This window comes from Streptomyces sp. 2P-4, assembly GCF_030167965.1.
Lineage (GTDB): Bacteria > Actinomycetota > Actinomycetes > Streptomycetales > Streptomycetaceae > Streptomyces > Streptomyces globosus_A.
The window spans coordinates 6,472,135-6,697,595 of sequence record NZ_CP095011.1 but is presented as its reverse complement, the minus strand read 5'-3'; the positions used below and the strand labels follow the sequence as shown (position 1 = coordinate 6,697,595).

The window sequence follows — 225,461 nt, the reverse complement described above, 5'->3', positions numbered from 1 at the left end:
GATCTGGAAGCTGACCCCGCTGCGGGTCGTGCTGACGCTGGTGCTGATGCTGCTGGCGGGGGCGAGCGCGGTGATCGTGGTCTTCACCGGCGGGCTGGCCCGGGAGGCCGGGGCCGCGCTCGGTGTCGGCGGGGCGGCGGTGACGGTGTGGTCGATCGCGAAGTGGCCGGTGCTCCTGCTGCTGGTCACCGCGATGATCGCGCTGCTGTACTGGGCGGCGCCGAACGCGAAGTCGCGCGGGTTCCTGTGGGTGACGCCGGGCAGTGTGGTGGCCCTGCTGATCTGGATGGCCGCCTCGGCGGGCTTCGCCGTGTACGTCGCGAACTTCGGCTCTTACAACAAGACGTACGGCACCCTCGCCGGTGTGATCATCTTTCTGGTGTGGTTGTGGATCACGAACCTGGCGATCCTGCTGGGCCTGGAGTTCGATGCGGAGATGGCCCGCCAGCGCGCCATCCTTCGGGGGCATCCCGCCGACAAGGAGCCCTACGTGGAGCCGCGCGACACCGGCGAGTGGTCGGACGCCGAGCGTGCGGAGTGGGACGGCGTCCCGGCGGACGGGACGACCGCGGCCGGCCGGGCCGGCGGCGGGCACCGGCAGCCCGGCTGACCCGGCCCGGCACCTCGGTGCCGGGGGCTGCCGGGCAGGTCAGGAGGCGCCCGTCCGCAGGGCCCGCGCCTCCTCGGTGAGCCCCCTGAGCGGCCGAGGCGTGCGCCGGTCCGCCCGGCGGGCGGTGCGGGGTTTCCGGCACCGGCCGCCGGGCAGGTGCCGGCCATGAACGGCCGACCCGGCGCCGCGGACTTCGAACTCGTGGACATGGTCCTCCTCCGGGAGGAGGACGCGTCCGTGCGGATCCGTCCGGCGCATCACTCCGACACCCTCGAACCCCTCGACCTGCCCGAGGGCGGTGTCGTCACGCTGTCGCTCGTCTTCCGCCTGGGCCGGGACGTCGACGGGCTCACCTACACCGAGGTCCGCATCCGGGAGGGCGTGCCCGGCCTCCCCTGCGAGACGCACCTGGGAAGCTTCCGCGCGGGCGGCCCGTACGAGATCCGCCTGCGCCCGGAGCGCCTGCCGTCGGGCCACGCGTCCTGCGGCACGTACGAGGTGCACGGCACCTTCACCGACCGCCGCGGCCGGCTGCTGGCCGGCGCGTACCGGCGCTACCACGTGTCCCCGCACTCAGCCGACGTGCTGCTCCCCGGCTCGGCGGACGGCGGCGCGCGGACGCCGGGCGGGGCGGTCAGCGGTTGAGGAGCCAGATGGAGGCGTTGAGGACGGTCGCGAACGCCACCCACAGGGCGTACGGGACGAGGAGCAGCGCGGCCGGCCGGTAGGCCTTCGCGAAGACGGCGACCGTCGCGGCCACCGCCGCCAGGAGCAGGCAGATCTCGGCGAGCGCGAGCCCGTACCGGCCGGCGGTGAAGAACAGCGGCGTCCAGGCGAGGTTCAGCAGCAGTTGGAGGGACCACCACAGGAGCGCCGGGCGCCGCAGCTCGGGGCGGCCCCGGAGGACGACGAGCCAGGCGGCGACCGCGATGGTCGCGTAGAGGACGGTCCACACGGGCCCGAACAGCCACGGGGGCGGTGCCCAGGCGGGCAGCCGCAGGGAGGCGTACACCTCGCGGGCGTCGCTGCCGGCGAGGGCGCCGACGGCGGCGACGGCGTACGTCGCGGCGAGCAGGACGAGCAACAGCGGCAGGGGGCGCCTGGCGGCGGCGCGTGCTCCGGCGGTGTCCATGTCCGGCTCCTGTCCGTTCGGCGGCCCGGTACACCCCTTCCTTCCGCGTACGGCCGGCCGGCGGATGCACGGCTGCCCGCGGCGGCCGCCGGCGGTCACCCCTCGGCGCCGGGGGCCCTGTAGTCGATCTGCCCTGCTTTGCGCAGGGCGTCCAGGGTCTCGTCGACGGTCAGCAGGACGGTGGTCTCGAACGAGCTGAGCGCCCCTCCCCCGCTGATCGCCAGCGCCACCGCGGCCATGGAGACGTTGTCCGGGGCCTCCCACAGGCTGTAGCCGTCGTGCGTGCCGAAGGCGTACCAGAAGCCGTGGAGCTTCCCGCCGACGGACTCGATGTACGAGCGGGCGGCCTGCGCGCGGTCCTCGGGGTGCCCGGTCAGCCTCGCCCATGTCTGCGGTGTGTAGCCGAACCTCGACAGGTAGAGCGGCATTGCGTCCCTCCTCCGTTTCCCACCACGCTGCCCGCGCGGGGTGGGAATGCGTCGGATGCGGCCCGCGGGCCACCCGGACGGCCGGGCCGGTTCAGCCGAGGGGCGCCGGGTCGGCCTTCTCCCCCGGGGTGAAGGTGACGGGCAGGGCCTGGGGGCCGCGCAGTCCGCCGGGGCGCCAGGGGAGTTCGGCGCGGGGGACGGCGAGGGCGAGGCCCGGGAGCCGGCGCAGGGCGGTGCCGATGGCGATCTGCCCCTCCAGCCTGGCGAGCGGTGCGCCCAGGCAGTAGTGGATGCCGTGCCCGAAGGCCAGGTGGGGGTTGTCCTTGCGGGTGATGTCGAGGAGTTCGGGATCGGGGAAGCGGGCCGGGTCGCGGTCGGCGATGGCCGAGGCGATCAGGACGGTCGCGCCGCGCGGGATCGCCACGCCTGCGATCTCGACGTCCTCGCGGGCGAAGCGGGCGATGCCGGGGCTGACCGGGCCGTCGTAGCGGAGGAGCTCCTCGACGGCGCCGGGCAGCAGGCCGGGGTCGGCGCGGAGCAGGTCCAGCTGGTCGGGGTGGTCGAGCAGGGTGGCGATGCCGCCGGCGATCAGGTTGACGGTCGTGATGTAGCCGGCGGCGAGCAGCAGGAACACCATGGCGACGAGTTCGGGCTCCGTCAGCTGCCGGTCCTCGTCGCGGGCGGTGATGAGGGCGCTCAGCAGGTCGTCGAGGGGGTGTGCCCGCTTGGCCTGGATGAGGCCGGTCACGTAGCCGTGCATGTGCCGCCAGGCCTCCTCGACGGCGGCCGGGTCCGGCGGCTCCGCGCCCCGCATGACCATGCGGTCGGTCCAGTGCTGGAAGTCGTGGCGGTCGTCCACGGGTACGCCGAGCATCTCGCTGATCACGGTGACGGGCAGCGGCAGCGCGAAGTCGGCGACGAGGTCGGCGCGGCCGGTCGGGACGACGGCGTCGAGCAGGCCGTCGGTGAGAGCCTGGATGCGCGGCCGCATGGCGGCGACGCGGCGGGCGGTGAACGCCTTGGAGACCAGGCGGCGCAGCCGGGTGTGGTCGGGCGGGTCGCTGCGGAGCATGGTGCCGAGCAGGGACTCGCGCTCGGTGGCGGGCAGCTGCTGCTGGAGGCGGGTGTCGGCGGCGTCGCGGACGTCGCTGCTGAGGCGCGAGTCGCTCAGGGCCGCGAGTGCGTCCTCGTAGCGGGTGACGAGCCAGGCTTCGAGGCCGCCTGCGATGAGGGCGCGGCGGACCGGTCCCTCCTCGCGCAGCTGCCGGTACAGCGGGAACGGGTTCGCCACGAAGGCGGGGTCGGCATAGGGCAGCAGGACGGGCGGGTCACTCACGATGCCTCCCGGGCGGTCGTCGTCCTCGCGTCGCACGCATCATGTCCTGTACACCATTCTGCTGGGACGCCGCCTTCCGGCCATTTCCGGATATTCCTTCGGCGGGAACCGCCGTGATCTTGTTGGTGTCCTCCCCCTGCGAGAGCGCATCGGAAGCGACAGGGAGATCCACATGACGACGACTCGGCGTACGGCCCTGGCCATCGGGGCGGGGGCCGCACTGGCCGCCGCCTTACCGGCGGGAACGGCGCACGCGACAGGCGCGCGCGGCGGTGCGGGTGCGGGGGCGGGTACGGGGGCGGTCGTGCCGGCGCTGCGCGCGCTGGAGCGCGAGTACGGGGCGCGCCTGGGCGTGTACGCCTGGGACACCGCCACCGGGCGGACGGCGGCGTACGGGGCCGACGCGCTGTTCCCGCAGTGTTCGCTGTTCAAGACCCTCGCGGCGGCCGCGGTGATGCGGCGGTTCGACCGGGACGGGGAGTACCTGGCCAAGCGGATCCACTACACGCAGGCGGACGTCACCCGGGCGGGCGGCGGCGAGATCACGCGGCGGGAGGAGAACATCGCCGCGGGTCTGACGGTGGCCGAGCTGTGCTCCGCCGCCATCGCGCACAGCGACAACACGGCCGGGAACCTGCTGCTGGAGGAGCTGGGCGGGCCCACCGCGATCACCTCCTTCTGCCGGTCCCTGGGCGACCCGGTGACGCGGCTGGACCGGTGGGAGCCGGAGCTGAACTCCGCCGAGCCCTGGGTGTCGACCGACACCACCAGCCCCCGCGCGATCGCGCGGACGTACGCCCGCCTGGTGCTCGGCGACGCCCTCCGCCCGCGGCACCGGGAGCTGCTGACCGGCTGGCTGCTCGGGAACACCACCAGCAGGGACCGGCTCCGGGCCGGCCTGCCTGCGGACTGGGCGGTTGCGGACAAGACCGGGGCCGGCTCGTACGCCGTCAACAACAACGTCGGCATCGCGTGGCCGCCCGGCCGGCCGCCGGTGGTGATCGCCGTCCTCAGCACCAAGCCGGAGGCGGCGGCGCAGCGGGAGGACTCCCTGGTGGCCCGGGCGGCCGGTCTGGCGGTCCGGAAGTCGGCCTGACGGGCCGGCCGCGCGGTCAGGCGGGGGCGGCGTCCGGGAGGAAGTACGGGGCCGCCCCCCTGCGGCGGGGCAACGGACGGGAGGGGAGAGTCCGGCGCGCCCGCACGACGCGGAAGTCGGCCCGGGTGTTCCGGGGCGGTGGCCGTCAGTCGGTGATGCGGAGGTCGCCGAACAGCAGGAGGTGTTCGAGCACGTCCTCCATCGGGTCGTCGATCTGGCCGGTGTTGATCAGGGCGACGACGGGGGCGTTGTGGGAGTCGCGGTGGGTCTCGTCGGCGGCGGCCGGGCCGGCGGCGAGCGCGGTGAGGGCGGTGAGGGCGGCGGTGAGGGCGGTCAGGGCAATAGTGATGATCTTCTTCATGTCCGGTCAACGAGCGCGCCGCGACCGGGGTGCGGCCTGTGCCCGGGCAGCAGGGGCACGGGCCCCGCCGCCCGAGGGCAGGTCAGGAGGGCGGCGGCGCCTCGCAGTCGCGTTCGGCGGTACGGCGCTTGCGCCGCCACGCCTCGAAGGCGATGAGGCCGCCCACCGTGAGGACGCCCACCTTGACAGCGATCTTCAGCGAGAGCCACCCGGTCACGAACGGCACCCGCCAGCCCGCCCGCCACAGGAGGGCGATCAGGCCGAGGCCGACGATGACGCCGGCGGCGACGCCCGCGGCGGTCTTGAGGGGTGTGGAGCCGTCGGACTTCTCCACCTTTCCATTTGTCATGACCACAAAGCTATCGACGGCGGGCGGTGTTCTCGTACGACGAAGGGACCGTCTCGGCATCATCGAAAGTTGACGGTCCGGCATGAGCGCAGCGAGCGGAGTCCTTCCGCCGCAGCGGGCGCGGGGACGGCGGGCCCGTACGGCCTACACGGCCGCTCCCCTCTCCGGGAGTCCGACCCGCCGGACCGTGCCGGGCCGCGTCCGGGCGGAGGGGCTGCCGTACGGCGGCAGTGCGGGGACGGTGGGCGCCGTTCCGGGGGCTGCGGGGGTGCGCGTGGACGGGGCGCCGGGGGCGATGCGTACGGCTCCGGCGGCGAGGGCGGCCGCCAGGAGGGAGGCGGGGCGCAGGTGGATGGTCATGGTGTCTCCCGGGGTCGGCGGATCGGGCCGGCCGCGGTGTCCGGGGCGGCCGTGACTCCATTGAGCCGCGGGGCGGCGTGTCCGGCACGCCCCTGGAAGTCGGGACTTGACGCCGCTGCCGCGGTGTTCCTCAGCCGGAGGGCGGCAGCAGGGGGCCCAGCGGGCCGGGGTCGATGTTGAGGTCGGCAAGCGTGTAGCCGTGCTCGGTGCACAGCTCCGTCATCCGGTCGTGCAGGGCCATGAGGGTGGCGCCCAGCTCCTCCTCCTGCTCCTCGGAGAGCCCGCCCGCGTCGACGCGGCGCAGCGCCTGCCGTTCGATGAGCTGGCGCAGGAGTTCGACGAGGGTCAGGACGAGCTTCACGAGGTCGTCGCCGGCGGTGTCGGGGCCGGTGCGCATGCGGTGGCCGGGGCCGGCGGCCCGGTCGGCGGCCTCCTCGGCGGGTGTGGCGGGCAGCAGCCGGAGCGCGTCCGCCATGGCGCTGCCCACCCGCCGGAGGTCGGGCTCCGGCGCGGCGGGCGCGGGCCCCTCCGGCCCGGTGGCGGGCGGCGCGGGCCGCGCGGGCGGGCGGAGCGGGGCGTCGGGGGTGTCAGGGGCCATGGCGGGTGCCGTCCTCGTCCGGGCGGGGGGCCTCCGCGGTGGCGACGGAGCTGATGAGGGCCCGGAGGGAGATCCGGACGAGGTCGATGTCGGCGATCGACAGGACGATGTCGCCGGTGATGACGACCCCGCCGGCGAGGAGCCGGTCGAGGAGGTCGACGAGGGCGACCTGCCGGTCGGGGAGGCCGGCGGCGCGGCGGTCGGGGGCGTTCACGGCGCGGCGGCGGTCGGCGGGGGCAGCGGTGCGGCGAAGGAGTACGGGGCCCAGGGGCCCGTCAGCTCCAGCCTGATCCCCGAGAGGCCGCGGACGGCGGTGTGCACGGCCTCCCGGAAGGCCTCCGCCTCGGCGTCGCGGACGAGGTAGGCGTCGTTGAGGACGTTCTCCTCGGCCCCGGAGGCGGTGAGCGGTCCGCTCTGGGCGGGGTGGCGCACGTGGTCGGCGGCGTGGGGGGCGGCGAGCGCGGCGATGCGCTCGGCGGCGGTGCGGGCCTGGGCGTAGTGGTCGTCGCGGGCGTGCTGATGGGCGCGTCTGGCCTGGAGGTAGGCCCGTCCGGCGCCCGGCCGGGACGCGGAGGCGCCGGCCGCGGAGGGCTGGGGGGCGGCGCCTCGGGACGGGTCCGGTGCGGCGGCGGGGCGGACGTACAGTTTGACGCCGTACTCGGTGTGGCCGCTCAGCCGTGCCAGGCCGGTCGCGAGGGCCTGGCCGTGGCGGCGGAGGTCGGCCAGGGCACTGGCGCGGTCCGCGTACAGGGTGGCCAGGCGCAGGGGCAGGACGGTGGTGTGGGCGGCGAGTTCCTCGATGACGCGGTGGTGGGCGCGCGCGGTCTCCTCCAGCCAGTCCAGGTCCTCGAAGCGGGCCTTGAGGGCCGCCTCGTCCCACTCGGACCGGGGGACGTCGCTGACGGCGAGCGCGGCGGCGGGCCCGCGGCCGGGGTCGGTGAGGGCGAGCAGGGTGACCGGGCTGCCGGCGACGCCGGTGAGGGCGGGCAGGAGGTGCTCCAGCGCCGGTGCGGGCGGGGTGGCGGCGTAGGCGTAGACGAGGGACGGGGCGGCGGAGGGCGTGTTCACGGTGGGGGCCTGCGCTTCGTCGTGCGGCGTGCGGGGCGCTCCTCCTCGTCGGGGGCCGCCTCCGGCAGGTTGGTCTCCGGCAGGGCGGTGTCCGGCAGGGCCCGGTCCGGCGGCAGCGGGGTGCGGCGCATCTCCTCCGGCTCGGCCCGCAGGCGGCGGTTCTCGGCGGCGAGGGCCTCCTCGCGTCCTCGGGAGGACAGCGCGGGGTCGTGCTCCCACCAGTCGATGCCCACCTCCTTGGCCTTGTCGACGGAGGCGATGAGGATGCGCAGCTTGATGGTGAGCAGCTCCTCGATGTCGAGGAGGTTGATGCGGATGTCGCCGGCGATCACGATGCCCTTGTCCAGGACCCGTTCGAGGATGTCGGCGAGGCTCGCCGAGGAACTCGGCGGGTAGCCGGCCATGGGGGGCGCGAGCCGAAGGAGCGGGCCATGGGGTCGGTCACGTCGTCGCCTCCGTCGGGTCCCGGTCAGGGGTTGCGGTGGTGGAACTCTTCGATCTCCATCAGGCGGTCCAGCAGGAACCGCTCCTGGACCTCGAAGGTCTCCTCGTCGATCTCCCCGTCGGCGAGCCGCCGCTCCAGCAGCCTGAGCTCGGCCCAGACGGGCGCCGGGTCGTAGTACTCGGCCTCCGCCTTGTCGGCCACCCGCTGTGCCACCCACACCACCGCGCGGGCGGGTATCAGGGGCGCGGTGAACAGCTTTCCGAGCAGGCCCATGGCTCCTCCTCTACGCCGCGAAGCTGTACGGGGGCAGCGGGCCGGCCACCCTGATGTCCACTCCCGTCTCACCGTCCGCCACGAGGTCGGCGTGCGCGAGCTGGAGGGCACCCTCCCCGTCGGCGCCGCGGAGCACCAGCAGGGAGAGGTTGAGGAAGTCCTCGCCGGTGGGGGCGTGCACCGCGTGCTCGCGGGCCAGCGGTACCAGCGTCTCGATGATCCCGGCCGCCGCGTCGGCGTGCCGCTGCTGCACCTGGTCGGCGACGTACTGGCCGAGCTCCAGGGCCGGCCGGGGGTCGTCGGTGCCGGCGCGGATCTGCTCGTTGAGGTGGCGGGCGGAGGGCGATTCCTCCAGGATGCGGCGGAGGACGTCCTCCTCGTCCCACGCGGCCTTGACGTTGTACTCGACGCAGCCGCGGACGCGTTCCAGGGCGCCGAGGTAGAGGTCCGCCTGCTCGTTCAGCACCTGCCGTACGGCGTCGTCGTCAGGGGCGGTGTAGCCGAACTGCAGGGGCAGCGGCGTCCCGTCCGGCAGGAGGCGGTCCTGGGCCGCCTGGTGGGCGACCAGGTCGCGGCGGCGGGGGCTGACCTCCTCGCTCACGTCGCTGACCACGGCCTTGAGGTTGCCGGCCGACACGGCGCGCAGGGGCGCGGCGCCGGCTCCGACCCCGGTGAGCCCGTCGAGGCGGCAGGGGTGGTCGCCCAGGGTGACGGCGTAGACGTAGACGGGCATGGGTCACTCCCTCTCGCGGCGGACCGGCCGCCGGGCGGGCCGCCGGCGGCGCGGGGCCTCCTCTTCCGCGTACTCCTCCTCGGCCTGCTCCTCGTCCGCGGCCTTGCCCTTGGCGCCGCGGGAGAGGGAGTCCGTGCACGGGGCGCCGCCGCCGGCGGGCGGGTTATGGCGCGGTCATGGCTCCCCTCGAACGTCGTATCCGTCGATGCTCGGCCTCTCCCCCGGTCGGCGCTCGGCACACCTCCCGCTGCGGACGCATAGGTGGATATCGGACGCCAGTGTGAGCAGGCCTGTGGACATCGCGGACCACCGGAGCCCAGGGCCCCGGCCGCCCCCACTCTCCGGCAGGACAGGGCTGAAACAGGACACGTACAAGATCGCCCTGGCAGCCGCCATCGCGGGAGGCTCCGTCGGCGGCTCGCTCGGCGGCCTGAAGGACAAGTCAAGGAGGTCGGCGGCGGACTGCTCGGCGGCGGCAAGGGCAAGGGCCGCAAGAGCGGCTCCCAGCCGACCCACATCACCGAGACCGTGGACATCGGCCTCCCCGTGCGCACCGTGTACGGCCACTGGACCCAGTACGACAAGTTCAGCTCCTTCGCCAAGGGCGTCCGCAGTGTCTCCCGGGGCACCGACACCACCAGCGACCGGAAGGTCAAGGTGGGTCCGTCCACCCGCAGTTGGAAGCCCACCGTGCAGGAGCAGGTCCCGGACGAGCGGATCGTGTGGACGTCCGAGGGCGCCAAGGGCACCACCCGCGGCTGCGTCAGCTTCCACGAACCGGCCCCGTCCCCGACCCGCATCGTGCTCGTCGTCCAGCAACTACCGGCCGGCCTGTTCGAGAAGACCGGCAACATCTGGCGCGCCCAGGGCCGCCGCCTGCGCCTGGACCTGGAGCACTTCGTCCGGTACGTGACGCTGACAGACGATGAGCCCGAGGGCGGGCGCGGGGAGATCCAGGACGGCGAGGCGGTGCGCAGCCACGAGTAGGCCGTCGAGGAGGAGTCCACCGAGGGCGAGGAGGAAGAGGAGCCGCCGCGCCGGCGGACCCGCCGGGCCCGCCGGTGAGCCCGTCAGTGCTTGAGCGTGTCCTTGGCCTTCTGACCGGCCTGCTTGGCATCGGCGGCCGCCTGCTCCGCCCGCCCCTTCGCTTCGAGGCTCTCGTTGCCGACGGACTTTCCGGTGGTCTCCTTCACCTTGCCCTTGATGTTCTTGCCGACGTTCTTGGCCTTCTTGCCTGCGGCCATGGTCCGCTCACCTCCTGGTCGAGGAGCTGTACACGGACGCGGCTGCCCGCGACAGGGCGCGCCATGCACGGCGCAACCCGGCATTTCCCTCACACCGGCAGCGGGGTGAAGGGGTGCATCTCGCCGCGCCCTTCCCGCACGACCCCGTAGCAGTGCTCGGGTACCTCGTTCCACGCGCCGGGGAGGTCCCCCAGCGGTTCCGAGACGATCAGCCGGGTGTCGTCCGACAGCTCCCGCAGATACTCGAGGTCGGGGTGCAGCGCCCGCAGCGACTCCACGCGGGTGCTGTAGAAGAGCGAGCGGGCGTCGCCCGCGCTGGCGTAGCGGAACGCCCACACCGCGGTGCCGTCGGTCACGGCGACGGTCATCTGCATGGGAGCCGCGATGCCGTGCCTGCGGCCGACCTGCTCGACGAAGCCGACCATGCGGGCGACCGCCCCGGGCGGGTCCTGCTCCAGGCCGAAGGTCAGGGCGAGGTAGAACATCGCCTCGGAGTCCGTGGTCCCCTCCATGTCCAGGTAGAGGACGGGGTCGACGGCCAGGGACAGCTCGCGGCGCAGCCCGTGGAAGCCGGTGATGGCGCCGTTGTGCATCCACATCCAGCGGCCGTGGCGGAAGGGGTGGCAGTTCGTCTGCTGGACCGCCGTGCCGGTCGAGGCCCGGATGTGGGCGAAGCACAGCGGTGACCGGACGTGCTGGGCGATCTCCCGGAGGGTGCGGTTGTTCCAGGCGGGGCCGACGTCGCGGACGATCGCCGGGGTGTGCACGTCGGGCTCCTGGGTGTACCAGCCGATCCCGAAACCGTCCCCGTTGGTCGTCTCGACGCCCAGCCGCGAGTGCAGGCTCTGGTCGATGAGTGAATGGGCCGGTTTGTAGAGGATCATGTCGAGCAGCACGGGTGTCCCCGTGTAGGCGAGCCATCGGCACATGATCGACCACCCTTCCTGCGGCGCCGGTGCGCCCTTTCGACGGTGGCCTCCCGGCCGACCCTGCGCATCACCCGCACCGGGTGACGGCCCGGACCGCCGGACCCCGGCAGCCGTGTCCGCTCAGTGGGACAGGCCCGCCTTCGCCGCGACGATCGCCACGCCCAGAAGGACCGCCACCGCCGCAGTGATGACCACCAGCCGCCGCGGGGCGCCCGCCCGGACGGCGCCGAGGACCGCCCAGCCGACCTGGCCGGCCAGTGCCACCGCCAGGGCGAACCAGGACGTCCCGCGGAGGTCGAGGCCGAGCAGCGGGCCGAGGGCCACGGCCGCAGCCGGCGGCAGCGCGGCCTCGATCAGCGGTCTCTCGTCGCGGCAGACGGTACGGAACTCGTGCCAGGTCAGCGGCTCGTTCGCGAGGGACGCCCCGAGGAGGCGGGCGTAGACGTGGGCCACCCAGAAGACCACTGCGGTGGACAGCAGCAGCACGATCAGGTGGACCCGGGGGAATGCGCCGCCGGCGCCTGCTCCGACGATGACCGACGCGGCGAGCAGCGACCCGTACACGGCGCCGCTGTAGTCGAACCGGGGCCGGTCGCCGGCGGCGCGCCGGTGCCAGTGGCGGTGTCCTCCGGGGTGGTCGCGCTCGCCGCCCTGCACCGGGTGGCCGCCTGCGGCCGCCCGGCCCATGGTCCGGGCCAGGCGGCGGACTTCCGCCCAGTTGACGGGCACTCCGGCGCGGTTGCCGGGGCGGCGCCGCGGCACCAGGACGCGCAGGGCGCCCGGCTCGATCCGGCAGCGGACCGGTGTGGGCAGCGTCAGGGACTCGCCGTCGATGCCGGCGCTGATGTACGGGGCGTCCGCGTCGATGACGACCTCGCGGGCGTCGAGGGCGACCAGCCCGGTGGAGCGGCGGCCGCGCAGGATGCCGGCCGCCTGGGCGGCGCTCGCGACCTTCACGCCGAACACCCCGAGGGTGCCGGTGTCCAGGCGGGCGCGCCGGCCGAGGCCCGCCGGGTCCCCGGCGCCGTAGGGGTTGTTGCTGACCAGCACCGCCTGCGGGTCCTCGACGGTGGTGCCGTCGGCGCTCACCGTGAGTCGGGGCCCGGTCTGCCGGGCCAGGAGGTCGGGGAGGAGGTCGAGGGTCGTGCGCATCTTGTCGTCGCGGTAGGCGGGGCTGCGGACGACTTCGGCGTAGGTGCCGAAGGAGGCGGTGTTGACGAAGGGGCGCTCGCCGACACGTCCGAGGTCGACCCGGAGTTCGACGCCGTCGGTGAGGGCGTCCAGGCAGGCCGCCGGGTTGGTGCGGTCCAGGCCGAGGTCCATCGCGAAGTGGTTGCGGGTCCCGGCGCTGATCACCAGGAACGGCAGACCGTGCTCGGCGGCGACGGCGGCGACGAGGGCCTGGGTGCCGTCGCCGCCGGCGACGCCCAGCAGGTCGGCCCCGCGGGCGACCGCGCCCCGGGCGAGGGCGGTGACGTCCATCGGCTCGGGGCCCTCCAGGAGCACGACTTCGGCGCCGAGCTCCTCCGCCTTCTCCTTGAGGCGGAACGCGCCGACCTTCCCGCCGCCGGAACGCGGGTTCATGATCAGGAAGGGTCGTGCGGGCCGGTCCGCCGGGTGCTCCGGCATCCGGGAACGCGCCTCGTCCGCCAGGGCCGACCGCCCGGCCGCCACGGCCGCCAGCCACAGGGCCGCCGAGCACACGACGACCCACAGCAGCCCCACGTGCACGTACGAGACCACGAGCAGGACGGGCACCGCCACGACGGCCGCCATCCCCAGCCAGCGCACCGGCCCGCGGTAGGCGAGCACGAGCCAGGCGGCGGCGGCCGTGGCGGCAACCCCGACGAGCCCGGCCGCGACCAGCAGGATGCTGCGGTATCCGGCGAACAGCAGCATGACCAGCAGCGCCGCCGCCCCGGCCAGCAGGGCGAGGCGCGCCTTGGCTTGTGTGCTCACGTGGTCGACCTCCGCGCCGTCGGGCGTACGGGACGTGGCCTCCATTGGCGGGCCCGGCGGTCCGGCGTGCATCCCCCGTGCCGGGCGATGAGCGCTGCGTGGCGATCAAGGGCACGGGGCGTGAGCATGGAGTGGCCAGCGACCTGGGCTCCGTCCGCCGCCGCACCGCGGCTGCTGCGGGCGGGGCGGACACGATCGGAGGGGTCGTGCACGGACAGGACCGCAACCGCGGTGAGCCGCCTCCACGGGACTGGGGCCCATGACCGTCTCTCTCATGCGCGCCCCTGTGCTGGGTGCGAAGTTCGCCCTGCCCGATCCGCCGCCCGGCCTGGTGCGCCGGCAGCGGCTGACGGGGCGGCTCGACCGCGGTGCGCAGGGCCCCCTGACGCTGGTGACGGGCGCCGCCGGCAGTGGCAAGACCGCGGTGGTCGCCTCCTGGGCGCGGTCGCGGGCGTCCTCCTCCCCCGTGGTGTGGCTGTCGCTGGACGAGCAGGACACCCCGCAGAGCTTCTGGGCGCACGTGGTGGAAGGGCTCCGCCGCGGCGGGGCGGCGGTCGGCGGCCACCTCGGCGACGGCTCGGATCCGGTCCTGCCGGTGCGGATCGCCGCCGCGCTGGAGGAGCTGCCGGCGCCGCTGGTCCTCGTACTCGACGGCCTCGACCGGGTCCGCGGCCCGGATGTCGCCTCCGGCCTCCGCTTCGTCGTGGAACACGCCGGCCCCGCCTTCCGGCTCGTCGTCCTCGGCCGGTCCGAGCCCGCCCTGCCGCTCCACCGCTACCGGGTGGAGGGCCGGGTCGCGGAGATCGGCGGGCGGGAGCTCGCCTTCACCCGCTCCGAGGCCGCCCGCCTCCTCCAGGCGCAGGGCGGCCGCCCGCCCGACGAGCGCGTGGTCGACCTGCTGCTCGAACGGACCGAGGGGTGGGCGGCCGGGCTGCGGCTGTGCGCCCTCGCCATGGCGCGGGCCGAGGACCCCTTCGCCTTCGCCGGCTCGGCGGCCGCCGCCCGGCAGGCCGTCTCCGACTACCTGCTGACGGAGGTGCTCGCCGTCCAGCCCGCCGCCTCCCGCGATCTGCTGCTGCGCGCCGGGGTCCTGGGGCGGGTCCACCCCGATCTCGCCGCCGCGCTGACGGGGCGCACCGACTGCGAGGCCGTCCTGCACGACCTGGTGCGCCGCCATGCCTTCGTCGAACCCGTGGCCGGAACGCGCTGGTTCCGGGTCCACCCCCTGTTCGCGGCGGTGCTGCGCGGGCGCCTCCGCAGCCGGCAGCCCGCCCTGGAGGCCCTGCTGCACCGGCGGGCCGCCCGCTGGTACGCGGCGCACTGCCGGACCGCCGAGGCGGTGGAGGAGGCGGCCGCGGGCGGCGAATGGCCCTACGCGGCGGCGCAGGCCGTCCGGCACCTCGCGGTGGGCCCGCTTCTCGCCGGGGCGGCCGCCGCGCCGCTCACCTCCGTGCCCGCCGCGGACACCGCGACCGCCGCCGCGGCCCTCGCCCGGATGCCCGAGCACACCCCCGGCGCCGCCGCGGGCCTCGTCGCCGCAGCCTGCTGCCTGGCCCGCGACGACGCGGCCGGCTGCCGGGCCCGTCTTCCCCGGGCCGAACAGGAGCTCGTACACGAGCCGGCCGCGGGACCGGCCGAGCTGCTCACCCTGGAGCTGCTGCGGCTGCTGTCCGCCCCGGACCCGGCCGAGGCCGACCGGGCCGCGCGGCGCGTCGCGGAGCTCGTGCCGCTGCTGCCGGACGAGGAGCGGGCGCGGCACCCCGAGATCGAGCCGCTGTGCCTGTACGGGCGCGCCCGCGCCCTGCTGGGCGACGGCAGGATCGGGGCGGCGCGGGAAGGCCTCGCCGAGGCGGTACGGGCGTGTGGCGACGGGGCGCCGGCCCTGCTGTCCCGCTGCCTGGGCCGGCTCGCTCTCGCCGACGCCGCGGTGGGCGCCCTGTCGGCCGCGGAGGAGCACGGCACGGCCGCCCTGGACGCGGCGGACGGGGGCGGCGTACCCGAGGAGGACCGCTCCGGGGCTGCCTGGCTGGCTCTGGCCTCCGTGGCGGTCGAGCGCGGCGACCTGCGGGCGGCGGCCGCCCACCTGGACCGCGCCGCAGGCCATGCCGACACCCTGCGGGACCCCGTCCTGGCCGCGGAGCACTCCGCTGTGCGGGCACAGCTGGAGGTCGCCGGCGGCCACTGGCACGCGGCACTCGCCGTACTGGACGCACCGCGGCCGCCCGGCCCGCCGGGGGCGGCAGCCCGGCTCGCCGTCGCCCACGCGGGCGCCGCCCTGGCCCACGGCGACCACGGCGCGGCGCTCACCGCGCTGCGGGCCGTCCCCGAGGCGCTTCCCGCGCGTACGGTGCTCCTCGCGCAGGCGCACCTGGCCGCCGGGCAGTCCGCGCAGGCTCTGCGGCTGATCGCCCGGGCCGAGGGCTCGGCGGAGGCCACGCTCCCGGACCGGGTGCGGCTCGCCCTGCTCCGCGCCCACTGCGCCCTGCTGGACGGGGACGAGACGGCGGCCCGCGACCGGCTCCTGCACGCCCTGGACACCGCCCGGCCGGAGCTGCTCCGGCGGCCCTTCGCGGAGGCCGGCCCCTGGCTGCGGCATCTCGCAGCCGGCCTCAACGGGCACAGCAGCGCCTACGAGTGGGTCACGGCCGCGGCCCCGCACGCCGCGGACGGCATGCCGGTCGAGGAGCTCAGCCCGCGCGAGAAGGAGGTGCTGGCCCTGGTGGCGCGGATGATGTCGACCGAGGAGGTCGCCGCCGAACTGCAGCTGTCCGTGAACACCGTCAAGACCCACATGCGCGGCATCTTCCGCAAGCTGGGCGTCTCGCGGCGCCGCGACGCCGTGGAGCGCGCCCGCGACCTGCACGTCATCTGATCCCGTGCGCCCGGCCCGGCGCAGCCGGCCGGCCCCGGGCCGAGAGGAGGCACCGCCGTGACGAGGTCCCTCACTGCCGGAGGCGGCGGCCCGGTCGCGCTCACCCCGTCGGAGCGCGCCGAGCGCGGCAAGGCGGCGCGCAGCAGTGTGCGCCGCTCGGAGCAGGCCCGGTTCGAGCCCGGCCCCGACCGGCCCGATCCCGTGGCGATCCTGCTGGAGCAGGAGGCGGCCCGGGTGCCGGAGCTGGTCCCGATCCGCCGCGGCCGCATGCTGGAATCGCCGTTCCGCTTCTATCGGGGGGCTGCCGCGGTGATGGCCCACGACCTCGGCACAGCGCCCCACACGGGCCTGGAGGTACAGCTGTGCGGCGACGCGCACCTGTTGAACTTCGGCCTGTTCGCCTCGCCCGAGCGGTCGCTCGTCTTCGACGTGAACGACTTCGACGAGACCCACCCCGGGCCGTTCGAATGGGATGTCAAAAGGCTTGCGGCGAGCCTCGCCGCGGCCGGCCGGGACAACGGCTTCGACGCCGCCGAGCGCACCGCCGTCGTCCTCGACGCGGTCTCCGCCTACCGGCTGCGGATGCAGGGCTTCTCCGGCATGCGCGTCCTCGATGTCTGGTATGCCCGGGACGACTCCGCGGACCTGCGCGCGATGGCCGCGCAGGGCGGCGGGGCCATGCTGGCCCGCGCGGACAAGGTCTTCGCCAAGGCCCGCTCCCGGGATCACCTGCGGGCGTTCTCCAAGCTCACCCACCGCGTCGGCGGGCGGCTGCGGATCGCCCCCGACCCTCCCCTCGTCGTGCCGCTGACCGAGCTGTTGGACGGGGGCGGCCCCACGGACCTGGACACCGGCCTGCGCCGGCTCGTCGACACGTACGCGCAGAGCCTCGCGCCCGAACTGCGCGCACTGGTCCATCGGTTCCGGGTCGTCGACATGGCGCGCAAGGTGGTCGGGGTCGGCAGTGTCGGCACCCGCTGCTGGATCTTCCTGCTGCTCGGCCGGGACGACAGCGACCCGCTGCTGCTCCAGGCCAAGGAGGCCGGCCCGTCCGTGCTCGCCCCTTACACCGCGCCGTCCGCGTACGCGAACCAGGGGCAGCGGGTCGTGGCCGGGCAGCGGCTGATGCAGGCCGCCGGCGACATCTTCCTCGGCTGGGAGCGGCTGACGGGCCTCGACGGCCGGGAGCGCGACTTCTACGTCCGCCAGCTGCTCGACTGGAAGGGCTCCGCGACGACCGAGGGGATGGCCCCGCAGGGCATGCGGCTCCTCGCCCGGGTGTGCGGCCGCTCGCTGGCCCGGGCCCACGCCCGCTCCGGCGACCCGATCGCGATCGCCTCCTACCTGGGCTCGGCCGACACCTTCGACCGGGCGATCGCGGATTTCGCGGAGTCGTACGCCGACCAGAACGAGCGGGACTTCGCGGCGCTCGCGGACGCCGCCCGGACGGGACGCGTCACCACCGCGGAGGGCTGACGCCGCCGCGCGCCCGCGCGCCGGGCGCCCGGTTCACCCGCCGGGGGTGATCCGCGGCAGCCGCCGGGGCCGCAGAGTCGATCCCGTCCTCATCGCCTCGCTGGGAGGAAGCAATGGACGGTTCCGTGACTCTGGCGTACGACTACCCGGTCCTCGGCGTCTTCTGGACGACCATGTGGATCTTCCTGTGGATCATGTGGTTCTTCCTGCTCTTCCGGGTGATCAGCGACATCTTCCGCGATCACGACCTGAACGGGTGGGGCAAGGCCGCCTGGCTGGTGTTCGTGCTCATCCTGCCGTTCCTCGGCGTCCTGGTGTACATCATCGCCAGAGGCAAGAAGATGGGCCGGCGGGAGCTCCAGCAGGTGCAGGAGCAGCAGGAGGCCATGGACGAGTACATCCGGCGCACGGCCGGCAAGTCCGGCACCAGCGAGGTGGACCAGCTGGCGAAGCTCTCGGAGATCCGCGCCCGCGGTGACATCTCCGAGGAGGAGTTCCAGCAGGCCAAGGCCCGCATCCTGCAGTGACACCGTGTGGACACCGTGCGGCGGCCTCCCGCAGCGGGCCCCTGGACCCGCGGCCGCACAGGCGGCTCCGGGCCCGGGGGCGGGGGGCCGCTCACCCCATGGGGCGCCGCGGACCGGCAGGAACGGGACACGCGGCGGCTACCACTCGGGGTGCACCTCGTAGCTGTCGTAGCGGTGGCCGTCGGGGCCGGTCCACGGCCGGAATCGGCCGGGGCCGCTGCCTCCGGCGGCGAAGCGGACGGGCTCGCCCGTGTCGTCGGTGACGATGACCGCGCCGGCCTTCTCGGCACTGCGCAGGGCGTGCGTCCAATGCCTGCCTCGCCGCCCGGAGCGGTAGTCGGGGGTCTTGCAGTCGGACATGGCGACCGGGCCTCCGTTCCGCGGGTCGGGGGCGGGATGGGTTTCGTGCGGAACAGGTGCTGATACCCGGATTCGGCCTCTCCACACCTTCTCTGCGGCAGCCGCCGAACGGTCAGCGGCTGTCGGCGCTGGGAACGGTCAGGGGGTCGCGGGGGGCCTTCTCCTTCTCCGCCGCCATCCGCTCGCCCAGCTCCTGCAGCCGATTGCGGCCCACGGCCTTGCGGACGTCGGGGAACCAGTCCTTCGCCTCCTCCTCGACGTGGTGGCGGACGTTCTCCATGAGGACGCTCATCTTGGCCTTGAACCGCTCGTCGGAGGGGTCCATGTCCTTCAGCTCGGAGAGCATCCACACCACGGCGTGGTGCTCCTCGACGCTTTCCAGGACGTGGTCGGAGGTGTCCGGTGCCGCCTCGCGGGCGGCCGGGTAGAAGAACTGCTCCTCGATCCAGGCGTGGACCGTGAGCTCTTCGATCACGCTGTCGGCGATCTCCCGGCGCTCATCCGTGTCCTCGTCCCCGGTCTTCTCGAAGCGCTCGAACAGCTTCTCGACGGTCTTGTGGTCCTCGCGCAGCAGCACGATCGCATCCATGGCCTTGCCTTTCTCTTCCACATCCGTGCCGAACCGACGGACGCCTGCCGCTCCTGCCCGCACGGCGGCGGCTCAGCCGCGGCTGGGCCGCCGGGCTCCCCGGCGGGCCGCGGCGAGCGGTCCACCGCAGGCCGGTGGGGGCCGCACCAGGGTGCGTCCGGCGCCGCGCGGCGGGGGTGTTTCGCCCGCGGGACGTCGCTGCCGTCCGGCATGCGGCCGACCGGGCTGTCCGAACGGGTGAAACACCAGCCTGCGGCACATGGGAGCCGTCCTCCGGGGAAGACGCGCATACCCCCGGGCGGTCACTCCGCCGCCCGGAACGAGCTGTCGAGCCGAGCGGAGGAGTGGTTCACGATGGTGTCGAGGACGAGCAGTCAGGGCGGCCCCGCCGCCCGCCCCGCCGACGGGGCTCCCCGGGGGCCGTGGCAGGACTTCGACAGGGTCATGCAGAAGATGCTCGGCCTGCTGGAGACCGGTACGGGCCGGGCGACGAGTCCGTCCGACGCCGGAGGCGGCGGAGGCGGCGGAGCACCGGCGGACACCGCGATGGGAGGCCGAGCATGAGCGCGGGCGAATCGCAGGGCAACGGCGTATACCAGCCGCCGGCGGATGCGGAGCCCGGCGACTGGCAGCCGGACATGGAGAACGCCCTGGACGAACCGGACCTGGACGACACGCTCGACACCGGCTACTCGCCGCCCGACCGCCCGAGGGCGGTCACCCGGCACGGCACGACCGCCGGCGAACAGCGCGAGGGGGAGACGCTGGACCAGCGGCTCGCCCAGGAGGAACCGGAACCCGACCCCTCCGCGGCGGCGGACGGCGGGTCGGAGGCGAGCCCGGACGAGGACCTCGGCGAGCCCGTGGCCACCGGCAGGGACGACCGCGGCGAGGACGTCACCGCCGATCCGGGCGGCGACCGGTCCACGGCAGGCCGCGAGCGCGCCGGGCGGATGACCGCCCCGGAGGAGCAGAGGCCGGTGCGGCACATATCCGTCGTGGCCCGGGACGCCGGGATCGACGGCGGGGCCGCCTCCGCGGAGGAGGCGGCCGTGCACGTCATCGAGACGGAGGACGAAGGACGGGGCGGGGCCTGACGGGCGGGGCCTGACGGGCCCGGTCCGGACGGCGGAAGGCGGCGGGGCCGCTGCCGGTCAGGGCAGCGGTGTCCCGCCCGTCGCGTTCAGGACCTCGGCGGTGATGTAGCTCGCCCCGGACGAGGCCAGGAAGACGTACGCGGGCGCCATCTCGGCCGGCTGCGCCGGCCGCCCCAGGGGGCTCTGTTTCCCGAACTCCTGCGGATCCGGCATCGTGGCGGGGATGAGCGGGGTCCAGACCGGTCCCGGTGCGACCGCGTTGACCCGGATCCCGTCCGGCGCGAGCATCCGGGCCAGGCCCTGCGTGAAGGTGACGATCGCCCCCTTGGTCATCGCGTAGTCCAGCAGCGGCGGGCTCGGCTTGTAGGCCTGCACGGACGCGGTGTTGATGATGCTGGCGCCGGCCGGCATGTGCGGCAGGGCCATCTTGCAGAGCCAGAACACGGCGTACAGGTTGGTGCGCACGACCCGGTCGAACTGCTCGGTGCTGATGTGGGAGATGCCCTCGGGCTGGGCCATCTGGTAGGCGGCGTTGTTGACGAGGACGTCGATGCGCCCGAACTCGGCGGCCGCGTGCGCGATGACGGCGGCGCAGGCCTCCTCCTCCCTCAGGTCGCAGGGCACCGCCACCGCCCGGCGGCCGCTGCCCTCGACCAGGCGCATCGTCGTGTCGGCGTCCTCGGCCTCCTCCGGCAGGTACGTGAACAGCACGTCGGCCCCCTCGCGGGCGAAGGCGAGCGCCACCGCGCGCCCGATCCCGGAGTCCCCTCCGGTGATGACCGCCTTCAGGCCCTGGAGCCGGCCGCTGCCGCGGTAGGAGTCCTCGCCGTGGTCGGGCTCGGGTTCCATGGCCCGGGTTTCGCCCGGCGGCTGCTGCTCCTGCGCCGGGAAGTCGGGCCGGGGGTACAGGCTCGTCGGGTCGGGGGCCACGCCTCCCCGGCCGGTGCCGGTGTCGCTGTCGGTCACGGGTACTCCTCCTCCGGGCCGTACGCCCGCGTCGGGAACGGAAAACCACGTGGCCGCGCCTACCCGGGGCTTGGCCGCGGACACACGGGGCTCCCCCGCACGGGGGATTGGCCGGGGGCGGGCGGGGCAGGCGGGTGCCCGAGGGGGGCCAAGGACGACTCGGCCTTCTCGGGAGTCCGCTCCCCGGACGCGCCGAAGACCCGGCGCAAGGGATAGGCGCACCGGCAGCACACCGACAGCACACGGCACAGGAAGGAGCAGGCGATGCCCCGAGGATCCTCCCCGAAGCGGGAGCGCCAGTACGAGCACATCAAGGAGTCCGCGCAGGACCGCGGCGAGTCGGAGAAGCGGGCCGAGGAGATCGCCGCGCGGACGGTCAACAAGGAGCGTGCGCGCTCCGGCGAGTCGAAGACCGCCAGCCGGTCCTCCACCCAGGACATGTCCTCGTCCCGGAGGGGCGGCCAGCGGTCCCACAGCGGCTCCGGCGGGCCCACGAAGGAGCAGCTGTACAACGAGGCGAAGCAGAAGGGCATCAAGGGCCGCTCGCAGATGGACAAGGCCGAACTGCAGCGGGCGCTGGACCGCTGACCCGGCCGCGCCGTGACCAGGCTCCGCACGAGTGACCCGCACGGGCCCGGATGGCAGCGGGTGCGCCAGGGCAGGGGGTTCCGCTACCTCGGTGCCGACGGCGCCCCGCTGCCCGCCGCGCAGCGGGAGCGGATCCGCCGGCTCGCCATCCCGCCGGCCTGGAACGGCGTGTGGATCTGCCCCTGGCCCCACGGCCACATCCAGGCCGTCGGCACGGATGCGGCGGGGCGCCGCCAGTACCTGTACCACAGGCGCTGCTGCGCCACAGGGAGCAGGGCCCGCGGTTGTTCGTGTACCGGGAGGGCCGCACCTGGCACGAGGTGCGTGCCGCGGACCTGAACTCCTACCTGCGGGAGGGGTCCGGGCGGGACATCACGGCCAAGGACTTCCGGACGTGGCACGCCACGGTCCTCGCCGCGGTCGCCCTCGCCGTGTCGGCCCGTACGGCGGACGGCCCGCGCCGGAAGGACTGGGCATCAATGGGCTGCCGGGACACCCCCGCCCCCACTCCCCCTCCGAGCCCGCGTTTGTCCCCCGTCCCCCCGGGCACACGTCAGCCCGCAAGGGGGAACGGAGGTGTCCCGTGAGCGGGATCGGTGGCAGTGACCGGCGGCTGATCGTCATCGTGCGGCATGGGAAGGCCGTGCCCAAGCACACGGCCGCGGACCCTGACCGGGACCTGACCGCGCGTGGGCGGCGCGACGCCGGCGCAGCCGGCCGGTGGCTGGAGCAGTCGGGGCACCGCGTCGACCTGGCCGTGTCGTCGACGTCGTTGCGCACGCGCCGCACGTGGCAGATGATGCTCCCCCACCTGTCCGCCCCGCCACCGGCCTACTACACGGAGGAGCTCTACCACGCGGACGCCGGCGGGCTCGTCGCCGTGCTGCGCCGGCAGGCTCCCGAACTGTTCGGGATCCTCCTGGTCGGCCACAATCCGGCCGTCCACGAGCTGGCGGCCGCGCTGGCCGGCAGCGGCGCGAAGAACCTGCGGAACCATCTCGACCAGGCCTTTCCCACGTCCTCCATCGCCGTCCTGACCGTGTCCCGGCCGTGGGACGGGATCGGCCCCGGGACAGCCCGCCTGGCGGACCTGTGGACCCCTCAGAGCGGCTGAGCCCTCACCGCCCTGAGCATGAAGCGCGGACCGGGCGAGCCCCTCGTCTCACGCCCCATACGCCCCTCGCGCCCCGCCTGTTCCGCAAACCCGGCCCCTACCGTGCCGCAGGCGGCACGAACAGGGCCGTCCGCGCTCGCGTGGCCGCCGCCGAGCGGTGGCGCACGGTGCGCAGGCCCGCCCGGTGCAGGGCGGAGGCGACCGCCGCGCGGGCGAGGCGCCGGCCGGTGCCGTCGGCGGGAGTTCCGGAGGGGACCGCCGGCCAGGTCACCGTGGCCGCGGCGCCCTCGATGCGCACCTGGAGGGTGCCGCCCGCTCCCCGCAGCACGGGGGATGCTCCGCCTGGCCGCACAAGAACGCGGCGCAGCTCGGTGGTGAGCAGGAGCGAGGGGGCAGCGGATGCCGGGGTGGCGGTGAGCGGGGTCCACCTGGCCGTGGCTTCGAGAAGTTGCCGGACGAGTGGGGAGGCGGCGGTGACACGCAGGGTGCGGCCCTTCTCGAGGGCGTGGGCGCGCAGGTTCAGCAGCAGGTGGAGGCCCGCGACGTCGCAGAAGGCGACGGCGGACAGGTCGAGGTCGAGGCCTCCGCTGGAGGAGCCGAGTGCGGCGAGCAGGCTGCGCCGCAGGGGCGGTGCCGTGGTGTCGGTGATCTCGCCGACGACGAGGGCCGCGACGCGGCCCCCGGGCAGGCCGTCGAGGGTGACGAGCGTACGGGCCGGTGCGGGGGTATGGAGGCGGTCGTCGGGGTGCAGCGGGGCGATCATCGGTATCTCACCTCCACCCAGCCGGGTCACCACACATGCTCCGCGCCGCTGCGGAGGCACCGCAGCCTCGGCAGCGGAACAGCGGGCCTCCTCGGTCCACAGAACGAACCGCCCCAAACTCGCCCGAACCACCCAGTCGCCCTACAGGGAGTCGGCGGCCGGTTTCGGCTCCGGCCGTCCGGACAGACGCTCCTTGCGAGGGGCGCGCCTGAGGGGGCGCCGCCGAGCGGAGCGGTGTCGGACAGCAGTACCGCGATCGGAATCCACTCGTGCCGAAAAAGGAGCAGGGCATGGGACCGCCGTACAGCGGCCATAGCGGCCTCACCGGCCTCACCGGCCTCACCTGTGAGGAGGCCCGGCGCATCGCCCGTGGCGTCCTGTGCGCGCACGGCGTCGCGGGTCGCGATATCGACGCCGCCCTGCTGGTGGTCACCGAGCTGGTGGCGAACGCCCGGCGCCATGCCGGAGGGACGACCGCGTTCCGGGTGCGCTGCCTGCCGCCGCGGGCCGTGGTCGAGGTGGCGGACGCGGATCCGTGTTTCCCCGTCGACCGGCCCTCCCCCGCGTCGGTTCCCGGCCGTTTCGGCTGGCAGATGGTCAAGCACCTGGCCGAGCACCTGGAGGTTCAGGCAGGCGGGCCCGGCGGGACCGGAAAGACGATCACCGCGGTGTTGGACGCGCGTGCGGCCGGCCAGGAGGCTGCGCAGCCGTCCCGCGGACGACAGGACGCGGGCCGCCGATGAGGGAGAACGAGGTCAAGCTGCGGGCGATCGCCGCGATCACGGCAGTCCGGTCGGGTGCCGAGGAGCAGCTGGTCTCCGAGCTGCTGGGTGAGGCCATGCCCAGCAGCTTCCTGGTGCCCGCCGGGGCGACGCCGGCAGAGGCGGGCTGTGCGGTCCTGGAGCAGCTGTCGGAGCCGCTGAGTGCGCTCGTGAACGGCTTCCTGCTCGCTTTCGACGCGCTGGCCGACGCGCACGACGGCGGTGAGCCCCTGGAGACCAGCGAGCAGATCCTCCAGCACCTCGCCCTCGTCCTGGCCTTGGAGGATCCCCCGCAGCCGGACGATCCGACGGGGCTGTGACGACGCCCACGCCACGCCACGCCCGTCACGGAACGTGGCGGAGGCCCCCTCCGCAGGCGCCGAAGCGGCCGCGCGGCCGGAGCGGTGCTGTGATGGACGGTGTGGACAGGGGACGCGTCGCGCGGTGGGCTCTGACCCGGGCGTTCGGTCGGCCGAGCGGGCTGCTGGGGCGGCTCGGCGGCCGCCTGATGGCCCGCGTCAACGCCGCCACCGAGCGCCATGCCGTACTGCTGGCGGCGCCCACCGAGCGGGATACCGTCCTGGTGGTCGGCCCCGGCCCCGGCGTGGGCCTGGAGGCGGCGGCGCGGCGCTCGGCCCACGTGATCGGCATCGACCCGTCCCCGGCGATGCTGGCAGCGGCCCGGCGCCGCTGCGCGGGGGCGCTTGCGCGGGGCCGGCTGCGCCTGACCGCCGGCACGGCCGACCGTACGGGACTGCCGGACGGCTCCGTCGACATCGTGATGGCCGTGAACAACGTACAGCTGTGGCCGGACGTGCCCGCGGCCCTTGCCGAGCTCCGCCGGGTGCTGCGGCCGGGCGGCCGGATCCTTCTCTGTACGCACCTGAAGTGGCTGCCCGGCGGTTCGGCCACGCTGGCGGACGGCGTACGGGCCGCCGGTTTCGAGTCCGTCCGGACCTGGACGTGGGAACCGCCGGGCCGTATGGCGTCGACTGCGGCACTGCTGAGCGCGGCGCGCCCCGTCCGCTTCCTCCCCGGCTCCGGCCCCGGCTCCGGCCCCGGCGCCGCCTGACAGCGCGCCGCCGGCCGCCGCCGCGCGCCTCACATCGCCATGCAGGCAGGGCACAGCCCGCGGTAGACGACGTCGGCCCCGGAGACGGCGAAGCCGAACCGCTCCGAGGCGGGCAGGGCCGCGAGCGGGTCGCCGTCCGGGTGGACGTCCCGGATCTCGCCGCAGCCCGAGCACACCAGGTGCTGGTGGGGGCGGCGGGCGTTGGGGTCGTACCGCTTGGCGCGGCCGTCGGTCGTCACCTCGGCCACCTCGCCCAGTGCCACCAGTTCCCCGAGGGTGTTGTACACGGTCGCGCGGGAGACTTCCGGCAGCCGGGCGGTGGCCCGCGCCAGCACCTCGTCCGCGGTCAGGTGGACGTGCTCGCCGTCCAGCACCTCCGCGACGACCCGCCGTTGAGCCGTCATGCGCCAGCCGCGTGCGCGCAGCCGTCCCACCAGGTCGCTCATGCCCCACCAGCCTAAATGTGCATGGTCCGAATGCCGAGTTGATTCGGATCTGGTTGCCGCATTGACTTGGACTTCGTCCATCGTAGGATCGCTTCCGGCGACAACCAAGGGGCGGGTGGACAGGACGAGTTGGGCGGGCGCGCATGACCGGCGCGCCTCCCGCCGGACGGTTCCGCGCCGTCCCGCCGGGTCGCACCGGGCCGAGGCCATCCGCCGGAGCCCGTGCCCCGCTGTTCCACCGCCGGCAGTTCCTGAGCACCGTGATCCACCTGATCCGGAAGGATTCCCATGCCCGAGAACGATGACGCAATCGTCGTAGACGCGAAGACGGAAGGGGCGGGCGGCTGCCCGGTCGCGCACGGGCGCGCCCCGCACCCGACCCAGGGCGGCGGGAACCGCCAGTGGTGGCCGGAGCGGCTCAACCTGAAGATCCTCGCGAAGAACCCGGCCGTCGCCAACCCGCTCGGCGGGGACTTCGACTACGCCGCCGCGTTCCAGGCCCTCGACCTGCCGGCCGTGAAGCGGGACATAGCCGAGGTCCTGACGACGTCCCAGGAGTGGTGGCCGGCCGACTTCGGCCACTACGGGCCGTTCATCGTGCGCATGGCCTGGCACAGTGCCGGCACCTACCGCATCAGCGACGGCCGCGGCGGCGCGGGCGCGGGCCAGCAGCGCTTCGCCCCGCTCAACAGCTGGCCGGACAACGCCAACCTCGACAAGGCGCGCCGCCTGCTGTGGCCGGTGAAGAAGAAGTACGGGCAGAGCCTGTCCTGGGCCGACCTGATGATCCTCGCCGGCAACGTCGCCCTGGAGACGATGGGCTTCGAGACCTTCGGCTTCGGCGGCGGCCGCGCGGACGTCTGGGAGCCGGACGAGGACGTCTACTGGGGGCCGGAGACCACCTGGCTGGACGACCGCCGCTACAGCGGCGACCGCGAGCTGGAGGAGCCGCTCGGCGCGGTCCAGATGGGCCTCATCTACGTCAACCCGGAGGGCCCGAACGGCAATCCGGACCCGGTGGCGGCCGCGCGCGACATCCGGGAGACGTTCCGCCGGATGGCGATGAACGACGAGGAGACCGTCGCCCTGATCGCGGGCGGGCACACCTTCGGCAAGACCCACGGCGCGGGCCCGGCGGACCACGTCGGCGCCGATCCCGAGGGCGCCCCGCTGGAGCAGCAGGGGCTCGGCTGGAGCAACTCGTACAGGACGGGCAAGGGCGCCGACACCATCACCAGCGGCCTGGAGGGCACCTGGACGACGACGCCCACCGCCTGGGACAACAGCTTCTTCGAGATCCTCTTCGGCTACGAGTGGGAGCTGTTCGAGAGCCCGGCCGGCGCCCGCCAGTGGCGGCCCAAGGACGGTGCCGGCGCCGGCACCGTCCCCGACGCGCACGACCCGGCGAAGACGCACGCCCCGACGATGCTCACCACCGACCTGTCGCTGCGCTTCGACCCGGCCTACGAGCAGATCTCGCGGCGCTTCCTGGCAGACCCGGCCGCGTTCGCCGACGCCTTCGCCCGGGCCTGGTTCAAGCTCACGCACCGCGACATGGGCCCGGTCGTGCGCTACCTCGGCCCGGAGGTGCCCTCCGAGACCCTGCTGTGGCAGGACCCGCTGCCCGAGCGGGCGCACGAGCTCGTCGACGCCTCCGACATCGCCGGCCTGAAGGCAGCCGTGCTCGACTCGGGGCTGGCCGTCGGGGAGCTCGTCTCGACGGCGTGGGCGTCGGCCTCCTCCTTCCGCGGCAGCGACAGGCGCGGCGGCGCCAACGGCGCACGCATCCGGCTCCAGCCGCAGGCCGGCTGGGAGGTCAACGAGCCGGACCGGCTGGCGCGGGTGCTGCGGACCCTGACCGGGATCCAGGAGTCCTTCAACTCCGGCCGCACGGACGGCAAGCAGGTCTCGCTCGCCGACCTGATCGTGCTGGCGGGCGCAGCGGGTGTCGAGAAGGCCGCCCGGGAGGCGGGCTTCGCGGTGGAGGTGCCCTTCACCCCGGGCCGTGTCGACGCCTCCCAGGAGCAGACGGACACCGAGTCCTTCGCCGCGCTGGAGCCGACCGCGGACGGCTTCCGCAACTACCTGGGCAAGGGCCACCGGCTGCCCGCCGAGTTCCTCCTCGTCGACCGGGCGAACCTGCTCACGCTGAGCGCGCCAGAGCTGACGGTCCTCGTCGGCGGCCTGCGCGTCCTCGGCGCGAACCACGGGGAGAGCGGCCTCGGGGTCTTCACGCAGACGCCCGGCGCGCTCACGAACGACTTCTTCGTCAACCTGCTCGACCTGGGCACGGCGTGGAAGCCGACCTCGCCGGACGCGCACACCTTCGAGGGCCGGGACACCGCCACGGGCGAGCTGAAGTGGACCGGCAGCCGGGCGGACCTGGTCTTCGGCTCGAACTCCGAGCTGCGGGCGCTCGCCGAGGTGTACGCGAGCGACGACGCGAAGCGGAAGTTCGTGGACGACTTCGTCGCCGCGTGGGCCAAGGTGATGGACCTGGACCGCTTCGACCTGGTGTGACCACGGGCGGGCCGGTCGGCGGCACGCGCTGCCGAACGGCCGGCCCGTACGCCCCGTACGCCCCGCCGTGCGGGCGGCGGGCCCGGATCCGCCGCCCTCAGCGCGGCAGGGCCTGCTCCGCCCAGATGACCTTGCCGGCGCCCGTGTAGCGGGTGCCCCACTGCTGCGTCGTCTGCGCCACGATGAACAGGCCCCGGCCGCCCTCGTCGTCGCCGGCGGCGTGCCGCAGGTGCGGTGAGGTGTGGCCGCTGTCGAAGACCTCGCAGATGAGGGTCTGGTCGCGGATCAGGCGCAGCCGGACGGGGGCACCTGAGGCGTACCGGACGGCGTTGGTGACGAGTTCGCTGACCACCAGCTCGGTGGTGAACACCAGCTCATCGAGCCCCCAGTCGCGCAGTTGGGCGGCTGCGGCGGCGCGGGCCCGGCCGGCGGCCCGCGGGTCGTCGTCCAGGTCCCAGGAGGCGACCTGCCGCCGGCCGAGGACGCGGGTGCGGACCAGCAGCAGCGCCGCGTCGTCCTCGGCGGGTCCCGGCAGGAGTGCCTCGACGACGTCGTCGCAGAGGTCGTCCAGCGGCCGGTCGTGCCGGCCGAGGACCGTGCCCAGGACGCCGAGCTGCTCGTCGAGGTCGCGGCCGCGCCCCTGCACGAGGCCGTTGGTGAACAGGGCGAGCAGGCTGCCCGGCGGCAGCGTCAACTCCGCTGATTCGAAGGGGAGTCCGCCGAGTCCGAGGGGCGGCCCCGAGGGCAGCTCGGGGAAGGTCACGGTGCCGTCCGGGTGGACGACGGCGGGCAGGGGGTGTCCGGCCCGCGCCGTCGTGCACGTCCCGGACACCGGGTCGTACGCGGCGTACAGGCAGGTCACGCCGAATCCTCCGGCGTCGGGCAGCTCCTCCCCCGCGGGGCGCGGTGCGGCCCGCTCCTCGGTGTCCTGGGTGACGAGGTCGTCGAGGCGGGTGAGGAGCTCGTCGGGCGCCAGGTCCATGCGGGCGAGGACCCGCACGCTGGTGCGCAGCCTGCCCATGGTGGCGGCGGCGCTCAGGCCGTGCCCGACGACGTCCCCGACGACCAGGCCGACGCGGGCCCCGGACAGGGGGATGACGTCGAACCAGTCGCCGCCGACGCCGGCTCCGATGTCGGCGGGCAGGTAGCGGTAGGCGAGTTCCACGGCGGACAGCTGCGGCAGGAGCCGGGGCAGCAGGCTGCGCTGGAGGAGGAGCGCGGCGGCGTGCTCGCGGGCGTAGCGGCGGGCGTTGTCCACGCACACGGCGAGCCGGGCGGCGAGTTCCCCGGCGACGGCCAGCTCGCCGGGGTCGAAGGGGCCGGTGCGCTGCTGCCAGGCGAAGGTGACCCGGCCGAGGTCGGCCCCCTCGGTGCGGAGCGGCACGGTCAGCGTGCCGGGCCCGTGCGGCTCGGCGGCGGCGGGCGCCCCGGGGTGTTCGGGCGGCCACAGCCGGACGGAGGCGGCGTCGGCGCCGGTGTCGGTGTCGGTGTCGGGGCGCGGCCGTTCGCCGCGCAGGACGGCTTCCAGTACGTCGACGGTGACGGCATCGGCGAACTCCGGCGTCGTGACGTTGGCGAACTCGTGTGCCGTGCGGCCCATGTCCAGGGTGGTACCGACCCGCCGGGCGGCCCGTACGAGCAGGTCGAGGCGCTGCTGGGCGAGGTAGCGGTCGGTGATGTCGAAGGTCTCCTCGCACACGCCGAGGGGCGCGCCTGCGGGGCCCTCCAGGCGGTAGTAGGAGCACGACCAGACGTGGTCGCGGTCGGGCGCGGAGGGCGGGCGGCCCCTGTAGTGCAGGTCGGTGACGGGTCCGCCGGTGGCGAGGACCCGCGCCATCACCTCCTCCAGGGTGGCGGGCATTCCGGGGGAGACGACCGCCCCGTCGGCGACCATGTCGTCGGGGCCGATCCCGGCGTAGTCGGCGGGGCCCATCTCCTTGCGGAGGGCTGCGTTGGTCCACACGACGCGCAGGTCGGTGTCGTAGATGGCCAGGCCGATCGGGGACTGCGTGGCGAGGCCGTGCAGCATGGACTGGAGGGCGTCCCAGTGGTCGGCGGCGTCGGCGTCGGCCATCGCGAGCAGGCGGGCGGGCTGCCGCCCGGCGGGGGCGGCGGGCGCCGCGGGGCCGGGCCAGGCCTCGTCCGCTGAGGTCAGGGGGCGTACGGCGACGGCGGTCCGCTGGCCGGGGCCGCCGTCGCGGTGGCGCAGCCGGAGCACGGTGCGGGCGCCGGGTGGGGGCGGGGGCGCTCCGGGGTCGGCGGCGAGGGCGTCGAAGCCGCGGCCGAGGATCTCGGACGGGGCGTACCCGAGCAGGTCGGCGGCGGCGGGGCTCCAGCCCACGATGCGGCCGTCGCCGTCGAGGACCGCCACGGCCGCCCGGGACACGTCGAGGGGGCCGTGGAATCGTTCGTAGCCGGCGGTCCCGTTCATGTGGGCTCCCTGCGGTGCGCGGGCCCGTCCGCGGCCGCGGGCGCACCGGAGCAGGCGCGGCGGCCGTCCGGCCGGTACGGAGTCCCGCGGGCGGTGGTCCGCCGCCGGCTCACGCCTCTCTCCCGGTCACACAGCCAGCATCCCCCTCCCCCGGCGGGCGCCGCATCCGGACGCCCGCCGGAGTGCCCCGGACGGGCCCGCCGGAACACCCGTTCGGGACCGTGCGGGGCGGCCGCGGCAGGGCGGTGCGGGACGGTCAGTGGACGACGGTGAAGCTGCGCCAGGGCAGGGTGTCGGGGGCGGTCACGTTCGCACTGGACGTCGGGATGTAGGTTCCCTCGTCGCGGCCTTCGACCGTCCGGCAGTCGAGGGTCCGGTAGAGGACGACGTCGACGAGGGTGTTGTTCTCGACGTGGGCCGCGCCGCGCGGGAGGCGGATGCGGTGGCAGCCCTGCACGGGGGTGTTGGAGTACGTCAGTTCGACCGGGGAGTCGTGGGCGCGGAAGGTGAGCTCGCCGACGGTGGTCTTGCCGGCCGAGCAGGCCGTGGCCGCGAGCACGAGCAGTGCCGCCCCGGAGATGACGCCGGTACGCCGGAGGTGGGACATGGCTGGATCCTCGTCTGTGCGGTGATGGCGGGCCTTGACCGCAGCCTGCCGCGGGCCGGCCCGCCGGGCATCCGCTGGGCACCCGCCCGGATGACGGCCGGACGGGGGACTCCGCCGTCCGCCCGGGCCGGTTCGGGCCCGCTGCCTGATCCCATGGATGCGGGGCACACGCGTGGCGGGACGGAAGGAGCGTGGGGATGCCCGGAATCCGGAACTGGTCCGGCCGTGTCAAGGCCGGCGCGACCGCGCTCGGCGAACGCCGGGCGCGGATGCAGGCCCGCCACGACGCCGAGGAGCGGGCGGCGCGCCAGCGGGCGTTCGCCGAGGCCCGCCGGGCCCGGACGCGGGCCGCGGACCCGGCGGGGGCGGTGCCGTGGGGAGTGCGGGTCGCGGCGGAGGCCGCCTGGCGGTTCCTGGTGCTGGCGGCGGCCGTGTGGGTCGTGATGCAGGTGATCGGGTCGGTGCGGCTGGTCGTCCTGGCGTTCGTCGCGGCGCTGCTGGTCACCGCGCTGCTCCAGCCGACCGTCGCGCGGCTGCACCGGGCCGGGCTGTCGCGGGGGCTCGCCACCGCGGTGACGGCACTGTGCGGGTTCGCCGTCCTCGGCCTGATCGGCTGGTTCATCACCTGGCAGGTGTCGGACAACCTGGGGAACCTGTCCGGCCGGCTCCAGGAGGGCATCGAGGAGCTGAAGCGGTGGCTGCTGAACAGCCCGCTCCACGTCACGGAGCAGCAGATCAGCGATGTCGCGTCGAGCCTGAGCGACGCGATCGGGACGAGTACCAGCGAGATCACCTCGACCGGTCTGCAGGGCGTGACCGTCCTGGTCGAAGTGATCACCGGGATGCTGCTGGCGATGTTCTGCACGCTGTTCCTGCTGTACGACGGCCCGCGCATCTGGCGGTGGACGCTGGGCCTGGTGCCGGCCGCGGCCCGGCCGGGTATGTCGGGTGCGGGCCCGATGGCGTGGCGGACGCTCACGGCCTATGTGCGGGGCACGCTGATCGTGGCGTTCATCGACGCCTTGTTCATCGGGATCGGCATCTACTTCCTGGGGGTGCCGCTCGCCGTCCCGATCGCCGTCGTGATCTTCCTGGCGTCGTTCGTGCCGCTGGTCGGCGCCGTGGTCTCGGGGGCGCTCGCCGTCGTCGTGGCCCTGGTCACGCAGGGGGTGTTCACCGCGCTGATGACGCTGCTGGTGGTGCTCGTCGTGCAGCAGATCGAGGGCCACGTGCTGCAGCCGTTCATCCTCGGACGGGCCGTGCGGGTCCACCCGCTGGCGGTCGTCCTGGCCGTGGCCACCGGCGGGCTGGTCGCCGGGATCGGCGGGGCGGTGGTGGCCGTTCCGCTGGTCGCCGTCGGCAACACGGTGGTCGGGCATCTGCGGGCCCACGCGGGCGAGAACGGGGCGACGGAGTCAGGGCCGTCGGAGTCGGGGGCGGGGCCGTCGGAGTCGGGGCCGGGAGCGGGGCCGGGCGGGGCCGGGGAGCCGCCCGCGGCGGCTGCGGAACCGGAACGGCCCGCCGCGCGGCCGGAGGACCCGGCCTGACGCCCGGCCGGGGCCGGGTGCCGCGCCGGTCCGGCCGTACGGCGGGCCGTTCGCGCCGGATCCGGCCCGTGGGAGCGGGCGCCGGCTCCGGCCGCGCGGGCGTTCTCGTCCGCAGCCCCGGGCTGTGGCGCGGAGGGCCTCCCGCGCCCCTGACGGGCCGGTCGGCGGGCCGGACGCCGCGGATCGTGGTCGGCTGGATGCAGGGACGCCGCACCCGGCGCCATGCAGACGGGCCGGGCGGGACCTGCGTCCCGTCGGGAGGCGACGGACATGGAGTGGGACGAGTCGCAGCGCGCCTGGGCGATGGTGATCGCCACCATCTCGATCATCCTGGCCGACCTGGCGGCGATCATCCTGATGAACACCGTCTGGCGGTGACGGGGTCAGCCCGCCGTCTCCCCGCAGGCGTTCGGCGTCGGGGAGACGGGGGAAACCCGGCCGGTCCACGACCGGGGTTCCCGGGGCAGGTCCCAGGTCACTTCGACGTCGGCGTGGTGGAAGTCGCGGGCGAGGCCCACCACCATGGCGGCCGCGGCGTCCCGCGCGTCGGCGGGGTCGGCTTGCACCGGTACGTCGGAGAGAGCCCCGCAGAGCATCCCGCCTTCCGCGGTGAGCACGCTGTGCCGCCAGCCCTCCGGCGTCGCCAGCAGGACGATGCCCTTCGGCATGCCGAAGGGCGGCCGCTTCTTCTTCTCCCGTTTCCGCCTCTCCATCGCCCCATCCAACACCGCCGTCTGTTCGACGGTTCAGCCGGGAGGCCGGGCGGGCGCCGTGGGACGGGAGCGGCTCAGGCGGACGGGGCCTCGCCGACGGGGCGGATGACCACCGGGTACTCGGGGGAGCCCGCGGGGACCGGGCACTGGGTGATCCTGGCCGCGATCTCGGTCACGCGGTCGAGGCCGGAGCACTCCAGAAGCCAGTAGCCGGCGGTGACGGCCTCGGTGTCGGCGTACGGGCGGTCGGTGACGGCCGGTTCGCGGCCGGGGGCGCCGGTGACGAAGCGGGCTTCGGAGGGCGGCCCGAAGCCCTGGGCGTCCAGGAGTTCGCCGGAGGCGGCGAGTTCCTCGTTGAGTCCGCTCATGAAGGCGAACATCGCCCTGATGTCGTCGCCGCTCCAGGCGGGGGATGCCGGTGAGGGCTTCCCCGCCATCGCGTCGTAGTCCGCCTGGCTCCCCGCCACCGTCACGAAGTACTTCATCCGGGCAGCCAACCACCCTCCGGCCTGCCTGGGCTCGCCTCCGGCCGGGTCGGCGGCGGGTTTCCCCCGGGCGGCGGAGTCAGGAGCCGGCGGCAGGCTCCTGGGTGAGACGTTCCTTCTCCGCCTTCAGCTTGCGCCACACCGTGCCCAGGGCTTCGAGGTCCCGGTCGTCGAGGAGGTCGGTGAAGACCGGCGCGAGGGCCGCGCGCCGGGTGTCGTCGGCCGCGGCGAACACCTTGCGGCCCTCGTCCGTGAGGGAGATCTCGACGGACCGGGCGTCGCGCGCCGAGGGCGTCCGGGAGACGAGGCCGCGGGCCTGGAGGGCGTCGACGACCCGGGAGACCTGGCTGCGGCTAAGCATGGTGCTGTTGCCGAGGACGGAGGCGGGCACCGGCTCCGGGCTGGACGCCAGCCACAGCATGACCTCGAACCAGGACACGGGCAGGCCGTGCGCCTTGGTGAGGGCACGGTCGACGCGCTCGGTCATGACGGTGCCGGCCCACACGAGGCCGTAGAAGGCGTAGTCCTCGGCGGGCATCTCGGCCTGGGTCAGTTTCTTCGGCATGGATCCGAGTATAGGGAGGGGGTTGCGTGTGCACACACACAAAGCTAAGTTGTGTGTGCACGCACAGACGATGTACCTCCCGAAAGGTAATGAAATGTCCACCACTGCCCGCACCTCCCCCGCACGGACCGTCCTGATCACCGGCACCTCGTCCGGCATCGGCCTCGCCGCGGCCGTCGCCGCCGCCCGCGCCGGCTGGCGTACCGTCGCCACGCTGCGCGACCTCTCCCGTGCGGACGCCCTCCGCAAGGCCGCCGCCGACGCGGGCGTCGACCTCGACATCCGGCAGCTCGACGTCACCGACGAGGCGTCCGTCGCGGCCGCCGTCGCCGGAGTGGTCGCCGACCACGGCCGCCTGGACGCCGTCGTCAACAACGCGGGCGCCGGCCACGTGGGCACCCTGGAGAACGACTCCCTCGCCGACATCCGCACCGTGATGGAGGTCAACTTCTTCGGTGTGCTGAACGTCAGCAAGGCCGCGCTCCCCCACCTGCGGGCAGTCGGCGGCCGCCTCGTCACCGTGACCAGCGTGGGCGGTGTCGTCGGGCAGCCGTTCAACGAGGCCTACTGCGCCGCCAAGTTCGCCGTCGAGGGCTACATGGAGAGCCTGGCCCCCGTCGCCCGCACGCTGGGCGTGGCCGTGTCGGTGGTCGAACCGGGCGCGGTGGCCACCGAGTTCGTCAACAACATCGGCATCGACGTGGAGGGCGGCCTGGAGGCCGGCCCCTACACCGGGGCGCTGCGCACGTACGTCGACCGCACCGTCGCGCAGTTCCTGGACGGCACCGCGCAGACGCCCGCCGGCGCGGCGGAGTCCGTCATGGAGGCGCTGACCGCTGCGGAGCCGGCGTTCCGGATCCAGACCACCGACTGGGCGCGGGAGTTCGTCGGCACGAAGCTGGCCGATGTGGACGGCTCCGCGGTCCAGAGCCTCACCTCCGCCTGGGTCGCCTGAGCCGCCCGGACGCCGGCGCGAGTGCTCCGGTCGCGGGTGCGGGCGGCAGGGGCACAGGGTCAGCGCTCGTGTCTGCCGGCGGGGGTTCCGGCGGCGGCGAGCGGCGGCGTCTCCAGGCCCGCCCCGCGGCGCAGGCCCGCCAGGAAGTCGGCGACGGCCTCGGTGGCCGTGGTGGACGGGGTCCAGTCCAGCTGCTCGCGGGCCCGGCCGGCGTCGAGCAGCGGCAGCCGCAGGAAGGCGTCGAGGAGGCCGGGGGCCGCGGGTACGAGGCGCATCCGCCAGGCTGCGGCGAGGGCCGCCCGGGCGGCTGCGGCGGGCAGCGGGACCGTGCGGGCGTGCAGCAGCCGGGCCACGGCTGCCATGTCCAGGACCGGATCGGCGACGAGGTTGAACGCGCCGCGCACGGGCCGGAACACCGCCTCCCGGTACGCCCGGGCGGCGTCGTCGGTGTGCAGGGCCTGGAAGCGCAGGCCCGTCACGGCAGGCACGGCGGGCAGCAGGCCCGGCCGGACCAGCCACGACGGCAGGAGCGGGCCGGCGAAGATCCGCCGCTGTTCGCTGGCGGCGGCCTCCTTGAACAGGAAGGCCGGCCGCATCCGGACCACCCGCATCTCCGGGTGCGCGGGCTGGAAGCCGTCCAGGTAGCGCTCCAGGTACGCCTTCTCCCGGGTGTAGGCGGCGCCCGGCCATCCGTGGGTCGGCCAGGTCTCGTCGACGGGCCGCCCGTCGGGCGGGCCGGGGGCGTACGCGCCGACGGACGAGGCGTGCACCAGGGTGCGGACGCCCGCGCGGGCGCAGGCCTCGAAGACGCGGATGCCGCCGAGGACGTTGGTCCGCCACGTTTCGACGGGGTCGTGGGTGGGCTGGAACTTCCAGGCCAGGTGGACGACGGCGCCCGCGCCCTCGAAGAGCCCGGTCAGGTCGGAGTGGCCGGGGTCGATGTCGGCGGCCACCCAGCGCACGCCCGGGATGTCGAGGGCTGGGCGGCGCCGGGCGATGCCCGCGACCTCGGTGACCCGCAGGTCGGCGGCCAGGGCCCGCACCACACTGGTGCCGGCGTTGCCGGTGGCTCCCGTCACGACGACCCGCATCACGACCACCCCGCCTTCACGGTCAGCACGCGGGCCCGGGCAGCGCCGCCCGCCGCCGCGCACGCGGTCGTCATCGGAGTCGGTGGGCGAACCGGAATCTGAGGTGTTGCAGGAATGGATGCAGACATGCCCCGCGCCTACCCGGGGCGGCCATGGCAACGCATCGGGGGGACCCGGGACCGGGACACGTGTGGAACCGAGCGGTCCGGGTAGCCGCCGCACCGTGAGCCCACGACACGACCGTTCCGTCCGCCTGCCCGACAGCACCCTGCCGCTGCTGCTCCACGGCTACGCCTGGCTGCCCGACCCGCTGCGGGCCGAGGACCGCCCGCTGGTGCGGACGCGCCTGATGGGCCGCCCCGCCGTGGCACTGCACGGTCCCGACGCCGTGCCGTTCTTCTAACGGACGATCTCGGCGCACTGGGCCGGGCCGCAGCCGGATGCCGCGGGTGCCCGCTGCACGCGGCGGCCACACAGACCGTCTTCGGCGAGGGGCCGGAGCGTGCCCGGGTCGTCCTGGTCGGCGAGCAGCCCCGGGACCGGGAGGACCGGGCCGGGGAGCCGTTCGTCGGACCGGCGGGCGGCCTGCTGCGCCGCGCGCTGGAGGAAGCCGGGCTGGACGCGTCGGAGGTCTGCCTCACGAACGCGGTGAAGCACTTCAAGTTCACGGTGCCGGAGGGCGGGAAGCGGCGCATCCACAAGTCGCCCGACCTGCGCGAGATGACCGCCTGCCGCCCCTGGCTCACGGCCGAGCCGGCCGCGGTCCGCCCCCGGCTGGTCGTGGCGCTCGGCGCCACGGCCGGACGGGCCCTGCTCGGCGGCCCGTTCCGGGTCGGCGACCACCGGGGCGTGCTCCAGCCCTTCCCCTCGCCCGGCGGGCGCGGGGACGGCGGGGCCCCGGCGCTCCCCGACGCCCGGTTCCTGGCGACCGTGCACCCCTCGTCCGTCCTCCGCGCCCGGGACCGCGACGCCGCCTACCGCGGCCTGGTGGCGGACCTGCGCGTGGCGGCCGCCGCCCTGCAGGACTGAACCGCGCCCGGGGGCGGGCCGCGGGGTCCCACCCGTGCAGGCGCCGGGCCCGTTTCCGGCCGGGAGATCCGGGCAGCCGCACGGTGAGGCACACAGGTACGTGCGCGTGCGCCCGGCGGGCCGGCGGTGATGCCGGCGCGGGCGGGCTGCGGCGCGCCCAGCCCGACAGGAAGGCCCGAGACGATGACCCGAGACACCGGAGGACGCCGGCAGCCGGAGCGCAGTGCCGGCTCGGGGGCGGAGCGGCGCAAGCCGACGCCTCCCTCGCAGGCTCCGGGCGAGGCCGGCGACCGTGAGGCGCGCCGGCGCGCCGACGAGGCCGTACGCGGCGGGAGCGGCGCGGGCGGCCGGAGCAGCCGGAGCGGCAAGGACGGTGAGGGTGGCGGACGCGAGCGCCCCGCCGACGTCCCGGCCACTCCCCCGCCGGTGGAGCCGCCGGACTGAGCGGCGGCCCGTACCGGCCCGACGGCAGGTGTCCGGAGGGAAGGCGATGACCCTGCAACTGGAACAGTCCCTCGACCCCGGGCACGGCGCGGCTGCCGCGGCCAGTGCCCGGAGCGCCGCGGTGAGGTTTCTCAAGGACGCGGCGCGGGCGGGCCGCCCGGTCACTCCGGTGACCGCGGACATCGTGCTGCTGGTGGTCAGCGAGCTCGTGACCAACGCCGTGCGGCACACGCCGGGGCCGTGCACCCTGCACCTGTCCCGCTACGAGGCCGGCGTCGGCATCGACGTCAGCGACACCAGCCCCGACCCGCCCGTGCCCCGGCCGCCGCATGTGAACGGGGCGGGCGGCTGGGGCTGGATCCTGGTCAACCACCTCGCCGAGGAGCTGTCGGTACGGCCCACTCCGGAGGGCGGCAAGACGGTCCACGCGTACATCGCGGACCGGACCTGAGGAACGGAAGAGGAACGAGGACGACGTGAACAAGGCCAAGCTCGCCTACCGGCCCGTCGGCATGGCGCTGGGCGCCACGGGAGGGTTCCTCGCCGGGCTGGTGTTCAAGCAGGTGTGGAAGCTGCTGGGCCGCCAGGGAGACGCTCCCGACGCGATGGACGAGGACCGCGCGTGGAGGGAGATCCTGATCGCCGCGGCCCTGCAGGGTGCGGTGTTCGCCGCGGTCAAGGCCGCCGTGGACCGGGCCGGCGCCACGGGAGTGCGCCGTCTGACAGGCCGCTGGCCCGCCTGAGGGCGGACCGCAGCCGTACGGCGCCCCCGGCTCGGTAGCCGGGGGCGCCGGGCTGTGTCGCGCCGCAGGAGCGCTCGTGTCAGTCGTGGCCGGGGCCGGGGCCGCGTGCCGTCCTGCGCTGGGCCTGCGGGCTGGGGCTGAGCGCGTCGCCCGCCTCGCCGTCGCGGGCGTCCTCGTCCGCGGCGCCCCGTTCTCCGCGGTGCCGTTCGCGGCCTGTGCCAGGCTGTTGCGCTCGGTGGCTGCCGGGGCGCCTGCGCCGGTCCTGCGGGGTGTCGTCGTCGAGCGGGGCGCCGCCGGCGCCGCCCTGGTCCATGTCGTCCATCGTTCGCGGTTCCTTTCGCGGGTGCCTACAGTTCGCGGAGGGCGGGCAGCAGTTCGGCCTCGGCCCACTGGAGGAAGGGCTTCTGGTGGGCGCCGCCGATCTGGACGAGCGCGACCTCGGTGAAGCCCAGTTCGGCGTACGGGCGCACGGCCGCGACGAACTCCTCCACGTCTGCGCCGCAGGGGATCGACTTGCCGACGTCCTCGGGACTCACCGCGGCGGTGGCCTCGGCGAAGGCGGCGGGGCCGCGCAGTTCGGCGTTGACCTGCCAGCCGCCGACCGACCAGCGGAACTGCTCGTGGGCGCGGGCCAGGGCGGCGTCCCGGTCGGGGTCGTAGCAGACGGGCACCTGCCCGACGCGCGGCTTTCCGGCTCCGCCGCTGCGGTCGAAGTCCTCCAGCAGCCGGCGCTCGGGCGCGATCGCGATGAGCAGGTCGGCGTGGCGGCCGGCGACGGCGCAGGAGCGCGGGCCGGAGACCGCGATGCCGATCTCCGGGGGCCGGTCCGGCACGTCGAAGAGCCTCGCACTGTCGATGCGGAAGTGCCGGCCGTCGTGGTCGACGGTCTCGCCCGCGAGGAGGCGGCGTATGACGACGGCGGCCTCCTCCAGGCGTTCCAGCCGTTCCCGCGGGGCCGGCCATCCGCGGCCGGTGACGTGCTCGTTGAGGTTCTCGCCCGAGCCCAGGCCGAGCCGGAAGCGGCCCTGCGACAGCAACTGCACCGTGGCGGCCTTCTGGGCGACGACCGCCGGGTGGTAGCGGTAGGTCGGGCAGGTCACGTACGTCATGAGCGGTATCCGCTCGGTGGCCTGCGCGGCCGCACCCAGCACACTCCAGGCGTACGGCGAGTGGCCCTGCTCTTCGAGCCAGGGGAAGTAGTGGTCGGAGATGACGGAGAAGTCGAAGCCCGCGGCCTCGGCGGCCACGACGTCGTCGACGAGCGCACGCGGCCCGGCCTGCTCGGTCATCATCGTGTATCCGATGCGCACCATGCCCGGCGTCTGACCCGTCCCCCCCGGCCTCAAACCCGGCCGGGTCCCGAGCCGGGCCGCTCCGCCCGCGGCGGGGTGCCCGCTCGTCCGGTCGGAGCAGCCGGACGGGCGGGCCGGGCGCCGAGGATCTTGGATGGCGGCATGGCGCCCACCTCGGCCGCAGACCCTCAGCTGCGGCAGATCCTGGCCGGCCGCGGGTACCGGCGGCTGCTGCTCCTCGCCGCGCTGCTGGGCGTGCCGGTCGCGTTCGTGTCCTTCTTCTTCGTCAGCGCGCAGCTCGCACTGCAGGACCTGGTGTGGGAGGACTGGCCCAAGGACCTCGGCTTCGACCGGGCGCCGTGGTGGTGGCCGCTGCCGTGCCTGCTGCTGGCCGGGCTGATCCTGGCGCCGGTCGTCACCCGGATGCCCGGCAGCGGCGGGCACGTCCCCGCGCACGGCCTCGGCGGACCGCCCGTCGGGCCGAAGGCGCTGCCCGGCGTGGTGGTGGCGGCGCTGCTGACCCTGCCGCTGGGCGTGGTCCTCGGGCCGGAGGCGCCGCTGATGGCCCTCGGCTCGGGGCTCGCGCTGCTCGCCGCGCAGCTGTCCCGCAAGCCGCTGGACGCCATGAACGGGGCCGTCATCGCGACGGCCGGGCAGACGGCCGCGATCTCCACGATCCTCGGCGGGCCGCTCGTGGCGGCGGTCCTGGTCATCGAGGCCGCCGGGCTCGGCGGCACGGGGATGGTCGTCGTGCTGCTGCCGGCCCTGCTCGCGAGCGGTGCCGGGGCGCTGGTGTTCACCGGGTTCGGCGACTGGACGGGGCTGCCCACGGGCGATCTGGCGCTGCCGACCGCACCTCCCCGCTTCACCCCGGACGCCGCCGACTTCCTGTGGGGGATCCCCGCCGCCGCGCTCATCGCCGCGCTGATCGCCGCCGGCATGGCGCTCGGCCGGCGCACCGAGAAGTGGATCCGGCCGCGGACGGGGCTGCGTACGGTGCTCTGCGCCGCCGCGGTGGGCGTGTGCGTGGCGGCGTACGCGCTGGTGACGGGCCGCGACCCGGCGGAGGCCGCACTGTCCGGGCAGATCACCCTGGGAACGCTGGCCTCCGACCCGCATGCCTGGCCCGTCGCGGCGCTGTGTGCGCTGATCCTGTTCAAGGGGCTGGCCTGGGGGCTCAGCCTCGGCGGGCTGCGCGGTGGGCCGATCTTCCCGTCGATCCTGATCGGCGCGGCCGCGGGTGCGGTGTGCTCGGGGCTGCCGGGGCTGGGCACGACGCCCGGGCTGGCGCTGGGCATCGCGGCCGCCACCGCGGCGGTCACCGGGCTGCCGCTGACGAGCTCCGTGCTGACGGTGCTGCTGCTGGGGGAGGGCGCCTACCACCAGGCCCCGCTCGTGGTGTTCGCAGCGGTGGTGGCCAGCATCGTCACCCGGCTGCTGCGCCGCCCGCAGGCGCCGGCGGAGGGGGCACCGCCCGGAGCCCGTGCGGCGGCCGGCGCGGGCCCCGCCGGCGATACCGCCGCCGGTCCCGGCTCGGATTCCGGCCCCGGATCCGCGTCCGGGTCTGAGCCGGGGGGCGGGCCCCGACCGGAGTCAGGGCCCGGCGCGGGAAGGGACTCCGCGCCGTGAGCCGGCGCCGGGACCGTGCGGCGGCCGGGGCGCCGGCGCAGGAGCCGCGGAACCTGCTCCAGGCGGTGCTCGCCCAGCCGGGGCGGCTGCCCGAACTGCTGGCCGGGTTCGCGCTGCGGCACAACGGCCCGCGGGCCGCACGCAGCGTGGCACGGCTGCGCGCGGAGATGCCCGATGCGGACGCCTCCGCCCTGGGGACGGCGGTGATCGCCCGCGGGACCCGTGCGACGGTCGCCGAGGGGGCGTTCGTCGGCGGCCCGTTCCTGGTGTTCATCCCGGTCGCGTTCTGCGCCGCGCTGCTGCGCCAGGCGCGTACCGTCATGGAACTGGCGGCCGTGACCGGCCTGGATCCCACCTCTCCGGAGCGCGCCGCGGAGCTGCTGGTGCTCCAAGGGGTCTACCCGGACACGGAGTCGGCGGCGCGGGCGCTCGCCGCGGATCCCGGCGCAGGCGCGCAGCCCGCCGGGCCTCCGCCCCGGAGCCGGTGGACGGTCCTGGTCGGGGTGACCCTGCGCATGGCCCGCCTCCTCGGCCTGCTGACCACCGCCGAGGAGAGCCGGGGGAGCCGCCTGCGGGCCTGGCTCGTCCGGATCGGCCAGTGGGCGCTCCTCACGGCCGTCCTCGCGGTGGGGATGGTGGTGCCGCTGGTCTGGATGCCGTACATGGCGGTGTCGTACCGGAAGGCCACCCGGCGGCTGCTGGCGCGGGCCGCCGACTCCTACCTGCTGACGGTGCCGCCACCGGAGCGGCGGCGCACCGCGTCCGGCCTGGACCCGGGGGCGCTCGCCGGGGTGGTGCGGGTGCTGTCGTCGGTGCTGGTGCCGGTGGGCGTGGTGCTGCTGGTGATCCTCGCGGACCTGCGGACGGCGGGCAGCCGCTGGCCCGCGCTGGTCATCGGCCTGGCGGCGGCCTCCGCCGCCGTGGGGGCGTGGTGGCACCTGCGCCGGCGGCGCGGGGGCGGGCGGGAGGGGACGGCCGCGGCGGGGCGGTGACAGCGGCGCGGTCCCGGCCCGCGCGGCGTTGCGCGCGGGCCGGGACCGCGGGGCGCGGGTTGCCGGAGCGTCCGTCAGAACGTGTTCTTCGTGGCGCTGGAGACCACGCACTCCTTGTACTCGCTGCCGTTGCCCTTGCCGAGGTAGGTGGTGGTGGCCTCGGTCGTCTGCGACGCGCCGGCCTTGACCTTCAGACCGGTGACGCTGGCGACGGCGGGGCTCGCCGTCGAGTCGCCGCGCCACTTCACGATGAAGCCGTACGTGGCGTCCAGCGAGCCGCTGTTGGTGACGGTGACGCGGGCGACCAGCTTCTTGCCGGAGGCGTCCATCTTGCACTCGTTGATGCGGATGTCGCGCTCGGCCTTGTCGCCGCTCTTGGCGCCGCCCGAGACGCTCCCGGACGAGCTGCTGCTGTCGCTGCCGTCGCTGCCGCTGCTGCTGCTTCCGCCGGAGCTGCTGCCGCCCGAGCTGCTGGAGCTCGACGAGCTGCTGCCTCCGCCGCAGCTGCCGCCGTGGGAGCCGCGGGCGCCGGTGAGAGCGAAGACGACGATGCCGAATACGGCGACGGCGCGGGCATGGCGAAGCTTCACGTTCAACCCCCGTTGAAGTGTCGGTGCATGGGAAAAAAGGCCCGTCCTTGACGAGCACACGTCACCCTAGCAGCGGCCGGGGACAGTCCGCGCATGCAGCGGAATCCTCGCCTCCGCCCGTACCGGGCGCCGCGGCGCGGACACCCCGCCCCGCGGTCCCGGTGTCCGCGGCGGGCCCTATCATGACCCCGCCGCAGCCCGGGGAGTCCCCGGGCGCTCCCGGCGGGACGAGGACGCCCACACCACCGGTCCGGGAACCGGACGGCGCTCGTTCGTGTGTTGCAAGAGGGAAACTCCACAGCAGGGGGGACGGAAAGATGAAGGCGTGGGTGGTCCCCGGGTACACGGAGACCAGAGAACTCGGCGCGGGAGCCAGCGGCCGCGTGGTGCTCGCGGTGCACGACGCGACGGGCACGCCCGTCGCGGTGAAGTACCTCAGCGACCGGCTCCGCCGGGACCCGGCGTTCGTCCAGGGGTTCCGCGCGGAGGCGCGGCTGCTCGGCGGCCTGCACTCGCCGTACGTGGTGGGGCTGTACGAGTACGTGGAGGCGCCCGCCGGCGCCGCCATCGTGATGGAGCTGGTCGACGGCATCGCGCTGCGCGAGCTGCTGCGCGAGTCGGGGCAGACCGGGCCCGAGGCGGCGCTCGTCGTGCTGAAGGGCTCCCTCCTCGGCCTCGCCGCCGCGCACCGGGCCGGCGTCGTCCACCGCGACTACAAGCCGGAGAACGTGCTGGTCGCGGCCGACGGCTCCTCGAAGCTCGTCGACTTCGGCATCGCCGCCGACCGGGGCACCGAGGCCGGAGTCGCCGGGACGCCCGCGTACATGGCGCCGGAGCAGTGGCAGGGCCGGCCCGCCTCCCCCGCCGCCGACGTGTACGCGGCGACGGCCACCTTCTTCGAGTGCCTGACCGGCCGCAAGCCGTTCGCCGGGGAGAACTTCGCCGAACTCGCGCTCCAGCACATCGAGGCCCCGGTACCGGAGTCCGAAGCTCCGGAGCCGGTGCGCCCGCTGATCCGCCGCGGCCTGGCCAAGCGGCCCGAGGAGCGGCCGGAGGACGCGGAGGCGTTCGTCGCCGAGCTGGAGGACGTCGCCTGCGGGGCGTACGGCCCCGACTGGGAGGAGCGCGGGCAGCGCAAGCTGGCCGCCCTCGCCGCACTGCTGCCCCTGCTGTTCCCCTCCGCCGGCGGCACCGCCGCGTCCACGACGGCCACCGCGAGCACCTCGCTGTGGGCGCCGGGGCGGCGCGGCTGGCTGGGGGCCGGCGCGGCCCTCGTCCTCGGCCTGCTGCTGGCCGTCCAGCAGGCGGCCGCCACGGACAACACCGGCGGGGCGGCGGCGCTGAGCTCCTTCGCGACGACCAGTGCCGCCCCGCCCACCGGCGGCCCGGCCCCCTCCGGTTCGGCCTCCGGCTCGCCGTCCGCGTCCCCGTCGGACTCGGCCTCCCCCTCGGCCTCCGCCTCCGCCTCCGCCTCGCCGTCCGCGTCGCCGTCCGCCTCCGCCTCGGCGTCCGGACCGGCGCCCGGCCCCGGCTCGCCGACCCCCGGCACCCCGGGCACGCCGACGGGCGGGCCGACGACGGCTCCGCCGACCACCCCGCCGCCCTCCCCGGCCGTGAAGGTGCGCTCAATCTCCGTGACCTCCTTCGGGCAGACCGGCTTCACCACCGGCCAGGTGGCGCTCGCCGTCAGCGCCACCGGTCCGGCGACCGTCCGCCTGGAGTGGTTCAGCAGCGACGGCCGCGGCACCGCCGCCGTGTCCGAGGGCTCCATGACCTTCCCCGCCTCCACGGCGGGCACCCCGCGGACCCTCTCCTTCAAGGGCACCGGCTGCTACTGGAGCGTCCGCGCCACCACCACGCCCGCCGCCGCCTCCGGCGCCGCGGTCCAGCAGATCCTGACGAGACGGTGCGACATCAGATGAGCGACGACGACTACAGCGCCACCGCCCTCGGCAGCCACTGGATCAGCGGGACGCCGGCCGAGGGCCGCACCCTCGTCGCGCCCGACCGGGTCGACGGCTCCGTGCTGCGCTTCGGCCCCGGCGTCACCGCGGCCGCCCTCGCCCCCTTCCCCGTGCCGGTGCCCCCCGCCCCCGCCCGCCGGGGCGGCGGCCTGCGCCGGTACGCGCTCGCCGCGGGCATCCTGGCCGCCGTCCTCCTGTACCTGGGATGGCAGCGCCTCGGCCCCGGCATCGAGGTCCGCGACGTGGCCGTCTCGACCGATCCGGCCGGGCCGGCCTGCGGCGGGACCGCCGACGTCGTGGCAGACGTACGGACGAACGGCCGCGCCGGCACCCTCGCCTACCGGTGGGTCCGCAGCGACGGCACCCGCTCCGAGGAGCTCACCGAGCGGCTGGTGGAGGGACAGGAGGCGGCGAAGCTGCACCTGCTGTGGACCTTCCACGGCGCTGGCGACCACCCGGCCACCGCCCGCCTGGAACTCCGCTCCCCGGACCGCCGCACCGCGGAGGTCGCCTTCACCTACCGCTGCGCGCCGTAGGGGCCGGCGCGGGCTCGCGCGAGTCGGCCGGAGCCCGGGGGACCGCCCGTGCCGGAAGGACTTCAGGCGGCATTGCGGTGGGCGGCGGCCAGCCAGGCGCGCACCTCTGCGTCCACCTCGGCCGGGTCGTACAGCTCGATGTGGTGCATCCACACGTCGGGGGCCGCTCCTCGGGGCTGCCCGCATCGCCGCGGCCGCCGCCCGCCATGCGTCCACCCTAGGACGGGGCGGGTCAGTGGTCGAGCAGCATGCGCAGGAGGTGGGGGTGGTGGGTGCGGACGGCTTCCGCGAGGCGCTCGCGGAGGCGGCCTTCGCGGAGGCCGGCGCGGTCGAGGTGGAGGAGCGTGCTGCCGGGCAGGACGGCGCCGTCCCTGCGCAGGGCGTCGGCCAGCAGCCGGGTCACCGGCTCCCGGATCGGGGCGTCGTCGGGCAGCAGCACGAGCGCGCGGCCGACGCGCCGGTACAGGTCGGCCAGTTCGTCGACGGGCAGCCCGGTGCTGCCGCCTATCAGCAGGCGCAGCAGGTCGTGGGCGAGGGAGGTCGCGGGACCGCCCTCGCGGGATGAGGTGAACAGGGTGACGGCCGGGCCCAGCAGCTCCATGACGGGGTCGACGGCATGCCGCACCAGCAGGTCGGTCGTGCCGCCCGTGACGTCCATCTTGTGCCACACGTCGTCCCAGTAGGTGCGCGACCACAGGACCGTGTCGTGCTGCGGCCTGCGGTAGAGCCAGTGCATGTCCAGCGGCTCGGGCGCCCGCTGCGCCTCGTCCCGCAGACGGACCTCCAGGCTCCGGCCGCTGTCCGTCCAGCCGCGGTGGACGGAGACGGACAGCACGAAGTCCGTCCACTGCTGCTCGTTGAAGGACGAACGCCACAGCAGGACGCTGCGGTGCCACGCCGAGGCGGGGTCGGACGCGTCGGGGAACAGCCGGTCGGCGGTGGTGCGCCCGCACAGTAAGAGGAGCATCAGGACCAGGTTGGCGCCGTAGGTGCCGTGCCGGGAGGAGGTGCGGTTCGCGGCAGGCCGGTAGGCGGGGTGGGGGTCGTCCGTGCGGGTGCCGTGCTGGTGGAAGACCCGTACGAGCAGCCGCCCCAGCCGCTCGCGTTCACCCTGGGGGATGCGCCGGGCCATCGACCCGCCGAAGCGCAGGATCTGCCGGGAGGACAGCGGGGCGTGGGAGAGCAGGGCGTACGCCAGGTCGTCGTCGATGCGGCTGGCTCCCGCGGAGAGGGCCGGCCGGTCCGCGAGCAGGCTGGTGAGCACGTGCAGCGCGAGCCGTACGACGAGGTACTCGCCGAAGGTGGCGTGCAGGAACTCGTACGTGGACAGCATGCGCCCGTCGCGGAGGGACTGGGCGCGCTGGACGAAGAAGAACCGGCCGAGCGCCACCTCGGCCGCCCCGAGGGGGGCCCGGAAGCCGGCGGACTCGGCGGCCGGCCGGCCGAGGAGTGCTGTCAGGTCCGCGTCCAGCTCGGCGGCCGACACCCATTGGCGGCGCCGGTTGAGCTGGGCGAACGCGACGAGGGACAGCCGCTGGAGCTCTCGTTCTGCGAGGTCTGCCAGGCCCTCCTCGGGGAGGGAGCCCCCGGCGGTCTTGTCGACCTCGCGCCGGGCGAAGGAGGTGAGCAGCTCCTCGTACAGCTCGGCCTCGTCGAGCGGGTCGCCGCCGTCGGCGCCGGTGCCGGACGGCCTGTCGGCGCTGCGCGGCAGGGCGTTGTCCGCGGCGTCGTACAGGGCCAGCATGGTCAGCAGCAGGGGCTGTCCGGCGAGCGGGGCGTGGCGGGCGACGGCGTCCCAGGGCAGCGGCCGGAGGCCGCGGGCGGCGAGCCCGGCGGCGTTGGCGCCGTTCCAGAGGTCCAGCCAGCGGCGGATCTGGGCGGGGCGGAACGGCTCCAGGCGGAGGGCGACGAGCCCTTCCGGGTAGCGGGTGCGGTCGGCAACGGCGGTGCGGCTGGTGACCACGGCGCGCAGCGGGCGGCCCTGCTCGGCCTCGCGCTGCTGGAAGCGGGCGACCCGGACGAGGAAGTCGCTGTGGTGGACGCCGGTCGTCTGCAGGAGTTCGTCGAATCCGTCGAGGAGCAGGACGGGGACCGCCCCGCCGGCGGAGCGCACCAGGTCGGGCCAGGCGACCCGTTCGCCGGTGGCGGCGCGTACCGCCTGCTCCAGCTGTTCCTGCAGGTCGTCCTCGGCGCGTACGTCGCGCAGCGGGACCCGGACGGGCAGGAAGCCGGCGGAGGGGAGGCGGGCGGCGAGGACGCGGGTGAGGACGGACTTGCCGGCTCCGGGCTGGCCGAGGACGAGCAGCGGCGCGTGGGCCCCGCCCGGGTCGGTGAGGGCTCCGGCGAGGTAGCCCGTCAGGTCGCGGCGTACGGGGGCCTCCTCCCACCAGGCTTCGGTGGCGGGGCCTCCGGTGCCGTCGGCCGCGCGGACCCGGAAGTCGGGGTCGAGGTACATGTCCCGCAGGGCGGGGACGCGGATGCCGTCGGGCGCGCTGGAGGCGTCGAGGACGGGGCGGGCCAGCACGGCCTCGGCGGCGCGGGCGAGTGCGGCCGCCACGTCGGCCGGCGGGCGCATCCCGCGGGCCGCGCCGGAGAGCAGTTCCTCGATGCCGGCGAGGGCGAGGCGGATCCGGTCGCGGGTGGCCTGGTGCTCGACCTGGGCCGTCCAGAAGCCGAACTCGGGTGCCTCCTGGGCGAGTCGGGCGTAGAGCTCCTCGTACCGTGCGACGGCGCGGGGAGCGAGGTCGGCGCCGAGGGCGCGCACCGCGGCGGAGCGTTCGGACGGGGTGAGGGCGCTCCACAGGTGGAGGCCTTCGGCGAAGGAGAGGAAGCGGTCCGAGAGGGCGCCGTACCAGCGCAGCAGCTCGGCGGCGACGTCCTCGGAGGGGCGGTGGGGTGCGGGGCGGGGTGCGTCGGCGGCCGCGAGGGCGTGGGCGAAGGCCGCTCCGCGGGCGTTCCGCTCGGGTGCGCCGGCGAGGGCGAGCTGCTCGCCGCGGGTCAGTTCGAGGTCGTCGACGCCGAACGGCAGCTCGGATGCGTCGAGCGCCTCGAACCAGGCGACGACGACGATCACGGTGTGGGCGGCGTGCAGGAGTGCGGTGCGCTCGGCCCGGCCCTGTACGTGTCCCAGGCGGCGTCCGAGGCCGTGTACGGCGTCGCGGCCGAGGGCGACGAGGCTGCCGCGGGCGTCGGCGATCCGCAGCAGGCCGTCGCCGATGCCCCCGGTGGCGGCGCCGAGGGCGCCGCCGAGGGCGCGGTCGAGGGCGGCCAGCGCGGGCGGGTCGCCGCCGAGCAGCACCAGTGCGTCCGACAACGACAGCATCCTGCGCCCGCCCACTACCGCCCCACCCTCACCCTCGCCCCGTCCGGCTGCGCCGCGTCCTCCGGCGCCGCCCTGGTGGTCATCCGGCGCGGAGGTTCCGGGCACACTCTCGCACGGGCGGGCCGGGGGCGTCCGCGGTTTCGGTGCAGTACGCACGCGGCGGGGCGGGGCCCGGGCCGCCCTCGGGTGCCGGACGGCAGGTGGTGTACGAATGGTCTGTGAAGGAAGAGAGCCCCTCCCCGACCGTGCGCGTGTTCATCGCCCTGGCCCCGCCCGACGACGCGAAGCAGGAGCTGGAGCGGGAGCTGGCGCCCGGGTACGCGGCGTACCCGCGCATGCGGTGGAACCGGATCGAGGACTGGCACATCACCCTGGCGTTCCTGGGCGAGCTGCCGGCGGCGGTCGTTCCGCGGCTGCACGCACCGCTGGCCGGGCTGGCAGCGGCGCGCGAGCCTCTGCGGCTGGCGCTGCACGGCGGCGGGCACTTCGACGAGCGGGTGCTGTGGAGCGGGATCGGCGGGGACGCGGAGGGGCTGCACCTGCTGGCCGCCGATGTCCGGGCCGTGGTCAAGGAGTGCGGGATAGCCTTCGCTGACCGGCCGCTGCGGCCGCACCTGACGCTGGCCCGCGCCCGCCGCGGCGACCTGGCCGGCGTGGTGGGCGCCGCGGCGGGCCTGGCCGGGTTCGCCGGCCGGACGTGGCCGGCCGCGCGGCTGCACCTGGTGGGCAGCAACTTCGGGCGCGGCCCGGGCCCGATCCGCTACCGGGACATCGCGTCGTGGGGGTTCGGCGGCGGATCGTGACGGCTGCGCCGCGGCCGCCGGCCGGGTGCGCGTACGGGGTCAGTCCGCGGCCGAGGGGGCGGTGCGGGCGAAGTGGCGGGACGTCGGGACGAGGGCGGCCGCGGCCGGCATCAGGAAGCATGCCGCGGCGCACACCGCGAGGACGGGCGCGGTCCCGAAGGCGTCGATGGCCGGGGCTATGAGGGCCAGGCCGGCGGGTGCGAGGCCGTAGGAGACCAGGAAGTCCAGTGAGGAGACCCGGGCCAGCTTGTCGGGGGCGACCTCCCGCTGGGTGGCCGTGAACCAGGGCACGTTGAACAGTTCGATGCCGATCCCGGCGACGGCGTACGCGGCGACGACGGCGAGCGGGTGCACCGGCAGCACCAGGCTGAGCGGGGCGACGCCGTACGCGGCGAGCCCGGCGAGGGCCGCCCAGCCCTGGGAGCGCGGCCGCAGGCGGGCGATGACGAGGGCGCCGGCGAGCGCGCCGAGGGTGTACGCGGTCATGGCGGCGGCCAGGACCCACTCCGTGCCGTAGCGGTCGCGGCTGATCAGGGGCAGGGCGACGCTGGTGGCGGAGTAGCCGAGGGCGACGACGGCGACGAGGGCGCCCAGACCGGCGAGGAACCAGGGGTGGCGGCGCGCCTCGCGGAGGCCTTCGAGGAACTCGGCGCGGAATCCGGCGCGCGGGGCGGCCGGTCCGGTGTCGGGGGCCGCATCGGCGTCCGCGCTCGGGGCGGCGGAGGCGGCTGCGGCCCCGGCTGCGCCGCCCCGGCCCGGGACGAGCGCGGCCGCCAGCCACAGTACGCCGATGCCGAGCAGCAGCGTCGCGGTGTCGAGCCAGGCGGCGAGCAGCGCGGTCAGGGCGGGGCCGGCGAGGGTGGAGCTGCGGACGGCCAGGGTCATGGCGGCGTTGGCCTGTTGGCGCCGGGCGGGGTCGACGGTTTCGGCGGTGAGGGCCTGGAAGGCGGGCCGGCAGGCGCCCTGGCCGGCTCCGGCGAGGGCCGCGGCCGCGGTCATGAGGGCGAGGGAGCTGCCGAGTCCGGCGGCGAGGAGCGGCGCGGCGGCAGCCGCCGCGAGGCCGGACCAGAGGACGACGGCGCGGCGGGAGTGCCGGTCGGCGAGGACGCCGCCGACGGCGACGGCGAGTAGGAAGCCGATGGTCCGGGCGGCGAGGACGATGCCGAGGCCGGCCGCGCTCAGGTCGCGGTGCAGAACGGCGAGCCCGAGGACGAAGGGCAGGGCCCAGGTCGCGAGCCCGGAGGCGGTGGTGCCGGCCCACAGGCGCAGGAAGGCGGGGTCGCGGAGGACCGAACGGGCCTGTGGGGCCTTGGAGTCGGCGCGGGTCGGCGCGGGTGTGGACGCCACGGGTGGGTGCTCCTTGGGTTCGTGGGCGGCGGGGAGGACCGCCCCCGGAATCATTAATGGAAATGATTACCATTACAGTATCTTCGAGCGCGGCACCCCTCCCCGGCGGTGCCGACGACATCCGTGCCCGCTTCCCGAACGGAATCCCCATGCGCCATCCCGCCCGCCTCTGCCTCGTGTTCGCCCTCGCGCTCGCCACGGCCGGCTGCTCCGGCAGCGGCCCGGGCACCCACGCCCCGCCCTCCGGCCGCGCCCCCGCCGCAGCGGCCGCGATCACCAGCTGCGGCCGCGAACTCGCCCTTCCCAAGCCGCCCGAACGGGCCGTCGCCCTGGACCAGTCCTCCACGGAGACCCTGCTCGAACTGGGCCTCCAGGACCGCATGGCCGGGACGGCCAACCTCAAGACGAAGATCCCCGCCCAGTACCAGGCCGCCTACGCCAAGGTCCCCGTCATCGCACCGAAGATCGCCACCGGTGAGCAGCTGCGCGCCGCGACACCCGACTTCACCGTCGCCGGCTCCGCCGACCTGTACACCGCGGACCGGGCCGGCACCCGCGAGGAGCTGGCCGCGCTCAAGGTCCCGTCCTTCGTCAGCGCGGTGGACTGCCCGCAGCAGAACCCGGCCGGCAGGAGTGCCTTCGAACTCCTCTTCTCCGACTACGAGAACCTCGGCAAGGTCTTCGGCGTCGAGGAGCGGGCCGCCCGACTCGCCGCCGACCAGCGCGCCGCGGTCGCCAAGGCCCGGGAGGCCGCCGCCGCAGCACCGCAGGGCGCGGACCGGCCGACCGTCGTCTACCTGTACTCCGCCTTCAACGGAATGCCGTACGTGGCGGGCGGCAGCGGCCTGCCCAGCGAGATGAGCCGCATCGTCGGCGCGAGGAACGCCTTCGACGACGTGGCCGAGGACTGGCCGGAGGTCTCCTGGGAGGAAGTCGCCCGTCGCGACCCGGACTTCATCGTGGTCGGCGACCTGTCCGAGCGCGGCCGCCCCGGCGACAGCGCCGCCGAGAAGCGCGCCGCCATGGCGGCGCACCCGGTCGTCTCCAAGCTGGAGGCGGTCCGCGACGGCCGGATCATCGAGGTGCCGGGCATCGAACTCGACCCGTCGGTGCGCTCCGTACACGCCCTCGGCCTGATCGCCGCCGGGCTGAAGGACCACGGGCATGACCACTGAGCAGGCCGCCGGAGGCCGCACTGCGGACCTGCTGCCGCCGCCCGCCGCACCAGGGCCGCGGCCCCGGGCGGGGGGCGCCGGCGGGCGGTCCCGTACCGGCGGGGCCGGGGCGGGGCGCGCCGCCGCCTTCGCGCTGCTCGGGGCCGGGGCGCTCGCCGCGTCCGTCGCCGCGGCCGTCCGCATCGGCACCGCCGACGTCGGCTGGACGGACCTCGCCCGCGCCTTCGGCTCCCGGCTCGGCCTGCCGGTCGAGCCGCTCCCCCCGCTGCTCGACTCACTCGTCTGGGACCTGCGGCTGCCGCGCGTCCTGATGGCCGCCCTGGTGGGTGCCTCCCTCGCGGTGTGCGGCGCGGTGCTCCAGGCGGTCACCCGGAACGCGCTCGCCGACCCCTACCTGCTCGGCGTGTCCTCCGGCGCCTCCACCGGGGCCGTCATCGTCGTCGTCCTCGGCGTCGGCTCGCACGCGCTGGGCGTCACCGGCGGCGCCCTCGCCGGCGCGCTGGTGTCGTTCGCGCTGCTCCTGCTGCTCCTGCGGCGCACTGGGCTGGACTCGTCGCGCATCGTGCTGACCGGGGTCGTCGTCGGCCAGCTGTTCACCGCACTGACCTCGCTCGTCCTCATGGCATCGGCGGACGCGGACACCACGCGGGCCGTCACCCACTGGCTGCTGGGCTCGATGGCACCGGCCCGCTGGAACACCGTCGCCGTCTGCGCCGCCGTCACCCCCCTGGGCCTGGCCGCGGCCTGGCTCTGCTCCACCGCCCTGGACGGGCTGGCCTTCGGCAGCGACACCGCCGCCTCCCTGGGCATCGGCGTACGGCACACCCGGCTGCTGCTGCTCGTCGTCACGGCGGTGCTGACGGCGGTGGCCGTCGCCACGGTCGGCGCCATCGGCTTCGCCGGGCTGATCGTCCCGCACGGGGTGCGGTTCCTCGTCGGGCCGCTGCACCGGGTGCTGCTGCCGTGCACGGCGCTCGCCGGGGCGGTGTTCCTGGTGTGGACGGACGCCCTCGCCCGGGCCGCGTTCGCGCCGCGCGAGGTCCCCGTCGGCGTGGTGACCGCGCTGCTCGGCGTCCCGCTGTTCCTCCTCGTCCTGCGCCGGCGGGGTGAGCTGTGAGGATCACCGCCGAGGACGTGGTCTGGTCGGCCGCGGGCACGCCCGTCGTGCGCGGGGTGAGCGCGGAGGTCGCGCCCGGCGAGACGGTCGGCCTGCTCGGACCGAACGGTTCCGGCAAGTCCTCGCTGCTGCGCTGCCTGGCCGGCCTGCGGGCCCCCGACTCGGGGACCGTCCGCTACGACGGCGAGTCCGTACGGGGCTGGGGCGCCCGCCGGATCGCCCGCCGCGTCGCGTTCGTGGCTCAGGAGGGGGGCGCGGACGGCGAGTTGCGCGTCGCCGACGTCGTGGGCCTGGGCAGGACCCCGTACCGCAGCCGGTGGCGCGGTCCGGACGCCGCCGACCGGGCGGTCGTCGACGCGGCCCTGGACCGCGTCGGCCTGACCGCGCTCGCCGGCCGGCCCTGGAAGGCGCTGTCGGGCGGCGAGCGGCAGCGCGCCCACATCGCCCGCGCCCTGGCCCAGCAGCCCCGCGCGCTGCTCCTCGACGAGCCCACCAACCACCTAGACGTCCGGCACCGGTTGGAGCTGATGGAGCTGCTGGCCGGGACCCCCCAGACCGTCCTGGTCGTCCTGCACGACCTGTCGCTCGCCGCCCGGTACTGCGACCGGCTGCTGCTCCTGCACCGCGGACGCCTGGCCGCCTGCGGCCCGCCCGCGGACGTGCTGACAGAGGAACAGCTCGCCGAGGTCTTCGAGGTGGACGCCGTGCCCGCCCCGGACGCCCTGGGCCGGCCCTCGGTCGCCTACCGCGGGCCGCTGCGGCCGGCGCCCCCGCCGGCCGGGGCACCCGCACCCGTACCCGTATCCCGATCCGTCCCTGACGAGAAGTGAAGCCGAGGAACCCGAGGATCCCATGACCCGTATCGACACCGTCCGGCCCGCCGACTCCGTCCGCACCGTGGACGCGCTCGCCGAGGAGGTCCTCGCGGGCGGGCACGGCCCGCTCCCGAGCGGCCTCACCGCCACCAGCGTGTTCTGGATCCACCACGGCACCCGGCTCGCCGGAGGCGACACCACCTACCTCAACCAGTACGTCCTGGTCCGGGTCGGCGGCGCCTTCGGCGGCTGCGCCTTCGAGGCGGGGGAGATCGACCCGTCGCTCTGCCGCGAGCACTCCGGCGCGCCCCTCGACGTGCTGCTGCGCGAGGCGCCGCGCCCGCTGCGGGTCGCCGCCCTCGACGCCTACCTGGCCGGGGCGGACCCGCACCGCGCGGCGGCGGCGGCCGGCCGGGCCGAGCCGGTGGTCCTCCCGGCCGGCGCTCCGGAGGCCCGGGCCGCCGCCCGGGACGCGGCGACAGCGGGGCTGCTGGACACCGCGCCGGGGGCCCGCGTCGGCCTCATCGGCGTCGTCAACCCGCTCGTCGCCGCCATCCGCGAGCGCGGCGGCGTACCGCTGCCCTGCGACTTCAACCTCAAGGCCACCCAGTGGGGGGACCCCGTCACCGCCGACATGCACGAGGTGCTGGACGCCGCCGACGCGGTCGTCTGCACCGGGATGACCCTCGGGAACGGCTCGTTCGACACCGTGCTGCGGCGCTGCCGCGACCGCGGCATCCCGCTGGTCGTCTACGCGCAGAGCGGCAGCGCCGTCGCCCGCGCCTTCCTCGGCTCGGGGATCACCGCCCTGTCCGCCGAACCGTTCCCCTTCTCGCAGTTCAGCGGCGAGGAGACCGTCCTCTACCGCTACCGTGCGGCGGTGGGCGGCGCGTGAGCCCCCGCAGCACCGGAGCCACCGGGCGCGGGCAGGCTCCCTGCCACCACGGCGAGATCCTCCAGGGCGTCTTCCGCGACGGCTCGGGCCCCGTGCCCGGGGCTCGTCACCCTGCCCATGGCCGGGCCCGGGAGCAGCGCCGTCTTCACGATCCGGCCCGGTACGGACCCGCAGGCGCCCACCGTCGCCCCCGCCGGGCGCACCAAGGCCGCCCGGGCCGCCGCGCTCGCGGTGGCGGAGTGCGCCCGGCGGGCCGGGCTGCCGCCCTGCGGGGGCGAGTTGCGGCTCGCGGGCGACATCCCGGCAGGCCTCGGCATGGGCAGCTCCACCAGCGACGTGATCGCCGCCGTGCGGGCGGTCGCGGACGCGTACGGGACGCGGCTGCCGGCCGGGGCGGTCGCCCGGATCGCGGCGCGCGCGGCGGGGCCGGCCTGCGACCCGCTGGTGCCGGACGGGCGGCCGGTGCTGTTCGCGCAGCGCGAGGGCCGCGTCCTGGAAGTCCTCGGCACGGCCCTGCCGCCGCTGCTCGTCGTGGGCTGCGACCTTGGCGGCGGCGCGCCCGCGGACACCCTCGCCCTGCCCGTGCGGGAGGCCGGCGAGGCCGACGTACGGGCCTGGGAGCGGCTGCGCGCCCTGCTGCGCCGGGCGGTGGCGGCGCAGGACGCGCGGCTGCTCGGTGCCGTCGCCACCGCCGGCGCCCGGCGCGGCGAGCGGGTGCTCGGGCACCCGGAGTTCGAGGCGCTGGCCGCGGTGGCCCGACGGGTCGGGGCGGTCGGCGTGCAGATCGCGCACAGCGGGGCCGTGGCCGGCGTGCTGTTCGACGCCGGCCGGGCGGCGGCGTTGGGGCTGCCTTACCAGGTGCGCGGCTGTTTGGACGCCCTGGAGGCCCACGGCATCCCCGCCGCCCGGATCTTCACCACGCCCGGCGTGCGCGCCCGCGCGTGCGCCTCCTTCTCCCCTTCCCATCCTGCCGCGGAGCTGCTGTGGACCAGCTCACCGCGGAGCCGACAGGCCGCCCGGACCTGATGCGGCTGGAGGACCGGCTCCTCTGCCTCCGCTTCGAGACGATCACCTCCGTCGGCAGGGGCACTTCGGCCGGTGCTGTCGACGTGCCGGGCGGCGACCCGGGCGTCCTTCCGGCCACGGCACCGGCCGCCGGCCCGGCACGTCGCACGCACGCCTGGCGGGTGAGCGCCGCGCCGGGGCGCGGCTATAATGACTGACTGGTCGGTCATCTTGGGAGGCGGAGTGGCACCACGGCGGGTTGACCGGGCTGCGCGCCGGGAGGAGATCCTCGCGGCGGCGGTGCGGGTGTTCGCGCGGCGTGGGTTTGCCGCGAGCCGTATCGAGGATGTGGCCGCGGAGGCGGGCATCGGCAAGGGCAGTGTCTACCTGTACTTCTCGGACCGAGACGAGCTGCTGGAGGCGGCCTTCGCTGCGCTGGCGGCACGCTCGGCCGCGCTGATCGAGGAAGCGCTGGCGGGCACGGGCGATCCGGCGGAGCGCCTGGAGCATCTGGTGCGTTCCGTCGTGGCCGTGCTGCTTGGCGAACGGGATCTTGCCCGTGTCCTGCTGGACGTGTGGTCCGTGGGGCGTGGCGGCCGTCCGCCGGTCGACATGGCGGGCTTCTACCGCGAGTACCGGGGCGCGATCGCCATGCTGCTGGCCGATGCCGCCGACAGCGGTGCGGCGCCGACGGTCGAGCCTGTCGCGCACGCCGCGGTCCTCGTCGGGGCGATCGAGGGCTGTGTGCTGCAGTGGCTCTTCGACTCCTCCCTTGATCTGGCCGGACTCGTCGATCCACTGCTGCAGCTGTTGATACCGGCCCGGGCGAAGGGAAGGAACCCGTGATCAACCCGTTGAAGGGCGGTCCTCCGCGGACGGCCCTGCGCCGTGCCGTGCTGCGGGCGCCGATCCGCCTCTACCGGATCGGGCTGGGAGGCCTGCTCGGCCACCGGATGCTCCTGCTCACCCACACCGGACGCGTCAGCGGCCGGCCGCGCCAGGTCGTGGTGGAGGTCCTGGCGCCGGGCGGGCGGCCCGGCAGCTATCTGATCGCGTCCGGCTACGGCGAGCGGTCGCAGTGGCTGCGCAACGTGCTGGCCGAGCCCTGCGTCCGGTACCAGGTCGGCCGGCGGAAGTTCGAGGGAACGGCGGTGCCCCTGCCGCCCGAAGAATCAGGCCGGCAACTGGCCGAGTACGCCCGGCGCCACCCCCGCCTGGCCGCGAAGCTGATGCAGGCCCTGGGCCACAACCCGCAAAGCCACGCCGACTTCGAGGCACTCGGCGCAGACCGACGCAACGGAGTTCCGCTGGTCGAAGTGAGCCCGCACCACGGGACGGCCGCCGGCGGCCCCGCCCTGCCCGGATGACGGCACAGGCCGGGTGAGGCTGCGCCCGCCGCCTCACCCGGGTGCCGGTCGCCGGACCGGGCATGCCGATGCCCCGTGCACGCCGCCCGCGGGTCCGCCGTCCCCGGATGGCGGTGGAGCCGACGCCCGTGGTGGAGAGACGCCTGGGCGCGCTGCCGGCCTGTGCCGGCTTGCTGCGCCGACCGGACGCGGCCGGGACCGTCGACGACCGGCGGCGGCGCACGCCGTGCGGACTTCGTGCTCGACCCGGACCGGCCGGATGGTGCCCCGGGCCCGGTCCGAGCGGTGCTGCGTGGTCGACCTGTGCGGGGCGGCCGCCCTGCCCACCTGGTCCTGACGCCGGCTCGGGACGGTCCCGTTACGGGAGCGGGGCCGGCGCGGAGGCGACGAGGGCCTGCAGGACGTCGACGGCGCTGCCGTCGTGGTCGCTGCCGGAGGTGCCCGAGCCGTTCTGGAGGTTGGCGGAGCGGTCGACCTCGACTATCGAGTCGGCGTGGGAGTTGTCGATGACGGTGATCAGGCTCTCGCCGGCCAGGGCGGGGGCGGCCGCGGCGGCGGCGACGGCACAGGCCGCCGACACGGCGGTGAGGGCCGCGGCCGCCAGGGAGGCCGGTGTGCGCTGCGCGGGCAGCCGCAGCCGGGGTCCGCGGGTCACGCGCCGGCGCCTTCGAGGATGCGCTGGCGGGCGATGTTCCGGGCCAGCAGACTGGTGGACTCCCGGACGCCGATGCCGCCGGCCGCGGCGGGCTCCGGCAGCCGGCCGTCGGAGAGCTTGAGCTCGGTCAGGGCGTCGTGCATCGCGCGGTGCGCGGCGAAGAGGCAGGGCGTGCTGTAGATCGCGATGTCGACACCGAGTTCGGTGAGCTCGCCCAGGGACAGCCGGGGTGACTTCCCTCCGGCGATCTGGTTGAAGAGCAGCGGCTTTCCGGCGACGACCTCGCGGATGCGGCGGATCCACTCGACGCTGCGCACCCCGTCGACGAGGACCACGTCCGCGTCGGTGGCGGCGAGCGCCTCGGCGCGCCGCAGGATGTCGGCCTCCTCGGTCGCGTCCGTCCGGGCGACGACGACGAGGTCTCGGCGGGTGGCGAGGACCATGTTCAGCTTGTCGAGGTATTCGGCGAGGGGCAGCACCTGCTTGCCGTCCGCGTGGCCGCAGCGGCGGGGGCGTCGCTGGTCCTCGAGGATGATGCCGGACGCGCCGATGCGCTCCAGGCTCTCGACGACGTGGCAGGCGACCTCGGGGTCGACGTAGCCGTCGTCGATGTCGACGAGCAGGTCGTGGTCGGGGAAGGCCCCGCGCAGCCGCTGGACGAAGGAGAGCATGTCCGGCCAGGCGATGAACCCGATGTCGGGCAGGCCGTAGTACGAGGCCGCGAAACCGAAGCCGGAGACGAACATCCCGTCGTAGTGGTCGGCCGCGATCGAGGCCGAGTACATGTCGTAGACGCCGATGAGGGGGGTGGTGCCGGGCCGGGCGACACGGGCCCGGAGCTTGCTTCCGTAAGTCAACGCGTCTCCTCGAAAGGCGGGTGGGGACGGCCGGCCGCAGTACCGCGAAACGGTAATGCGGAGGCAAAGAAAGAGTCATCACGCTTTGTATCCGATCAGACGCGCGAAGCAACACAAGAGCGTCGGCGTGTCACCCTCGCGGGTGGCCCGGTTCACCGCAGAAACGCCACGCCGCCGGCGCCGCGAGCGGGACGCGAGGCGGATTCAAGGGAGACTCGAGAACCTTTCTGGCACCTCCTGCCACAAGGTCCGGATCCGATCGCCCACTGACCGATACATGCCTGTTGCAGGCAAATCTTCGCGTGCACATGTTCATGGACCCGTCCGTGTGACGGGCCGGTACCGGCCCGCCCGCTTCGCCCCCTTCTTCCCAGGAGAAGGAATGACGCTGAAGCTGCTGCTCGCGAACGCCCCCAACCCCACCGCCAACCGCAACGCATCGAACTACGCCTGCCACCCCCACATCGGCATCGTCCAACTCGCCACGGCGACCCGGGACGCGCTGGGCGACCGCGTGGAGATACGCGTCGTCGACGGCGGCATATCCAACACGGCCGCCGTGCAGCGCGCCGTCCGGGACTTCGCTCCCGACCTCGCCGGCATCAGCGCACTCACTCCGACCTATTCGGAGGCCCTGGAGATCGCCTCGACCGCGAAGGCGTGCGGGGCGCAGGTCGTGCTCGGCGACGACCACGCGATCTTCTTTCCCGAGATGATCCTGCGCAACAGGCCGCAGACCGACTACGTGATCGCCAACGACGGCGGTGAGATACCGTTCGTGCAACTGGTCCAGGCCCTGGCGGACGGCAGCGGCGTGTCCCGGGTCTCGTCGCTCGCCTACCGGGACGGCGGCCGGATCCGGCTCAACCCGGCCCCGAAGTACGCCCTCTCGCTGCGCAACACGATTCCCGACCTGTCGTTCATCGAGGCCGTGCTCGGCACCTACGCCGACAACTACCGTGCCCAGTTCGGCCATCTGCACGGGCACGAGGTGCGCCCGGTCACGGTGGACAACGCGCGCGCGGGCCCTCGGGCCGACCAAGCGCAACAACGTCGACAAGCTGCGCCGGCTGGGCGTGGTCCGCGCGAACATCGGCCTGGACGCCGCCGACCCGGAAAATGCTGGAGGCGCAGCGGAAGAACAGGACGACCGGTGAGACCAACCTCGAGGCGAGCCGCATGCTCAACAAGGCGGGCATCTCGGTGCACGCCTCGTACATCGCCGGCGCGCCGGGCGAGCGGCCGGAGACCCTGGACCGCACGATCGACGGAATCCCGCAGATGCTCGGCGAGGTGGAGCTGTCATCCGTCGAGTTCTCCCGGTTCATTCCGCTGCCGAACAGTCCGGCGTGGGACCTCCTCGTCGACTACGAGCGCCCGAACTTCTTCAGGAACAGCGGCGACATCGACGCCTGCCTCGCCGGTCTGGGAATCTCCTTCACCGGCGCGGAGCGTGCGCAGATGCAGGACCGGTTCGGGGAGCGGGACCTGCTCGACATCGACGAGCTGGGCGCTTATTGGGCGGACAACTTCACACACATCAGCGAGGATCACGCCTTGCAGCGGATCGCGGAGGTCGACGAGATGGTGAGCGCCCACAACGTGCGCACCGGGAACAACGTCGGACAGCGCGGGAAAGGGAAAGGTGCCCGAATGCTCGGAGTGGACAACCTGCTGACGTACACCGTCGGCGCCCTGCTCATCATCCTGCTGCCCGGGCCGAGTTCGCTGTTCACGCTGTCCGTGGCCGCACGGCTCGGGGTGCGGGCCGGGTACCGGGCCGCGGCGGGGGTCTTCCTCGGCGAGACCCTCCTCATGGCGGCGACGGCGGCGGGGCTGGCCTCGCTGCTGCAGACCAACGACCTGCTGTTCGCCATCGTGAAGTACGCCGGCGCCGGCTACCTCACGTGGATCGCCGTCGGCATGATCCGGGCGGCTTGGACCATGTGGCGGCGCCCCGGCCGGTCGGCGGGGGCGGACCCGGAGGGGGTGCAGGCCCGTGCGGATGCGGGGGCCGGGACCGCGGCGGCGGGGGCGCGGCTGTTCCGCCGCTCGCTGGTGATCACGGTCCTGAACCCGAAGGCGATCCTGTTCTTCATCTCCTTCTTCGTGCAGTTCGTCGACCCCGGCTACCCGCATCCGGCGCTGTCGTTCGGGCTGCTGGCCCTCGTCTACCAGCTGATCAGCATCGCCTATGTCACCGCACTGATCCTGGGAGGCACGTACCTGGCGGCGCAGTTCCGCCGGCGGCGCAGGCTCTCCGCGGGGCTGACGACGGGGGCGGGGGCGCTGTTTCTGGGATTCGCCGCCAAGCTGGCCACAGCGGGCAACTGACGGCGGGGCGGGCGGGCGGCTGTCCGCCCGCCCCGCCCCGCTCACCCCGCGTCCAGCCGGAAGGCTGCCTCCCCGCGCAGTCTGCCGTTCACCTGGAGCTGGACGAGGTGCTCGCCTGAGAAGTAGCGGCGGGTGGTGAGGGGCTTGAAGGAGTGCCGCCTGGTTCCGGTGAGGGTCTCGCCCGGGGCGAGGGTGCGGGTGGCCAGTTTGAACACCTTCGGGGTGCGGCGGCCGTTCGCCTTCACATGGTGGACGACGTAGTCGAGGACGAGTTCGGCGGGCGTATCGGCGTCGTTGGTGAGGGCGTACTCGAAGACGAGGTGTTCGCCGACGGCGACCCGGGCGGTGGCGATGACCGGTCCGCGGACGGTGACCGGCGCGTCGGGCGCGTGCCCGAGGACGCTCATGGCGTCGGCGCGGCCGGCCTTCACGAGGGTGCGCAGGCCGTGCCGGGCCACCCGCCCGGTGGTGGCCGCGGGCGCGGCCAGCCAGCGTCCGGCCGTTTCGACGGCGAGCTCGGGGTGGTCGCGGCTGATGTCGTTGAGGTGGTTGGCGACCGAGCGGCGCACGTAGTCGGAGTCGTCGCGGTAGAGGGCGTTGAGGAGGGGGAGCGCGGGCCGCGGGTCGGCGATGGACTCAGGCAGCTGCGGCGCCCACGGGAGCCGGGGCCGGGTGCCCTCGCTGACGAGGCGGCGGACGTGCGGGTCCGGGTCCTCCACCCAGGGGCCCATCACCGCCAGGGCGCGGTCCCGGTCGGCGCGCAGGAAGGGGCGGACCGCGGACTCCGCCGTCAGGCGCGGGGTGAGGTCGCGCAGCAGGGCGAGGGCCGGCTCGAACGCGGCGGGACCCGAGGCGAGGCCGCGGACCGCGACCGCCTCGCCCACGGGGAAGGTCATCCAGCCGGCGAATCCGGGGTCGGCGAGGGCGGCGCGCACGGAGGCCTCGAAGGCGCCCCAGTCGGCGGGCAGGTCGTCGAGGGCGGCGTCGCGGACGGCGGCGACGCGGCCGCTGAACGTCATGCCGTCGAGCGCGGACGCACAGGCGAGCAGGGCCGGGGCGGACCTCGGTCCGGCTGCCGCGGCGAGGCGGCGGGCGAGGTCCTGGACGGTGCGCGCGCTGAGCAGTTCATCGGCCGTGGGCATGGATCAAGTGTGACGGATCCCCGGACCCCGGCGGCGCACGGCCCCTGGTAGGGCTTGGTCCCCGGACGTGGTTCCGGGCGGGGCTGAGGAAGCGCACTCGGGCGCGCGATGGTGCCGACTGCGCCGGAGGACCGGCGGCGGGAGTCGGGCCGGCACACCGGGATCGGGGCCGGGCGGAGTCGCGGTGGGGGTGGCGCGGAGTCGGGCTGGGGCCGGGGTCGCGGAGCGGCGGGGCGGGGCGGCAGCGTGCGGGCCGGGCGGTGCAGTTTGGCCGGATCCGGACGGACCGGCGGCGGAGGAGGGGGGCGCCGGCCGCCGGGTCCCACCCCCGGGGTGCCGCGCAGCCGGGTCGCGGAACCGTGCGTTCCTGACAGGCCGCCGGATCGCGGCGCGCCGCACCACGCAGCAACGACCACCCGCAACCCCGGTGGACCGGCCTGCCCGACAAGGCCGCAGCACAGGCCGCTCGCGGTCCGGTGGAGTTCCCTTGGACTGCCGCTGAGGTGACGAACCAGGCCGGGACAACAGGCCAACGTGACACGCGGACTTGCCGTTGGCCTGGTCCGCCGCCGAGACTCGGAACGCACCACGAACGAACACTCATTCGGACGCCCTCCGGGGGCCGTTCGCCGCGTTCCGGGGCCGTCCGGCCCCGGCCGATGCGGCGATCCGGCGACCACCCGCCCCGGGTCGCTCCGCTCGCCGGCCGCAGGCGCCGGACGGCTCCGGCGCAGTTCCCGGCGGCCCGGCAACCCCTTCCACCAGAGAGGAAGTCCGCCATGCCCGAAAGCATCGCCGGCCCCGCCCCCGAGGGCCTCGACCTCGACTTGGACCTCGACCTCAGCGACCTGGCCATCACGGCGCTGCGCGACACGCCCGCCCTGCCGGAGAGCGGCGCGTCGTACGGCTCCTGCTCCTGCCAGGGCTCGTCCTCCTGCGCCCAGCCGCACACGGACACGCCCATCGGCTGACGGCCCACCGCCGCCGCCCGATCCACCCATCCACGATCCCGACCACGCGAGAGGCCGGCACATGACCGACCCCACCGAGGGCGTCCTCGCCCTGGACGACCTGGACCTCGACCTCGACCTCGGCGAGCTCACCGTCACGGCGCTGCGGGACTCCGTCGCGCTGCCCGAGACGGGTGCTTCCGGCGGTGTGAGCTCCAGCTCCTGCGGCTCGTCCTCCTGCGCCCAGCCGCGGCTCCCCGAACTGCCCTACTGAGCAACGCCGCCCGTGCGGCCGACCCCTCGGGGCCGGCCGCACGGGCCCCGGCGCCCAGCCGACGACCCCGCCCCAGGCCCGGATCCGCCCCCACGGGAGCCCACGATGCCGCACCCCGCCGAGTCGGCCACGCCGCCGCGCGCCGCCGCGCGGGCCGCCCGCCCGCTCCCGCAGCCGCCCGCCCGGACCGCCCCGTACGCGCTGGTCCGCACCACGGTCACGCCGTACCCGGCCGAGCCCGAGGCCTCCGCCCGCGTACGGGCCCTCCTCGGCGGGCTCGCCCGGATCGCCGCGCAGGAGGAGGCGGTGCGGGCCGGCCTGTGCGACGACCTGTTCGCGTCCCGGCCGGGCCACTCCGAGGACTTCCACCGCCGGGTCGTGCTCCCGCTCCGCAGGGCGCTGCACAACGGCCGCGCGCCCCGTCCCGCGCTGCTGGCCCGGCTCGGCGACCTGCCCGTACGGGTCCCCCGGCTCGGCGCGTGGCTCGCCCTGCGCGGGGAGCGCGCCGCCCTGCTCGCCGAGGCCGACGACGCCGTCCCGGCGGCCCTGGCCGCCGAGCGCTCCGCCCTCGCGGAGGTGTGCCGCTCGCCCGGCTTCACCCGCGCCGTCGCCCTCGGCAGCACGGACCTGCTGCGCGCCGTGTCGCGGGCCGCCCGGGACGAGGGCGGACGCCGGGCCCGCAAGGAGGAGCCGTCGGTGCTGCGCCACGCCCTGCGCGCCACCGCCAAGACGAGTCCGCTGTCCTGGTTCACCGCGGTGGGCTGGTCCGGCCCGGCCCCGGCCGCCGGCCCGCCCGCGTTGCGGGCCGTGGTGCGGGAGAACCGGACGCTGGTCGCGGCCCTCGTCTCCGCGCTGCTGGACGAGCCCCGGCGCCGCGGCGCGCTCGCACACCGGCTGACCAGCAGTGCCCTGCCGGCCGGCGACGGCCGTGCCCGCTACGTGCGGGACACCACCGTGTTCGCGGGCGGCCGGTACCTGGTCACCCGCGAGGAGGAGGTCGAGGTCGCCGCGCACCCGGCGCTGGCCGTCCTCGACGGGCTCGCGGCGCAGCCCGCCCCGCCGGACACGCTCGCCGCCCGGCTCGCCCCGGCCCTCGGCCGCCCGGAAGCCGACCCGGCCGTCCGCCGGTTCCTGGACCAACTCGCGGACAACGGGCTGCTCGTAGCGGTTGATCCGGTCGATCCGCAGCATCCGCAGCCGCTGCGCGCCCTCGCGGACTGGCTGCGCCGGTGGCCCGAAGACGCCGCCCTCGCCGACCGCATCGACCTCCTCGCCGCCGACACGGCCCGGTTCGCCCACACCCCCGCCGGGGAACGGCCCGCGCTGCTCGCCGACCTCGCCGACCGCTGGCGCGCCCTGCTCGCCGACACCGGACGGCCCGTTCCAGCCGGCGCGGCCCCGCTGAACGTGCTCTCCGAGGACGTACTTGCCCCGGGCCGGCCCGAGGCCCCGCGGCCTGCGCCGGCCTCCGCACCGGCCGCCCCCGGGCTCGGCCCGGTCCCCGGCCGGCCCGACCCGTCCGGCGCCCGCCGGCCCGCCGCCGCGGACCCCGCAGGCGATGCCCCCGCACCGGCAGCCGCACTGTCCGGGAGCGACCGGGCGGCCCTCGCCGAACTCACGGCGCTTGCGGAACTGTTCGACCTCGGACACCTGATGCGGCGCGCCGCGGTGCAGCGTTTCACCGCCCGCTACGGGGTCGGCGGCACGTGCCCCGCACCCTGGGAGTTCGCCGCGGACACCGCGGCCTCCTGGGAGGACGCCGCCCGCCTCGCCGCCCTCCCCGCGGACGCCCCCTCCCTCCCTCCGGGTGCGGCCGAACTGGCCCGGCTGCGCGCCCGGTTCGTACGGCTCGCCGAAGCCGCCGCGGCCGGCGGGCCGGAAGGCCCGCCCGACGAGGTCGTCCTGCCCGCTGCCGACGTGCACGGGCTGGCAGCCCGGCTGCCCGACCGGACCGCCGCCCGGCCGCTCGGCTATGCCTGGTTCGTCCAGCACGCCGCCGGAGCACCCCCGGCGGACGCCGGCGGCGGACTGCTGTGCGTCAACCACGTCTACGCCGGATGGGGCCGCTTCACCAGCCGCTTCCTCGACGGCCTGCCCCCCGCGGCGGCCCGTGCGGTGGCCGGCGAGATCCGCCGGGGCCTCGGCGAAGGGGCCCGGGCGGCGCAGATCCGGCCGGTGGGCGGCTTCAACGCCAACCTCCACCCGCTGCTCACGGACGCCGAGATCGGGCCCGACCGGCTCCGCGGCACGATCGCCGAGTCCGACGTGGACCTGGTGCACGACCCGGCCTCGGACCAGCTGCGCCTGCGCCTGCGGGCCACCGGCGAGTTCCTCGACGTGCTCTACCTGGGCTTCCTCGCACCGGTGATGCTCCCGCAGCGCCTCGCGCCGTTCCTGTGCGACCACCCCGAAGGCGTCGTCGACTTCCGGCGGCTCCTGCCTCGCAGCACCGCCCCCGCCCCCGGCGGCCAGGTGGTCCGCACGCCCCGCCTGCGCCACCGCCACGTGGTGCTCGCCCGGCGCCGCTGGCACCTGCCCGAAGGGGTGCTGGCCGCGCTGCGCGCCGACCTCGCGGACGACCGGGGTGACGTGCCGGCGGCCGCCGCGGCCCGCTGGCGGGCGCTGCTGGGCCTGCCCGAGCAGCTGTTCCTCCATCCGGTGCCGCAGCCTCCCGCGGGGCGCGCCGCCGAGGACTTCCTGGCGGCCCTGCGCGCGCCGAAGCCGCAGCCCCTCGACCTGGGCAGCGCCCTGCACCTGCGGTGCCTGGCGGGCTGGCTGGCCCGCCATCCGCGGGGGGTCGTGCTGGAGGAGGCGCTGCCCGCCTTCGGGGGGCGGGACCGGCCGGCCCGCGCCGTCGAGCTGGTCGCCGAGACGCACCGCCCCGCCCGCACCGGCTGACCGGCCGCCTACCCCGCCGCGCGGGCCCCCGCGGGGCTCGCGCAGACACCACCGCCCGTCATCCGCCGAGGAGGCACCCGATGAACGCCCCGGCCGCCGGCCCGGATCCGGCCCCGCCCGCGCCGACCGCGCTCGACGTCGTCGTCCACCACTACGAGCCGGTCAAGGCCCCCCTGCTGCGCGAGTCCGTCCTGCCGCTCGCCCGGCGGGCGGCCGCCGAGAGGCTCGCCGTGCACGTCGAGCGCCACTGGCTGCGCGGCCCCCACGTACGGCTGCGGCTGCGCGGCGCGCCCGCGCAGGTGGCGGCCGCCGCCGAGCGGACGGCCGGGGAACTGCGCGCCCGTGCGGCCGCGCACCCGTCGCGGGCCGGCGTCGACGAGCGGGAGCTGCTGGAGCAGGCCGCCGCGGCGGGGCGTGCGGAGCTGGTCCCGCCGCCGTACGGGCCGATCGTCCCCGACAACACCGTGCGCGTGGAGCCCGTCGACCTGGATCCGCTGCGGGCTCTGATCGGCCCCGACGGCGTACGGCTGCGCGAGGACCTGATGGCGGCGGGCCTGCCGGCGCTGGAGGCCGGCACCGCATTCCTCGGCGAGCGCGGGGACACCTCGGCAGCGCGCGTGGAGCTGGTGGTCACCGCCCTGGCCGCGCATGCGGCGGCGCACCCCGAAGGCCTCGTCGGCGGCCACTACTCGTTCCTGTCCCACCTGGAGGACTTCCTGGTCTACGAGGACCCCGACGGGCGGCTGCGGGCGGCCTTCGAACGGCGCTGGGAGGCCGCGGGCGGGCGGATCTCCGCGCTGGTGGGCAGGATCGCGGCCGGCGGCGCCACCGGCCGCGAACGGGCCTGGGCCGACTGGTCCGCCGGCGCCTGGCAGACCGCGGAGGAGCGGCACGCGGCGGGCGCGGACCTCGCGGGCGTCGCCGCCGAGTACCGGGCACGGGCGGCCGCGCTCGGCGACCGGGAGACCGCCGCCCGGTGGAACCGCGAAGTCCGCACCCGGTACAGCGACTTCCACCGGCAGCTGCACCGCTCCGACCCGGAGGGCGCGATGTGGAGCCGCGCCGACTACCTCGTCTACCGGTCCTGCACGAACGCCCTGTACCGGCTGCTGGCCGTCTGCGACGTCCGCCCCGTGGAGCGGTACCTGGCCGCGCACCTGGTCGTGCGGAGTGTGCCGGGTCTCACCGGGCACCGCTGGCAGGCCCGCATCGACGAGGTCATCGCCGTCGTGGAGAGCGCCCGGTGACCGCCGGCGGGGAGCCGTTCACCCTGCGGCTGCGGCCGGGTGTCGCGGCCACCGTGCTGCGGGCCGGCCTGCACCTGCGCGGGCGGGACGGGAGCGTGACGCTGGAGGGCAGCAAGGCGCTTCCCGCCCTCTGGGAGCTGCTGGCGGACCGGCTGGGCGCGGAGCCGGCCGCCCCCGCCGGCACGGCACGCCGGCCGGGCGGGCTGGATCCGTCGGACCCGCGGGTCGCGTCGGCGCTGGACGGGCTCGCGGAGCAGCTCCGGGCGCACGGGCTGCTCGCGGAGTTCCCCGAGGGCGGGGAGGGGCCGGCCGCCTGGCTGGCCGCGTCCACGGACCGCCCGGGCGCGGCGGCCGCGGCCCTGGCCGCCGCCCCGCCCGTCGTCACGGCCGCCGATCCGGGCGCCCCGCTCGCCGCGGCCCTGCTGCGGGCCCTGCACCGGGCGGGCGCGCGGCCGGAGGCGCGGACCGACAGCAGGCTGCCGCCCGGCCTGGTCGTGGCCGCGGCCGGCGCCCCGCCGGTCGCCGTGGCCGCCGACCGGACCGCCGGGGGCGGCTTCGTCACGGCCCCGACCGCCCCCGAGCGGGTGCGCGCGGACGCCGGGGCGGTCGCAGCCCGGTTGGGCGGCACCGTCAGCGCCTCTGCGGCGGCAGCAGGTGCGGACGCGCTGACGGCCCTGCTGGCGGGCGCGGCTGCCCAGCGGCTGCTGTGCGCCGCCGCCGGACTGCCTGATCCCGCCGGGGCGGACGAGGACCAGCGGCTGCTGCCGGGCCGCCCCGCCGTCCTCGTCGCCGAGGCCGTGCCTCCCCGGGCGTCCTACCACCCGTGGGCGGCCGGGCCGGCCGCGGCCTCGGAGCCCGCCCTGCCCCCGGCCGCCGACCTGGCCGAAGCGCTGCGCCGTGTCGGAGCGTTGGCCGACCCCCTCCTGGGGGTCCTCGACGCCCCCTTGCCGGGCCGGCTGCCGCAGCTGCCCGCGGCGCTCGCCGCCTGCCGGACCCCCGCAGGGCCACTGGTGGCGGGAGCGCCCCGGGCGGACCTGGCCCGCCTGACCGCGGCGTGCCGGGCGGCCGAACTCCGGCTCGGCGGCGCCGCAGTGGTAGGGGCGGGGCCGGGGCACGCGCGGGGCCGGGCCCTGCGCCGTGCCGCCCTCGCCGCCTCCGGGCGGGCGGACACCGGTCCCGCACTGCCGGAGGAAGAGTGGCGCGAGCATCCCCAGGCCCGCCACTGGTGGGCGGTCCTCACCGGCTTCGCGGGGCCCGCGGAGGCCCGGTTGGCGGTCCGCCGGCTGGGCGGGGAGCAGGCGTACGCGGCGGTCGTACGCGTTCCCGGTGCCCCGGCGCCGCTCGGCAGGGCGGTGGAGGCCACCCCGGCGGACGCGGCGGCCGTGGCCCTGCTCGGCGCGGTCACCCGGGCCATGGCCGCCGACCACGGGCCCGCCGGGGCCGCGCACGCCCCGTTCAGCGGGGCCGAGGCCCCGCTCGCGGCGGCGGGCACCGAGCCGGCGGCCTGGGCGGACGAGGGCTGGACCGACGTCTGGCTGACCGGGACCGCGCACCGGGAGGCGGCCCTGACCGCGGCCCTGACCCGCCTGGCCGGCCCGGCCCCCGGCCCGTGGCTGCCGCCGGGCGGCGACCCCGTCGCAGCCCGGACGGCGACGGTCCTGCGCAGCTGCGGCTTCACCGTCCTGGCCGACCCGAAGGAATCCCCGTGAACGGCACACCGATCCCCGCGACACCCGGGGCCGCCTGCCCCGGCGCGGCTCCGCGCGCCGCGCAGCGGGACGCCGCGGCGCTCCCCGCCGCAGCGCCCTGCGCCCCGCTCCCCGACGCCACCGCACTCGCCGGCACACAGCACCCCGGCTCGGCGGGCCCGGCGGCGCAGGCCGCCGACCGTCCCGGGGAGCTGCCCGTCCTGGACGTGGAGGCGGCGCTCGCCGCCGTCTCCGGGACAGCCGTCGTGCATCTGGCCTCCTGGACGCCGGGGTCGGCCGAGCGGCTCAGCCGCCACGCGCTCGCCCGTCCGGTGCGCCTGGTGCCCGTGCGCGAGGACGGGGCGCTGACCGTGGTCGGCCCGGTGCTGGAACCCGGGGCGCGGGCCTGTCTGGTGTGCACCGAGTACCAGCGGCTCGCCAGTGCCGGGGGACGCGTACCGTGGCGGAGCCCTCGGCTCCGGCTGGGTGGCACCGGGACGCCGGCACTGGCGGAGGGGGTCCTGCTGCTCGCCGCCGGGCTGCTCGACGAGGAGGTCCCGCCCGCCGGGGATCGCGGCGTGCCGTCGGCGACCGTGTACGTCGTCCAGGGGAGCCGGGCCACCTGGTCCACGCACCGGGTCCGGCCGGTCGGCGGCTGCCCGGTGTGCCGGCCGCTGCCCGAGGACTCCCCCGCCGCGGCGGAGCTGCCCGCCGTGCCGCGGCCGCTGCCGGACCCCGCGGAGCTGCGCGGCCCCAACGACCGTACGGGGGCGGAGGCGTTGCGGGCGGAGCTGTACGACGAGCGGTTCGGCCCGGTGCGCCGCCTCTTCCGTACGGAGGACTCCGCGTTCGGCCTGACGACCGCCTGGGTGACCGACGGCCGGCTGCTCGACGACGGCGGGTACGGCCGCGCCGCGGACTTCCGCTCCAGCGAGCGCGTGGCGCTGTTCGAGAGTGTGGAGCGGCTGGCCGGCATGCGCCCGATGGGCCGGCGCACCGCGCTGCGGGCCTCCTTCGCGGAGCTGGGCCCGGACGCGGCGGTGGACCCGGTCCGACTGGGGCTGCCCGACCCGGTGCACCACGGGCACCCCGCCTCCCGGACGGTGCCGTACCGGCCGGACCTGGAGCTGGACTGGGTGTACGGCTGGTCGCTGACGGAGGGCCGGACCCGCGCCGTCCCGGAGCACGTCGCCTACTGGGACCTGCCGGACCCGCCGGACGGGGCGCCGCCCGGGGCACGGGTGGTGTACGAGTCGTCGAACGGCTGCGGGCTGGGCAACAGCCCGCAGGAGGCCGCCCTGTACGGGCTGTTCGAGGTGGCCGAGCGGGACGCCTTCCTGATGGCCTGGTACGCGGGCACCCCCCTGCCCGGTGTCGCCCTGCCCGCAGGCGACCCGCTGGTGGCGGCGCTGGCCGCGCGGGCGGAGCTGCTCGGCTACCGGCTGCGCCTGCTGGACGCCACGAACGACCTCGGTGTGCCCGCCGTGGTGGCCGTGTGCCGCTACGAGGGCCGCCATCCGGCGGCGCCGCGCGCGTTCCTCGCGGCGGGCGCGCACCACGATCCGCGCGTCGCGATCCGCTCGGCGGTGGCGGAGGCGGTCACGAACGTCCAGGACGCCGCTCAGCGGCCGGCCGGTCCGGGCCGGGCGCGCGACCCGGAGCGGCTGCGGCCGATGCTGGACCGGCCCGAGCTGGTGGTGGGCCTCGACGACCATGTGGGGCTGAACGCGCTGCCGGAGGCGCAGCCGCGGCTGGAGTTCCTGTTCGCCGACACCGGGGCGGCCCCCTGGCAGGAGCGGTGGCCGGGCGCGCCCGCACCCGTGGCCGACCTGACGGTGCTGCTGTCGGAGACGGTCGCCCGGCTGGCCGGTGGGGGGCTGGAGGTCGTCGTGGTGGCTCAGGACGAGCCCGGTGTCCGGGACCGGCTGGGGCTGCACTGCGCGAAGGTGGTCGTGCCGGGCACCCTCCCGATGACGTTCGGGCACGTCAACCGGCGCACTCTCGGCCTGCCCCGGCTGCTGGAGGTGCCGTACCGGCTGGGCCGCACCGCGCGCCCGCTGCGGCACGACGAACTGCCCCTGCACCCGCACCCCTTCCCGTGAGGTTCCGATGACCCCTCAGGCGTACCCTCCCCCGGCCCGTCCCGCCGCCGCTTCCGCACCGGCGGGCGGCTGGCAGAGCCTGCACCTGTCGCTGCACACCGGTGCCGCGGACACCGACGCGTTCGTCACCGGCGCTCTGGCGCCGCTGATGGACGCCCGGTACGGGCCGGAGTCCGGCGGTGCCTGGTTCTTCATCCGGTACGGCGAAGGGGGACCGCACCTGCGGATCCGGTTCCGCGGGCCGGGGGCGGGGCCCGTCGACGCGGCCCGGCTCGCGGCGGAGCTCGGCGGCCTCGCCGCCGACACGGCCCCGGTGGCCGGGCCCTGGCCGGTCCGCCACGGCGAGGTCCACGCGGTGCCGTACGAGCCGGAGACGGAGCGGTACGGGGGTCCGGAGGCGCTCCCGGTCGCCGAGGAGGTGTTCGTGCACGCGACGCGCGCCGCCGTGGCAGCCCTGCGCGCGCTGCCCGCGCGGGCCGACCGGCTGGGGCCGGCCATGGACTTCGCGCACGCCACCGCCGCGGCGCTCGGACTGGACGAGCTGGCGGCCGCGGGCTGGCTTCGCCGGCATGCCGCGTCCTGGCGCTGGGTCGCCGAGGTGCGGCCGCTGCCCGGGGCCGCCGTCCACACCCGCGTGAACTCGGTGTTCGCCACGCAGCGGGAGGTTCTGGCGCGGCGGGCGCGGGCCGTGCGCGCCGGGGCCGCGGAGGGCGGTGCCGCGCCGTGGCTCGACGAGTGGGTACGGCAGGTCCGCGCGGCGGACGCCGTGCTGCGGGCGGTGGTCCCGGCGGGCGGGCCGGGCACTCCGGAGCGGGCGGATCGGCGGCTGTGGGTGTGGGCCTCGCAACTCCACATGCTGTTCAACCGGTTGGGTGTGGCCCCGGACGAGGAGCGGGCCGTGTGCCGGCTCGCGGGTCGGGCCCTGCTGGAGCCCTCGGGCGGCGGCGGGCCGGCGGCCGGGCCGGCAGGCGGCGGGTTCTTCGAGAGGGGTGCACGCGCCGCGGACTACCAGTACCTGGAGCGGAGCAAGTTCCAGGTCGGCCGCGGGCAGGACACGGCGGTCCGGGACGTCCCGCGGCCGCCCGCCGTCCCGGAGGGCCGCCGCGTCGAGGGGGAGGTCCCGCTGCCGGCGGCGCCGCTGCCGCCGGTTTCCCTGGGCGGGGCGCTGCACTGCCGGCGCTCGGCGCGCGGCGCGCTGACGGGGCCGCTCGACGCGGCGGAGCTGGGTGGCGTGCTGTGGCATGCGCACGCCCCGAGTCACACGTCCCGGCAGGTCACGGCCGACGGGACAGAGCGGAAGGCGCGGCACCGCCCGTATCCGAGCGCGGGCGCCCTGTACAGCGTGCGGGTGCGGCTGCTCGCGTGGGATGTGGCCGGGCTGCCCTCGGGCACCTACCACTGCGCGCCGGAGCGGCGGTCGCTGGTGCGCCTGGGGCCGGCCCCGGAGGTGGAGGCGGTGAAGGCGCTGTCCTCGTACCTGGCGCTCCCGGAGGGCGACCCGGACGCCGTCGGGATCGACGCGGCGCCGGCCGTCCTGGCCGTCCACCTCGACCTGGGGCTGCTGCGCGGCCGGTACGGGCTGCGGGCGCTGCGGCTCGGCCTGCTGGAGGCGGGGCACCTGGCCCAGGTGCTCCAGCTGACGGCGGGCGCGTTCGGGCTGGCGACGATCCCGCTCGGCGGCCTCCAGGACGACCTGGCGCACGAACTGCTGGGCTTGGACGACCTCGACGAGCCCGTCCAGTACCTCCTCCCGCTCGGCCGCCCGGCGGGATGACCGGGCGCCGGCCGGACGGCGGACAGACGGCGGTCAGGCTGCGGGGCGCCAGTAGCCGAGGCCGTTCACCCGCTGCTTGGGCAGGCCGAGTTCCTTGCGCAGGTACCCGGTGAGGGTGCGGGTGGTCGCCGTGTCGCAGGCCAGCCAGACGTACGCGGTCTGCAGGTCGGGCGCCAGGCCGGGAAGCTCTGCGCGGATGCGCTCGACGAGGGCGGCGCCGCCGCCGGAGCGGGGGACGCGGCGGATGTCGTGCCGGTCGGCGTCGAGCCGGACGGGCAGGTCGGCGTCGTCCTCGTGCTGGGTCTCGAACCAGATGGTGGCCGGGGTCTGCGGGTGGGCGTCCAGCAGGGAGTTGATGGCCGGCAGGGACGCCGGGTCGCCTATCACCAGCAGCCGGTCCGGGGCCGGTGCCGGTGCGGTGAAGCCGGTGCCCTGCACGGTGGCGTCGATGGTGGCGCCGGGCTCCGCGGTGCGCGCCCAGTCGCTGGCGACGCCGTCGTGGAGGGCGAACTCCAGGGAGAAGGTGCCGGCGGCCGGGTCGGGGTCGACGAGGGTGTAGGCGCGCTGGTGCGGCTTGCCGTTGTCGGTGAACCACAGGCGGACCCACATGGTGGGGTGCAGGGAGCCGCCGGCGGCGGCGAGCAGTCCGCCGTCGGTGAAGGAGACGCGCCGGTAGTGCGGGGTGACCTGTTCCGCCCCGGTGACCGTGAACGTGAAGTCCTTGCCGCGCAGCAGCTTGAGGACCACGCCCTCCCAGCCCTTGCCGACCGCCATGTCCGCCCCTTTCCCTGACGCCGTATAGTCAGGCGAGCCTAACCTAATAATTTTCGGGGCGTGGAGCGGACCCCGCACGGCCGGCCGGGCCGGCCGCGGCCCCGGCGACCGGCGCCCCGCACCGGCCGCGATCCGGCCGGACGCCACGAAGGAACGGAAGAACCGCCATGAGACCCGAGTCCACCGCCCTCGCATCGCCGCGCGCGGACGTCTACACCGAGACCGTCCCCGGCTTCGGCACCGTCCGCTTCACTTCGGTCGACCCCGCGGCGGACTCCGCCGTCCTCCACTCGTGGGTCGTCGAGGAGCGCGCCCAGTTCTGGGGCATGAACGGCGCGAGCCGGGAACTGGTGCAGGAGATCTACGAGGACGTGGACCGCCGCGACACCCACCACGCCTACATGGTGCGGCTCGACGACGAACCGGTGGCGCTGTTCCAGACGTACCAGCCCTCCGAGGACCGCGTCAGCCTGTGCTACGAGGTGCGTGAGGGCGACATCGGCGTCCACCTGATGCTGGCACCGGCGAACGGGCGGCCCCGGCCCGGCTTCAGCCGCACGCTGATCGGCTCGCTGACCCGCTTCACCTTCCGCGACCCGGCCGTCCTGCGCGCCGTCGGCGAGCCCGACGCCCGCAACGCGAAGGCCGTCGCGATGCTGGGCCGCCTCGGGTTCGTCCCGCAGGGGGAGATCACTCTGCCGGAAATCGACCTGCCGGAGATATACCTCCCGGAGAAGCGGGCCGTGCTCGCCTTCCTCGACCGCCCTGCCGTGCTGCCGCCCGCCGACGGGAGCACCCCGACCCCCTAGGAACCCGTATGCCCGCAGCGCACCGGAACGCCACGGGGCTCCGGCCCCCGGACTCCCGCACCGTCGGCGGCCTCGGCCGCATCGCCCTGCGCGGCGTCGACCCGGCGGCCGACGCCGCGCTGATCCACCGCTGGGTGAGCCAGGAGCGGGCCCGGTTCTGGGGGATGGGCGGCGCGGACCGCGAACGGGTCCGCGAGGTGTACGAGGACCTCGACCGCCGGGACACCCACCATGCGTTCCTGGCCCTCCTGGACGGCGTACCGGCCGCGCTGTTCCAGTCGTACGACTGCGCGGCCGACCGGGTGTCGGAGTGCTACCCGGTCCGGCCGGGCGACGTGGGCGTGCACCTGCTCATCGGGCCGCCGTCCGGCCCGCCCCGGCCGGGCCACACGGCGGCCCTGCTGGGGGCGTTCCTGTCGTACCTGTGGGGGCTGCCGGGGACCCGCCGGCTCGTCGCGGACCCGGACCCGGCCAACCACAGGGCGGTGGCGAGGCTGGAGCGCACCGGCTTCGTACGCGGCCCGGAGGTCGGACTCCCCGGGATCGACCTGCCGGAGGTCCGCATCCCCGCCAAGCGCGCCCGCCTCCTCTTCCTGGACGCCCCGCCGCGGCCCTGACCTCAGGGGGCGATGGGCAGCTGCCGCTTGTGCTCGGTGGCCCGGTAGCGGCGGGCGATGATGTCGAAGGCCCGCTCGCCGACCGGCTTGCCCTCCAGGAAGTCGTCGATGTCGTCGTACGTGACGCCCAGCGCGTCCTCGTCCGCCTTGCCCGGGTCGAGGGTCTCCAGGTCTGCGGTCGGCACCTTCCACACCAGCTCGGCCGGGGCGCCCAGCGCGTCGGCGACGGCGCGCACGCGGCGCTTGGTCAGTCCGGTGAGCGGCACGAGGTCGGCGGCGCCGTCGCCGAACTTGGTGAAGAACCCGGAGACCGCCTCGGCCGCGTGGTCGGTGCCGACGACGAGGCCGTCGTACGCGCCGGCGACCGCGTACTGGGCGATCATGCGCTGGCGGGCCTTGATGTTGCCCTGGACGAAGTCCTGGTGGTGGGCGTCGCGGAAGACGACGCCCGCGGCGACGGCGGCGGCGAGTGCCGCGTCGCTGGCGGGCTTCACGTCGACCGTCAGGACGTGGTCGGGGCGGATGAACGACAGCGCCAGCTGGGCGTCCTTCTCGTCGGCCTGGACGCCGTACGGCAGGCGCATCGCGTAGAAGGCCGCCTCGTGCCCGGCGGCGCGGGCGCGCTCCACGGCGAGCTGGCACAGCCGGCCCGCGGTGGTGGAGTCCACGCCCCCGCTGATGCCGAGGACGAGGGAGCGCAGGCCGCTCGCGGTGAGCTTCCCGGCGAGGAAGGCCACACGGCGCTCGATCTCGCGCTCCGCGTCGAAGGCGTCGGTGACCTGGAGGTCCCGGGCGATCTCCTGCTGCAGGGCGGTGGACGCCGGCTCGCTCACGGCTGCTCCTCGGGGTCGTGCGCGTGGGTACGCGGGGGCGGTTCGCTGTTCCGCACCGACCCTAGCCCAATCGGCCGTGCGGCCTTCCTCCGGCCGCCCGGCGGCCGGTCCGGCCGGGGTCCTGCCGGGGTGCGGGGTGGGGCCAGGGGCTACGGGGACAGTTCGAGGTAGGCCGGCCGCCCCTGTCTGCGCGCGGCCAGCGCCGCCTGCCACACGGGCAGCACGTACGGCGGGACCATGTCCGCGGTGACGTCCTCGGGCCGGCAGAAGCGGATCTCGCCGATCTCCGACTCCTGGAGCGTGATCCGCTGCTGCTGCTCCGGGGTCAGCTGCGGGCCCTCGAAGACGTGGAAGACGTGCGCGCCCCCCGGACGGGCCAGCCACGCGGTCACCAGCAGGCCGCCGACCTCCAGGTCCAGGCCGATCTCCTCGCGCAGCTCGCGGCGCAGCGCCGCCGTGGGGAGTTCGCCCTCGTCGAGGTGGCCGCCCGGCAGGTTCCACCGCTCGTTGTGGACCGGGTTGACGACGAGCACCCGGCCGTGTCCGTCCGTGACGACGGCGGCAGCCGACGCGGTGGCCGTGGTGCGGCGCGCGGGCGCGGTCATGGGTGCTCCTGTCACGGCGGGGCGGGCCCGCCGCTTCCGGCCGGCGGGGTCGGCGCTCACCGTAACAACGCGGCCGCAGACGGGCTCCGTGGGCCCGGGCCGGGACAGGGGCGGGGCCCGCGGCCGGCGCACGAGGGGGGCGCACAGGGCGGAGCCCATCGACAGGGTGTCGCCGCCCGGTCACACTGGGGCACGGAGGTGACACATGACGGAACGCGAACGCGCGCGCGAACGGACCGACGGCATGCGGCCCGCCGTCCGGGAGACATACGGCCCCGCGGACCTCAGCGCGGTTCCCATCTTCGCCGGCGGCTTCATCAACTTCGGCTACTGGCAGCCGGGCGACCTGGGCCGCCCCCTGACGGTCGGCGACCGTATCCGCAGCCAGGAGGACCTGTACCGGCACGTGCTGGACACCGTCGGCCCCGTGGAGGGCGGCGAGGTGCTGGAGGTGGGATGCGGCCTCGCGGTGGGCTGCGCGCTGGCCCTGGAGGAGTACGCCCCGGCGCGGATCACCGGCATGGACATCCACCCCCAGCAGCTGGAACGGGCCCGCCGGGCCAACACCCGTGCCCTGGCGGCGGCCGGGCCGGGCCGGTTCCGGCTGGTGCGCGGAGCGGCCGAGCGGATGCCGTTCGGGGAGGCCGAGTTCGACCGCGTCTACAGCGTGGAGGCCGCCCAGCACTTCGACGACCTGGAGGCGTTCGCGGCGGAGGCCGCCAGGGTGCTGCGGCCGGGCGGGCGGCTCGCCGTCGCGAGCTTCTTCGCCGCCGACCCGGCCGCCCCGGAGCCGCTGGCGGCACTGCTGACGACCTTCGCCGACGGGCTGGACATCGCCCGGCAGCCCGCGGACCTGACGGACGCCCTGACCCGGGCAGGGCTGGAGGGCGCGCGGGCGGAGTCCATCGGCCCCGCCGTGTGGCCCGGCTGGGACCACTGGCTGTCCGCCCAGTGGGAGCCGGGCACCTGGCCGCGGAACTTCCTGCACGCCTGGGAGCGGGGGCTGCTCGACTACTACGTCGTCACCGCCGAGCGCCCCCGCGCCTGACCGCTACGGCCTGGGCAGTTCGCGCGTCAGCTTCGACTGCCACGGGCACCAGGTGGAACGCGGCAGGAGCGCCCCGCCCACCTCGTCCAGGTGCTCGTCCACGTAGGCGATGCTCGCGTCGCAGACCTCCATCGCCATGCCGAAGAACTGCACCGAGTTCGGATCGAGATGGTAGGTCCACGGCTTGTTGTACGAGGCGGGCGTCTTGACGACGGTGCCCATGACACCGCGGTGCTCGGTGTCGGCGCCGCTGAGGATGTTCCGGGCCTGGCGGATCTTGGCAGGGTCGGTGAGCTTGATGACGAACGTGTCCGTGCCGTCCGTGAACTCGAAGTAGGTGGCGCGCGCCGCCGCGGACACCGTGTCGCCTTCGGCGGGCTGGGCGGCCTGGGCGGGCTGGCCCAGCGCCAGCGCCAGCATCGAGACTGCCGCGACACTGCCGGCGCGGGTGAGGATTCGTCGCATGACCGGTACCTCCGTACCTGATGGGTCGTATGGGGCCTTTCGGCCTTTCGCAACGCACCGTATGCAACTCACCAGACCCAATGGCCACTTGGGACATGAAACTGCCTCAAAGGACACCAAGTGCACCCACCACCCTGCCCGGAGGGCCACGCTCCGCAGTTCCGGCGGCCCGGCTGCCCCTCCGCCCGCATCCCCGCTCCCGACCTGCCGTCCCGGCCCGCGGAGCCGCCCGCGAGGGCGCGGGCGCGGCCTGCGGTGGGGCGTCTGGACGCCGGTCGGCGCATGCGGTTCCGGGCGACACCCGCTCCGGCCCCTGGGGCGGGTTGTCGGGTGGTAGTGCAGGGGACCGGCGGGGTAGGTCTGCAGTGGCCTGCGGGTGGTCCGCGGCCGCGGGCCGCGGGCGGCCCGGCACGGGGGAAGGGAAGCATCGTGGGAAGCGGAGTGGGCGCAGGTGGAGATCCGGCCGGTGCGGCGCATGCCGGGCAGCCGGTGACGGCCGCCGAGTTGTTCGACGGGCTGGGGATCGCCTACGAGGAGGCGTTCGGCAGGCTGCCCGCGCAGTCGGACGCCGTCGACTGGCTGGCCGCCCGACTGGCGCCCGGCGCCCGCGTCCTCGACGTCGGCAGCGGTACGGGCCGCCCGGTCGCCGAGCGGCTCGCCGACGCCGGGTTCGAGGTGACCGGGATCGACGTGTCACGCGTCATGGTCGAACTGGCCCGAGCCCAGGTCCCGAAGGCCCGGTTCGAGCAGTGCGACGTACGGGACTTCGCCCCGGAGGGCGGCTTCGACGCCGTCTGCTCCTTCTTCCCGCTGCTCATGATGAGCCGGGCGGAGGCATCGGCCGCATTGCGGCGGATGGCCGGCTGGCTGGTGCCGGGCGGCTACCTGGTGTCGGCCACCGTGCCGGCCGACGTGGAGGACGCCGAAGTGGAGTGGATGGGGCGGCGCGTGCGGGTGTCGAGCTGCTCGACCGACGCCTACCTGCGCCTCCTCCGCGAGGACTGCGGCCTGGAGCTCCTGCACCACTCCGTCTCCCTCTTCCTCCCGGACGGCGGACTGGCGGCACCGGAGGAGCACCTCTTCTGCTACGCCCGCCGCCCGGTCGACGGGGAGTGAGGGCGAGCCGGCGCCGCGGGGGCGGACAGGGAGAGGAACGGCGGGGCGGGGCGGCGAGGGCGGAGCTGACGGGTCGCATGCGGGTGCACCTTTCGACGGGGAGCAGGGACAGCCCCCGACCGCAGGGACGCGGCGGTCCGCTGTCGCGGTACCCGGCCGCGTCGCGGCGCGCCCCATCCGAATGGCGCCGTCCGAATGGCGCAGCTCCCGCTACGCGGGGAGGTTCAGCTGCCAGGAGACGCCGAAGCGGTCGCTCACCCAGCCGAACTTGGGGCTGAAGCCGTACGAGCCCAGCGGCATCAGTGCCGCGCCGCCCTCCAGGAGGGCCTCGTACAGGCGGTCCAGTTCGGCCTCGCTGTCGCACTGGACGAAGAGGGAGATCGCCGGGGTGAACCCGAAGTCGTGCTTGGCTGGGCTGTCGATACACATGAGCTGCTGGCCGGCGAGGGAGAACACGGCGTGCTGCACAGTGCCCTCGGGGCCGGGCTCGCCGGGGCCGTAGCGGGTGATGTCGAGCACCTCGGCGTCGTCGAAGAGCGAGGTGTAGAAGGCCATCGCCTCCTCCGCTTGGCCCTCGAACATCAGGAACGTGGTGATCTTCTGGGATGTCGCGGCCATCCTGCCTGCTCCAAGGAGGTGGGGTGCGGCTGTCGGTGCGACAGTAGGGCACACGGGAGCCGAAACCCCGTCAACTCCCCCTGCCGTGAGGCGAACCCGTACCCCTCCCCTATCATCTGTTCGATTCTCGACTCCCGTGGGCGTTCACGTCTGCACGGGAGCAAACACGATGAGAGGCAACGGGGACTTGGGATTCAAGGCCGGATATCGGATATCAGTGGTCGGCGCGTGCGCCGTGGCGGCCATTGCAGGAGGAATCATGTCCTCCAGTGCCTTCGGCACGGAGGACGGCGGCGACGGCCCGCAGGCCGCGCAGTCGGCGCCGCTGCCGGCGCCGGACGTGCACGCGGCGGACACCGCCCCGTCGCGCACCGACCACACCGCGTTCCGCGACGGCGTCATGCACCTCGGCGGCGACACGGCGGCGCCCGCCGGAGCAGGCGGCTCCGCGAAGGCCGCCGCGGGTGCGGCCGCCCGGGCGGCGGCCGCCGCCGCTCCCCCGCAGGGCGAGGGGTGGAAGCTGAGCGGAGCCACGAAGTGGCTGGCGACCGGCTACACGATCAAGTTCTACGACCAGAAGTCCGCGGACTGGCTGGGCCCCTACGCCAAGGCCACGGCGGCGGACCTCCAGCGGATCACGAACCTGCCGGTCAAGGTCGACACCAAGCCGGTGGGCTGGGAGTACTCCCGCCCGAAGGGCGAGGTGATCCTGGGCGTGCTGCACCGGCCCTGCCTGCCGCCGGACGGCGACATCATGGGCAACACCGGTTGGAAGGTCGTCCGCGACGGCTCCGGCATGGCCAACCTGAGCTGCGGCTTCACCAGCTCCTCGGTGCCGGAGACGGTGACCAGCGGGCACGCGTACATCGACAGCGAGTTCTTCACCCCGCAGGGCAAGCCGACCGCCGCCATGGGCGAGACGTACATGCGCAACCACATCAGCCACGAGATCGGCCACACCCTGGGCCTGACGCACGCGAACCGCAGCATGAAGCGGAGCGACTGCGTCAAGGGCACCGACTCCGGCCAGTTCCCCGTCATGTGCTCGCCTGCGTACGCGTACCAGGACAAGCGGGCCGGCACGTACGTGCAGCAGTTCGACGTCCAGGGCTTCCGCAGGCTGGCCGCGGGCGCGGGCGCCGTGCTGCCCCCGCAGGGGAAGGTCTCCGGCATCGCCGGGAAGTGCCTCGACGCCAGGGGCGGCAAGGCGGCCAACGGTACGCAGATCCAGCTCTACACCTGCAACGGATCGGTCGCGCAGTCCTGGATCCTCGGCAAGGACGGCACCTTCCGGGCGCTCGGCAAGTGCCTCGACAATGCGCGCAACGGCAGCGCCAACGGCAACAAGATCCAGCTGTGGGACTGCAACGGCTCCGCCGCGCAGCGCTGGTCGGTGAACGCCAAGGGCCAGATCGTGCACGTCGCGTCGGGCAAGGTGCTCGACGTGAAGGGCGGCGCGACCGCGAACAGCACCGTCGTCCAGCTGTACACGCCGAACACCGGCAAGGGCCAGCTCTGGAAGGCGCCGAAGTAACCCTCTCCCCCGCCGCTGCGGCTCAGCCCGGGAGCAGGGCGTCTACGACGTCGACGACCAGGTCGCCCAGCGACCTGCCGCCCGTGCCGAACGCGGCGGCGAGGGCGTAGCCGACGGCGGCGTCCTGCGGCTGGGGGCCGGCGCCGGGCAGCCAGTCCGCGGCGACGGACCCGTCGCCTCGGGAGGTGAACTCCCCGAGGCGGCGGCCGTCCCGCAGGAACCTGCTGGCCGTCGCCGAGCAGGGCACCAGGCGGTAGCGGCTGCCGCCGGCGCGGGCGTCGACGCGGTAGGAGCGGCGGGGGATCCAGGCCCGGGCCGGGCGGATGCCGGCCGGGCCGCCGTCCACGGTGAGGGTGAGGCGTCCGCCGTCGCGGGTGCCGATCGGCGCGTACCGGTTCGGCTTGGCGCCGCCACCGCGGACCAGCCGCACCTCGGGCAGCGCCCCGCCCGCCACGGCCACCGTCCCCCGGCCGGCGTCGAGGCGGACGTCGACGGGCCCGAAGCACTCGTCCGCGACGGGCCCGGACGGGCCGGCCGTACTGTCGCCGCCGAACGGCGGCTCCGCGTCGGAGAACGGCAGGGACGGATCGTGCATGGCGGTCTTCCTCGGAGCCGAAGGGACGGACGGGCCGCCGGCCACTGCACGCCCGGCACCCCCGACCATGATCGCCCACCCGGCGGACGCATCGCACGCGAGACGGCCCGGCAGCCGGGCCATGGGCGACGATGGTGCCCATGTCCGAACGATTCACGACCCGAGTCCTCGACCTCACCACAGGCCGCACCGAGACCGTGACCGACCTGACCCGCCACTGCGAGCGCTTCCTCTCCGACGCCGCAGCCGGCCGCGACGGCCTCCTGAACGTCTTCGTCCCGCACGCCACCGCCGGCATCGCGGTGATCGAGACGGGCGCCGGCAGCGACGACGACCTCCTCGACGCCCTCGGCGCCCTCCTCCCCGCCGACGACCGCTGGCGCCACCGCCACGGCTCGCCCGGCCACGGCCGCGACCACGTCCTCCCGGCCTTCGTCCCGCCCCACGCAACCCTGCCGGTCGTGGCGGGCCGCCTGGAACTGGGCACCTGGCAGTCGGTCTGCCTGGTGGACACCAACAAGGACAACCCGCAACGCCAGGTGCGCCTTTCGTTCCTCGGCTGAACCGAGGATCAGGGGGCGATGTCCGACGGCTGCACTCCCGGGTGTGGAACCTGACGGTGTGCCGGATGCGCTTTACCCCACCGTGTTCGGGGCGGCAAGCCGTCTCACCCGAAGGGGTGGTGAACGCGTTGACCCGTCTGGTCGGTGGGGTGGGGTTCCCCTACGGTCGGGCCCCGGTCGTCGCTCGCGGTGCGGGGCGGCGGCGTGGGAGCAGGCCGGGACTGGGAGAGGACGGCACAGGGTGGTCATGCACGAGGACTGGACCGACGGCGCGGTGTGCAGGACCGCCGACCCCGACGAGCTCTTCGTGCAGGGCGCGGCCCAGAACCAGGCCAAGTCGGTGTGCGGGAGCTGCGGGGTCCGTACGGAGTGCCTCGCCTACGCCCTCGACCAGCGGATCGACCACGGCATCTGGGGCGGGATGACCGAGCGGGAGCGGCGCGCGCTGTTGAAGCGGAGGCCGCTGGTGACGTCGTGGCGGCGGCTGTTGGAGGCCGCCCGGCAGGAGCACCACCGGCAGACGGGCCCCGCGGCGGTGCGCCGGGCCGGCTGACCGCCGGGCCGCCCGGGTGCCGCATCGCCGGAATGCCTGCGGGTGGGTTCCGTGGTGGGGGGCAGGCGAGCCCCGGTCAGGTCGTCGGGCGGGTCGCCAAGGCGGGGAGCATCCACGGGCTGACGGGGGCGGGGGCCGGCCCCGTCGGGGTCCTGCCGCAGAACTCCGCCTCGATCACGTTGGCGTACAGCGCCTCGTCCTGGAGCCAGTCGCCGTTGGCGTTGAAGGTCAGCTGTCGGCTGCCGTCCGGTGTGCCGACCATCGCGGACAGTGAGCCGTTGGTGCGGCCGCTCTTGCCGACCACCTTCACGCCGCAGGAGAGCTGCGCGAACTCGACGCCCAGCCCGTATCCGAAGCCGCCGCCGAGAGGCACCTCCGTGAACATGGCCTTCGTCTGGGCGGGCGGCAGCAGCCGTCCGGCCGTCAGTGCCCGGTGGAAGCGGTTGAGGTCGCCGGCGGTGGTGATGACGTCGCCGGCGGCACCGAGCCAGGTCATGTTCTGCCGGGTGGCGTCGTGGATCTCGGCGTCCGGTTCGGTGCGGTGGAGCCGGGAATAGCCGACGGGGTGCGGGCGGGGCATGCGCGGCGAGGTCCCGGGGAACGACGTCCCCTTGAGGCCGAGCGGCCTGACGATGCGGCGCATCGCCTCCTCACCGTGGGTGCGGCCGGTCGCCTTCTCGATGACCATTCCGGCGAGGACGAAGTTGGTGTTGGAGTACACCGGCATCTTCTGCGGGTCGGGCCGCGGAGGGTACGTCAGGGCGATCGCGACGAGTTCCCCGGGCGTGTGGGTGTCGTAGCGGTGTTCCGGGAAGCCGGGGCCGGCCGCGTCGTGGATGAACGCCGGGTCCTCGGTGTGGTTCGCCATGCCGCTGGTGTGGTTCAGGAGCCGGCGGAGGGTGATGGTGCGGCCGTCGTAGCCGTTGCCCTGCACCAGGCCGGGCAGCCACTTCTCGACCGTGTCGTCCAGGCTGAGCCTGCCCTCCGCTTCGAGTTGGAGCAGGACGGTGGCGACGAACGTCTTGGTGATGCTGGCGCCGCGGAAGTGGTCGGCGCGGGTCCGCTCGCGGCCGGTGGCGGTGTCGGCGTGCCCGTACGCCGCGAACCACGTCCCCTTGCGGTCGCGCACCTCGGCGGCCGCTCCCGGCAAGCCGCCCTCGGTGACCAGGTCGCGCAGGGCGGCCCCGGTTGCCTCGTGCCCGCCGGGCGCCGGCCGTGCCGCACCCTGTACGGGCGCCGTGTCGGGGCCCGCCGCGTGCGCGGGCGGGGCGAGTGCTGTGGTCCCGCCCGCGGTCAGGGCCGCCGCCAGGGCCAGTAAGACGGTGCGGGGAGCCCGCTGCTTCGGCATCAGGTGCCTCCTCCTCGTGGTCGGGGGCCAGCGGTGTGCTCCCCCGGTGCCTTGGACGCCGGATGCCGGCACAGGGTTGACTCCGCAGATGCCCTGCATCCACCGGAAGGGCCGCCTGCGGTCGCCCGCGCGCTGCCCGTTCCGAGGGCCGACGAGCAGTTCGCCACCTGCGGCGGCGGGCGGGGGATCAGTCCGCGGTGAGCCGTCCGCTCATCCAGGCGAGGGCCGGGGGCACCTCCCGGCGCCAGGTCTTGAAGTTGTGGCCGCCGCTGTCGAGGATGATGGACGAGACCCGTGCGGGCGCCTTGACCTTCGCGACGAACTCCATCGTCTCCCTGTAGTTGGGCTCACCCGTCAGCGACGAGGTCACCAGGAACGACGAGTCGCCCTGGGGCCGGTTGTCGAGGTGCCACAGGAGGTCGGACCGCTTCTCCTCGTCCTTGTCGCCCTGGAAGAGGTCGCCGGACTCGCGGTCGGTCTCGGGCCGGTACTCCGCCGACAGGCCGACGCCGACGGAGAAGGACTCCGGGTGCTGGACGGCCAGCTTCAGGGCGCAGTAGCCGCCGGTCGAGTTGCCGATGACGCCCCAGTTGCCGGGCGAGGTGCCGACCCGGTAGGCGGTCGCCACCGCCTTGACGAGGTCGGTGCCGTAGAAGGTCTCGCTCTGCGGGCCTCCGGGGACGTCGATGCACTGGGTGTTCGCGGCGGCGATGGTGGGCCGCATCATCACCAGCACCATGGGCTGCGCCTTCTTCTGCTTCGCGAGCCTCCATGCCGTCTGCGGGTACTCGAGCTTCTTGATGAGGTTCTCGGCCATGCCGGGGAAGCCGGTCAGGACGACGGCCGCGGGGAACCTGCGCTGCTCGGCCCCCTTCGCGAAGTACTCCGGCGGCAGGTACACGTACGCGGGGGCCGCCGTGCGGGAGCGCTCGCCGTGGACGACCACCTTCTCGATGACGCCGCCCACGCGGGGATCGACGCCGCCGGGGACCGCCGGCGCCTTGCGCCCGAGGACCTGTACCGCTGCCCCGCCGGGTGCGGCCGCGACCTGCTGCTTGGCGCCGACGAGGTCGGACCAGGAGTCATAGAACAGGAAGGTCCGGTTCGATACGAGCCCGACGGAGGCGAGGACGCAGACCTGGGCGAGGAGGAGGATCCCGATCCGCCCGAGCACCCGCCCTGCGCCCCGCCCTCCGAGGCGCGGCCACTGCCACACCGTCACGGCGCCCAGGAGGAGCGTGGCCAGCACCACGCACGCCGACAACGTGTCACTCGTCAGACCCATGGACCGGGATCGCCCTCTGCCGTGCCGCCCGGTTCCGACGCGCGGTCCGGGGCACACCGTCGACCGATGTGCACCGGTCAAGAGGGTGGAACACCGCCCGGCGTTCCCTCCGGAGCCGGAAATCCCGGGCGGTCGTGGCGCATCCTCACCCGATGCGGGCCCCGTCATCCGCCCTTGAGGCGGCGGGTGACCTCCTCGCTGATGCGGCGGTGCAGTTCGGCCAGTTGCCCGGGGGTGTACGCGGTCAGGTCGCCGAGGTCGGGCGGCCCGGCTCCCTGTTCCTTGCGCTTGCCCTCCTCGCGGCGGGCGAGCTCCTGCTCCTCGGGGGAGCCGGGGGCTGCGTACGCGCAGCGGATGAGCGTGCCGTCGGCGCTCTTCAGACAGGTGGCCTCGCGCCCGCCGACCTGGCCGCGGCCCTCCACCCGGTAGCGGATGTTCTGCTCGCTGCCGACGGTCGCGGTCCAGGTGGTGCCGCCGGTGGGCACGACCTCGAACACCCGGTAGTCGTTGTAGCAGCAGACGTCCCGGTACTCGGCCTTGACGAGCGCGACGATCGCCGCGGGCGAGGACCAGGTCGGGTCGAGCCGGTGCACGGTCAGCGGGGCGAGCCCGCCGCCGCGGTGCCGGGTCGGCACGGCGGAGACGGCCACGACGGAACTGGCCTCGCCCTGCGGTGTGAGCGGAGTGACGTACGAGCTGCTGCCGCTGCCGTCGCGGTGGCGCAGGGCGAACTCGGATTCGTTTCCGGCGTTGGCCCCGTCCTCGGAGGCGTCCCAGCCGCTGCGCTCGAACCACCAGTCGGTGAAGCTGCCGACGGCGGCGGTCGCCTCGCGCTGCCGGGCGGCGAGGCTCAGCGGGTAGGAGGGTCCCGGCACCGCCTGCGTGTCGGCGGTGACGGTGAGCCGGCCGGTGTGGCCGTCGTACAGGGCGAGGCCGGCGGGGCGTTCGGTGACGACGAGGAGCCCGGTCTGGCGTTTGAGGGGGACGGCCACGACGGGTCTGTCGCCGTTGCAGACGACGTAGGCGTCGTCGGCGTCGAAGCGGACCCAGCGCTTGTGTGCGGCGATCTTCCGGCCGAGGTTGTGGTGGAACCAGCCGCCGATCCGCGCGTCGGCCTCCTCCACGTCGAACCGGCAGCGCTGCTGCGAGCGGCTGGTGCCCCCGAGGGGTACGTCCTGCACCAGGCCGACCTCGTATCCGGCGAGCCAGCCGCGCCGCTCGACGAGGGTGGCGAACCGGTCGGCATCGGGCAGGTAGCTGATGTCGGCGATCTCGCCGGTGACGTCCCCGAGGTGCGGGGCGGCCTGGGCCTTGCCGACGACGTACGGGGCGCGGGCCGCCAACTCCGGTACCGGCCCGGTCACGACGCGGGTGGCGGCCATGTAGGCGCGGTCCTGGAGGTACGCCCCGTAGACCGTCCACGCGAAGGTGAGGGCGATCCCCGCGACGGCGGCGAGGCAGCCGAGGGTCTTGGCCGCGCCGCTCCCGCCGCCGCGGCGCTCCGCGCGCCCCCGGCGCAGCATCCCGACGAGGCCGGCGAGCAGTGCCAGAGCCGCGGCCAGTACGGGCACGGCCAGCCAGGAGAGGGCCTTGCGCAGTTCCCACACGGCGATCGTGCTGTAGTACGGGGCGTACCAGGGCGCGAGGAGCACGAGGGCCGCGGCTGCCGCGGGTATGCCGATGCGCAGGATCCGGTCCATCCGTGCCCTCCCCCAAGCCGGTGTGGACCCCAGTGTGGACCCGGGGAACGGCCTTTGTCAGGACGCGCGGGCGACGCGGGCTGCGCGGGCGACGGGCGCGGTCAGCCGCGCAGGGCCTTCGTCAGCAGGGAGCCGGCGATGATCAGGGCGGCGCCGATCCACCACGGGTCGCCGAGGATGAGCACGGCGATGCCGAGGGGGATGAGGAGCGCCGCCAGCGGCAGCAGGAAGCTCGCCGTGGAGGGCGGCTCGGGGCCGGGCAGTCCGGCGTCCCGCCGGGCCCGGGCCCGCGCGACGTCCGGGTACCAGGCGGTGAACTTCAGGGCGGCGACGATGGCGGTGATCTGGATGATCCAGCCGGTCCAGATGTTGTCGGGGTTGTGGAGGACGAGGTCCCCGAAGGCTCCGGCGAGGGCGGCGACCAGGAAGGCGAGCCCCCACGCGCCGGTGATGACGTAGTTGGTGCGCAGGAATGCGGGGGTGTGCCAGAGCGAGGGGTCGACCTGCTCGCGCGCGTACTGGAGGGTGAACGGCATGCGGACGGCCATCGAGCCGAAGGCGATGAGCGTGAGGGCGATGTTGGCGACCTCGCCGGCGTACGTCTCCAGCCAGCGGAGGGTGTCGGGGGCGGCCAGGGCTCCGACGACCGCCATGCCGGCGAAGAAGACGACGTCCGCGAGTTCGAGGAGCTTCCAGGAACTGCCCGGGCGGGTCAGGTGGCCCAGGAGGACCAGGGCCACGGCGGCGGCCAGTGCGGTGGCGACCGCGACCTCGAACCGGCCGGGCCCGACCAGCAGGGAGAAGATGATCCACGGCGCCATGCCGACGACGGGGCTCTCCAGGAACCCGCGCAGTGCCGAGGCGGCCGTGGGGCGTCCCTCGGTGCTCACCCTTCAAGGTTGGTCCCGTTCGGCGGGCGGAGCCACTCGTGCGCGGCCCGCACCGCGGGGGGAGCATGGGAGGCGAGGGCCGCTCTCTGCGGCCGGACACCCAGCCGGAAGGAAGGGGATGCGCCATGCTGGCGGACAGCAAGGCGTTCAGCGGCTTCTCGGTGCGGCGGATCGCCGACGTCCGGGAGTTCTACGCCTCGACGCTCGGGCTGCGCGTCTCGGGAGACGACGAGATGCTCACGCTGCACCTCGGCGGGGGCGGTGAAGTCCTGGTGTACCCGAAGGAGGCGCACGAGCCGGCCGCGTTCACCGTGCTGAACTTCCCGGTGCCGGACATCGACAAGGCGGTCGACGCACTGGCCGCGCGGGGCGTGGTGTTCGAGCGCTACGAGGAGTTCGAGCACGACGGGAAGGGCATCGTCCGCGACGCCGGGGGCCCGGCCATCGCCTGGTTCAAGGACCCTGCGGGGAACGTGCTGTCGGTGCTGACGCCCCCCTGATCCCGCTCCCCCTCGTGCGCTCACCCGTACGGGCGCATCCGGGCGTGTCCCCCGCTCGCGGGCTGCGGGCCGCCGGATAGTCGGGGCTGCGGGCGCCGCACCGGCGGCCGCGTACCAGGCGGAACGAGGCGAGCGGGTGAGGCGGTTGAGGCGGTTGAAGCCGATGGCCAGGCGTGTGGTGGCGGTGTCCGCGGTGGTGGCGGGCGTGGTGGCCGGGACGGGCGGCTGGACGGCGGGGGCCGCCGTGAACGGTCAGGAGGGCCCGGCGCCGCAGCGGTCGGCCGCCGTGACGGCCGCGTACCCGAAGGGCGTGGTGGTCTCCCGGTCGGGTGTCCACGTACGGGCGAAGCCGACGGTGTACTCGAACGTCGTCAAGACGCTGCGCCACGAGCAGGTGGTGTACCTGGTGTGCCAGCAGCGCGGCGGCTGGGTGGAGGGCAATCCGGTCTGGTACCGGCTCCACGGGGTGAACGGCTGGGTGTCCGCCCGCTACGTGCACGACCTGCAGCCCGTACGGGCCTGCTGACCAGAGGCTCCCGGCCGCCGCGCCGTGGCGGCCGGGGATGCGGGGGGTGCGGGGGGGATCAGAACGAGAAGACGGCGTTGCCGTTCAGGGTCGCGGACATGGAGCAGGAGTTGCCGAAGGTGTGCTTCCACGAGACGCGGCTGCCCTGCCAGACGCCGTCCGCGGTGACCGTGACCGGGTCGTAGTGCATGGGGCACGCGCGGTTCGGGTCCGGGGCGGCGAGCAGGCGGTCGAACGTGCCGTCGGTGGACTTCAGCGCCTCACAGGCGGCCTCGGGGTCGGGGTGGGTGCCCTGGGCGCTCGGGGCGCAGCTGAGGGTGGTCGCCCGGACGACGGTGCTGTTGGCGTCGTCCCCCTTGGCGACGGAGAAGACCAGGGCGGACGGGGCGTACAGGCTTGCGGGCTGTGCCTCCGCCATGCCCGTGGCGCCGGCCAGGCACAGGAGGGCAGCGGCGGATACGGCAGCGAAGCGGTGACGCACGACAGGACTCGCTTTCGATTCGAAGGTTGAGCGCGATACTTTCTTGCGATATCGCTCTCTTACACCGGTGAGTCTGTCGGGTGCGAAGGGTGACCGCACATCGATCGCCGATTTACGGACACCGTGTTCGGATAGCGGATAGCCGGCGGGGTGTTCGCCCAGCTCACGCCCCGTTCCGCGGCTCGATGGCGGTCCGTGCCCGCCTGCCGACGCAAGGTGAGCGATCTGCTGACATGCACTTCCGAGGGCGCGAGGCCGGGCAACAGCCACCCGGCCTTCATCGAACGGCCATTCAGCTTGACCGGATCCCTACGCTCCCATGCCCCGCCCCGGATGCCCCAGCCGGCGGAGCGGCCGCAGCCGGTGGAGGGTGCGCGCCGCGCGGCGGCCCCACGCGCCTGCGCCGGCCGCCGCACTGCGGGGCACCGCGGCGGCGCCTATGCTGCCCGCATGCCAAAGGGAACACGCGTACGCCAGACACGGACGACTCCGCTTCGGGACATGGGCGGATACGCCGTGGACGGGCAGCGGCTGGTCCGCATCACACTCGCCCTCATGCTCTGCGGATGGGCGGTGGCCGCCGGCGTGTTCGTCCTCGGACGGGCGAACGCGGTCTGGGCCGCAGTGCCGTTCATCACGGTGGTGATCACGGGCCTGGGCTTCGCTGTGGCACTGGTCCTGCTGCACCGGGCGACGTGGACCGCCCTCCTCTCGCTCGCCGGCACGGCGGCCATGCTGGCGGGCGCGGCCAACGGCGGCACCGCCCCGCTGATCTCCGGCGCGGCCATATGGTCCGCGCTGGCCGCAGCAGCATGCCGGCGCGGCTACTACAGGCGCCGCCGCGGCATCCAGGCCCCCTGGTGGGACAGCCTCGTCTGACACGGAGGCGGACACCCCGGCGGTTCTCCCCCGCCCGGCACCGGCCGGCCGTAGTGTCGAAGGGTTCCCGAGGAGGGCTGCTGATGCGCAAGGTGACGTACTCGATGAACGTCTCGCTGGACGGCTACATCGTCGGGCCGGACGGCGGCTTCGACTGGACGCCCCCTCACGCGGACGTCTTCCGCTTCTGGATCGACGAGATCAGGGGGGTGGACGTCCACCTGCTGGGGCGCCGCCTGTACGAGACGATGCTCTACTGGGAGACCGCCGACGTCTCCTCACTCGACGAGGCGGAGCGCGAGTGGGTGTCGCTCTGGAACCCGCTGCCGAAAGTCGTGTTCTCCACGACGCTGACCGACGTCCGGGGCCGTGCCCGCCTGGCCTCGGGCAGCCCGGCCGAGGAGATCGAGCGGCTGCGGGCGGAGCCGGGACAGGGGGAGATCGCGATCGGCGGTGCCACGCTCGCCGCCCAGGCGGCCGCGGCGGACCTGATCGACGAGTACCGGGCCATGGTGTACCCGGTCCTCGTGGGCGGCGGCATTCCGTTCTTCCCGAGGGCCGATCAGCGGGTGGACCTCACCCTGGCCGAGACCCGCACCTTCACCTCGGGCGTCGTCTGCCTCGACTACCGCGTGGCACGCCCGGCCCGACCCTAGTGCAGTGGGCGGGCGCGCCCACGGCTCCCGCGGCGAAGCCGGAGCGATAGCTCGTGAAGCCGTCGGCGGTCTGGTGCGAGTCGGCGAGCAGCGTCATGACGCTGCTCGGGTCGGCACAGGTCTCCGCCTCGGCGTGGCGGGTGCGGAGGGGCGCGAGGGGCGCGGCGGACGGACTCTGGCTCTCGGACAAGGTCATGCGGCAAACCCCGCGATCCGGCCATCCGGTTCATCCCTCGCGTTTCCCCACACCCCCTAACCGCCCGTGGCCGAGAAGTGCTGGTAGTCGGGGTTGGGCCAGCGGCCGCCCCAGGCCCAGCCGATGTCCGCGAACGCGCGGGACACCGCGTCCCCCGGCCGGATCATGCCGGGGACGGGCCGGTCCCGGTGCAGGTTGGCGCGGCCCGCGGCCGGGTGGACGGTGCCGCTGCGGTCCACGTACGGGTTCTCGACGGGGTTGATGTCGACGGCGTCCCCGTACGCATGCTGCGACCTCCGGCTCGGATCGCCCGTCACAGGGCGGCAGTTGAACGCCGAGGTGTTGTCGTCCGCCATGGACCTGCCGTCGTCCCCGCCGTACGCGGAGGCCGGCTGCATGCGGCGGATGGGGAACCGCGCCGCGAACACCTTGCCGAAGGCGCCGAGCAGCGGCCCGACGGCGTCCTCGTGCACGACGAGCGCGCCGCGATGGACCTTGCCGTCGAAGCCCCAGTGGTTCATCCGGATCAGCCGCAGCTGCTCCGGGCCCACGGGACAGCCCGCGCGGTACGTGGCGCCGAGCGCCTCGGCCGGGACGGGCACCACTTCGGCGGCCAGCGAGGGCGCGGCCGCCCGTGCGCGCTGCACGGGCGGCGGGGCGGGGGTCGCGGCCGGCGGCGCGGATGCCGCAAGGACGGCACCGAACGCGAGGGCCGCGGTGACGGCTACGGGTATGGGTCGCACCCGTTCACCGTAGGCACACCCCCACGCCCCCGCACGCCGCGAGGGCCACACGGGCCACAGCGGGCCACGGCGCCCCCGCCCGGCTACCGTCGGACGCGTGGACCTGCTGCTGATGTCCGACACCCACCTCCCCGTACGGGCCAAGGCCCTTCCCCCGGAGCTGCTCGACCTGGTGCCCCGCGCGGACGTCGTCGTCCATGCGGGCGACTGGGCCGACGAGGCGACCCTCGACCTCCTGGAGGCACGCGCCCGCCGCCTCGTCGCCGTCTTCGGCAACAACGACGGCCCCGGTCTGCGCGCCCGCCTCCCGGAGGTGGCGTACGCGGACCTCCAGGGCGTGCGCCTGGGTGTGGTCCACGAGACCGGCCCGGCCAAGGGCCGCGAGAAGCGCTGCGCCGAACGCTTCCCGGACCTGGACGTCCTGGTCTTCGGCCACAGCCACATCCCGTGGGACTCGACGGCCGACGGCCGTCTCCGCCTGCTGAACCCGGGCTCCCCCACGGGCCGCCGCCGCCAGCCGCACTGCACGTACATGACGGCCCGCATCGGCTCCTCGGGCCTCGCCGGCGTACGCCTCCACGAACTCCCCCCGCGCACGCCCGGGTGAGTGCCGCCGGCCCGCGGCCGCGCGCACCCCGCGGAGGCGTGCAGCGGGTCCTTCCGGATCCGCGGACGCGCCGCCCCCTCCCCGCATATGCTCCGGCTGGCACGACGCCGCTCCGGCGCAGCGCGCGTCCGGATACCGAACGCCGACGTAAGGGGACCGCCCCGTGAGTGTCCGCATCCAGCCCTCCTCCCAGGTCGACGAGACCGCCGCACTCGGGGACGGCACGACCGTCTGGGACCTGGCGCAGATACGGGAGGAGGCGCGGCTCGGCCGGGGATGCATCGTCGGCCGCGGAGCCTACGTCGGCCCGGGCGTGCGCATCGGCGACAACGTGAAGCTGCAGAACCACGCGCTCGTGTACGAGCCCGCCGTCCTCGGGGACGGGGTGTTCATCGGCCCGGCCGCGGTGCTCACCAACGACTTCTACCCGCGGGCGGTGGACCCCGAGGGGCGGCTCAAGCGGGGCGCTGACTGGGAGGCCGCCGGGGTGGTGGTGGAGGAGGGGGCTTCGCTGGGGGCCCGTTCGGTGTGCGTGGCCGGGGTGCGTGTGGGGCGGTGGGCACTGGTGGCGGCGGGCGCCGTCGTCTCCCGGGACGTGCCGGACTTCGCGCTCGTCGCCGGGGTGCCCGCCCGGCGCATCGGCTGGGTGGGGAGGGCCGGCGTCCGCCTCGCCGAGCGGGACGGGGAGCCGGGCGTGTGGGAGTGCCCCCGCACCGGCGCCCTGCACGACGAGAGGGACGGCACCCTCACCGAACGCATTCCGCATCGGAACTGACGGCACGTCGGATATTGGCCGCCGGGATTTCCTCAAAACCGCAATCACCGGCCACCCCTTGGGCATACCTTGTCCGTGTACACGGGATCTGAGCAGGCAACTGCCTTTGTTCAGTGGGGGGTTGTACACGACGGGGGCATCGCGGAACCATGCCGGCGGCGGGCGCGCAAGCGCGCTGGCGAGCGGCGTGCGTTCGCGCGGGCCCCGGTCCGGGGCATCGCTGGGGGGTACCAGTCGGCGGCTCCGGACGGCACGGGCCGGGGGCGGCGCCGCAGGGCACCGCCACGTCGGCACGTGCGCCGTCCTGCACGGTCCCTCCACGGAACGACGACCGCCGGCCGGCCCGAGGAGCGATCAGAGGGGGTAGGTGTGTCGGAGCCTCACAGCTCGCGCATACATCACGGCTCGCACATGCATCACAGCCGGCACGCGCACGACAGCTCGCGCACGCGCCGTCGCCACACGCACGAATCAGGCAGCGCACACGGCAAGCCCACCGCCCGGGCCTGCGACCGCAGGGCGGGTGCCCGGTGACCGGAGCAACCCCAGCACCCCGATTAGCTGCCCTGACCCGAGAAGACCCGACCCTCCACGCCCTCGCCCAGCGCCTGCTCGCGCTGGCCGAGCAGGCCCTCCCCCGGATGTACGCAGCCGACGGCGGCGGCACGTTCGTCTTCACCCGCGCCGGCACCGTCTCACCCGCCGGCACCCGCAGCGTGGAGCGCCGCGGTACGAGCAACCGGTACGCGGCCATCACCGTCCTCGGGGCCCGGTTCCTCCCCGAGGACCGGCAGCGCGCCGTCCTCGGCGGGCACACCGCCGCCGAGTTCGCGGGGCTGCTGGTGGAGCGGCTTCCGCGGATCACCAACCTCGGCGACGCCGCACTCGTCGCCTGGGCCGCGGCCGACACGGACCACCCCAAGCTGCCCGACGCCCTGGCCCGCCTCTCGGCCCTGGACGCCCCCGGGCAGCCCCGCTACACGGTCGAGGCGGCCTGGGTGCTCTCCGCGCTCGCCGCGGCCCGGTCCTCGGCCGACGTCGAAGACGGGCTGGCCGCAGCGCGGGACCGGCTGCTCGGCGCCCTCACGGGCACGAGCCCCCTCTTCCCGCACGCCACCGCGCCCGGACTCCTCCCGCGCTACCGCACGCACGTCGCGTGCTTCGCGGACCAGACGTACCCGCTCCAGGCCCTGGCCCGGCTCCACGCCACGGCCCCCGACCCGGTGGCCCTCCAGGCCGCCGACGCCTGCGCGGCCCGCATCTGCGAGCTCCAGGGCGACGGCGGGCAGTGGTGGTGGCACTACGACGCCCGTACCGGCCAGGTGGTCGAGGGCTACCCGGTCTACAGCGTGCACCAGCACGCCATGGCCCCCACCGCCCTGTTCGACCTGGCGGACGCCGGCGGCCTCGACCACGGCGCCGCCATCCGCCGGGGCCTGCGCTGGATGGCGGAGGTGCCGGAGCTCGCCGGCCCGGACGGGGTGCCGCGCGAGCCGATGATCCGCGAGGACCACGCGGTCACCTGGCGCAAGGTCTACCGCGGCGACCCGGCGAAGGCGGTGCGCGCCGCCCGCGGCCTGGCCACCCGGGTCGTCCCCGGGGCGCGCCTCGCCCCGCTCGACCGGGTCTTCCGTCCGCTCGCGGTGGACCGGGAGTGCAGGCCGTACGAGTTCGGCTGGCTCCTCCACGCCTGGCTGGGAGGCCCCGCCAGATGACCGGACACCGCGACAACACCCCCTACACCGACAACTCCGGCCACACCGACAAGGCCACCCTCTTCGGCATCACCCTCGACGCCCTGACCATGGACGAGACCGTGCGCCGCTGCCTGGACGCGGTGCGCCGCGGGGAGCAGATCGAGATCGGCATGGTCAACGCCGCGAAGCTGGTCACCATGCGGCGCAATCCGCAGCTCGCCGCCGCGGTGTCCGGCTGCGACCTGGTCCTGGCCGACGGCCAGGCCGTGGTCTGGGCCGGGCGCGTCCTCGGCGTACGCCTGCCCGAGCGCGTCGCCGGCATCGACCTGTTCATGCGGCTCCTCGCCGCAGCCGAGCAGGCGGACATCCCGGTGTACCTCCTGGGCGCCCGCGAGCACGTCCTCGACCTGATGCTGCGCCGGATCTCCGAGCAGTTCCCCGCCCTCCGCGTCGCCGGCAGCCGCAACGGCTACTTCGACGACTCCGAGCAGGGGGCCGTCGCCGACGCGATCGCGGCAAGCGGCGCGCGCATGCTGTTCCTCGGCATGACGTCCCCCAAGAAGGAGATCTTCACGGCCTCCTTCGGCAAGCGCACCGGCGCCGACGTCGTGCACGGGGTCGGCGGGTCCTTCGACATCCTGGCGGGCGTCACGAAGCGGGCCCCGCAGCTCTGGCAGCGCATCGGGCTCGAATGGTTCTACCGCGCCCTCCAGGAACCCCGCCGCCTCGGCAGGCGCTACCTCACCACCAACACCGCCTTCCTCCTCATGACGGCCCGGGAGCTCCTCCGCCGTACGCCGTCTGCCGGTCCCTCGCACGGGACCGGTTCCGCGAACAGGAGTCACTGATGCGCGTCGTCGTCGTGGGACAGGGATACGTGGGCCTTCCGCTGGCCGTTCGGGCAGCGGAGGTCGGACACCAGGTGATCGGGTACGACGTCGACGCGCGGCGCGTCAAGAGCCTCGCCGCCGGCGAGTCGTACGTGGAGGACGTCTCCTCCGAGCGGCTCGGCCGGGCGCTGAACCGCGGCACGTACCGTCCCACCGAACTCGCCCGGGACTGCGGGGGCTTCGACACCGCGGTCGTCACGGTGCCGACCCCGCTCCAGGACGGTGCGCCCGACCTGCGCTACATCGAGGAGTCGGCCCGCACCCTGGCCCGCTACCTCCGGCCGGGTGCGACGGTCGTCCTGGAGTCCACCACCTATCCCGGCACCACCGAGGAGCTCTTCGGCCCCCTCCTGGAGGACGGCTCCGGCCTGACGGCCGGCGCCGACTTCCACCTCGGGTACAGCCCCGAGCGCATCGACCCCGGCAACACGACGTGGGGCTTCCAGCAGACCCCCAAGGTCGTCTCCGGTGTGGACGCCGCCTCCCTCAAGGCCGTGGAGGCCTTCTACGGGGAGCTCGTCGACAAGACGGTCCCGGTGCGCTCCCCCAAGGAGGCCGAGCTCGCCAAGCTGCTGGAGAACACCTTCCGGCACGTCAACATCGCCCTCGTCAACGAGATCGCCATGTTCGCCCGCCACCTCGACATCGACGTGTGGCAGGCCATCGAGGCGGCCTCCAGCAAGCCCTTCGGGTTCATGAAGTTCACCCCGGGGCCGGGCGTGGGCGGCCACTGCCTGCCCATCGACCCGTCGTACCTGTCCTGGCGGGTCCAGCGCGAACTCGGCCAGAGCTTCCGCTTCGTGGAGCTGGCCAACGACATCAACAGCCACATGCCCGAGTACGTCACCCGCCGCGTGATGGACGCCCTCAACGCGCGCCGCCGCTCCGTCAACGGCTCCCGGATCCTCCTCCTGGGGCTCGCGTACAAGAAGAACACCGGCGACGCCCGCGAGTCTCCGGCCGTCCGCATCTCCCAGCTCCTCCTCGACCTGGGGGCCAAGGTGCGCGCCGCCGACCCGCACGTCGTCGAGGACGTCGCGGTGGACGCCCGGCTGGTCCGGGTGGAGCCGACGCGCAGGGAGCTGTCCGCCGCCGACGTGGTCGTGCTCCTCACCGACCACGACTCCTTCGACTACGCCATGGTCACCGAGCACGCCTCCCTCGTCCTGGACTGCCGCAACCGGCTCTCCGGCCCCACCGTGGAGGTGCTCTGACCCCATGCCCCGGATCATCTGCGTGGCCGGAGCCCGGCCCAACTACATGAAGGTCAAACCGGTGATGGACGCACTGGAGAGGCACGGCGCCGACGTCGTGCTCGTCCACACCGGGCAGCACTACGACACGTCGATGAACGACGTCTTCTTCCGCGACCTCGGCATCCGGCCGCCCGACCGGCACCTCGGGGCCGGGTCGGGCAGCCACGCCGAGCAGACGGGCCGGGTGATGGCGGCCTTCGAACCGCTCCTCGCCGAGCTGGCGCCGGACGCGGTCGTGGTCGTCGGCGACGTCAACTCCACCCTGGCCTGCGCCCTGGTCACCGCCAAGGCCGGCCCGCTCCTCGCGCATGTCGAGGCGGGCCTGCGCAGCCGGGACTGGAGCATGCCGGAGGAGGTGAACCGGGTCGCCACGGACCGGGTCAGCGACTACCTGCTCGCCCCGTCCGCCGACGCGGCGGCGAACCTGCGGGCGGAGGGGTACCGGGAGGACCAGGTCCACGTCGTCGGCAACGTCATGATCGACACCCTGCGCGCCAACCTGGAGCGGGCCCGCAGCTCGGACGTACTGGACCGGTACGGCCTCACCCGCGGCCGCTACGGCCTGGCCACCCTGCACCGGCCCGCCAACGTCGACGACCCGGACGCGCTGCGCGGCCTGCTCAAGGCCCTGGGGCGGATCGGCGAGCGGTGCCCGCTGGTGCTGCCCGTCCACCCGCGGGCCGAACAGCGGCTGCACGCGGTCGGCGTGCCCGCCGGGATCCGCCTGGTGCCGCCCGCCGGGTACCTCGACTTCCTCGCGCTGCAGGACTCCGCCCGCGTGGTGCTCACCGACTCCGGGGGCGTCCAGGAGGAGACGACCGCGCTGGGCGTGCCCTGCGTGACCCTGCGGGACAACACGGAGCGGCCGGTCACCGTCGAAGAGGGCACCAACGTCCTCGCCGGCACCGATCCCGAGCGGATCACCGCCACCGTCCACCGGGTCCTCGACGACCCGCCCGCGCCCCGCTGCCCCGCGCTCTGGGACGGCCGGGCAGGCGAGCGCATCGCCCGCGTGCTCCTGGACGGGGGCACGGCGCGGACCCGGCCGCGGCCGACGGACCTCGTACGGGGGGCGGCGTAGCAGGCGCACCCCACCGCGACGCACCACCGGACGACACCGGACGGCGCAGCACGGCGCAGGACAGAACAGTGCAGAACAGAACAGAACAACGCAACCACGCAATGAAGGCGGCGGCGCACTCCGGACGACGCGCCGCCGCGAGGGGGAAGACCATGGATCTCGCGGAGATCTGGCGGGTCATGTGCAGACGCTGGTACGTACTGCTGCCCGGACTGCTGCTCACGGCCGCGCTGACCGCCGGCGTGTACCTGCTCGTCCCGTTGGAGTACCGCTCCCAGAGCACCGTGACGCTGCTCAACTCCAGGAAGGCCACGGAGGCCTTCGACGGCAACCCCTTCCTCAGCACCCAGGCCTCGCTGACCGGCATGGCCGACGGCCTGGCCCGCAACCTCAACTCCGACGAGTCGCGCGCCGCCCTGAAGTCCCAGGGCCTCACCGGGACATACGAGGCGAAGATCGCCGACAACGCGCAGGGCCCCTTCATGTGGCTCAGCGTCACCGGCACCGAGCCGGCCCGCGTCCTGAAGTCGGACGAGCTGCTCACCGCCTACGCCGAGAGGCGGCTGAACGAGTTCCAGGCCGCCCAGAAGGTGCCCGCGGAGGCGATGATCCGCATGGCGACGATCGTTCCGCCGCAGAAGCCGCAGGCGCAGACGAAAACGCGCGTCCAGTACCTCGCCATGGCGGGCGCGCTCGGCTTCGTGCTGAGCCTGGTCGCGACGTTCTTCGTGGAGGCCCGCGTCCGCGGCCGCGCCGACCGGGCCCGTCCGCAGGACGCGCCGTGACGGCCCCGGGGCCCGGCGCCGCGCCTCCTCAGCCGCCACCGGCCGCCGCCCCCTCCCTGGGCCGCAAGGTCGGCGCGGCCGCACGCTGGAGCCTGGTCAACACGGTCGTCATGCGCCTCGGCAACTTCGCGACCGGCATCATCCTGGCCCGGTGGTTCCTCGGCCCGGAGGCCTGGGGCGTGTACGGGCTCGCGCAGACGGTGCTGCTGGTGCTGCTCTCCGCGAACGAGCTCGGCGTCACCCTCGCGCTCGTCCGCTGGGAGGGCGACCCGCGCCGCTTCGCCCCGACCGTCCTCACCCTGAGCACCGCCGCCAGCTGCGCCCTGTACGCCGCCCTGTTCGCGGCGGCCCCGGCGGTCGCCCGGGTGCTCGGCTCGCCCGAGGCGTCCGCGGTACTCCGGGTGATGTGCGTGTGCGTCGTCCTCGACGGGCTGTCCCAGGTGCCGGCCGGCATCCTCACCCGGGAGTTCGCGCAGGGCCGCCGGATGGCCGTCGACGGCGTCAACTTCGTCCTCAGCACCGGCGTCACCCTGCTGCTGGCCGTGCAGGGCTGGGGCGCGATGAGCTTCGCGTGGGGCTCCGTCGCCGGGAACGCCGCCGCCCTCGCCGGATGCTGCCTGGCCGCGCCGGGCACGCTCCGCTTCGGCTGGGACCGGGCGCAGGCGCGTGCCCTGCTGCGCTTCGGGCTGCCGCTCGCCGGGGCGAGCCTGCTCGCACTCGGCGTGGTCAACGTCGACACCATGGTGGTGGGATCCACGCTGGACCAGCTCGCGCTGGGCTTCTACGTCCTCGCCTTCAACATGTCCGGCTGGCCGGTGCGGATCATCTCCGAGGCGGCCCGCCGCGTCTCGTTCGCCGGGTTCTCCCGGCTGGCCGAGACGCCGGGGGCGCTGGCGGACGGGTTCGCGCGGGGCCTGGGCATCGTGATGACCGGCACGGTCCCGCTGTGTGTGCTGCTCGCCGCGCTCGCCGCGCCGCTCGTGGAGCTCGTCTACGGCGCGCGGTGGCTGCCCGCCGCGGCGGCCCTGCCGTGGCTGATGGGGCTCGGCCTGATCCGGATCGGCTGCGAGCTCGCGTACGACTGCCTCGTCGCGGTCGGGCGCCGCCGGCTGCTCATCGGCGTGCAGGGCCTGTGGCTGGTCCTCCTCGTCCCGGTGCTGGTCGCGGGCGCCGGGGCGGGCGGGATCGTCGGGGTCGCCCAGGGACACGTCGTGGTGGCGGGCGCGGTCGTCGTGCCGGTGTTCCTCTACGCCCTGCGCCGGGCCGGCGTCGGCCTGGGCTCGGTCGGCCGGGCGTGCGCCTGGCCCGCGGCCGGCGGCGTCGTGATGGCCGCCGCGGTGACCGGCCTGCACCGGCTGCTGGGCGACGGCGTACCGGCCCTGCTCGCGACCGGCGCGGCCGGGACGCTCTGCTACGCGGTGTGCGTCCTGCCGAGCCTGGGACACCTGCGCGGTGCCGGACGGCGGGCACCCGCCGCACCGGCCGACAACGACGGAGGCTGACGGCCATGGCAGTGCCGGCAGACGGGAAACGCCGCACGGCGGCCTGGGCGGTGGCCGGGCTGCTGCTCGCCGCCGTACTGACCCTGTACCCGGCGGAGCACACCGGCGGCGGCACGCCGCCCGCGTCCGCGGCGTGCCCGGCAGGCAGCACACCGGACTGCCCGAAGCCCGGCGGCGGGACGCAGCCGCCCGCGGCGCCTTCCCCCACCGCTCCCTCCCCCGGCGCCGGCGCCTCCGCACCGGCCTCCGCCGCTCCCCCTGCCCCGCCCCGGGCCACCGCCCCCGGCCCGGCGGGGCCCTGCGCGTCACCCGGCGCCTGCGGGTTTCCCGACGAGCACACCACCGGGCCGCGGATCCCTCTGGAGCGGCACGACACCGGCAACATGTCCGTCAGGAAGGACGGCACGGTCATCAGGGGCTGGGACATCCGCGGCTCGCTGGACGTCTACGCCAACGACGTGACCGTCATCGACAGCCGGATCACCTCCACCAACTGGTGGGGCGTCAACCTCCGCCCGGGCTTCCGGAACCTGCGCATCCTGCACACCGAGATCACCGCCGTCCCCGGGAAGGGGCCCGACAACGGCGGCGCGAACTACGCCGTCTCCAACATGGGGACCGAGTCCGTCGAAGTCGGCTGGTGCGACATCTCCGTCTTCGGCAACGCGCTCTCCATGGGCCAGGGCCATCTGCACGACAACTACGTCCACGACATCGTGCCGTTCCGCAACAAGACCGGCGAGTGGCAGCACACCGACGCCGTCATCAGCGGCGGCGGCAACAAGGGGCGGCTCGTGGTGCGGCACAACACCCTCCTCAACCCGGTCCCCGTGGACCGCGGCGCCACCGCGGCGGTGGGCCTGTTCGCCGACACCGGCACCGTCTCGTCGGTCGTCGTCGACCGCAACTGGCTCGCCGGCGGCGCCTACACGCTCTACGGCGGCGGACCCGGCGCCACCGGCATCGAGGTGACGGACAACGTCTTCTCCACCCAGTACCACCCGCACGGCGGGGCCTACGGGCAGGTCGCCGCCTGGAACGCGGGCGGCGCGGGCAACGTGTGGCGCGGCAACCGCACCAGCGAGGGAAAGCCGGTCGTCCCGGAACCGGCCCCGTCCCCGTCCCTCACACCCGTGCCCGAGACCGCGTCCTGACCCGGCCGCGCAGACCCCGCGAACACCCCCCGCCCCGAGAGGACGACATGCGCCGCATCGCCCGCGCCCCGTGGGAGCTCCTCAAGCGGGCCTTCGGCTGGCTGGTGCTCTTCGAAGCCCGCAACAAGCTCCTCCTCGCCCCCTCGGCGCTGCGCCTGCGCCGCCTGGAGGACGCCGAGACCGCCCGCCTCGCGGCCCTGCTGGGCAGGCCGCCCACCGCCCTCGTCGCCACCGTGATCGCCACGCACCGGCGCCCCGAGGCGCTGCGGGCCGCGGTCCGCTCGGCCCTCGCCCAGACGGTCCGCGACCACGTCGTCCTGGTCGTCGACGACGGCGCCGGCCTGCCCCCGCTGCCCGCCGACCCGCGGCTGTCCGCGGTCTCCCTGGCCCGCAACACGGGTACGGCGGGCGTCGTCCGCAACGTGGGGATACGGCTGTCCCGCTCGCGGTACGTGGCGTTTCTGGACGACGACAACCTGTGGGAGCCCGACCACCTGGAGCAGGCCCTCGCCGTGCTGGAGCGGCCCGGCGGGCCCGACGCCGTCTACACGGCGCTGCGCCGGGTGCTGCCCGACGGGACGGAGCGCGACGTGCTGTCGGTGCCGTTCGACCGGCGCCGGGCCGCCCGGGAGGCCTTCCTCGACACCAACGCGTTCGTGGCGCGCCGCAGCCGTTCGCTGTACTTCAGCCGGCTGCGCCGCCCCCCGGAGGTGCTGCCGAGGGAGGACTGGGAGCTTGTACGCCGCTACGCGCGGCGGCACGAGGTCCGGCACGTCCCGCGGGCCACCGTCCGGTACCTGGTGAACCCGGAGAGCTTCTACACGGCCTGGGACGGCGCCCCGCCCGCCGGCTGACCGGGGGCGGCGGCCGCGCGGGTCACGGCCGCGGTGCGGCCCGCAGGGCGGCGCGGCCGGCGAGGGCGCGGACGGCGGCCCGGCTCGCCTCCCGGCCGAGCGCGGCGCGGGAGGCCTCCCGGAGCAGGACGGCGGCGCGGAAGGCGGCGGTCGCGGCGGCCCCGTGCCGGCGGGCGTAGAGGCGGACCCGGTTCAGGGTGAGCAGGGTCCACAGCCGCGGGGAGGCCTGCGAGTCCCCGCCGAGGTGGACGGCGGCGGCCGCGGGTTCGAGGCGGGTGGCGAAGCCCAGGTCGCGGGCGCGCAGGCAGAACTCGGTCTCCTCTGAGTACAGGAAGAACGTCTCGTCCCAGGGGCCGCAGGCGTCGAGGCAGTCCCGGGAGACGGCCATGAGGGCTCCGGTCGCCCAGTCGGCGACGGTGGCCCGCCGGTATGCCGCCGGGTCGGTGACGAGCTCGCTCCAGCGGGGGAAGCGCCCGGCGCGCCGATTGCCGATGACGGCCTCGCCGAGCGCCCGCGTCACCTGCGGCTCGCGGCGCAGCGAGTGGTGGAGCGCGCCGTCGGGGTCGTGGAGCAGGGGGACGGTGATGCCGACGCGGCGGCCGCCCGACAGGGGCGCGTCGAGGGCGTCGAGGAGGAGGCGGGCGCAGCCGGGCCGCATCCGGATGTCCGGGTTGCAGACGAGGGCGGCGCGGGGGCCTCCGTCCCAGGCCGCGGCGGCGGCGAGGGCGGCGTTGACGCCGGCCGCGTAGCCGGCGTTGCGGCCTGTCTGGACGAGGGTCGCGTCCGGGGCGAGCCGGCGGAGCAGGTCCGGGGTGCCGTCGGCGGACGCGTTGTCGGCGACGACGAGCCGCCAGTCGGTTCCGGCCATCCCCTCGGGCAGGGCCGCCAGGAACGCGGGCAGGACGCCGGCGCTGTTCCAGGTGACGGCGACGACGGCTACGGGACCGGTACGCGGTCCGGGGCCCGGTGCGGGCAGGGGGCGGTCGGCGGGCAGGGGGCGGTGTGAGGACATGGGGACTCCACGGTGGGGTGCTGCGGCGCCGCGCGCCGGAGGAAGCCGAGGTGGCTGCCGCCCGCGGCGAGCGTGAGGAAGAACATCCCGGCGAACATGGGGAAGCTGAGGCTGTCGAAGGTGGCGCTGATGACGAGGGCCACCAGGGCGGACGCGAAGAACGCCTGGCCCAGCTCGCGGTCGTTCTCGGTGCGGGCCAGGCGGCGGATCGCGCCGCCCTGGTGGATGCCGGTGAGGAAGAGCAGCAGGAGTGCGGCCAGCCCGGCGAAGCCCGTCTCCGCGAGGGTGAGCATGTACTGGTTGTCGGTGAAGAAGTACAGGTCGGGGGTGAACGTGCCGAAGCCCCGCCCGAAGAGCGGGCGCTCCTCCAGGTAGGGGACGATCGCCCCGTACTTGACGGTGCGTGCCTGGGTGCTGCTGTCGCCGTTCGAGAGGAACGAGGCGAACAGGGCGGTGATGGTCCCGATCAGCCCCGGGATCACCACCTTGAACGCGGCGACCGCCCCGCACAGCAGGCCGATCGCGGCCCACCGGCGCTCCGGCCTCCAGCGCGGCACCATCACCAGGACCACCAGCAGGACCCCGATGATCGACGTGCGGGACACGGTGAGCGGCAGGGCTCCGCCCATGAGGGCGACGGGGGCCCAGCGCCGCCAGCGGGCGAGGGTGCGGCGGGCCGGGTCGAGGGCCTGTTGTACGGCGAACGGCAGCAGGAGCGCGAGCATGCCGCCGAATTCGAGGGGCTGGGCGGTGGTGGAGCGGGGCCGGGTGAAGGAGCCGCGGTCGAGGGTGGCGATCTGCGGCACGCTGGACTGGAGGCCGGGGAGGGTGATGCTGTCCGCGATGTTGGTGGCGGTGAAGAAGTCGTAGAAGCCGATGGCGGCGACGGCCGCGCCCATGACGACCATGCGGCGCATGAGGACGTCCAGCCGGGAGCGGTCGTGGATGGCCGCGGTCGCCAGGACGACGAGGGAGACCCACACGAGCAGGCCGATGAGGCCGCGGTCGGCGCCGAGGATTTCCTTCTGGGAGCTGCCGCGGGTGGCGTTCGCCAGGTAGGAGCCGAGGACGGCGAGCGCCAGCACCAGCATGGCGGTGCGGGGCAGCCGGGTTGCGGCAGGGGGCCGGATGCGGCCGGTCAGCCAGCTCGCCAGGTACCAGAACAGGCAGAGGAGGGCGTACGCGTTGGCGGGGGTGCCGACGCCGCCGAGGCCCGGCAGGGTGAGGTTGGAGGGGATGAAGAAGGCGAGGGCGAGGTAGCCGCTGAGGAGCGCGGTGGCGTCGGGGCGGCTCCCGCGGCGGCGCCGCGGGGGGTGGTCGCGGCCGGCGCGTACGGCGGTCCGGCCCGCGGGTCCCGCGAGGCCGGGCGCTGCGGGGGCGGGTGCGGCGGCCGCGCGCCTGCGGCGGCGGGCGGTGAGGGCGCTCTCCGTGGCGAAGGAGAGGGTGAATCCGGCCGCCGTGCCGGCGATCACCACGGCGAGGACCTGCTGGTAGCGGCTCTTGAGGAGCGGCACAGGCGTCTGCGGCAGGACCACGGGCGCGGTCTGCACGAAGTAGCGGGGCTGGACGCCGGCGGCGGCCTGGAGGGCGGTCAGCTGCTCACCGGCGAAGGCGGTGAGGGTGTTGGTCTCCTCCAGGACCCTCGCACGGTCGGTGCCGGTGACCGACAGGGTCAGCATCGGGCCGGAGGCGTTCGCGGCGAAGCCGACCGTGTACGGGTCGGTCACGCCGAGCCCTTGGAGGGCGCGGGCCGCGTCCGCTCCCGACAGGGTGCGGATCAGGACGTCGGCGGTGACGACGAGCGAGCCCCCCGCGTTGGAGAGGGGGTTGCCGAAGGTCGGGGCGAGCTGGGCGACCGCCGTGGAGTCGAGGAGGGCGATCGAGCTCTGCGACTCGTACTCCACGGGCACCGAGCGGTGCAGGTGGAAGCCGGCGAGCAGGCCGAGGAGGGTGAGGGAGGCCATCACGTACCAGCGGCGGCGCAGCACCCTGCACATTTCCCGCATGTTCACGTCCGCCCCCGCAAGGTGCCGGATCCGATGGCGGGGCGCGCCGGGGACTGCGAGGATCGTGCGGGACGGAAGGATTGCCCGTGTCCCCAGGCGAGTTGGCGCGTGTGCTGCGTCGGCGCTGGTACGTCCTGCTGGCGGCGGCGGTGCTCGCCGCGGCGGGGGCCGTGCCGGTGCTGCGGCCGGAGCCGGTCCATGTGAGTTCGGCGATCGTGGTGCTGAAGCCTCCGGTGACGGGCCGGCACCCGAACCAGCTGACGAACCTCCAGCCGCCGCTGGCCGCGGTCTCCTACGCGGCGGTGCAGCAGTTGGAGTCCGCCGCGGGCCGGGCGGAGCTCCGGGCGGCGGGTGTGGCCGGGCGGTACCGGCTGATGCCGCGCAACAGCGGTACGAGCGTCACCCCGCGGTATCTGATCCCCTCGCTGCAGGTGCAGGCCGAGCACCGGGACCCGGCCGTGGCGAACGCGGTGGCCGGGAAGGTGATCGAGGCGTACGGCCGGCGTGTGGCGGCGATGCAGGACCGCCAGGGCGTGCCGGCGGGGGCGCGGATGAGCGTGGACGTGCTGGTGCCGCCCGCCGCGTCGGAGCAGCGGGGCACCAGGAGCCGGGGACTGGCCGGGGTGGCGCTGCTGGCCGTGGTGGCCGGCGTGTCGGCGGCGCTGTGGGCCGACCGGCTGCCGGCCCGCCGGAGGCGGCGGGCCGGGGAGGCCGAGCGGGTGCCGGCGGGCGCGGCGGCCGGCTGAGGGGGCCGCGGACGGCGGCCGGGACCGCCGCACGAGGCGGCGGTCCCGGTCGTGGGTGCCGTGCCGGTGGTGCCGGTGGTGCATCAGATGCCCCGCCGCTTCCACGACTGCCACCACAGCCACTCGCGCCCCCGGTCGGCGACGGCCGAGAGCACCAGCGGCTGGAGGTACGGCATGGCGCGCGCCCCGATGCGGCGCCGCCGCCGGAGGGCCCGGTACTCGGCGAGCCCGCGGTAGCCGGGCAGGCACTCGGCGGCGAAGTCCTCCAGCTCGGCGACCGGGACGAGCCCGGTGCGCCCCCGGTCGTACGCCCGGTAGGCGCGGCGCAGCGCGTACCGGGCGAGCCGGGTGCGGGCCTGCTCGGCCAGCCGGTCCCTGTCGGGGAGCAGGTCCCCGCACTTGGCGAGGACGGAGTCGAAGGCGGTCAGGCGCTGGCGCAGGTCGTCGAGCTGCCCGCCGAAGTCGGTGGTGGACATGTTGCTGCCGTGGACCCGGTAGAAGGCCTGGTCGGCGCCGCGGATGTAGCCGACGTCGGCGTGGGCGGCGAGCCGCATCCACATCTCGATGTCGCCGGCGTGCGGCAGCTGCGGGTCGTAGCCGCCGACCTTGCGCTGGAGGGCGGTGCGGACGAGGACCTCGGGGGAGGTGATGCAGCCGGTCCCCTCGCGGAAGCGCCGCTCCAGCCACCAGTGGCCGGGGTAGACGGCGGTGCCGGTGCTGCGGGTCCGGGCGTGCGGGAGCGGGCCGCCGTGGCGGAAGCGCAGCGGCCGCCCGTAGGCGAACCCGGCTTCCGGGTGGGCGTCGAGGAGGGCCGAGGCGCGGGCCAGGGCGCCGGGGACGAGCCGGTCGTCGGCGGAGAGGAGGGCGACGTAGTCGCCGTCGGCCCATTCCAGGAGGCCTTCGTTGTAGGTGGCGATGTGGCCCTTGTTCTGTTCGTGGACGTGGACCTCGATGCGCGGGTCGCCGGCGGCGAGGGCGCGGGCCGTCTCCGCGGAGTCGTCGGGCGAGGCGTCGTCGATGATCAGGACCCGGACGTCGACGCCCGGCTGTTCGTCGAGGACGCTCCTGACGCAGTCGGCGAGGAAGTGGCCGTACTTGTAGCAGGGGATCACGACGCTGACGGTGCTCACGGGCCGGCCACCTCCGTCGGGCCGGACTGCGCTGCGGCCGGCGCGGTGGTGGTGAAGACGGGGCCGACCCAGTAGTTCACGGACCCGAAGGTGTTCGTCGGGAACGCGCTGGAGGCCCCGTACCTGTAGAGGCCGTTGGCGCCGCCGCTGCCGTCGGCGGGGGCGAGGAGCGGGTAGGAGCGGTGGGAGGCGGCGAAGTAGCCGCCGTCCACGGCGTAGTTGCCGTTCGGTGCGTGGTAGGAGACCACGTAGGTCGTCCCCGCGGTGATGGGGACGGGGGTGCTGAAGGTCATCTGCTGCCAGCCGGAGAGGGTTTCGCTGCCGAAGGTGCCGGTGGCCAGGAGCAGGCCGGTGGCGGACCAGAGGCTGCCGGTGTGGGTGCCGGTGTTCCTGGGGCCCTTGTAGAAGGTGACGCCGGTGACGTAGCCGTTGACTGCGGACTGGAAGCGGGTGCCGAGTTCGACGGGGTTGGCGTCGCCGGTGACGTTCGCGGTGGCGGGGGTCGTCCCGCTGCCCCACAGGGTGCAGGGGCAGTTCACCGGGGGCGGGGTGGGGCTGGTGGTGAAGGTCCAGGTGACCGGCTGCGGCATGGTGTTGCCCCACAGGTCGGTGGCCTTGACGGACGCGGTGTAGGTGGTGTTGAGGGCGAGTTCGCCGCTCGGGGTGAAGGTGGCGCTGTCGGCGGCGCCGAGGACCTTGCTGCCGGGCACGGTCGTGCCGGCGGCGTCCTTGACGGTGAACTCCAGTGCCTCTGCGTCGACGGCGGTGCTGAAGGTGGCGGTGACCGCGGTGGTGATGGCGGTGCCGGTGGCCGCGGACTGCGGGGTGGTGCCGGTGACGGTGGGCGGGTTCGTGCTGGCGGTCGAGGTGTCGAGGACGGCGTCCACCCAGTAGTTGCTGCCGCTTGCGGCCTTGTTCGGGAAGCCGCCCGAGGAGCTGTAGCGGTAGACGCCGTTGCCGCCGTCGGTGCCGCTGCGCAGGGCGGTGAGCGGGGCGAGGCCCGCCGCGGCCTCGGCGAAGGTGTTGTCGAAGGAGTAGCCGCCGTTGGGGGCGAAGTACGAGGCGATGTACGTCGTGTCGGGTTTGATCGGGATCGGGGAGGAGAAGTTCAGCTGCTGCCAGCCCGAGGCCGTCTCGTTGGTGAACGTGCCGGTGGCGAGCCGCTGCCCGGTCGCGGACCACAGGCTGCCGGTGTGGGTGCCGGTGTTGGCGGGCGACTTGTAGAAGCGGACGCCGGTGATGGATCCGGGCACGGAGGAGCGGATCTTCACGCCGAGTTCGACGGCGCTGCCGTCCCCGGCGTTGACGGTCCCCGGCACGGCCGCCGCCGGCCACACGGTGCAGGGGCACTGCTGGGGCCCGACGGTGAGCTGGATGGTGCTGGTGGGGCCGGTGTTGACGCTGTCGTCCACGGCGCGGACCTTGATCTGGGCCGGTCCGGGAGTGGTCGGGGTCCACTGGTGGGTCCAGGAGGCGACGCCGTCGGCGGCCTTCCAGGTGGTGCCGCCGTCGGTGGAGACCTCGACGCGGGCGACGACCCCGCCGCCGCTGTCGGCGGCGGTGCCGGTGACGGTGACCGGCCGCAGTGCGGGCACGGTGGCGCCGCCGGCCGGGGCGGTGACGGCGACCGCCGGTCCCGCGGTGTCCGCCGAGGCGGTCGCCGGGACGAGGTCGGACTGGAGGGAGCCGGGCTGGACGCCCATGTCGGCGAAGACGTTGACGGTGGCCTGCTGCATGCGCTTGTCGGCGGTGACGACGGTGTCGTCGGGGTTGTGGACGGGCATGTTGGTCAGGCCCCACGACCACTGCACGGTCCCGGCCCCGAAGACGAGGGCGCGGGAGTCCGGGTCCCGGAAGGCGACCAGGCTGTGGGTGGCCTTGCCATTGCCGTAGGTGTTGCCGTAGTCGAGGCGGAGCTTGCCGTCGTCGATGTCGACCGTGGTGGAGGAGAGCTGGATCTGGCCGGGCGGGCGGGCCGCGTCCTCCACGTCGCTGTCCCATTCGTAGCCGAGGGTGCCGGCCGGGAAGACGGCGGTCTGCGAGGGGCTCAGGTCCGCGACGCTGGTGTTGCGCCAGATCCGCATCCCGGCGAACCTGCCGGGGACGGTGATCGCGTCGGCGCGGTAGCCGTTGACGCTGAACAGGGAGCCGGTCAGCTGGTTCTGCGGCTGGTAGGGCCGGCCGTCCGCGGCGCTGGCGGGGTCCATGAAGGTGCCCGTCCAGATGCCGCTGGGATCGGGGATGCCGTTCGGCTGCGGGAAGGAGAGCTTGGTCTCCTTGTAGCAGACGAGGGTCCGGTCGGCCGTGCCGGTGCCGTCGATGCTGGGGGCGAGGCGGGTCTTCCAGAAGATCTCGTTCCCGCTGAAGTACGTCTGGTGGACGCCCGCCTTCCGGGCTTCCAGGGCGTGGGTGAACTGCTCCTGCGTCCAGTACTCGTCGTGGCCGGAGGACATGAACACCTTGTGGTTGCGCAGCAGGGTCGCGCCGCGGGTCGACATGTCGATGCCCGAGATGTAGCTGACGTCGTAGCCGTTGCGTTCCAGCCAGGCGATCATCTGGTACTCGGAGCCGTAGATGCCGTTCTCGCCGCCGATGTCCATCGGCCGGTTGTAGCTGACCTCGTAGGCGCGGCCGTCGGGTGCGGGCCCGGCGCCGTCGTAGAGGTCCTGGCCGCCGTAGTTGTTGTACGCCTGCCAGGTCTGGTCGCTGGTCTGGACGACGATGTCGGAGCGGCTCGCGTCGTTGCGGACGACGAACGGATAGGGCATGACGCCGTTGCCGTCGGCCTGGTCGAAGTTGGCGAGGTACAGGCCGGAGACGGCGTCGGCCGGGACGGTCCAGGTGGCGGTGACGGGCCAGTTGCCGCAGTCGACGAGGCCGGTGGCCGGCTTGGTGGTGCAGGCCGCCGGGCTGCCTCCCGCAGCCACGTTCGCCGGGTGGGTCTGGGCAGCCTGCGCCGCGGTCGACATCAGGCGGGCGCCGTCGCCGCCGTAGTGGCCGAGCCGGTACACCGACACCCGGTACGGCGTCGGCGACTGCACCTTGAACTGCACGGTGTCGCCCGCCTGGACGCTCATCCGGGAGGTGAAGCCCTTGATGTCGCCGTAGGCGCCGGGGGCGAACCAGTCGGCCATCGGCGTGCCCGGCTTGGAGTTCTCGCACACGATGGCGTTCGCGGTGGGCCCGCAGGGGTCGGCCGCCCCCGCCACGGCGGACGGGGGCAGGACCGTGGCCAGCAGGGCGGCCACCACGGTGAGGAGGCCGTACCGCAGCAGCCTTGTCCGATCTTTCATCTGTACCTCTTGTGGGTGTCAGCGCAGGGCGTCGGTGAGCGCGTCCACGACCCGCTGCTGTTGCGCGGCGGTGATCTGCGGGAAGAGCGGGAGGGAGAGCATCCGCTCCGCGGCGAGTTCGGCGTGCGGGAAGTCCCCCCGGCCGTGGCCCAGGTGCCGGAAGGCGGGGGTGAGGTGGACGGGTGCCGGGTAGTGCACGCCGGCGCCGATGCCCTCCGCGTTCAGCTTCCCGACGACGGCGTCCCGGTCCGCTCCGGTGACGCGGACGACGTACAGGTGCCAGACGTGCACGTTGCCCCCGGCGGTGGCGGGCAGGGTGAGCCGCCCTGACTCCGCGAGGTCGGCGAGGAGCGCGTCGTAGCGTGCGGCGGCGGTACGGCGGGCCTCGTTGCCGGCGGCGAGCCGGGCGAGCTTCGCGCGCAGGACGACGGCCTGGAGGCCGTCCAGGCGGCTGTTGAACCCGGCCACGTCGTGCTGGTACTTGGCGGTGCCGCCGTGGTTGGCGAGGGCCCGCACCAGGTCGGCGGCGTCCGCGTCGTCGGTGACGACGGCGCCGGCGTCCCCGTACGCGCCGAGGTTCTTGCCCGGGTAGAAGCTGGTCGCGGCAATCGTGCCCCGGCCGGGCGGGCGCCCGGCCCGGGTGGCGCCCTGGCTCTGGGCGGCGTCCTCGACGATCCGGGCGTGCGCCGGGAGCTGCGCGGCGAGCTCGGCGGCGGGCGCGCACTGGCCGTACAGGTGGACGGGGACGACGGCGCGGGTGGCGGCGCCGACCGCGTCCAGGGCGGCCTGCGGGTCGATCAGCAGGGTGTCGGGCAGGCAGTCGACGAGGACGGGCCGGGCGCCGGTGCGGGCGACGGCGCCAGCGGTGGCGATGAAGGTGTTGGCGGGCAGGACGACCTCGTCGCCGGCGCCCGCTCCGGCGGCCCGCAGGGCCAGTTCCAGGGCGTCGGTGCCGTTGGCGGTGCCGACGCAGTGCGCGACGCCGGTGAAGGCCGCGTACTCGCGCTCGAAGGCGCGGACCTCGTCCCCGCCGATGAAGGCGGTGTCGGCCAGGACGCGGTCGAACCCGGCGCGGACCTCCTCCGCGACCTCGGCGTGGGCGGCCCTGAGGTCGACGAGCGGTATCCGGTTCATGCGTGTGTGCTCCCCATCGGTGTCTGCGGCCCGCGGCCGGTGTGCGGTGCGTGCGGCGGCGGCGACGCCTCGCCGGGTGCGTGCCGCGGTTCCCCGCGGCGCAGCTCGGCGAGGGCCGGGGGGCCGGCGTCGCGGAGTCGGCGGGCCGGGCTGCCGGCCCATACCTCGCCGGGCGGCACGTCGCCGAGGACGGTGCTCCCCATGCCGGTCAGCGACCAGGCGCCGACCGCGGTGTGCTCGCGGACGAGGGCGCCGGCGCCGACGTACGCTCCCCGCCCGATGCGGACGCCGCCGCCGAGGCGGACCCCGGAGGCGAGCGTGGCGAAGTCGGCGACGGTGTCGTCGTGGGTGAGGACGGTGTGCGGCATCACCGCGACGTGGGCGCCGACCCGGACGGCCGCGGTGAGCACGCAGTGTGCGAGCAGGACGGTGCCGGGGCCGGCCGCCGAGGACGCCGAGACGGCGGCCGTCGGGTGGACGACCGTCGCGTACCGGCTGTCGGGCAGCGCGAGGCGCCGTACGAGGCGGGCCCGGACTGCCTGGTCGCGGGGGCTGCCGGCGCAGACGACGACCTGCGCGTCCGGGTGGTCGTGGACGAGGTCGCAGCCGCCGAGGACGGGGGTGCCGTCGACGTCGGTGCCGTGCAGGGCGGGGTCGTCGTCGAGGTGCCCGGCGAGCCGCCACCGCGGGGTGCGGCCGGCGGCGAGGTCGGCGGCGGCCGCGTCGCGGACGGCCTGGGCGGTCTCGCGGGCGAACCCGCCCGCGCCGACGACGAGCAGGTCGGCGGGGGCGGTCATCCGCCCGCCTGCGCGTGCAGGACGGCCGCGACGCGGTCCTGCTGTGCGTGCGTCATGGTGTGGAAGAGCGGGAGGATCAGCGAGTTGCGGCTGATCCGCTCGGTGACGGGCAGCGGTGCGGCCGTGTGCCCGGCGTACGCGGGCTCCAGGTGGGCGGCCATGATGCCGCGCCGGGCCGAGATCCCGGCGTCGGCGAGCGCTTCGAGGAGGGCGTCGCGGCCGACGGGGAAGTCCTCGGCGAGCAGGACCCAGTACGACTGGAAGTTGCCCTCGCCGTGGGCGGGGTCGCGGACGGGGCGCAGGCCCGGGATCGGGGCGAGGAGCCGGGCGTAGCGGGCGGCCAGGGCGCGGCGCCGGGCGACGACGGCGTCGAGCCTGCCGAGTTGGACCAGGCCGACCGCGGCCTGGATGTCGGTCATCCGGTAGTTGTAGCCGACTTCCAGGTAGCTCTCGGCGACGGGTCTGCTGCTGGCGTGGCGCTGGGCGGCGGAGACGCTCATGCCGTGTTCGCGGAGCCTGCGCAGGCGCTCGGCCCGGGCTGCGTCGTCGGTGGTGACCATGCCGCCCTCGCCGGTGGTGATCACCTTGCGGGGGTGGAAGGACCAGGCGGCGATCAGGGCGCCCTGCCCCACGGACTTGCCGCCGACGGTGGCGCCGATGCCGCAGGCGGCGTCCTCGACGAGGGCGGTGCCCCAGTCGGCGCACGCGGCGCGCAGGGCGTGGACGTCGGCGGGGACGCCGCCCTGGTGGACGGCGAGGACGGCCTTGGTGCGCGGGGTGCGCACGGCGTCCACGGTCTGCGGGGTCAGGTTGCCGGTGGCTTCCTCGACGTCGGCGAAGACGGGGCGGGCGCCGGTGTAGAGGACCGCGTTGGCGGAGGCGATGAAGGACAGGGAGGGGACGACGACCTCGTCGCCGGGGCCGAGGTCGAGCGCGATGAGCGCCAGGTGCAGGGCGGTGGTGCACGAGCTGACGGCGATGCCGTGTTCGGCGCCGACCCGCTCGGCGAAGGCGCGCTCGAAGTCGGCGACGCGGGGGCCCTGGGCGACCCAGCCGGAGAGGACGGCGTCGGCGGCGGCGCGGGCCTCCTCCTCGCCGAGCCAGGGGACCATGACGGGGATGCGCTCGGGGGCGGTCACCGGCCGGCCTCCGGCCCGTCCTGGGCGGCGGCCGCGGCGGCGCGTTCGGTGCGCCACCAGTCGACGAGGTCCCGCAGGCCGGTGCGCAGGTCGATCGCGGCGGTGAAGCCGAGGCGTTCCGCGGCGCGCGAGGTGTCGGCGAGGCGGCGGGTGACCCCGTTCACGGCGCGGGCCGGGCCGTGCTCGGGGGCGGTGCCTTGGGCGCCCATGGCCTCCAGCAGGCCGGCGGCGAGCTCCAGGAGGCTCGTCTCGGTGCCGCTCGCGATGTTGAACACCTCGTCGGTGAGGTCCGATTCGGCGGCCAGCAGGTTGGCGCGGGCGATGTCCCGGACGTCGACGAAGTCCATGGTCTGCGTGCCGTCGCCGAGGATCAGCGGCGGCTCCCCCGCGGCGATGCGCTCCATCCACCGGATGAGCACCTCGGTGTACAGGCCGTGGATGTCCATGCGGGGGCCGTAGACGTTGAAGTAGCGCAGGGCGACGTAGTCGAGGCCGTACATGGCGTGGAAGCTGCGCAGCATGCCCTCGTTGAAGGCCTTGGCGGCGCCGTAGAAGGTGTCGTTGTTGTACGGGTGGTGGCGCTCGGTGGTGGGGAACTCCTCGGCGAGTCCGTAGACGGAGGCCGAGGAGGAGGCGACGACCTTGGACACGCCGGCGGCCGCGGCGGCCTCCAGGACGTTGAAGGTGCCGTCGACCAGGACCTCGTTGGCCAGGCGCGGCTCCTGCGCGCACTGGGTGATCCTGAGTGCGGCGAGGTGGAAGACCAGGTCGGCGCCCTCGGTCGCCTTGCGCACGGCGGCCGTGTCGCGGATGTCGCCCTCGCGGACGTCGACGACGCCGCTCGGCAGGGCTCGGGCCAGGTTCTCGGTGCGGCCCCGGACGAAGTTGTCGAGGACCACGACGTCGCGTGCCCCGTTGTCCACCAGCAGGTCGACCAGGTGCGAGCCGATGGTGCCCGCTCCTCCGGTGACCAGGATCCTCTTGCCTCGTACGCTGCTCAACGCCCTGCCCCCACTGGTTTCGATCATGTGCCGTGCTGTCCTTGCGGTGTGTGCGGTGCGGTGCCCGCCGTGTTCCGTGCGGCGGCCGTCAGCGGCCGGTGCGCAGGCCGACGACGGCGCCGTGGAACGCGAGGCTGCGGGAGGCCGCTTCGAGGATGTCGAGGACCCGGAGGCCGGCCCGGCCGTCGGTGAGGGCCGGGCGGCGGTGGCGGACGGCGGCGGCGAACTCCTCGACCATGGTGCGCAGGGCCTCCTTCTCGCCGAGGGCGGGGGCCACCATGTCGCCGGTGCGGTAGGAGACGAGTGCGTCGCGGCGCTGGTCCTCGCGGAGTTCCTGCGGGGCGGTGAGGTCGACGCCGCGGTCGTAGACGGCGACGCGCTGCGAGGGGTTGAGGTCGTCCCAGACGAGGGTGCGCTTGGAGCCGCCGACCATGGTGGTGCGGACCTTCACCGGGGACAGCCAGTTGACGTGGACGTGGGCGATCGCGCCGGTGTCGAGCTGGAGGGTGAGGTAGGCGACGCAGGACTGGCCGGCGCCGATCGGGTCGGCGCCGTGGGCGGCCACCGCGACGGGCCGGACGTTGTCCGGGAGGACGGAGTCGAGGACGGACAGGTCGTGCGGGGCGAGGTCCCACAGGACGTCCACGTCCCTCTGGACGAGGCCGAGGTTGATCCGGACGGAGTCGACGAACTGGATCTCGCCGAGCTCGCCGGAGCGGACCAGTTCGCGGATGCGGGCCACGGCCGGGGTGTAGCAGTAGGTGTGGTCGCACATGAGGGTCAGGCCGCGTTCCTCGGCCTCGGTGACCAGGCGCAGCCCGTCCTCGTACGTGGCGGCGAGGGGCTTCTCCACGAGGACGTGCTTGCCTGCGCGGAGGGCGGCGAGGGCGACGTCGAGGTGGGTGCCGGCCGGGGTGGCCACGGCGACGGCGTCGACGGCGGGGTCGGCGAGGACCGCCTCGTAGTCGGAGGTGGCCTGGACGGTGGAGTAGCCGCCGAGCACCTTCCGGGCGCGGTCGGCGTCCAGGTCGCACAGCCAGCGGAGCCGGAAGGCGGGGCTGGCCTGGAAGTTGCGTACGAGGTTGGGGCCCCAGTATCCGGCGCCGACGACGGCGACGCCTAACGGCTCGTGCGGCGCCGGCTCCCGGCCGGCGGGCGCCCCGTCCGGCGCGGCCTCCCGGGCCTGCTGCTGGGCGGTGTCCTTGGCGGTGCCCTTCACGGTGGTTCCCCTTCCCTGCGCACGCCCGGCTGGCGTGTCGACGACCCATGGCCGGGTGGCGTGCGAAGGAAGGGGGTGCCGTGCCCGCCTGCGGGCACACCGGACGCCTGTGCGGCCCGTGCGCGACCCGTTCGACGGCGGTACCCCCCGCGGCCGATGCCGACGCGGGGCCACGCGGCTGCGGTGTGCTTCCGCGGCCGCGGTGTTCCCGCGTTTCCCCTGCCCCCCGGCCGTCCGGCACCCCTCGCGCCGGCCCGGCCCCGGAATCGGACGGCCCGTTCCCCCGAGCCGCCGAAACCGATCGTTCCCCAACTTCCCCGATGCGGCCGGACTGCGGCGCTGCCGTTGGCGCGCCCGGTCCGGCCGGCTGCGTTCAATCTAGACCACGGGCCTTGCGTGCGGGGGGAGTTGGCGGAAACACCCGGCACCGGTGTGCGGGCGTGGGCATACTCGCGGAGTGACCAGCATCGTGATACCGGCGCACAACGAGGCCCGGGTCATCGGCCGCCTCCTCGACGCGCTCCTGTCGGACGCCGCTGCCGCCGGGGCGGGCCCAGGGCCCGACATCGTGGTGGTCTGCAACGGGTGCACCGACGACACCGCCGCAGTGGCAGGCGCCCGCGGCCCCCGGGTCCGGGTGGTGCAGACGCCGGCGCCGGGCAAGCACGGGGCGCTCCGGCTCGGCGACGAGCACGCCAGGGGCTTCCCCCGGCTGTACGTCGACGCGGACGTCGTGCTGCGCGCGGCGGACGTACGGGCGCTGGAGGCGGCCCTGGCCGACGGGCGGGGGGTGCTGGCGGCGGCTCCGGGCCGGGACCTGCCTCTGGCGGGCTGCGCCTGGGCGGTGCGCGCCTACTACCGGGTGTGGCAGCTGCTCCCGGCGGTCCGGGAGGGGCTGTTCGGGCGGGGGGTCATCGCGGTGACCGAGCAGGGGCACGCGCGGATCGCGGCGCTCCCGCCGGTGATGGCGGACGACCTGGCGGCGTCGCTGGCGTTCGCGCCCGCCGAGCGGCGCATCGTCGAGGAGGCGCGGGTCGTGGTCAGCCCGCCGCGCACGTGGGGCGACCTGCTCAGGCGGCGGATCAGGGCGGCGACCTCCTCGGCGGAGCTGGAGCGGGCCCAGGCGGCGGCGCGCGCCGCCGGGGGCGGCAGCGGCGGGGCCGCGCCGTCCGCGCGCACCGGGACCGCGGACCTGCGGGCGCTGGTCCGGGCGCAACCGGGCCTGCTGCCGGCGGTCGGCGTGTTCCTGGTGGCGGCCGTCGCCGCCCGCCGCGGCGCGCGCCGGGCGATCCGGGCGGGGGACTTCTCCACCTGGCTGCGCGACGAGAGCAGCCGCGAGGGCTGAGCGCACGCGGGCCGGGCCGCCGCCTCGGGAGGCGAAATCCGGCCTCGGGAAGGCCCGTTGGCCATTGCATCCGTCGGGGCCGCACGGCGCCCGCCGGTCGCCTAGGGTGCGACCGTACGCACGAGTGACGCAGATCCCGTCGGCCCCAGGAGCCGTACAGCATGTACCTCGCGGACCGCTCCGCGCCCGCCGGCGCGAAGGGTGCAGGCGGCGCCGCCCGGCGCCGGGCCGCTGCCCCGACCGTCCTCGCGCTGGGCGCGGTGAGCCTGGTCACCGACGTGTCCTCCGAGATGGTCGCGGCCGTGCTGCCGCTGTACCTGGTGGCGGGGCTGGGCCTGAGTCCGCTCGGGTTCGGCGCGCTCGACGGCGTCTACAACGGGGTGGGCGCGCTGGTGCAGTTGGCCGGCGGGCACCTCGCGGACCGGGTCCGCAGCCACAAGCTGGTCGCGGGCCTCGGGTACGCCCTGTCGGCGGTGTGCAAGCCGCTGCTGCTGTTCGCACACGGCCTGGGCCCGGTGGCGCTGGTCCTCGCCCTGGACCGGACCGGGAAGGGGCTGCGGACCGCCCCGCGGGACGCGCTGATCTCCCTGGCCGCGCCCGCGGGGGCGCAGGGGCGGGCCTTCGGCGTACACCGGGCGATGGACACCACGGGGGCACTGCTCGGTCCCCTCGCGGCATTCCTCGTCCTGAGCGCGGCCGTCGGCGGGTACGATGCCGTGTTCGGGGTCAGTGCGTGCGTCGCCGCCCTGGGCGTCGTCGTCCTGGTGCTGTTCGTCCCGTCGGGGCGCGCGGCGGCCGTGCCCGGCGCCGGATCCGCGGTCCGACCGGGCGGGGCGGGGCCGCGCGGGCCCGGCCTGCGGGAGGCGGCGGCGCTGCTGCGGCGGCCGCGGCTGCGGTCCCTGGCGGTGTGCGCGGCCCTGCTGGGCCTGACCACCGTCAGCGACGCCTTCCTGTACCTGCTGCTCCAGGACCGCACCGGCCTGGGCGAGCGGTGGTTCCCGCTGCTGCCGCTGGGCACGGCGGCGGTGTTCCTGCTGCTCGCGGTGCCCGCGGGGGCGCTCGCGGACCGGATCGGGCGCCGTGCGGTCTTCCTGGCCGGGCACGCCCTGCTGCTCGCCGCGTACGGCCTGCTGCTGTGGGCGCCCGACTGGCAGGCGCTGCCGCTGCTGGTGCTGGGGCTGCACGGCCTGTTCTACGCCGCCACCGACGGGGTGCTCCCGGCAGCGGTGGCCGGGGCCGTGCCGGACGGCCTGCGGGCCACCGGAATGGCGCTCGTCGGCACCGGCCAGGCGCTGGCCCGCTTCGGCTGCTCCCTCGCCTTCGGCGCCGCGTGGACGGTGTGGGGCGGCGGTACGGCGCTCGCCGCGGCAGCGGCCGGCCTGTGCTGCTGTGCGGCGTTCGCCTGGCGTGCGCTCCGCCCCGACGGCCGCGGGCGCCGGCCCTCCGCCCCCTGACCGCCTTCCCCCGCCCCCTGATCCCGAGCACCCCGAGGAACCCCATGACCCGCTCCCGCCGGCTGCTGCTCCTCCTGGCGGCCGTCCTGCTCCTCGGCGGCGCCGGCACGGCGGTCGTGCTGCGCGCCGCCGACCGCGCCGGGCAGACCCGGCCGGGCGACCCGGTCGCGGCCCCGGGGAGCGTCGCCCTGGACGGCGGCGGCAGGCTGGTCTTCGTCAACGGGGCCCCGGGGCCGCACCTCGGGGCCGTGGTGTCGGTGCCCGGCGGGGAGCCGCGGGCCGCGCGGACCGCGTCGGGGCTCACCTGCCGGCGGTTCCATGCGGCGGGCGGCACCGGCGTGTGCCTGAGCTCCGCCCCGGGGGCGCTCGCGCAGGACAACCGGGCCGTGATCGTGGACTCCGGGCTGCGCCCGGTCCGCAGCTTCCCGCTCGCGGGGACGCCCTCGCGGGCGCGGATGTCCCCCAGCGGGCGGTTCGCCGCCTGGACGGTCTTCGTCAGCGGGGAGTCGTACGGTTCGGCGTTCTTCTCGACCCGGACGGCGATCGCGGACACCCGGACGGGCGCGCTGGAGCCGGACCTGGAGAAGTTCTCCATCACGATGGACGGCCGGCCCTACAGTGCGGCGGACGTGAACTTCTGGGGTGTGACGTTCAGCAGGGACGACGACACCTTCTACGCCACGCTGGCCACGGCGGGGCAGGCGCACCTGGTCAGGGGCTCGATCTCACGGCGCAGCGTCACGGCCCTCGCCCGGAACGTGGAGTGCCCGTCGCTGTCGCCGGACGAGACGCGGATCGCCTACAAGAAGCGGGTGCAGCGGGGGGCTTCGCTGTGGCGCGAGCACGTGCTCGACCTGCGGACGCTGCGCGAGCAGCCGCTTGCGGAGAAGCGGAGCGTGGACGACCAGGCGCTGTGGCTCGACGACCGCACGCTGGCGTACGGGCTCCCGGCCGGCGATGCGGCCGACACGACGGACCTGTGGACGGTGCGGGCGGACGGTTCGGGTGAACCGCGCCTGCTGGCGCCTGCGGCCTCCTCGCCGAGCCGCCCCGTCTCGTGACGGAGGCGGATCGGTACCTTCCGCCACTCGAACGGCGCCCGCAGCCGGTCATATGATCCGCCCTTACACCCGCTCCTTTACCCAACCGAGATATTCCAGGGCGTGTCCGAAAACAGCGCCTGCGCGTACGTCGGAGAACAATGGGCGCTCGTCGGGAGCCGTTACGCATGTCACTTCGATGAACTGCCGTGGAAAGCGGTGGCTGTTCAACATGAATGCGAAGGGATCACGATTGACGAACGCCGGAGTGGAAAGACCGAGGCCGTACGGAGGCCGCATTGCAGGACGTCGAGCCCCCCAGGGGTGCGCCTTCTTCCTCATAGTGGCGGTGGCCACCGTCTCCGTACCGGCCACACCGGCCCACGCGGCCTCCCCGTACGGCGCGAAAGCCGTCGCGGTGGCCGCGTCCAAGGAAGGCGCCCCTTACGTGTACGGCGCCACCGGACCCCGGCACTTCGACTGCTCGGGCCTCACGCTCTACGCCTTCCGGAAGGCGGGGCGGAAACTCCCCCGCACGGCGGACCAGCAATACGACAGCACGCAGCACATTTCGCGCCGCCAGCGCGCTCCGGGCGATCTCGTCTTCTTCCCCAAGGGGGCGACGATGAGCCATGTGGGAATCTACGCCGGCCACAACAAGATCTGGCACGCGCCCAGGCCCGGCACCCGCGTACGGCTCGAACGCATCTGGACGAGCAAGGCCCGCTACAGCCGGGCCAATTGACCGCACCCCCCTCGTAACCGCCCGCACGCCGTGGCGCATCCCTGCCCGAAAACGCCGCTGTTCGGCAGCCGCCGGGATGCGTGAGCCCATGGCACCCGACACGGCGCGGTGTTGGCCGTGCCGACGCCCCCTGCTCATCCGGAGCGGGGCGCGGACCGCCCGTGACCGGGGCGGCGCGGCGTGCCGGGCGGGGCCCGCAGCACCCAGCCGACGAGCCGTACGGCGGCGCCGCCCGCCAGCCGGATGCACCTGCGCTCGAACGGGAGCCTCGGGCGCAGTCCCAGCTCGGCGCGGGCCCATTCGGGGAGCAGGTCCACGGCGGCCGCGGCGAGCGCCGCGTAGGGCGGCCGCAGCGGCCACGGCACCGGCGGGCGGCGCAGCAGGAACCGGGCCGCCTCCCGGGCCTGCGGGGTGCCGCGCAGCTGCGGGCGGTAAGCCCGGAGGCGGGCGCCGAGCTCGGCCACGGTGCAGGGCGGCTCCCGCACGCCGAGCGCGGCGCCCACGCGCGCCATCCCGGCGACGTACTCGTCCTGTTCGGCCGGGCCGAGCCTGCGGGCCCCGTAGCGCTGGTGCGCGCCGAGGAAGCAGCTGACCTCGGCGTCGTGCACCCACTCCAGCAGGACCGGGTCGGCGGCCGTGTACGGCTCCCCGCCGGGCGCGGTGCCGTGCACCGTCCGGTGGACGGCCCTGACGCGGTCGACGGCGCGCTGCGCGTCCTCGGCGGTGCCGTAGGTGGTGAAGGCGAGGAAGGTGCTGATGCTCTGGAGCCGTCCCCACGGGTCCTCGCGGTAGTCGGAGTGCTCGGCGACCGCCGCCATGGCCAGCGGGTGCAGGGACTGCAGGAGCAGGGCGGCGAGCCCGCCGACGAAGAGCGCGGCGTCGGCGTGGACGCGCTGGACAGGCCCGTCCGCGGGGAACCAGCGCGGGCCGGGGGTGAGGTGGATCCGGTCCCGGTTCTCCGGGCCGGACGGTCCCGCCACCCGCCGGAAGAGCGCCTCGCCCATGCGGGTCCTGGTGTGTGCGACGGCGGACCGCCACTGCCGCCCCATGGGGGCATTATCCCCCGGGGCGGTGGTCCCCGGTCAGGAGAAGGCGCCGGCGCGCGCGGCCGCGGCGGCGGCCCGGGCGGCCCGGCGCGGCAGGCCGGGGTCGGGGGCACTGCGCAGCAGCAGGAGTTCCTGGTAGACGGGGGCGGTGGCGGTGACGAGCAGGGCGCGGACGGCGCCGGCCCCCGGGGCGGGCGGGCCGAGCTCTCCGCGGGCGGCGGCGCGGTCGGCGAGTACGGCGCAGCGGGCGTACCGGTCCTCCCAGAACCGGCTGAGGGCGCCGGCGGCCTCCGGGGAGCGGAACGAGGCGGCGATCAGGGCGGCGGTCAGGCCGGGGCCGGCGGCGAGGGCGTCGTAGACCTCCTGGTTGAGGGCGGTGAGGTCGCCCTCCAGGGAGCCCGTGTCCGGGGGCGTCCAGGTGTCGTCGGCCGCGGCGTCGAGGAGGTCCGCGAGGAGGCCGCCCACGTCGCGCCAGCGCCGGTAGACGGTGGTGCGGTGGACGCCCGCGCGGAGGGCGACCGCGTCGACGGTCAGGCCGTCGTACCCGGCTTCGAGGAGGACCGCGCCGACGGCTTCGAGGACCTGGGTGCGGACGCGGGCGCTGCGGCCGCCGGTGCGGCGGCGCACGGGCCGAACGGCATCGGGCGCGGCACCGGGTGCGCCGGGGCCGGGATCGCTGCTTGCGGAGGTGCCGGATTCCATGGCAGCATCCTAACGCAACATTCGTCGATTTAAGGAGCTTCCCGTGCTCACTCCCCGCACCCCCCGCCGCGCCGCCGCCCCCGCCCGGCCCCTCCCCGACCCCCTGGAGCCGCTCCGTGACCGCACAGCTCACCGCCCTTGACGTCACCAAGGCCTACGACGGCCGCACCGTCCTCGACTCCGTCACCTGCTCCGTGCCCGCCGGCACCCGCCTGGGCATCGTCGGAGAGAACGGTTCCGGCAAGTCCACCCTGCTGCGCCTCCTCGCCGGAGCGGAGCGCCCCGACCGCGGCGAGGTCATCGCCCGCGCCGACGGCGGCATCGGGCACCTCCCCCAGGAGGAGCACCTCCCGCCGCACCTGACCGTCCGGCAGGTCGTCGACCGCGCCCTGGCCGAACTCCGCACCATGGAGCGGGACATGCGCCGCCTGGAGGCGCGCATGGCCGAAGGCGCCGGCGACGAACCCGCCGTGCTCTCCGCGTACGCCGACCTCCTCACCGCCTTCGAACTGCGCGGCGGCTACGAGGCCGGCGCCCGCCTCGAACGCGCCCTGCACGGCCTCGGCCTGGCGGGACTCCCCCGGGACCGCACCGTCGGCGGCCTCTCCGGCGGCGAGCAGGTCCGCCTCCGCCTGGCCGCCCTCCTCGCCGCGGGCCCCGAAGTCCTGCTGCTCGACGAGCCCACCAACCATCTCGACGGCCCCGCCCTCGCCTGGCTGGAGGACCACCTGCGCGCCCGACGCGGCACCACGGTCGCCGTCTCCCACGACCGCGCCTTCCTCGAACGGGTCGCCACCGCCCTGCTGGAGGTCGACGGCGACCGGCACACCGCCACCCGCCACGGCACCGGCTACGCCGGCTACCTCGCGCAGCGCGCCGCCGACCGGCAGCGCCGCGCCGACGCGCACCGGCAGTGGGCCGAGGAGGTGGCCCGGCTGCGCGAGACGGCCGCGACCACCGCCCGCCGCGTCGCCCCGGGCAGGGCGGCCAAGGACGGGAACAAGATGGCCTACGACCGGGCCGCCGGCCGGGTGCAGCAGTCCCTGGCGAGCCGGGTCCGCAATGCCGAGGAGCGCCTCGCGCGGCTGCTCGCCCGTCCGGTGCCCGCCCCGCCCGACCCGCTGTCCTTCACCCCGGCCCTGCCCCGCGGCGCCGGCCGGCCGGGCGAGCTGCTGCGCGCCGAAGCGGTGCACGTCGCCGGGCGGCTGTCGCCGGTCTGCCTCACGGTCGGCGCCGGCGCCCGCCTCCTCGTCACCGGACCGAACGGGGCCGGCAAGAGCACCCTCCTCGGCGTCCTCGCCGGCACGGTGCCCGCGGACGGCGGGCGCGTGCACCGGTACGGCCGGACCGGCCTCCTGGCCCAGCACGCGCCTGCCGGGCCGCGGGGGCGCACCCTGCTCGCCGCGTACGCGGACGGCCGCCCCGGCACGGCCGAGGAGCACGCCGAGCGGCTGCTGGCGCTCGGCCTGTTCCACCGGGACCGGCTGCACGTGCCCGCCGCATCCCTGTCGGCGGGGCAGCGGCAGCGGCTGGCGCTCGCCCGGCTCCTCGCCGAACCGGCGGACGTCCTCCTGCTGGACGAGCCGACGAACCACCTCTCCCCCGCGCTGGCCGAGGAGTTGGAGGAGGCACTGGCCTCCTTCGCCGGAGCGGTGGTCCTCGTGAGCCACGACCGGGCGCTGCACGCCCGCTGGCGCGGCGACCGACTCGAACTCGCCCCTGCCGCGCCCGGCTTCACCGCCGCCCCGCCTGCCGCCCGTGCCGCCGCGCGGCCCGGGCGCCGCCTGCGCGAGCCGATGGCCCGGCCGGCGTGAACCCGGCGGGCCGTCCGCATCCGTACGGCCCGCCGGAACGTCCGCCCGGGCGCGTCCGCCCGTACCGATCCGAAGGGAAGCCGCCCTGCACCGGACCACCGCAGCCCGCACCGCAACCGCCCCCGCAACCGTCCCCCGCCCCGAGGAGGGCTCGCCCCGCATGGCCTCCCCCCGTCTGCGCACCTTCCCCGTCTCCGATCCCGCGGCCGGCCCCTACGCGCTCGCCGCCGGCCCCGACGGCGCGCTGTGGTGCACCCTCGTCCACGCCGGGCGGATCGCCCGGCTGCCCGCCGCCGGGCTCTCGGGCGGCGGCCCGGCCGCGGTCGAGGAGTTCCCGCTCGACGACGCCGGCTGCGGGCCCTCGCTGATCACCGCGGGCCCGGACGGCGCCCTGTGGTTCACCCGCATGCGGGACGACCGCATCGGCCGCATCTCCACCGACGGCTGCGTCCGCTCCTTCCCCCTCCCCGCCGCGGGCCGGGGGCCTGCCGCCGCTCCGTACGGCATCGCCGCGGGCGCCGACGGGGCGCTCTGGTTCACCCTGTCCGCGGCCGGGCGGATCGGGCGGATCACCACCGGCGGCGAGGTCGCCGAGTTCCCGCTGCCGCAGGCCGACGCCTTCCCCGCCTTCATCGCCGCCGGGCCGGACGGGGCGCTCTGGTTCACCCTCCACCGGGCCGGCGCCGTCGGCCGGATCACCACCGGCGGCGACCTCTCCGTGTACCCGCTGCCGGATCCGGACTGCGGACCGGTCGGTCTGACGGCCGGCTCCGACGGCGCCCTGTGGTTCACCGAGATCGCCGCCGGCCGGATCGGGCGCATCACCACCGGCGGCGAGGTCAGGGAGTTCCTGCTGCCCGATCCGGGCTGCCGGCCGCACGCCGTCACCGCCGGCCCGGACGGCGCGTACTGGTTCACCGAGTGGGCGACGGGCCGCATCGGCCGGCTCTCTCCCGAGGGCCGGGCGGCCGCGTACGAGCTGCCCGGCACCGGCAGCGAGCCGCACGGCCTGGCCTTCGGAGCGGACGGCGCCCTGTACGCGGCCCTGGAGCACGGCGCGATCGCCCGCCTCGACCCGGCCGGAGCGTGAGGCGCGGCCGGGTCACCCGTCGACCGGCGGGCGGGCCCCGGTCACTCCTGCGGGTGGTGGCGCGCAACCTCTCCCCCGCTGCGCTGTTGCACTGCATGCACGGGCAACAGCAACCCCCACTACGAACAGGAACACGATGCTCAAGAAGGCCGCCAACACGGTCGTCGTCGCCGCCTCCCTCCTCGGCGCGGGCGCCGCTCTGGCCACCCCGGCCATGGCCATCGGCAACGACAACGGCATCAACACCGTGAACGGCAACAACGCCGCGCAGATCTACGGCAACCAGAAGACCGAGGGCGCGATGAGCCCGCAGGCCTCCCTGGTGCAGGGCTCGCTCAACAAGCCGTGCCTCGGCGTGCCGGTGAAGGTGAACGCGCAGTCGCTGGTCGCCATCCTGGCCAACGTCGGCGTCCAGGACGTCAACGTCCTGTCCAACCCGATGAACCAGCAGTGCGCCGAGAACTCCACCCAGGCCAAGGGCGACGAGTCCCTCTCGCACATCCTCAGCAACATCCCCGTCCTCTCCGGCAACCTCTCCGCCGGCAGCTGAGGCGCGCCCACCGCGCACCCGGCCCCGGTCCCGCCCCGCACCACGCGGGGCCGGGGCCGGGGCCGGCCGCCGTCAGGGGGCGTGGCCGTCCTCGCGGGCCCGGTGGGCCAGGTCGATCTTCGTGTAGGCGGGGCGGCCCGCCTCCCGGTACTTCTCCTTCACCCGGTCCAGGTAGAACTTGGCCGTGTTGGGGCTGATGCCGGCGCGGCGGGCCGTCGCCTTGAGGGTCAGCCCGGAGGCGTAGTACCGCAGCACCTCCAGCTCCCGGGGGGCCAGCCTGGGGCGGTCGGCGGCCGTGTCGTGGACCCACGCGAAGGCCAGTTCGGGCGAGTGAGCCGTGCCGCCCGCGGCCACGGCGGCGACGGCCTCGACCAGGGTCGGCAGGTCGTGGTCCTTGGTGAGGTAGCCGTCGGCGCCCGCGGCGACCGCGGAGACGATCCGGGGGCGGTCCGCGACCGTGCTGATGACCAGGACCCGGGGGCCGGCCGCCCGGACCCGGCGCACGTTGTCCTCCGGTACGGAGCCGTCGCGCAGGAGGAGGTCGAGGAGCACCACCTCGGCGGTGCGGCCCGGCCCGGCGAGGAGGTCCCCGACGGTGGGGACCGCGGCGAGCAGCCGCAGCCGGTCTGTCCCGGCCAGCCAGGAGCGCAGTCCGTCCAGCAGCATCCGGTCGTCGTCGACCGCCGCCACCGTGACCGCGCCGGTCACCGCGCCGTCCACCCGCACCCCCGCAAACGAACCCCCCGGTGGTATACCCCCCTGAATGGGCGGGTACCGGGTGATCAGTTGATCTCGCTACGTTCAGGGCGTCAAGAAGGTCTTGAGACAGGAGAGATCACGTGACCGGCAAGTCTGTTCGGTGGGGCGGGGGCGGTCTGCTGGCCGCGCTCGCAGGCCTGTTCGTCCTGCTCCTTCCGGCGCCGGCCTCGGCGTCGGCCTCCGCGGACCCGGGGGTGTACTACACCACCAGCTTCCGCAGCGCCTACACGTACACCCTGAAGCCGCCGAGCGGGAAGTGCCTCGACATGCAGGGCGGCGGACGGCCCGCTCCGGGGAAGGTCATCCAGACGTTCGACTGCAAGACCGCCCTGCACCAGCGGTTCACGTTCCACCAGGGCGGCAACGGCACCTTTGCGATCGGCATCTTCGGGGTGTACTGCCTCACGCCGCAGGGCGGCGCGGTCCCCGGTGCTCCGCTCGTCGTCGGCACCGGCAGCGGCTGCGGTGTCTTCACCTGGCGCAACTCCCCGGTTGCCGGGGACCGCTGGGAGCTCGTCGAGGCGACCTCGGGCCAGTGCCTGCGGGACACCGGCCGGCGGTCCCCCGTGGTGCTGGGCGCCTGCGGGGCCGGCGAGTCCGCCTGGAGCCCCGTCTACGCGGGGGTCTACAACTACGACCAGTTCGGCCGGGCGGCCGCGGCCTGAATCCGGTGAACGGCGGCGCGGCACGGCGGGTTTCGACCCCGCCGTGCCGCGCCCTGCCGTCCGGGTCCTGTGCCCGGCGCGTCGTCAGCCGCGCCGGACGGCGGCCTTGCCGCCGGCCAGGTGCCATTCGCGGTTGAGCGAGCCGAGCGGGATGCGCCGTTCGAAGATCGGCGTGCCGAACAGCGACAGCTGGAGCTGGAGGTTGCCGCTCAGGTCGAAGCCGCCGTACAGCGCCCAGGCGCCGCCGGCCGATGCCTTGCCGTCGCTGGAGACGGCGGCCTTCACGTCTCCCTCGCCGCGCAGGTAGGGGGCGAACTCGGCGGAGACGCCGACGGCCCCGTACAGGCCGACTGCGGCCTCGGCGCCGAGCGCGGCCTTGACCTTGCCGGCGGCGGCGACCTCGGCCGTCACCGGGGTGCTCTCCACCTTCGAGGTGCTGACCGGGGTCCAGCCCTTGCCGGATGCGTAGCTGCCGCCGACGCGGAAGTCTCCCTTGACGTCCTGCTTGACCTCCAGCGTGACGCGGCCGTCGGCCTCCACCTGGATGAAGCAGGTCAGGTCGAGGTTGACGACGACGGGCACCGGGCCGACCTGGATGACGGGAGCGCTGTGCAGCTTGGCGAACGGGATCCGCTTCGGGCCGCCGGTGGTCGCGGCCGCGTGTCCCTTGAGGCTCCACTGCGAGGCCCAGTCGCCGCTCAAGCCGAGGAAGGCGCCGCGCGGGCCGGTGCCGCCGGAGCCGTCGTAGGCGAACTCGACGGTGGGCGCGAGCCGGACGAACCCGGACACCGAGGCGCCCGCGGAGACGGGGGCGCCGGGGGCGGTCTCGATGGGGGCGTTCACGTCGAGGCGCAGGTTGCCCAGGGGCAGCTTGGCGCCCTCGGGGCCGAACTTCAGGCCCTGGCTCTTGGCCCAGGAGAAGGTGACGCCCTTCATCAGCGGTTCGACCGTGACGGTGGACGGGTCGACGGGGACCTTGCCGTCGGCCTTGTCGTCGTTGAGGACGGCGGACAGGGTCGTCGGGGCGGTCTTGACCTCGATGCCGCGGTCGGTCTTGCGGCCGACCTCGGTGACCTTCGCGAGGAGGCCGTCCGGGGCTCCGGGGACGGGGGCGCTGGCGATGACGTCGCCGACGGCGACGGGCTTGTCCGGCGCGGCGGAGCTGCTCGGGGAGCCGCCGGGCGAGGGCGTTTCCCGGGCGGGGGCGGACCCCTTGGGGTCCTTCGACGGGGCGGGCGCCTTGGGCGGCGCGGGGGCTATGACGGCCTTTCCGGTCGCCTTGTCGAAGGAGGCCACCTTCAGCGCGGCCTTCTCCGGGGTGCCCTTGCCGGCGCCGACGCGGGCCATGCCTGCGGAGGCGGGCTCGTCCTGCGGGGCCGCGGCGACCTCGAGCTGCCGGGTGCCGTCGGCGACGGGGGCCGGGGCGGCGGGCAGTCCGAGGGAGGTGGGGGGAGCCGCGGGGGGCTGGGGTGCCGAGGAGCAGCCGGTGGCGGTGAGCGCCAGGGTCGTGAGGCCAGGGAGCAGGAGCCGTCTGGCGAGAATGCGCACGTACGTAGGACCTTCTGGTTGGGGGGAGTTGCGCTACCGGCAAGTAACGTGCGGCGCATCATGCCAGGCATGTCCATCACAAACGTCGGTATCCGGCCATCACGGGCGTACCGGGAGATCGACGGCGCGTGTCCCGGGCGCCGCGGTCTGTTACCCCCGAACGGCATCGAAGGCGTCCCTGCTCGGGTAGGCCCTTGCCGGACAAGGGCGTTGCTGCCGTCGGCTGCCGCGGGCGATGCCGGGAACGGTGCGGCGGGGAGGGCGGGCAGGTCGGCGGGATCGGTTCCGCGGGTGGTCGGGATCGCGGCCGCCCGTGTCCGGAAGTGAGCGGTGCGGTCTCGGTACGGGGCGCGGGGCGGCGCGTCAGTCGCCGGGCAGGCGGGAGCGCAGCAGCAGGAGCGCGATGTCGTCGGTCACGGGCACCCGGCCGCGGGCGTGGCGGAGGAGGTCGTCCGCGACGGCTTCGAGTGGCCGGTCCCCCGCGGCGCGGGCGAGGTGGGCCGCGACGCCGGCGATGGTCTCCTCGATGTCGAGGGCCGGGCTCTCGACCAGCCCGTCGGTGTAGAACGCGAGCAGGCATCCCGGCTCGAAGGGGATCTCGGCAGCCGTGTACCCGGCGTCGGGGTCGATGCCGAGCAGCAGCCCGGGCGGGAGGGCCACGACCTCCGCGGTCCCGTCGGCACGGCGCAGCAGCGGCGGCGGGTGCCCGGCGGTGGCCAGGCGGGCCCGGTGGCGGCCGAGGTCGATGTGCGCGTACAGGCAGCTGGTGAACAGGCCGGGCTCCAGGTCGGTGAGCAGCCGGTTGGTACGGGCGAGGACCTCGGCGGGCGGGGCGCCGGCCGAGGCGTGCACGGCGGTGCGGACCTGGCCCATGAGGGCGGCGGCGCCGACGTTGTGGCCCTGGACGTCGCCGATCGCGGCGGCGGCCGTCGTGCCGTCGATGTGGATCAGGTCGTAGAAGTCGCCGCCGATGTCCAGGCCGTGCCCGGCGGGCAGGTAGCGGGCGGCCACCTCCAGGCGGGGGACGTACGGCAGGTCGTGGGGCAGCAGCCCGGTCTGGAGGCTGCGGGCCAGCTGGTAGGCCGAGTCGTAGAGCCGGGCGCGCTCCAGGGCCTGGGCGATCAGGCCCGCTATCGAGGTGAGGACGGCCTTCTCGCCGGCGGCGAAGGGCCGGGGGCGGGAGTACGCGAGCACGAGGCAGCCCACGGGCCGGTTCGAGGTGATGAGCGGGACGAAGCCCCAGGCCCCCATCCCGTCCTCGATGTCGGAGCCGGGGTAGGCGGCCCGCAGTGCGGCCGGACTCTCGAAGAAGAGCGGGGTGCGGGTGCGGATGACCTCGGTCGTCGCGCTCTCGGCGGTGACGGGCAGGCCGTCGTAGCGGGTCATGAGCTCGTCCGTGTAGCCGCGGTGGCCGACGATCCGCAGCCGCCGCTCCTCCTCGACGAGCAGGGCCATGGCCTGCGCGCCGAGGGCGGGCACCAGCTGGTCGGCCGCCTTGTCGACGACGTCCTGGGCGTGCGCGGCCTCGGTGAGGCTGGCCGCCAGGTGCATCAGCTGGTAGAGGGCGGTGGCACGGCTCGGGCCGGGCGCCACGCTCTGCTCCGGGCTCGGCCCGGACGCCGTGGGCGGGCGGGCGGCGTCCACGGCCCGCCCGGAGCGGGCGGGTGCGGACGCAGGCGGCGGTTCGACGGCCTCGTCGGGACCGAGGGCGCCCGCGGCGGACGCGGCAGGCACGCCGCCGGCGGTGATCCGGACGCTGATGCCCGAGTCGTCCGGGTGGAGGTCGAAGCGCACCCGGTGGCCGGCCGGGTGCACGGCGGTGAAGCTGCGCGGCAGCCGGCTCATCACGGCCGCCCGGTAGTGCTCCTCGATCGCGGGGGTGTCCATCCAGGGCAGGGCCTCCCACGGCAGCGCGCCGACGAGCCGCCGGCCCGGGGAGCCCAGCAGGTCGGCCGCCTCCTGCGTGATGAAGGTGATCCTCCCGTTCAGGTCCAGCGCGCAGCTCCCGCCGGGCAGCCGCCGGATGAAGGCCATGGCGGCGGCCGCCTCGACGGGTCCCGGGGTGGGCGGCGGCCGCGGCACCAGGATGACCGGGTGGGCGGCCGCGCGGACCGGGTGGCCCTCCCCGGCGGATCGGCGCAGGATGCCGGCCAGGCGCGCGCACCCGGCCGCGAGGGCCTGCCTCTCGCGCTCGGCGAGCTCGGGCCCGTGGGAGCCGGGCCACAGCATGACCAGGCCGGCGCCCGCCGCCGCGCCCGCCTCGGGGTCGGTGTCGAGCGGGGTGGCGGCGAGGGAGAAGCGGTAGGGGACGACGAGGCCGAGGCGCGGGTACCGGCTCGCCGTCTCCTCCCGGCCGCCCAGCCACACCAGCCGCCGCTCGCGGACCGCGTCCGCGACAGGGATGGGGTCCCGCAGCGCGACCCGCGACCAGGGGACGGCGAATTCGCGGGCCACGCCGATCGTCAGCGCGAGGTGCAGCATGCCCTGCGCGGGGGCCGGCAGGTACAGCATGCCGATCGACGCGCCGGCCGCGGCGCGGAGGTCGAGCAGCGCCTCGCCCAGCCGCCGGTGGCCGGCACCGGGGTCCCGTGCCGGTGTGTCTCCCACGTGACCATGGTGGCCCAAGGCCGGCCCTTCGCGCGCTCCGGGCACGGCCGGGCGGCGGGCGCGCGGCGGGCGGGCGGGCGGCGGGCGGGCGGGCGGGCACGGTCGGGGCGGCCGTACGGGGGACCGGGGTCAGGAGCGGGCTGCGAAGGCCTTCGTGAAGGCCAGCGGCTCCTGGAGAATGGAGGAGCAGGTGGCGTCGGCCTGGTTCTTGGCGCCGCCGGGGCACTGCTTGTCCCGGGCCCCCGACCACATGGAGAGCCAGCCCAGTCCCTTGGCGCGGGCGAAGTCGGCGAGCTGTCCGGCGTCCTCGACGGTGAATACCTCGGTCACCACGTCGTTGACGCCGATCATCGGCGTCACGGCGACCTTCTTCCACGCCTCGGCGTCGGACAGCCCGAAGACGCCCTTGACCTGCGCCTGGGTCGCCGTGGCCGCTTGGACGGCGTAGTCGCCCATGTCGCCGCTGTACGCCGGCCCGTAGTCCATGGCCATGACGTTGACGGCGGAGACGGCCACGCCGTTGCGCTTGGCGTCGGCGAGGAGGTCGACTCCGGGCTGGGTCAGCCCCTCCGGCATGACGGGCAGGGTGAAGGAGACGTCGAGCCCGGGGTGCTTCTTCTGCAGGAGCGCGACGGCCTGGGCGCGCCGCGTGTTGGCGGCCTTGTCGGGCAGGGCGGCGCCCTCCACGTCGAAGTCGGCCTTGGTGAGCCCGTACGCCTCGACGACCTTGCCGTACGCGGCCGCGAGCTCGGCCGCAGAGGAGCAGGTGAGGGCGAGCTCGGAGCCGGCGGCGCCGCCGAAGGACACGCGGACGTCGCCGCCCTTGGCGCGCAGGGCCGCGATCTGGGAGGCGACGCGGTCGGAGCCGAGGGCGGTGGTGCCGCCCCACATCGGGTTGCAGCCGCCGCCCGAGGTGACGAAGGCCAGGTTGAACTCCTTGACCCCGGTCTGGTCGGCGGTGGCGAGGAGGTCGTACGCCGGGTACAGCGAGGTGTCCACGTACGGCGCGAACCGGGCGCCCGTGCCGCCGGGCGGGCGGCCGGTGGAGGTGGCGGTGGGCTTCGGGGCGGGGGCGGTGGGCGAGGCGGTGGCCGTCGGGCCGGTCGTCGGCCGGGGGGTGGGGGCGGCGGTGGCCGTGGGGGCGGTGGTGGGGCGGCCGCTGGGGCTGGGTGCCGGGCCGGTGCCGGGGCCGCACTTGACCTTGTTGATCAGGCACCCCGTGGGGTTGCCGGGGGTGCTCTGGGCCGCGGTGACGAATCCGACGGTGGTGGAGGCTCCGGGGGCGAGGCCCCCGGTGGCCCAGCGGGGCGGCTTGACGGTGACGCGGCTGCCGCTGACGGTCTGTTCGCCGTTCCAGAGGGAGGAGAGGGCCGTGCCGGCGGGCAGGTCGAACTCCAGGGTCCAGTCCTTCAGGGTCTCCCGGCCGGTGTTGGTGATGACGTACTGGCCGGTGTAGCCGGTGGACCAGCTGCTGGACCGGGTGAAGGCGGCGCCCGCCGAGGCGGCCTGGGCGGTGCCGGTCAGGGCGAGCGCGGTGCCGCCGACGGCTGCCGTCAGGGCGAGCGCGCCGGCCGCCTTGGCCTTGCCGCCGAGCCTGCGGCGGTGTGAGTTCCGGGTCATGACTGCCTGCCTCATCGGTGCGGGGACGGGGGGGACGGGGCAGCACGCTAGCGAGCCGGAACCGGGCAGAACGCCTGTCCAGGCCCCGCTGCCCCGATCTTGAGGCGGGCTTAAGGAAGGGATCGGGAAGGGTTAACGGGGCACGGGCGCCGGCCACGCACGGTAGGCGGCCGTGCACCCGTCAGGACGAAATACGTAGGCCCATCCGCCCATATGACGATCCTTCTCATCAAGGGCGGCGGGCTGCCGTCCGAAAAGCCGGAGGACCAACCGCCTCGTCGAGGAGACGTGCATGATCCCTGGGCGCACCCCCCGGCCCTCCTTCGGCCCTCTTCCGGGCCGCGGCACCTGGCTCAGGGGCGGCGCGCTCGCGTCGCTCGCCCTCGTGCTGACGGGGCTCACGAGTCCTACGGCCGCGGTCGTGCCGCGCGCCGCCGCCCCGCTCGCCGGCACGCCGGCGGCCCCGGGAGACGAGGGCCCCTGCCCCGAGGGCGCACTGCTCGGGTCCGGCGCGGCGGCTGCCCGGCCGGGGCAGGCCGGTCCGCCGCCGGGCGGCGTGGACGAGGCACCCCCGGACTACCTGGCGGCCGACGTGCTGGGCCGGTACACGGAGAGCCGGCAGCAGCCCGCGGCGCTCGCGCGGCAGACGGCGGCAGCGGACAACCGCACCGGGTGCCGGAGGGGCCCCACGGGGCCGGTGGGGCCGAAGGGCCCGGCCGGGCCGACGGGTCCGACGGGTCCGACGGGTCCGGCCGGGCCGGCGGGCCCCGCCGGCGACGACGGGGTGGACGGGCAGGACGGCCTGGACGGGACACCGGGGGCGACGGGCGCCACAGGCGCGACGGGCGCCACAGGCATCCCAGGCGCCACCGGGGCCACAGGGGCCACAGGCGAAACGGGACTGCAGGGCGCCACGGGAGCCACCGGCCCCACCGGGGCAGCGGGTGAAGCAGGGGCTGCGGGGGCCGCCGGACCCGCCGGCCCGACCGGAGCCACCGGAGCCACCGGTGCGACCGGCGAGACAGGGGCCCCAGGCGTCACGGGCGCGACCGGAGCCACGGGCGCGACCGGGGCCGCCGGGCCGTGTTCCGACATCGACAGCTACGCCCCGTCGCGCGCGGAGGGGTTCCACGCGGTGCTCACGGACGGCACCGCCTTCGCGGGGCGGGCGGTTCCCTTCGGTGGTCCTGTCATCGCCTGGCAGGACCTGACGAACCCCGTCGCCGTCGGCACGGACCCCGCCAACCCCGGCTATCCGGCCGGCGCCTGTGCCATCGGCATCGAGGCCCAGGGCGATGACGCCTACGTCAACGTCGTCACGGCAGCCGGCGCGGTCTGGCAGACGCACGGCGATGTCAACGGGGCGGGCTTCGTCTGGGACGAGCCCTGGGTGCAGCGGACGACCCCGGCCCCGGTGGTCCGGCGCGGCCTGAAGCCGTCGGGACCACACGGCTGACGCCCGGCGGGGCGCCGAAGCGCCGCCCCCGGCCGGTCCCGTCGTCCCGCCGCCCCGACCCGCTCAGGTGCGGGCCGGGGCCGGTTCGGGCTGGCTCGGCGGGCCCTGCCTCAGCTCGGCGAGCAGTTCGTTCCGCCCGGCCAGCATCTCGGTCAGGATGCGGCGGGCGGCCCGCAGCAGGTCGGCGACGTCGCCGCCGGCCAGGGCGTAGGTGACCGTGGAGCCCTCGCGGGTGGACACCACGATCCCCGAGCGCCGCAGGACGGCCAGCTGCTGGGAGAGGCTGGACGCCTCGATGTCGATCTGGGCGAGCAGTTCACGGACGGGCATCGGCCCGCCCTGCAGGAGTTCGAGGACCCGGATGCGGACCGGGTGGCCGAGCATCCGGAAGAACTCGGCCTTCGCCTGGTACAGCGGCACCTGCATACCCACGACGCTCCTGCTGCTCCTCGGACCGTGGCCGCGCCCCGCCCGGCGCGGCCTCCCCACCATCGTCGCGTCCCGCCGACCCGCGCGCACCCGAAGTTGACCGGTTTCGGATGTGTGGACTTGAAGATGTCTTCAAGTCGTGGGCATGCGTGGGCCGGTGGGAACGCGCCGCTAGAGCTCCAGTTCCGCCTCGATGCGGCGGAGCTGGTGGCGGGCCATCGCCAGGTTGGACTTGCCCTTGTCCAGCACCAGGTAGAGGAACAGGCCCGCGCCGCTGCGGCTGCGCAGCAGCCTGATCAGGTGGTACTGGCCGCCGAGCGTGATGAGCACGTCCTCCAGGTCGTCCTGGAGCCCGAGCATCTCCATCGTGCGGACCTTCGCCCGGATCACGTCCGTGTTCCCCGCCGCGGCGACCGTCAGGTCCAGCTCCTTGCCGCCGCCGAGGGTTCCCAGGGCCATACCGCTGGTGTAGTCCACCAGCGCCGCCCCGAGCGCACCGTCGATCGCGGTCATCGCTTCCTTCAGCGAAACTTCCACGTTGGCCATGGCCGTCCTCCGTCGTACTGCTTTCGCCGTTCATCCGGCGCCGGATCTTCCGTGACGGGACGCTACCGATCCTGCGGCGGCGTACGGGCGGATCCGTGAATTCGGCTCAAAACCAACGCCTGTTGGGTACGGTGGACGGTCCTGCTGATCACCGTCAGGCAGCGAGCGCGGCCGGCCCGTCGAGGTGCGCCGCGGCCGTCCGCCAGGCTTCGGTGACGGCCCGGCGGGCCTGCCGGGTGCGGGCGGCGCTGTCGCCGGTGAGGCCGACCGGCGCCCCCACGTGGACGTGGAGGCCGGGGCGGCGCAGGGGCGCGGTGGCCAGGCCGGCGATCTGCTTGGCCGCGCTGCCGGAGGTCACGCGCCGGGCGCCGGCCTGCCCGAGCGGGACGACGGGCGCGCCGGTGCGCTCGGCCAGCCGGGCGAGTCCGCTGCGGAAGGCGCCGGGCGCGGCCTCGCCGGCGTCCGGGCGGGCGGGGATGCCTCCCTCGGCGTACATGAGGACGAGCCTGCCGCGCTCCAGGGCGGCTTCGGCCAGGTCCAGGGCGTCGGCGGCGCTGCGGTGGCCGCGGCGGACGGGGATGTGCCCCTCGCGGACGAGGAGCGGGCCGAGGACGGGAATCCGCCACAGTCCGGCGGCGGCCATCACGACCGGTTCGACGCCGAGGCGGCGCAGGGCCGCGAGGACGACGGCCGGGTCGGCGAGGGAGGTGTGGTTGGCGGCGATGATGCTGCCCGGCGCGAGGTGGGCCCCGGTGTGCGTGGTCACGGACAGGCGTCCGAACGCGGGCACGAGGGTGTCGGCGAGGCGGCTGAGCATGGCGGTTCTCCGTTCTCCACCGCGGTGTTCCCCACCGCGTGCCGCCATGGTCGGCGGCGGGCGGTGCCCGGGGCATGAGCGGTCGTACTCAGGACGGCCCGGCGCGGTACCCATCCGCGGCGGGCCGTGCCGCGGCGCATGCTCATGCAGCGGAGGCAGGCGGGCCCGGCGGTCTCCCGGGTGCGGGAGCGGGCCCGGTGCTGCACTCTGGGCAAGGATCACCCTGCGCGCCCCTCCGGGCGGCGGGTTGAGCGGGAGGACTCGGGCTATGGCCGGTCCTGGGCCGGCGGGAAGCGGGACTTCCATGGCTGAGCGATTGAAGCGGTCCGGGCTGGTCGGCGAACTCTCCGCCGAATTCGCCGGGACCATGGTTCTCATCCTGTTCGGTTGCGGCGTGGTCGCACAGGTCGTCGCCGGCGGGGCCCTGACGGATCCCGCGGGCGGCCTCGGCGACCACGACAGCATCGCCTGGGCGTGGGGCCTCGGCGTCACCCTCGGCGTGTACGTGGCCGCGCGCCTGAGCGGCGCACACATCAACCCGGCGGTGACGGTGGCGCTCGCGGTCTTCAAGGGGTTCCCGTGGAAGAAGGTCGCCCCCTACGCCGTCGCGCAGACGGCGGGCGCCTTCGTGGCCGCGCTGCTGGTCCGCTGGAACTACTCCGAGGCCCTGGCAGCGGCGGACCCGGGGCACACCATCAAGACGCAGGGTGTCTTCTCCACCCTCCCGGCGAACGGCAACACGAACCTGCCGGTGTACGAGTGGGGGGCCTTCCGCGACCAGATCATCGGCACCGCGATCCTGATGCTGCTGGTCCTCGCGGTCACGGACCTGTTCAACACCCCGCCGGGCGCGAACCTGGCGCCGTTCGTCATCGGCCTGATCGTCGTGGCGATCGGCATGGCCTGGGGCACCAACGCGGGCTACGCGATCAACCCGGCCCGCGACTTCGGGCCGCGGCTCGCGAGCTTCCTCACGGGCTACGGCGGGGCCTGGCGGGACCAGTACGGCAACCTCTACTTCTGGGTGCCGATCGCCGGCCCGCTGATCGGAGCCGTCGTCGGCGGGGCCTTCTACAAGTTCTTCGTCGGCCGGTACCTGCCGACCGCCGAACCGGAACCCCCCGGCCGCATGCCGGTCCCGGAGGAGTGACCCGGCACCGGCCCGGCCCCACCCTGTCCCTACGAGAGGCGGCACCCATGGCGGACTTCGTCGGCGCGGTGGACCAGGGAACCACCAGCACCCGTTTCATGATCTTCGACCACGGCGGGAACGAGGTGGCGAAGCACCAGTTGGAGCACGCGCAGATCCTGCCCCGCCCCGGATGGGTCGAGCACGACCCGGTGGAGATCTGGGAGCGCACCAACTCGGTGATCCAGAACGCGCTGCGGCACGGCGGCCTCGCCCCGGAGGACCTCGCGGCCATCGGCATCACCAACCAGCGCGAGACCACCGTCGTGTGGGACCCGCGGAGCGGCCGCCCGTACTACAACGCGATCGTGTGGCAGGACACCCGCACCGACGCGATCGCGGCCGCGCTGGAGCGGTCCGGCCGGGGCGAGGTGATCCGCCGGAAGGCCGGGCTGCCGCCGGCGACGTACTTCTCGGGCGGGAAGATCCAGTGGATCCTGGAGAACGTCGACGGCGTGCGCGAGGCGGCGGAACAGGGCCACGCCCTGTTCGGGAACACCGACTGCTGGGTGCTGTGGAACCTGACCGGCGGCCCCGACGGCGGCGTCCACGCCACCGACGTCACCAACGCCAGCCGCACGATGCTGATGAACCTGGAGACGCTCGACTGGGACGACGAACTCCTGGGCTTCTTCGGCGTCCCGCGGGCGATGCTCCCCGCGATCAACGCCTCCTCGCACCCCGAGGCGTACGGGACGACCCGCACCTCCCGCCCGCTGCGCGCGGCCGTCCCGATCACCGGTGTGCTCGGCGACCAGCAGGCGGCCACCGTGGGCCAGGTCTGCTTCGCGCCGGGCGAGGCGAAGAACACGTACGGCACCGGGAACTTCCTGGTGCTGAACACCGGCACGGAGCTGGTGCGCTCCCGGCACGGGCTGCTGACGACCGTCGCCTACCGGTTCGGCGACAGTCCCGCCGTGTACGCGCTGGAGGGGTCCATCGCGGTCACCGGGTCCGCGGTGCAGTGGCTGCGCGACCAGATGAAGATCATCACGAGCGCGGCGGAGAGCGAGCGGCTCGCGGCGGCGGTCGAGGACACCGGCGGGATGTACTTCGTGCCCGCCTTCTCCGGCCTGTTCGCCCCGTACTGGCGGTCGGACGCGCGCGGCGCGATCGTCGGGCTCGCCCGCTACCACACCAACGAGCACCTGGCGCGGGCGACGCTGGAGGCGATCTGCTACCAGAGCCGCGACGTCGTCGAGGCGATGGAGCAGGACTCCGGCGTCCATCTGGACGTGCTGAAGGTCGACGGCGGCGTCACCGCCAACGACCTGTGCATGCAGATCCAGGCCGACGTCCTCGGCGTCCCGGTGAGCCGCCCCGTCGTGGCCGAGACCACCGCGCTGGGCGCCGCGTACGCGGCCGGCCTCGCCACCGGCTTCTGGCGGGACGGCGACGAACTGCGTACGCACTGGCAGGAGTCGAAGCGCTGGGAGCCGCAGTGGTCGGAGGACCGGCGGGCGGAGGGCTACGCGGGCTGGAAGAAGGCGGTGGAGCGCACCCTGGACTGGGCCACCGTCGACTAGCGCTGTGGCCGGCCGTGGCCAGGGCAGGCACCGTGCGGCGCCTGCCCTTCGGCGCCCGGCGGGGAACGAGGCACGCGGGCGGCGGTGTTCCGGCTGCCCGGTGCGGGCGTGGGGGCGCCGGCGGTGCTGTGCGCCGAGGCCGGGCTTGTCGAAGGAGGCGGGGGCGGGAACGTCGATGCGGCCCGCCCCGGGCCCGGACCGCCTCTGACAGGGGGTTTTCACGGCTGTCCGATGACAGTCGTCACCCGGGCGGCGACCGCTCGGGCCGGGGCGCGGGCGGGCCGGGGGTCCGGCACTCCGCGGGGCAGCGGCAGGCGCTGCTGGGGCTGGCGGGGGCGGAGCTCGTCGCGGCGTTCCTCCTGTCCTCGGTGCTGCCCCCGGCGCTCCGCACGGCACACGGGGTGCTGGAGGGCGTACTGGTGCTCGGCTTCGTGGGAGCGGCGGCCGCACTGTGGCGTGCGGGGCACCAGGTCACCGGGGAGCGGCTGGTGCTGCGTACCGGCCTGTACGGGGAGGTGAGCGTGCCGCGCGGGGCGGTCGGCTCCGTGGGGGCGGCGCTGCGGAGCGTTCCGGGGCGCGGTCCGCGTCCTGTGCCGGGCGACCCGGCCGCGGTGGCGTGTTCGGCCGAGGAGACGGTGAACGTCGCCGTCCGCCTGCGCCGGCCGGTCCGGCTGGACCTCGGGGACGCGGGGGTGGTGATGGCGCAGACGCTGTACGCCGGCGCTGATTCCGTGCCGGAGTTCCGGGCCGCGGTCATGCCCGAGGGGCGGTAGCCGCAGGGCGGGACGGCCGCCGGGCGGCTCGGGGATGCGGGTGGTTTCACCGCCGCATCACCTCTACCCATGACCTGTCACATGTGAAATATTACCTGCGCTTCTGTATGCCCCACCCAGTGAAAGGGCCGCCACGTTGCGCAGACTCGCCGTGGTGGCAGCGTCGATATCGCTCGCGCTGCTCACCACCCCCGCCCTCGCCGCATCCGCACCCCCTCCCCCGCCACCCGGCGCCCGGGCCGAGCACGCCGCCGCCCCGCCCCCCGCCCCGCTGGAGCGGGAGCGCCAGGCCCTGCGCCGCCAGGCACTCGAGGGCATCGCCGCCGGCGGGGCCGCCGGGCTCCGCGAGCAGCGGCGCCCGGGCACCGTGCCCCGGCAGGCCAAGGTCGGCGACCGGTACGTCGAACTCGCCCGGGAGCGCACGGACAAGGTCTTCGTCATCCTCGCCGAGTTCGGCGACCAGGTGGACACGACGACCGAGTTCGAGGGCAAGCCCCGCTTCGGCGGCACCCCCGGGCCCCGCCACAACACGATCGGCAAGCCGTCCCGCGAGGACAACCACACCCTGTGGCGGAAGGACTTCGACCGCGCCTACTACCAGGAGCAGTTCTTCTCCACCGAGCCGCGGTCGGCGTCCGTGCGGGCCTACTACCGCCTCCAGTCCTCGGGGCGCTACGACATGGACGGGCACGTCACCGACTGGGTGCGGCTCCCCTGGAACGAGGCCCGCTACGGCACCGACAACTGCTCCGAGCCGGGCCAGTGCCGCACCAACTGGGACATGGTCCGCGACGCCACCGCCGCCTGGTACGACGCGGAGCGCGCGAAGGGCCGTACGCCGCAGCAGATCAGGGCGCAGCTCGCCGAGTACGACGTGTGGGACCGCTACGACGCCGACCGCGACGGCAACTTCGACGAGCCGGACGGCTACCTCGACCACCTGGTGATCGTGCACGCCGGCAAGGACCAGACGTGGGGCGGCGGCGCCCAGGGCGAGGACGCCGTCTGGGCGCACCGCTGGTTCGCGTACTGGGACCGGGCCGGCAGTGCCGGGCCCGACGGCAACAAGGCGGGCGGCACGCCCGTCGGCGACAGCGGCATCTGGGCGGGCGACTACCTGACGGGCGGCGAGAACAGCGGCGCCGGCCTGTTCGCCCACGAGTACGGCCACGACCTGGGCCTGCCCGACCTGTACAGCTCGGACGGCGACAACAGCGTCAACTTCTGGTCGCTGATGTCCTCCGGCTCGTACCTCGCCAAGGGCCGCAACACCACCGGCGCGTTCCCCGGCGACCTCGACCCGTGGAGCAAGCTCCAGCTGGGCTGGCTCGACTACACGGAGGCGGACGCGGGCCGCAGGACGCGCGCCGTGCTCGGCGTGTCCGGCTACCACACCGGGGACCCGCAGGCGCTGCTCGTGCACCTGCCGCCGTCGGTGACGCGCACCGAGCTGGCCGACCCGTACGAGGGCGCGAGCCAGTGGTGGAGCGGCACCGGGGACCTCATGGACAACACCCTGGACAGGACGGTCGACCTGACGGCGGCGGCGGGGCGGCCGGCCCGGCTGGATGCGCGCGTCTGGTACGACATCGAGCAGGACTTCGACTTCCTGACGGTGGAGGCCTCCACCGACGGCGGCGCGGTGTGGACCGCCCTGTCCGGCACGGTCGGCGGGGTGCCGGTCCCCGCGAAGGGCGTATCCGGCACCTCGGGCGGCTGGGCGGAACTGTCCGTCCCGCTGGACCGGTTCGCGGGCACGTCCTTCCGGCTGCGGCTGCGGGTGACCTCCGACGGCAACACGCACGGCAGGGGCGTCGCGTTCGACGACATCCGGATCACGGCGGACGGCCGCGAGGTGCTGCACGACGGCGCGGAGCAGGGCGCCAACGGCTGGACGGCGGTCAAGTGGTCGCGTACGGAGGGGCGTACGGGCAGTGCGGAGCACCCGCGCGCGTACCTGGTCGAGAACCGCCGCCACACCGGGTACGGGGCGTACCTGAAAACGGGCCCGTACAACTTCGGGTTCACCGGCGACCGGGTGGAGTTCTACCCGTACCAGCAGGGCGTGCTGATCTGGCTGTGGGACACGGCCTACAGCGACAACACCACGAAGGCGCACCCGGGCGCCGGCATGCTCCTGCCGGTCGACGCCCGGCCGGAGCCGCTGCGGCACGCGGACGGCTCGCTGCTGAACGCCCGGGCCCAGACGTTCGACGCGCCGTTCTCGCTGCGGGCCTCGGACCGGATCGTGCTCCACAAGGCGGGGGCGCGGACGGTGGTCCCGGCGCGGCCGGGCGTGCCGGTCTTCGACGACCGCCGCGGCTCGTACTGGCATCCGGACCTGCCGCAGGTCGGGGTGAAGGTGCCCGACACCGGGACGCGGATCGCGGTGGTGAAGGAGGCCGCCGGGGGCGCGCTGGCCACGGTGCAGGTCAGCCCGTCGCCCTGACGCCCTGACGGGAGCGGCCCGCCGGCCCTGACGAGTCGGCGGGCCGCCCGGCGGCGGGGGGTCGGGGTCAGGTGGTGAGCAGGCGGTCGAAGAAGGAGCGGTAGCGCCGGAAGGCCAGCCGGAGGTCCTCCGTGGCGACCTCCTCGCCGCTGCCCCACTGCTTCTCCAACTCCTCCTTGTGGGAGGCGAACGTGCCGGCGAGGTGCTGCATGACGGCTGCCACCAGCTCGTCCGCCGCGCGGACGGACTCCCGCGGGTCGTCGACGAAGTCGCTCTGGATGCGGCTCCACCGCTCGCGGAACTCCGCGGCCTCGGACTCCGGCATCAGCCGCTGGCCGCCGCCCCGGTCCGCGTCGGCGGTGTCGGCGGTGTCGGCGCGGGCGCCGGTTCCGGCCGCGGTACCGGCGTCCTCGGACTGGCCCTCGGCCTGGTCCTCGGACTTGCCCTCCGCCGGGTCCTCTGCCCTGTCCTCTGCCGTGTCCTCTGCCGTGTCCTCGTCCGCGGATCCGGGCAGCGGGGCGGCCTCGCCCGGGTAGGCCGGGGCGCCGCTCCCGGCGCCCGTGTCCGTGGCCGGTCCGCCGTGCGGCTGCGCCAGTTCCTCGGTGGTCAGCCCGCCGTACGACCGGCTCGTGTCGGCGGATCCGGTGCCTTCGTCGGCGGACCGGAAGTCGTCGGGGTCGCGTGTCGCATGGTCTTTCATGGCTCCTCCGTCCGCTGCCGGCCCCCGGGGTCGACGAGGAGTTCGTCGAACAGGGCCCGGTAGTGCACCATCGCCCCGCGCAGTTCCTCCGTCGTCGCGTTTCCGGCGCCGCCGCGGATGTGTACGTCGTGGGCGCTGCGGTAGTGCTCCAGGGTGCGGCCGTGTTCCACCGACAGGTCCTGGAGCTGCTGCCGGTAGCCGTCGGTCGGGTAGCCGCGGTCCCGCATGACGCGGGTGACGAGGGAGTCGGCGTCGGCCACGGCCGTCTGCGGCTGGTCGACGAACCGCTCCTGGATCCGCCCCCAGTCCCGGGCGTACTGCTCCCGCGCCTCGGGCGGGAGTTCCCGGATCTCCAGGGAGTCGTGGCGCCGTTCGCGGCCCCGCAGCTCCTGCTCCGCGGACCTGCGGCCGCCCGACTGCTCGACCGTGCGGTCGTACTCGGGGCCGAACCTGCGCTGCAGACGGCGTCGGCGGGTCGCCATCCACACGCCTACGCCGATGAGGATCAGCACCAAGGCGCAGGCCACGATGATCACGACGAGGGTTTCCGTTGACATGGTGCCTCCATGGCCGTGCGTCGAAGCTCACGGCACCTGCCCCTGCCGGTTGCGGTGAAACGCGCCCGCCGCCCGTGTCCGGCGGCACCGGCCGGCGGCGGGCCCGTGTTTCCGGGCGGCCGGGCGGGGCAGGCGCGGCTCCGGGCGGGCGCGCCGTGCGAGCGCGCGGGCGTGGCTGCCGAGCCGGAGCGGCCCGAGAGGAGAGCACCCGTGAGGAAGCGTTCCGAAGCCGAGCCGACACGTCTGCCCGCCGTCCACCCGGGCCATCAGAGCCGGGGCGGCCCGGCCGCGGCCCGGACCGGACGGGGGCGGCCGTGACCGGGGGCGCGGGGCGGGCCGCCCTGTTCGACATCGACGGCACCCTCACCGACACCAACCACCTGCACGTCGTGTGCTGGTGGGAGGCCCTGCGCCAGTCCGGGCACCGGGTGCCCATGGGAGCCGTGCACCGCGCGGTGGGCCTGCCCGGCGACGACCTGCTCGCGCACCTCCTCGGCCCCGGCGACGAGGAGGAGCGGGAGCGGATCGCCACCGCGCACGGCGTGCTGTATGCGACGTACTACGACCGGCTGCCCGCCCTGGACGGGGCCGCGGACCTGCTGCGCCGGCTCGCGGGCGACGGCTGGGAGGTCGTCCTGGTCACGTCGGCGTCGGGGGCGCAACTGGACGCGCTGCGGCGGGCGATCGGCGCGGACGACGCCATCACCGCCTGGACCAGCGCGGATGACGTGGAGCGCGGCAAGCCTCATCCGGAGCCCCTGCACCAGGCCCTCGGCCTCGCGGGTGTCGGGGCGGACCGGGCCGTGTTCGTCGGCGACACCGTGTGGGACATGCAGGCGGGCGTACGGGCGGGGGTGGCCCGGGTCGGCGTCCTGTCGGGCGGCATCCCCGCCGGGGATCTGCGCGCGGCCGGCGCCGAGGCCGTCTACGAGGGGCCGCGGGACGTGCTCACCGGTCTGGGGACGGGCCCCTTCGCCCGGCTGCCCTCCTCCGGCGGCTGAGGCCGGGACCGCCCCGGGGAGTCAGCGGGCCGGGCTGCGGGTGCGGAAGGTGTGCGAGGGCGTCGTCCCGTACGCCTGCCGGTAGGCGCTCGCGAAGCGTCCTGCGTGCGCGAAGCCCCACCGGGCGGCGATCGCGGTGACGGTCAGGCCGTCGCCCGGCTCCGCGGCCTGGAGTTCGGCGTGTACGTGCGCCAGCCGCACCCGCCGCAGGTAGCCGAGCGGGGTGGTGTCGGCGTGCCGGGCGAAGGCGTACTGGAGTGCGCGGGGCGTGACCGGCACGGCGGCCGCGATCTCCGCGAGGCCGATGTCGGTGTCGGCGTTGCTCTCGATGAAGGCGATGGCGCGGCGCAGCGTGCCGGAGGTGGCGTCCCGGCCGTCCCGCGGCCGCGGAGGCCCCTCCAGACAGCCGAGTGCGTTGTTCGGGAACACGCTCAGGGCGGTCGCCGCCAGCAGCCGGGCCGATTCCCCGAGCACCAGCGGCGAGGCGGCCGCCTCCGGGACGAGGAGGGTGCTGTGGACGAACTCGGCGGTGCGCTGCCATGTCCCCGCCCGCGCCGCGTCGAGCGGGAGCAGTCCGGTGAACCGTACGGTGCCCCCCGCGGGGAGGGGGCCGGCCTGCCGGGCGGCGGCGCGGACCAGCGCCCAGGGCACGGTGACGGTGCGCAGCCGGATGTCCTCGGTGCGGGCGGTGCGTGCGCTGCCGAGGCGGCCGCCGAGGAAGACCTGGCCGGCGGCGAGCCGGTACTCGTCGGGCCCGTCCCGCAGCTCGGCCCGGCCGGCCCGTACCACGGCGACGACCAGGCAGCCGGGCGGGCCGGAGGTGACGTGCAGCCGGCCGGGCAGATCGATCTCGCCGCCGGCGAATGCGCCGGTGTCGGTGTGGACCAGGCGGTAGGGGGCCCCGGGCGGGGCCGGCGCGCACATGCGGAGCCGGGATCCGTAGGCCTCCTCCAGGAAGGCGCGGGCGGCTTCGGGGCTGCTCGCCGCGTACCGGCGGCACCCGGGTTCGGGGGTCAGGGGCATCGGATCCCTCCCTCCCGTCCGCATCGCATCCCCAGCCCGTCCGCCGGGGGGCTTCGCCCGGGCCGGACGCGGGAGCTCGTACCGGCCCGAGCACGGGGTGTCGGAACTCCTGCCCGTGTCCGCCCCGTTTCCCCGGCTCCCCTCCGCCTCGGTGAGGGGGTCGAGGCGCAACACCTATCCCATGGACCGGCCCCACCGCCATCGCCCGGCGGCAGGGCGGCCGGGCTGAGTTTCGCGCACCGGCCCGAGTCTCCCGCCCGCTGCCGGGACCCGGCCGAATGTATCCGGATAACGAAGAGCACCTGCACATCACCCGGTCGGATCAGCCGTGGGTGGGCGCTTTTGACGCGGCCGGAGGCTCAGGGGCAGAAAGAAGCCACCGCCGTGGGCCCGCACCGGGCGCGGGCGGGACAGGCGGTGGCGGGCCGGGCGGGCCGGCCGTGGCGGGTGCGCAACTCCCCCGAGTCCGAGCTGCGCACCCGGGCCGGCCGCGCGGGCCGGTCAGGTCGTCAGGCGGCTGTTGACGCCCTCGCGGCCGTCCGCCTCGTCCTCGTTGAACCAGTAGTCGCCCGCGGCGAGGTAGCGGAACTGGTGCACCCGCTGCGCCTCCAGCCGCACGGTGACGGCGCGGTTCCCGTCCGCCCGGGGGGTCAGCCGGTGGGTACCGGGCGTCCAGCCGTTGAAGTCGCCGACGACGCTGACGTCGCCCGCGGGCTCCTCGGGCGGGAGGACGAACGTCACCTCGGTGCGGTTCTTGCGAGCGGTGCGCTCCAGCACGAGCGCTCCTTCCTCTGGGGGTGGTACCGGGACATGGCGCCGGGGCGGCCGACTGGCGGGCGGCCGCCCCGGCCGTGCGGCCCTCAAGGTGTACCCCGGGGCCGGCGCCGTGCGCGGGAGGCGACACGCCCGGGCGGGCCGGATCGTTTCGCTCTGCGGACCCCCTGGGGCCGCGGGCCCGCGTGCGTCGGGGACCGTCCGCGAAGCGAAATCCATGTGCCGCTCACCCGGACGGCCGACTCCGGCGCAAGGTTTCGCCTGGGGGCTCCCCGTACACGGCGGCGTACGCGTTCGAGAACAACGCGGGCCGCCCCCACCCCCACCGGGCGGCGACGGCAGCGACCGCGGCCGGGACGTCGGCGGCGGACCCGGCGGCGAGGTCGGCGTGCGCCCGCATCAGGCGCACGCGCCTCAGGTAGGCGCGGGGCGTGGTGCCGAGGGCGGCGGCGAACGCCGCGTGCAGGACGCGGGGCGGGACTCCGGCCGCGGCGGCCATGTCCGACGGGCCGACGGCCCGGTCGGCGTGGTCGTGCGCGAACTCCGCGGCACGGCGCAGGACGGCCGGTCCGACGCGCCCCGCCCCCGGTGCGAGGGGGTCGGGGCGGGTGCGGAACCCGGGGAAGGCCTCCAGGGCGACGGCCGCGAGGAGGCGCGCCGCGGCGTCCCTCACGAGGGGCGTGCCGGGGCCGGTGGCGGCGGGGCCGCTGTCCAGCAGGCTCCAGGCGTAGCGGGCGGCGGCGCGCCAGCGGGCGGTCTCGGCGGGCGCGGCGGCGGTGTGCAGGCCGGGCGGGATGGGCGCGTCGGGCGGCAGTCCGGCGACGTCGCGCAGCAGGCCGGGGTGGAGGACGGCGGCGCGGGCGTGCATGTGCTCGACGGTGGTGCGCATGGGCGTGCCGGGCGCGGCGGCGAGGAGGACGCCGCCGGCGGCGTACGCGCCGGAGCGGCCGCAGTCGAGCCGCACCCGGCCGCCGAGCACGTCGAGGACGAGCAGGTGGTCGAGCGGCTGCACGTCGTAGACGACCGAGGCGGCCAGGCGGCCTTGGTCCAGGCAGAGGGCGCCGGAGGTGCGCCGCTCGTGGTGGAAGACGGAGCCGCTGCCCGCGGCGGAGCCGAGGCGGACGGCGGTGCCGTACGCCTCGGCGAGGTAGGCGCGGGTCTCGTCGGCGGACGTGGTCCGGAAGAGGGTGCTGTGCACGGCATCCGCGACGGCCGCGGGGCCGTCCGGCGGGGTTGCGCGGTGCCGGGCGCCGTCGCCCGACGGGGTTAAGGCCGAGGGCCGGCCCGGCCCGTCGTGTCCCGGGCCGGAGCGGCCGCCGGTGCCGCCGCCGTCGCTGCCCGTCCCGGTCAGTCGCCCGGCGTCGTCCCTGCGCTCCACGGGCCGCACCTTACTGGGCCGCGTGCGGGGGTATGGGCCGGATTCACCGGAACCGCGGTACGGGGCGTCCGGCCGTCCCGGAAACGAAACGCCTTGAGCGGCTCCCGCGCCGGCGGGAGGGCGGGTCACCGGGCCCGTGGGCGGGCGCGGGCGGGGTGTACGGGCGGGTCGGGCGGGTCGGCGGGCGCGGGCCGCTCCAGGGCCGTCGGCGGGTCGGGGCCCGCGTTGGCGGCGGCATACCGCTCGGGGTCGGCCGGGGGCGCCGCGGAGCCGGTGCCGCGGCGGGAGGGGGCGCCGGGCGGGCGCCCGTGCTCGTCGACCATGGCGCCCTCGTCGGGGAGCATCGCCGGGCCGGCCTCGCGCGTGCGGGCGGGACCCCCGTCTGCCGTGTCTGCCGTGTCTGCCGTGTCCATGGTCCGCTCCTGCCCGGCGGCGGCCCGCGCACACCAACGGCCCGGCCGGGGGCGGGGAGCCGGGAGGCGTGCTCCGTGCCACAGTGGAGTAGTCGAGGAGACGGCCAAGGGAAGCCTCATGGACGAGACGGACCGAACACTCGAACAGCTGCTCGCGGGGCTGACCGCCGTACGCGACGGCAACCTCGACACCCGTCTGCCCGAGGACGCGGGCGGGCTGCCGGGCAAGATCGCCGCCGTCTACAACGGGATGGTGGCGCAGCTGTCCCTCGTCACGACCGAGGTCACCCGGGTGGCCGAGGAGGTCGGCGGGCAGGGGCTGCTCGGCGGGCAGGCGCGGGTGCCGCCGGTCGGCGGCGTGTGGCGGCAGCTGACGGCCGGTGTGAACAGCATGGCCGACAACCTGACGTCGCAGGTCCGCAACATCTCCCAGGTGGCGACGGCGGTCGCCCGCGGCGACCTCACGCAGAAGATCCGCGTGGACGCCCGCGGGGAGATCCTGGAGCTGAAGGAGACCATCAACACGATGGTCGAGCGCCTGTCCTCGTTCGCCGAGGAGGTCACCCGCGTGGCCCGCGAGGTCGGCACCGAGGGCAACCTGGGCGGGCAGGCCACCGTGCACGGCGTGTCGGGCACGTGGAAGGACCTCACGGACAACGTCAACTCGATGGCGAACAACCTGACGAACCAGGTCCGCAACATCGCGCAGGTCACGACGGCCGTCGCCCAGGGCGACCTCACCCGCAAGATCGACGTGGACGCGCGCGGCGAGATCCTGGAGCTCAAGACCACGATCAACACCATGGTGGACCAGCTGGGTTCGTTCGCCGCGGAGGTGACCCGCGTCGCCCGCGAGGTCGGCAGCGAGGGCCGGCTCGGCGGGCAGGCCGAGGTGGCGGACGTCTCCGGCACGTGGAAGCGGCTGACGGAGAACGTCAACGAGCTGGCGGGGAACCTGACCCGCCAGGTCCGCGCCATCGCCGAGGTCACCGGCGCGGTGGCGCGCGGCGATCTCACCCGGACCGTCGCCGTGGACGCGCCGGGCGAGGTCGGCGCGCTGCGCGACAACATCAACGCGATGGTCGAGTCGCTGCGCGCGACGACCCGCGCCAACGAGGAGAAGGACTGGCTGAAGACGAACCTGGCCCGTATCTCCAGCGGGATCCAGGGCCGCCGCAGCCCGGCCGAGGTCGCCGAGCTGGTCATGCGCGAGGTTCCCCGGCTGGTGAAGGCCCAGTACGGCGGCTTCTTCCTCGCGGAGGAGGGGCCCGACGGGACGGAGCTGGCGGCGATCGCCTCGTACGGGCTCCCCGACGGGGCTCCGCCGGGGGTGCGCCGCGTCCGGATGGGGCAGTCGCTGGTCGGGCAGGCCGCCGCCGACGGCCGCATGCTTCTCGTGGAGGACCTGCCGCCCGGGTACGCGCGGATCTCCAGCGGTACGGGGTCGGCCGACGCCTCGGTGCTGATCGTGCTGCCGATCGTGGTCGAGGGGCAGGTACTGGGCGCGCTCGAACTGGCCTCGGTGCACGCGTTCGCGCCCCTGCACCGGGACTTCCTGGAGCAGTTCACCGAGCTGCTCGGGGCGAACGTCGCCGCGCAGATCGCCAACGCCCGCACCGACGAGCTGCTGGAGCGCTCGCAGCAGCTAACGTCGGAACTCAGCGCCCGCCAGCAGGAGATCCAGGCGCGGCAGCGGGAACTCCAGGACAGCAACGCCGAGTTGAAGGAGAAGGCGGCGCTGCTGGCCGACCGCAACCGGGACATCGAGCGCAAGAACCTCCAGATCGAGCAGGCCCGGCAGGAACTGGAGGAGCGGGCACAGCAGTTGGCGCGCGCCTCGCTGTACAAGTCGGAGTTCCTGGCGAACATGAGCCACGAGCTGCGCACCCCGCTGAACAGCCTGCTGATCCTGGCGCAGCTCCTGGCGCAGAACGCCGACGGGAACCTGACGGAGAAACAGGTGGACTACGCGACGGTCATCCACTCCGCCGGCTCCGACCTGCTCCAGCTCATCAACGACATCCTGGACCTGTCGAAGGTCGAGGCGGGCCGCATGGACGTCCACCGCGAGCCGGTGTCGCTCCAGCGTGTGCTGGACTACGCGGAGGCGACGTTCCGGCCCGTCGCGGACGAGCGGAAGCTGGACTTCACCGTCAGTGCCGCGCCGCGGGCCGGGGCGGGACTGGTCACCGACGAGGGCCGGCTGCGGCAGGTGCTGCGCAATCTCCTGGGGAACGCGCTGAAGTTCACCGAGCACGGCGAGGTGTCGCTGCGGGTCGAGCAGGCCGCGGAGTCGGAGGTCCCGCTGCCGCTGCGCGGTACCGGGCCGGTGCTGGCGTTCCGTGTGGCCGACACGGGGATCGGGATCCCCGCCGACCGGATGGAGTCCGTCTTCGGGGCGTTCCAGCAGGGCGACCGGGGAACGGCGCGGGCATACGGGGGCACGGGGCTCGGGCTGTCCATCAGCCGGGAGGTGGCCCGGCTGCTCGGCGGCACGATCACGCTGCAGAGCAGCGTCGGCGTGGGCAGCACCTTCACCCTGTACCTGCCGGAGACGGCCGACCGGGCGGAGCAGCCGGCCCGGCCTCCGGCCGGGGACGCGGGCGGCGGGCCGTCGTCCGAGACGGCCGAGACGGCCGGGGCGCCCGGAACGGCCCTGCCGGCGGCGGCGGACGCGCCCGGCACCGGGACCGTCCTCGTCGTCGACGACGACAGTCGGAACGTCTACGCCCTGACGGAGATCCTCAGGACCGCAGGCCACGAGGTCCTGACGGCCGACAACGGCGCGGCGGGGATCAGGCTGCTCGCCGCGCACCCGGAGGTCGACCTGGTGATCATGGATCTGATGATGGCGGGCATGGACGGCTACGCAGCCACCAGGGCGATCCGCGCGATGCCGGGCCGCAGGTCGCTCCCCGTCGTCGTGGTGACCGCGAAGGCCATGCCCGACGACCAGTCCGAGGCCATGGCCGCCGGCGCCTCGCACTACCTGACGAAACCGGTGGACCCCGACCAGCTCCTCGCCACGATCCGGACATGGCTGGGGGCCGCCCGAACCTGACCGCCGTTCCCGGGCGCGGTTGCCGGAGGGCCCCCCGGGCAGACGCACAGACACGGAGACGACACCACGATGCCCGCACATGGCAGCGACCGCGGTGCCGCCGACGGCGAGGGCGCAGGCCGCTCCGCCGCGCGGCGGGAGACCGCGCCACCGCCACCCGCAGGGAAGGCCCCTGATCCGCAATGAGCGTGCAGCGCAGCGGTCTGGCCTCGGCCGTCGCCGAACTGACGGCCGAGGTGTCCGCCCTGCACGCCGAGCGCGGGCGGCGCCGGCTGATCGACCTGGCCTCCGGGGTGCTCGCCGGGCAGCTGGCCCTCTCCCCCGTCGAGGCGACCGAGCACCTCCTGCGCCTGGCCGGGTCGACGGGCCTGTCCGCGGTCGACCTGGCCGCCGACATCGTGAACGCGGCCGCCGGGACGCACGTCTCCGACGGGCCCGCCGAAGCAGCGGACCGCACCACCGCCGAGGCCCGCCGCATCCGGCGCGGCATCGCCGCCACCGCGTCCTCGGACACCGCCACCGCGGCGGCGGCCGCCCTGTTGGAGAACGGCCTGCACCGGCTTGGCGTCGAGGCGGTGTACCTGTGGCGGCGCACCCCGACGGACTGCCTGGAACTGGCCGGGGAGGCCGGCGCCGACCCGCAGGAGGCCGCCCACTGGCACTGGATCCCGCCCGAGGCGGGCGGCCCGCTGCACCGGGTCCTCATCGGCGGGGAGGCCGAATGGCTGCCCTCGGGCCCCGGGCCCGACGAGCGGCTGCCCGGCGGGCGGCCCGACGCGGCGCGGGCGCTGCTGCCGCTGGTGCTGGACGGCCGCACGGTCGGCGTGGCGCTCGCCGTGTGGTCCGGCCGGGCGCCCCTGGACCCGGCCGTACGGGACAGCGTCACGGCACTGTGCGCGCCGGCCGCGCACCGCCTGGAGACGGCGGACACCGGGCAGGGGGTGCCGCCGCAGCTTGCCGCCCTGCTGGCGCAGCTGGACCATCCGGGGGTCGTGGTCTGCCCGTCGGCCGGGGAGGTGCCGCCGGCGGCCGGCGGCCTGCCCGCGCACACCGTGGACTACCTCAACCCGGCCGCGCTGCGGGAGTTGGGGTCCTTCCCGTCCGCCGCCGGCCGGCCGGCGCCGCAGCTGTACCCGTCCGTCCACGACGAGCTGGTGGGGCTGATCGCCCGGGCGAACGCGACGGGCGCTCCGCAGTACGCGCCCGCTCTGCCCGGTCTCCGGCCGGACGCCGCGCCGGAGGCGGAGTCCCCCCGGCCGGAGATGGCCGAGGTGCGGGTGCTCCCGCTCGGGGGCGGGCGCGCCGCGGTGCTGTGGCACCCGGGAAGCCCGCGCGGTGCGCCGCTCGCCCTGGCGCTGAACCGGCTCGACCGGCTGGCCGCGTTCGAGGACGACGCGTCCGGCGGGTCGGCCTGGGGCCCGGATGCGTACACGGTGTTCGGCCTCGACCCCGCCGGCCCGCCGCTTCCGCTGCGCTCCCTGGGCAAGCGGCTGCATCCCGAGGACACCGTCGTCCTGGACGGCCTGCTGGCCTCGATCACTGACGGGCACACCGGCGGCCAGTGCCTGGTGCGGGTCTACCGGCCCGACGGCGGAGTGCGGCACGTGCGGATCGCCGCCGAGCCGGTCCTGGCGGGCTCGTCACTCGTCGGCATCGCCGGCGTGTACCAGGACGTCTCGGTGCAGCACCACACGGAGCTGGCGCTCACCGCCACCTTCGAGCAGCTGTCGGCCGCCCAGGCCGAGGCCGTCCTCCGCGACCAGCTGGTGCTGCGGCTCCAGCAGGCGATCGTCCCGGAGGCACCGTCGCTGGAGACGCCGCCCGGGCTGCGGGTCGCGGCCCGCTACCGGCCGGCCGCCGTGGAGGACCGGGTCGGAGGCGACTGGTACGACGTGCACCCCCTGCCCGGAGGCCGCGTGCTGGTGACGGTCGGGGACATCGCGGGGCACGGGATCGGCGCCGCCACCGCGATGATCGCCCTGCGGGGCGCGCTGCACGGACTGGCGTTCACGGGCGCCCCTCCCGAGCAGCTGATGGGCTGGCTCAACGATGTCGCGCTCGGTACGCCGGGCCAGCCCACGGCGACCGCGGTGTGCGCCCTGTTCGACCCGGCGGACCGCACCCTGGCCTGGGCCGGGGCCGGGCATCCGCCGCCGCTGCTGCTGCGGAGCGGCCGCGCCCGGTTCCTCGACGGGTCGCAGAACGTGCTGCTCGGGGCGCTGCCGGGGGCCGCGTACGAGGGGCGGGCGACGCAGCTGGAGGCCGGGGACACGCTGCTGCTGTACACCGACGGCTTCATCGAGCGGCGGCACACGGGGCTGGACGAGAGCCTGGCCTCCCTCCAGGTGGCCGCGGAGCGGCTGCGTCCGGGCCTGGTGGAGGACCAGGCGGACCAGCTCATGGAGGCGGCCGAAGGGGACACGGAGGACGACACGAGCCTGGTGGTCGTTCAGGTGTCCTGACCCGCCGTCCGGCCGGCGCTCAGGCCCGTGTCGAGGTCGGGGTGGACGCGGAAGACGCCGTCGGCGCCGGTGAGGTGGAACATGCGGGCGACCTGCTGCGTGGGCCCTGCGAGTTCCATGGTCCCGCCCGCGGCGCGCGCGACGAGGCGGGCGCGGAGCAGGATGTTCAGGCCGGTCGAGTCGCAGAACCGCAGCCGGGACAGGTCGACCAGCAGGTGCGGGGCGCCGCCCGCCGCGGTCGGGGCGTTCAGCGCGGCCTGCAGGGCGTCGCGCAGTGGCTCGGCGGTGTCGTGGTCGAGTTCGCCGGCCAGCAGGAGGACGACCGTCCCGGTGTCCGGCCGGACTTCGACGGCGAGGGCGCCGCCGTCGCCGCGTGCACCTTCCCGACTTCCGGCCGGCGGCGTGACCATCGGAACCTCCCGGGGAAGTGCGGGCCCGAGCTTCGCCGTCCGCCTACCCCCGGCGGGCCGCAGCATGCACCGGGCGCGGCCCCGGTCGGCGCCGGGGGTGCAAGGGGCGGGGATACTGCGGGGGCACCGCATCGCACGCCTTCCCCTGTGAGGTCATCTTGAGCGGAAAAGCGCCCGTTTCCAGCCTCGACGGCTGGCGCCGGGACCGGTTCTCCCGGAACGGAACGGCCCGTGACGTGTACGAGCGGGGCGAGGGGCCCGGCGTCGTGCTGATGCCGGAGCTGCCCGGCATCACCCCGGAGGTCCTCGGGCTGGCCCGGCACCTCGCCGACAGCGGCTTCACCGTGGTGGTGCCGTCCCTGTTCGGGACGCCCGGCGCCGCACCGTCCGCGGCCCGGGCGGCGGCGGTCGTCGGTCGCGCCTGCGTCTCCCGCGAGTTCCGGGCCCTCGCCCTGAACGCCCGGCGGCCCCTCGCCGACTGGATACGCGCCCTGGCACGGGACCTCGCCGCACGGACGCCGGGACCCGGCGTGGGCGTGGTCGGCCTGTGCTTCACGGGCGGTTTCGCGCTCGCGGCGGCCGTGGACGGCTCGGTGCTCGCCGCGGTCGCCGGGCATCCGTCGCTGCCGCTGCCGCTGGGCGCCGCGCGCCGGGCCGATGCGGGGCTGTCGGAGGAGGAGCTGCGGGCGGTGGGCCGGCGCATGCGGGAGGACGGGCTGTGCGTCCTCGGGGCGCGGTTCACCGGGGACGGGCTGGTCCCCGGCGACCGTTTCGCGACGCTCCGGGCCCGGCTCGGCGACGCGTTCGAGTACATCGAGCTGGACTCCGGGCCGGGCAACGCGGCGGGCTTCGGCCGGAAGGCGCACTCGGTGCTGACGCGGGAGGTCCGGGAGGCGGAGGGGCATCCCGCGCTGGCCGCCCGGGAGCGGACCGTGGAGTTCCTGCGGCGGCGCCTGGCGCCGCCACGGGACCCGGGCAGCGGCTGACCCCGGCGCCGGCGCCCGGCGGATCCGGTCGGGCGGTCTGGGCCGGCCAGGCGTCGACGGCCGCCGCCCACACCTGGAACTCGGTGTCCCCGTCGCCGATCTGGGCGTACAGCTGCAGGACCAGGTGCCGGCCGTCGACCTCCCCGGTGGCGGACCACTCGCCGCCGCCGCTGCGCAGGCTGCTCCGCGCGCCGGGGAGGGGGTCGCCGAAGGCGGCGCGCAGGCGCTGTCCAGGGTGCGGGCGATCTCGTCGAAGCAGGCCTGGGTGCGGTCGAGGAGGAAGGGGTACTCCGCGAGCCACTCCGCGGCGAGCCACCGGGAGGCGAGCACGGCGAGGGCGCCGCCCCGGACGCGTTCCAGGTCGTGCGCGTCGAGGTCGGATAGGTCGTACGGGTCGTCGCCGCCGAAGATCAGCGAGCAGGGGTGGAAGGGGCGGGCGGGCGCCGCCGGCAGCTGCCGGGCCGCCTCGGCGGTGTCGCCGTCCCATGCGCCGTCTCGGTCGGTGCAGTGGCGGACGCTCCCGGAAAGCCGGGCCCGCGGAGGCTCGAACGTGCCGACGGCCGCGCTGCCGCTCCCGGCGGCTGCGCCGGAGGCGTCGCGGAGGGTGGCCGTGCCGCCGTCGGCGGCCGCCTCGGTACGGCACACGTCGCGGCCCTCGCGGTCGACGCGGACCACCGCCCCGCCGGCCGTCAGGAACGGGGCCAGGCCGTGGCCGCCGCCGAAGCCGGTGGTCCAGCCGTCGTCGTCGGTGACGGGTTCCGGGTGCGGCACGGGGGTGAACCGGCCGTCGGTGCACAGCACTCCCCGGTCCGGCCGCTCCTCGACGAGGTGTGGTTCCTCGCCCCGGAGGACGGGTTGCGGGTGCGGCGGCTGGTGGCCCGTCACGTCCGGCACCGCAGGGCCCCGGACCGGGCGCGGGAGTGGGTGGAGCGCTCGGACGAGGCGCACGCCCGGCTCGTCGCCCGTGGGCGCCGCCGTGCGGATCTCGTCGTGGAGTGAGGGCAGGGCGGTGGGGCGCCGCGGGCAGCGGGGTCTGCCCCCGCGCACCTGGCGGGCCGCGGCCCGGCGAGCGTATCCGTAGAGGGCGGGGGAAACTCCCGCCGCGGGGCGTACGGGCGGAGGCGGGGCCGCTCGTACGCCCCGCGGCGGCGGGGCTCGGCCGGCGGGCAGAAGACCGCCGACGGGGCGCGGGGGGCCTGGTCGGCGGCCCGGGGTCAAGGGTTCCGGGCCCCGGACTGCGGGAACGGCGGCGGGGCCGGCGGCACGGGCGGGGGTACTGCCGCCGGTGCCTGGGCGGGGCCGGTCGCGCCTGCGGGTTCGGGGGCGGTGAGGGCGGCCAGGACGGCCCTTGCGTCGGCGGCCTCGGGGAGTGCGAGGGCGTCGAGGAGGCGTACGGCCTCGTCCAGGCGGGCGGCGGCCGCCTCCCGGTCGCCGGCGGCGGCCAGGGCGGTGCCGAGCAGGCGGAGGGCGCGCGCCTCGGCCGCCCGCCAGCCGACCCGCCGGGCGGCTTCCACGGCCCGCTCGCCGCACTCCGCCGCGTCCGGTGCGCGGTCCCCGGCGAGGAGGGCGGCGGTCTGCGACACCAGGTTCATCGCGGCGTAGACCGGATAGCCGTGGCGCAGGCCCAGTTCGGCGCTCTCCCGGTGCCGGGCCACGGCTTCCTCGGTGCGGCCGGCGTGCCGGGCGACGATGCCCTGGCTGTACAGGGCGTGCGCCTCGGCGTACCGGTCGCCGCGGGCGCGGGCCGCGTCGCGGGCCGCCCGGGCAGCGGCGTCCGCGTCGGCGGCGCGGCCGGACCGCAGGAGCGCGCCGACGCTGTTGGAGCGGGCGTGGCCGACGCCCCATCCGTTGCCGCACCGTGTGCCGGTGGCGACGGCCTCCCGGTAGAGCGCCTCGGCGGCCTCCCAGTCGGCCAGGGCCTGCCGGACGAGGGCCCGGGTGGTCAGGATCTCGGTGCGGACGATGTCGTCGCCGCAGGCCCGGGCGGCACGGTCGGCGTCCCGCAGGGCGCGGTCGGCCTCGTCGAGGCGGCCCAGCCGCATCAGCGCGGCCCCCAGCATGTGGCCGATGCGGCCCGCTGCCCGTACGTCGCCGCGGGCTTGCGCGGTGCCGAGGATGCCGCGGGCCGGTGAGACGAGCACGCCCCACAGGAAGGACCCGTCGAGGAGCGGGTCGAGGGCGAGGACCGTGTCGGCGGCGGGTCCGACGGCCTCCGGGACGGCTTCGACGGCCTGGACGGCCACGGCGAGGACGGAGGCGTGGTCGAAGGGGAGGCCCGCCGGGGCGGGAGCCGCCGCGGGCGGCCCGGCGGGGGCGGCGAGGGGGTGGCCGGGGCGTTCGGCGGCATAGGCGGCGCGGGCCCGTTCGCGGACGTGTACGAGGAGCCGCAGCAGGGCGGCCGCGCGGTCGGCGGGGGTGTCGTCCTCGCGGGAGCGGGCGGCGGCGAACTCCCGCAGCAGGTCGTGGAGGCGGTGGACGCCGGGGGCCGGGGATTCCAGCAGGCCGAGCGCCGCGATCCGTTCGAGGTGCTCTTCCGCCTCGGCCTCGTCCGTCCCGGCGAGGGCGGCCGCTCCGGCGGTGTCGAGGGTGGCCGCGCGGGGCAGCGACAGGATCCGGAAGAGGCGGGCCTGTGCCGGGTCGAGGAGGTCGTAGCTGAGGCGGAAGCAGGCCTCGACGCCGTCCGCGTCGCCCTGCCCGCCGGCCCTGCCGAGGAGCGCGGGGCGGGCGCCGTCGAGGAGGCGCACGTAGTCGGCGAGCGCCCAGGCGGGGCGGGTCGCGAGCCGGGAGCCGGCCAGGCGGAGGGCGAGCGGCAGGGCGCCGCAGCGCCCGACGAGCGCGAGGGCGGCGTCGGGTTCGGCGGCGACGCGGGCCTCGCCGGCGATCCGGCCGAGCATGGCCAGGGCCTCTGCGTCCGGCAGCACGTCGAGGCGGATGCGCAGGGAGGCCGGGAGGCCGGGCAGGGTGTGGCGGCTGGTGACGAGGACGGCGCAGGTCGGCGAGCCGGGCAGGAGCGGTTCGACCTGTGCGGTGTCTCGGGCGTCGTCGAGGACGACCAGCACCCGCCGCCCGGCGAGCCTGCTGCGGTAGAGCCCGGCCCGCTCCTCGGCGTCGTCGGGGACGGCGGCGTCGGCGACGCCGAGGGCGCGCAGGAAGGAGGCCAGGACGGCTCCGGGTTCGGCCGGGTCCTCGCGTACGCCGCGCAGGTTGGCGTACAGCTGGCCGTCGGGGAAGTGGTCGCGCAGGCGCTGCGCGGCGTGCACGGCGAGGGTCGTCTTGCCGACGCCGCCGATCCCGCCGACGGCGGAGATCGCCACGCTGCGGAGGGCCGCACCGGCGGCGGGGCCGGGGGCGAGTGCGTCGACGATGGCCTGCTCGACGCCGGACCGCCCGGTGAAGTCGGCGGGGACGTACGGTAGTTGGGCGGGGGGCGGGGACGCGGTCCGGGTGCCGCCGGAGTCGGACGCGCCGGGGGGCGGGGCGGCGGTCCGGGGGGCCGGCCCCGGCGGCGGCCCGGCCGTCGGGCCGCCGCCGGTCCCGGAGGGGGCCGTACGGGCCCCGCCGCCGCGGCCGCTGCGTTCCCGGACGGCGTCGAGCAGGGCGCGGAGCCGGTCGTTGCGGGGGTGTTCCGCGCACAGCCCGGTGAGTTCGCCGGCCAGGCTCGCGTGCCGGCCGAGCAGCACGTCCAGCTCGATCCGCTCGACGAGCACCGACAGGCGCAGTTCGGCGAGGCGCTCGCGCTGGATGCGGGCCTGCGGCCCCGGCAGCCCGGCCAGCGGGGTCCCGTGCCACATGCCCAGGCCCTCGGCGAGCCCGTCGCGGGCGGCGGCCGGGTCCCCGCCGGCGGCCGCGCCGCGGGCCTCGGCGACGAGGTCCTCGAAGCGGCACAGGTCCAACTCTCCGTGGCCGAGGCGCAGGCGGTAGCCCTGCCCGTGGGTGGCGATCCGGTCGCCGAGGATCCGGCGCAGCCGGTACACGTACGAGCGGACGGTGCCGACGGCGGTGTGCGGCGGCGCCTCGCCCCACAGCCCGTCGACCAACTCCGCGGTGCCGACGACCGTGTTGTGCCGGCACAGCAGCATGGCGAGCACGGCGCGCTGCTGCGGCGGGCCGAGCGGGAGGGCGAGCGCGCCGTGGTGCGCCCGGACCGGTCCGAGCAGCGAGAAGGACACGGCGGGATCCGCGGCGGCGGAGGCGGCGGGCAGCGCTTCGTTCACCGGATGCACACCAACTCCCCGCGCGTACGACCCTTGCACCCAACAGGATGTACCGGCCATCCGGTACGGCAAGCCTACAACGGCCCGTACAGCACCCGAATCGGCCGTCCGCCGGCCGGATCGCGCCCGGCTGGTCCGGGGCGGGGCCCGCGACCTGCGAGGATCTGCCGTACCGGGGTGGGGGCCGTGGAGGGGTGGGGGCCGCGGGCCGGTGCGGCGGGGGCCGGGTGACCGAAGGACCGCAGGAGGGGGCCGTTGTGAGTGATCCGTTCGTGCTGCGCTTCTCGCTGCTCGGGCCGGTGCAGGCCGCCCGGGGCGGGGTGGACGTCCCGCTGGGCCCGCCGCAGCAGCGGCTGGTGCTGGCGATCCTGCTGGTGCGCAGACCGGGCGTGGCGGGTCTGGACGAGCTGATCGACGGCATCTGGGGTGAGGCGGGCCCGCGCACCGCCGCGGGCACGGTCCGCTCGTACGTGTACCGGCTGCGGCGGGTGCTCGGGCCCTGCCTGGTGACGGAGGGCGGCGGTTACGCGCTGGACGTGCCGGACGGTGCGGTCGACCTGGCCGACTTCGAGGCGGAGGCGGCCCGGGGGCGGGAGCTGGTGGCTGCGGGCGATCCGGACGCCGGGGCGCGGCTGCTGGAGTCGGCGCTCGCCCGGTGGCGCGGGGTGCCGCTGGCCGGGCTGCCGGGCCCGTTCGCCCGGATCCAGCGGGAGCGGCTGGCGGAGCTGCGGCTGTCGGTGCTGCTGGAGCGGGTGGAGGCGGACCTGGCGCGGGGGCTGCACGCCCGGCTGGTCCCGGAACTGGGCGCGCTGTGCGCGGAGTACCCGTTGAACGGGCGGTTGCGGACCCTGTGGGCCGAGGCGTTGGCGCGGGCGGGCAGGGCGGACGAGGCCGGGGCGGCGCCGCCCGGGGAGGGCGGGCGGCCCGCCCGGGTGGAGGCGGGCAGGGTGGCAGCAGCCTCCCGGCCGACGCCGGCACGGGCGGAAGGCCCGGCCGCGGGGGCGGCCCGGGAGAGGCCCGCGGCGGACGGAGTCCTTGCGGGCACCCCCGCCCGGCCGACGGCGCCCGCTGCGGGGATCCTGCCTGCGGCGGAGGAACCGGTTCGGTCCGATGCGGCGGGCACCGCGGCGGCGGTCGCCCCCGGACCCGGTACGGAGCACCCCGCGGCGGCCGCGCATGCCGGGCCGGCGCAGGCGCCGCAGACACGGCCCGCCGCGGCGCAGTCCGGCCTCCACCCCCCGGCGACGAGCACCGGCCGGCACCTCCGGGCGGCCGCTCCCCCGCTCCCCGCCCCCGCGCAGCTCCCGTACGTGGCAGTGGATTTCACGGGCCGTGAGACGGCCACCCGGCGTCTCGTCGAGGCCCTCACCCCGGCGTCCGGCGCCCCCGCCGCGGACGCCGGCGGCCCGCCGGCCGTGGTCGTCTCGGCGGTCGGCGGCATCGGGGGCGTCGGCAAGACCACGCTCGCGCTGCACGCCGCGCACCGCCTCAGGGCGCACTTCCGCGACGGGCAGCTGTACGCCAACCTCCGCGGTGTCCGCGAGGACCCTGCCGAGCCCGGCGCCGTCCTGGCGGCGTTCCTCCGCGCCCTCGGCGTCGCGGACTCGGCGATTCCGGAGGGTGTGGAGGAACGCGCCGGCCTCTACCGGTCCCGGGTCGCCGACAAGCGGATGCTGCTCGTCCTCGACGATGCCCGGGACGTCCGGCAGATCGAGCCGCTGCTGCCGGGCTCGTCCGCCTGCGCGGTCGTCGTGACCAGCCGGAGCACCCTGGCCGGCCTGCCCGCCGCACTCCGCCTGCGCCTGGACGTCCTGCCCGCCGGGGACGCCGTACGCCTGCTCGGCCGGATCGTCGGCCGGGAGCGGATCGAGGCGGAGCCCGCCGAGGCGGCCGCGCTGGCCGCGCTGTGCGGCGGGCTGCCGCTCGCGCTACGCATCGCCGGGTCCCGGCTGGCGACCCGGCCGGGCTGGTCCCTGGCGGCGTTCCGGGACCTGTTGGAGGGGCGGCGGACACCGTTCTCCGCCGAGGCGGGCGGGGAGGACGGGGTGGAGGCCTGCTTCCGCCTCAGCTACGAGCTGCTGGACGCGGCCGAGGCGCGGCTGTTCCGGCTGCTGGCGCTGCCCGAGCAGGAGGACGCGGACGTCGCGGACGCGGCCGCGCTGGCCGGCATCGACCCGGCGCATGCCGAGGAGCTGCTGGAGCGGATGACGGAGCTCGGGCTGCTGGAGTCGCCGGCCCCGCAGCGCTACCGCTTCCACGACCTCCTGCGCGCGTTCGCGCGGGCCCGCTCCGCGGAGGAGGACGGCCCCGGGGGCGGGGCGGAGGCGCTGGTCCGGCTGGTCGACCACCACCTGGCGTCGGCGCGCAACGCGTACGCCGTCGAACGCCCCGGCCACCCGGTGCCCGGCATGCTCCACCCGACCCGCTCGCCGGGCACCCGGATGCAGGTGCCGGGCGAGGCGCACCGCGTGTTCACGGGCCGGCACCAGTCCGTGCTGGCGGTGGCGGTGCAGACGGTACGGGCAGACCCGTCCGCCGTCGACCTGGTCGCCGACCTGGTCCTGGCCCTCGACCCCGTCCTGGACGGCACGTTCCTGTGGGCGGCGCTGATCGAGCCGGCCCGCGCCGTCCTCAAGGCCGCACGGGGGCAGGGCCGCCGTCGCGCGGCGGGCCGGCTCGGGTACATGCTCGGCGGAGGGCTGTACCAGCTCGGCCACACCGACGAGGCGGAGTCGGTGCTGGCCGCGGCCGCCGCCGATGCGCAGACCTCCGGCGACGAGGCGGTGCTGACCGAGATACGGACCTGCCAGGCGCTGGTGTGGTACGCGCGGGGCGACCTGGAGCGCGCGCTGGAACTGCACGGGCAGGCCGTCGCGGTCGGCGAGCGGTGCGGCAGCCGGTGGGGCGCGGAGAACGCCCGCGCCTGTTCGGCGCACACCCTCAGCAGCCTGGGCCGCCTCGCCGAGGCCGACGCGGCCGCACGCAGGAGCCTGGCCTCGGCGCGGGCGGACGGCGACGCCTACCGGCTGTCGTACACGCTGTACGTCCTCGGGGGCATCCTGCGGCAGTCGGGCCGCCCCGAGGAGGCGATCGCGTACCTGCGCGAAGGCGCCGCCCTGTCGGGGCAGGCCGGGTACGCCACGATCGAGCTGTTCTCCCGGTGGGAGGTGAGCTACTGCCACCTGGCCGCCGGCCGGCACCGCGAGGCGGTGGAGTCCGGGGAGCGGGTGGCGGAGGTGAGCCGCGAGAAGGGCTGGGCCCTGGCGGAGGCCCGCGCCCTGCAGGTCGTCGGGACGGCCCTCGCCGGGCTGGGTGACCGGGAGGGGGCGCGGGAGCGGCTGGAGCGCGCGGCCGGCATCTTCGACCGGCTGCGCCCGGCCGAGGCGGCGCAGGTCCGCGAACTCCTGGCCGGCCTGTAGCCCCGTCACCCCCTCTCCACGGGTGGGGAGTCGCGTCGCCCGGTCGCCCGCCGGGCGGGGAGCCGCGCACACCGCACCCCTCCGGTGTCCGTACGGGCACGCGCGGGCCGGGCGCCGGTCCTGCCGGGCGGGGCCGCCCGTGCACGGCGGCCGCGCCGGAACGGACCGCGCGGTCACCCATCGAACGTCGATGTGCTGTTGATCCGGCTCCTCCAGCCTGTCTGCGGCAGCACCCCCGTGGGAAGGAAGGGACACCCATGCCGGTTTCGACGAGCGACCGCATCACCGACCGCATCACCGTGACGATCCACGCCGAGGACCCCCTCGGGCGGGCAGGCGTCGTCAGCCACCTGCAACGCCAGCCCGCGGTGGAGATCGTCCCGCCGGTCCGCGACCGCGACGGCCGGACGGCGGCCGCGGACGTCGCCGTGATGCTGATGGACCGGGTGGACGACAGGGCCGCGGCGGAGCTGCGGCGCGTGCTGCGCGGCGGCGACCAGCGGGTCGTCCTGATCGCCCGCGAGCTGCGCGAACCGGAGCTGCTGACGGTCGTCGAGTACGGCGTACGGGCCATCCTGTGGCGGCACCAGGCCACGGAGGGCAGCCTGGCCAAGGCGGTCCGGCAGGCCGCGCACGGCGAGGGCGTCCTGCCGCCGGACCTGATCAGCCGGGTGCTCGGCCAGGTGGGGCGGCTGCGCCGCTCCGAGACGGCGTCGGTCTGCACGGGCAGCGCCTCGGCGCCGCTGTTCGGCATGGCACCGCGCGAGACGGACGTCCTGCGGCTGATCGCGGAGGGCCTCGACACCCGGCAGATATCGGACAAGCTCGCGTACTCCGAACGCACCGTCAAGAACATCCTGCACGGGCTGATGACCCGCCTGCAGCTCACCAACCGCGCCCACGCCGTGGCCTACGCACTCCGCGAGGGCTACATCTAGGGCTCCGCGCCGGCCGCACCGCACCTGCCGCACCACCGCACCGCACCGCACCCGATGGCCGGATCCGGCCGGCTGCCCGACGGCCGGGGACCCGCCTGTACCGAGGACACCACTTCCCATGATCCATGAGATCGACGAGGCGCTGCGGCGCCTGCTGCGCCGCGGCGCCCTGCCCGAGGGGGCCGGCGACATCGCCCTGGAGGCCCCCACCCGGGAGTGGGCGGCGCGCCGCACCGCCCCGACCGTCAGCGCCTTCCTGTACGACATCCGCGAGGACGTCTCCCGGCGGGAGCGCGGGGCGTACGCGGAGCGCGACGCCCGGGGCGCCGTCGTGCAGCGGCGGCAGCCGGCCCGCTGGTTCCGGCTGTCCTACCTGCTGACCGCGTGGACGGCGCGGCCGGAGGACGAACACCGCATGCTGGCAGGCGTGTTGGCCGCGCTGCTGCCGTACGAGGCGCTGCCGCCCGAGGAGGTGCCGGAAGCGATAGCGGCGTACCGGTCGTCGATCCCGCTGTCGGTGGGGGTGCCGCCCTCCGAGGGGCGGTCCGCCGCGGACGTGTGGTCGGCGCTGGGCGGGGAGTTCAAGCCGTCGCTGGACGTCGTCATCGCCGTCCCGTTCCCGGTGACGCCCGTCTACCCGGTGGGGCCGCCGGTCACGGAGGGCGCGGTCGTCACGGTGCGCGGCAAGGACGGCCGGCCGGGCGGCTCCCGGCCGAGAATGCTGCGTACGCAGGCGCGGGGGCAGGCCCGGTGAGCGCGGCGGCGGGGATCCTGCTGGACCGGCTGGCGCGGCTGCGGCGGGAGGCGGCCGGGCTGGTCGCGGCCCGGGCCGCGGACGACCCCACGGCACACGACCCGCTGCGCGGGCTGTACGTGTCGTCGGAGTCGGCCCTGCGGGCCGCCGCGGACGGCCCGCACGCCCCGACGGCTGCGGCGGACGGGCCGGGGGACGCCCGCGCGGACACGGCTCCGGAGCCGGACGCCGGCGACGGTGCGGGCACGGGCGGGCCGGACGGGCCTGACCGGCTGGGCGGTCTCGTCCGCGCCTTCGGGCTGTCCGCGCTGGACCTGCGGATCCTGCTCGCGGCGGCGGCGCCCGACGTCGACCGCCGGTTCGAGCCGCTCTACGGGTACCTCAACGACGACGTCGGGCGGCGCCGGGCCTCGGTGGCGCTGGCTCTGGAGCTCGCGGGGACGGGTCCGCACATGCCGCGGGCGCGGGCCCGCTTCCACGCGGCGGCGCCGCTCCTGGCGGGCGGGCTGCTCCTCCTGGAGGACGGGGAGCGGCCGCTCCCGGGGCGGGCGCTCCGCGTCCCGGAGCGGGTCGTGGCCCATCTGCTGGGCGACGACGGGCTCGACGCGGAGCTGTGTGCGGCGGGGGTGGTCCTGCTGGAGCCGTCCCGCGGGACGGCACCGGCGCGCGGGGCGGGCCCGGCGGAGGCGGAGGCGGAGGCCGACGCCGGGTCCGGGTCCGGGCCGGGCGGTGCAGGCTGTGCGACCGGTGCAGCCGCTTCGGGCCGGGCGGACCGGGCCGATCCGGCGGTCCTGCTGGCCCGGGCGGTTCGGCCCGTCACCGTCCATCTGCTCGACCGGCGGGGCGAGGGCGGCGCCGAGCGGGTCGTCGAGGCCCTGCGGGCGGCGGGGCGCACCGTACTGGTGCACCGGCCGCCGGCGGGCGCGGGGTCCGGGGACGGCGGTCCGGCGGGCGACGCCGCGCGGCTCGGGCCGCTGCTGCGGCGCGAGGCCCGGCTGCGCGGCCCGGGGACGGCGGTGGTCGTCGCGCCCGTCCCGGCGGAGCCGGGGCCGCTGATGCGGTCGGTCGCCGCGGCCGACACCACGACCGTGTTCGCGGGCCCGGATCCCTACGACCCGGACTGGGCTCCCGAGGTCCCCCTGATCCCGCTCGAAGGCGCCCGCCCGCACACCGCCGGGGCGCCGGGCGGGGCGCGCGACGAGGCCGCAGCCCTGCTCGGTGCCGGGCCGGCGGGGGCGCTGGCCGCGTACCGGCTGAGCGGCGGGCAGCTCGCCGAGGTGGCCCGTACTGCCCGGGACCTCGCCGCACTGGAGGGCGCGGAGCTCGCCGAGCACCATGTGCGGCTCACCGCGCGCCGCCTGTCCGCCCCGCTGCTGGGGCGGCTGGCCCGGCGGGTGCGGCCGGCGGTCGGCTTCGCCGACCTGGTGCTGCCGTCCGAGGAGCAGGCCCGTGTCGCCGAGCTGGTGGCCCGCGCCCGGCACCGCGACGAGGTGCTGTCCGGTTGGCGCCTGCGCACCGGCGGCGGCCGCGGCCGCGGGGTGGTGGCCTTGTTCGCGGGGGTGTCGGGCACGGGCAAGACGCTCGCGGCGGAGGTGGTGGCGGGCGAACTCGGCCTCGACCTGTACGTGGTGGACCTGTCCTCGGTGGTCGACAAGTACGTCGGGGAGACGGAGAAGAACCTGGAGCGGATCTTCACCGAGGCGGACCGCACGGACGCGGTGCTGCTCTTCGACGAGGCGGACGCCGTGTTCGGGAAGCGGTCGGAGGTGCGCGGATCGCACGACCGGTATGCGAACCTCGAAAGCGCCTACCTGCTCCAGCGGTTGGAGAGCTTCGACGGGATCGCCGTGCTGACGACGAACCTCCGGGCGAACGTGGACGAGGCGTTCACGCGGCGGCTGGACCTGGTGGTGGACTTCCCGTTCCCGGACGCGGCGCTGCGCGCCGACCTGTGGCGCAGCGCGCTGGCCGGGGCGCCGACCGGGCCGGATGTGGCAGCGGAACTGGACTGCCTGGCAGCGGAGTTCGAGCTGGCCGGCGGTTCGATCCGGGCGGCGGCACTCACGGCCTGCTATGCGGCGCGCAGGCGCGGCTTGGGGCCGGTGACCGCCGGGGACGTCCGGGAGGGCGCCCGCCGCGAGTACCTCAAGGCGGGCCGCCTGATCCCCGGCACCGCGGCCCCCTGGCGGCCCTGAGCGGCACGCGCGCCGCCGCCCGTGCGGGCGGCCCGCCGTTCAGCGGCCGGGCCGGCCCGTGCCGTTGACGCTGCCGCCGAGCAGGGCGTTGATGGTCCGGCTGTCCGCGACGCCGGTGACCGGGAGCTGTACCTGCCGCTGGTACTGCTCCACCTTGGCCCGCATCTTCGCGTCGTACGGCGTCGCGGCGGCGTTGCGCCCGCCGGAGGTGAAGTAGTCGACGCCGAGCCGGGCGAATGCCCGGTCGGCCTGGAGGTCGGCGTCGGAGATGGTGGCCTGGCCCGCCCACCGGAGGGCGGCGTCCAGCTGGGTTACTTCGAAGTTGCGTGATCCGGAGGTCAGTCGGCCCGCGGTGACGCCCTGCATCCACAGGGAGGCGAGGGTGGCGCGGCCCAGCGTGCCGAGCGGCTTGTCCGTGGCCGTGAGGGCGCGGGTGGTCTTGCCGTCGGCCATCACGGCCTGCTGGTAGCAGATCAGCGAGGCCTCGGTGGCCGCGTCGATGACGCCTTCCCGCCACTGGCCCTTCAGGGTGCACGGGTTGCCGCTGCCGAGGGCGGCGAGCCGGCGCTGTGCGTAGTGCACGACGACGTCGGGCTGGTATCCGGCCCGCCAGGGCGGGCCCTGGGGTGCGGCCGCCCCGCCCTGGTTCCCGGCCGCGGGCGGCGGGGCGGCTCCCCCTTCTCCTCCGCCTCCGCCCCCGCCCCCGCCGCCGGAGCCCGCGGCGGCGCCGGAGCCGCCCCCGGGGAGGCCGGCTGCCGGGTCTCCGCCTCCCGGGGCTCCGCCTCCGGGGAGGGCTCCCGGCTCGGCGGGCGGCGGCGGGGCCGGCGGGAGGGGGCCCTGGCTGCCGAGCGCGCCGGGCAGCGGGGCCCCCGCCTCGGCCTTCTTCTCCCCGGCCGCGGAGGCGACCTTCGGCGAGAACCCGAGCCACAGCACGGCGAACGCGACGGCGGCCGCGGCCAGCAGCCCGCCGACGGCGACGAGCCAGGCGGGCAGCACCGGCCGCTGCTCGAACTCCCCGCTCAGCTCCAGGGCCGCCGCGTCGCCGGAGCGCCGTACGGAGACGGTCATGCGGTGGGTCTCGGGCGCGCCCGTCCACCGGGTCGCCTGGGGGGTGGCCTCCAGTTCGACGAACGCCGCACGGCCCGGCGCCACTTGGACGCTGCCCGGGCGGACGCCGAACGACAGCCGGCCTGACTCGTCGCGGGCGCCGACGGACGCGGTCAGCGGGGTGTTGCCGAGGTTGTCGACGGCGACGGCGGCCCGGCCGCGGAACCGGGCGGCGGTGCGGGGCGGCACCAGTTCGGCACGGACCTCGGTGAACGGGGCGACCGTGACCCGGCCTTCCAGGACGTCCCGCACGGCGGGGTTCTCGCGCGGCTCGACCCGCACCCCGTAGGCCGCGGGCCCGGCCGGGGCACCGGGGGTGCGCGGCGGCGCGAAGGAGATCTCCGCGGACCCTTCACTGCCCGGGTAGAGGCGCAGCGTGTCGGGCTCGATACGGCTCCAGCCGGCCGGGTCGCCCACGATCGAGAGCCGGTATTCCTCCACCGTGTCGCCGGTGTTGCGCACCCGGAGCCGGGCGGTCGCCCTGCTGCCGGGGTCGACGGCCACGGCAACCGGATCGAGAGTGGTCCACATCGTCATGCGGGAAGGCTAGGGGCGCGGGGGCGCCGTCCCCTGCCCGTACGTCCCCTCCCGCGGGCACTCCTGCCTGTCCGCCCGGCACCCCTGTACGGCCGGACCCCGTGCGGGCGGTCACGGTCCGGCGGTCGGCCGGTCAGGCGGCGGTGAGGCGGTGGCGGGCGTAGGCGCGGACCAGGGGGTGGTAGCGGTAGCGGCCGCTGGCCGCGGGCCGCAGCAGTCCCGCGTCGACGATCGCCTCGATCAGGTCGGCGGCCTCGGGTACGGCGGCTCCGGCGGCTGCTGCGGGCGCGGCGCCGGACGGCTCGCCGCCGTTCAGGAGCGCGGCCGCGGCGGCGGGCCCGAACCCGTCGGGGGCGGCGGCCGTCGCGCGCAGCATGTGCAGGGCCGCGGGGGCGAGCGTCGCGCAGCGGCGCCGGAAGGCGTCCTCGACGGACCGGCCGCCGGCCCGGAGCCGGGCGGTGAGGCCGCCGCCGTCGGGGGAGGCGAGGGCGGCCGCCGTCAGGGCGGGTTCATGCCGCAGCCGGGTCCCTGCGAGGTGGAGGGCGAGCGGCAGCCCGGCGCACTGGCGGACGAGGTCCAGGACGGCGTCCGGCTCCGCGCGCACCCTCTGCTCGCCCGCGGCCGCGCCGAGGAGCAGGAGCGCCGCGTCGTCGTCGAGTTCGGGGACGTCGACGAGCCGGGCGCCGGGGACGACGAGGCCGCGACCGGGCGCGGTGACGAGGGCCGCGCATCCCCGGGCGGCGGGCAGCAGGGGCAGCAGGCCGGCGGTGTCGCGGGCGTCGTCGAGGAGGACGAGGACGCGCCGGCCGTCGAGGAGGGAGCGGTAGAGCGCCGCGCGCGCCTCGATGCCGTCGGGCAGGGCCTGCGCGGGCACACCGAGCGCGCCCAGCAGGCCGGCGAGGGCGCGGGCGCTGCCGGCGCCGAGGTCGGCGCGGAGCACCCCGTCCGGGAAGCGGGGCCCGGACAGGGCGGCCGCCCGGTCTGCGAGGGCCGTCTTCCCGATGCCGGGCATGCCGGTGAGTACGGCGACGGGGACACCGGAACCGGTGCCCGCCAGCACCTCGTCGAGCAGGGCGAGTTCCGAGGACCGGCCGGCGAGGCACCGGCCCGCCGGGCCGGTCCCGGCGGGCGCAGGGCGAGGCGCTTCCCGCGGCGCGGGCGCCGGCGGCGGGGCCGCGGGTGCGGCGCGGGCGGTGAGGCGGCGGTGGAGGGCGGTCAGCTCGGGGCCGGGCCCGGTGCCGAGTTCGCGGGCGAGGGTGTCGCAGGTGGACCCGTACACGGCGAGCGCCTCGCGCGAGCGGCCCGCCCGGTGCAGGGCGAGCATGAGGAGTGCCTGGGCGCGTTCCCGCAAGGGGTGTTCGGCGGCGAAGGCGCGCAGGTCGGCGACGGCCGCGGTGTCCCGGTCCAGGCCGAGTTCCAGCGCGCCGTGGAAGTGGTCCTCCCGGGCGGTCAGCCACATCTCGGTGAGCCGGTCGCGCTGGGTCTCGGCGTACGGGCCGGGCAGTCCGGCGAGCGGGGTGCCCGCCCACAGCCCGAGCGCCTCGCCGAGCGTGCGGTACGCGTCCCCGGTCGCGCCGGCGGTGCGCAGCCGGGCGGCCTCCGCGATGCCGCGCTCGAACTCGGCGATGTCGAGGAACGGGTCGCGCAGGCGGAGCGCGTATCCGTCGGAGGCGGACACGAGCAGGCGGGCGGGGGCGCGGGAGGGCCGTTCGGGCTCGAAGAGGGTGCGGAGCCGGGACACGTACGTGCGGAGGGTGCCGACGGCGCGCGGCGGCGGCCGCTCGCCCCACAGTGCCCCGAGGAGGTCGGCCATGGGGGCGGGGCGGCCGCGGCGGAGGAGGAGCACGGCCAGCAGGGCCCGCTGCTGGTTGGGGCCGAGGCCGAGCGGGGTCCCGTCGGGGGCGTGCGCGGTCATCGGGCCGAGCATCCTGAAGCGGAGCCCCGGCACGCCCCCGCCTCGGCCCCCGCCTCCGCTGCTGCCGTCCGTGCCGCCGTACGCCCCCACGAATCGCCCCTCTTCTCCTGGACCGCCGCGTTCCCCCGAAGGGGAACGTTACTGCGGGTTCGGGCGCGGCCGGTGTCCGGGCGGGAAGGCGGGGCTGCCCCCGACGCGGTCCGGACGGTCCTCCCGCGCGGGTGCCCCGGTCGGCGATGGTCGGTCCGACCAGCGGATACGGCCGCGCCGCGGGCGGTACGCCGTCCCGGCCCGCCGCCCGATCAGCAGCGAGGAGCAGCTTCCCGTGCCGAACTACCTCTCCCCCGGCGTGTACGTCGAGGAAGTCGCCAGCGGTTCCCGGCCCATCGAGGGGGCGGGCACGTCCGTCGCGGCGTTCGTCGGGCTCGCTCCGTGCGGACCGCTGAACGACCCGACCCTGGTGACGAACTGGTCCCAGTACGTGGCCGAGTTCGGCGACTTCACGGACGGCTGCCACCTGGCGCACGCCGTGTACGGGTTCTTCGACAACGGCGGCACGGCCGCGTACGTGGTGCGGGTCGGCGGCGGCGCCGACCCGGCGGCCGCGGTCCCCGCACCGTCCAGGGTCGCGGCCGCGGCGGTCGGCGGTGCGGCGGCGGTGCCGGAGGAGGGCGCGGCCGGCGAGGCCGCCGTCCTCGGGTCGTTCAAGGTGGCCGCCCTGGCGGCGGCGCCGTCCGGCGCCGGCCCGCTCACCGTCGAGGTGCAGGACGCCGACGGCGGCGAGGGCTCCTCGGGCGGCGCCGGCGGCGCGGACCGGTTCAGGCTGCTGGTCAAGGACGGGGACGCGGTCGTCGAGGAGTTCGACGTCAGCGCCCGCAAGTCCGCGCGGAACTACGTGGTCGCGCAGGTCCGCCAGCGGTCCAGGACCATCACGGTGGAGGAGGCCGTGCCGGGGACCGCCGCCGCGCGACCGGAGGCGCAGTCGCTGACGCTGGCGCCGCCGCCCGCAGCCGCGCCCGCGGCCGTGCCGGCCGCCGCACAGGTGCCGGCCGCCGCCGGGCCGGGCCTGGACTCGGGCCGGTTCCTCGGCGACGCGGCGGACCGCACCGGCTTCGGCGGCCTGGAAGCCCTCGACGAGATCACCATGGTCGCCGCGCCCGACCTGATGGCCGCGTACCGGCGGGGCCTGCTGGACCTCGAACAGGTCAAGGCGGTCCAGCTCGGCATGGTCGCGCACTGCGAGCTGATGGGCGACCGGATGGCGCTGCTCGACCCGCCGCCCGGCCTGAACGCGCGGGACGTCCGGAAGTGGCGTATGGAGACGGCCGGATACGACTCCCGGTACGCGGCCCTCTACTACCCGTGGATCAAGGTCTTCGACCCGTCCACCGGCCAGGCCGAAGTGGTCCCGCCGTCCGGGCACATGGCCGGCGTGTGGGCCCGCAACGACGCCGAGCGCGGCGTCCACAAGGCCCCTGCCAACGAGATCGTGCGCGGCGCCGTCGACCTGGAGCTCCAGATCACCCGCGGCGAGCAGGACCTCCTCAACCCGGTCGGCGTGAACTGCATCCGCGCCTTCCCGGGCCGCGGCATCCGCGTGTGGGGGGCGCGCACGCTGGCCTCGGACCCGGCGTGGCGCTACCTGAACGTGCGGCGCTACTTCAACTACCTGGAGGAGTCGATCCTCGTCGGCACCCAGTGGGTGGTGTTCGAGCCGAACGACCGGGCGCTGTGGGCGCGGATCCGGCGCAACATCTCGGCGTTCCTCGTCAACGAATGGCGGACGGGTGCGCTGTTCGGCCAGCGGCCCGAGGACGCGTTCTACGTGAAGTGCGACGAGGAGACCAACCCGCCGGAGTCGGTCGACCTGGGACGGGTCGTCTGCGAGATCGGCATCGCGCCGGTCAAGCCGGCCGAGTTCGTGGTGTTCCGCCTGGCGCAGTTCTCCGGAGGGGGCGGGGAGCTGGAGGAGTGACCGCCGCGGCCCCCGCAGCCCCACCCCTGACCCGATTCGTACAAGGAGCAGCCCCCCATGTCCCTTCAGCCCGGTGACGCGCTCACCTCGCACAATTTCGGCCTCCAGATCGACGGCGTGATGGTCGAGTTCCTCCAGGAGGTCAGCAGCCTGTCCATGGAGCAGGACGTCATCGAGTACCAGCAGGTCTCCGCGGACGGCAAGCCCGTCACCAAGAAGCTCCCCGGCGTGCAGAAGGCCGGCCAGTGCCAGGTGACCCGCGGTGCGACGCAGTCCATGGCGTTCACCGAGTGGATCAAGTCGTCGATCTCCGGCGACATGGGCTCGGCCCGCAAGAACGCGACGATCATCATGATGGACTACCAGGAGAACCCGGTCCGCCGGTACAACCTGCGCAACGCGTGGTGCTCGAAGGTGGAGGTCAGCTCGGTGAAGGCGGGTGCCGCCTCGGCGCTCACCGAGCAGGTCACCATCACCTTCGAAGAGCTGGTCATCGAGTAATGCGGCGCCAGGGACCGGGTCTCGCGGTGCAGAGCGCCCCGCCGCCGGCGGCACCGGCCGGGGGCGGCGGCCCCGCCGGCGTACGCGAACCGCTGCGCACGGAGTTCGAGTTCGAGCTGCCGCGCGGCTACGTCGACGAGTCGGGGACGGTGCACCGCACCGGTGCCATGCGGCTGGCGACGGCCCGCGACGAGCTCCTGCCGCTGCGGGACGTCCGGGTCCGCGAGAACCCGGCGTACCTGTCGGTGGTCCTGCTCGGCAGGGTGATCACCCGGCTGGGCACGCTGGCGGTGGTCCACGACGGGACGGTGGAGAACATGTTCGCCTCCGACCTGGCCTTCCTCCAGGACTTCTACCGGCGGATCAACGCCGAGGGCCACACGCGGGCCGCGGTCTCCTGCCCGCACTGCGAGGGGGCGTTCGAGGTCGAGCTGGCCGGGAGCCGCCTGGGGGAATCGTGACGTACGCGGCCGACGTGCTCCAGGAGGAGGCCGCGTACCTCGCCTACCACCTCCACTGGGACCTGGATTCGATCCTCGACCTGGAGCACCCGGACCGGCAGGCGTACGTGAGGCGGGCGGCGGATCTGGTGCAGGAGTCGGCGCCGTGAGCGGACGGGCCGGGGCAGCGGGCTGAACGGACGGACGGGAAAGGGAAGGGAGTCGAGGAGGATGGGCCTGTTCACGCGGCTCCGGCGCGGCCGCCGGGCGGACGCGGTGCCGGCGGCGGCCGGCGCGGCGGTGCCGGCGGCTGCGCCCGCGGGCGGCTGGGCCGCGGTGCGGCCGGTCCAGCGGGTGCTGGGCGCGCCGCGGCTGACCGCCGAGCGGGAGTTCGCCTCGTCCCTGGCGACCCGGCAGCCGCTGCTGTTCACGGGCGGCCTGGGCCACGAGGTGTCTCCGGCGGCCCCGTCGGGCCTCGTCCGCGACGCCCTCACCCCGGCCCCCGCATCCGCCCCCGACCCGGCACGCCCTCCGGCGCCTGTCCTCCGCCCGGCGGGGCTGCACGGGCCCGCAGTTCCTGCCCGGCCCCCGGCTCTCCCGCACCCTGATGCCCCGCACACCCGCACGCCGGTGCAGCGGTCGACGGCGGCGCCCGGCCCCGGCACGTCCGCAGCGGACGCCGCGCCGGCAGCCGCGCCGGCGTCCGGCCCACGCCCCACCCCCTCCGCAGCACCCGCTGCCGCGACCGGCCGCCACACGGCCGCGTCAGCCGCCGCACCCCCGCAGCACTCCCCCGCACCGGAAGAACAGACCGCCCCGAGCCGCGAACCGGCAGCCCCGACGGCCGCCCAGCTCCAGCGCTCCACAGAAGCCCCGGGCGTCCACCCCGCAGCACCGGCCCGGCCCCTGGTCGGGCAGACCGTGCCTGCACCGCTCCAGCGGTCCGCGGACGGGCCGGCGGTGTCGGCCCCCCGGCGCACCCCCTCGGTCACACGCGCTGCCGCTTCGGGGCACGGATCCGTGGCACCGGTGCCGCCCGCCTCCGGCATCCCGGTGCCCGCGCCGGGCGTACCCCTCCAGCGGACCACGGCCCACGGGTTGGCCCAGGACTCCGCGCGCACGAACCCCTCCGGGACGACGCCCACCGCCCCGGGCCCCGGGTCCGCAGCACCGGCCCGGCCTGCGGCCGGCGACCCGGCGCCCGCGTCGGCCGTACCGCTGCGGCAGTCCACGAGCGGGCCGAAGGCTCCGAACGCCCCGCGCACGGCCGCCTTCGGCAGGCCGCCCGCCGGCTCCGGCCTCGGAGCCCCGACCGCACCCGGTGCCCGCCCCCCGGCGCCCGTGCCGGACCCGGCGTTGCAGCGGGCCACGACCGCGCCGGGAGGGCCGCCGACGGCCGGCTACACGACGCCTGCACCGCTCCGGGGGTCCGCGGACGAGTTGGCGGCACCGCGCGCCCCGAGCACGGCCCCGTCCGGCGCGGGGCGCGGCACCACGGCTCCGGGTCCGCCCGCGGCCGGCCGGCCGGAGGCTGCGCCGGACGCAGCGCCGCAACGGTCCTCCGCCGAGGGGGCGTCGGCCGCACCGCGTGCGGGTTCCGCGGCCGCGGAACCCGCGAGCCTGCGCCCGGCGGTCACGCCGGTGCAGCGGTCCGCGACCGCGCAGGAGGGGCCGGCCCCCGCGGCAGGGGCCGCTGCCCGGGACGGCCTGGGCTCTGCGGCTCCCGTCGGGCCGGCGGTCGCGCCGGTGCAGCGGGCCGTCCCGCCCGGATCCGCCGTGCCCGTGCGTCCGGCTGCCGGATCTGTTCAGGCCGCCGCCGGCGCGACAGCCGGCCCGGCTCACGCCTCCGCAGGCGGGTCCGCGCAGCGCGCCGTCGCAGCCGCGCGCCCTGAACCGGCAGACGGGGACCTCCGGTCGCGGACGGGCTCGGGCCCTGCGGGCGGCGGCCGGCATGCCGGGACGCCGGCCGTCGGCCTGCCTGCGACGCAGCGGCGCGCGGCCGACTTCCCGGCCGCCATGGCCCAGGGCGACGCATCAGGACCCGCATTCCGGCCGACTGCCCCGCTCCAGAGCCCGGCGGCACCGCCTGCCGTGGCGCCGCCCACCGTCAGGGAAGCGGTGTCCGGAGCCGCCATCGGTGCGCCGACACCGGCAACCCCCGCGACCGGTGCGCCCGTCCAGCGACGCGCGAGCGACGCCGCGGCGGCCCCGGTGCCTCCCGGAGGTGCTCCGGTACCCCGGGACGGCGCCGGGTCGCGGCCGACCGCCCCGCTTCAGGGTCCCGCCGCGCCCTCTACCGCCGTGGAGGCGGCGGCCGGTGCTCCGGCACCGGCGGGTGGCGCGCCCGGCCGGCGGCGCGCGGGCAGCCTGCCCGTCGTGCGGGCCGGGGTGTCGGCGGGGGGTGGGGCTGCCCTGCCCGTCGCGCGGAGCGAGGCCGGCACGGGGCGCGGAGGGCTGCTGTCCGCACCGCGGCCTGCGGTGCCGTCGCGGACGGTGTGGCCCGTCGGGGCCGAACCTCCCGCCGCGGCGGGCTCCGCCTCCCCAGGCCACGTCTCCGGCGCGGCCGTTCCTCCCGCTCGGGGAGGCACCGTCTCCCCCGTACCCGCCATGTCCCCCGTGGCGGGTACGGGGGGCCGCCGCCCGGTCGTCAGGCGTGTGCAGCGTGCCGCAGCGGACGGTGTGCGGCGGCCGCTGATCGGCGCGCCGATCAGCCCCTCCGCAACGCCTCCCGCGACACCTCCGGCAGCGCGCGCGGCGGCGTCCGGCGCGGCTCCTGCCTCGGCCTCGACCGCCGCACCGGCCACCGCGGCCGGTTCCGCTCTCCCGCCCGCCGGTGTGTCCGGGGCCGTCGGCGTACCGAGCGCACCGCCCGCGCCGTTGCCCTCCGTGCGGGTGGCCGGGCCGCGAGCGGCCGTCGCCGCCACGCCGCTGCCGCTGGCGTCCGGGCGGCCCCTCGTTCCGGCCGGGCCGGGCATCGGGGGGCGGGCCGTGGTGCCCGGCGGGGCCGGGCCCGCGGTGCTGCGGCGGCCCGCCGCAACGCCGGACGGGGCGCCCGCGGTGCCGGTGGCGTCCTCGGCCCGCGCGGTGCGCGCGGCGGGCCGCGCCCGCACCCGGTCCGGCGGCTTCCGCCACCCCACCGGCGGCCGCCGCTGCACCCCGATCCGCGCCGCCCCCCGTACAGCGGGCGGTGCCGGCCGGACCACCGCCGGGCCCGGCTCCGGCCTCCGGCCCAGCCCCAGCCCGCGGCCCGGCTCCCGTGGCCACGGCCCCGCCCGCCCCGCCCGCGGCTGCCGCACCGCCGGCCGGTCCGGCGGCCGCGCCGCAGGTGGAGCTCGATGCGCTCGCTCGCCACCTGGTCGCCCCGATCTCCCGGCTGCTGCGCGCCGAACTCCGCGGTGACCGCGAACGGTTGGGCCGCCTCCGCGACCGCTGACCCCAGGCCGCCGCCGGCCCCGACCGCCCGCCCACCCATCCGCCCGCCCGCCCGACAGCAGACAGAGAGCCCCCATGCCGCCCACGCCCCCCGACGCCGGATCCACGGTCTTCTTCAGACTCACCATCGACGGCCTGAACCTCGGCCTGTTCAACGGCTGCGACGGGCTGTCCTCCCAGGTCGAGATCGAGCAGCACCAAGAGGGCGGCAACAACGGCTTCGTCTGGCAGCTGCCCACCCGCGTCGTCTTCCCCACCATCCGCCTCACCCGCCCCCTCACCGCGGAGACGGCCCGCGTCGCCGCCTGGATCTCCTCCATCTCCACCGGCATCACCCGCCCCACCGCGCAGATCGCCGCCCTGCGCGCCGACGGCTCGGTCGTCGCCCAGTGGGGTCTGGTCGAGGTGCTCCCCGTCAGCTGGACGGGGCCGACGCTCGACGCGTCGCGCCCGGCCGTCGCGACGGAGACGCTGGAGATCGCCCACCACGGTTTCACCGACGCGGGGGGTGTCTGAGGTGGCGGCGCCCACCGGCGGCCGGGCCGCCGCCGGGCTGGCCCGGGCCTCGCTCGCCGTCCGCCAGCCGCCCGCCCGCCTCGGCGGCAGCCCGGGCGGGCTGATCGGCCAGGCCGACTTCCACTTCAACCCGCGCCAGCTCCAGCTGTCCCGCTCCGCGCACTGGCGTACGGAGCCGGCGGTCGCCTACACCCGGGGCGCGCCGCCGAAGTTCACCGGGGTCGAGCCGGCGCAGCTGCGCGTCGACCTGTTCCTGGACGCCTCCGGCACGCCCGGCGCGGACACGGTCCGCAGGCAGGTCGAGCTGCTGCTGTCGTGCTGCGAGGTGACGGAGCAGAGCGCCGCCTCGCAGGCGCCGTCCCCGCCGTGGGTGACGTTCTCGTGGGGTTCCTTCAGCACCGTCCAGTTCACGGCGTGCGTGACGCAGGCCAGCGCCACCTACACGCTGTTCAGCCCGAACGGGACCCCTCTGCGGGCGACGTGCTCGCTGTCGCTCACCGAGATCCCGCAGGCGGTGAAGCGCCAGAACCCGACCTCGGGTGCGCTGTCCGCCCGCCGCGTCCACCGCACCGTCGCCGGGGACACCCTGGCGTCGGTGGCGTGGCGCGAGTACGGCGACCCGACCGCCTGGCGGGTGATCGCCGAGGCCAACGGCGTCGACGACCCGATGCGGCTGAGGCCCGGCACCGAACTGCTGCTGCCCGCCGGATCGGAGCGCACCGCATGAGCGAGAACACGTACACCACCCTCCTGCACGTCCGGTTGGGCGGTGCGGTGCTGCCCGACCCGCTCGCCGCGCTCCTCACGGAGGGCTGGGTCGACGCAAGCGTGAACGTCCCCTCCGCCTTCCAGCTCGTCTTCACCGACGGCGACAGCTCCCTCACACAGCTGTACCCGCAGCTGGCGGTCGGCTCGAAGGCGGTGATCAGCCCGTTCGCCGACGGTGTCCGCGGCACGCCGCTGATCACCGGCGAGGTCACGGCCGTCGAGGTCGACACCGAGCCGGGTGCAGGCCGCCGGCTGGTGCTCCGCGGCTACGACCCGGGGCACCGGCTGCTGCGCAACCGGCGGGTCGCCGGCTACCCGCAGATGACGGCGTCGGACATCGTGCGCCGGATCGCCGCACAGTGCGGGCTGGCCCTCGGGCGGGTCGACGCCACCCCGACCGTGTACGAGCTGGCGACGCAGCCCAACATCACGGACTGGGACTACCTGTCGCGCCTCGCGGCGGAGAACGACGTCCGGCTGTCCTTCGACCCGGACGGCCGGCTGGAGTTCGCGGCGCTGCGCCCCGCATCGGGTGCGCCGGCGGAGACCACGCCGGCGCTGCAGAGCCCGTACGTCCTGGAGTGGGGGCACAACGTCCTGCAGAGCCGTGTCGCGCTGACGTCCGCCGGGCAGGTGGACCGGGTGACGGTCCGCGGCTGGGACATGCTCGCGAAGCGGCCGCTGGCAGCGCCGGCGCCCGCCGGGAGCAGCCCGGACGTGCTGGCCGACCTGTCGGCGGAGCAGCTCGCCGCGCCGTTCGGGCGGGCCGAGCTGGACGCGACGCGCACCCCGTACACGGCCGCGTCGGAGGTGGCGCACGCGGCGCGGGCCCTCGCGGACGACGTGGCGGGCTCGTTCGCGGAGCTGGAGGTGGCGGTGACCGGCAATCCGGGGCTGCTGCCGGGGCGGCCGGTCGCGGTGAAGGGTGCCGGGTTCCCGTTCGAGGGGAAGTACACGGCGACCGGTGTCCGGCACGTGTTCGCGTCGGGCCGCCCGTACGTCACCTGGCTGACCGTGTCGGGGCGGCAGTTCCGGTCCCTGTACGGGCTCGCCTCGGGCGGCGCGGGCGGCGGCGACGGGGGGTCCGGCGGGGCGGCGGCCGCGCTGCCGGGGGTGGCGGTGGCGCTGGTGACGAACGTGAAGGACCCGCTGGGCCTGGGCCGGGTGCGGCTGCGCTTCCCCTGGCTGTCGGACACGTACGAGAGCGGCTGGTGCCGGGTCGCCCAGTTCGGCGGTACGGGCGGGGGCGGGCTGCTGCTGCCCGACGTCAACGACGAGGTGCTGTGCGCCTTCGACCGCGGCTCCCTGGAACACCCGTACGTCCTGGCCGGCCTGTACAACGGGGTGGACCGGGCGACGCCCGAACCCGACGGCATCGCCGTGGTCGACCCGACCGGCGGGAAGGTCAACTGGCGTTCCCTGACGGCCCGCAGCGGGCACACGGTGGAGCTGCTGGAACGCTCGGGCGCGGCCCGATCCGGCAGCGGCATCCGGCTGAGCACGGGCGACGGTGCGGTGACGGTGCGGTTGGACGAGGCCCGGACGGAGCTGACGGTCACGAGCGACGGCACGGTCACGATCCGGGGCGCCCGCGGGGTGGCGGTGGAGTCGGGCGGCGACCTGGCGCTGTCCGCGACGGGCGAGCTGAAGCTCAGCGGCGGGACGGGACTGGTGCTGGAGTCGGGGCGCGGCGTCGACGTGCGGGCCCGGGTCGGGGTGGACGTGCAGACGCCCGGCCGGGTCGGGATCCAGGCGCTCGGCAACGTCGGGATCACCGCGGCGACGGTCGCCCTCACGGGCGTGACGACCCGCAACGGCGTGCCCTTCTGAGGCCGCGCCCCCTTCGGCCACCCCTTCCCCCGATTTTCGGACCGTGAGGACGGACAACGTGAGCGAGCACTTCGTCGGCGCCGGGTGGGCGTTCCCGCTGCGGATCGACCCGGGCGGCGCGATCGCACTGGCCCGCCGCGACCGCGAGGTCGAGGAGGCCATGCGGCTCGTCCTGGCGACCGCGCCCGGAGAGCGCCCGATGCGGCCGGAGTTCGGGTGCGCGGTGCACGACCTGGCCTTCGCCCCGTCCAACGACGCGACGGCCGGCCGCATCCGGCACGAGGTGCGCGCCGCCCTGGACCGCTGGGAGCCGCGCATCGAGGTCCACGACGTGACGGTGGCCCCCGCCCCCGACGACCCGGCGGTGCTGCACATCGACGTCCGGTACGCCCTGCGCGGCACCAGCAACCCGCGCAGTCTCGTCTTCCCCTTCTACGTGATCCCGCCCGAGGGCCCCGAGACCGACGAAAGCGAACGACACTGATGGCCCTGCCCGCCCCCCGGCTCGACGACCGGCGCTTCCAGCAGTTCGTGGACGACGCCAAGCGGTTCATCCAGCAGCGGTGCCCCGAGTGGAGCGACCACAACGTCTCCGACCCGGGGGTCACCCTCGTCGAGGCGGTCGCGCACATGGCCGACCAGCTCGTCTACCGGCTGAACCGGGTCCCGGAGAAGAACCACCTGGCCTTCCTCGACCTGCTCGGCATGACGCTGTTCCCGCCGTCCGCGGCCCGCGCCCCGGTGACGTTCTGGCTGGCCGCGCCGCAGCCGGAGCCGGTGGTGCTGCCGGCCGGGACGGAGGTGGCGACGGGCCGTACGGAGACCGACGAGGCGGTGGTGTTCGCCACGGACCAGGACCTGGCCCTGGTCCCGTGCGAGCTGGCGCGGCTGCTCACCCAGGGTGCGGGCGAGGCGCCCGCCGACCGCACGGACGAGGTGGCGGCCGGCGCCGACGTGCCGGTGTTCGCGGCCGCCCCGCAGCCGGGCGACCTGCTGCTGTTCGGCCTGTCGGCGGCCGTGCCGGCCTGCGCGGCGGTGCTGCGCGTGGACAGCAGGGTCGACGGCGTCGGCGTGGACCCGCGGCAGCCGCCGCTGGTGTGGGAGGCGTGGACCCCGGACGGCTGGGCGCGCTGCGAGGTGTCGTCGGATTCGACGGGCGGCCTGAACCGGCCGGGCGAGGTGGTGCTGCACGTCCCGGCCGGGCACCGGGTGTCGCGGCTGGGCGGTCTGGAGGCGGGCTGGGTGCGGTGCCGGGTGACGGCGGCCCTGCCGGGGCAGCCGTTCTACACGTCGTCGCCGACGGTACGGGACGCGGCCGCGTTCACCATCGGCGGGACGGTCGGCGCCACACACGCGGAAGTGGTGCGTGGCGAGCCGCTCGGGGAGGCCGAGGGCGTACCGGGGCAGCGGGTGCGGCTGGCGCAGGTGCCGGTCGTCGGCGACGCAGTGGTGGAGGTGTCCGACGGGGAGGGCTGGCAGGCGTGGCGCTGCGTGCCCGACTTCGCGGCGTCCGGGCCCGCGGACCGGCACTTCACCCTCGACGCGACGACCGGCGAGATCGCCTTCGGCCCGGCTGTACGCGAACCCGACGGCTCGCTGCGGCAGTTCGGTGCGGTCCCCGCGAAGGGGGCGGCCCTGCGCGCGGCCCGGTACGCGGTGGGCGGCGGCCGCGCGGGGAACGTGGCCCGCGGGGCGATCCAGGTGCTGCGCAGCTCCGTCCCGTACATCGCCCGCGTGGAGAACCGGGAGGCGGCCCGCGGCGGGGTGGACGGGGAGACGGTGGCGGAGGCGCGGGTGCGGGCGCCGATCGCGCTGCGCGCCCAGGAGCGGGCGGTGACGGCACGGGACTACGAGGAGCTGACCCGGCGGGCCGCGCCGGAGGCGGCCCGCATCCAGTGCCTGGCCGCCGGGTCGGACCCGGCGGACGGGGAGAACGCGGTCCGGGTCCTCGTCGTCCCGCAGGCGGTGACCGACCGGGGCGGGCGGCTGCGCTTCGAGCAGCTGGTGCCGGGGGAGGAGCTGCTGGCGCGGATCTCCGCGTTCCTAGACGAGCGGCGGCCGCTGGGCACCCGGCTGGCCGTCGGGCCGCCGTTCTACCAGGGCGTGACGGTGGTGGCGACGGTGCACTGCTACCGGGCCGCTGTCGCCGACCGGGTCCGCGAGGAGGCGCTGGACGCGCTGTACGCCTACCTCGACCCGCTGGCCGGCGGCGCCCTCGGCCGGGGCTGGCCGTTCGGCCGTTCGCTGCGCTCCGGCGAGGTGTTCGCGGCGCTGCAGCGGGTACCGGGCGTGGAGCTGGTCGACGAGGTCCTGCTGCATCCCGCGGACCCGCTGACGGGGCGGCGCGGTGACGCGACGGACCGGGTCGACCTGGGGCCGTCGGCGCTGCTCTTCCCGTTCGACCACCGGGTCCGCGTCATCGAGGCCCGGTGAGCGGCGCCGCGGCCGCGGACGGTGCCGGGCGGGCGCCGTCGGCCCGGGGCGCGGTGGAGGGCCTTGCGTCACCGCGCCCGCTGGGCGAGGCGCTGCCGGCCGTGTACGCGGACGACGACCTGGCCCAGCGGTTCGTGACCGGGCTGGACGCCATGCTCGCCCCGGTGTTCAACGTCCTGGACTGTCTGGAGGCGTACTTCGACCCGGCGCTCGCCCCCGCGGACTTCGTCGACTGGCTCGCCGACTGGGTCGGGGCCGAACTCTCCGGCACCGAGCCGCTGGAGGCGCGCCGTGCGGCGGTCGCCGCGGCCGCCGCCCTGCACCGGCTGCGGGGAACCCGGCGCGGCCTTGCGCAGGCGGTGCGGCAGTCGTTCGGGGTGTGGCCGCGGATCACCGAGAGCGGCGGGGCCGCCTGGTCCGCGAAGCCGCTCGGCCCGTTCCCGGGCTCGCCCCGGGCGGCCCTGCACGTCCGCCTGGCCCTGCCGGAGCCCGGGCCGGCCGACGTGCACCGGCTGCACGCGGTGGTGGCCGCGGCCCGGCCCGCGCACCTGCCGTTCACCGTGGAGGTGGCGGCCGCGCCCGGCCCGCCGCCCTCTGCGCCCCCTGCTGTCTGACCCGTATGCTGCGGAAAGGAACCGCCGAGACCATGCCCGAGACCGGGACCTCCCCCTGCCCCGAGTGCGCGGCACCGACGCGTACGAGCGGCCAGTCGTTCTGCGACTCCTGCGGCGCCTTCCTGCGCTGGGACGCCGCGGGCACCCCCCGCGGCGGCGGGGCGCCCGGGGCCGCTCCCCGTGGCACCGCCGGGGACCCGGCCGAAGCGGAGACGCTGCCGCTGCCCGCGGTGCCGCCGGAGGCGGGCGGCACGGCCCGGCAGGCGCCGCCGGTCCCGGCCGGGGACCGGGAGCCGGACGCCGGGGCCGGCTCCGGCACGGAGGGCGGCGGCGCGCCGGGCCGTGCGGGCGGGGAGGCCGGGAAACGGCGGCCGGCTCCGCGGACGGACGCCGGCGGCGGGGCGGAGGGCGCGCGGGATGCCGACCGGGACGTCCACGGGCCGCCGGACCGCGCGCCGGAGCACGCGCCGGAGCACGCTGCCGGGCCGCACCGCGAGCCGCACCCCCGCACCCGGGACGGCCGGGACCCGGAACCCGCCTCGGACGGCGGCGTTGCGGACCCGGCGGGCGGCGGCCCCGCCGGTCGCACGGCAGACCCCGAGCCCTCCCCCGCACCGCCCGCACCGCCGTCGCCGCCTACAACGCCGTCGCCGTCTGCACCGGCCGCGCCCCCGGCCCCCGGGCGGCCCGGCGCACGGTCCGGCCCCGGGGCGGCGGCCTCCGCGGACGCCGCGCGGGCCCTGCTGGTCCCCGTCCCTGCAGCCGAGGCCGCCCCGGAATCCGGCGACGCCCCCGGCACGGTGCTTCCGGGGCTGCCGGAGGCGGCCCGGCCGAGGATGCGGGCCCCGCAGCCGGCCGACCCGGCCCCGCAGGGCCCGCCGTGCCCGGCCTGCGGCACCCCCAACCCGCCCGTGCGCACGTTCTGCCGCTGCTGCGCCGGCTCCCTGAAAGATGCTCAGCGCGAGCCAGGAGAAGGGCCGTTCGCGGGGCAGCGGCCACGGCTCGACCGGGGCCGGCGGCGCTGGACCGTCCGGGTCCTGGTCGTGACGGGACTCGCCCTGCTGCTCGTCGGCGGCGTGATCGGCGGCCCGCCCGCGGTGCGCGCCGTGCAGGACCACTTCGCGAAGCGGGTCGCCGTCCGCCCTACCGGCTGGAGCGCCTCGCACTCCGGTGCGGGCCACGGGCCGGAGCTGGCCTTCGACAGCTACTCCAACACCTGGTGGGGCACCGGGTACGCGGGCGACTCCAACGGCCAGTACCTCCAGGCCGACTTCGCCCAGCCGGTGGACCTGCTGGCCGTGCTGGTCACGCCGGGCGCCTCCAAGCGGCCGGGCCAGGCCGCCGGCCAGGCGCGGCCGCAGGAGATCGACCTGGTCGTCACCGACTCCGCGGGCCGGACGAAGACGGTGCACAAGACGCTGGACGACGGCGGGGTGCAGCGGGTCGAGGTGCGCCGCCGGGACGCCGTGTCGGTGCGCATCGTGCTGCGGTCGGCGTACGGCGCCGGCGCGGACCGCCAGGTCGCGGTCGCGGAGGTCGAGTTCTTGGGCCGGTCCCGGACGTGAGGCCGGGCGGGCGGCGGTGCGCTCAGTGCGCGGCCGCGGCCTCCGGTTCGTCGGTCCAGCAGAAGGACTCGACGAGCCAGTCGCCGTCGTCCGCCCTGGCCAGCCGGAACGTCTTGCGGCCCCAGCCGGAGAAGGCGGTGCCGGCGCGGACTCCCCACTTGGCGTACTCGCCGGTGCGGATGGCGGTGCCGCCCGCGACGAGGGTCGTCGCACCGGCCTCCGCCTCGGTGAAGTCGGTCAGGTCCGGTCCGTTCAGCAGGGCTTCGCGGGGGGCGATGAAGGATTCCGTGTCCATCCGGTCGACGGAGCCGTCCGGGTTGACCCTCTCGATCACGGCTCCCGGCGCGAGGACGGCGCGCACGCCGTCGAGCGTGACGGGCCCACCGCCGCGGCGGGTGAACGCGGCGTAAAAGGCGGCGACGGCTGCGTCGACGGCCTGTTCGTCGGCGGACCGCGGGCGCGGGCGGCGGTGTTCGGCGGCGAGCAGCGCGAAGTGGAGGCGGTCCTGCCAGGCTCCCTTGCGGTGGGCGTCCTGCCGGGCGACGCCCTCCAGCCGCATGCCGACGCGCCGCATCAGCGCGGCGGAGGCGGTGTTGCGGACCGTGCACACGCCGGTGACGCGGTGCCAGCCGAAGGTGTCGAAGGCCAGGCCGAGGGCGGCCGTGACGGCTTCCGTCGCGATGCCCGTGCCGTGGACCCCGGGGTGGAAGACGAAGCCGATCTCGCCGGTCAGCGGCGCCCGGTCGTCGCGCCGGAGGAGCACCTCGCCGACGACGCGGCCCTGCGCGGTCTCGACCGCGAGGCCGAGCCAGTCCCCGGGGGCCGCGAGCGCCTGGCCTGCCGCCAGCCGCTCCAGGGTCTTCCGCGTCTCCTCGCGGGTGTGCGGCTCGTGCGGCAGGTGTCGGGCTATCTCGGGCAGGGAGCGGTAGGCGTGGACGGCGTCCAGGTCGTCGGCGCGGACCGGCCGCAGCGCGAGCCGCCCGGTGCGGACGGGGTAGGCGGGCGGGGTCGGCGCGGGCGTCGGCGTACGGTCGGGCTGCTCGGTCATCAGGCTCCCCTCACACGGTGGTCGGGCACACTGTGCCACCCGCCTGGCTGCGGTGCGCCTGCGGGGGCAGGCGCCGGGTCAGACGCCGGCCGGGCCGCCGGTACCGCCGGCGGCGCGGCGGCTCGCGGCGATCAGCACGGCGAGCGCGAGCAACAGCACCGACCACAGGCCCGGCACCAGCGGCGTTGCCATGCCCTCCACTTCGGGGGCGACCCGGCGCCGCGGGTCGTAGGCCACGCGGACCTCCTCTCCTGCGGGCGCGGCGATCCTGTCGTCCTCCAGGACGTCGGGGTAGCCGCCGGGGCAGTCGAGGGTCAGCCGGTGGAGGGTCCTGGGCGGCGGGGCGCCGTCCCCGAAGGAGTCCTGCTGCGTCGAGTCGACGGCCCGGACGGTGCAGACGGCCGTCTCGGGGCGGGCCGCCGCCCGGTCGGCGGCGGTCACCGCGGCCAGCATGGCCAGGGCCAGGAGCAGGCTGCCGAAGACGCCGCGGGCCCCGCCGACCAGGACCAGGTGGGCGACGGCGACGGCGGCCGCGAGGACGGCTCCGCCCGCGAGGGCGGGCGCCCCGGAGGGGGCGGCTTCCGCCGAGAAGCACCAGTGGGCCCACCCGTACAGGGCGGCGGGCCCGGCCGCGCAGGTGGCGACGCCCGCCCACCGCCGAGCGGAGCCGCCGCGCCGTTCCTCCGCCATCACGACCACCCCTCCCGGGAGGACGCCGCCGCCGGGCCGCCGGTTGCCTCCGGCGGGCTTCCGCCTGCCGACCTGACAACTCCGCCGCCCATCCTGCGGCGGATCCGCCGGCCGGCCGTAGGTTCTGGCCTCGGCGCTCCACGGCGGCGCGCCCGGACGAGGGGGCGACGGATGATCCGACAGCAGACCGGTCCCACGGCCTTGGCCGAGGCGGACCTGGCGGCGCTCGGGAGCGCCGCGGAGCTCGTCCGCACCTCGGGCACGGTCTCCCGGATGCTCCGCACGCTGGCGCCCGCCCTCGGCGAGGCCGAGCGGGAGTCCCTCGCCGCCTGGTGCGTGCCCGCGCACGCCGCCGTCCTCGTCTTCCCCACCGCTCCCGGCCAGTTGGCGGGTGCCCTGGCCGGGATGGGACTGGCGGCCTCCGGCCCGCCGACACCCAGCACCGTCGTACGGGACCGGCTGCGCGCCCGCTACGGCATCCGCCCGGACGCGCTGGAAGTGTCCATCGTGCGGGCCGCCGTTCCCACCGAGGACGGCGGGCTCGGCGAGGTCGAGGTGTTCTCCCTGCCCGTGCCGCCGACCGCCGGCCCCGGCCCGGGCCCCGGCTCGCCGGGCCGGTTCGGCGCGGACACCGGCGCCTGCCTCCGGCACCTGGTGCGGCGCGAGCGCGCGGAGCGCAACGAGGCGCACGTCGCGTTCCGTGTCACCGCCGCCGACGAGGTCGTCTTCGCGGGCCTGCGGTTCCTGCTGGTGGAGCGGGCCGGGATGCGGCCCGACGGCGGCGGCTACAACCCGCACGAGGACGTCACGGTGCTGTACTTCCGCTCCGCCGCCCCCGCCGGCACGCCGTACGCGCGGCTGGAGCTGCTGATGCCGGGCCACCGCACGTCCGCGCTGGCAGCCCACCGCCTGGTCGAGCGGGACGAGCCGGGCAGGACGCTGCTGGAGCTGATGACGGGCGCCTGGCGGACCCAGGCCATCGCCGTGGCAGCCGAGTTGGGGGTCTTCGACGCACTGTCCCCCGACGCGGGCGGCCCCGCCGCCGTCGCCGACCTCGCGGCCCGCGTCGGAGCCGACCCGGACGGCCTCGACCGGCTCCTGCGCTACCTCGCCACGCTCGGGCTGCTCGCGGGACCGTACGGGCCGGGCGCCGACACGTACGCGCCGACCGGCCTCGGCGAGCTGCTCCGCGCCGACGCGCCGCACTCGATGCGGCCGCTGGCGCTGATGTACGGCGGCCCGTTCTACGAGTCGTTCGGGCAGCTGCTGTACGCGGTGCGCACCGGCGGCGACGCCTTCGCGCACCACTTCGGCGCCCACCACTTCCCCTACTTCGCCGAGCACCCGCCGTGGGACACCGCCTTCGACCAGTCCATGCAGGCCAGTTCGCTGATGTTCGGCCCGATCCCGGCGGTCGTGGACCGGCCCGGCGTGGACGTCGTCGTCGACGTGGCAGGCGGCAACGGCGAGCTGATGAAGCAGATCCTTGCCGCCGCTCCGCGGCTGCGGGGCGTCCTGCTGGAGCGGGAGCACGTGGTCGCCGCGGCCCGCGGCCGGCTCCGCGAGGCGGGCGTCGCCGACCGCTGCACGTTCCGGGTCGGCGACTTCACCGAGGCCGTACCCGGCGGCGGCGACGTGTACGTGCTCTCCCGGGTCCTGCACGACTGGGACGACCGCGGCTGCGCCGACATCCTGCGGCGCTGCGCCGAGGCGATGCCCGAGGAGGCCGAACTCCTCGTCGTCGAGAGGCTCCTGCCGCCGGACGGCCAGAACTCCCTCGCCGTCGCCTGGAACCTGCACATGCTGTGCAACGTCGGCGGCCGCGAGAGGACCCTGGAGCACTACCGGCGCCTGCTCGCCGAGGCCGGGTTCGACCTCGTGGAGACCGCGCCGCTGCCGCTCGACGGCTCCCTGCTGCGGGCCCGCCGCAAGGGCGCCGCCGCCCCCGCCTTCCCCGTCCCCTCCCGTTCGGAGCTCGCGTAGATGGCCGTCCACGTGCACGACTACCTGACCGCCCCCGAGCCGGCGGGCCCCGGCGGCGCCTGGACGACGCCCCGGCCGACCCTGCCCGAGGTGTTCGCCGCCGCCGTCGCGGCCGGCGGCGAGCGGGCCGCCGTGGTGGACGCGGGCGGCGCCCGGTCCTGGCAGGCGTGGCGTGCGGACGCCGACGCCTTCGGGCGGGCGCTGCAGGACCTCGGGGTGCGCCCCGGCGACGTGGTGGCGGCGCAGCTGCCGAACTCCTGGGAGTTCCTGGTGGCGCACGTCGCGGTCGCCGCCGTCGGGGCGGTGCTGCTGCCGCTGCACAGCACGCTCGGCACCCGTGAGACGGGCTCGCTGCTGGAGCGGGCCGAGGCGCGGGCCCTGCTGCTGCCTGCGGCCGCGGAGCCGCCGTCGCGATCGGAACTGCCCGCGCTGGAGTTCGTCATCCCGGTGGGGCCGGGCGGGGAGGCCGCCCCGGCCGCCGACCTCCCCGATGCCCCGGGTTCGTACGGGGCGCTCGTACGGGCGCGGCGCGGGCTCGCCCCGCAGCCCGTGCCGGTGACGGCCGACTCGCCGCTGGTCCTGATGCCCTCGTCGGGCACCACCTCCGCCCGCCCGAAGATCTGCATCCACACGCACGGCGGGCTCCTCGGCAACGCGGTGGCCGCCGCCCGCGAGGGCGGCACCACCGCCGGGGACACCCTGCTCAGCGGCAGCCCCTTCACCCACCTCTTCGGGCTGTTCTCCGTGCACCTCTCCCTCGTCGCCGCGGCCCGGCAGGCGGTGCTGCCCCGCTGGGACACCAAAGCGTTCCGGCAGCTGGCGGCGGCGAGCCGGGCGAGCGTCCTGTTCGCCGTGCCCGCCCAACTCCGCGACCTGGTCGAGTCGCCCGACCCGGTCGCGCGGCTCCGCGAGGTCCGCACCGGCGGCGCGGCCGTGCCCGCGTCGCTGGTGGCGGGCGTGCGCAGCGCCCTCGGCGCGGCGACCGTCGTGCAGTGGGGCATGTCCGAGGTCGGTGCCGGCCTGAGCACCGCGCCCGACGACCCGGTCGGGGTCGCCGCCCGCAGCATCGGCCGGCCCGTCGGCGAGGGCCGGGTGCGGGTGGTCGGCGAGGACGGCCGCCCCTGCCCGGTCGGCGAGACGGGCGAGCTGGAGTTCCACGGCCCGTCCCTGTTCCGCGGCTACCTCGCCGACCCGGAGGCGACCGCGGAGGCGATGACCCCGGACGGCTGGCTGCGCACCGGCGACCTGGCGTGCCTGCACGAGGACGGCACGGTCGGCTACCGCGGCCGGCAGGCGGAGCGGATCAACGTGGGCGGGCTGAAGTTCACCGCCTCCGAGGTGGAGGCGCTCCTCGCCGACCTGCCGCAGCTCGCCAACGCGGCGGTCGCCGCGCGGCCCGACGACCGGCTCGGCGAGTACCCGGTGCTGCTGGCCCAGTTGCGGACCGGGGCCCGGCTCACGCTGGAGGACGTACGGGCGCACCTCGCGGCCAAGGGGGTGGCCGCCTACAAGTGGCCGCTGGAGCTGGTGACGGTGGCGGAGGTGCCGGTCACCCCGACCCGGAAGGTCGCCCGCGGGCGGCTCGCGGACCTGCTGGCGCTGCCCGCGCGCAAGACCGTGGCCGCCTGGGCGCAGCAGGCCGCCGCCCTGCCGGAGCGCGAGGCGCTGGACGCGGCGCTGGCGCTCGTACGGGAGCAGGCGGCCGGGGTCGGCGGAGCCGCCCTGGGCGCCGCCGACGGCGGCGGGAGCTTCCGCTCGGCCGGACTGGACTCGCTCGGCGCGGTGCGGCTGGCCTCCGGGCTGGCGGCGCGCACCGGGCTGGCCCTGTCGACGACGGCCGTGTTCGACCACCCGACGCCGGAGCAGCTCGCAAGGCACCTGGTGGCCCTCGCCGCGGGCACCGCCGACGGGCCGACAGGCGCGGCCGCGGACACGGCGCGCCCCGCGTCCCCTGCCCGCACCGCCGGCCGGGGCGGGGACGACGACGACCCGGTCGCGGTGGTCGGCATCGGCTGCCGCTTCCCCGGCGGCATCGCCTCCCCCGAGGACCTGTGGCGGCTGCTCGCCGAGGGCGGCGAGACGGTGGGCCCGTTCCCCGCCGACCGCGGCTGGGACCTCGAACGCGTCCACCACCCCGACCGCGGCCGCGCGGGCACCTCGTACGTCCGCCACGGCGGCTTCCTGGACGGCGCGGCCGACTTCGACGCCGCCTTCTTCGGGCTCTCCCCCCGCGAGGCCCGGGCCATGGACCCGCAGCAGCGGCTGCTCCTGGAGACGGCCTGGGAGGCGCTGGAGCGGGCCGGGATCGCCCCGGCCGCGCTGCGCGGCACCGCGGCCGGCGTCTTCGTCGGCCTGATGTCCTCCGACTACGCGCCGCGCCTGGACGAGGCGCCCGAACTGCACGACGGCCTGCTGCTCACCGGCAACGCCTCCAGTGTGGCCGCGGGCCGGATCGCCTACACCCTCGGGCTGACGGGCCCCGCGCTCACAATGGACACCGCCTGCTCCTCCTCCCTGGTGGCCCTGCACCTGGCCCGGCAGGCGCTGCTGCGCGGCGAGTGCACGGTGGCCCTGGCCGGCGGGGCGACCGTGATGTCGACGCCGGCGTCGTTCGTGGACTTCAGCCGGCAGGGCGCCCTCTCCCCGGACGGCCGCTGCCGGGCGTTCTCCGCCGCGGCGGACGGGGCCGGCTGGTCGGAGGGCGCGGGCGTCCTCGTCCTGGAGCGGCTGTCGGCGGCGCGCCGGGCCGGGCGGCCGGTCCTGGCCGTGCTGTCCGGCTCGGCGGTCAACCAGGACGGCGCCAGCAACGGGCTGACCGCGCCGAGCGGCCCGGCCCAGCGGGAGGTCGTCCGCCTCGCGCTCGCCGACGCCGGCCTGGACCCGGGCGACGTCGACCTGGTCGAGGCGCACGGCACCGGCACCCCGCTGGGCGACCGGATCGAAGCGGAGGCGCTGCTGGCCTCGTACGGGCGGGGCCGCGCCCCCGGGCGGCCGGTGTGGCTGGGCTCGCTCAAGTCGAACATCGGGCACACGCAGGCCGCGGCGGGCGTGGCCGGGGTGATCAAGGCGGTGCTGGCGCTGCGGCACGGCGAGATGCCCCGCTCGCTGCACGCCGGCGAGCCGACGCCGCACGTCGGCTGGGCGGCGGGCGGGGTGCGGCTGCTCGACGCGCCCAGGCCGTGGCCGCCCCGCGCGGACGGGGGCCGCCGGGCCGCGGGCGTCTCCGCGTTCGGCATCAGCGGGACCAACGCCCACGTCGTCGTCCAGGACCCGCCCCCGGCCGAGGAGGAGCCCCGCGCCGCCGGTGGGCCTGCCGGGCCGGAGCCGGCCGCGGCCGTGCCGTGGGTGCTGGCGGCGAAGGACCGGCCCGGGCTGCGGGAACTCGCGGCGCGCCTCGCACGGTCGGCGGCCGGCGCCGCACCCGCGGACGTGGCCCGGGCGCTGGTCGTGCACCGGGCCCCCGGCGACCGCGTGTTCCCGCGGCGCGCCGTCGTGGTGGGCGAGGACGCGGACGCGCTCCGCGCCGGGCTGGCGGACCTGGCCGCCGGCCGGGAGAACCCGCGCGTCGTCACCGGTACGGCGCCCGCGGCCGGAGCCGGCCGGACGGTGTTCGTCTTCCCCGGGCAGGGCGCCCAGTGGGAGGCGATGGGGGCCGCGCTGCTGAGCGAGTCCCCCGTCTTCGCGGAGGCCGTGGGGGCCTGCGACGCCGCGTTCGCGCCTCACCTGGACTGGTCGGTGGCGGCCGTGCTGCGCGGCGAGGCCGGCACGCCGCCCGCGGACCGCGCCGACGTGGCGCAGACCGCGCTGTTCACGATGATGGTGGCGCTGGCGGCGCTGTGGCGGTCGTTCGGCGTCGAGCCGGACGCGGTGGTCGGGCACTCGCAGGGCGAGATCGCCGCCGCGTACGCCGCCGGGGCGCTGACCCTGGAGGACGCGGCCCGGATCGTCGCCCTCCGGGCGCGGGCGGTGCTCCGGCTTCCTCCCGGGGCGATGGCCGCCGTGTCGCTGCCGGCGCCGGAGCTCGCGGCCCGCCTGGCGGGCCGGTCCGGGCCGCCGCTGGCGGTCGCCGCGGAGAACGCTCCGGATGCCTCGGTCGTCGCCGGGGCGCCCGCCGCCGTGGAGGCCCTGCTGGCCGAGCTCGCGGCGGAGGGGGTGCGGGGGCGGCGCGTCGCGGTGGACTACGCCTCGCACTGCGCGGCCGTGGAGCCGCTCCGGGCGGAGCTGGCCGAGGCGCTGGCCGGTCTCGCGCCGCGGCCGGTGTCGACGCCGTTCTGGTCGACGGCGGGCGGCGGCCGGATCACCGGGCCGGAGCTCACCGCCGGCTACTGGTACCGGAACCTGCGCAACCCGGTCGCGTTCGCCCCGGCCGTCGGGTCCCTGCTGGAGTCGGGGTTCCGTACGTTCGTGGAGGTCAGCCCGCACCCCGTGCTCACGTACGCGGTGCAGGGGACGGCCGAGCGGGCGGGCGCCGAGGTGCTCGCCGCGGGCAGCCTGCGGCGCGGCGACGGCGGGCTCGGCCGGTTCCTGCTGTCGGCGGCCGAGGTGTACGCCCACGGCGCGGCGGTGGACTGGGCCGCGGTGTGCGGCGGCCGCCGGCCGGGGCCGGTCGAGGCGCTGCCGACGTACCCGTTCCAGCGCCGCCGGTACTGGCTGGCCGCCCGCGGCCCGTCCGGCGCGGCGGCCGGACGGGCGGCCGCGCCGGGCGCAGGGCTGCCGGACGGCGCCGCGGGCGCGGCGGGCGGGCCCCGCAGCGCCGCCGAGCTGCTGGCCCTCGTACGGGAGTCGGCGGCGGCCGTGCTGGGGCACGGCGGCGCGGACGCCGTGGACCCCGACCGCCCGTTCCTGGAACTCGGTGCCGGTTCGCTGGCCGCGGTGGAGCTGCGCGGGCGGCTGGCGCGGGCGCTGGAGCTGTCTCTGCCGTCGACCGTGGTCTTCGACCATCCGACGGCCCGCGCCCTGGCCGCCCACCTGGGCGAGCGCCTGGAGCACTCCCGGCCGCAGGACGGTGCCCCCGCGGCGCCGGAGGCGCACCGCGCCCCGGACCGGGACGGCGACCGGGCGCCCGCCGGGCCTGCGGGGCCGACGGCGGAGACGGCAGCGGCGGCCCTGCCCGACGGGCTGTCCGCACTGTTCCGGCAGGCCAGTGCGGCGGGCCGCGGGGCGGTCGCCGCGGACGTCCTGTCGGCGGCCTCGCTGCTGCGGCCGACGTTCACGGCGGCGGAGGCCGCCGACCGGGCGCAGGACCCCGTACGGCTGGCCGGCGGCCCCGGCGGGCCCGCCCTGGTGTGCCTGCCGTCGCTGGTCCCGACGGGCGGGCCGCACGAATACGCCCGGCTCGCCGCCGCGTTCGCGGGCCGCCGCACCGTACTGGCGCTGTCGCAGCCCGGGTTCGGGCCGGGCGAGGCGCTGCCCGCGGACCTGGCGGCCCTGGTCGAGGCGCACGTCGCGGCGCTGGGGCGGCGTACGGGCGGGGGGCCGGTGCTGCTGTGCGGGCACTCGTCGGGCGGGTGGACCGCCTGGGCCGTCGCCGCGCGCCTCGCCCGGGAGGGCAGCCCGGCGGCCGGGATCGTCCTGCTCGACACGCCCTGGTACGAGGGCGCGGTGCCGCCCGAGGAGCTGTCGCTCGTGCTGGGCGTCGCGGAGCGGCGGCGCAGGGAGGCGGGGGACACCGGCCCCATCGGCACCCACCGGCTCACCGCGACCGGTGGCTGCCTGCGCATCCTGCGCGGCTGGCGGCCGGGACCGCTCGGCGCGCCGGTGCTGCTCGTACGGGCCCGCGAGCCGATCGGACCGCCGGCCCGGTGGCGGCACCCGCACACCGCGGCCGAGGTGGCCGGGGACCACTTCACCATGATGGAGGCCCACGCCGGGGAGGTCGCCGCGGCCGTCGAGTCCTGGCTCTCCGGCCTCCGCAGCGCTGCCGGACCGGCCTCCCCCGTCCGCCCGCTGCCGGCCGGAGGCGCCCCTTCCGCCGCCCGTGGCCGGGACGTCCTGCAGCACAGCCGAGCCGACGAGGAGACGGCCCCGTGACCGACCCCGACCTGCCCAAGCTGTTCGAGGACCCGGTCTTCGACGACCGGGCCGCCGATCCGGCGCAGCCGTGGACGACGACGTACCGGCGGGTGGCCCACCTGGGCGCCCGGACCGGCTCGGCCGGGCCGCTCCTCGCCGGCGGTCCGGCGGACCGGCAGCGCCTGCGCGACCTGCTGGAGTTGACAGCCATGGCCGACCCGGCCGCCTTCCACGTGCTGTTCCTGCACCAGTGCATGGCGACCGGGGCGGCGCTCGACTTCGGCGCGGACCCCGAGGACGTCGCGGCGCTCGCCTCCGGGCGGGCCGTCGGGGCGGCGCTGATGACGGAGGTCGGCACCGGCAACAGCAGCGCCGCCGTGCGGACCGAGGCCGTGTACGACCCGGTGGCCCGCGAGTTCGTCCTGACGACGCCGGACGCGGCCGCGGCCAAGTACCCGCCGAACGTGGGGATGCCCGGACTGCCCCGGCTGGCGGTGGTCGGCGCCCGGCTGCTCGTGTCCGGCGTCGACCGCGGCACGTGCCTGTTCCTGGTGCCCCTGCACGACGGGGACGGCGCCTCGGGTGTGACCGTGACGCCGCGGCCCCGGACGTCGCTGCTGCCGCTGGACTACGCGGCCGTCCGGTTCGACGGCGTACGGGTCCCCTACCGCAGGTGGCTCGCCGACGGGGCCTCGGTCTCCGCATCGGGCGAGTTCCACGACCCGCTCGGCGACCCGCGGCTGCGGACGGCGCGCAGCGTCGGCTGGGCGCGCTTCGCCTGGGGTGCGGTGACGGCCGGACTGGCCGCGGCGGCCCGCGCGGCCGTCGCGATCGCCCTGCCGCACGCGGGCCGCCGGAACACCGTGGACCGGTGGGGTGTGGGGGCGGCGGCGCTGACGCGCCCCAACCAGCAGCGGCTGCTGTTCGGGGCGGCCGCCCGGGCGCTGGCGGCCACGGAGTTCGCGCGCGGGCTCACGGACACGGCGTGGCGGACGGCTCCGGGCGGCGGCCGCGGAGCCGGTCTGCCGCCGCGGACGATGGGCCGCCTGGCGCTGGCGAAGGCGGCGGTGGACGGGCTGGCGGACGAGGCCGTGGCCCGCTGCCGGGCTGCGTGCGGGGCTGCGGGCTTCTTCTCGGAGAACCGGCTGGTCGACTACCAGGCGCTGACCGCGGCCTTCCACGCGGCCGGCGGGGACAACCAGTTGATCCTGCTGGACGCCGCGTGGCGGATGGCCACCGGCGACGACTACACGCCTCCTCCGGCCGGCGCGCCCGCGGCGGCGGGGGCGTCCGGCGCGGCGGCCGCCGCGGAACCGGACTGGCCGCTGCTGCTGGCGGCCCGGGAGCGCGCCCTGTACGCCCGCCTGACGTCCGCGCTGGCCGCGGCGGCAGCCGACGGGCGGGACCCGTCCGCGGCCTGGCACGAACGGACCGGCCTGGCCGAGGAGTTCGCGCACGCGCACCAGGCCCGTGTGACGGTGGAGGCGGTGGCCGCCCGCTGGCGGCGGCCCGGCCCCTCCGGCGGGGAGGGGGAACAGGCGGTCCTGCCGGACCTGTTCCGCCTGCTGGCGGTGGAGGCGGTGCTGCCGCACGCCGACTGGTACGCGGCCCGGGGCCTGCTGTCCGGTGCGGCCGCGGAGGCGCTGGACGCGGACCTCACCGCGGCGTGCCGCCGGCTGCTGCCGCACGCGGAGTCGGTGACGGGGCTGATGGAGGTGCCGGCCGCGGTGGTGCGGGGCCCGCTGGGCGGCCGGGACTACGTACGCGACCTGACGTCGTGAGGTCCGCGCCACGCCCTCATCACGAAGTGCCACTACTCTTCGTGTTTATCTTGCGCCATTCCGGTTACACCAGCAGGTGACGGACAATCAGCTTCCGACGGAAGGCAGGAACATGACCCTTGTCACCGCGCTCATCCTCGTCGCGGTCCTCGGCAGCATCGCCCTCCTCGCCCTGGCCCCGGCGGCACCCTCCGGGGACGAGACGGGCCGCGAGGAGGGCCGCAAGGACACGCCGCGGTTGAAGACCGTCCCCGGCCAGCGGAGCGCCCGCCACCACACCGGCTGACCGTGCCCCTCGGATGCCCGCGGGGCCGCCGCGCAAACGTGGCGGAGCCCGGGAGCGGACCCAGCTCCCGGGCTCCTGTGTGCCACCCAATTGCGCACACCGGCGGCGTTTAAGAGTGCGGATCATTCTGAGGCCGACGTGTTCTGCCTTTGAACTACCGTGCCACGCAAGAGGCACAGGGTGGACTTGAACCACCATCCGTCAGTGATCGTCCGCACCCGGTCGATCCGGTGTTCGGCGGCGAATACTGAGACTGGAGCGAGAATCTGAGATTGACGGGGCCGCCTCTGCCGGTTTGGGCCACCCCGGCACGTGGGCCGGGGGGAGGATTCGAACCTCCACATTGACACCCCGAAGTCAGTTTCGACTTCAGTTTCAGCCTGCGCTTTCGCGCACCCTCCCGCTCGAAGGAGGGAGATCGGAAGACTACCCGAACAGGTAGCCGAACACGGCGTCGCCGACGCGCTGGTCGGAGACCTCGACGCCGTTGGCCTCTTCACGGGCGAACTTGACGGCCTGCTGGAGCTTCTCGACGCGGTCGAGGAGCTCGTTCACGCGGCGGGCCGGCAGCGCTCCGGAGAACTTCACGGTCGTCCAGTAGCCGACCGGGACGTCCTCGTAGTACACCTCCACCTGGGCGGGGTGCTTGTCCGTGGCCTCCGCCTTGACGTGGTTGCGCGGCACCTTCTTGGTGCGGATGGTGCGCACCGGCTCCGTCTTCCAGGAGTCCGTCGACGGGTCGAGGGTCCAGGACTCCGAGGCGTCCAGCACGGGGAGCTTGCGGACGAAGGTGTGCAGGTCGGTGAGCTGCTTCTCGAGGAAGAGCAGGTAGGGCACGGGGACCTGGGGCAGCAGGACCCTTCCGTCGACGACGACGTCGGCGGCGGCGGTGCGGTTGGCCCAGTCCTTCGTCGCGGTGACGTCGAACAGCCGCGTCAGCGTCGCCGCGGTGGCGCGCAGGACGTCCTCCGCCTTGACCTGGACCCGGGTGGACTCGGGCGGGAGCTGCTCGCCCTCCTCGTCCTTGGGCTGGTAGGTGCGGGATATGCCCGCGAGCAGGGCGGGCTTCTGGACGTCGTGGTGGGCGTCGGTCAGTTCCTGGAGGGACTTGGACTTGACGCCCTTCTCCACTGCGATGATCTGGTTCAGCTTCGGCACACGGGGAACGTACCAGCGGAAACCCGCCGGCCACATCATCTTTTTTTCGCCTGCCGGCCCGTGTCCGGGCCCTACAGGGGGCGCAGGTCGGGGCGTTTGGGGTGGCGGCCGGTGCCGGAGGAGCGTCCGCGGACGCGGCGGGCGAGCCACGGGCCGAGGAAGGCTGCGGCCCAGCGGAGTTCGGCTGCGGCGGCACCGGCGCGGGTGGGCGGCGGCACGGGCGGCAGGGGGCGCGCCCAGGAGTCGTCGCTGCCGGGCACGCCGAGGGCGTGGGCGACGGCGGCGGCGATCCGCGCGTGTCCGAGGGGGCTCGCGTGGAGCCGGTCCGGGCTCCACAGGCGGGGGTCGGTGACCACCGGGGGGTGGGCGGTCTCGGCGACCACCACCCCGTGCCGGCGGGCCGCCTCCCGGATGCGGTCGTTCAGGGCGGTGACGCGGGGCGCGAACGGCCGGGCGAGCGGGGCGATCCGCGAGATGTCGGGGAAGGTGACGGTCGCGACGCGGGCGCCCTGCGCGGTGAGCGCCGCGAAGACCGCCTCCAGGTCTGCGGCGACCTCGTCGGCGTCGAACCGGGGCCGCAGCAGGTCGTTCATGCCGGCGACGACGGTGGCCAGGTCGGGGCGCAGGGCGAGCGCCGGGGCGAGTTGCAGGGAGCGGACGTGGCCGGCGAGACGGCCGCGGACGGCGAGGTTGGCGTACTCCAGGCCGGGGTTGTGGGGGGCGAGCAGTTCGGCGAGCCGGTCGGCCCAGCCGCGCAGCCCGGTGGTGTCGTCGCCGTCGCCGACGCCTTCGGTCTGGCTGTCGCCGAGCGCGACGTACCGCTTGCGCGGCCAGGGGGCGGGCGGCGTCCTGTCGGCGGGGGGCGGTTCAGCGGTCGGCACGGGCGGCCTGCCTTTCCCGGAGGACGGCGGCGGTGCGCTCGCACCACTGCCGGTTGACCTGCTCGTAGGCGAGGCCCGCGAGGCAGGTGAGGTACGGGCCCACCCGCTCGCCCCGGCGCAGGAACTCCTCCTCGGTGCGGCTGCCGCGCATCGCCTCCAGGAGCCCGGTGAAGAGGTCGGCCTTGGCGCGGGAGAAGCCGGCGCGCTCGGTGAGCTGTGCGATCAGGGGCGCGGTGTCGACGTGGTCGGCGGAGTGGACCTTGACGACGAGGTCGTCGCGCAGGAAGGACGGCTTGGCGGTCGCGGCGGTGAACCGCTCCAGTTCCGCGAGCCCGGCCTCGGTGACGGTGAACAGGCGCTTGTTGGGGCGGGAGTCCTGGACGACCTCCCGGCCGGCGACCAGGCCGCCCTGCTCCAGACGGGCGAGTTCGGCGTAGAGCTGCTGGGGCAGGGCGTGCCAGAAGTTGGCCACTCCCATGCCGAAGGACTTGGCCAGCTGGTAGCCGCTCAGCTCGGCATCGAGCAGGGCCGCCAGTACGGCGTGGCGCAGCGCCATGGGGTGCCTCCCGGTGATCGCGGCGCCCTTCCGCCGTCCGCGCTCTGGGCAGGGACGCCACTCCCATGATACTCAAGAATCTGACTACTCACTTCCTTGAGTATGACAGTGCCGGATGGCCGACGGCCGGTCGCCGACGGCCGTGGATGCACCTGGAGGGGCCTTGAACGCAGCAGACCGTTTCCGAGCCGCCGTCGAAAGCCGCGACCACGCGGCACTGAAGGAGCTGTTCACCGAGGACGTCCGCTTCTACAGCCCGGTCAAATTCACCCCGTTCGAGGGGCGCGCCATGGTCCTGGGCCTGTTCGGGGTCCTGCTCCGCGTCTTCGAGGACTTCCGCTACGTGGGGCGTTTCGACGGCAGCTCGCAGACCGGCACCGACGGGGCCGAGACGGCGTCGGAGGTGCTGCTTTTCCGCACGGCGGTGAACGGCCGCGAGATCCACGGCATCGACCTGCTGCACTTCGCCGAGGACGGCCGGATCAAGGAGTTCACGGTCATGGTCAGGCCGCAGTCCGCGGTCCACGCGCTGGGCGAGGCGGTGCTGGCGGGCCTGGTCGCGGACGGCCTGGTCCCGGCGGGCGGGAGCCCGGGCCGCGACTGACCGGTGCGGTGGCGGGCCCCTCACACGCCGCCCGCCACCACACCGGCAGCCCACCTGCACCGCCGCCACCGGGATGCGGCAGGATGACCGTTCGTTCGGCAAGCGCATACGTGTTTGCCGAACTCGGCTGTAGGCATGCTGAACTGACAGGTGGCAAGGTGACGATGACTCATTTCCCGGCGCGGCTCCCGGCGGCATCGGGGGGTGTCCGTTGACCCGGGGTCTCGTCCTGGGCGACTGGCTGGCGGCCGGCATCGCGCTCGCGGCGGGCGCCGTGGCCGCGCTCCTGCTGCGGGCTGTCCTCAAGCGGCTGGCGAAGCACGCCGCCAGGACCAAATGGGCGGGCGACGACATCATCGTGGACGCCCTGCGCCCCGTCGCGCCGGGCGCGGCGCTCATCGCGGGCGCCGCGGTGGGCTGTTCGGCGCTGCCGCTGACCGCCCGGCTCTCCGGGCTGGTGGGCGACTCGCTGACGGCGCTGCTGGTCCTCATCGCCACGCTCAGCGCGGCCCGGGTGATCGCCGGCCTGGTGCAGTCGGTGGCGTCGTCCCGGACCGGCGTCGCCGGGTCGGCGAGCATCTTCGTGAACATCACCCGTGTCGTGGTGCTGGTGATGGGCTTCCTGGTCGCCCTCCAGACGATGGGCGTGTCCATCGCACCCCTGCTTACCGCGCTCGGCGTCGGCGGCCTGGCGGTCGCCCTGGCCCTGCAGGACACCCTCGCGAACCTGTTCGCCGGCGTGCACATCCTGGCGTCGAAGACCGTGCAGCCCGGCGACTACATCCGCCTCAGCAGCGGCGAGGAGGGCTACGTCGTCGACATCAACTGGCGGAACACGGTGGTCCGCAACCTCTCGAACAACCTGGTCATCATCCCGAACCAGCGGCTCGCCCGCACGAACATGACCAACTTCACGCAGCCCGAGCAGCCGCTCACGATCCTCGTCCAGGCGGGCGTCGGCTACGAGAACGACCTGGACCGGGTGGAGCGGGTCACGCTGGAGGTCGTCGACGAGGTGATGGCCGAGGTGGGCGGCGCCCTCCCCGAGCACGAGGGCGCCGTCCGCTTCCACACGTTCGCCGACTCGCGCGTCAACTTCACGGTGATCCTCGGCGTCGGCGAGTTCAGCGACCAGTACCGGATCAAGCACGAGTTCATGAAGCGGCTCCACCAGCGGTTCCGGGCCGAGGGCATCTCCATCCCCGCCCCCACCCGCACGGTCTCCGTCCGCGGGGAGGACCTCCACGCGGCGCCGCTGCACGCCGCGGTCCCCCACCAGCGCGAGAAGTCCCCCTCCCCGCTGTCCGACACGGGGCGCTGACGCCACTCGCGCCGTCCGGCGCCGCGAGCCGGCGCCGGACGGCGACGCGTACGCCGGGCCGGCGGCGGTTCCGTGCGGGGCCGTGCGCCCGGCCCGCGGCCCTGCCCGTACGATGACCCCGTGACCAGCACCGGACAGCCGCTCGGCCCCCGCCCCGCGGGGCGCGCCTTCGTGCTGCTGGTGCTGCTGGTCCTGGCCGGCGTGCTCGGGATGCACGCCCTGCCGCCGAACCCGGCCGCGGCCGGGCCGCACACAGCCGCCGCACAGACGGCGGACCGGCACGGCGGGCACACGCCGGCGACCGTCCCGGCGGAGCCCGGCCCGGCGTCGGCCGACTGCTCGCACTCGGCCGACGGCTCCCACCACCTCGCGCACGCCGACGCGACCTGCGCGGCGGCCGGCACGGCCTCCGCCTACGCTCCCCCCGCCCTGACTGCCGCGCTCACCGGCGCCGGGGCCCCGCCGCCGCTCTCCGGGGCCGCGGCGGACGACGGCACGGCCGGGCGGGCCCCGCCCGACCTGGCGGAACTCCAACTCCTGCGGATCTAGAGCCGCCCGCGCGGCGCACCTGCCCCGACACCCGTCGGCGGCGGCCGCACCGCGCCCCGGCCCCCCGACATCCGTTTCCCGCGCAGTCCCCCGTACGGGCGCCCCCTCGGGCCGTGCCCCCCTTCCGGGCTGCGCAGCAAGGAGTTGCACCATGAGCAGCAAGCGTCCCCTCGCCCGCCGCACCGCGGCCGTCCTCGCGGCCGGAGCGGCCGCGCTCGCCCTGACCGCGTGCGGCGGCACCGCCGACGGCGACGGCGGATCCGCCGGGCGCAACGGGCACGGCGCCGTCTCCTCGCCGTCCGCCACCCCGTCGGCGCCCGCCGCCGCGGCCGGACACAACGCGGCCGACGTCGCCTTCGCCAAGGGGATGATCCCCCACCACCGGCAGGCCGTCGAGATGGCCGACCTGGCCCCCTCGCGCGCCGCGTCGGCGGAGGTGAAGAAGCTGGCCGAGGAGATCAAGAAGGCCCAGGACCCGGAGATCCGGACGCTGTCCGGCTGGCTCACCTCGTGGGGCGAGCAGCCGCCCGCCGAGGGCTCAGCGGACCACTCCGGCCACGGCGGCCACGGCGACGGCGCGGCCGGGATGATGACCGCCCAGGAGATGGAGGGCCTGAAGTCGGCCTCCGGGAAGGCCTTCGACACCGCCTTCATGGAGCTGATGGTCAAGCACCACGAGGGCGCCGTGGCCATGGCCCGGACCGAGCAGACCCAGGGCGCGTCGACCGAGGCGAAGGCAATGGCACAGGCGATCATCACCTCGCAGGCGGCCGAGATCGCCCACATGCAGAAGCTCCTCGGCAAGGGCTGACGGGTCGGCCCGCCCGGCACCCGCCGGGCGGGCCGCCGCCCTGTCAGGCACGGCCGTCGAGGAACGCGCCGATGCCTGACAGCGCCCCGGGCGGCAGCTCCGTCGGCAGCGCGAAGTGCGTCAGCCCGGGCAGCGTCTCGACCCGGGCGTGCGGGACGGCCGCGCGAGCGCGGGCCGCGACGGCCCCGGCCCGGTGGGCTGCACTGCGCTCCGCCAGCAGCACCAGCAGCGGCGCGCGCAGGGCGGAGGGGTCCGGGCGGCGGCCCGTCACCGGCCGCTGCCCGGCGAAGGCCTCCGCCGCATACGCGAACAGCCGCTTGTACTCGGGGTCGGTGGCCGTGCCGGCCGTCTCCCGGTCCACGTACGCGAGCGCCCGGGCAGCGGTCGGCCGCAGCAGCACGGGCAGCGACCTCAACAGGAAGCCCGGGCGGAAGCCGGCGAAGCACTGCGTCGGGTCGAGCAGCACCAGCCGGTCCACCCGGCCGGGGCGCCGCAGGGCGTGGCTCAGGGCGATCCAGGCCCCGTACGAGTGCCCCACGAGGTGGGCGCGGTCGGCGCCGAGCCCGTCGAGGAGCGCGTCCAGCCAGGCCGTCAGGTCGTCAGGAGTGCGCAGGGGCCGCCCCTGCGGGACGCTCCGCCCGGCGTCGCCCAGGATGTCCGCGGCCAGGACGCGGTGGCGTGCACCGAGCGCGGCGGCTGTGCGGAACCACACGAGGCCGGTGGCGCCGCCCCCGGGCAGCAGCAGCACGGGCGGGGCGCCGGCGGGGCCGTGGGCGTGCACGCGGGTGGTGCCGAAGGGCGTGGGGACGTCCAGCTCGTCGGTCCCCGCCGGCCAGCGGGCCAGCAGCGCGTCGTACGCGGCGGAGAACCGCACCCCGGCGCAGGCGCCGGGCGGTGGCGGAACGGACAGGGGCACGGGCAGGGGGTCGGGCACGGCTGCCTCCCGGCGGACGACGACGGTTGACCTATTCTCTCGCTGAGCGAGATAATAGCCAAGTGAGCGATTCCTTGTCCCCTCTCCCCGACGGCCCCGAGATGCGGCTGGTCCACCTGCTGCGCGCCGTCACCGTGGAGTTCGACCTGCGCGGTGCCGAGTTCGCCTCGCGCCACGGCCTGCACCCGACCGACCTGCGCGCGCTGATCTTCCTGCTGGACGCCGACCGCGCCGGCACCCGCGCGACCCCGGGCCGGCTCGGCGCGGCCCTGCGGCTGAACTCGGCCGGGGTGACGTCCCTCGTCGACCGTCTGGAGCGGCAGGGGCTGGTCCGCCGCAGCCGCGACGTCCGGGACCGCAGGCGCGTACTGCTGTCGGTGGAACCCAGGGCGGTGGACCTGGGATGGTCCTTCTTCGGCCCGCTCATCGGCCGCCTGGTCGACGCCGCCGCCGACTTCACCCCCGGCGAACTCGACGTCGTCCACCGCTACCTGAGCGCGGCGCTCGGGGCAGCATCGGAGCCCGAGCCGACAGCGCGGACACCTCGGGGCCCCAACCCGCCACGCCGCACGGACACGGCCGCCGGGTAGCCCGTCGAACGGTTCGGACGAGCGCGGGGGCCGCGGGCGGGCATCACAGAGTCACCCGCCAGATCGGCGAAACACCGCCCGTCACCCCGCCCGTCACCCCGCCCGGCATGCGGCCACGCGGTATACGACCGGGGTCCGAGTCGTTCCCGTGACGGGTGGGAACCGCTTTGGCGCGTGCCGCGTGGTTGCTGCCGGGAACGGCAGGACCGCCGGGGCCCGTGAGAGCCGAGGCGGAAGGGCAGACCAGCATGACCAGCGACAACGAGGAACCGGGAAGAACGACCCCGCCCGCCTGGCCGGGCTTCCGCTCGGCGCCCGACTGGGGCGTGGCGCCCGGACAGCGCCTGGTCTTCCCGGGCCCCGTGCCGGCCGCGCTGCGCGCGCTCGGGGACCCCGTCCGCGCCGTGGACTGGCCGTCCCGCCCGGCGTTCCGCAGCTCGCGGCTCGCCCTGGTCGACACCCTGTGCCACTGGCAGACGGTGCGGGTGCTGGCGTACGTACGGGCCCTCGCCGCCGGCGGCGCGGACACCGGGCTGCTGGAGGATCTGCGCGTGGTACCGGGCCCGGAGACCGCAGCACACCCCGAGGCGCATGCCCTGGTGGGACGCCTGGAGGCGGCCGCCCTCCGGCTTCCGCCCCTCCTGCTGGACGCGGTCGTCCGCGACGCCGGCCGGTTCGTCGCACACAACCGCTTTTCGGCACCGGTCGTCGCCGCGGCCCTCGCCGCGGAGTCGCGGCCGGCGGACACCGAGGAGGCCGCGGCCCGGGCGGGCGTCCTGACCGGCTACTGGTACGAAACCCCCGCCCTGCGGGGCGGGTTGGCCCTGGCCGGCAGCGCGAACGGGTTCGTCAGCTCCTGGCTGTGGTGGTCGGCGAGCTTCACGTACGGCGACCCCGCAGGCGGCATCGGCATCACCACCGACCCGCCGTCGCCCTTCCCGACCGCCCCCGCACTACCGGCCTGGGCGGCTCCCCTCCTCGCCGCGGCGGCAGCCGAGCCGACGGACGGCGCGGGCGCTTAGCACCCGCGCCCGCCCTCGCCACCCGCCCTCGCGGAACGGGCCCGCGGGGGCGGCGAGGGCGCCTCCGGCGAGGGTAGGGAGAACGGGAGCCGCCGACTCGGGGTCGGCTGGGCGGCTGGGGGGGGTGGGCTCGGCGGAGCCGACGGGGCTGGGTCGGAGGCGCGACGGCGGGGCTCAGGTCGGCAGGAGCCGAGGGGTCGGGGTCGGAGGCGCGACGGCAGACCACAAGCCGGCAGGAGCCCGATCGATCGGGGTCGGGTGTGTGTCTGGGGGTGTCCCCGGCAGTTGATGGTGTCCGGGGCGGCCCGGTCCCTCAAGGGCGCGCCCTTCGGTCGCGTCGCTACGCGATGGCCCTGGCGGGCCACCCTTGACCGACCGACCCGCCCCGGAGGCATTTTTTCTGCCGGGACGCCCCCAGGGGAACGGCCTGGGGGTACGTGGACCATTCAGGGCCATCAGAGCCGCCACCCTCCCGCCCCGCAGGCCCCTTTCGCCCCACCGGCATCAGCAGACCCGCCGACGGAAACCAGGTTGGGCTGTGACGTAGGGAAACGACGTCCAGAGCATCATCCGCAGACAGAAGCGCCCCGGATCGCTACAGGGGCGCCCTCGGCTCAGCGGCCATCGGCCGTCAGCAGCCGGGGCGGCGCGACAGATCACTGCGTGCGCGCCCTCGGCTCAGCGGCCGACGGCCGTCAGGGGCCGGGGCGGCGCGACAGATCGCTACACGCCTCCGTCTGCACGGCGTCCGGCCGCCACTTGGGGCCGCGAAGCGCCCCACCTCGCTGCGCGCTCCTCTCACCTCGGCGTCCGGCTGCCGTCCGGGGCGGCGAAGCGCACCGGCTCGCTCCGTGCTGCTCATCCTGTGGCGGCTGAAGGCCGTCGGGGGCGGCGAAGCGCCACCTGCCCGCTCCCCCCTCCTCGTATACCGGCGTCTGGCGGCAGAAGGCCCCTTCCGCCCCCGCCCCCGCCCCCTGCAATCCTGCGATCAGTCGCTGAGCCGAGGGCAGCCCTCGTAGCGATCTGCCGCGCCGCCCGGCCCCTGACGGCCGCCGGACGCTGAGCCGAGAGCGCCCACGTAGCGATCCGACGCGCTCCCGTCTCCGGATGACGCTCTGGACATCATTTCGCCACGTCACAGCCCACCCGGCTTCCGTCGGCGGGTCTGCTGATGCCGGTGGGACGAGACGCGGCCCGCGGGGCGGGAGAGCGGCGGCTCTGATGACGCCTCACGCCTGACCCTCCCCCTGGCCGTTCCCCTGGGGGCGTCCCGGCAGAAAAAATGCCTCCGGGGCGGGTCGGTCGGTCAAGGGTGGCCCGAAGGGCCATCGCGCAGCGACGCGCCCAACGGGCGCGCCCTTGAGGGACCGGCACGCCCCGGACACCATCAACTGCCCGGGACACCCCCAGACACACCCCCGACCCCGACCGATCGGCTCCCGCCCACCCCGCGTCCCGCCGCCGCGCCTCCGACCCCGGTCGGCCACCCCCGCCGATTCCCCTCCGACCCCGAGTCGCCGGCCCCCGCCCCGGCTTCCCGCCAGGCGGCGGTCAGCGGCTCAGGAGTCGGGCGCGGGTCAGGCGGGCGGCGCGGACGGCCTCGGCGTTTTCGGCCATGTCCGCCAGGCAGCGGGCGCGCTGGTCGGGGGTCAGGCGGTCGGTGTAGAGCGTCCCGTCGAGGTGGTCGGTCTCGTGCTGGAGGCAGCGGGCGAAGAATCCGGTGCCCTCCACAACGACCGGGTTCCCGTCCTTGTCGCTGCCCCGGACGACGGCGCGGGCGGCGCGGGCCAGTTCGTGGCGGGCGCCCGGCACCGACAGGCAGCCTTCCGCCCGGACGACTGCCGAGCCTGCGGGAGCCGCACCGGCGGCCGTGTCCGGGAGGGGGTCGAGGACCGGGTTGCACACGTGGCCGATGTGGCGGATGCCGTCGTCGTCAGGGCAGTCGTACACGAACACACGCAGGTCCACGCCGATCTGGTTGGCGGCGAGACCGACGCCGCGGGCGGCGTGCATGGTGAAGAACATGTCGTCGACGAGCCGGGACAGCTCCGGCGAGCCGAACCCGGTGACGTCGGCGCACCGCCGGTGCAGGACGTCGGCGCCCGCCTCGGTGATCGGCCGGAACGCGCCCCGCAGCGCCTCCGGCGGCAGCGGCCGCTCAGCGGCCGCGTCCCGGACGGCGGCGGGCGCCGCGGGTGCCGGGGCGTTCGATCCGGTCGGCACGATCCGGTCGATCGGGTCGCACGGGTCGCTCGGGTCAGTCCAATCGCTCGCATCAGTCGGGTCGGTCGGGTCGGTCGGGTCCGGCATGCGGGGGCGTCGCCTTTCGGGGGAGGTCAGGAGCGAAGTATCGCCCGGCCCACCGCCCACCCGCGCCTCGGGCGGGTCAGTTCCGGGCGGTTCCCGCGATGTGTTCGAGGTCGGTGATCAGGGAGTCCAGCCAGAACACCGTCATGTAGTAGAGGCGCGGCGCGCCTTCGGGCCGGGCGGCGAAGCCGTCGAACGCCGGATCCCGCAGGGCCACCGGGGCGGCCGGGGTGTCGCCGCCCGGGTCGAGCGCAGCCGACACCAGCAGCATGCGGCCGGCGACCCGGTCGCCGAGCCGGGTCACGGCCTCGGCCGCATCCGGGCCGAGGGGGGGCACGGTGACCGGCGCCGGGCCCGGCTGCGGCGGCTCCATCAGCCGGTCCGCCCCCCACAGCGTGTGGTGCCCGGCCATCACGGTGGCCTGCCAGTCCGGCTCCGGTGCGGGTCCGGAGCGGCCCGCCCCGCCCGGCTGCCCGGCGTGCCCGCGGCGCCCGTACGAGCCCTCCGGCTCGCTCTGGTACTGGGCGAACGCCGATTCGGCGAGGATCAGCGAGTGCCGCAGCGAGCGGTGCCCCGGCACCGCCGGCTGCACCTCCCGTACGCCGCCCCCGGCGACCGCGGCGGTCGTCGCGACGACGATCTCCGCCGCCCCGCGCATCAGCACCGCCGCCGAGCGCTGGAGCTCCTCGTGTGCGCCGCGCGGCCACGCGAGCAGCCCGAACACCGCACCGATCACACTGCCGATCAGCACGTCCAGCAGCCGCAGCTCCGCGAGCTGCCAGGTCGCCGGGGCGAGCTGCGCGAACACCAGGGCGATGGTCACCGTGAACATCGCCTGCGCCCATCCGACGCCCTTCACCGGCCCGAGCGTGAAGGTCAGCAGCATGACGGGCGCCAGGGCGATCGCGTACACGGTGGTGTCGGTCCCGACCGCGGCCAGGAGCACAGCCGCGAGGAGGGCCCCGGCGAGCGTGCCGGTCAGGGCGAGCCGGACCGTCGTGCCGGTTTCGCGGACCGTCGTCCGGGTCAGCGTCAGGGCCGCGAGGGTGGCCCAGAAGCCGTGCGGGAGGGTGTCCAGCCCGGCGACCATGCGGGCGGCGGCCAGGGCGAGGCTGATCCGGACCGCGTTCTGGAAGAACACCGAGCGGCGCCCCGCATGCCCCTCCAGCCGCATCCACCAAAGCCGCGGGGCCCGCATACGGGCGTACCAGAAGCGCATCGGCGGCGGGTCGGGGGCGGCGGCCCGGCCGCGTACGGAGATGGCGGCGGCGGTGGACATGGCGAGTGCGGCGTCGGCTGCCTCGATGAGGCCCGCGTACCAGCGCAGCACCGCGACCGGCTCCGGCGGGGCCGGGATCTCCGGGGCTCCGGCCCTGGCCCCGGCCGCGGCCGGTTCGGGGTGCGAGGCCACCAGCCCGGCGCGGGCTCGCGCCAGCCCCTCCCGGGCGCCGGTCGCGGGCGTGGCGCCCCGCAGGCACTCCGCGCTCTCCGCCGCGGTCCGCCGGACGGCCTCCAGGATCTTCCGGCCGGGCTCCGCCGGCCCTGCCCCGCCCGGCGGGGCGGGCAGCCGGACGAGCCTGGCCAGCAGGGTCCGCGCGGAGAGGCCGGTCTGTGACAGGGCGCGCTCGTGGACGCCCGGCCCGGCGGGCCGGTCCGCCTCGGCGACGTTCATGGGCCGCAGCGAGCTGATGGCCGCCGCCGCGTCCGCCGCGCACTGCGCCGACAGCCGCCAGGGCGGGGCGGCCAGCTCGCGGACGCATGCCTGCGCCGTGTCGGCGGCTCGGGCGGCGAGTTCGCGGTAGGGGACGGTCGGCGGATCGGGGAAGAGGTACGCCTCGGCGAGGATCAGGAGCAGCAGGCCGGCGGTGGTGCCGATGAGCCGCTCGTCGAGCGAGCCCGGATCGTAGGGCGGGAACGACGGCAGGATGTAGAGCAGCTGGAGGCCGGGCGCCGCGCCCGCGGCGCGTGGGCCGCCGGCCGCGACGAACGCCAGCGCGAAGCCGATGACGAGCATGCCGGCCACGGCGGTCCACGTACGCACCGCGAGGTATGTGCCGACGGCCACGAGCAGCCAGCACACCGGAACCAGCCGCGCCAGCACCGCGGCGCGCTGCCGCCCCGTGCCCGGGATCCGGGACAGCCCGGCCATCGACACCGCCGCGAACAGGGCGTACGTCGCCGCGGTCGTCTCCCCGAAGCCGTACAGGAACAGGTAGAAGGCGGCCCCGGCGGCGAGGGTGACCCGGCCGGAGCGACGGGCAGCCGCGGCGTAGCGTGCGGCGATCCGCTTGCGGGGGACACCGGCGGGGCCCATGCCACCAGGATCACGTACCCCCGCCGGAACGGCACCCGCGCCCCGTCGCGGCGACGCCGCCGCAGCGGCCGGGGCCGACGCGCCCGGCCCCGCCCGTCGGCCCCGCCCGCCGCGCTGGTGCGCGGCGGCCGGGGCCGGCGCGTCAGACGGCGAGGACCTGCGCCGCGACCGTCTCCGGCACCGGCGCGAGCCCCGCCGGCCGGGTCGTGAAGGTACCGCGGCCCTGGGTGCGCCCGCGCAGCCGGGACGCGTACCCGAACAGCTCCGCCAGCGGCACCACGGCCGTGACCGCCGTGGTCCCGGAGCGGCTCTCGGAGCCGGACACCCGGCCCCGACGCGACGCGAGGTCGCCGAGGACGGTGCCGACGGCGTCGTCGGGGACGGTGGCCACGACCTCGGCCACCGGCTCCAGCAGCCCCATCGCGCACTGCCGCAGCGCCGCCCGCAGCGCGGCCCGCCCGGCGGTGCGGAACGCCATCTCCGAGGAGTCCTTGGAGTGCGTCGCCCCGTCGGTGAGGGTGACCCGCAGGCCCGTCACCAGGTGGCCGCCCAGCGGCCCGTCGGCGAGCGCGTCCCGGCAGCCGGCCTCGACGGCGCGCACGTACTCCTGCGGCACCCGCCCGCCGACGGCCGTCGAGCGGAACTCGAAGGCCGTCTCGGGCCCGGCGGCCGCACCGTCGAGCGGCTCGACGTCGATGACGAGGTGCGCGAACTGGCCGGCGCCGCCGTCCTGTTTGACGTGCCGGTGGACGAGGCCCGCGACGCCGCGCAGCACGGTCTCGCGGTACGACACCTGCGGCCGGCCCACGGCGGGATCGAGCCCGTGGTCGCGGCGGATCTTCTCCACCGCGACCTCCAGGTGGAGTTCGCCCATCCCGGACAGCACGGTCTGTCCGGTCTCGGCGTCGCTGCGCACGCGCAGCGACGGATCCTCCTCCGCCAGCCGGGCCAGCGCGGCTGCCAGCCGGCCGGTGTCGGTGCTGCGGCGCGCCTCGACCGCGACGGACACCACCGGGTCGGCGACGGCGGGCGGTTCGAGGAGCAGGGGTGCCTGCGGCGCGCACAGGGTCGTGCCGGCGCGGGCGGCCTTCGGCCCGACGACGGCGACGATGTCGCCGGCGCGCGCCTCGTCCAGCTCCGTGTGCCGGTCGGCCTGGACGCGCAGGATGCGCGCGACGCGTTCGGTGCGGCCGGTGCTGGTGTCCAGCACGGTGTCCCCCTTCCGCAGGGTTCCGGAGTAGATGCGTACGAAGGTCAGGCGGCCGGTGGCGGTCACCGAGACCTTGAAGGCGAGCGCGGCGACCGGCCCGCCGGCGTCGGGGTGGCGCTCCTGCTCGGCGCCGTCCGCGGCGGTGCCCCGCACGGGCGGCATGTCGTCGGGCGACGGCAGGTAGGCGGCGACGGCGTCGAGGAGCGGCTCCACCCCGCGGTTGCGGTAGGCGGACCCGCACAGGACGACCGTGCCGGTGCCGTCGAGGGTCGCCGTCCGCAGGGCGCGGGCGACGGCCCCGTCGGTCAGGGTGCCGGTGGCGCAGAACTCCTCCAGGGCTTCCGGATCGAGTTCCGCAACGGCCTCCTCCAGCAGGCGCCGGCGGTGGAGTGCCTCGGCGCGAAGGCCGGGCCCGCCCTCGGTGTCCCACTCGGCTTCCGTGAGCGTCCGGCAGGTGTCGGAGCCGGGGGGCCAGAGCAGGGCGCGCATGCGGACCAGGTCGACGATGCCGGCGAAGCCGTCCTCCCGCCCGATCGGCAGCTGCACCGCGAGCGGGACGGCGCCGAGCCGGTCGCGCAGCGACCGGGCGGCCGCGTCGAGGTCGGCGCCCGCCCGGTCCATCTTGTTGACGAACGCGATCCGCGGGACTCCGTGCCGGTCCGCCTGCCGCCACACCGACTCGCTCTGCGGCTCGACGCCGGCGACGGCGTCGAAGACGGCGACCGCCCCGTCGAGGACGCGCAGGGAGCGCTCGACCTCGTCGGCGAAGTCGACGTGGCCGGGTGTGTCGATGAGGTTGATGCGGTGGCCCGCCCAGGCGCAGCTGACGGCCGCGGCGAAGATGGTGATGCCGCGGTCGCGCTCCTGCGCGTCGTAGTCGGTGACGGTGGTGCCCTGGTGGACCTCGCCGCGCTTGTGGACGGCGCCGGTGGCGAACAGGATCCGCTCGGTGACGGTGGTCTTGCCCGCGTCGACGTGGGCGAGGATGCCGATGTTGCGGACGGCGGCGAGGGAGGGACGGGTGGTGGCGGTGGTGGCAAGGGAACGCCGGCTGGTGCGCATGGCCCGGCCTTTCGGGTGGTGTGGCTGCATGGGCTGCGCGATTGCCTGACGCGTGGCGGGAGTTCGGCTCCGGATGCCTGCGGCATCACTTCCGGTTCCGTATCCGGTTCCGGATGCACTCCGGCGACGCCCCGCCCGGGCCGCGGACGGCAGCGCCGCGGTCGTCAGAAGACGCGCCGGGGCGGGGCGAGGTGGAGGGCGGACCGGGCCTGGGGCCCGGTCGGGCCGGATGCGAAGGGCCGGACCGGAACCGAGGGAACCGGACGGGGCTGGGCCCCGGTCCGGCGGGCCTGGCGGCCCCGCCGGACCGGAAGTGCGTCAGGACGTGCGGTGTCGGCCGCGCAGCGGACACCGCGCGGCCCGGGACACCGGGATCACGTCGTACCGGGACGGGAGAACGAAAACGACGGTGCACTGACGGCACATGGTCTGTTCCCCTTCTCTGCTCGGCGACGTGCGGACCGCCAACACGGCGGTGGCGGCGCCGCGTTGTTCGAACGCGGCCCGCGGTGCGAGTCTAGGGAGGGAGGGCACGCCGTGGCACCCGATTTAGTTTCGCGTGATCTCCGTGAGGGTTCACCACGGCGCCCGAATCCCCCATCCGGCCGCGCCGCAGAGGGTGTCTCGTCCGCCCTGCCTCCGCCTCGCCGCGGCGGAGCCGCCGGGCGGCCCCGGTCGGTGCACCGCCGACACGCCACGATGGACACCTTCACCCAAAATCGGGCAAACATCCCAAGTTTTACAGAATTGCAAATTCTGCACTAACCAGGCCATTCAAATCTTTTTTGCCCATAGCAGACTTGACGGTGGGTCAATCAAACAGGCGTGTGCATAATCATGTCGGGTCACCACCGGAATCATTCATTCCGCAAGGCGGTGGGCCACCTTGCCGCCCACCCATCGACCTCTCCTGCCGGGCGGAGTTCTGCCGCTGGACCGACCCTCAAGGCGCGCCGATGCCCCTCCTCCGCAGCGCCCGTCCCGCTGTCCTGCTCGCGGTCCTCTCGGCCGGCACCGGCGGGGTGGTGGCCCTGGCCTACGGACACGGGACCGTGCAGCCTTCCGGCGAGAGCGTGACCGGCGGCTCCGTGCTCCACGTCGTCGCGCACCCCGACGACGACCTGTTCTTCATGAACCCGGACCTGAGCCGCTCCATACGGGCCGGTTCCAAGGTGACGACCGTCTACCTCACCTCCGGCGAGTCCGACGGGCGGAACGAGGCCCACGGCCGGCACGTGAAGGATCCCGTGCGGCCCGCTGATCGCGCCTCGTACGCGGAGGCCCGGCAGAACGGCATCCGCGGCGCCTATGCGCAGATGGCGACGGGTGACCGCACGAGTCCGTGGGAGCGGACATCCGTGCCCACGGCCGGCGGCGGGTCTGCGGAGGTGGACGTCCTCGTCGCCGAGCCGCGGATCAACCTGGTATGGCTGCAGCTGCGCGAGGCCCGCAGTATCGACGGCGAGAACCCGGACAGCCTGCGGGGTCTGTGGAACGGGAAGACAGCCGCCCTGGGAGCCCAACTGACCTCGGGCACGCCGGTCAAGCAGCCGTTCTCCTATACCAAGGACCAGGTCGTGCGCACCGTCGCGGCGGTACTCGAGCAGTACAAGCCGACCACGATACGGCTGCAGGACCCGACACCGGGCCTGTGGGGGGAGAGCGGCAGGCTGGTCGACCACCAGGACCACATGTACGGCGCCCGCTTCATACAGGCAGCCACCGAGCGCTACGCGAAGTCGACGGACCGGCCGCACTTCTCGGTCCAGAACTACAGCGGCTACCTCAACACCTCCCTCCCCTCGACGCTCGACCCGCACACAGCCGAGGAGAAGCTCCGCTACCTCAAGACCTACGCCTGGCTCGACCACCAGGAGTGGTGCGGCAGCCCCGCGGGCTGCGGCGACCGCAAGACAGCCGCCCGACCCGCCGGTTACGGCTGGAGCCAGAGCATCCGCTACAGCCGCGGTGACAGCACTTCATGGGTGGCCGAAGGCGCCTCGGGCCGGCTGTGGGCCTTCGCCGTCCTCGACGGGCGGATGGCGTACTGGTCCCACGGCGGCCCGCGGGCGGACTGGCAGGGGCCCGAGCTGCTCCCCGGCACCGGCATGGACACCGGCGCGACGGCGGTACGGCTGCCCGACGGCAGGATCGCGGTCTTCGGCACGCGCACCACGTTGGGCGCGGGGCCGCAGGACTACACCCGTGGCATCGTGTACGCCGTCCAGTCCTCGCCCGACGGCGCGTTCGGCCCGTGGCGGACGCTCGGCACTCCGGAGGCATCGGACGCGGAGGGCGCCTCGGCGATCAGCGGGCCTTCCGTCGCGGTGGACCGGACCGGCCGCATGACGGTATACGTGCGCGACGCGAAGCTCACGCTGCGCGCCCGGGCGCAGACCGCCCCGAACGGCCCGTTCGGACCATGGCAGGCGTTGGGGGGCGCCGATCTTCAGGGCGAGCCCGCGACCGCGATCGATGCGGAGGGCAGGCGCCACGTCTACGCGGCCACGAGCCGAACCGTGCTGGCCTGGGTCCAGCAGACACCGGACTCCCCGCTGGAGGGCCCCCTGCCCACCGGGCTGCCACCGACCACGGTGCCGTTGTCGGTCTCCCCTGAGGGCGAGGGCGTCCGGCTGTTCTTCCGCCGCCCCGGCTCGGGTGCGGTCCGTACCGCTCTTGCGACAGCGGGCAGGCCGGCACCGCGTGTCTCCCCGCTCACCGAGGTCGGCGGCGGGGCGGGCTACGGCGCGGTGGGCGTCGCGGGCCCCCTGCTTGCGGGCCGCGGGGGGAGTGCGGGCACGATCAGTACGGTCGGCATGGGCGGAACAGGCTCAAGGGACGGCTCGGGCGGTGCCCCGGTCTGGAGCGAGTCCCGGATGCTGTACACGGGCGCCCCGGCGGGCTTGGTGGAGGCGTCCGGTGCAGCCTCGATCGCGGTCCTCGGCCTGGACGCCGACCTGCACGTCACCACGGCGCCGCCGGCCGCCTCGCAGCCTGGCGCCCCCCGCCCCCGCTCCCTGTGGCTTCCCGCGGTGCGCCGCTGACGCGCCTCAGCCGGGGCCGTGTCCCCCGGGCGTGTCCCGGGCGACGCAGCGCGGCCCCGTCGCACCGCCGCCCCGCCGCTCCCCCGGTGCGGTGGTCACCCACCCGGGTTCCTGCGGCGCGTACGCAGCGCACTGACGCCCGCCACGAGCAGCAAGACGGCGGCGGCAGCGGCACTGCCTGCCAGGCCGAGCCGCAGTCCCGGCGGGCGGAAGGCGCACCGGAGCGCGTTGGCGCCGCCGGCCAGGTCCACGGCGATGAGGCCGCCGAGTGTGCGTGGTGTGGTGGCCGGGCCCCCGTCGACCGCGCACTGCCAGCCCGCCGTCGCGGGTACGGAGACGACCGCGGTTCCCCTGGTTCCGGGGGCGAAGAGGGCTTCGAGCGTATGCCCGCCGCTGCGGAGGCGCTGCGGGCCGGTGGCCTGCAGGCGGGTGACGGCGTGGTCGAGCGCGGCGTGGTTCAGGCACCCGATCGGGTTCTCGGGAATGTACTGCCTGCGCCCCGAGAGGACCGTCAGGGTGATCGCCCCGTTCTCCGGTACCTTCCCCAGCGCGGTCAGGCCAAGGCGCGTCATGCTGTGGCGGCCGGAGCCCTTCACCGTCCGGCCCTGTGCCTCGACCCGGCCGAGGAACCACGGTGCGTACCAGTACGCCTCGGTGCCGGGTGTGCAGGGCGCGGTGAACGTGCGGCCGGAGCTGCCCTCCGGGTCCGAGGCCAGCGCCCAGCCGCGGCCGGCGACGGGTTCGGGGGGCGCACCGGTTGAGGGGCGGAGCCGGGGCACCTCGTAGACGCGGGCGCCGAGCACGCGTTCCTGGCGGGCGAAGACGGTGGCGTCCGTACCGGCGTGGTCGAGGATCGTGCCGGGAGGCCGGACGGTGACGATGGGTGGCGCCGGCACCGTCGGCCGAGTGAGGCCGCGGGAGCCCGCACTCCGGTCGGTGTAGCTGCTGATTCCCATGATCACTCGGCTGACGGGGTCGGTGAAGCTCAGCGTGTGCCGGCCTTGGATGTACCAGCCCGCGCCGAGCCGGTGCAGCGCTTCAGCGGTGCGTGCGGGCACGTAGCTGCTGTAGTAGGAACCGCCTTGTCCGGCAAGCAGCATGGGATCGTTGTTGGCGTACTCGTGGGGCCCGGGGTCGGTGCGGGTGACCGGCCAGTCGTCGGCCGACCTGAGGAGTTCGTACGTGGCCGCGGACTCGCTGTCGTACGTGCGCTTGGGCGTCCACCAGGCGTAGGCGTCGCGGAGGACCGTGGTGTTGAAGACCGTGTAGGCCGACGTGAGGAAGACCGTCACGGCCAGTGCCGCGGTCAGCGCGGCGCGCCGTCGGCGACGCCCCCGGTACCTGTCCCGCGTCAGCAGCAGTGCCAGGGGGACGAGGCCGGCGGCCGCCAGCAGCCACGGGCCGCGGCTCATGTGCGTGCTGTCCCGGACGGACAGGATCAGGACGAGCAGGACGCCCGCTCCGCACAGCAGTTCCCGGGGGCCGGGCTCACGCGCGAGCGCCAGCCACGCCGCGGACACCAGGACTGCGGTCAGGGCGAGGGAGGCGCGGTAGGGGCTGCCGTTCGGCATCGCCCCTCCGTGCCAGATCAGGATCGTGGGCAGCCACACGAACGAAGCTGCCATGGCAGCGATGAGGAAGAGCCAGCAGAAGCGTTCCCTGAGCGGCACCCGGCGGATGAAGGGCAGCGTGGCGACGAGCAGCAGGGGCACCATGCCCACGGAGACGCGGGGTCCCTCGGACAGCCCACCCGGCAGCAGCTGCGCCAGGTAGTGGGCTGCGGTGGGTGGGCCTTGGTAGGTCCTCACCGGCGCCGGCTGCGCTGCGTGAGCCGCCTTGAGGCTGACCGCGAGTACGGGCGCGGTGAGGAGGACGCCGGTCAGGGTCATGGAAGCGGCGCGGAGCAGGCTGTCCAGCCGCTCCCGGCCTGTCCGCACGTCAAGGAACAGACGCACGAGCAGGACCAGGGCCATGCCGAGGGTGGCCATCGCCGCGGTGTAGAAGTTGCCTGCCCAGGAGAGGGCGACAAGAAGGGCGCCCGCCACCCAGCGCCGCCGGTGCAGGCACCAGTCGTAGGCGATGCCGACCAGGGGGAGCGCCACCAGACCCCACATCCACATGGGGTCTGCGAAGCCGTCGGAGATCGTCCACGCGCTCAGGCCGAAGCAGACGGAGAGGAGGGCCCGCAGCCATGGGGAGCCCGGGTGCAGTCGGCCCAGGAAGAGGGTCATGAGGGCTGAGGCAAGGCCGATGCTGAACAGGGTGACGAGGAACACCGGAAATTCCACGAGGTGGCGTGGAAAGCCCCCGACGAGCCAGGAGAACGGGTTCATCAGGTAGGTGAAGAAGTCGCTGAGGAAGGGTGTGCCGTATCCGCTCGACCAGTTGAAGTAGAGGTCGCCGGTCGTGTTGCCGTGCATCAGGTCCCACAGGTGGGCGTGGAACGGCACGAGCTGGTTGCCGAGGTCGTTGACGGCACGCGACCGCCCGCCGAAGGGGTAGGTGCCGTGCACGGCCATCGCGAGACAGTAGGCGCCCATGGACAGGAGCGCTACGCACGCCGCGCCCTTCACCGCTGCCACGCAAGAGCCGCTGTTCGTGGGCACACCGGCACCCGGCGCCGCCGGCCCTCCGGCCGCTACCCCCCGCCCCCGTCCAGCCGGTACACGGCGAACGCCCGGCCGATCACCGGCATCGCCACGTTCCTGACGCGGACTCCGCCCTCCGTCATGCCGTGTTCCGTGCCGTGGTGGGCGTGCCCGTGGACCGCCAGGTGCGCGCCCACTTCGTCGATCGCCTCCGCCAGCAGGTGGCTTCCGAGGAAGGGGTAGATCTCCAGCGGCTCCCCCGCCAGGGTGTCGGGGACGGGGGCGAAGTGGGTCAGGGCGACCCGTACGTCGCAGCCGTCCGCGGCGAGTTCCGTCAGGGCGCCGTGCAGGGCTTCGGCGGCCTGGCGCGCCGTGCGGACGAACGCCTTCATCTCCGGCTCGCCGAACTCGCCCGCGCAGCGGCCCGCGAAGCCGCCGCAGAACCCTTTGGCCCCGGCCACGCCGACCTGGGTGCCGCCCGCGTCGATGCGTACGGAGTCGCCCTCCAGGACCGTCACGCCCGCTTCGCGGAGGACGTCGGCGACCTCGTCCTGCCGGTCGCTCTGGTAGTCGTGGTTGCCGAGCACCGCGACGACGGGGACGGGGAGGCCCTTCACCTCGCCGGCGACCACGGCCGCCTCCTCCGGGGTTCCGTGGCGGGTCAGGTCGCCGGCCAGGAGCAGCAGGTCGGCCCGTTCCCCGAGGGTGTCGAAGGCGGGCCGCAGCAGTCCTTCGGAGCCGGGCGCGAGGTGGATGTCGCCGACCGCGGCGATGCGCGTCATGGAAGGTCCTCCAGGTCGCCTTCGGAGGGTGGGAGCACTCCTGCGAGGCGGATGTCGTGCCGCCACTGGAGGCCGTCCAGTTCCTCGGCGGCGATGCTCAGCACCTGCTCGCGGCACGCGGCGGTGGTGACCGTCCCGGTCAGGACGGTGATGGGGCCGTGCAGGTCGATCTGGACGCCGAGTTCGGCGAGGTCGTCGCGGGCCAGGCGCTCGCGGAGGCGCTCGGCCCGGTAGGCGACGGGTTCGTCGTGTCGGCGAGCGGGCCCGTTCATGGGCGCGGCTCCTTCCCGGACGCCTCCGCCCGGTCGCCGTTCCGGCCGCCGCCCCGCTCGCGCAGCCGCGCCCGGGGCTCGATGACGTCGAGGCGTTCCAGGAGGTACAGGAAGGCGTCGGCGAGCGGCATGTCGCGGTACTCCCGGTCGAGTCGGACCCAGTTGATCCGCTCGCGCAGGACGCGGGCGACGGGCAGCAGGTCCCCGAAGTCGCAGTAGTGCTCGGTGAGGGCGGCGAGCCTGCCGTCCATCAGGTCCGTGGGAGCGAGGACGGGCATGTACACGGAGGCGACGGAGCGGACCTCGGCGCGGGCGAGCAGCTCCGCGCCCACCGGCCGCCGCGCGAGTTCGAAGATCAGGTCGATCTGCTCGCCGTCGGCGAATCCCTTGACCAGCCAGTCCTCGGACGACTCGCGCATCTCGATGCCGCCCTTGCGGAGTGCCGCGACGACTTCCTCGGCGTCCTCGGGGCGCACGCAGAAGTCCGTGTCGTGCTGGAACCGGGCGGGTGCTCCGTGGGCGAATGCGGCGACGCTGCCGGCGAGTGCGAAGGGGCTGCCGGAGGCCTTGAGCAGCGATGCGACGCGTTTGGTCACTTCCAGGATTGCGCCGGTGTGGTCTTGCGGCAGCTCACCGGTCTCGGTGGTTGGCGCAGGAACGTGATGGCTCATGGGTCGGCTCCCGGGTCGGCCGGTGGTCGTGAGCGCCTTCCCGTCGGCGGGCCCGGTCAAACCGGGTCCGCCGGTCGGCGCAGGGCCGTGCATGGTGCGGGGGCGGCGGGGCAAGCGCGGGTCTCCGGCGCAGGCCCCGCAGGGGGTCGGCGCCGCGTGCGGCCGCCGCCGCGTGCACGGCGCGGCGGGCCGGACGGCAGGGCAAGGACACGAGAGAGGAGCACGGCCATGGGACACGGCGGAGACGTCGTTCACGAGCTGACCGCCGACCACGACGAGGTGCGGGGCTTCTTCGCGGACCTCGCGAACGCCACCCCCGCCGAGGAGCGCCGCACCCTGGTGGACCTGCTGACGATCGAGCTGGTGCGGCACTCCGTGGCGGAGGAGGAGTACCTCTACCCGGCGGTACGCAAGCACGTGCCGGGCGGCGACGCGATCGCCGACCGCGAGATCGAGGACCACGCCCGCGTCGAGGTGGTGCTGAAGGAGCTGGAGGCGGTCGACGCCGCGGGGCCGGAGTTCGACCGGATGGTCGCCGACCTGCGGAACGAGGTGCTGGAGCACATCCGCGACGAGGAGGCGAACCTGTTCCCGGCGCTGCGGCGCGCCTGCGACAAGGAGGTCCTCCACGAGCTCGGGGACCGGATCCGGCTGGCGAAGAAGCTGGCGCCGACGCGGCCGCACCCGGGGAAGCCGTCGGAGCCGCCGGCGAACAAGCTGCTCGCGCCGGGGCTGGGCCTGGTCGACCGGGCGCGGGACTTCGTCTCCGGGCGCGGCCGGACCGGTTCCTGATCCGGGGCGCCCTCCCCGCCGCCAAGGGGCCCGGTTCCCGGCCGGGCCCCTTGCCCCTGCCCTTATCCGTCTGCGTCTCCGTGTCTCAACATGCAGAACGATCTGTCTCGCATTACGGCCACAGGCCTACAGTGCCGGGTGTGGACACGCCAAGGATGACGCGCAGTTGGGCCATGCTCGCCCTCGGGACCTGCGGCCAGACCGCCAGTACGACGGCCCTGTACGGCCTCGCGTACCTGATCCCCGCGTTTCAGCGGGACCTGGGCGTCTCGCTTGCCGGCGCCGGCCTGCTGGTCTCGTGCCCGATCGCCGGGATCCTCCTCGGCCTGGTCGGCTGGGGCGCGGTCGCCGACCGGTACGGGGAGCGGCTGGCCCTGACCGCCGGGCTGTTCGCCGCCACCGCGGCGATGGCGGCGGCCGCTGCCGTCGCCGCCGGCGATGCCACCCTCCTGGGCCTGCTGCTGGTCGCGGCGGGCGCCGGCGGGTCGTCCGTCAACTCGGCGTCGGGGCGGCTGGTCATCGGCTGGTTCCCGCCCGGCCGGCGCGGGATGGCGATGGGGGTGCGGCAGGCGTCGCAGCCGGTGGGTACGGCGGTGGCCGCGGCGGCGCTGCCGCCGCTGGCCGACGGCGCGGGTGTGGGCGCGGCGTTCGGCCTGTGCGCGGGGCTGTGCGGGGTGACGGGCGCGGCCATCGCCGTGTTCGCCGTGGACCCGCCGCGCCCGGGCGGCCCGGGCGGCCCGGTGCGCCGGGAGCAGCCCGGCGGGCCCGTGCCCGTGTCCGTGTCCCGGGGCCGGGCGGTCGCGGCCCGGCCGCCGTCCCCGTACCGCCGCAGCGCCGGCGGCGGGCACCTGTGGCGGCTGCATGCCGTCGCGGCGGCGCTGTGCGTGCCGCAGTTCGTGGTCACGGGTTTCGCGCTGCTGTTCCTGACGCAGGAGCGGGGCTGGTCCGCCGCCGCGGCCGGGACCGTCCTGGCCGCGGTGAACCTGGCCGGGGCCGGGGTGCGGCTGCTGGCGGGGTGGTGGTCGGACGCGGTGGGCAGCCGGGTCCGGCCGATGCGGTGGCTGGCCGTGGCGACGGCTGCGGACCTGGCGCTGCTCGCGGCGGGCGCCGTGTGGCCGTCGGCGGCGGGTACGGCGGCCCTGCTGGCGGCGTCGGCGCTGACGATCAGCACGAACGGCCTGCACAACACCGCGGTCGCGGAGTGTGCGGGCCCGGACTGGGCGGGCCGGGCCCTGGGCGTGCACGGGACGGGCCAGCACGTGGCGATCGTGCTGGTGCCGCCGTTGGCGGGTGCGCTGATCACCGGCTTCGGTTTCGCTCCGGCGTTCGCGTCGGCCGCCTTGGCGGCCGTACTGGCGGTGGCCGTGCTCCCGAGGGCCGACGGGGCGGCCCGCTGGGCGGGCCCGGGCGCCGCAGCCCCGGGCACCGAAGCCCCCGGCACCGCGCCCGCCCCGCTCACCGGCGGCGCTTCTCCCTCAGGAAGCGGTGCAGCCGGCCCCACGGCCAGGCGTTGACGACGTCCTCCTTCGTCAGCCAGCCGCGCTGCGCCGTGCCCACCCCGTACCGCAGGTAGGGCAGGTGGACGGTGGCGTGGGCGTCGGTGTTGACGGCGAACTTCACGCCGTGGCGCTTCGCCCGCAGGATGTCCTCGTCGCAGAGGTCGAGGCGCTCGGGGTGCGAGTTGACCTCCAGGGCGGTCCCGGTGCGGGCGCAGGCCGCGAAGACGGCGTCGAAGTCGGCGTCGACGCCGGGCCGGATGCCGAGCCGGCGGGTGGTCGGGTGCCCGAGGACGGCGACGTACGGGTTCTCGCAGGCGCGGATGATCCGGCTGGTCATGGCCTCCCGGGTCTGCCCGAAGTGGGAGTGGACGGAGGCGATGCACAGGTCGAAGCCGGCGAGGAAGTCGTCCGGCCAGTCCAGGCCGCCGTCCGGGCCGATGTTGAGTTCGGTGCCGTGCAGCAGCCGCATGCCGCGGAGCGTGCGGTCGAGGGCGCGGAGCCGATCCCGCTGGGCGAGGGCCTTCTCCTTCGTCATGCGCTGCATGGCGAGGTCGGGGGCGTGGTCGGTGACCGCGTAGTAGGCGTAGCCGCGGGCGGCGGCCGCGGCGGCCATGTCCTCCAGGGAGGCGAGGCCGTCGGTGAGGTCGGTGTGGGTGTGCAGGTCTCCGCGAATGTCGCGTTCGGTGACCAGCTCGGGCAGTTCGCCGCGGAGGGCGGCGGCGATCTCCCCGCGGTCCTCGCGCAGCGCCGGGGGGATCCAGGGCAGGCCGAGCCGGGCGTAGACGTCCTCCTCCGTCTCGGAGGCGAGGTTCTCGCCGGTCTCGGTGTCGAAGAGGCCGTACTCGGAGAGTTTGAGGCCGTGGCGGGCGGCGAGCTCGCGGGTGCGGATGTTGTGGGCCTTGGAGCCGGTGAAGTACTGCAGGCCGGCGCCCCAGGAGGCGGGCGGCAGGACGCGCAGGTCGACCTGCACCCCGGAGGCGGTGCGGACGGAGGTCTTCTTCGCGCCGTGCGCGATGACCTCGGCGGTGGCGGGGAGGGCGGTGAGGGCCGCCATGAACGGTTCGGAGGTGTCGGCGGCGACGAGGACGTCGAGGTCGCCGATGGTCTCGCGCATCCGGCGCAGGCTGCCCGCGTACGTGCAGCGGACGCAGCCGGGGATGCGGGACAGCTCGGCGACGATCTCCTCGGCGAGCTCGGTGGCGGCGTCGAGGAGGATGCGGTCACCGGCCTGCCTGAGCAGGAGGATGCCGTGCCGGATGCTCTCCTCGGTGCGCTCGCCGAAGCCCTTGAGGTCGCGGAGCTTCTCGCCGCGCAGGGCCTCCTCCAGTTCCGCGACGGACGAGATGCCCAGGTCGCGGTGGAGGACGAGGGCCTTGCGCGGGCCCAGGCCGGGGATGCGGGTCAGTTCCCGCACGCCGGCCGGGACGGCCTCCCGGGAGGCCTCCACCTCGGGGATCCGGCCGGTGCGCAGGTACTCCAGCACCTTGTCGGCGATGGAGCGGCCGACGTGCGGGATGTCCATGAGGCCCTTGGCGTCGAGCTGCGCGATGTCGACCGGGTGGCCGCCGATGGCGCGGGCGGCCTTCTCGTAGGCGCGGGCCTTGAAGGCGTCCTGGCCGCTGATGGCGATCAGCTCGGCGTACTCCCGCAGCAGCGCCTCGACCCTGTCGTTGGCCCGGCTCATACCTCCAGGTTGCCCCCGCGGGGCGGGGCGCCGCCCGCCGGGGGCCCGGCGGGCGGCGGCGGGGGGCGGCACGCGGCGCGTCGGGCGGCCCCGGCCACGGGACTCCGGGCGTGGGGAGTTGAGGTACAGGAAATCCCGATGAGATTGATCTTGGTCTCCAGGCAGTCGCGTACGGCAGAGTACGGGCAGCCGGGGGTGGCACCAGGGGTGCTTGGCGGTGAAAGCCGTGACCCGTGGTCTGGCCGCGGGGCGACGCTCGTGCAGCGAGGCCGCGGCTTGACGCCCGGAGAGCCCTCGCCCCGGGCCGGAGGGAATGTCATCCGTTGGCTGTGAGCCCACCGGTGGCCGCACCACAGGGGACGGAGCTGTGCGTGGGGTTATCGTCGGCCGACGGCTCCCTTCGGGTAGTGGCGGCGCAGGTTGGCGGCGAGGACGCGGTCGAGCGTACGGTCGGACAGGAACCGGCCCAGGCTCATGATCAAGGCAGCATCCCGGCCGGCGGTGTAGCGGGTGCGCGGTCTGCGGGTTGTCACGGCCTTCGCGATCACCTGGGCGGCGGCGTCAGCGGTCAGGCCCGACGCGGTGCCCGAGGCCATCAACTTGTTGTTCGCTTGGACCAGACCGCCGTAGCGCTCGTCCTGCTCCGGCGTCATCTGGGCAGCCAGGTGGTTCGCTGTTGCGATCCCGCGGGCGGCGATCTCCGTGCGGACGCCGCCGGGCTCGACCACGACGACCTGTACGCCCAGCGGCGCGACCTCCCGGCGGAGTGAGTCGCTTACTGCCTCCAGGGCGAACTTCGCGCCGGCGTAAGCGCCGTATGTTGCCATGGCGTACCTGCCGCCGACCGAGCTGATGTTGATCACGCGGCCCTTGCTGCGCAGCAGGGCGGGCAGGAGTGCCTGAATGACGGCGATGTGGCCGAACAGGTTGACTTCGAACGCCTGCCGCCACTGCGCCATCGGCAGGACTTCGACCGGGGCGTTCACCTGGACGCCGGCGTTGTTCACGAGCGCGTGCAGCGCGCGCGGGTCTCCGGCGACCCGCGCGGCGAGTGCCTCCACGTGCGCGGACTTGGTGATGTCGAGGATGACGGGCTCGATGCCGGCGGATCGGATGGCGTCGGCGTCACGGTCGCGTCGCACGCCGGCCAGCACGTGGAAGCCCCGACGAGCCAGTTCGCGGGCGGCTGCCGCACCCATGCCCGTGGAGGCTCCGGTCACGACGACCAGCCTCTGTGTTTCAGATGACGTTGTCACCTTAGTGACGCTACCAGCACAGATGACACTGTCAACTGTATGATGCAGGTCATGGCCACTCGTGCGGAATCCGCCGCCCTCACCCGCCGCGCTCTGCTCGACGCGGCCGCCGACCTCCTCGACCTCGGCGGCCCCGAAGCCGTCACCCTGCGCGAGGTGAGCGCGCGGGCAGGCGTGACACGGGGAGCTCCGTACCGGCACTTCACGGGCAAGGACAGCCTGCTGACCGCCCTCGCGACCGAGAGCTGGGAACGGATCGCCGACCAGGTCCACACCCTGCGGACCGATCCGGCCCTGTCGGGCTCCGACAAGCTGCGCGGCGCTCTCCGCGCCCTCATCGGCGTCGGCCGGGACCAGCCTCACCTGTACCAGATGTTGTTCAGGCGCCACGGACACCGTCCTGAGGAACTTGGTGAAGGACTCGATCGCGTCCGACGCCGGCTGTGCGCGCCGGCGGGCGACCCAGCCGCAGACCGCATCCGCGCGGCCGGGCGCTTCCAGGAAGAGTTCCTGATCATCGTCACCGACCTCGTCGGGGAGCGGAACGCCAGGCACTACGGCGCCCTGCTGCTCGCCAGCGCCCACGGCATCGCTGACATGGAACTCACCGGCCACTTCAGCACAGACAGCCTGCGCACCACCTCCGACGAGCTGGTCGACACCCTCGTCCGCATGGTCACGGACGCCGGCGAGACGACATAGCAGCGCCCACGCCCCGTCGAGGGCGGGCGACCGCTGCCGGGGTCAGCTGTTTCAGGTCTGTGGCCAGCGGGTTCGCCTGATGTCGACGCCGAGAAGGTCC

Annotated in this window: 203 protein-coding genes and 3 pseudogenes (2 of these 206 only partly in view); 115 read left to right on the top strand and 91 right to left on the bottom strand. The window is 75.7% G+C overall.

Features of this window, described 5'->3' with window-relative positions; all coding sequences use genetic code 11:
- Positions 1-610, top strand: partial view of a YihY/virulence factor BrkB family protein gene (locus MUK52_RS29920; protein WP_284581506.1) — the 3' portion only. 491 nt of this gene lie to the left of the window's left edge; only the last 610 of its 1,101 coding nucleotides appear in the window; the start codon falls outside the window, past its left edge; its stop codon occupies positions 608-610.
- A 165-nt stretch (positions 611-775) separates the two neighbouring features.
- A complete protein-coding gene (locus MUK52_RS29915; protein WP_284581505.1) occupies positions 776-1,255 on the top strand; it encodes a rho GDP-dissociation inhibitor in 480 nt (159 codons plus the stop codon).
- Here the strand turns inward: MUK52_RS29915 and MUK52_RS29910 are convergent.
- The 3 genes from MUK52_RS29910 to MUK52_RS29900 all read right to left on the bottom strand — a co-directional run bounded on the left by MUK52_RS29910 (position 1,245) and on the right by MUK52_RS29900 (position 3,506).
- A complete protein-coding gene (locus MUK52_RS29910) occupies positions 1,245-1,742 on the bottom strand; it encodes a TspO/MBR family protein (protein WP_114056053.1) in 498 nt (165 codons plus the stop codon). The two genes, MUK52_RS29915 and MUK52_RS29910, sit on opposite strands and share 11 nt — an antisense overlap.
- Positions 1,743-1,837: 95 nt before the next feature.
- Positions 1,838-2,170 (bottom strand): GYD domain-containing protein, encoded by a 333-nt coding sequence (locus tag MUK52_RS29905; RefSeq protein ID WP_114056054.1) that lies wholly within the window; start codon positions 2,168-2,170, stop codon positions 1,838-1,840.
- A 91-nt stretch (positions 2,171-2,261) separates the two neighbouring features.
- Positions 2,262-3,506, bottom strand: coding sequence for a cytochrome P450 family protein (locus MUK52_RS29900; protein ID WP_114058715.1), 1,245 nt, complete (start codon positions 3,504-3,506; stop codon positions 2,262-2,264).
- A gap of 166 nt (positions 3,507-3,672) precedes the next feature.
- On the opposite strand from MUK52_RS29900, the gene bla reads away from it, so the two are divergent.
- Positions 3,673-4,602 carry a class A beta-lactamase gene (gene bla / locus MUK52_RS29895; protein ID WP_174250518.1) on the top strand — a complete coding sequence of 310 codons (930 nt, stop codon included), beginning with the start codon at positions 3,673-3,675 and terminating at the stop codon, positions 4,600-4,602.
- Between the two features lie 145 nt (positions 4,603-4,747).
- Here the strand turns inward: bla and MUK52_RS29890 are convergent, their stop codons facing one another.
- The 9 genes from MUK52_RS29890 to MUK52_RS29850 all read right to left on the bottom strand — a co-directional run bounded on the left by MUK52_RS29890 (position 4,748) and on the right by MUK52_RS29850 (position 8,789).
- Complete coding sequence (locus MUK52_RS29890; protein WP_284581504.1) at positions 4,748-4,963, bottom strand: hypothetical protein; 216 nt, start codon at positions 4,961-4,963, stop codon at positions 4,748-4,750.
- Between the two features lie 82 nt (positions 4,964-5,045).
- The gene (locus tag MUK52_RS29885) at positions 5,046-5,312 is read right to left on the bottom strand and encodes an ABC transporter ATP-binding protein (RefSeq protein ID WP_162793242.1); all 267 of its coding nucleotides are present in this window, start codon (positions 5,310-5,312) and stop codon (positions 5,046-5,048) included.
- A gap of 144 nt (positions 5,313-5,456) precedes the next feature.
- Positions 5,457-5,672 carry a hypothetical protein gene (locus MUK52_RS29880; RefSeq protein ID WP_114056057.1) on the bottom strand — a complete coding sequence of 72 codons (216 nt, stop codon included), beginning with the start codon at positions 5,670-5,672 and terminating at the stop codon, positions 5,457-5,459.
- A gap of 130 nt (positions 5,673-5,802) precedes the next feature.
- Positions 5,803-6,270, bottom strand: coding sequence for a gas vesicle protein K (locus tag MUK52_RS29875; protein WP_502963609.1), 468 nt, complete (start codon positions 6,268-6,270; stop codon positions 5,803-5,805).
- On the bottom strand, positions 6,260-6,484 hold the full coding sequence (locus MUK52_RS29870) for a gas vesicle protein (RefSeq protein WP_284581503.1): 225 nt from the start codon (positions 6,482-6,484) through the stop codon (positions 6,260-6,262). The genes MUK52_RS29875 and MUK52_RS29870 overlap by 11 nt, the downstream gene beginning before the upstream one ends.
- Positions 6,481-7,338 (bottom strand): GvpL/GvpF family gas vesicle protein, encoded by an 858-nt coding sequence (locus MUK52_RS29865; RefSeq protein WP_284581502.1) that lies wholly within the window; start codon positions 7,336-7,338, stop codon positions 6,481-6,483. The genes MUK52_RS29870 and MUK52_RS29865 overlap by 4 nt, the downstream gene beginning before the upstream one ends.
- On the bottom strand, positions 7,335-7,742 hold the full coding sequence (locus MUK52_RS29860) for a gas vesicle protein (RefSeq protein WP_284581501.1): 408 nt from the start codon (positions 7,740-7,742) through the stop codon (positions 7,335-7,337). The genes MUK52_RS29865 and MUK52_RS29860 overlap by 4 nt, the downstream gene beginning before the upstream one ends.
- Before the next feature lie 65 nt (positions 7,743-7,807).
- Positions 7,808-8,056: a gas vesicle protein GvpG gene (locus MUK52_RS29855; RefSeq protein ID WP_114056060.1), complete on the bottom strand. Its 249-nt coding sequence runs from the start codon at positions 8,054-8,056 to the stop codon at positions 7,808-7,810.
- Positions 8,057-8,066: 10 nt separating this feature from the next.
- Complete coding sequence (locus MUK52_RS29850) at positions 8,067-8,789, bottom strand: GvpL/GvpF family gas vesicle protein (protein WP_114056061.1); 723 nt, start codon at positions 8,787-8,789, stop codon at positions 8,067-8,069.
- 528 nt (positions 8,790-9,317) lie between these two features.
- Here MUK52_RS29850 and MUK52_RS29845 point away from each other — a divergent pair.
- On the top strand, positions 9,318-9,776 hold the full coding sequence (locus MUK52_RS29845; protein WP_502963608.1) for an SRPBCC family protein: 459 nt from the start codon (positions 9,318-9,320) through the stop codon (positions 9,774-9,776).
- Positions 9,777-9,859: 83 nt separating this feature from the next.
- Here the strand turns inward: MUK52_RS29845 and MUK52_RS29840 are convergent, their stop codons facing one another.
- The 3 genes and pseudogenes from MUK52_RS29840 to MUK52_RS29830 form a co-directional block, all read right to left on the bottom strand.
- Positions 9,860-10,033 (bottom strand): CsbD family protein, encoded by a 174-nt coding sequence (locus tag MUK52_RS29840; protein WP_114056062.1) that lies wholly within the window; start codon positions 10,031-10,033, stop codon positions 9,860-9,862.
- An 89-nt stretch (positions 10,034-10,122) separates the two neighbouring features.
- Positions 10,123-10,962: a class II glutamine amidotransferase gene (locus MUK52_RS29835; protein WP_114056063.1), complete on the bottom strand. Its 840-nt coding sequence runs from the start codon at positions 10,960-10,962 to the stop codon at positions 10,123-10,125.
- Positions 10,963-11,628: 666 nt separating this feature from the next.
- A pseudogene (locus tag MUK52_RS29830) lies at positions 11,629-12,966 on the bottom strand (diacylglycerol/lipid kinase family protein); the annotation flags it as partial.
- Between the two features lie 214 nt (positions 12,967-13,180).
- Between MUK52_RS29830 and MUK52_RS29825 the strand changes: the two are divergent.
- The 3 genes from MUK52_RS29825 (at position 13,181) to MUK52_RS29815 (ending at position 17,796) form a co-directional block, all read left to right on the top strand.
- The gene (locus MUK52_RS29825; RefSeq protein WP_284581500.1) at positions 13,181-15,793 is read left to right on the top strand and encodes a winged helix-turn-helix domain-containing protein; all 2,613 of its coding nucleotides are present in this window, start codon (positions 13,181-13,183) and stop codon (positions 15,791-15,793) included.
- Between the two features lie 57 nt (positions 15,794-15,850).
- Complete coding sequence (locus tag MUK52_RS29820) at positions 15,851-17,269, top strand: DUF2252 domain-containing protein (RefSeq protein ID WP_284581499.1); 1,419 nt, start codon at positions 15,851-15,853, stop codon at positions 17,267-17,269.
- 113 nt (positions 17,270-17,382) lie between these two features.
- Positions 17,383-17,796: an SHOCT domain-containing protein gene (locus MUK52_RS29815; RefSeq protein WP_114056067.1), complete on the top strand. Its 414-nt coding sequence runs from the start codon at positions 17,383-17,385 to the stop codon at positions 17,794-17,796.
- A gap of 138 nt (positions 17,797-17,934) precedes the next feature.
- On the opposite strand, the gene MUK52_RS29810 is transcribed toward MUK52_RS29815, so the two are convergent.
- Together MUK52_RS29810 and MUK52_RS29805 are read right to left on the bottom strand one after the other, a co-directional pair.
- The gene (locus MUK52_RS29810) at positions 17,935-18,156 is read right to left on the bottom strand and encodes a hypothetical protein (protein WP_114056068.1); all 222 of its coding nucleotides are present in this window, start codon (positions 18,154-18,156) and stop codon (positions 17,935-17,937) included.
- A 112-nt stretch (positions 18,157-18,268) separates the two neighbouring features.
- Positions 18,269-18,745, bottom strand: coding sequence for a hemerythrin domain-containing protein (locus MUK52_RS29805; protein ID WP_284581498.1), 477 nt, complete (start codon positions 18,743-18,745; stop codon positions 18,269-18,271).
- Positions 18,746-19,099: 354 nt separating this feature from the next.
- Between MUK52_RS29805 and MUK52_RS29800 the strand changes: the two genes are divergently transcribed.
- Both MUK52_RS29800 and MUK52_RS29795 read left to right on the top strand, forming a co-directional pair.
- Positions 19,100-19,309 carry a hypothetical protein gene (locus MUK52_RS29800; protein ID WP_284581497.1) on the top strand — a complete coding sequence of 70 codons (210 nt, stop codon included), beginning with the start codon at positions 19,100-19,102 and terminating at the stop codon, positions 19,307-19,309.
- Entirely contained in the window at positions 19,306-19,842 is a 537-nt protein-coding gene (locus MUK52_RS29795) for a DUF5709 domain-containing protein (RefSeq protein ID WP_114056071.1), read from the top strand. The genes MUK52_RS29800 and MUK52_RS29795 overlap by 4 nt, the downstream gene beginning before the upstream one ends.
- Before the next feature lie 57 nt (positions 19,843-19,899).
- On the opposite strand, the gene MUK52_RS29790 is transcribed toward MUK52_RS29795, so the two are convergent.
- The gene (locus tag MUK52_RS29790) at positions 19,900-20,808 is read right to left on the bottom strand and encodes an SDR family oxidoreductase (RefSeq protein WP_284581495.1); all 909 of its coding nucleotides are present in this window, start codon (positions 20,806-20,808) and stop codon (positions 19,900-19,902) included.
- Between the two features lie 264 nt (positions 20,809-21,072).
- Here MUK52_RS29790 and MUK52_RS29785 point away from each other — a divergent pair, with 264 nt between their 5' ends.
- The 3 genes and pseudogenes from MUK52_RS29785 to MUK52_RS29775 all read left to right on the top strand — a co-directional run bounded on the left by MUK52_RS29785 (position 21,073) and on the right by MUK52_RS29775 (position 22,510).
- Positions 21,073-21,396, top strand: a complete 324-nt coding sequence (locus MUK52_RS29785; RefSeq protein ID WP_114056073.1) for a plasmid stabilization protein — start codon at positions 21,073-21,075, stop codon at positions 21,394-21,396.
- 12 nt (positions 21,397-21,408) lie between these two features.
- Positions 21,409-21,845 (top strand): annotated as a pseudogene (locus MUK52_RS29780) (DNA topoisomerase IB-related protein); the annotation flags it as partial.
- Positions 21,846-21,979: 134 nt separating this feature from the next.
- Entirely contained in the window at positions 21,980-22,510 is a 531-nt protein-coding gene (locus MUK52_RS29775; protein WP_284581494.1) for a SixA phosphatase family protein, read from the top strand.
- 97 nt (positions 22,511-22,607) lie between these two features.
- Here the strand turns inward: MUK52_RS29775 and MUK52_RS29770 are convergent, their stop codons facing one another.
- A complete protein-coding gene (locus MUK52_RS29770; protein WP_284581493.1) occupies positions 22,608-23,273 on the bottom strand; it encodes an STAS domain-containing protein in 666 nt (221 codons plus the stop codon).
- Between the two features lie 290 nt (positions 23,274-23,563).
- Between MUK52_RS29770 and MUK52_RS29765 the strand changes: the two genes are divergently transcribed.
- The 3 genes from MUK52_RS29765 (at position 23,564) to MUK52_RS29755 (ending at position 25,106) form a co-directional block, all read left to right on the top strand.
- A complete protein-coding gene (locus tag MUK52_RS29765; RefSeq protein WP_284581492.1) occupies positions 23,564-24,016 on the top strand; it encodes an ATP-binding protein in 453 nt (150 codons plus the stop codon).
- Positions 24,013-24,354 carry a hypothetical protein gene (locus MUK52_RS29760; RefSeq protein ID WP_284581491.1) on the top strand — a complete coding sequence of 114 codons (342 nt, stop codon included), beginning with the start codon at positions 24,013-24,015 and terminating at the stop codon, positions 24,352-24,354. Before MUK52_RS29765 ends, MUK52_RS29760 begins: the two co-directional genes overlap by 4 nt.
- Positions 24,355-24,455: 101 nt before the next feature.
- Positions 24,456-25,106, top strand: a complete 651-nt coding sequence (locus MUK52_RS29755) for a class I SAM-dependent methyltransferase (protein ID WP_284581490.1) — start codon at positions 24,456-24,458, stop codon at positions 25,104-25,106.
- 29 nt (positions 25,107-25,135) lie between these two features.
- Here the strand turns inward: MUK52_RS29755 and MUK52_RS29750 are convergent, their stop codons facing one another.
- Complete coding sequence (locus tag MUK52_RS29750) at positions 25,136-25,552, bottom strand: Fur family transcriptional regulator (RefSeq protein ID WP_114056079.1); 417 nt, start codon at positions 25,550-25,552, stop codon at positions 25,136-25,138.
- A gap of 288 nt (positions 25,553-25,840) precedes the next feature.
- Between MUK52_RS29750 and katG the strand changes: the two genes are divergently transcribed.
- Positions 25,841-28,072 (top strand): catalase/peroxidase HPI, encoded by a 2,232-nt coding sequence (katG, locus tag MUK52_RS29745; protein WP_114056080.1) that lies wholly within the window; start codon positions 25,841-25,843, stop codon positions 28,070-28,072.
- 97 nt (positions 28,073-28,169) lie between these two features.
- Here the strand turns inward: katG and MUK52_RS29740 are convergent, their stop codons facing one another.
- Both MUK52_RS29740 and MUK52_RS29735 read right to left on the bottom strand, forming a co-directional pair.
- Positions 28,170-30,503, bottom strand: coding sequence for a SpoIIE family protein phosphatase (locus tag MUK52_RS29740; protein ID WP_284581488.1), 2,334 nt, complete (start codon positions 30,501-30,503; stop codon positions 28,170-28,172).
- A 256-nt stretch (positions 30,504-30,759) separates the two neighbouring features.
- A complete protein-coding gene (locus tag MUK52_RS29735) occupies positions 30,760-31,110 on the bottom strand; it encodes a hypothetical protein (protein WP_114056082.1) in 351 nt (116 codons plus the stop codon).
- A gap of 197 nt (positions 31,111-31,307) precedes the next feature.
- On the opposite strand from MUK52_RS29735, the gene MUK52_RS29730 reads away from it, so the two are divergent.
- Positions 31,308-32,657 (top strand): AI-2E family transporter, encoded by a 1,350-nt coding sequence (locus MUK52_RS29730; protein WP_114056083.1) that lies wholly within the window; start codon positions 31,308-31,310, stop codon positions 32,655-32,657.
- A gap of 383 nt (positions 32,658-33,040) precedes the next feature.
- Here the strand turns inward: MUK52_RS29730 and MUK52_RS29725 are convergent, their stop codons facing one another.
- The 3 genes from MUK52_RS29725 to MUK52_RS29715 all read right to left on the bottom strand — a co-directional run bounded on the left by MUK52_RS29725 (position 33,041) and on the right by MUK52_RS29715 (position 34,420).
- The gene (locus tag MUK52_RS29725) at positions 33,041-33,370 is read right to left on the bottom strand and encodes a hypothetical protein (protein WP_284581487.1); all 330 of its coding nucleotides are present in this window, start codon (positions 33,368-33,370) and stop codon (positions 33,041-33,043) included.
- 74 nt (positions 33,371-33,444) lie between these two features.
- Positions 33,445-33,855: a YciI family protein gene (locus tag MUK52_RS29720; protein ID WP_114056085.1), complete on the bottom strand. Its 411-nt coding sequence runs from the start codon at positions 33,853-33,855 to the stop codon at positions 33,445-33,447.
- A gap of 79 nt (positions 33,856-33,934) precedes the next feature.
- Positions 33,935-34,420 carry a MarR family winged helix-turn-helix transcriptional regulator gene (locus tag MUK52_RS29715; RefSeq protein ID WP_114056086.1) on the bottom strand — a complete coding sequence of 162 codons (486 nt, stop codon included), beginning with the start codon at positions 34,418-34,420 and terminating at the stop codon, positions 33,935-33,937.
- A gap of 94 nt (positions 34,421-34,514) precedes the next feature.
- Here MUK52_RS29715 and MUK52_RS29710 point away from each other — a divergent pair, with 94 nt between their 5' ends.
- Positions 34,515-35,375, top strand: a complete 861-nt coding sequence (locus MUK52_RS29710; protein WP_246042579.1) for an SDR family NAD(P)-dependent oxidoreductase — start codon at positions 34,515-34,517, stop codon at positions 35,373-35,375.
- 59 nt (positions 35,376-35,434) lie between these two features.
- Here MUK52_RS29710 and MUK52_RS29705 read toward each other — a convergent pair whose 3' ends face one another.
- Positions 35,435-36,466: an NAD-dependent epimerase/dehydratase family protein gene (locus MUK52_RS29705; RefSeq protein WP_114058721.1), complete on the bottom strand. Its 1,032-nt coding sequence runs from the start codon at positions 36,464-36,466 to the stop codon at positions 35,435-35,437.
- A gap of 223 nt (positions 36,467-36,689) precedes the next feature.
- Here MUK52_RS29705 and MUK52_RS29700 point away from each other — a divergent pair, with 223 nt between their 5' ends.
- The 5 genes from MUK52_RS29700 (at position 36,690) to MUK52_RS29680 (ending at position 38,682) form a co-directional block, all read left to right on the top strand.
- Positions 36,690-36,869: a hypothetical protein gene (locus MUK52_RS29700; RefSeq protein WP_428985434.1), complete on the top strand. Its 180-nt coding sequence runs from the start codon at positions 36,690-36,692 to the stop codon at positions 36,867-36,869.
- Positions 36,870-36,886: 17 nt separating this feature from the next.
- Positions 36,887-37,495 carry a UdgX family uracil-DNA binding protein gene (locus tag MUK52_RS29695; protein ID WP_428985492.1) on the top strand — a complete coding sequence of 203 codons (609 nt, stop codon included), beginning with the start codon at positions 36,887-36,889 and terminating at the stop codon, positions 37,493-37,495.
- A 183-nt stretch (positions 37,496-37,678) separates the two neighbouring features.
- Positions 37,679-37,939 (top strand): hypothetical protein, encoded by a 261-nt coding sequence (locus tag MUK52_RS29690; RefSeq protein WP_114056088.1) that lies wholly within the window; start codon positions 37,679-37,681, stop codon positions 37,937-37,939.
- Between the two features lie 46 nt (positions 37,940-37,985).
- Positions 37,986-38,390: an ATP-binding protein gene (locus tag MUK52_RS29685; RefSeq protein WP_114056089.1), complete on the top strand. Its 405-nt coding sequence runs from the start codon at positions 37,986-37,988 to the stop codon at positions 38,388-38,390.
- Positions 38,391-38,415: 25 nt separating this feature from the next.
- Complete coding sequence (locus tag MUK52_RS29680) at positions 38,416-38,682, top strand: DUF4235 domain-containing protein (protein ID WP_114056090.1); 267 nt, start codon at positions 38,416-38,418, stop codon at positions 38,680-38,682.
- A gap of 79 nt (positions 38,683-38,761) precedes the next feature.
- Here MUK52_RS29680 and MUK52_RS29675 read toward each other — a convergent pair whose 3' ends face one another.
- A complete protein-coding gene (locus tag MUK52_RS29675; RefSeq protein WP_114056091.1) occupies positions 38,762-39,004 on the bottom strand; it encodes a hypothetical protein in 243 nt (80 codons plus the stop codon).
- 25 nt (positions 39,005-39,029) lie between these two features.
- On the bottom strand, positions 39,030-39,995 hold the full coding sequence (locus MUK52_RS29670; RefSeq protein ID WP_114056092.1) for a TIGR03557 family F420-dependent LLM class oxidoreductase: 966 nt from the start codon (positions 39,993-39,995) through the stop codon (positions 39,030-39,032).
- Between the two features lie 141 nt (positions 39,996-40,136).
- Between MUK52_RS29670 and MUK52_RS29665 the strand changes: the two genes are divergently transcribed.
- Both MUK52_RS29665 and MUK52_RS29660 read left to right on the top strand, forming a co-directional pair.
- Complete coding sequence (locus tag MUK52_RS29665; protein ID WP_162793244.1) at positions 40,137-41,603, top strand: chloride channel protein; 1,467 nt, start codon at positions 40,137-40,139, stop codon at positions 41,601-41,603.
- Positions 41,600-42,595: a hypothetical protein gene (locus MUK52_RS29660; protein ID WP_162793245.1), complete on the top strand. Its 996-nt coding sequence runs from the start codon at positions 41,600-41,602 to the stop codon at positions 42,593-42,595. Before MUK52_RS29665 ends, MUK52_RS29660 begins: the two co-directional genes overlap by 4 nt.
- Before the next feature lie 74 nt (positions 42,596-42,669).
- Here the strand turns inward: MUK52_RS29660 and MUK52_RS29655 are convergent, their stop codons facing one another.
- Positions 42,670-43,185 (bottom strand): hypothetical protein, encoded by a 516-nt coding sequence (locus tag MUK52_RS29655; RefSeq protein ID WP_114056094.1) that lies wholly within the window; start codon positions 43,183-43,185, stop codon positions 42,670-42,672.
- Positions 43,186-43,502: 317 nt separating this feature from the next.
- Here MUK52_RS29655 and MUK52_RS29650 point away from each other — a divergent pair, with 317 nt between their 5' ends.
- Positions 43,503-45,107 carry a serine/threonine-protein kinase gene (locus tag MUK52_RS29650; RefSeq protein WP_284581486.1) on the top strand — a complete coding sequence of 535 codons (1,605 nt, stop codon included), beginning with the start codon at positions 43,503-43,505 and terminating at the stop codon, positions 45,105-45,107.
- On the top strand, positions 45,104-45,685 hold the full coding sequence (locus MUK52_RS29645; protein WP_114056096.1) for a hypothetical protein: 582 nt from the start codon (positions 45,104-45,106) through the stop codon (positions 45,683-45,685). Before MUK52_RS29650 ends, MUK52_RS29645 begins: the two co-directional genes overlap by 4 nt.
- Positions 45,686-45,917: 232 nt before the next feature.
- On the opposite strand, the gene MUK52_RS29640 is transcribed toward MUK52_RS29645, so the two are convergent.
- Positions 45,918-49,007 (bottom strand): NACHT domain-containing protein, encoded by a 3,090-nt coding sequence (locus MUK52_RS29640; protein ID WP_284581799.1) that lies wholly within the window; start codon positions 49,005-49,007, stop codon positions 45,918-45,920.
- 218 nt (positions 49,008-49,225) lie between these two features.
- On the opposite strand from MUK52_RS29640, the gene thpR reads away from it, so the two are divergent.
- Positions 49,226-49,810, top strand: coding sequence for an RNA 2',3'-cyclic phosphodiesterase (thpR, locus tag MUK52_RS29635; RefSeq protein WP_114056098.1), 585 nt, complete (start codon positions 49,226-49,228; stop codon positions 49,808-49,810).
- A 39-nt stretch (positions 49,811-49,849) separates the two neighbouring features.
- Here thpR and MUK52_RS29630 read toward each other — a convergent pair whose 3' ends face one another.
- Positions 49,850-51,157, bottom strand: a complete 1,308-nt coding sequence (locus MUK52_RS29630; protein WP_284581485.1) for an MFS transporter — start codon at positions 51,155-51,157, stop codon at positions 49,850-49,852.
- A gap of 149 nt (positions 51,158-51,306) precedes the next feature.
- Here MUK52_RS29630 and MUK52_RS29625 point away from each other — a divergent pair, with 149 nt between their 5' ends.
- The 8 genes from MUK52_RS29625 (at position 51,307) to MUK52_RS29590 (ending at position 57,531) form a co-directional block, all read left to right on the top strand.
- On the top strand, positions 51,307-52,332 hold the full coding sequence (locus MUK52_RS29625; RefSeq protein WP_284581484.1) for an ABC transporter substrate-binding protein: 1,026 nt from the start codon (positions 51,307-51,309) through the stop codon (positions 52,330-52,332).
- Positions 52,322-53,449 (top strand): FecCD family ABC transporter permease, encoded by a 1,128-nt coding sequence (locus MUK52_RS29620; RefSeq protein ID WP_284581483.1) that lies wholly within the window; start codon positions 52,322-52,324, stop codon positions 53,447-53,449. Before MUK52_RS29625 ends, MUK52_RS29620 begins: the two co-directional genes overlap by 11 nt.
- Complete coding sequence (locus MUK52_RS29615) at positions 53,446-54,279, top strand: ABC transporter ATP-binding protein (protein ID WP_284581482.1); 834 nt, start codon at positions 53,446-53,448, stop codon at positions 54,277-54,279. Before MUK52_RS29620 ends, MUK52_RS29615 begins: the two co-directional genes overlap by 4 nt.
- A 22-nt stretch (positions 54,280-54,301) precedes the next feature.
- Positions 54,302-55,159 (top strand): Rossmann-like domain-containing protein, encoded by an 858-nt coding sequence (locus MUK52_RS29610; protein WP_284581481.1) that lies wholly within the window; start codon positions 54,302-54,304, stop codon positions 55,157-55,159.
- 117 nt (positions 55,160-55,276) lie between these two features.
- Complete coding sequence (locus tag MUK52_RS29605; protein ID WP_284581480.1) at positions 55,277-56,185, top strand: GHMP family kinase ATP-binding protein; 909 nt, start codon at positions 55,277-55,279, stop codon at positions 56,183-56,185.
- Entirely contained in the window at positions 56,143-56,382 is a 240-nt protein-coding gene (locus MUK52_RS29600) for a hypothetical protein (RefSeq protein WP_284581479.1), read from the top strand. Before MUK52_RS29605 ends, MUK52_RS29600 begins: the two co-directional genes overlap by 43 nt.
- Before the next feature lie 25 nt (positions 56,383-56,407).
- The gene (locus tag MUK52_RS29595) at positions 56,408-57,010 is read left to right on the top strand and encodes a TetR/AcrR family transcriptional regulator (protein ID WP_284581478.1); all 603 of its coding nucleotides are present in this window, start codon (positions 56,408-56,410) and stop codon (positions 57,008-57,010) included.
- On the top strand, positions 57,007-57,531 hold the full coding sequence (locus MUK52_RS29590) for a nitroreductase family deazaflavin-dependent oxidoreductase (RefSeq protein WP_284581477.1): 525 nt from the start codon (positions 57,007-57,009) through the stop codon (positions 57,529-57,531). The genes MUK52_RS29595 and MUK52_RS29590 overlap by 4 nt, the downstream gene beginning before the upstream one ends.
- Positions 57,532-57,889: 358 nt before the next feature.
- On the opposite strand, the gene MUK52_RS29585 is transcribed toward MUK52_RS29590, so the two are convergent.
- Positions 57,890-58,186: a hypothetical protein gene (locus MUK52_RS29585; RefSeq protein ID WP_284581476.1), complete on the bottom strand. Its 297-nt coding sequence runs from the start codon at positions 58,184-58,186 to the stop codon at positions 57,890-57,892.
- Entirely contained in the window at positions 58,183-59,043 is an 861-nt protein-coding gene (locus MUK52_RS29580; protein WP_114056107.1) for an isocitrate lyase/PEP mutase family protein, read from the bottom strand. The genes MUK52_RS29585 and MUK52_RS29580 overlap by 4 nt, the downstream gene beginning before the upstream one ends.
- Before the next feature lie 55 nt (positions 59,044-59,098).
- On the opposite strand from MUK52_RS29580, the gene MUK52_RS29575 reads away from it, so the two are divergent.
- Together MUK52_RS29575 and leuE are read left to right on the top strand one after the other, a co-directional pair.
- A complete protein-coding gene (locus tag MUK52_RS29575; protein WP_350206232.1) occupies positions 59,099-60,634 on the top strand; it encodes a cobalamin-dependent protein in 1,536 nt (511 codons plus the stop codon).
- A 62-nt stretch (positions 60,635-60,696) separates the two neighbouring features.
- Positions 60,697-61,377, top strand: coding sequence for a leucine efflux protein LeuE (gene leuE / locus MUK52_RS29570; RefSeq protein ID WP_114058724.1), 681 nt, complete (start codon positions 60,697-60,699; stop codon positions 61,375-61,377).
- A 41-nt stretch (positions 61,378-61,418) separates the two neighbouring features.
- Here leuE and MUK52_RS29565 read toward each other — a convergent pair whose 3' ends face one another.
- On the bottom strand, positions 61,419-62,519 hold the full coding sequence (locus MUK52_RS29565) for a DNA alkylation repair protein (protein ID WP_284581474.1): 1,101 nt from the start codon (positions 62,517-62,519) through the stop codon (positions 61,419-61,421).
- A gap of 779 nt (positions 62,520-63,298) precedes the next feature.
- On the opposite strand from MUK52_RS29565, the gene MUK52_RS29560 reads away from it, so the two are divergent.
- The 7 genes from MUK52_RS29560 (at position 63,299) to MUK52_RS29530 (ending at position 73,452) form a co-directional block, all read left to right on the top strand.
- A complete protein-coding gene (locus MUK52_RS29560) occupies positions 63,299-63,490 on the top strand; it encodes a thiazolylpeptide-type bacteriocin (RefSeq protein ID WP_114056109.1) in 192 nt (63 codons plus the stop codon).
- 61 nt (positions 63,491-63,551) lie between these two features.
- Entirely contained in the window at positions 63,552-63,743 is a 192-nt protein-coding gene (locus tag MUK52_RS29555) for a thiazolylpeptide-type bacteriocin (protein ID WP_114056110.1), read from the top strand.
- A 105-nt stretch (positions 63,744-63,848) separates the two neighbouring features.
- A complete protein-coding gene (locus MUK52_RS29550) occupies positions 63,849-66,641 on the top strand; it encodes a lantibiotic dehydratase (RefSeq protein WP_284581473.1) in 2,793 nt (930 codons plus the stop codon).
- An 80-nt stretch (positions 66,642-66,721) separates the two neighbouring features.
- On the top strand, positions 66,722-67,888 hold the full coding sequence (locus tag MUK52_RS29545) for a lantibiotic dehydratase C-terminal domain-containing protein (RefSeq protein ID WP_284581472.1): 1,167 nt from the start codon (positions 66,722-66,724) through the stop codon (positions 67,886-67,888).
- Entirely contained in the window at positions 67,885-69,597 is a 1,713-nt protein-coding gene (locus MUK52_RS29540) for a hypothetical protein (protein ID WP_284581471.1), read from the top strand. The genes MUK52_RS29545 and MUK52_RS29540 overlap by 4 nt, the downstream gene beginning before the upstream one ends.
- Entirely contained in the window at positions 69,594-71,678 is a 2,085-nt protein-coding gene (locus MUK52_RS29535; protein ID WP_284581470.1) for a TOMM precursor leader peptide-binding protein, read from the top strand. Before MUK52_RS29540 ends, MUK52_RS29535 begins: the two co-directional genes overlap by 4 nt.
- A 7-nt stretch (positions 71,679-71,685) precedes the next feature.
- Positions 71,686-73,452 carry a thiopeptide-type bacteriocin biosynthesis protein gene (locus MUK52_RS29530; RefSeq protein ID WP_284581469.1) on the top strand — a complete coding sequence of 589 codons (1,767 nt, stop codon included), beginning with the start codon at positions 71,686-71,688 and terminating at the stop codon, positions 73,450-73,452.
- Positions 73,453-73,485: 33 nt separating this feature from the next.
- Here MUK52_RS29530 and MUK52_RS29525 read toward each other — a convergent pair whose 3' ends face one another.
- Positions 73,486-74,226, bottom strand: a complete 741-nt coding sequence (locus MUK52_RS29525) for a siderophore-interacting protein (protein ID WP_284581468.1) — start codon at positions 74,224-74,226, stop codon at positions 73,486-73,488.
- A gap of 167 nt (positions 74,227-74,393) precedes the next feature.
- On the opposite strand from MUK52_RS29525, the gene MUK52_RS29520 reads away from it, so the two are divergent.
- On the top strand, positions 74,394-75,035 hold the full coding sequence (locus MUK52_RS29520) for a GNAT family N-acetyltransferase (RefSeq protein ID WP_284581467.1): 642 nt from the start codon (positions 74,394-74,396) through the stop codon (positions 75,033-75,035).
- Positions 75,036-75,043: 8 nt separating this feature from the next.
- Positions 75,044-75,652, top strand: coding sequence for a GNAT family N-acetyltransferase (locus MUK52_RS29515; RefSeq protein WP_284581466.1), 609 nt, complete (start codon positions 75,044-75,046; stop codon positions 75,650-75,652).
- Between the two features lie 2 nt (positions 75,653-75,654).
- Here the strand turns inward: MUK52_RS29515 and nadE are convergent, their stop codons facing one another.
- Positions 75,655-76,485 carry an NAD(+) synthase gene (gene nadE, locus MUK52_RS29510; protein WP_114056118.1) on the bottom strand — a complete coding sequence of 277 codons (831 nt, stop codon included), beginning with the start codon at positions 76,483-76,485 and terminating at the stop codon, positions 75,655-75,657.
- A 149-nt stretch (positions 76,486-76,634) separates the two neighbouring features.
- Positions 76,635-77,090 (bottom strand): NUDIX domain-containing protein, encoded by a 456-nt coding sequence (locus MUK52_RS29505; protein ID WP_114056119.1) that lies wholly within the window; start codon positions 77,088-77,090, stop codon positions 76,635-76,637.
- 205 nt (positions 77,091-77,295) lie between these two features.
- On the opposite strand from MUK52_RS29505, the gene MUK52_RS29500 reads away from it, so the two are divergent.
- Entirely contained in the window at positions 77,296-78,138 is an 843-nt protein-coding gene (locus tag MUK52_RS29500; RefSeq protein WP_284581465.1) for a class I SAM-dependent methyltransferase, read from the top strand.
- Between the two features lie 3 nt (positions 78,139-78,141).
- Here the strand turns inward: MUK52_RS29500 and MUK52_RS29495 are convergent, their stop codons facing one another.
- Complete coding sequence (locus MUK52_RS29495) at positions 78,142-78,603, bottom strand: BP74-related protein (RefSeq protein WP_114056120.1); 462 nt, start codon at positions 78,601-78,603, stop codon at positions 78,142-78,144.
- Positions 78,604-79,032: 429 nt separating this feature from the next.
- Between MUK52_RS29495 and MUK52_RS29490 the strand changes: the two genes are divergently transcribed.
- Positions 79,033-79,719 (top strand): class I SAM-dependent methyltransferase, encoded by a 687-nt coding sequence (locus MUK52_RS29490; protein WP_246042584.1) that lies wholly within the window; start codon positions 79,033-79,035, stop codon positions 79,717-79,719.
- Positions 79,720-79,929: 210 nt separating this feature from the next.
- Here the strand turns inward: MUK52_RS29490 and MUK52_RS29485 are convergent, their stop codons facing one another.
- Positions 79,930-80,337 (bottom strand): VOC family protein, encoded by a 408-nt coding sequence (locus MUK52_RS29485; RefSeq protein WP_114056122.1) that lies wholly within the window; start codon positions 80,335-80,337, stop codon positions 79,930-79,932.
- Between the two features lie 259 nt (positions 80,338-80,596).
- Between MUK52_RS29485 and MUK52_RS29480 the strand changes: the two genes are divergently transcribed.
- Complete coding sequence (locus MUK52_RS29480) at positions 80,597-81,871, top strand: ricin-type beta-trefoil lectin domain protein (RefSeq protein ID WP_246042585.1); 1,275 nt, start codon at positions 80,597-80,599, stop codon at positions 81,869-81,871.
- 22 nt (positions 81,872-81,893) lie between these two features.
- Here the strand turns inward: MUK52_RS29480 and MUK52_RS29475 are convergent, their stop codons facing one another.
- Positions 81,894-82,466, bottom strand: coding sequence for a hypothetical protein (locus tag MUK52_RS29475; protein ID WP_246042586.1), 573 nt, complete (start codon positions 82,464-82,466; stop codon positions 81,894-81,896).
- Positions 82,467-82,606: 140 nt separating this feature from the next.
- On the opposite strand from MUK52_RS29475, the gene MUK52_RS29470 reads away from it, so the two are divergent.
- Both MUK52_RS29470 and MUK52_RS29465 read left to right on the top strand, forming a co-directional pair.
- Complete coding sequence (locus MUK52_RS29470) at positions 82,607-83,029, top strand: YjbQ family protein (RefSeq protein WP_284581464.1); 423 nt, start codon at positions 82,607-82,609, stop codon at positions 83,027-83,029.
- Between the two features lie 247 nt (positions 83,030-83,276).
- On the top strand, positions 83,277-83,582 hold the full coding sequence (locus tag MUK52_RS29465) for a WhiB family transcriptional regulator (protein ID WP_114058728.1): 306 nt from the start codon (positions 83,277-83,279) through the stop codon (positions 83,580-83,582).
- Positions 83,583-83,658: 76 nt separating this feature from the next.
- On the opposite strand, the gene MUK52_RS29460 is transcribed toward MUK52_RS29465, so the two are convergent.
- The 4 genes from MUK52_RS29460 to MUK52_RS29445 all read right to left on the bottom strand — a co-directional run bounded on the left by MUK52_RS29460 (position 83,659) and on the right by MUK52_RS29445 (position 88,805).
- Positions 83,659-84,930 (bottom strand): serine hydrolase domain-containing protein, encoded by a 1,272-nt coding sequence (locus MUK52_RS29460; RefSeq protein ID WP_284581463.1) that lies wholly within the window; start codon positions 84,928-84,930, stop codon positions 83,659-83,661.
- Positions 84,931-85,117: 187 nt separating this feature from the next.
- Positions 85,118-86,215 (bottom strand): alpha/beta hydrolase, encoded by a 1,098-nt coding sequence (locus MUK52_RS29455; RefSeq protein ID WP_284581462.1) that lies wholly within the window; start codon positions 86,213-86,215, stop codon positions 85,118-85,120.
- Positions 86,216-86,379: 164 nt separating this feature from the next.
- Complete coding sequence (locus MUK52_RS29450) at positions 86,380-87,915, bottom strand: hypothetical protein (RefSeq protein ID WP_284581461.1); 1,536 nt, start codon at positions 87,913-87,915, stop codon at positions 86,380-86,382.
- Positions 87,916-88,016: 101 nt separating this feature from the next.
- The gene (locus MUK52_RS29445) at positions 88,017-88,805 is read right to left on the bottom strand and encodes a hypothetical protein (protein ID WP_284581460.1); all 789 of its coding nucleotides are present in this window, start codon (positions 88,803-88,805) and stop codon (positions 88,017-88,019) included.
- A gap of 125 nt (positions 88,806-88,930) precedes the next feature.
- On the opposite strand from MUK52_RS29445, the gene MUK52_RS29440 reads away from it, so the two are divergent.
- Together MUK52_RS29440 and MUK52_RS29435 are read left to right on the top strand one after the other, a co-directional pair.
- Complete coding sequence (locus tag MUK52_RS29440; RefSeq protein ID WP_114056129.1) at positions 88,931-89,305, top strand: VOC family protein; 375 nt, start codon at positions 88,931-88,933, stop codon at positions 89,303-89,305.
- A gap of 163 nt (positions 89,306-89,468) precedes the next feature.
- Entirely contained in the window at positions 89,469-89,831 is a 363-nt protein-coding gene (locus tag MUK52_RS29435; protein ID WP_284581459.1) for an SH3 domain-containing protein, read from the top strand.
- Positions 89,832-89,889: 58 nt separating this feature from the next.
- On the opposite strand, the gene MUK52_RS29430 is transcribed toward MUK52_RS29435, so the two are convergent.
- Entirely contained in the window at positions 89,890-90,249 is a 360-nt protein-coding gene (locus MUK52_RS29430; RefSeq protein WP_114058729.1) for a subtilase-type protease inhibitor, read from the bottom strand.
- Between the two features lie 564 nt (positions 90,250-90,813).
- On the opposite strand from MUK52_RS29430, the gene MUK52_RS29425 reads away from it, so the two are divergent.
- Both MUK52_RS29425 and MUK52_RS29420 read left to right on the top strand, forming a co-directional pair.
- On the top strand, positions 90,814-91,191 hold the full coding sequence (locus MUK52_RS29425; RefSeq protein ID WP_284581458.1) for a hypothetical protein: 378 nt from the start codon (positions 90,814-90,816) through the stop codon (positions 91,189-91,191).
- Positions 91,192-91,274: 83 nt separating this feature from the next.
- Positions 91,275-91,847: a dihydrofolate reductase family protein gene (locus tag MUK52_RS29420; RefSeq protein ID WP_114056132.1), complete on the top strand. Its 573-nt coding sequence runs from the start codon at positions 91,275-91,277 to the stop codon at positions 91,845-91,847.
- Positions 91,848-91,851: 4 nt separating this feature from the next.
- On the opposite strand, the pseudogene MUK52_RS29415 reads toward MUK52_RS29420, so the two are convergent.
- A pseudogene (locus tag MUK52_RS29415) lies at positions 91,852-92,043 on the bottom strand (cupin domain-containing protein); the annotation flags it as partial.
- A 56-nt stretch (positions 92,044-92,099) separates the two neighbouring features.
- Positions 92,100-92,786 (bottom strand): M15 family metallopeptidase, encoded by a 687-nt coding sequence (locus tag MUK52_RS29410; protein ID WP_114056133.1) that lies wholly within the window; start codon positions 92,784-92,786, stop codon positions 92,100-92,102.
- Positions 92,787-92,883: 97 nt separating this feature from the next.
- Here MUK52_RS29410 and MUK52_RS29405 point away from each other — a divergent pair, with 97 nt between their 5' ends.
- From MUK52_RS29405 to MUK52_RS29360, 10 genes are all read left to right on the top strand, one after another.
- A complete protein-coding gene (locus MUK52_RS29405) occupies positions 92,884-93,393 on the top strand; it encodes a metallophosphoesterase family protein (RefSeq protein ID WP_284581457.1) in 510 nt (169 codons plus the stop codon).
- Positions 93,394-93,556: 163 nt separating this feature from the next.
- The gene (locus MUK52_RS29400; RefSeq protein ID WP_114056135.1) at positions 93,557-94,168 is read left to right on the top strand and encodes an acyltransferase; all 612 of its coding nucleotides are present in this window, start codon (positions 93,557-93,559) and stop codon (positions 94,166-94,168) included.
- A 641-nt stretch (positions 94,169-94,809) separates the two neighbouring features.
- On the top strand, positions 94,810-95,883 hold the full coding sequence (locus tag MUK52_RS29395) for a hypothetical protein (RefSeq protein WP_284581456.1): 1,074 nt from the start codon (positions 94,810-94,812) through the stop codon (positions 95,881-95,883).
- Positions 95,880-96,713 (top strand): WecB/TagA/CpsF family glycosyltransferase, encoded by an 834-nt coding sequence (locus MUK52_RS29390; RefSeq protein ID WP_284581455.1) that lies wholly within the window; start codon positions 95,880-95,882, stop codon positions 96,711-96,713. The genes MUK52_RS29395 and MUK52_RS29390 overlap by 4 nt, the downstream gene beginning before the upstream one ends.
- Positions 96,713-97,969: a nucleotide sugar dehydrogenase gene (locus tag MUK52_RS29385; RefSeq protein ID WP_114056138.1), complete on the top strand. Its 1,257-nt coding sequence runs from the start codon at positions 96,713-96,715 to the stop codon at positions 97,967-97,969. The genes MUK52_RS29390 and MUK52_RS29385 overlap by 1 nt, the downstream gene beginning before the upstream one ends.
- A 4-nt stretch (positions 97,970-97,973) precedes the next feature.
- Positions 97,974-99,092, top strand: a complete 1,119-nt coding sequence (wecB, locus tag MUK52_RS29380) for a non-hydrolyzing UDP-N-acetylglucosamine 2-epimerase (RefSeq protein ID WP_114056139.1) — start codon at positions 97,974-97,976, stop codon at positions 99,090-99,092.
- 152 nt (positions 99,093-99,244) lie between these two features.
- On the top strand, positions 99,245-99,877 hold the full coding sequence (locus MUK52_RS29375; protein WP_284581454.1) for a YveK family protein: 633 nt from the start codon (positions 99,245-99,247) through the stop codon (positions 99,875-99,877).
- Positions 99,874-101,379: an oligosaccharide flippase family protein gene (locus MUK52_RS29370; protein ID WP_246042589.1), complete on the top strand. Its 1,506-nt coding sequence runs from the start codon at positions 99,874-99,876 to the stop codon at positions 101,377-101,379. The genes MUK52_RS29375 and MUK52_RS29370 overlap by 4 nt, the downstream gene beginning before the upstream one ends.
- A gap of 5 nt (positions 101,380-101,384) precedes the next feature.
- Positions 101,385-102,533: a hypothetical protein gene (locus MUK52_RS29365; protein ID WP_284581453.1), complete on the top strand. Its 1,149-nt coding sequence runs from the start codon at positions 101,385-101,387 to the stop codon at positions 102,531-102,533.
- 47 nt (positions 102,534-102,580) lie between these two features.
- Complete coding sequence (locus tag MUK52_RS29360; RefSeq protein WP_114056141.1) at positions 102,581-103,387, top strand: glycosyltransferase family 2 protein; 807 nt, start codon at positions 102,581-102,583, stop codon at positions 103,385-103,387.
- 22 nt (positions 103,388-103,409) lie between these two features.
- On the opposite strand, the gene MUK52_RS29355 is transcribed toward MUK52_RS29360, so the two are convergent.
- Positions 103,410-104,399: a glycosyltransferase gene (locus MUK52_RS29355; RefSeq protein ID WP_114056142.1), complete on the bottom strand. Its 990-nt coding sequence runs from the start codon at positions 104,397-104,399 to the stop codon at positions 103,410-103,412.
- Complete coding sequence (locus MUK52_RS29350; protein ID WP_284581452.1) at positions 104,324-106,396, bottom strand: O-antigen ligase family protein; 2,073 nt, start codon at positions 106,394-106,396, stop codon at positions 104,324-104,326. Before MUK52_RS29350 ends, MUK52_RS29355 begins: the two co-directional genes overlap by 76 nt.
- A 95-nt stretch (positions 106,397-106,491) precedes the next feature.
- On the opposite strand from MUK52_RS29350, the gene MUK52_RS29345 reads away from it, so the two are divergent.
- Positions 106,492-107,151, top strand: a complete 660-nt coding sequence (locus MUK52_RS29345) for a hypothetical protein (protein WP_284581451.1) — start codon at positions 106,492-106,494, stop codon at positions 107,149-107,151.
- An 83-nt stretch (positions 107,152-107,234) separates the two neighbouring features.
- Here the strand turns inward: MUK52_RS29345 and MUK52_RS29340 are convergent, their stop codons facing one another.
- The 7 genes from MUK52_RS29340 to MUK52_RS29310 all read right to left on the bottom strand — a co-directional run bounded on the left by MUK52_RS29340 (position 107,235) and on the right by MUK52_RS29310 (position 116,864).
- Positions 107,235-108,281 (bottom strand): glycosyltransferase family 2 protein, encoded by a 1,047-nt coding sequence (locus MUK52_RS29340; RefSeq protein ID WP_284581450.1) that lies wholly within the window; start codon positions 108,279-108,281, stop codon positions 107,235-107,237.
- Positions 108,278-111,574 carry a DUF4082 domain-containing protein gene (locus tag MUK52_RS29335; protein ID WP_284581449.1) on the bottom strand — a complete coding sequence of 1,099 codons (3,297 nt, stop codon included), beginning with the start codon at positions 111,572-111,574 and terminating at the stop codon, positions 108,278-108,280. Before MUK52_RS29335 ends, MUK52_RS29340 begins: the two co-directional genes overlap by 4 nt.
- Positions 111,575-111,592: 18 nt before the next feature.
- Positions 111,593-112,708, bottom strand: coding sequence for a DegT/DnrJ/EryC1/StrS family aminotransferase (locus MUK52_RS29330; protein WP_284581448.1), 1,116 nt, complete (start codon positions 112,706-112,708; stop codon positions 111,593-111,595).
- Positions 112,705-113,505 carry a NeuD/PglB/VioB family sugar acetyltransferase gene (locus tag MUK52_RS29325; RefSeq protein WP_284581447.1) on the bottom strand — a complete coding sequence of 267 codons (801 nt, stop codon included), beginning with the start codon at positions 113,503-113,505 and terminating at the stop codon, positions 112,705-112,707. Before MUK52_RS29325 ends, MUK52_RS29330 begins: the two co-directional genes overlap by 4 nt.
- Positions 113,502-114,644 carry a DegT/DnrJ/EryC1/StrS family aminotransferase gene (locus MUK52_RS29320; protein WP_284581446.1) on the bottom strand — a complete coding sequence of 381 codons (1,143 nt, stop codon included), beginning with the start codon at positions 114,642-114,644 and terminating at the stop codon, positions 113,502-113,504. The genes MUK52_RS29325 and MUK52_RS29320 overlap by 4 nt, the downstream gene beginning before the upstream one ends.
- Positions 114,641-115,645: an NAD-dependent epimerase/dehydratase family protein gene (locus tag MUK52_RS29315; RefSeq protein WP_246042591.1), complete on the bottom strand. Its 1,005-nt coding sequence runs from the start codon at positions 115,643-115,645 to the stop codon at positions 114,641-114,643. Before MUK52_RS29315 ends, MUK52_RS29320 begins: the two co-directional genes overlap by 4 nt.
- Before the next feature lie 88 nt (positions 115,646-115,733).
- Positions 115,734-116,864 carry a Gfo/Idh/MocA family protein gene (locus MUK52_RS29310; RefSeq protein WP_284581445.1) on the bottom strand — a complete coding sequence of 377 codons (1,131 nt, stop codon included), beginning with the start codon at positions 116,862-116,864 and terminating at the stop codon, positions 115,734-115,736.
- A gap of 457 nt (positions 116,865-117,321) precedes the next feature.
- Here MUK52_RS29310 and MUK52_RS29305 point away from each other — a divergent pair, with 457 nt between their 5' ends.
- From MUK52_RS29305 to MUK52_RS29290, 4 genes are all read left to right on the top strand, one after another.
- Positions 117,322-118,209 (top strand): glycosyltransferase family 2 protein, encoded by an 888-nt coding sequence (locus MUK52_RS29305; protein WP_114056151.1) that lies wholly within the window; start codon positions 117,322-117,324, stop codon positions 118,207-118,209.
- 161 nt (positions 118,210-118,370) lie between these two features.
- On the top strand, positions 118,371-119,663 hold the full coding sequence (locus MUK52_RS29300) for an MFS transporter (RefSeq protein ID WP_114056152.1): 1,293 nt from the start codon (positions 118,371-118,373) through the stop codon (positions 119,661-119,663).
- A gap of 44 nt (positions 119,664-119,707) precedes the next feature.
- Positions 119,708-120,724 carry a TolB-like translocation protein gene (locus tag MUK52_RS29295; RefSeq protein ID WP_114058732.1) on the top strand — a complete coding sequence of 339 codons (1,017 nt, stop codon included), beginning with the start codon at positions 119,708-119,710 and terminating at the stop codon, positions 120,722-120,724.
- 328 nt (positions 120,725-121,052) lie between these two features.
- Positions 121,053-121,448, top strand: coding sequence for a C40 family peptidase (locus tag MUK52_RS29290; protein WP_284581444.1), 396 nt, complete (start codon positions 121,053-121,055; stop codon positions 121,446-121,448).
- A 134-nt stretch (positions 121,449-121,582) separates the two neighbouring features.
- Here MUK52_RS29290 and MUK52_RS29285 read toward each other — a convergent pair whose 3' ends face one another.
- Positions 121,583-122,497, bottom strand: a complete 915-nt coding sequence (locus tag MUK52_RS29285) for an oxygenase MpaB family protein (RefSeq protein WP_114056154.1) — start codon at positions 122,495-122,497, stop codon at positions 121,583-121,585.
- A gap of 33 nt (positions 122,498-122,530) precedes the next feature.
- Positions 122,531-123,196, bottom strand: a complete 666-nt coding sequence (locus MUK52_RS29280; RefSeq protein ID WP_284581443.1) for a TetR/AcrR family transcriptional regulator — start codon at positions 123,194-123,196, stop codon at positions 122,531-122,533.
- 116 nt (positions 123,197-123,312) lie between these two features.
- On the opposite strand from MUK52_RS29280, the gene MUK52_RS29275 reads away from it, so the two are divergent.
- From MUK52_RS29275 to MUK52_RS29265, 3 genes are all read left to right on the top strand, one after another.
- A complete protein-coding gene (locus MUK52_RS29275) occupies positions 123,313-125,010 on the top strand; it encodes an ABC-F family ATP-binding cassette domain-containing protein (protein WP_284581442.1) in 1,698 nt (565 codons plus the stop codon).
- 160 nt (positions 125,011-125,170) lie between these two features.
- Positions 125,171-126,100, top strand: coding sequence for a Vgb family protein (locus MUK52_RS29270; RefSeq protein WP_114056157.1), 930 nt, complete (start codon positions 125,171-125,173; stop codon positions 126,098-126,100).
- 136 nt (positions 126,101-126,236) lie between these two features.
- Positions 126,237-126,650 (top strand): rodlin, encoded by a 414-nt coding sequence (locus tag MUK52_RS29265; protein ID WP_114056158.1) that lies wholly within the window; start codon positions 126,237-126,239, stop codon positions 126,648-126,650.
- A gap of 72 nt (positions 126,651-126,722) precedes the next feature.
- Here the strand turns inward: MUK52_RS29265 and MUK52_RS29260 are convergent, their stop codons facing one another.
- Entirely contained in the window at positions 126,723-127,358 is a 636-nt protein-coding gene (locus MUK52_RS29260) for a LuxR C-terminal-related transcriptional regulator (RefSeq protein ID WP_114058733.1), read from the bottom strand.
- Positions 127,359-127,489: 131 nt separating this feature from the next.
- Here MUK52_RS29260 and MUK52_RS29255 point away from each other — a divergent pair, with 131 nt between their 5' ends.
- On the top strand, positions 127,490-128,074 hold the full coding sequence (locus tag MUK52_RS29255; RefSeq protein WP_114056159.1) for an RICIN domain-containing protein: 585 nt from the start codon (positions 127,490-127,492) through the stop codon (positions 128,072-128,074).
- 84 nt (positions 128,075-128,158) lie between these two features.
- Here the strand turns inward: MUK52_RS29255 and MUK52_RS29250 are convergent, their stop codons facing one another.
- The 3 genes from MUK52_RS29250 to MUK52_RS29240 all read right to left on the bottom strand — a co-directional run bounded on the left by MUK52_RS29250 (position 128,159) and on the right by MUK52_RS29240 (position 133,849).
- Positions 128,159-129,622 (bottom strand): hypothetical protein, encoded by a 1,464-nt coding sequence (locus tag MUK52_RS29250; RefSeq protein ID WP_284581441.1) that lies wholly within the window; start codon positions 129,620-129,622, stop codon positions 128,159-128,161.
- A gap of 363 nt (positions 129,623-129,985) precedes the next feature.
- On the bottom strand, positions 129,986-132,229 hold the full coding sequence (locus tag MUK52_RS29245) for a SpoIIE family protein phosphatase (RefSeq protein ID WP_284581440.1): 2,244 nt from the start codon (positions 132,227-132,229) through the stop codon (positions 129,986-129,988).
- 129 nt (positions 132,230-132,358) lie between these two features.
- Positions 132,359-133,849, bottom strand: a complete 1,491-nt coding sequence (locus MUK52_RS29240) for a glycoside hydrolase family 18 protein (protein WP_284581436.1) — start codon at positions 133,847-133,849, stop codon at positions 132,359-132,361.
- 1,135 nt (positions 133,850-134,984) lie between these two features.
- Between MUK52_RS29240 and MUK52_RS29235 the strand changes: the two genes are divergently transcribed.
- Positions 134,985-135,305: a hypothetical protein gene (locus MUK52_RS29235; RefSeq protein ID WP_284581434.1), complete on the top strand. Its 321-nt coding sequence runs from the start codon at positions 134,985-134,987 to the stop codon at positions 135,303-135,305.
- A 63-nt stretch (positions 135,306-135,368) separates the two neighbouring features.
- Here the strand turns inward: MUK52_RS29235 and MUK52_RS29230 are convergent, their stop codons facing one another.
- The 3 genes from MUK52_RS29230 to MUK52_RS29220 all read right to left on the bottom strand — a co-directional run bounded on the left by MUK52_RS29230 (position 135,369) and on the right by MUK52_RS29220 (position 137,097).
- Complete coding sequence (locus MUK52_RS29230; RefSeq protein ID WP_114056162.1) at positions 135,369-135,731, bottom strand: ArsR/SmtB family transcription factor; 363 nt, start codon at positions 135,729-135,731, stop codon at positions 135,369-135,371.
- Positions 135,732-135,905: 174 nt separating this feature from the next.
- Positions 135,906-136,280: a hypothetical protein gene (locus tag MUK52_RS29225; RefSeq protein ID WP_114056163.1), complete on the bottom strand. Its 375-nt coding sequence runs from the start codon at positions 136,278-136,280 to the stop codon at positions 135,906-135,908.
- A 154-nt stretch (positions 136,281-136,434) separates the two neighbouring features.
- On the bottom strand, positions 136,435-137,097 hold the full coding sequence (locus MUK52_RS29220) for a lysophospholipid acyltransferase family protein (RefSeq protein ID WP_114056164.1): 663 nt from the start codon (positions 137,095-137,097) through the stop codon (positions 136,435-136,437).
- Positions 137,098-137,401: 304 nt separating this feature from the next.
- Here MUK52_RS29220 and MUK52_RS29215 point away from each other — a divergent pair, with 304 nt between their 5' ends.
- From MUK52_RS29215 to MUK52_RS29200, 4 genes are all read left to right on the top strand, one after another.
- Entirely contained in the window at positions 137,402-138,247 is an 846-nt protein-coding gene (locus tag MUK52_RS29215; RefSeq protein ID WP_114056165.1) for an MIP/aquaporin family protein, read from the top strand.
- A 47-nt stretch (positions 138,248-138,294) separates the two neighbouring features.
- A complete protein-coding gene (gene glpK / locus MUK52_RS29210) occupies positions 138,295-139,812 on the top strand; it encodes a glycerol kinase GlpK (protein ID WP_284581429.1) in 1,518 nt (505 codons plus the stop codon).
- 368 nt (positions 139,813-140,180) lie between these two features.
- On the top strand, positions 140,181-140,585 hold the full coding sequence (locus MUK52_RS29205) for a hypothetical protein (RefSeq protein WP_284581427.1): 405 nt from the start codon (positions 140,181-140,183) through the stop codon (positions 140,583-140,585).
- Positions 140,586-140,739: 154 nt separating this feature from the next.
- The gene (locus tag MUK52_RS29200) at positions 140,740-143,034 is read left to right on the top strand and encodes an immune inhibitor A domain-containing protein (protein ID WP_502963607.1); all 2,295 of its coding nucleotides are present in this window, start codon (positions 140,740-140,742) and stop codon (positions 143,032-143,034) included.
- 67 nt (positions 143,035-143,101) lie between these two features.
- Here the strand turns inward: MUK52_RS29200 and MUK52_RS29195 are convergent, their stop codons facing one another.
- Positions 143,102-143,734, bottom strand: a complete 633-nt coding sequence (locus tag MUK52_RS29195) for a hypothetical protein (RefSeq protein WP_284581425.1) — start codon at positions 143,732-143,734, stop codon at positions 143,102-143,104.
- Positions 143,731-144,291: a hypothetical protein gene (locus MUK52_RS29190; protein WP_284581422.1), complete on the bottom strand. Its 561-nt coding sequence runs from the start codon at positions 144,289-144,291 to the stop codon at positions 143,731-143,733. The genes MUK52_RS29195 and MUK52_RS29190 overlap by 4 nt, the downstream gene beginning before the upstream one ends.
- A 314-nt stretch (positions 144,292-144,605) precedes the next feature.
- Here MUK52_RS29190 and MUK52_RS29185 point away from each other — a divergent pair, with 314 nt between their 5' ends.
- Entirely contained in the window at positions 144,606-145,292 is a 687-nt protein-coding gene (locus MUK52_RS29185) for an HAD family hydrolase (protein ID WP_284581419.1), read from the top strand.
- 21 nt (positions 145,293-145,313) lie between these two features.
- Here the strand turns inward: MUK52_RS29185 and MUK52_RS29180 are convergent, their stop codons facing one another.
- From MUK52_RS29180 to MUK52_RS29165, 4 genes are all read right to left on the bottom strand, one after another.
- Positions 145,314-146,315: a helix-turn-helix transcriptional regulator gene (locus MUK52_RS29180; RefSeq protein ID WP_246042594.1), complete on the bottom strand. Its 1,002-nt coding sequence runs from the start codon at positions 146,313-146,315 to the stop codon at positions 145,314-145,316.
- Between the two features lie 501 nt (positions 146,316-146,816).
- The gene (locus MUK52_RS29175; protein ID WP_114056172.1) at positions 146,817-147,092 is read right to left on the bottom strand and encodes an isoamylase early set domain-containing protein; all 276 of its coding nucleotides are present in this window, start codon (positions 147,090-147,092) and stop codon (positions 146,817-146,819) included.
- A gap of 223 nt (positions 147,093-147,315) precedes the next feature.
- Positions 147,316-148,467, bottom strand: coding sequence for a helix-turn-helix domain-containing protein (locus MUK52_RS29170; RefSeq protein ID WP_284581412.1), 1,152 nt, complete (start codon positions 148,465-148,467; stop codon positions 147,316-147,318).
- Between the two features lie 125 nt (positions 148,468-148,592).
- A complete protein-coding gene (locus MUK52_RS29165; RefSeq protein WP_284581409.1) occupies positions 148,593-148,880 on the bottom strand; it encodes a hypothetical protein in 288 nt (95 codons plus the stop codon).
- A gap of 118 nt (positions 148,881-148,998) precedes the next feature.
- Here MUK52_RS29165 and MUK52_RS29160 point away from each other — a divergent pair, with 118 nt between their 5' ends.
- Both MUK52_RS29160 and MUK52_RS29155 read left to right on the top strand, forming a co-directional pair.
- Positions 148,999-151,941 carry a HAMP domain-containing protein gene (locus MUK52_RS29160; RefSeq protein WP_284581407.1) on the top strand — a complete coding sequence of 981 codons (2,943 nt, stop codon included), beginning with the start codon at positions 148,999-149,001 and terminating at the stop codon, positions 151,939-151,941.
- A 182-nt stretch (positions 151,942-152,123) separates the two neighbouring features.
- Positions 152,124-154,403: a SpoIIE family protein phosphatase gene (locus MUK52_RS29155; protein ID WP_284581406.1), complete on the top strand. Its 2,280-nt coding sequence runs from the start codon at positions 152,124-152,126 to the stop codon at positions 154,401-154,403.
- On the opposite strand, the gene MUK52_RS29150 is transcribed toward MUK52_RS29155, so the two are convergent.
- A complete protein-coding gene (locus MUK52_RS29150; protein ID WP_114056177.1) occupies positions 154,391-154,813 on the bottom strand; it encodes an STAS domain-containing protein in 423 nt (140 codons plus the stop codon). The genes MUK52_RS29155 and MUK52_RS29150 overlap by 13 nt on opposite strands.
- A gap of 158 nt (positions 154,814-154,971) precedes the next feature.
- On the opposite strand from MUK52_RS29150, the gene MUK52_RS29145 reads away from it, so the two are divergent.
- Positions 154,972-155,799 carry a dienelactone hydrolase family protein gene (locus MUK52_RS29145; protein ID WP_114056178.1) on the top strand — a complete coding sequence of 276 codons (828 nt, stop codon included), beginning with the start codon at positions 154,972-154,974 and terminating at the stop codon, positions 155,797-155,799.
- Positions 155,800-156,306: 507 nt separating this feature from the next.
- Complete coding sequence (locus tag MUK52_RS33330; RefSeq protein WP_502963606.1) at positions 156,307-156,798, top strand: hypothetical protein; 492 nt, start codon at positions 156,307-156,309, stop codon at positions 156,796-156,798.
- A 215-nt stretch (positions 156,799-157,013) separates the two neighbouring features.
- On the opposite strand, the gene MUK52_RS29135 is transcribed toward MUK52_RS33330, so the two are convergent.
- Positions 157,014-160,013, bottom strand: a complete 3,000-nt coding sequence (locus tag MUK52_RS29135) for an AfsR/SARP family transcriptional regulator (RefSeq protein WP_284581403.1) — start codon at positions 160,011-160,013, stop codon at positions 157,014-157,016.
- Between the two features lie 257 nt (positions 160,014-160,270).
- Here MUK52_RS29135 and MUK52_RS29130 point away from each other — a divergent pair, with 257 nt between their 5' ends.
- From MUK52_RS29130 to MUK52_RS29115, 4 genes are all read left to right on the top strand, one after another.
- Entirely contained in the window at positions 160,271-163,432 is a 3,162-nt protein-coding gene (locus tag MUK52_RS29130) for an AfsR/SARP family transcriptional regulator (protein ID WP_284581401.1), read from the top strand.
- A gap of 257 nt (positions 163,433-163,689) precedes the next feature.
- The gene (locus tag MUK52_RS29125) at positions 163,690-164,370 is read left to right on the top strand and encodes a helix-turn-helix transcriptional regulator (RefSeq protein WP_114056180.1); all 681 of its coding nucleotides are present in this window, start codon (positions 163,690-163,692) and stop codon (positions 164,368-164,370) included.
- A gap of 118 nt (positions 164,371-164,488) precedes the next feature.
- Entirely contained in the window at positions 164,489-165,124 is a 636-nt protein-coding gene (locus MUK52_RS29120; protein ID WP_114056181.1) for a Pvc16 family protein, read from the top strand.
- Complete coding sequence (locus tag MUK52_RS29115) at positions 165,121-167,319, top strand: ATP-binding protein (RefSeq protein WP_284581398.1); 2,199 nt, start codon at positions 165,121-165,123, stop codon at positions 167,317-167,319. Before MUK52_RS29120 ends, MUK52_RS29115 begins: the two co-directional genes overlap by 4 nt.
- 39 nt (positions 167,320-167,358) lie before the next feature.
- Here MUK52_RS29115 and MUK52_RS29110 read toward each other — a convergent pair whose 3' ends face one another.
- Positions 167,359-168,963 (bottom strand): peptidoglycan-binding protein, encoded by a 1,605-nt coding sequence (locus tag MUK52_RS29110; protein ID WP_284581396.1) that lies wholly within the window; start codon positions 168,961-168,963, stop codon positions 167,359-167,361.
- Between the two features lie 133 nt (positions 168,964-169,096).
- Positions 169,097-170,878: an AfsR/SARP family transcriptional regulator gene (locus MUK52_RS29105; RefSeq protein WP_162793252.1), complete on the bottom strand. Its 1,782-nt coding sequence runs from the start codon at positions 170,876-170,878 to the stop codon at positions 169,097-169,099.
- 325 nt (positions 170,879-171,203) lie between these two features.
- Here MUK52_RS29105 and MUK52_RS29100 point away from each other — a divergent pair, with 325 nt between their 5' ends.
- The 12 genes from MUK52_RS29100 (at position 171,204) to MUK52_RS29045 (ending at position 184,952) form a co-directional block, all read left to right on the top strand.
- The gene (locus tag MUK52_RS29100; protein WP_284581393.1) at positions 171,204-172,853 is read left to right on the top strand and encodes a phage tail sheath family protein; all 1,650 of its coding nucleotides are present in this window, start codon (positions 171,204-171,206) and stop codon (positions 172,851-172,853) included.
- A 57-nt stretch (positions 172,854-172,910) separates the two neighbouring features.
- Complete coding sequence (locus MUK52_RS29095; protein ID WP_114056186.1) at positions 172,911-173,354, top strand: phage tail protein; 444 nt, start codon at positions 172,911-172,913, stop codon at positions 173,352-173,354.
- Entirely contained in the window at positions 173,354-173,815 is a 462-nt protein-coding gene (locus MUK52_RS29090; RefSeq protein ID WP_114056187.1) for a hypothetical protein, read from the top strand. The genes MUK52_RS29095 and MUK52_RS29090 overlap by 1 nt, the downstream gene beginning before the upstream one ends.
- The gene (locus tag MUK52_RS29085; RefSeq protein WP_174250415.1) at positions 173,812-173,964 is read left to right on the top strand and encodes a hypothetical protein; all 153 of its coding nucleotides are present in this window, start codon (positions 173,812-173,814) and stop codon (positions 173,962-173,964) included. Before MUK52_RS29090 ends, MUK52_RS29085 begins: the two co-directional genes overlap by 4 nt.
- A 3,086-nt stretch (positions 173,965-177,050) precedes the next feature.
- Positions 177,051-177,227: a hypothetical protein gene (locus MUK52_RS29080; protein ID WP_284581389.1), complete on the top strand. Its 177-nt coding sequence runs from the start codon at positions 177,051-177,053 to the stop codon at positions 177,225-177,227.
- Positions 177,228-177,301: 74 nt separating this feature from the next.
- Positions 177,302-177,742, top strand: a complete 441-nt coding sequence (locus MUK52_RS29075; RefSeq protein ID WP_114056188.1) for a phage tail protein — start codon at positions 177,302-177,304, stop codon at positions 177,740-177,742.
- A gap of 1 nt (position 177,743) precedes the next feature.
- The gene (locus MUK52_RS29070) at positions 177,744-178,469 is read left to right on the top strand and encodes a CIS tube protein (RefSeq protein ID WP_114056189.1); all 726 of its coding nucleotides are present in this window, start codon (positions 177,744-177,746) and stop codon (positions 178,467-178,469) included.
- Positions 178,466-180,340: a VgrG-related protein gene (locus MUK52_RS29065; protein ID WP_284581387.1), complete on the top strand. Its 1,875-nt coding sequence runs from the start codon at positions 178,466-178,468 to the stop codon at positions 180,338-180,340. The genes MUK52_RS29070 and MUK52_RS29065 overlap by 4 nt, the downstream gene beginning before the upstream one ends.
- Before the next feature lie 58 nt (positions 180,341-180,398).
- Complete coding sequence (locus tag MUK52_RS29060; RefSeq protein ID WP_284581385.1) at positions 180,399-180,824, top strand: GPW/gp25 family protein; 426 nt, start codon at positions 180,399-180,401, stop codon at positions 180,822-180,824.
- Positions 180,824-182,773 carry a putative baseplate assembly protein gene (locus MUK52_RS29055; protein WP_284581383.1) on the top strand — a complete coding sequence of 650 codons (1,950 nt, stop codon included), beginning with the start codon at positions 180,824-180,826 and terminating at the stop codon, positions 182,771-182,773. The genes MUK52_RS29060 and MUK52_RS29055 overlap by 1 nt, the downstream gene beginning before the upstream one ends.
- On the top strand, positions 182,770-183,387 hold the full coding sequence (locus tag MUK52_RS29050; protein WP_246042596.1) for a phage tail protein: 618 nt from the start codon (positions 182,770-182,772) through the stop codon (positions 183,385-183,387). Before MUK52_RS29055 ends, MUK52_RS29050 begins: the two co-directional genes overlap by 4 nt.
- Before the next feature lie 32 nt (positions 183,388-183,419).
- Positions 183,420-184,952 (top strand): discoidin domain-containing protein, encoded by a 1,533-nt coding sequence (locus tag MUK52_RS29045; RefSeq protein WP_284581380.1) that lies wholly within the window; start codon positions 183,420-183,422, stop codon positions 184,950-184,952.
- A gap of 22 nt (positions 184,953-184,974) precedes the next feature.
- Here MUK52_RS29045 and MUK52_RS29040 read toward each other — a convergent pair whose 3' ends face one another.
- Both MUK52_RS29040 and MUK52_RS29035 read right to left on the bottom strand, forming a co-directional pair.
- A complete protein-coding gene (locus MUK52_RS29040; protein ID WP_284581378.1) occupies positions 184,975-186,000 on the bottom strand; it encodes a GNAT family N-acetyltransferase in 1,026 nt (341 codons plus the stop codon).
- 78 nt (positions 186,001-186,078) lie between these two features.
- Positions 186,079-186,690: a hypothetical protein gene (locus MUK52_RS29035; protein WP_114056195.1), complete on the bottom strand. Its 612-nt coding sequence runs from the start codon at positions 186,688-186,690 to the stop codon at positions 186,079-186,081.
- Positions 186,691-186,861: 171 nt separating this feature from the next.
- On the opposite strand from MUK52_RS29035, the gene MUK52_RS29030 reads away from it, so the two are divergent.
- The 4 genes from MUK52_RS29030 to MUK52_RS29015 all read left to right on the top strand — a co-directional run bounded on the left by MUK52_RS29030 (position 186,862) and on the right by MUK52_RS29015 (position 196,752).
- A complete protein-coding gene (locus MUK52_RS29030; protein ID WP_284581375.1) occupies positions 186,862-188,673 on the top strand; it encodes a methyltransferase in 1,812 nt (603 codons plus the stop codon).
- The gene (locus MUK52_RS29025; protein ID WP_284581373.1) at positions 188,674-194,703 is read left to right on the top strand and encodes a type I polyketide synthase; all 6,030 of its coding nucleotides are present in this window, start codon (positions 188,674-188,676) and stop codon (positions 194,701-194,703) included.
- Positions 194,700-196,466: an acyl-CoA dehydrogenase family protein gene (locus MUK52_RS29020; RefSeq protein ID WP_284581371.1), complete on the top strand. Its 1,767-nt coding sequence runs from the start codon at positions 194,700-194,702 to the stop codon at positions 196,464-196,466. The genes MUK52_RS29025 and MUK52_RS29020 overlap by 4 nt, the downstream gene beginning before the upstream one ends.
- A 112-nt stretch (positions 196,467-196,578) precedes the next feature.
- Positions 196,579-196,752 carry a hypothetical protein gene (locus MUK52_RS29015; RefSeq protein WP_174250416.1) on the top strand — a complete coding sequence of 58 codons (174 nt, stop codon included), beginning with the start codon at positions 196,579-196,581 and terminating at the stop codon, positions 196,750-196,752.
- A gap of 426 nt (positions 196,753-197,178) precedes the next feature.
- On the opposite strand, the gene MUK52_RS29010 is transcribed toward MUK52_RS29015, so the two are convergent.
- From MUK52_RS29010 to MUK52_RS29000, 3 genes are all read right to left on the bottom strand, one after another.
- On the bottom strand, positions 197,179-197,910 hold the full coding sequence (locus MUK52_RS29010; RefSeq protein WP_114058738.1) for a DUF7873 family protein: 732 nt from the start codon (positions 197,908-197,910) through the stop codon (positions 197,179-197,181).
- A gap of 71 nt (positions 197,911-197,981) precedes the next feature.
- On the bottom strand, positions 197,982-198,791 hold the full coding sequence (locus tag MUK52_RS29005) for an SGNH/GDSL hydrolase family protein (RefSeq protein WP_114056199.1): 810 nt from the start codon (positions 198,789-198,791) through the stop codon (positions 197,982-197,984).
- Entirely contained in the window at positions 198,778-199,347 is a 570-nt protein-coding gene (locus tag MUK52_RS29000; RefSeq protein WP_114056200.1) for a PadR family transcriptional regulator, read from the bottom strand. The genes MUK52_RS29005 and MUK52_RS29000 overlap by 14 nt, the downstream gene beginning before the upstream one ends.
- Before the next feature lie 163 nt (positions 199,348-199,510).
- Between MUK52_RS29000 and MUK52_RS28995 the strand changes: the two genes are divergently transcribed.
- From MUK52_RS28995 to MUK52_RS28980, 4 genes are all read left to right on the top strand, one after another.
- Positions 199,511-199,951 carry a nuclear transport factor 2 family protein gene (locus MUK52_RS28995; RefSeq protein ID WP_284581365.1) on the top strand — a complete coding sequence of 147 codons (441 nt, stop codon included), beginning with the start codon at positions 199,511-199,513 and terminating at the stop codon, positions 199,949-199,951.
- Between the two features lie 211 nt (positions 199,952-200,162).
- Positions 200,163-201,272 carry a mechanosensitive ion channel family protein gene (locus MUK52_RS28990; RefSeq protein ID WP_114056202.1) on the top strand — a complete coding sequence of 370 codons (1,110 nt, stop codon included), beginning with the start codon at positions 200,163-200,165 and terminating at the stop codon, positions 201,270-201,272.
- Between the two features lie 120 nt (positions 201,273-201,392).
- Entirely contained in the window at positions 201,393-201,821 is a 429-nt protein-coding gene (locus MUK52_RS28985) for a DUF6153 family protein (RefSeq protein WP_284581362.1), read from the top strand.
- A 151-nt stretch (positions 201,822-201,972) separates the two neighbouring features.
- The gene (locus MUK52_RS28980; protein ID WP_114056204.1) at positions 201,973-202,632 is read left to right on the top strand and encodes a DUF305 domain-containing protein; all 660 of its coding nucleotides are present in this window, start codon (positions 201,973-201,975) and stop codon (positions 202,630-202,632) included.
- A 43-nt stretch (positions 202,633-202,675) separates the two neighbouring features.
- On the opposite strand, the gene MUK52_RS28975 is transcribed toward MUK52_RS28980, so the two are convergent.
- Entirely contained in the window at positions 202,676-203,542 is an 867-nt protein-coding gene (locus tag MUK52_RS28975) for an alpha/beta hydrolase (protein ID WP_428985493.1), read from the bottom strand.
- 125 nt (positions 203,543-203,667) lie between these two features.
- Between MUK52_RS28975 and MUK52_RS28970 the strand changes: the two genes are divergently transcribed.
- Together MUK52_RS28970 and MUK52_RS28965 are read left to right on the top strand one after the other, a co-directional pair.
- Entirely contained in the window at positions 203,668-204,156 is a 489-nt protein-coding gene (locus MUK52_RS28970) for a MarR family transcriptional regulator (protein ID WP_284581797.1), read from the top strand.
- Between the two features lie 248 nt (positions 204,157-204,404).
- Complete coding sequence (locus tag MUK52_RS28965) at positions 204,405-205,178, top strand: hypothetical protein (RefSeq protein WP_284581359.1); 774 nt, start codon at positions 204,405-204,407, stop codon at positions 205,176-205,178.
- A 1,551-nt stretch (positions 205,179-206,729) separates the two neighbouring features.
- On the opposite strand, the gene def is transcribed toward MUK52_RS28965, so the two are convergent.
- The 3 genes from def to fusA form a co-directional block, all read right to left on the bottom strand.
- Positions 206,730-207,488 carry a peptide deformylase gene (gene def, locus MUK52_RS28960; protein ID WP_284581357.1) on the bottom strand — a complete coding sequence of 253 codons (759 nt, stop codon included), beginning with the start codon at positions 207,486-207,488 and terminating at the stop codon, positions 206,730-206,732.
- 76 nt (positions 207,489-207,564) lie between these two features.
- Positions 207,565-209,799 carry an FUSC family protein gene (locus tag MUK52_RS28955; protein ID WP_284581354.1) on the bottom strand — a complete coding sequence of 745 codons (2,235 nt, stop codon included), beginning with the start codon at positions 209,797-209,799 and terminating at the stop codon, positions 207,565-207,567.
- Positions 209,800-209,941: 142 nt separating this feature from the next.
- The gene (gene fusA / locus MUK52_RS28950) at positions 209,942-212,071 is read right to left on the bottom strand and encodes an elongation factor G (RefSeq protein ID WP_284581352.1); all 2,130 of its coding nucleotides are present in this window, start codon (positions 212,069-212,071) and stop codon (positions 209,942-209,944) included.
- 956 nt (positions 212,072-213,027) lie between these two features.
- Between fusA and MUK52_RS28945 the strand changes: the two genes are divergently transcribed.
- A complete protein-coding gene (locus MUK52_RS28945) occupies positions 213,028-215,115 on the top strand; it encodes a PIG-L family deacetylase (RefSeq protein ID WP_284581350.1) in 2,088 nt (695 codons plus the stop codon).
- A 95-nt stretch (positions 215,116-215,210) separates the two neighbouring features.
- Here the strand turns inward: MUK52_RS28945 and MUK52_RS28940 are convergent, their stop codons facing one another.
- From MUK52_RS28940 to MUK52_RS28925, 4 genes are all read right to left on the bottom strand, one after another.
- The gene (locus tag MUK52_RS28940) at positions 215,211-217,655 is read right to left on the bottom strand and encodes a YfhO family protein (protein WP_284581347.1); all 2,445 of its coding nucleotides are present in this window, start codon (positions 217,653-217,655) and stop codon (positions 215,211-215,213) included.
- Positions 217,656-217,753: 98 nt separating this feature from the next.
- Positions 217,754-218,485 carry a metallophosphoesterase family protein gene (locus MUK52_RS28935; RefSeq protein WP_114056212.1) on the bottom strand — a complete coding sequence of 244 codons (732 nt, stop codon included), beginning with the start codon at positions 218,483-218,485 and terminating at the stop codon, positions 217,754-217,756.
- Positions 218,482-218,757: a hypothetical protein gene (locus tag MUK52_RS28930; protein WP_114056213.1), complete on the bottom strand. Its 276-nt coding sequence runs from the start codon at positions 218,755-218,757 to the stop codon at positions 218,482-218,484. The genes MUK52_RS28935 and MUK52_RS28930 overlap by 4 nt, the downstream gene beginning before the upstream one ends.
- Positions 218,754-219,353: a nucleotidyltransferase family protein gene (locus MUK52_RS28925; protein ID WP_350206199.1), complete on the bottom strand. Its 600-nt coding sequence runs from the start codon at positions 219,351-219,353 to the stop codon at positions 218,754-218,756. Before MUK52_RS28925 ends, MUK52_RS28930 begins: the two co-directional genes overlap by 4 nt.
- A gap of 303 nt (positions 219,354-219,656) precedes the next feature.
- Here MUK52_RS28925 and MUK52_RS28920 point away from each other — a divergent pair, with 303 nt between their 5' ends.
- Both MUK52_RS28920 and MUK52_RS28915 read left to right on the top strand, forming a co-directional pair.
- Positions 219,657-220,220 carry a hemerythrin domain-containing protein gene (locus MUK52_RS28920; RefSeq protein ID WP_284581341.1) on the top strand — a complete coding sequence of 188 codons (564 nt, stop codon included), beginning with the start codon at positions 219,657-219,659 and terminating at the stop codon, positions 220,218-220,220.
- 140 nt (positions 220,221-220,360) lie between these two features.
- A complete protein-coding gene (locus tag MUK52_RS28915; RefSeq protein ID WP_284581339.1) occupies positions 220,361-221,734 on the top strand; it encodes an MFS transporter in 1,374 nt (457 codons plus the stop codon).
- Here the strand turns inward: MUK52_RS28915 and polX are convergent.
- Together polX and MUK52_RS28905 are read right to left on the bottom strand one after the other, a co-directional pair.
- On the bottom strand, positions 221,676-223,403 hold the full coding sequence (gene polX / locus MUK52_RS28910) for a DNA polymerase/3'-5' exonuclease PolX (RefSeq protein ID WP_284581336.1): 1,728 nt from the start codon (positions 223,401-223,403) through the stop codon (positions 221,676-221,678). The genes MUK52_RS28915 and polX overlap by 59 nt on opposite strands.
- Before the next feature lie 377 nt (positions 223,404-223,780).
- The gene (locus MUK52_RS28905) at positions 223,781-224,623 is read right to left on the bottom strand and encodes an SDR family NAD(P)-dependent oxidoreductase (protein ID WP_216827139.1); all 843 of its coding nucleotides are present in this window, start codon (positions 224,621-224,623) and stop codon (positions 223,781-223,783) included.
- Between the two features lie 87 nt (positions 224,624-224,710).
- On the opposite strand from MUK52_RS28905, the gene MUK52_RS28900 reads away from it, so the two are divergent.
- Positions 224,711-225,361, top strand: coding sequence for a TetR/AcrR family transcriptional regulator (locus tag MUK52_RS28900; protein WP_284581333.1), 651 nt, complete (start codon positions 224,711-224,713; stop codon positions 225,359-225,361).
- On the opposite strand, the gene MUK52_RS28895 is transcribed toward MUK52_RS28900, so the two are convergent.
- Positions 225,336-225,461, bottom strand: the final stretch of a protein-coding gene (locus MUK52_RS28895; protein WP_284581331.1) for a hypothetical protein. Its footprint extends 246 nt past the window's final position; the window shows 126 of its 372 coding nt (coding positions 247-372); the start codon falls outside the window, past its right edge — the gene reads right to left on this strand; the stop codon is at positions 225,336-225,338. The genes MUK52_RS28900 and MUK52_RS28895 overlap by 26 nt on opposite strands.

Coding starts and splice junctions, on each gene's coding strand:
- MUK52_RS29915 (WP_284581505.1), top strand. CDS start 776: ATGAACGGCCGACCCGGCGCCGCGGACTTCGAACTCGTGGACATGGTC.
- MUK52_RS29910 (WP_114056053.1), bottom strand. CDS start 1,742: ATGGACACCGCCGGAGCACGCGCCGCCGCCAGGCGCCCCCTGCCGCTG.
- MUK52_RS29905 (WP_114056054.1), bottom strand. CDS start 2,170: ATGCCGCTCTACCTGTCGAGGTTCGGCTACACACCGCAGACATGGGCG.
- MUK52_RS29890 (WP_284581504.1), bottom strand. CDS start 4,963: ATGAAGAAGATCATCACTATTGCCCTGACCGCCCTCACCGCCGCCCTC.
- MUK52_RS29885 (WP_162793242.1), bottom strand. CDS start 5,312: ATGACAAATGGAAAGGTGGAGAAGTCCGACGGCTCCACACCCCTCAAG.
- MUK52_RS29880 (WP_114056057.1), bottom strand. CDS start 5,672: ATGACCATCCACCTGCGCCCCGCCTCCCTCCTGGCGGCCGCCCTCGCC.
- MUK52_RS29875 (WP_502963609.1), bottom strand. CDS start 6,270: ATGGCCCCTGACACCCCCGACGCCCCGCTCCGCCCGCCCGCGCGGCCC.
- MUK52_RS29860 (WP_284581501.1), bottom strand. CDS start 7,742: ATGGCCGGCTACCCGCCGAGTTCCTCGGCGAGCCTCGCCGACATCCTC.
- MUK52_RS29855 (WP_114056060.1), bottom strand. CDS start 8,056: ATGGGCCTGCTCGGAAAGCTGTTCACCGCGCCCCTGATACCCGCCCGC.
- MUK52_RS29850 (WP_114056061.1), bottom strand. CDS start 8,789: ATGCCCGTCTACGTCTACGCCGTCACCCTGGGCGACCACCCCTGCCGC.
- MUK52_RS29840 (WP_114056062.1), bottom strand. CDS start 10,033: ATGGCCGCAGGCAAGAAGGCCAAGAACGTCGGCAAGAACATCAAGGGC.
- MUK52_RS29835 (WP_114056063.1), bottom strand. CDS start 10,962: ATGTGCCGATGGCTCGCCTACACGGGGACACCCGTGCTGCTCGACATG.
- MUK52_RS29825 (WP_284581500.1), top strand. CDS start 13,181: ATGACCGTCTCTCTCATGCGCGCCCCTGTGCTGGGTGCGAAGTTCGCC.
- MUK52_RS29815 (WP_114056067.1), top strand. CDS start 17,383: ATGGACGGTTCCGTGACTCTGGCGTACGACTACCCGGTCCTCGGCGTC.
- MUK52_RS29810 (WP_114056068.1), bottom strand. CDS start 18,156: ATGTCCGACTGCAAGACCCCCGACTACCGCTCCGGGCGGCGAGGCAGG.
- MUK52_RS29805 (WP_284581498.1), bottom strand. CDS start 18,745: ATGGATGCGATCGTGCTGCTGCGCGAGGACCACAAGACCGTCGAGAAG.
- MUK52_RS29800 (WP_284581497.1), top strand. CDS start 19,100: ATGGTGTCGAGGACGAGCAGTCAGGGCGGCCCCGCCGCCCGCCCCGCC.
- MUK52_RS29795 (WP_114056071.1), top strand. CDS start 19,306: ATGAGCGCGGGCGAATCGCAGGGCAACGGCGTATACCAGCCGCCGGCG.
- MUK52_RS29785 (WP_114056073.1), top strand. CDS start 21,073: ATGCCCCGAGGATCCTCCCCGAAGCGGGAGCGCCAGTACGAGCACATC.
- MUK52_RS29770 (WP_284581493.1), bottom strand. CDS start 23,273: ATGATCGCCCCGCTGCACCCCGACGACCGCCTCCATACCCCCGCACCG.
- MUK52_RS29765 (WP_284581492.1), top strand. CDS start 23,564: ATGGGACCGCCGTACAGCGGCCATAGCGGCCTCACCGGCCTCACCGGC.
- MUK52_RS29760 (WP_284581491.1), top strand. CDS start 24,013: ATGAGGGAGAACGAGGTCAAGCTGCGGGCGATCGCCGCGATCACGGCA.
- MUK52_RS29750 (WP_114056079.1), bottom strand. CDS start 25,552: ATGAGCGACCTGGTGGGACGGCTGCGCGCACGCGGCTGGCGCATGACG.
- katG (WP_114056080.1), top strand. CDS start 25,841: ATGCCCGAGAACGATGACGCAATCGTCGTAGACGCGAAGACGGAAGGG.
- MUK52_RS29740 (WP_284581488.1), bottom strand. CDS start 30,503: ATGAACGGGACCGCCGGCTACGAACGATTCCACGGCCCCCTCGACGTG.
- MUK52_RS29735 (WP_114056082.1), bottom strand. CDS start 31,110: ATGTCCCACCTCCGGCGTACCGGCGTCATCTCCGGGGCGGCACTGCTC.
- MUK52_RS29730 (WP_114056083.1), top strand. CDS start 31,308: ATGCCCGGAATCCGGAACTGGTCCGGCCGTGTCAAGGCCGGCGCGACC.
- MUK52_RS29725 (WP_284581487.1), bottom strand. CDS start 33,370: ATGGAGAGGCGGAAACGGGAGAAGAAGAAGCGGCCGCCCTTCGGCATG.
- MUK52_RS29720 (WP_114056085.1), bottom strand. CDS start 33,855: ATGAAGTACTTCGTGACGGTGGCGGGGAGCCAGGCGGACTACGACGCG.
- MUK52_RS29715 (WP_114056086.1), bottom strand. CDS start 34,420: ATGCCGAAGAAACTGACCCAGGCCGAGATGCCCGCCGAGGACTACGCC.
- MUK52_RS29710 (WP_246042579.1), top strand. CDS start 34,515: ATGTCCACCACTGCCCGCACCTCCCCCGCACGGACCGTCCTGATCACC.
- MUK52_RS29705 (WP_114058721.1), bottom strand. CDS start 36,466: ATGCGGGTCGTCGTGACGGGAGCCACCGGCAACGCCGGCACCAGTGTG.
- MUK52_RS29690 (WP_114056088.1), top strand. CDS start 37,679: ATGACCCGAGACACCGGAGGACGCCGGCAGCCGGAGCGCAGTGCCGGC.
- MUK52_RS29685 (WP_114056089.1), top strand. CDS start 37,986: ATGACCCTGCAACTGGAACAGTCCCTCGACCCCGGGCACGGCGCGGCT.
- MUK52_RS29675 (WP_114056091.1), bottom strand. CDS start 39,004: ATGGACGACATGGACCAGGGCGGCGCCGGCGGCGCCCCGCTCGACGAC.
- MUK52_RS29670 (WP_114056092.1), bottom strand. CDS start 39,995: ATGGTGCGCATCGGATACACGATGATGACCGAGCAGGCCGGGCCGCGT.
- MUK52_RS29665 (WP_162793244.1), top strand. CDS start 40,137: ATGGCGCCCACCTCGGCCGCAGACCCTCAGCTGCGGCAGATCCTGGCC.
- MUK52_RS29650 (WP_284581486.1), top strand. CDS start 43,503: ATGAAGGCGTGGGTGGTCCCCGGGTACACGGAGACCAGAGAACTCGGC.
- MUK52_RS29645 (WP_114056096.1), top strand. CDS start 45,104: ATGAGCGACGACGACTACAGCGCCACCGCCCTCGGCAGCCACTGGATC.
- MUK52_RS29640 (WP_284581799.1), bottom strand. CDS start 49,007: ATGCTGTCGTTGTCGGACGCACTGGTGCTGCTCGGCGGCGACCCGCCC.
- MUK52_RS29625 (WP_284581484.1), top strand. CDS start 51,307: ATGCGCCATCCCGCCCGCCTCTGCCTCGTGTTCGCCCTCGCGCTCGCC.
- MUK52_RS29620 (WP_284581483.1), top strand. CDS start 52,322: ATGACCACTGAGCAGGCCGCCGGAGGCCGCACTGCGGACCTGCTGCCG.
- MUK52_RS29610 (WP_284581481.1), top strand. CDS start 54,302: ATGACCCGTATCGACACCGTCCGGCCCGCCGACTCCGTCCGCACCGTG.
- MUK52_RS29605 (WP_284581480.1), top strand. CDS start 55,277: ATGGCCGGGCCCGGGAGCAGCGCCGTCTTCACGATCCGGCCCGGTACG.
- MUK52_RS29575 (WP_350206232.1), top strand. CDS start 59,099: ATGCGGAGGCAAAGAAAGAGTCATCACGCTTTGTATCCGATCAGACGC.
- leuE (WP_114058724.1), top strand. CDS start 60,697: ATGCTCGGAGTGGACAACCTGCTGACGTACACCGTCGGCGCCCTGCTC.
- MUK52_RS29565 (WP_284581474.1), bottom strand. CDS start 62,519: ATGCCCACGGCCGATGAACTGCTCAGCGCGCGCACCGTCCAGGACCTC.
- MUK52_RS29560 (WP_114056109.1), top strand. CDS start 63,299: ATGCCCGAAAGCATCGCCGGCCCCGCCCCCGAGGGCCTCGACCTCGAC.
- MUK52_RS29555 (WP_114056110.1), top strand. CDS start 63,552: ATGACCGACCCCACCGAGGGCGTCCTCGCCCTGGACGACCTGGACCTC.
- MUK52_RS29550 (WP_284581473.1), top strand. CDS start 63,849: ATGCCGCACCCCGCCGAGTCGGCCACGCCGCCGCGCGCCGCCGCGCGG.
- MUK52_RS29545 (WP_284581472.1), top strand. CDS start 66,722: ATGAACGCCCCGGCCGCCGGCCCGGATCCGGCCCCGCCCGCGCCGACC.
- MUK52_RS29530 (WP_284581469.1), top strand. CDS start 71,686: ATGACCCCTCAGGCGTACCCTCCCCCGGCCCGTCCCGCCGCCGCTTCC.
- MUK52_RS29525 (WP_284581468.1), bottom strand. CDS start 74,226: ATGGCGGTCGGCAAGGGCTGGGAGGGCGTGGTCCTCAAGCTGCTGCGC.
- MUK52_RS29520 (WP_284581467.1), top strand. CDS start 74,394: ATGAGACCCGAGTCCACCGCCCTCGCATCGCCGCGCGCGGACGTCTAC.
- MUK52_RS29515 (WP_284581466.1), top strand. CDS start 75,044: ATGCCCGCAGCGCACCGGAACGCCACGGGGCTCCGGCCCCCGGACTCC.
- MUK52_RS29505 (WP_114056119.1), bottom strand. CDS start 77,090: ATGACCGCGCCCGCGCGCCGCACCACGGCCACCGCGTCGGCTGCCGCC.
- MUK52_RS29500 (WP_284581465.1), top strand. CDS start 77,296: ATGACGGAACGCGAACGCGCGCGCGAACGGACCGACGGCATGCGGCCC.
- MUK52_RS29495 (WP_114056120.1), bottom strand. CDS start 78,603: ATGCGACGAATCCTCACCCGCGCCGGCAGTGTCGCGGCAGTCTCGATG.
- MUK52_RS29485 (WP_114056122.1), bottom strand. CDS start 80,337: ATGGCCGCGACATCCCAGAAGATCACCACGTTCCTGATGTTCGAGGGC.
- MUK52_RS29480 (WP_246042585.1), top strand. CDS start 80,597: ATGTCCTCCAGTGCCTTCGGCACGGAGGACGGCGGCGACGGCCCGCAG.
- MUK52_RS29475 (WP_246042586.1), bottom strand. CDS start 82,466: ATGCACGATCCGTCCCTGCCGTTCTCCGACGCGGAGCCGCCGTTCGGC.
- MUK52_RS29470 (WP_284581464.1), top strand. CDS start 82,607: ATGTCCGAACGATTCACGACCCGAGTCCTCGACCTCACCACAGGCCGC.
- MUK52_RS29465 (WP_114058728.1), top strand. CDS start 83,277: ATGCACGAGGACTGGACCGACGGCGCGGTGTGCAGGACCGCCGACCCC.
- MUK52_RS29460 (WP_284581463.1), bottom strand. CDS start 84,930: ATGCCGAAGCAGCGGGCTCCCCGCACCGTCTTACTGGCCCTGGCGGCG.
- MUK52_RS29455 (WP_284581462.1), bottom strand. CDS start 86,215: ATGGGTCTGACGAGTGACACGTTGTCGGCGTGCGTGGTGCTGGCCACG.
- MUK52_RS29450 (WP_284581461.1), bottom strand. CDS start 87,915: ATGGACCGGATCCTGCGCATCGGCATACCCGCGGCAGCCGCGGCCCTC.
- MUK52_RS29440 (WP_114056129.1), top strand. CDS start 88,931: ATGCTGGCGGACAGCAAGGCGTTCAGCGGCTTCTCGGTGCGGCGGATC.
- MUK52_RS29435 (WP_284581459.1), top strand. CDS start 89,469: ATGGCCAGGCGTGTGGTGGCGGTGTCCGCGGTGGTGGCGGGCGTGGTG.
- MUK52_RS29430 (WP_114058729.1), bottom strand. CDS start 90,249: ATGGCGGAGGCACAGCCCGCAAGCCTGTACGCCCCGTCCGCCCTGGTC.
- MUK52_RS29425 (WP_284581458.1), top strand. CDS start 90,814: ATGGGCGGATACGCCGTGGACGGGCAGCGGCTGGTCCGCATCACACTC.
- MUK52_RS29420 (WP_114056132.1), top strand. CDS start 91,275: ATGCGCAAGGTGACGTACTCGATGAACGTCTCGCTGGACGGCTACATC.
- MUK52_RS29395 (WP_284581456.1), top strand. CDS start 94,810: ATGTACGCAGCCGACGGCGGCGGCACGTTCGTCTTCACCCGCGCCGGC.
- MUK52_RS29390 (WP_284581455.1), top strand. CDS start 95,880: ATGACCGGACACCGCGACAACACCCCCTACACCGACAACTCCGGCCAC.
- MUK52_RS29385 (WP_114056138.1), top strand. CDS start 96,713: ATGCGCGTCGTCGTCGTGGGACAGGGATACGTGGGCCTTCCGCTGGCC.
- wecB (WP_114056139.1), top strand. CDS start 97,974: ATGCCCCGGATCATCTGCGTGGCCGGAGCCCGGCCCAACTACATGAAG.
- MUK52_RS29375 (WP_284581454.1), top strand. CDS start 99,245: ATGGATCTCGCGGAGATCTGGCGGGTCATGTGCAGACGCTGGTACGTA.
- MUK52_RS29365 (WP_284581453.1), top strand. CDS start 101,385: ATGGCAGTGCCGGCAGACGGGAAACGCCGCACGGCGGCCTGGGCGGTG.
- MUK52_RS29360 (WP_114056141.1), top strand. CDS start 102,581: ATGCGCCGCATCGCCCGCGCCCCGTGGGAGCTCCTCAAGCGGGCCTTC.
- MUK52_RS29355 (WP_114056142.1), bottom strand. CDS start 104,399: ATGTCCTCACACCGCCCCCTGCCCGCCGACCGCCCCCTGCCCGCACCG.
- MUK52_RS29350 (WP_284581452.1), bottom strand. CDS start 106,396: ATGTGCAGGGTGCTGCGCCGCCGCTGGTACGTGATGGCCTCCCTCACC.
- MUK52_RS29335 (WP_284581449.1), bottom strand. CDS start 111,574: ATGAAAGATCGGACAAGGCTGCTGCGGTACGGCCTCCTCACCGTGGTG.
- MUK52_RS29330 (WP_284581448.1), bottom strand. CDS start 112,708: ATGAACCGGATACCGCTCGTCGACCTCAGGGCCGCCCACGCCGAGGTC.
- MUK52_RS29325 (WP_284581447.1), bottom strand. CDS start 113,505: ATGACCGCCCCCGCCGACCTGCTCGTCGTCGGCGCGGGCGGGTTCGCC.
- MUK52_RS29300 (WP_114056152.1), top strand. CDS start 118,371: ATGTACCTCGCGGACCGCTCCGCGCCCGCCGGCGCGAAGGGTGCAGGC.
- MUK52_RS29295 (WP_114058732.1), top strand. CDS start 119,708: ATGACCCGCTCCCGCCGGCTGCTGCTCCTCCTGGCGGCCGTCCTGCTC.
- MUK52_RS29285 (WP_114056154.1), bottom strand. CDS start 122,497: ATGGGGCGGCAGTGGCGGTCCGCCGTCGCACACACCAGGACCCGCATG.
- MUK52_RS29280 (WP_284581443.1), bottom strand. CDS start 123,196: ATGGAATCCGGCACCTCCGCAAGCAGCGATCCCGGCCCCGGCGCACCC.
- MUK52_RS29270 (WP_114056157.1), top strand. CDS start 125,171: ATGGCCTCCCCCCGTCTGCGCACCTTCCCCGTCTCCGATCCCGCGGCC.
- MUK52_RS29265 (WP_114056158.1), top strand. CDS start 126,237: ATGCTCAAGAAGGCCGCCAACACGGTCGTCGTCGCCGCCTCCCTCCTC.
- MUK52_RS29240 (WP_284581436.1), bottom strand. CDS start 133,849: ATGACCCGGAACTCACACCGCCGCAGGCTCGGCGGCAAGGCCAAGGCG.
- MUK52_RS29230 (WP_114056162.1), bottom strand. CDS start 135,731: ATGCAGGTGCCGCTGTACCAGGCGAAGGCCGAGTTCTTCCGGATGCTC.
- MUK52_RS29225 (WP_114056163.1), bottom strand. CDS start 136,280: ATGGCCAACGTGGAAGTTTCGCTGAAGGAAGCGATGACCGCGATCGAC.
- MUK52_RS29220 (WP_114056164.1), bottom strand. CDS start 137,097: ATGCTCAGCCGCCTCGCCGACACCCTCGTGCCCGCGTTCGGACGCCTG.
- MUK52_RS29215 (WP_114056165.1), top strand. CDS start 137,402: ATGGCTGAGCGATTGAAGCGGTCCGGGCTGGTCGGCGAACTCTCCGCC.
- glpK (WP_284581429.1), top strand. CDS start 138,295: ATGGCGGACTTCGTCGGCGCGGTGGACCAGGGAACCACCAGCACCCGT.
- MUK52_RS29195 (WP_284581425.1), bottom strand. CDS start 143,734: ATGAAAGACCATGCGACACGCGACCCCGACGACTTCCGGTCCGCCGAC.
- MUK52_RS29190 (WP_284581422.1), bottom strand. CDS start 144,291: ATGTCAACGGAAACCCTCGTCGTGATCATCGTGGCCTGCGCCTTGGTG.
- MUK52_RS29180 (WP_246042594.1), bottom strand. CDS start 146,315: ATGCCCCTGACCCCCGAACCCGGGTGCCGCCGGTACGCGGCGAGCAGC.
- MUK52_RS29165 (WP_284581409.1), bottom strand. CDS start 148,880: ATGGACACGGCAGACACGGCAGACACGGCAGACGGGGGTCCCGCCCGC.
- MUK52_RS29160 (WP_284581407.1), top strand. CDS start 148,999: ATGGACGAGACGGACCGAACACTCGAACAGCTGCTCGCGGGGCTGACC.
- MUK52_RS29155 (WP_284581406.1), top strand. CDS start 152,124: ATGAGCGTGCAGCGCAGCGGTCTGGCCTCGGCCGTCGCCGAACTGACG.
- MUK52_RS29150 (WP_114056177.1), bottom strand. CDS start 154,813: ATGGTCACGCCGCCGGCCGGAAGTCGGGAAGGTGCACGCGGCGACGGC.
- MUK52_RS29125 (WP_114056180.1), top strand. CDS start 163,690: ATGCCGGTTTCGACGAGCGACCGCATCACCGACCGCATCACCGTGACG.
- MUK52_RS29120 (WP_114056181.1), top strand. CDS start 164,489: ATGATCCATGAGATCGACGAGGCGCTGCGGCGCCTGCTGCGCCGCGGC.
- MUK52_RS29110 (WP_284581396.1), bottom strand. CDS start 168,963: ATGACGATGTGGACCACTCTCGATCCGGTTGCCGTGGCCGTCGACCCC.
- MUK52_RS29105 (WP_162793252.1), bottom strand. CDS start 170,878: ATGACCGCGCACGCCCCCGACGGGACCCCGCTCGGCCTCGGCCCCAAC.
- MUK52_RS29095 (WP_114056186.1), top strand. CDS start 172,911: ATGTCCCTTCAGCCCGGTGACGCGCTCACCTCGCACAATTTCGGCCTC.
- MUK52_RS29090 (WP_114056187.1), top strand. CDS start 173,354: ATGCGGCGCCAGGGACCGGGTCTCGCGGTGCAGAGCGCCCCGCCGCCG.
- MUK52_RS29075 (WP_114056188.1), top strand. CDS start 177,302: ATGCCGCCCACGCCCCCCGACGCCGGATCCACGGTCTTCTTCAGACTC.
- MUK52_RS29065 (WP_284581387.1), top strand. CDS start 178,466: ATGAGCGAGAACACGTACACCACCCTCCTGCACGTCCGGTTGGGCGGT.
- MUK52_RS29055 (WP_284581383.1), top strand. CDS start 180,824: ATGGCCCTGCCCGCCCCCCGGCTCGACGACCGGCGCTTCCAGCAGTTC.
- MUK52_RS29045 (WP_284581380.1), top strand. CDS start 183,420: ATGCCCGAGACCGGGACCTCCCCCTGCCCCGAGTGCGCGGCACCGACG.
- MUK52_RS29040 (WP_284581378.1), bottom strand. CDS start 186,000: ATGACCGAGCAGCCCGACCGTACGCCGACGCCCGCGCCGACCCCGCCC.
- MUK52_RS29035 (WP_114056195.1), bottom strand. CDS start 186,690: ATGGCGGAGGAACGGCGCGGCGGCTCCGCTCGGCGGTGGGCGGGCGTC.
- MUK52_RS29030 (WP_284581375.1), top strand. CDS start 186,862: ATGATCCGACAGCAGACCGGTCCCACGGCCTTGGCCGAGGCGGACCTG.
- MUK52_RS29025 (WP_284581373.1), top strand. CDS start 188,674: ATGGCCGTCCACGTGCACGACTACCTGACCGCCCCCGAGCCGGCGGGC.
- MUK52_RS29015 (WP_174250416.1), top strand. CDS start 196,579: ATGACCCTTGTCACCGCGCTCATCCTCGTCGCGGTCCTCGGCAGCATC.
- MUK52_RS29000 (WP_114056200.1), bottom strand. CDS start 199,347: ATGGCGCTGCGCCACGCCGTACTGGCGGCCCTGCTCGATGCCGAGCTG.
- MUK52_RS28980 (WP_114056204.1), top strand. CDS start 201,973: ATGAGCAGCAAGCGTCCCCTCGCCCGCCGCACCGCGGCCGTCCTCGCG.
- MUK52_RS28970 (WP_284581797.1), top strand. CDS start 203,668: ATGCGGCTGGTCCACCTGCTGCGCGCCGTCACCGTGGAGTTCGACCTG.
- MUK52_RS28965 (WP_284581359.1), top strand. CDS start 204,405: ATGACCAGCGACAACGAGGAACCGGGAAGAACGACCCCGCCCGCCTGG.
- def (WP_284581357.1), bottom strand. CDS start 207,488: ATGCCGGACCCGACCGACCCGACCGACCCGACTGATGCGAGCGATTGG.
- MUK52_RS28955 (WP_284581354.1), bottom strand. CDS start 209,799: ATGGGCCCCGCCGGTGTCCCCCGCAAGCGGATCGCCGCACGCTACGCC.
- fusA (WP_284581352.1), bottom strand. CDS start 212,071: ATGCGCACCAGCCGGCGTTCCCTTGCCACCACCGCCACCACCCGTCCC.
- MUK52_RS28945 (WP_284581350.1), top strand. CDS start 213,028: ATGCCCCTCCTCCGCAGCGCCCGTCCCGCTGTCCTGCTCGCGGTCCTC.
- MUK52_RS28940 (WP_284581347.1), bottom strand. CDS start 217,655: ATGGGCGCCTACTGTCTCGCGATGGCCGTGCACGGCACCTACCCCTTC.
- MUK52_RS28935 (WP_114056212.1), bottom strand. CDS start 218,485: ATGACGCGCATCGCCGCGGTCGGCGACATCCACCTCGCGCCCGGCTCC.
- MUK52_RS28930 (WP_114056213.1), bottom strand. CDS start 218,757: ATGAACGGGCCCGCTCGCCGACACGACGAACCCGTCGCCTACCGGGCC.
- MUK52_RS28920 (WP_284581341.1), top strand. CDS start 219,657: ATGGGACACGGCGGAGACGTCGTTCACGAGCTGACCGCCGACCACGAC.
- polX (WP_284581336.1), bottom strand. CDS start 223,403: ATGAGCCGGGCCAACGACAGGGTCGAGGCGCTGCTGCGGGAGTACGCC.
- MUK52_RS28900 (WP_284581333.1), top strand. CDS start 224,711: ATGGCCACTCGTGCGGAATCCGCCGCCCTCACCCGCCGCGCTCTGCTC.